The sequence below is a fragment of the Longilinea arvoryzae genome (assembly GCF_001050235.1).
Taxonomy (GTDB): domain Bacteria; phylum Chloroflexota; class Anaerolineae; order Anaerolineales; family Anaerolineaceae; genus Longilinea; species Longilinea arvoryzae.
On the sequence record NZ_DF967972.1, the window covers coordinates 2,031,685 to 2,242,748 of the forward strand.

General features: G+C 57.7%; 173 protein-coding genes, 5 tRNA genes, 2 pseudogenes, 1 riboswitch and 1 other annotated feature (1 of these 182 running past the window's edge). Of the genes and pseudogenes, 93 read left to right on the plus strand and 87 right to left on the minus strand.

Annotation, left to right across the window (positions count from 1 at the left end; all coding sequences use genetic code 11):
- From LARV_RS09040 to LARV_RS09075, 8 genes are all read right to left on the minus strand, one after another.
- A protein-coding gene (locus LARV_RS09040; RefSeq protein ID WP_075073331.1) for a DUF711 family protein crosses the window boundary here: on the minus strand, nucleotides 1-92 show its beginning. 1,141 nt of this gene lie to the left of the window's left edge; only the first 92 of its 1,233 coding nucleotides appear in the window; the start codon lies at nucleotides 90-92; the stop codon falls past the left edge of the window.
- The gene (locus LARV_RS09045) at nucleotides 89-871 is read right to left on the minus strand and encodes a TrmH family RNA methyltransferase (protein WP_075073332.1); all 783 of its coding nucleotides are present in this window, start codon (nucleotides 869-871) and stop codon (nucleotides 89-91) included. Before LARV_RS09045 ends, LARV_RS09040 begins: the two co-directional genes overlap by 4 nt.
- Nucleotides 872-880: 9 nt before the next feature.
- Nucleotides 881-1,453, minus strand: coding sequence for a macro domain-containing protein (locus tag LARV_RS09050; RefSeq protein WP_075073333.1), 573 nt, complete (start codon nucleotides 1,451-1,453; stop codon nucleotides 881-883).
- A 126-nt stretch (nucleotides 1,454-1,579) separates the two neighbouring features.
- Complete coding sequence (gene rplT / locus LARV_RS09055; protein ID WP_075073334.1) at nucleotides 1,580-1,930, minus strand: 50S ribosomal protein L20; 351 nt, start codon at nucleotides 1,928-1,930, stop codon at nucleotides 1,580-1,582.
- Between the two features lie 101 nt (nucleotides 1,931-2,031).
- The gene (locus LARV_RS09060; protein ID WP_075073335.1) at nucleotides 2,032-2,262 is read right to left on the minus strand and encodes a large ribosomal subunit protein bL35; all 231 of its coding nucleotides are present in this window, start codon (nucleotides 2,260-2,262) and stop codon (nucleotides 2,032-2,034) included.
- A 92-nt stretch (nucleotides 2,263-2,354) separates the two neighbouring features.
- Entirely contained in the window at nucleotides 2,355-2,927 is a 573-nt protein-coding gene (gene infC / locus LARV_RS09065; protein ID WP_075073336.1) for a translation initiation factor IF-3, read from the minus strand.
- 156 nt (nucleotides 2,928-3,083) lie between these two features.
- The gene (gene thrS, locus LARV_RS09070; protein ID WP_075073337.1) at nucleotides 3,084-4,880 is read right to left on the minus strand and encodes a threonine--tRNA ligase; all 1,797 of its coding nucleotides are present in this window, start codon (nucleotides 4,878-4,880) and stop codon (nucleotides 3,084-3,086) included.
- A gap of 289 nt (nucleotides 4,881-5,169) precedes the next feature.
- Nucleotides 5,170-5,243 (minus strand) — tRNA-Val (locus LARV_RS09075).
- Between the two features lie 177 nt (nucleotides 5,244-5,420).
- Between LARV_RS09075 and LARV_RS09080 the strand changes: the two genes are divergently transcribed.
- From LARV_RS09080 to LARV_RS09095, 4 genes are all read left to right on the plus strand, one after another.
- A tRNA-Ser gene (locus LARV_RS09080) sits at nucleotides 5,421-5,506 on the plus strand.
- Between the two features lie 806 nt (nucleotides 5,507-6,312).
- Nucleotides 6,313-7,041, plus strand: coding sequence for a hypothetical protein (locus tag LARV_RS09085; RefSeq protein ID WP_075073338.1), 729 nt, complete (start codon nucleotides 6,313-6,315; stop codon nucleotides 7,039-7,041).
- Nucleotides 7,042-7,224: 183 nt separating this feature from the next.
- Nucleotides 7,225-8,487, plus strand: a complete 1,263-nt coding sequence (locus LARV_RS09090) for a 4Fe-4S dicluster domain-containing protein (RefSeq protein WP_075073339.1) — start codon at nucleotides 7,225-7,227, stop codon at nucleotides 8,485-8,487.
- 36 nt (nucleotides 8,488-8,523) lie between these two features.
- On the plus strand, nucleotides 8,524-9,042 hold the full coding sequence (locus LARV_RS09095; protein ID WP_075073340.1) for an SET domain-containing protein: 519 nt from the start codon (nucleotides 8,524-8,526) through the stop codon (nucleotides 9,040-9,042).
- Between the two features lie 161 nt (nucleotides 9,043-9,203).
- Here the strand turns inward: LARV_RS09095 and LARV_RS09100 are convergent, their stop codons facing one another.
- From LARV_RS09100 to LARV_RS09130, 7 genes are read right to left on the minus strand one after another with little or no spacing between them, the layout of a single operon-like run.
- Nucleotides 9,204-9,713, minus strand: coding sequence for a c-type cytochrome (locus LARV_RS09100; protein ID WP_075073341.1), 510 nt, complete (start codon nucleotides 9,711-9,713; stop codon nucleotides 9,204-9,206).
- Nucleotides 9,710-10,240 carry a quinol:electron acceptor oxidoreductase subunit ActD gene (locus LARV_RS09105; protein WP_075073342.1) on the minus strand — a complete coding sequence of 177 codons (531 nt, stop codon included), beginning with the start codon at nucleotides 10,238-10,240 and terminating at the stop codon, nucleotides 9,710-9,712. Before LARV_RS09105 ends, LARV_RS09100 begins: the two co-directional genes overlap by 4 nt.
- A gap of 12 nt (nucleotides 10,241-10,252) precedes the next feature.
- Complete coding sequence (gene nrfD / locus LARV_RS09110) at nucleotides 10,253-11,698, minus strand: NrfD/PsrC family molybdoenzyme membrane anchor subunit (RefSeq protein WP_083522455.1); 1,446 nt, start codon at nucleotides 11,696-11,698, stop codon at nucleotides 10,253-10,255.
- Nucleotides 11,688-12,401 (minus strand): 4Fe-4S dicluster domain-containing protein, encoded by a 714-nt coding sequence (locus LARV_RS09115; protein WP_075073343.1) that lies wholly within the window; start codon nucleotides 12,399-12,401, stop codon nucleotides 11,688-11,690. Before LARV_RS09115 ends, nrfD begins: the two co-directional genes overlap by 11 nt.
- 32 nt (nucleotides 12,402-12,433) lie before the next feature.
- The gene (locus tag LARV_RS09120) at nucleotides 12,434-14,578 is read right to left on the minus strand and encodes a molybdopterin dinucleotide binding domain-containing protein (protein WP_075073344.1); all 2,145 of its coding nucleotides are present in this window, start codon (nucleotides 14,576-14,578) and stop codon (nucleotides 12,434-12,436) included.
- Between the two features lie 18 nt (nucleotides 14,579-14,596).
- Complete coding sequence (locus LARV_RS09125; RefSeq protein ID WP_075073345.1) at nucleotides 14,597-15,133, minus strand: cytochrome c3 family protein; 537 nt, start codon at nucleotides 15,131-15,133, stop codon at nucleotides 14,597-14,599.
- Between the two features lie 36 nt (nucleotides 15,134-15,169).
- Entirely contained in the window at nucleotides 15,170-16,141 is a 972-nt protein-coding gene (locus tag LARV_RS09130; protein WP_075073346.1) for a c-type cytochrome, read from the minus strand.
- Between the two features lie 202 nt (nucleotides 16,142-16,343).
- On the opposite strand from LARV_RS09130, the gene LARV_RS09135 reads away from it, so the two are divergent.
- The 3 genes from LARV_RS09135 (at nucleotide 16,344) to LARV_RS09145 (ending at nucleotide 19,249) form a co-directional block, all read left to right on the plus strand.
- The gene (locus tag LARV_RS09135; RefSeq protein WP_075073347.1) at nucleotides 16,344-17,570 is read left to right on the plus strand and encodes a class I SAM-dependent RNA methyltransferase; all 1,227 of its coding nucleotides are present in this window, start codon (nucleotides 16,344-16,346) and stop codon (nucleotides 17,568-17,570) included.
- A gap of 79 nt (nucleotides 17,571-17,649) precedes the next feature.
- Complete coding sequence (locus LARV_RS09140; protein WP_075075177.1) at nucleotides 17,650-18,552, plus strand: radical SAM protein; 903 nt, start codon at nucleotides 17,650-17,652, stop codon at nucleotides 18,550-18,552.
- A gap of 91 nt (nucleotides 18,553-18,643) precedes the next feature.
- The gene (locus LARV_RS09145; protein WP_075073348.1) at nucleotides 18,644-19,249 is read left to right on the plus strand and encodes a GNAT family N-acetyltransferase; all 606 of its coding nucleotides are present in this window, start codon (nucleotides 18,644-18,646) and stop codon (nucleotides 19,247-19,249) included.
- Here LARV_RS09145 and LARV_RS09150 read toward each other — a convergent pair.
- Nucleotides 19,198-19,866: an NUDIX hydrolase gene (locus tag LARV_RS09150; RefSeq protein ID WP_075073349.1), complete on the minus strand. Its 669-nt coding sequence runs from the start codon at nucleotides 19,864-19,866 to the stop codon at nucleotides 19,198-19,200. The genes LARV_RS09145 and LARV_RS09150 overlap by 52 nt on opposite strands.
- A gap of 87 nt (nucleotides 19,867-19,953) precedes the next feature.
- Here LARV_RS09150 and LARV_RS09155 point away from each other — a divergent pair, with 87 nt between their 5' ends.
- Nucleotides 19,954-20,892, plus strand: a complete 939-nt coding sequence (locus LARV_RS09155) for a sugar-binding protein (RefSeq protein WP_075073350.1) — start codon at nucleotides 19,954-19,956, stop codon at nucleotides 20,890-20,892.
- A gap of 68 nt (nucleotides 20,893-20,960) precedes the next feature.
- Here LARV_RS09155 and LARV_RS09160 read toward each other — a convergent pair whose 3' ends face one another.
- The 5 genes from LARV_RS09160 to LARV_RS09185 all read right to left on the minus strand — a co-directional run bounded on the left by LARV_RS09160 (nucleotide 20,961) and on the right by LARV_RS09185 (nucleotide 25,376).
- Entirely contained in the window at nucleotides 20,961-21,797 is an 837-nt protein-coding gene (locus LARV_RS09160; RefSeq protein ID WP_075073351.1) for a tetratricopeptide repeat protein, read from the minus strand.
- 88 nt (nucleotides 21,798-21,885) lie between these two features.
- A complete protein-coding gene (locus LARV_RS09165) occupies nucleotides 21,886-22,305 on the minus strand; it encodes a hypothetical protein (protein ID WP_075073352.1) in 420 nt (139 codons plus the stop codon).
- Between the two features lie 73 nt (nucleotides 22,306-22,378).
- A complete protein-coding gene (locus LARV_RS09170; RefSeq protein WP_075073353.1) occupies nucleotides 22,379-23,431 on the minus strand; it encodes a L,D-transpeptidase family protein in 1,053 nt (350 codons plus the stop codon).
- 11 nt (nucleotides 23,432-23,442) lie between these two features.
- Entirely contained in the window at nucleotides 23,443-24,570 is a 1,128-nt protein-coding gene (locus LARV_RS20585) for a L,D-transpeptidase (protein ID WP_201785906.1), read from the minus strand.
- The gene (locus LARV_RS09185) at nucleotides 24,567-25,376 is read right to left on the minus strand and encodes an N-acetylmuramoyl-L-alanine amidase family protein (protein ID WP_075073356.1); all 810 of its coding nucleotides are present in this window, start codon (nucleotides 25,374-25,376) and stop codon (nucleotides 24,567-24,569) included. Before LARV_RS09185 ends, LARV_RS20585 begins: the two co-directional genes overlap by 4 nt.
- A 125-nt stretch (nucleotides 25,377-25,501) precedes the next feature.
- Here LARV_RS09185 and LARV_RS09190 point away from each other — a divergent pair, with 125 nt between their 5' ends.
- Both LARV_RS09190 and amrA read left to right on the plus strand, forming a co-directional pair.
- Entirely contained in the window at nucleotides 25,502-25,999 is a 498-nt protein-coding gene (locus tag LARV_RS09190) for a flavin reductase family protein (protein WP_083522458.1), read from the plus strand.
- Nucleotides 25,996-26,568, plus strand: a complete 573-nt coding sequence (gene amrA / locus LARV_RS09195; protein WP_075073357.1) for an AmmeMemoRadiSam system protein A — start codon at nucleotides 25,996-25,998, stop codon at nucleotides 26,566-26,568. Before LARV_RS09190 ends, amrA begins: the two co-directional genes overlap by 4 nt.
- A gap of 55 nt (nucleotides 26,569-26,623) precedes the next feature.
- On the opposite strand, the gene LARV_RS09200 is transcribed toward amrA, so the two are convergent.
- From LARV_RS09200 to LARV_RS09215, 4 genes are read right to left on the minus strand one after another with little or no spacing between them, the layout of a single operon-like run.
- Nucleotides 26,624-27,013 carry a hypothetical protein gene (locus LARV_RS09200; RefSeq protein WP_075073358.1) on the minus strand — a complete coding sequence of 130 codons (390 nt, stop codon included), beginning with the start codon at nucleotides 27,011-27,013 and terminating at the stop codon, nucleotides 26,624-26,626.
- A gap of 22 nt (nucleotides 27,014-27,035) precedes the next feature.
- Nucleotides 27,036-27,302: a cyclic-di-AMP receptor gene (locus tag LARV_RS09205; RefSeq protein WP_075073359.1), complete on the minus strand. Its 267-nt coding sequence runs from the start codon at nucleotides 27,300-27,302 to the stop codon at nucleotides 27,036-27,038.
- A gap of 2 nt (nucleotides 27,303-27,304) precedes the next feature.
- Nucleotides 27,305-27,649 (minus strand): cyclic-di-AMP receptor, encoded by a 345-nt coding sequence (locus LARV_RS09210; protein WP_083522459.1) that lies wholly within the window; start codon nucleotides 27,647-27,649, stop codon nucleotides 27,305-27,307.
- Nucleotides 27,650-27,687: 38 nt separating this feature from the next.
- Complete coding sequence (locus LARV_RS09215) at nucleotides 27,688-30,063, minus strand: MGH1-like glycoside hydrolase domain-containing protein (protein ID WP_075073360.1); 2,376 nt, start codon at nucleotides 30,061-30,063, stop codon at nucleotides 27,688-27,690.
- 93 nt (nucleotides 30,064-30,156) lie between these two features.
- Here LARV_RS09215 and LARV_RS09220 point away from each other — a divergent pair, with 93 nt between their 5' ends.
- A complete protein-coding gene (locus LARV_RS09220) occupies nucleotides 30,157-33,666 on the plus strand; it encodes a transglycosylase domain-containing protein (protein WP_075073361.1) in 3,510 nt (1,169 codons plus the stop codon).
- Between the two features lie 67 nt (nucleotides 33,667-33,733).
- On the opposite strand, the gene LARV_RS09225 is transcribed toward LARV_RS09220, so the two are convergent.
- Entirely contained in the window at nucleotides 33,734-35,980 is a 2,247-nt protein-coding gene (locus tag LARV_RS09225; RefSeq protein ID WP_152031760.1) for a hypothetical protein, read from the minus strand.
- A gap of 179 nt (nucleotides 35,981-36,159) precedes the next feature.
- Here LARV_RS09225 and LARV_RS09230 point away from each other — a divergent pair, with 179 nt between their 5' ends.
- The 4 genes from LARV_RS09230 to LARV_RS09245 all read left to right on the plus strand — a co-directional run bounded on the left by LARV_RS09230 (nucleotide 36,160) and on the right by LARV_RS09245 (nucleotide 43,778).
- On the plus strand, nucleotides 36,160-37,890 hold the full coding sequence (locus tag LARV_RS09230; RefSeq protein ID WP_075073363.1) for a DUF2207 domain-containing protein: 1,731 nt from the start codon (nucleotides 36,160-36,162) through the stop codon (nucleotides 37,888-37,890).
- Nucleotides 37,891-38,009: 119 nt separating this feature from the next.
- Nucleotides 38,010-38,570: a transcription termination/antitermination protein NusG gene (nusG, locus tag LARV_RS09235; RefSeq protein WP_236709946.1), complete on the plus strand. Its 561-nt coding sequence runs from the start codon at nucleotides 38,010-38,012 to the stop codon at nucleotides 38,568-38,570.
- A 52-nt stretch (nucleotides 38,571-38,622) separates the two neighbouring features.
- On the plus strand, nucleotides 38,623-42,573 hold the full coding sequence (locus tag LARV_RS09240; protein WP_075073365.1) for a GAF domain-containing protein: 3,951 nt from the start codon (nucleotides 38,623-38,625) through the stop codon (nucleotides 42,571-42,573).
- Nucleotides 42,574-42,581: 8 nt separating this feature from the next.
- Nucleotides 42,582-43,778, plus strand: coding sequence for an FIST signal transduction protein (locus LARV_RS09245; protein WP_075073366.1), 1,197 nt, complete (start codon nucleotides 42,582-42,584; stop codon nucleotides 43,776-43,778).
- 78 nt (nucleotides 43,779-43,856) lie between these two features.
- On the opposite strand, the gene LARV_RS20185 is transcribed toward LARV_RS09245, so the two are convergent.
- The 12 genes and pseudogenes from LARV_RS20185 to nusA all read right to left on the minus strand — a co-directional run bounded on the left by LARV_RS20185 (nucleotide 43,857) and on the right by nusA (nucleotide 56,807).
- A complete protein-coding gene (locus LARV_RS20185) occupies nucleotides 43,857-44,039 on the minus strand; it encodes a hypothetical protein (protein WP_152031761.1) in 183 nt (60 codons plus the stop codon).
- A 251-nt stretch (nucleotides 44,040-44,290) separates the two neighbouring features.
- Nucleotides 44,291-45,664, minus strand: coding sequence for a TrpB-like pyridoxal phosphate-dependent enzyme (locus LARV_RS09250; protein ID WP_075073367.1), 1,374 nt, complete (start codon nucleotides 45,662-45,664; stop codon nucleotides 44,291-44,293).
- A gap of 31 nt (nucleotides 45,665-45,695) precedes the next feature.
- A complete protein-coding gene (gene trpS, locus LARV_RS09255) occupies nucleotides 45,696-46,745 on the minus strand; it encodes a tryptophan--tRNA ligase (protein WP_075073368.1) in 1,050 nt (349 codons plus the stop codon).
- Between the two features lie 57 nt (nucleotides 46,746-46,802).
- Nucleotides 46,803-47,106: a binding site (T-box leader), on the minus strand.
- Nucleotides 47,107-47,159: 53 nt separating this feature from the next.
- A complete protein-coding gene (locus LARV_RS09265; protein WP_075073370.1) occupies nucleotides 47,160-47,642 on the minus strand; it encodes a DinB family protein in 483 nt (160 codons plus the stop codon).
- 22 nt (nucleotides 47,643-47,664) lie between these two features.
- A complete protein-coding gene (locus LARV_RS09270; protein WP_075073371.1) occupies nucleotides 47,665-48,747 on the minus strand; it encodes a CPBP family intramembrane glutamic endopeptidase in 1,083 nt (360 codons plus the stop codon).
- 28 nt (nucleotides 48,748-48,775) lie between these two features.
- Nucleotides 48,776-50,200 carry an FAD-dependent thymidylate synthase gene (locus LARV_RS09275; protein WP_075073372.1) on the minus strand — a complete coding sequence of 475 codons (1,425 nt, stop codon included), beginning with the start codon at nucleotides 50,198-50,200 and terminating at the stop codon, nucleotides 48,776-48,778.
- The gene (locus LARV_RS09280) at nucleotides 50,190-51,128 is read right to left on the minus strand and encodes a bifunctional riboflavin kinase/FAD synthetase (RefSeq protein ID WP_075073373.1); all 939 of its coding nucleotides are present in this window, start codon (nucleotides 51,126-51,128) and stop codon (nucleotides 50,190-50,192) included. The genes LARV_RS09275 and LARV_RS09280 overlap by 11 nt, the downstream gene beginning before the upstream one ends.
- Nucleotides 51,129-51,150: 22 nt before the next feature.
- Entirely contained in the window at nucleotides 51,151-52,062 is a 912-nt protein-coding gene (gene truB, locus LARV_RS09285; RefSeq protein ID WP_075073374.1) for a tRNA pseudouridine(55) synthase TruB, read from the minus strand.
- Between the two features lie 55 nt (nucleotides 52,063-52,117).
- Nucleotides 52,118-52,513, minus strand: a complete 396-nt coding sequence (gene rbfA, locus LARV_RS09290) for a 30S ribosome-binding factor RbfA (protein WP_075073375.1) — start codon at nucleotides 52,511-52,513, stop codon at nucleotides 52,118-52,120.
- Between the two features lie 28 nt (nucleotides 52,514-52,541).
- Nucleotides 52,542-54,299, minus strand: a pseudogene (gene infB / locus LARV_RS09295) (translation initiation factor IF-2); the annotation flags it as partial.
- A 200-nt stretch (nucleotides 54,300-54,499) separates the two neighbouring features.
- The gene (locus LARV_RS09300; protein WP_075073377.1) at nucleotides 54,500-54,871 is read right to left on the minus strand and encodes a YlxR family protein; all 372 of its coding nucleotides are present in this window, start codon (nucleotides 54,869-54,871) and stop codon (nucleotides 54,500-54,502) included.
- Between the two features lie 22 nt (nucleotides 54,872-54,893).
- On the minus strand, nucleotides 54,894-56,807 hold the full coding sequence (gene nusA, locus LARV_RS09305; protein WP_075073378.1) for a transcription termination factor NusA: 1,914 nt from the start codon (nucleotides 56,805-56,807) through the stop codon (nucleotides 54,894-54,896).
- 241 nt (nucleotides 56,808-57,048) lie between these two features.
- Here nusA and LARV_RS09310 point away from each other — a divergent pair, with 241 nt between their 5' ends.
- Nucleotides 57,049-58,650, plus strand: coding sequence for a glycoside hydrolase family 13 protein (locus LARV_RS09310; RefSeq protein WP_075073379.1), 1,602 nt, complete (start codon nucleotides 57,049-57,051; stop codon nucleotides 58,648-58,650).
- A 203-nt stretch (nucleotides 58,651-58,853) separates the two neighbouring features.
- Here the strand turns inward: LARV_RS09310 and LARV_RS09315 are convergent, their stop codons facing one another.
- On the minus strand, nucleotides 58,854-59,945 hold the full coding sequence (locus tag LARV_RS09315) for an Ldh family oxidoreductase (RefSeq protein ID WP_075073380.1): 1,092 nt from the start codon (nucleotides 59,943-59,945) through the stop codon (nucleotides 58,854-58,856).
- 80 nt (nucleotides 59,946-60,025) lie between these two features.
- Entirely contained in the window at nucleotides 60,026-60,883 is an 858-nt protein-coding gene (locus LARV_RS09320; RefSeq protein WP_075073381.1) for a hypothetical protein, read from the minus strand.
- Between the two features lie 108 nt (nucleotides 60,884-60,991).
- Here LARV_RS09320 and vanR point away from each other — a divergent pair, with 108 nt between their 5' ends.
- From vanR to LARV_RS09345, 5 genes are all read left to right on the plus strand, one after another.
- Nucleotides 60,992-61,690: a VanR-ABDEGLN family response regulator transcription factor gene (vanR, locus tag LARV_RS09325; RefSeq protein WP_075073382.1), complete on the plus strand. Its 699-nt coding sequence runs from the start codon at nucleotides 60,992-60,994 to the stop codon at nucleotides 61,688-61,690.
- A complete protein-coding gene (locus LARV_RS09330; RefSeq protein WP_407936369.1) occupies nucleotides 61,647-62,819 on the plus strand; it encodes a sensor histidine kinase in 1,173 nt (390 codons plus the stop codon). Before vanR ends, LARV_RS09330 begins: the two co-directional genes overlap by 44 nt.
- Nucleotides 62,820-63,036: 217 nt before the next feature.
- Nucleotides 63,037-64,110 carry a D-alanyl-D-alanine carboxypeptidase family protein gene (locus LARV_RS09335; protein WP_075073384.1) on the plus strand — a complete coding sequence of 358 codons (1,074 nt, stop codon included), beginning with the start codon at nucleotides 63,037-63,039 and terminating at the stop codon, nucleotides 64,108-64,110.
- Nucleotides 64,111-64,180: 70 nt separating this feature from the next.
- Entirely contained in the window at nucleotides 64,181-64,630 is a 450-nt protein-coding gene (locus tag LARV_RS09340) for a hypothetical protein (protein WP_075073385.1), read from the plus strand.
- Between the two features lie 7 nt (nucleotides 64,631-64,637).
- On the plus strand, nucleotides 64,638-65,183 hold the full coding sequence (locus LARV_RS09345; RefSeq protein ID WP_075073386.1) for a hypothetical protein: 546 nt from the start codon (nucleotides 64,638-64,640) through the stop codon (nucleotides 65,181-65,183).
- A gap of 102 nt (nucleotides 65,184-65,285) precedes the next feature.
- Here the strand turns inward: LARV_RS09345 and LARV_RS09350 are convergent, their stop codons facing one another.
- The 4 genes from LARV_RS09350 to LARV_RS09365 form a co-directional block, all read right to left on the minus strand.
- A complete protein-coding gene (locus LARV_RS09350) occupies nucleotides 65,286-66,422 on the minus strand; it encodes a CPBP family intramembrane glutamic endopeptidase (protein WP_075073387.1) in 1,137 nt (378 codons plus the stop codon).
- A gap of 2 nt (nucleotides 66,423-66,424) precedes the next feature.
- Entirely contained in the window at nucleotides 66,425-67,021 is a 597-nt protein-coding gene (locus tag LARV_RS09355) for a helix-turn-helix domain-containing protein (protein WP_075073388.1), read from the minus strand.
- A 231-nt stretch (nucleotides 67,022-67,252) separates the two neighbouring features.
- The gene (gyrB, locus tag LARV_RS09360) at nucleotides 67,253-69,172 is read right to left on the minus strand and encodes a DNA topoisomerase (ATP-hydrolyzing) subunit B (protein ID WP_075073389.1); all 1,920 of its coding nucleotides are present in this window, start codon (nucleotides 69,170-69,172) and stop codon (nucleotides 67,253-67,255) included.
- 52 nt (nucleotides 69,173-69,224) lie between these two features.
- Nucleotides 69,225-70,214: a hypothetical protein gene (locus LARV_RS09365; RefSeq protein WP_075073390.1), complete on the minus strand. Its 990-nt coding sequence runs from the start codon at nucleotides 70,212-70,214 to the stop codon at nucleotides 69,225-69,227.
- A gap of 94 nt (nucleotides 70,215-70,308) precedes the next feature.
- On the opposite strand from LARV_RS09365, the gene LARV_RS09370 reads away from it, so the two are divergent.
- The 3 genes from LARV_RS09370 to LARV_RS09380 are packed head-to-tail and all read left to right on the plus strand — an operon-like array spanning nucleotide 70,309 to nucleotide 72,285.
- Nucleotides 70,309-71,124, plus strand: coding sequence for a DUF5656 family protein (locus LARV_RS09370; RefSeq protein ID WP_075073391.1), 816 nt, complete (start codon nucleotides 70,309-70,311; stop codon nucleotides 71,122-71,124).
- 2 nt (nucleotides 71,125-71,126) lie between these two features.
- Nucleotides 71,127-71,522, plus strand: coding sequence for a Mov34/MPN/PAD-1 family protein (locus tag LARV_RS09375; RefSeq protein WP_075073392.1), 396 nt, complete (start codon nucleotides 71,127-71,129; stop codon nucleotides 71,520-71,522).
- A gap of 55 nt (nucleotides 71,523-71,577) precedes the next feature.
- On the plus strand, nucleotides 71,578-72,285 hold the full coding sequence (locus LARV_RS09380; RefSeq protein ID WP_075073393.1) for a glycerol-3-phosphate acyltransferase: 708 nt from the start codon (nucleotides 71,578-71,580) through the stop codon (nucleotides 72,283-72,285).
- Nucleotides 72,286-72,378: 93 nt separating this feature from the next.
- On the opposite strand, the gene LARV_RS09385 is transcribed toward LARV_RS09380, so the two are convergent.
- The 5 genes from LARV_RS09385 to LARV_RS09405 form a co-directional block, all read right to left on the minus strand.
- Entirely contained in the window at nucleotides 72,379-73,353 is a 975-nt protein-coding gene (locus tag LARV_RS09385; protein ID WP_075073394.1) for an MBL fold metallo-hydrolase, read from the minus strand.
- 183 nt (nucleotides 73,354-73,536) lie between these two features.
- Nucleotides 73,537-76,236, minus strand: coding sequence for a hypothetical protein (locus LARV_RS20360; protein ID WP_075073395.1), 2,700 nt, complete (start codon nucleotides 76,234-76,236; stop codon nucleotides 73,537-73,539).
- Between the two features lie 134 nt (nucleotides 76,237-76,370).
- Nucleotides 76,371-77,099 (minus strand): amino acid ABC transporter ATP-binding protein, encoded by a 729-nt coding sequence (locus LARV_RS09395; RefSeq protein ID WP_075073396.1) that lies wholly within the window; start codon nucleotides 77,097-77,099, stop codon nucleotides 76,371-76,373.
- Between the two features lie 3 nt (nucleotides 77,100-77,102).
- Nucleotides 77,103-77,930 carry an amino acid ABC transporter permease gene (locus LARV_RS09400; protein ID WP_075073397.1) on the minus strand — a complete coding sequence of 276 codons (828 nt, stop codon included), beginning with the start codon at nucleotides 77,928-77,930 and terminating at the stop codon, nucleotides 77,103-77,105.
- Between the two features lie 115 nt (nucleotides 77,931-78,045).
- On the minus strand, nucleotides 78,046-78,792 hold the full coding sequence (locus tag LARV_RS09405; protein ID WP_075073398.1) for a basic amino acid ABC transporter substrate-binding protein: 747 nt from the start codon (nucleotides 78,790-78,792) through the stop codon (nucleotides 78,046-78,048).
- Nucleotides 78,793-78,986: 194 nt separating this feature from the next.
- Here LARV_RS09405 and LARV_RS09410 point away from each other — a divergent pair, with 194 nt between their 5' ends.
- The 4 genes from LARV_RS09410 (at nucleotide 78,987) to LARV_RS09425 (ending at nucleotide 82,918) form a co-directional block, all read left to right on the plus strand.
- The gene (locus tag LARV_RS09410) at nucleotides 78,987-79,997 is read left to right on the plus strand and encodes a lysylphosphatidylglycerol synthase transmembrane domain-containing protein (protein WP_083522462.1); all 1,011 of its coding nucleotides are present in this window, start codon (nucleotides 78,987-78,989) and stop codon (nucleotides 79,995-79,997) included.
- Nucleotides 79,975-80,634 (plus strand): PHP domain-containing protein, encoded by a 660-nt coding sequence (locus LARV_RS09415; protein WP_075073400.1) that lies wholly within the window; start codon nucleotides 79,975-79,977, stop codon nucleotides 80,632-80,634. The genes LARV_RS09410 and LARV_RS09415 overlap by 23 nt, the downstream gene beginning before the upstream one ends.
- A 61-nt stretch (nucleotides 80,635-80,695) precedes the next feature.
- A tRNA-Leu gene (locus LARV_RS09420) sits at nucleotides 80,696-80,779 on the plus strand.
- Between the two features lie 222 nt (nucleotides 80,780-81,001).
- A complete protein-coding gene (locus LARV_RS09425) occupies nucleotides 81,002-82,918 on the plus strand; it encodes a formate--tetrahydrofolate ligase (RefSeq protein WP_075073401.1) in 1,917 nt (638 codons plus the stop codon).
- A gap of 57 nt (nucleotides 82,919-82,975) precedes the next feature.
- On the opposite strand, the gene LARV_RS09430 is transcribed toward LARV_RS09425, so the two are convergent.
- Nucleotides 82,976-84,319, minus strand: a complete 1,344-nt coding sequence (locus LARV_RS09430) for a hypothetical protein (RefSeq protein ID WP_075073402.1) — start codon at nucleotides 84,317-84,319, stop codon at nucleotides 82,976-82,978.
- A 179-nt stretch (nucleotides 84,320-84,498) separates the two neighbouring features.
- Here LARV_RS09430 and LARV_RS09435 point away from each other — a divergent pair, with 179 nt between their 5' ends.
- Together LARV_RS09435 and lysA are read left to right on the plus strand one after the other, a co-directional pair.
- Nucleotides 84,499-85,137: a helix-turn-helix domain-containing protein gene (locus LARV_RS09435; protein WP_075073403.1), complete on the plus strand. Its 639-nt coding sequence runs from the start codon at nucleotides 84,499-84,501 to the stop codon at nucleotides 85,135-85,137.
- Nucleotides 85,138-85,315: 178 nt separating this feature from the next.
- Entirely contained in the window at nucleotides 85,316-86,632 is a 1,317-nt protein-coding gene (lysA, locus tag LARV_RS09440) for a diaminopimelate decarboxylase (RefSeq protein ID WP_075073404.1), read from the plus strand.
- On the opposite strand, the gene LARV_RS09445 is transcribed toward lysA, so the two are convergent.
- The 4 genes from LARV_RS09445 to LARV_RS09460 form a co-directional block, all read right to left on the minus strand.
- Nucleotides 86,633-89,428: a helicase C-terminal domain-containing protein gene (locus LARV_RS09445; RefSeq protein WP_075073405.1), complete on the minus strand. Its 2,796-nt coding sequence runs from the start codon at nucleotides 89,426-89,428 to the stop codon at nucleotides 86,633-86,635. It lies immediately after the preceding gene.
- Nucleotides 89,429-89,573: 145 nt separating this feature from the next.
- Nucleotides 89,574-91,196, minus strand: a complete 1,623-nt coding sequence (locus LARV_RS09450; RefSeq protein WP_075073406.1) for a DUF5666 domain-containing protein — start codon at nucleotides 91,194-91,196, stop codon at nucleotides 89,574-89,576.
- The gene (locus LARV_RS09455) at nucleotides 91,189-91,743 is read right to left on the minus strand and encodes a sigma-70 family RNA polymerase sigma factor (protein WP_075073407.1); all 555 of its coding nucleotides are present in this window, start codon (nucleotides 91,741-91,743) and stop codon (nucleotides 91,189-91,191) included. The genes LARV_RS09450 and LARV_RS09455 overlap by 8 nt, the downstream gene beginning before the upstream one ends.
- Nucleotides 91,744-91,826: 83 nt before the next feature.
- Entirely contained in the window at nucleotides 91,827-92,585 is a 759-nt protein-coding gene (locus LARV_RS09460) for a restriction endonuclease (RefSeq protein WP_083522464.1), read from the minus strand.
- A gap of 163 nt (nucleotides 92,586-92,748) precedes the next feature.
- On the opposite strand from LARV_RS09460, the gene LARV_RS09465 reads away from it, so the two are divergent.
- Together LARV_RS09465 and LARV_RS09470 are read left to right on the plus strand one after the other, a co-directional pair.
- The gene (locus tag LARV_RS09465; protein ID WP_075073409.1) at nucleotides 92,749-93,675 is read left to right on the plus strand and encodes an ABC transporter ATP-binding protein; all 927 of its coding nucleotides are present in this window, start codon (nucleotides 92,749-92,751) and stop codon (nucleotides 93,673-93,675) included.
- A 43-nt stretch (nucleotides 93,676-93,718) separates the two neighbouring features.
- The gene (locus tag LARV_RS09470; protein ID WP_075073410.1) at nucleotides 93,719-94,540 is read left to right on the plus strand and encodes an ABC transporter permease; all 822 of its coding nucleotides are present in this window, start codon (nucleotides 93,719-93,721) and stop codon (nucleotides 94,538-94,540) included.
- Here LARV_RS09470 and LARV_RS09475 read toward each other — a convergent pair.
- The 3 genes from LARV_RS09475 to LARV_RS09485 all read right to left on the minus strand — a co-directional run bounded on the left by LARV_RS09475 (nucleotide 94,528) and on the right by LARV_RS09485 (nucleotide 97,036).
- On the minus strand, nucleotides 94,528-95,049 hold the full coding sequence (locus LARV_RS09475) for a GDP-mannose mannosyl hydrolase (protein WP_075073411.1): 522 nt from the start codon (nucleotides 95,047-95,049) through the stop codon (nucleotides 94,528-94,530). The two genes, LARV_RS09470 and LARV_RS09475, sit on opposite strands and share 13 nt — an antisense overlap.
- Nucleotides 95,050-95,407: 358 nt before the next feature.
- Entirely contained in the window at nucleotides 95,408-96,730 is a 1,323-nt protein-coding gene (locus LARV_RS09480; RefSeq protein WP_075073412.1) for a hypothetical protein, read from the minus strand.
- Between the two features lie 228 nt (nucleotides 96,731-96,958).
- Nucleotides 96,959-97,036 (minus strand) — tRNA-Pro (locus tag LARV_RS09485).
- A gap of 267 nt (nucleotides 97,037-97,303) precedes the next feature.
- On the opposite strand from LARV_RS09485, the gene LARV_RS09490 reads away from it, so the two are divergent.
- From LARV_RS09490 to LARV_RS09525, 7 genes are all read left to right on the plus strand, one after another.
- Nucleotides 97,304-98,386, plus strand: coding sequence for an inositol-3-phosphate synthase (locus tag LARV_RS09490; RefSeq protein ID WP_075073413.1), 1,083 nt, complete (start codon nucleotides 97,304-97,306; stop codon nucleotides 98,384-98,386).
- A 4-nt stretch (nucleotides 98,387-98,390) separates the two neighbouring features.
- Nucleotides 98,391-99,575, plus strand: coding sequence for a polysaccharide deacetylase family protein (locus tag LARV_RS09500; protein WP_083522465.1), 1,185 nt, complete (start codon nucleotides 98,391-98,393; stop codon nucleotides 99,573-99,575).
- Nucleotides 99,576-99,586: 11 nt separating this feature from the next.
- On the plus strand, nucleotides 99,587-99,949 hold the full coding sequence (locus tag LARV_RS09505) for a histidine triad nucleotide-binding protein (protein ID WP_075073416.1): 363 nt from the start codon (nucleotides 99,587-99,589) through the stop codon (nucleotides 99,947-99,949).
- A 70-nt stretch (nucleotides 99,950-100,019) separates the two neighbouring features.
- Entirely contained in the window at nucleotides 100,020-101,549 is a 1,530-nt protein-coding gene (locus LARV_RS09510; protein ID WP_075073417.1) for a LysM peptidoglycan-binding domain-containing protein, read from the plus strand.
- Nucleotides 101,527-103,101 carry a hypothetical protein gene (locus LARV_RS09515; RefSeq protein ID WP_172797829.1) on the plus strand — a complete coding sequence of 525 codons (1,575 nt, stop codon included), beginning with the start codon at nucleotides 101,527-101,529 and terminating at the stop codon, nucleotides 103,099-103,101. Before LARV_RS09510 ends, LARV_RS09515 begins: the two co-directional genes overlap by 23 nt.
- Nucleotides 103,070-104,509, plus strand: coding sequence for a LysM peptidoglycan-binding domain-containing protein (locus LARV_RS09520; protein WP_236709948.1), 1,440 nt, complete (start codon nucleotides 103,070-103,072; stop codon nucleotides 104,507-104,509). Before LARV_RS09515 ends, LARV_RS09520 begins: the two co-directional genes overlap by 32 nt.
- Nucleotides 104,510-104,538: 29 nt before the next feature.
- Nucleotides 104,539-105,888 (plus strand): MFS transporter, encoded by a 1,350-nt coding sequence (locus LARV_RS09525; protein ID WP_075073420.1) that lies wholly within the window; start codon nucleotides 104,539-104,541, stop codon nucleotides 105,886-105,888.
- A 52-nt stretch (nucleotides 105,889-105,940) separates the two neighbouring features.
- Here LARV_RS09525 and LARV_RS09530 read toward each other — a convergent pair whose 3' ends face one another.
- From LARV_RS09530 to LARV_RS09565, 8 genes are all read right to left on the minus strand, one after another.
- Nucleotides 105,941-106,369 (minus strand): OsmC family protein, encoded by a 429-nt coding sequence (locus tag LARV_RS09530; RefSeq protein ID WP_075073421.1) that lies wholly within the window; start codon nucleotides 106,367-106,369, stop codon nucleotides 105,941-105,943.
- A gap of 28 nt (nucleotides 106,370-106,397) precedes the next feature.
- Nucleotides 106,398-107,060 (minus strand): protein disulfide oxidoreductase, encoded by a 663-nt coding sequence (gene pdo, locus LARV_RS09535; protein WP_083522467.1) that lies wholly within the window; start codon nucleotides 107,058-107,060, stop codon nucleotides 106,398-106,400.
- A gap of 145 nt (nucleotides 107,061-107,205) precedes the next feature.
- Nucleotides 107,206-107,469, minus strand: a complete 264-nt coding sequence (locus LARV_RS09540; protein WP_075073422.1) for an anti-sigma factor family protein — start codon at nucleotides 107,467-107,469, stop codon at nucleotides 107,206-107,208.
- Nucleotides 107,466-108,065 (minus strand): RNA polymerase sigma factor, encoded by a 600-nt coding sequence (locus LARV_RS09545; protein ID WP_075073423.1) that lies wholly within the window; start codon nucleotides 108,063-108,065, stop codon nucleotides 107,466-107,468. The genes LARV_RS09540 and LARV_RS09545 overlap by 4 nt, the downstream gene beginning before the upstream one ends.
- A gap of 36 nt (nucleotides 108,066-108,101) precedes the next feature.
- Entirely contained in the window at nucleotides 108,102-109,145 is a 1,044-nt protein-coding gene (gene tsaD, locus LARV_RS09550) for a tRNA (adenosine(37)-N6)-threonylcarbamoyltransferase complex transferase subunit TsaD (RefSeq protein WP_201785907.1), read from the minus strand.
- 12 nt (nucleotides 109,146-109,157) lie between these two features.
- Complete coding sequence (locus LARV_RS09555) at nucleotides 109,158-110,387, minus strand: M24 family metallopeptidase (protein WP_075073424.1); 1,230 nt, start codon at nucleotides 110,385-110,387, stop codon at nucleotides 109,158-109,160.
- Nucleotides 110,388-110,492: 105 nt separating this feature from the next.
- Complete coding sequence (selA, locus tag LARV_RS09560) at nucleotides 110,493-111,845, minus strand: L-seryl-tRNA(Sec) selenium transferase (protein ID WP_075073425.1); 1,353 nt, start codon at nucleotides 111,843-111,845, stop codon at nucleotides 110,493-110,495.
- Complete coding sequence (locus LARV_RS09565; RefSeq protein ID WP_075073426.1) at nucleotides 111,838-112,248, minus strand: hypothetical protein; 411 nt, start codon at nucleotides 112,246-112,248, stop codon at nucleotides 111,838-111,840. The genes selA and LARV_RS09565 overlap by 8 nt, the downstream gene beginning before the upstream one ends.
- Before the next feature lie 215 nt (nucleotides 112,249-112,463).
- Nucleotides 112,464-112,579: riboswitch (SAM riboswitch) on the plus strand.
- A 64-nt stretch (nucleotides 112,580-112,643) separates the two neighbouring features.
- On the opposite strand from LARV_RS09565, the gene metH reads away from it, so the two are divergent.
- The 6 genes from metH to LARV_RS09595 all read left to right on the plus strand — a co-directional run bounded on the left by metH (nucleotide 112,644) and on the right by LARV_RS09595 (nucleotide 121,912).
- A complete protein-coding gene (gene metH, locus LARV_RS09570; RefSeq protein WP_075073427.1) occupies nucleotides 112,644-116,162 on the plus strand; it encodes a methionine synthase in 3,519 nt (1,172 codons plus the stop codon).
- 12 nt (nucleotides 116,163-116,174) lie between these two features.
- Nucleotides 116,175-118,049: a bifunctional homocysteine S-methyltransferase/methylenetetrahydrofolate reductase gene (locus LARV_RS09575; RefSeq protein WP_075073428.1), complete on the plus strand. Its 1,875-nt coding sequence runs from the start codon at nucleotides 116,175-116,177 to the stop codon at nucleotides 118,047-118,049.
- Nucleotides 118,050-118,090: 41 nt separating this feature from the next.
- Nucleotides 118,091-118,855: a type III pantothenate kinase gene (locus tag LARV_RS09580; RefSeq protein WP_075073429.1), complete on the plus strand. Its 765-nt coding sequence runs from the start codon at nucleotides 118,091-118,093 to the stop codon at nucleotides 118,853-118,855.
- Between the two features lies 1 nt (nucleotide 118,856).
- Nucleotides 118,857-120,065 carry a bifunctional phosphopantothenoylcysteine decarboxylase/phosphopantothenate--cysteine ligase CoaBC gene (coaBC, locus tag LARV_RS09585; RefSeq protein WP_075073430.1) on the plus strand — a complete coding sequence of 403 codons (1,209 nt, stop codon included), beginning with the start codon at nucleotides 118,857-118,859 and terminating at the stop codon, nucleotides 120,063-120,065.
- A 90-nt stretch (nucleotides 120,066-120,155) separates the two neighbouring features.
- A complete protein-coding gene (locus LARV_RS09590) occupies nucleotides 120,156-120,887 on the plus strand; it encodes a metallophosphoesterase family protein (protein ID WP_075073431.1) in 732 nt (243 codons plus the stop codon).
- A gap of 92 nt (nucleotides 120,888-120,979) precedes the next feature.
- The gene (locus LARV_RS09595; protein ID WP_075073432.1) at nucleotides 120,980-121,912 is read left to right on the plus strand and encodes a DUF4349 domain-containing protein; all 933 of its coding nucleotides are present in this window, start codon (nucleotides 120,980-120,982) and stop codon (nucleotides 121,910-121,912) included.
- Nucleotides 121,913-122,068: 156 nt separating this feature from the next.
- Here the strand turns inward: LARV_RS09595 and LARV_RS09600 are convergent, their stop codons facing one another.
- From LARV_RS09600 to ftcD, 4 genes are all read right to left on the minus strand, one after another.
- Nucleotides 122,069-124,432, minus strand: a complete 2,364-nt coding sequence (locus LARV_RS09600) for a glycoside hydrolase family 36 protein (protein ID WP_152031765.1) — start codon at nucleotides 124,430-124,432, stop codon at nucleotides 122,069-122,071.
- A gap of 186 nt (nucleotides 124,433-124,618) precedes the next feature.
- Nucleotides 124,619-125,173, minus strand: coding sequence for a dCTP deaminase (gene dcd / locus LARV_RS09605; protein ID WP_075073434.1), 555 nt, complete (start codon nucleotides 125,171-125,173; stop codon nucleotides 124,619-124,621).
- Between the two features lie 3 nt (nucleotides 125,174-125,176).
- Nucleotides 125,177-126,181, minus strand: coding sequence for a M23 family metallopeptidase (locus LARV_RS09610; protein WP_075073435.1), 1,005 nt, complete (start codon nucleotides 126,179-126,181; stop codon nucleotides 125,177-125,179).
- Entirely contained in the window at nucleotides 126,181-127,731 is a 1,551-nt protein-coding gene (gene ftcD, locus LARV_RS09615) for a glutamate formimidoyltransferase (RefSeq protein ID WP_075073436.1), read from the minus strand. Before ftcD ends, LARV_RS09610 begins: the two co-directional genes overlap by 1 nt.
- A 70-nt stretch (nucleotides 127,732-127,801) precedes the next feature.
- On the opposite strand from ftcD, the gene LARV_RS09620 reads away from it, so the two are divergent.
- The 7 genes from LARV_RS09620 (at nucleotide 127,802) to LARV_RS20590 (ending at nucleotide 136,035) form a co-directional block, all read left to right on the plus strand.
- On the plus strand, nucleotides 127,802-128,479 hold the full coding sequence (locus LARV_RS09620) for an SOS response-associated peptidase (RefSeq protein ID WP_075073437.1): 678 nt from the start codon (nucleotides 127,802-127,804) through the stop codon (nucleotides 128,477-128,479).
- Nucleotides 128,480-128,526: 47 nt separating this feature from the next.
- A tRNA-Glu gene (locus tag LARV_RS09625) sits at nucleotides 128,527-128,601 on the plus strand.
- Between the two features lie 590 nt (nucleotides 128,602-129,191).
- Nucleotides 129,192-131,027, plus strand: coding sequence for an ATP-binding cassette domain-containing protein (locus LARV_RS09630; protein WP_075073438.1), 1,836 nt, complete (start codon nucleotides 129,192-129,194; stop codon nucleotides 131,025-131,027).
- A 154-nt stretch (nucleotides 131,028-131,181) separates the two neighbouring features.
- Complete coding sequence (locus tag LARV_RS09635; RefSeq protein ID WP_075073439.1) at nucleotides 131,182-132,048, plus strand: DegV family protein; 867 nt, start codon at nucleotides 131,182-131,184, stop codon at nucleotides 132,046-132,048.
- 186 nt (nucleotides 132,049-132,234) lie between these two features.
- Complete coding sequence (locus LARV_RS09640; protein WP_075073440.1) at nucleotides 132,235-133,383, plus strand: phosphate/phosphite/phosphonate ABC transporter substrate-binding protein; 1,149 nt, start codon at nucleotides 132,235-132,237, stop codon at nucleotides 133,381-133,383.
- Between the two features lie 73 nt (nucleotides 133,384-133,456).
- The gene (gene phnC / locus LARV_RS09645) at nucleotides 133,457-134,212 is read left to right on the plus strand and encodes a phosphonate ABC transporter ATP-binding protein (RefSeq protein ID WP_075073441.1); all 756 of its coding nucleotides are present in this window, start codon (nucleotides 133,457-133,459) and stop codon (nucleotides 134,210-134,212) included.
- A gap of 11 nt (nucleotides 134,213-134,223) precedes the next feature.
- Entirely contained in the window at nucleotides 134,224-136,035 is a 1,812-nt protein-coding gene (locus tag LARV_RS20590; protein ID WP_075073442.1) for a PhnE/PtxC family ABC transporter permease, read from the plus strand.
- A 114-nt stretch (nucleotides 136,036-136,149) separates the two neighbouring features.
- Here LARV_RS20590 and LARV_RS09655 read toward each other — a convergent pair whose 3' ends face one another.
- The 4 genes from LARV_RS09655 to LARV_RS09670 form a co-directional block, all read right to left on the minus strand.
- The gene (locus LARV_RS09655; protein WP_075073443.1) at nucleotides 136,150-136,500 is read right to left on the minus strand and encodes a DsrE family protein; all 351 of its coding nucleotides are present in this window, start codon (nucleotides 136,498-136,500) and stop codon (nucleotides 136,150-136,152) included.
- Between the two features lie 240 nt (nucleotides 136,501-136,740).
- Nucleotides 136,741-137,424 carry a 16S rRNA (cytidine(1402)-2'-O)-methyltransferase gene (gene rsmI, locus LARV_RS09660; RefSeq protein ID WP_075073444.1) on the minus strand — a complete coding sequence of 228 codons (684 nt, stop codon included), beginning with the start codon at nucleotides 137,422-137,424 and terminating at the stop codon, nucleotides 136,741-136,743.
- A gap of 4 nt (nucleotides 137,425-137,428) precedes the next feature.
- The gene (locus tag LARV_RS09665; protein WP_075073445.1) at nucleotides 137,429-138,274 is read right to left on the minus strand and encodes a metal ABC transporter permease; all 846 of its coding nucleotides are present in this window, start codon (nucleotides 138,272-138,274) and stop codon (nucleotides 137,429-137,431) included.
- A complete protein-coding gene (locus LARV_RS09670) occupies nucleotides 138,271-139,098 on the minus strand; it encodes a metal ABC transporter ATP-binding protein (protein WP_075073446.1) in 828 nt (275 codons plus the stop codon). The genes LARV_RS09665 and LARV_RS09670 overlap by 4 nt, the downstream gene beginning before the upstream one ends.
- 202 nt (nucleotides 139,099-139,300) lie before the next feature.
- Between LARV_RS09670 and murJ the strand changes: the two genes are divergently transcribed.
- Genes murJ through LARV_RS09690 form a run of 4 tightly spaced genes read left to right on the plus strand, consistent with a single transcriptional unit; the run spans nucleotide 139,301 to nucleotide 143,709 of the window.
- On the plus strand, nucleotides 139,301-140,845 hold the full coding sequence (gene murJ / locus LARV_RS09675) for a murein biosynthesis integral membrane protein MurJ (protein ID WP_075073447.1): 1,545 nt from the start codon (nucleotides 139,301-139,303) through the stop codon (nucleotides 140,843-140,845).
- An 18-nt stretch (nucleotides 140,846-140,863) separates the two neighbouring features.
- Nucleotides 140,864-141,964 carry a tetratricopeptide repeat protein gene (locus LARV_RS09680; protein ID WP_075073448.1) on the plus strand — a complete coding sequence of 367 codons (1,101 nt, stop codon included), beginning with the start codon at nucleotides 140,864-140,866 and terminating at the stop codon, nucleotides 141,962-141,964.
- Nucleotides 141,961-142,479 (plus strand): CopD family protein, encoded by a 519-nt coding sequence (locus tag LARV_RS09685; RefSeq protein ID WP_075073449.1) that lies wholly within the window; start codon nucleotides 141,961-141,963, stop codon nucleotides 142,477-142,479. Before LARV_RS09680 ends, LARV_RS09685 begins: the two co-directional genes overlap by 4 nt.
- A gap of 57 nt (nucleotides 142,480-142,536) precedes the next feature.
- Nucleotides 142,537-143,709: a hypothetical protein gene (locus LARV_RS09690; RefSeq protein ID WP_152031766.1), complete on the plus strand. Its 1,173-nt coding sequence runs from the start codon at nucleotides 142,537-142,539 to the stop codon at nucleotides 143,707-143,709.
- An 18-nt stretch (nucleotides 143,710-143,727) separates the two neighbouring features.
- On the opposite strand, the gene rimO is transcribed toward LARV_RS09690, so the two are convergent.
- The 6 genes from rimO to LARV_RS09720 all read right to left on the minus strand — a co-directional run bounded on the left by rimO (nucleotide 143,728) and on the right by LARV_RS09720 (nucleotide 150,164).
- Nucleotides 143,728-145,065 (minus strand): 30S ribosomal protein S12 methylthiotransferase RimO, encoded by a 1,338-nt coding sequence (gene rimO, locus LARV_RS09695; RefSeq protein ID WP_075073451.1) that lies wholly within the window; start codon nucleotides 145,063-145,065, stop codon nucleotides 143,728-143,730.
- A 6-nt stretch (nucleotides 145,066-145,071) separates the two neighbouring features.
- Nucleotides 145,072-146,595 carry a helix-turn-helix domain-containing protein gene (locus LARV_RS09700; RefSeq protein WP_075073452.1) on the minus strand — a complete coding sequence of 508 codons (1,524 nt, stop codon included), beginning with the start codon at nucleotides 146,593-146,595 and terminating at the stop codon, nucleotides 145,072-145,074.
- A 99-nt stretch (nucleotides 146,596-146,694) separates the two neighbouring features.
- Nucleotides 146,695-147,219 carry a 50S ribosomal protein L9 gene (gene rplI / locus LARV_RS09705; protein WP_075073453.1) on the minus strand — a complete coding sequence of 175 codons (525 nt, stop codon included), beginning with the start codon at nucleotides 147,217-147,219 and terminating at the stop codon, nucleotides 146,695-146,697.
- 207 nt (nucleotides 147,220-147,426) lie between these two features.
- A complete protein-coding gene (locus LARV_RS09710) occupies nucleotides 147,427-148,572 on the minus strand; it encodes a DUF1786 domain-containing protein (RefSeq protein WP_075073454.1) in 1,146 nt (381 codons plus the stop codon).
- Nucleotides 148,569-148,937 carry a hypothetical protein gene (locus LARV_RS09715; RefSeq protein WP_075073455.1) on the minus strand — a complete coding sequence of 123 codons (369 nt, stop codon included), beginning with the start codon at nucleotides 148,935-148,937 and terminating at the stop codon, nucleotides 148,569-148,571. Before LARV_RS09715 ends, LARV_RS09710 begins: the two co-directional genes overlap by 4 nt.
- A 12-nt stretch (nucleotides 148,938-148,949) precedes the next feature.
- A complete protein-coding gene (locus LARV_RS09720) occupies nucleotides 148,950-150,164 on the minus strand; it encodes a cation:proton antiporter (protein WP_075073456.1) in 1,215 nt (404 codons plus the stop codon).
- 125 nt (nucleotides 150,165-150,289) lie between these two features.
- Between LARV_RS09720 and LARV_RS09725 the strand changes: the two genes are divergently transcribed.
- Together LARV_RS09725 and mce are read left to right on the plus strand one after the other, a co-directional pair.
- Nucleotides 150,290-151,939: an acyl-CoA mutase large subunit family protein gene (locus tag LARV_RS09725; protein WP_152031767.1), complete on the plus strand. Its 1,650-nt coding sequence runs from the start codon at nucleotides 150,290-150,292 to the stop codon at nucleotides 151,937-151,939.
- A 33-nt stretch (nucleotides 151,940-151,972) separates the two neighbouring features.
- The gene (mce, locus tag LARV_RS09730; RefSeq protein ID WP_075073458.1) at nucleotides 151,973-152,380 is read left to right on the plus strand and encodes a methylmalonyl-CoA epimerase; all 408 of its coding nucleotides are present in this window, start codon (nucleotides 151,973-151,975) and stop codon (nucleotides 152,378-152,380) included.
- Nucleotides 152,381-152,459: 79 nt separating this feature from the next.
- On the opposite strand, the gene LARV_RS09735 is transcribed toward mce, so the two are convergent.
- Both LARV_RS09735 and LARV_RS09740 read right to left on the minus strand, forming a co-directional pair.
- On the minus strand, nucleotides 152,460-153,089 hold the full coding sequence (locus tag LARV_RS09735; RefSeq protein WP_075073459.1) for a hypothetical protein: 630 nt from the start codon (nucleotides 153,087-153,089) through the stop codon (nucleotides 152,460-152,462).
- 238 nt (nucleotides 153,090-153,327) lie between these two features.
- Nucleotides 153,328-154,653: an MFS transporter gene (locus LARV_RS09740; RefSeq protein WP_075073460.1), complete on the minus strand. Its 1,326-nt coding sequence runs from the start codon at nucleotides 154,651-154,653 to the stop codon at nucleotides 153,328-153,330.
- 279 nt (nucleotides 154,654-154,932) lie between these two features.
- Between LARV_RS09740 and uvrA the strand changes: the two genes are divergently transcribed.
- A complete protein-coding gene (uvrA, locus tag LARV_RS09745) occupies nucleotides 154,933-157,833 on the plus strand; it encodes an excinuclease ABC subunit UvrA (protein ID WP_075075182.1) in 2,901 nt (966 codons plus the stop codon).
- Nucleotides 157,834-157,841: 8 nt separating this feature from the next.
- On the opposite strand, the gene LARV_RS09750 is transcribed toward uvrA, so the two are convergent.
- From LARV_RS09750 to LARV_RS09760, 3 genes are all read right to left on the minus strand, one after another.
- A complete protein-coding gene (locus tag LARV_RS09750; protein WP_075073461.1) occupies nucleotides 157,842-162,182 on the minus strand; it encodes a tetratricopeptide repeat protein in 4,341 nt (1,446 codons plus the stop codon).
- A 189-nt stretch (nucleotides 162,183-162,371) separates the two neighbouring features.
- Nucleotides 162,372-163,685: a UDP-glucose dehydrogenase family protein gene (locus tag LARV_RS09755; protein ID WP_075073462.1), complete on the minus strand. Its 1,314-nt coding sequence runs from the start codon at nucleotides 163,683-163,685 to the stop codon at nucleotides 162,372-162,374.
- A gap of 200 nt (nucleotides 163,686-163,885) precedes the next feature.
- The gene (locus tag LARV_RS09760; RefSeq protein ID WP_075073463.1) at nucleotides 163,886-168,184 is read right to left on the minus strand and encodes a carboxypeptidase regulatory-like domain-containing protein; all 4,299 of its coding nucleotides are present in this window, start codon (nucleotides 168,182-168,184) and stop codon (nucleotides 163,886-163,888) included.
- Nucleotides 168,185-168,539: 355 nt separating this feature from the next.
- Between LARV_RS09760 and folD the strand changes: the two genes are divergently transcribed.
- The 29 genes and pseudogenes from folD to LARV_RS09905 all read left to right on the plus strand — a co-directional run bounded on the left by folD (nucleotide 168,540) and on the right by LARV_RS09905 (nucleotide 199,574).
- On the plus strand, nucleotides 168,540-169,418 hold the full coding sequence (folD, locus tag LARV_RS09765; RefSeq protein WP_075073464.1) for a bifunctional methylenetetrahydrofolate dehydrogenase/methenyltetrahydrofolate cyclohydrolase FolD: 879 nt from the start codon (nucleotides 168,540-168,542) through the stop codon (nucleotides 169,416-169,418).
- A gap of 112 nt (nucleotides 169,419-169,530) precedes the next feature.
- Nucleotides 169,531-170,913: an 8-oxoguanine deaminase gene (locus LARV_RS09770; protein WP_075073465.1), complete on the plus strand. Its 1,383-nt coding sequence runs from the start codon at nucleotides 169,531-169,533 to the stop codon at nucleotides 170,911-170,913.
- Nucleotides 170,914-171,010: 97 nt separating this feature from the next.
- Nucleotides 171,011-172,804, plus strand: a complete 1,794-nt coding sequence (gene ade / locus LARV_RS09775) for an adenine deaminase (RefSeq protein ID WP_083522472.1) — start codon at nucleotides 171,011-171,013, stop codon at nucleotides 172,802-172,804.
- A 20-nt stretch (nucleotides 172,805-172,824) separates the two neighbouring features.
- The gene (locus tag LARV_RS09780; protein WP_075073466.1) at nucleotides 172,825-173,613 is read left to right on the plus strand and encodes a GntR family transcriptional regulator; all 789 of its coding nucleotides are present in this window, start codon (nucleotides 172,825-172,827) and stop codon (nucleotides 173,611-173,613) included.
- 102 nt (nucleotides 173,614-173,715) lie between these two features.
- Nucleotides 173,716-174,666: an aspartate carbamoyltransferase gene (gene pyrB / locus LARV_RS09785; protein WP_075073467.1), complete on the plus strand. Its 951-nt coding sequence runs from the start codon at nucleotides 173,716-173,718 to the stop codon at nucleotides 174,664-174,666.
- 76 nt (nucleotides 174,667-174,742) lie between these two features.
- Nucleotides 174,743-175,723, plus strand: coding sequence for an ornithine carbamoyltransferase (locus LARV_RS09790; protein ID WP_075073468.1), 981 nt, complete (start codon nucleotides 174,743-174,745; stop codon nucleotides 175,721-175,723).
- A 29-nt stretch (nucleotides 175,724-175,752) separates the two neighbouring features.
- The gene (arcC, locus tag LARV_RS09795; protein ID WP_075073469.1) at nucleotides 175,753-176,700 is read left to right on the plus strand and encodes a carbamate kinase; all 948 of its coding nucleotides are present in this window, start codon (nucleotides 175,753-175,755) and stop codon (nucleotides 176,698-176,700) included.
- Between the two features lie 227 nt (nucleotides 176,701-176,927).
- The gene (locus LARV_RS09800; RefSeq protein ID WP_075073470.1) at nucleotides 176,928-178,193 is read left to right on the plus strand and encodes a BMP family ABC transporter substrate-binding protein; all 1,266 of its coding nucleotides are present in this window, start codon (nucleotides 176,928-176,930) and stop codon (nucleotides 178,191-178,193) included.
- A gap of 145 nt (nucleotides 178,194-178,338) precedes the next feature.
- Nucleotides 178,339-179,901 carry an ABC transporter ATP-binding protein gene (locus tag LARV_RS09805; protein WP_075073471.1) on the plus strand — a complete coding sequence of 521 codons (1,563 nt, stop codon included), beginning with the start codon at nucleotides 178,339-178,341 and terminating at the stop codon, nucleotides 179,899-179,901.
- The gene (locus LARV_RS09810; RefSeq protein WP_075073472.1) at nucleotides 179,894-181,033 is read left to right on the plus strand and encodes an ABC transporter permease; all 1,140 of its coding nucleotides are present in this window, start codon (nucleotides 179,894-179,896) and stop codon (nucleotides 181,031-181,033) included. Before LARV_RS09805 ends, LARV_RS09810 begins: the two co-directional genes overlap by 8 nt.
- Nucleotide 181,034: 1 nt before the next feature.
- Nucleotides 181,035-182,003, plus strand: a complete 969-nt coding sequence (locus LARV_RS09815) for an ABC transporter permease (RefSeq protein ID WP_075073473.1) — start codon at nucleotides 181,035-181,037, stop codon at nucleotides 182,001-182,003.
- Nucleotides 182,004-182,109: 106 nt separating this feature from the next.
- Nucleotides 182,110-183,360, plus strand: coding sequence for a threonine synthase (thrC, locus tag LARV_RS09820; RefSeq protein WP_075073474.1), 1,251 nt, complete (start codon nucleotides 182,110-182,112; stop codon nucleotides 183,358-183,360).
- Between the two features lie 42 nt (nucleotides 183,361-183,402).
- Nucleotides 183,403-184,353: a glycosyltransferase family 2 protein gene (locus LARV_RS09825; RefSeq protein ID WP_083522473.1), complete on the plus strand. Its 951-nt coding sequence runs from the start codon at nucleotides 183,403-183,405 to the stop codon at nucleotides 184,351-184,353.
- A gap of 42 nt (nucleotides 184,354-184,395) precedes the next feature.
- Nucleotides 184,396-185,841, plus strand: a complete 1,446-nt coding sequence (locus tag LARV_RS09830) for a pyridoxal-phosphate dependent enzyme (RefSeq protein ID WP_236709950.1) — start codon at nucleotides 184,396-184,398, stop codon at nucleotides 185,839-185,841.
- A 60-nt stretch (nucleotides 185,842-185,901) separates the two neighbouring features.
- Entirely contained in the window at nucleotides 185,902-186,495 is a 594-nt protein-coding gene (locus LARV_RS09835) for a hypothetical protein (RefSeq protein ID WP_075073477.1), read from the plus strand.
- A 1-nt stretch (nucleotide 186,496) separates the two neighbouring features.
- Nucleotides 186,497-187,951 (plus strand): dihydropyrimidinase, encoded by a 1,455-nt coding sequence (gene hydA, locus LARV_RS09840; RefSeq protein ID WP_172797832.1) that lies wholly within the window; start codon nucleotides 186,497-186,499, stop codon nucleotides 187,949-187,951.
- A 3-nt stretch (nucleotides 187,952-187,954) separates the two neighbouring features.
- Nucleotides 187,955-189,562: a hypothetical protein gene (locus LARV_RS09845; RefSeq protein ID WP_075073478.1), complete on the plus strand. Its 1,608-nt coding sequence runs from the start codon at nucleotides 187,955-187,957 to the stop codon at nucleotides 189,560-189,562.
- Nucleotides 189,562-190,146, plus strand: coding sequence for a hypothetical protein (locus tag LARV_RS09850; protein ID WP_075073479.1), 585 nt, complete (start codon nucleotides 189,562-189,564; stop codon nucleotides 190,144-190,146). Before LARV_RS09845 ends, LARV_RS09850 begins: the two co-directional genes overlap by 1 nt.
- Complete coding sequence (locus LARV_RS09855) at nucleotides 190,143-191,537, plus strand: proton-conducting transporter transmembrane domain-containing protein (protein WP_075073480.1); 1,395 nt, start codon at nucleotides 190,143-190,145, stop codon at nucleotides 191,535-191,537. The genes LARV_RS09850 and LARV_RS09855 overlap by 4 nt, the downstream gene beginning before the upstream one ends.
- 56 nt (nucleotides 191,538-191,593) lie before the next feature.
- Nucleotides 191,594-192,772, plus strand: coding sequence for a coiled-coil domain-containing protein (locus tag LARV_RS09860; protein WP_075073481.1), 1,179 nt, complete (start codon nucleotides 191,594-191,596; stop codon nucleotides 192,770-192,772).
- Nucleotides 192,773-192,780: 8 nt separating this feature from the next.
- A complete protein-coding gene (gene selB, locus LARV_RS09865) occupies nucleotides 192,781-194,688 on the plus strand; it encodes a selenocysteine-specific translation elongation factor (protein WP_075073482.1) in 1,908 nt (635 codons plus the stop codon).
- Nucleotides 194,689-194,835: 147 nt separating this feature from the next.
- On the plus strand, nucleotides 194,836-195,153 hold the full coding sequence (rplU, locus tag LARV_RS09870; protein ID WP_075073483.1) for a 50S ribosomal protein L21: 318 nt from the start codon (nucleotides 194,836-194,838) through the stop codon (nucleotides 195,151-195,153).
- Between the two features lie 5 nt (nucleotides 195,154-195,158).
- Nucleotides 195,159-195,440: a 50S ribosomal protein L27 gene (gene rpmA, locus LARV_RS09875; RefSeq protein WP_075073484.1), complete on the plus strand. Its 282-nt coding sequence runs from the start codon at nucleotides 195,159-195,161 to the stop codon at nucleotides 195,438-195,440.
- A 78-nt stretch (nucleotides 195,441-195,518) separates the two neighbouring features.
- Nucleotides 195,519-195,728 (plus strand): annotated as a pseudogene (gene rpmE / locus LARV_RS20690) (50S ribosomal protein L31); the annotation flags it as partial.
- Between the two features lie 3 nt (nucleotides 195,729-195,731).
- On the plus strand, nucleotides 195,732-195,992 hold the full coding sequence (locus LARV_RS20695) for a DNA-directed RNA polymerase subunit alpha C-terminal domain-containing protein (RefSeq protein ID WP_269084973.1): 261 nt from the start codon (nucleotides 195,732-195,734) through the stop codon (nucleotides 195,990-195,992).
- A gap of 129 nt (nucleotides 195,993-196,121) precedes the next feature.
- Nucleotides 196,122-196,694 carry a thymidine kinase gene (locus tag LARV_RS09890; protein WP_075073485.1) on the plus strand — a complete coding sequence of 191 codons (573 nt, stop codon included), beginning with the start codon at nucleotides 196,122-196,124 and terminating at the stop codon, nucleotides 196,692-196,694.
- Between the two features lie 14 nt (nucleotides 196,695-196,708).
- Nucleotides 196,709-197,272: a hypoxanthine phosphoribosyltransferase gene (hpt, locus tag LARV_RS09895; protein WP_075075185.1), complete on the plus strand. Its 564-nt coding sequence runs from the start codon at nucleotides 196,709-196,711 to the stop codon at nucleotides 197,270-197,272.
- A gap of 17 nt (nucleotides 197,273-197,289) precedes the next feature.
- Nucleotides 197,290-198,804, plus strand: a complete 1,515-nt coding sequence (locus LARV_RS09900; protein WP_236709951.1) for a CCA tRNA nucleotidyltransferase — start codon at nucleotides 197,290-197,292, stop codon at nucleotides 198,802-198,804.
- Nucleotides 198,804-199,574, plus strand: a complete 771-nt coding sequence (locus LARV_RS09905; protein WP_075073487.1) for an alpha/beta fold hydrolase — start codon at nucleotides 198,804-198,806, stop codon at nucleotides 199,572-199,574. Before LARV_RS09900 ends, LARV_RS09905 begins: the two co-directional genes overlap by 1 nt.
- A gap of 74 nt (nucleotides 199,575-199,648) precedes the next feature.
- On the opposite strand, the gene LARV_RS20195 is transcribed toward LARV_RS09905, so the two are convergent.
- A complete protein-coding gene (locus LARV_RS20195) occupies nucleotides 199,649-199,945 on the minus strand; it encodes a double zinc ribbon domain-containing protein (protein WP_075073488.1) in 297 nt (98 codons plus the stop codon).
- A 114-nt stretch (nucleotides 199,946-200,059) separates the two neighbouring features.
- Nucleotides 200,060-200,464, minus strand: coding sequence for a response regulator transcription factor (locus LARV_RS09915; protein WP_075073489.1), 405 nt, complete (start codon nucleotides 200,462-200,464; stop codon nucleotides 200,060-200,062).
- 241 nt (nucleotides 200,465-200,705) lie between these two features.
- Here LARV_RS09915 and ppdK point away from each other — a divergent pair, with 241 nt between their 5' ends.
- The 5 genes from ppdK to LARV_RS09940 all read left to right on the plus strand — a co-directional run bounded on the left by ppdK (nucleotide 200,706) and on the right by LARV_RS09940 (nucleotide 208,730).
- Complete coding sequence (ppdK, locus tag LARV_RS09920) at nucleotides 200,706-203,495, plus strand: pyruvate, phosphate dikinase (RefSeq protein ID WP_083522476.1); 2,790 nt, start codon at nucleotides 200,706-200,708, stop codon at nucleotides 203,493-203,495.
- Between the two features lie 152 nt (nucleotides 203,496-203,647).
- Nucleotides 203,648-205,258, plus strand: coding sequence for an amino acid permease (locus LARV_RS09925; RefSeq protein ID WP_075073490.1), 1,611 nt, complete (start codon nucleotides 203,648-203,650; stop codon nucleotides 205,256-205,258).
- A 249-nt stretch (nucleotides 205,259-205,507) separates the two neighbouring features.
- Nucleotides 205,508-206,482, plus strand: a complete 975-nt coding sequence (pdhA, locus tag LARV_RS09930) for a pyruvate dehydrogenase (acetyl-transferring) E1 component subunit alpha (protein WP_075073491.1) — start codon at nucleotides 205,508-205,510, stop codon at nucleotides 206,480-206,482.
- Nucleotides 206,482-207,453, plus strand: a complete 972-nt coding sequence (locus tag LARV_RS09935; protein ID WP_075073492.1) for an alpha-ketoacid dehydrogenase subunit beta — start codon at nucleotides 206,482-206,484, stop codon at nucleotides 207,451-207,453. Before pdhA ends, LARV_RS09935 begins: the two co-directional genes overlap by 1 nt.
- Entirely contained in the window at nucleotides 207,453-208,730 is a 1,278-nt protein-coding gene (locus tag LARV_RS09940) for a dihydrolipoamide acetyltransferase family protein (protein ID WP_075073493.1), read from the plus strand. The genes LARV_RS09935 and LARV_RS09940 overlap by 1 nt, the downstream gene beginning before the upstream one ends.
- A 102-nt stretch (nucleotides 208,731-208,832) precedes the next feature.
- Here the strand turns inward: LARV_RS09940 and LARV_RS09945 are convergent.
- A partial coding sequence (locus LARV_RS09945) for a transglycosylase SLT domain-containing protein (RefSeq protein WP_075073494.1) occupies nucleotides 208,833-211,064 on the minus strand: 2,232 nt, incomplete at its 5' end.

A 211,064-nucleotide genomic window follows, 5' to 3' on the forward strand; every position in this document is an offset into this window, starting at 1 on the left:
ACGGCTTGAGCCAGGCGCGCCAGCCGGTTCAGGGTGACGTCTGCGTCGCGCTGGCCGGGATGGTAAAAACAGGTAATCGAGCGAACTTTCATGGATGCCTCTGTCGAACCACTTCGAAGATTAAGATGCCGGCTGCAATGGCGGCGTTCAACGATTCGCTGCGGCCTGGCATGGGGATGTGAATGCGATCATCCGCGATCTGGCGGGCGGCGGAACTGACCCCTTCCGCTTCGCTTCCAATGACCAGCGCCAGCGGAGCACGCAGGTCGGTCTGCCAGCAGGGCTGGCCGCCCTCGACATCCGAGAGCAAAATGCGCACCGGCTGCGGACGATTGTGAAATCCGGCCGCGATGGTATCCCAATCGGCCTGCTGAATAGGCAGGCGAAACTGGGCGCCCATGCCCGCACGCAGCACTTTGGGCGCGAAGGGGTCGACGCTGCCCGGGGTGAGGAGCAGGCCGTCCACACCGGCTGCGGCGCAGGTTCGAATGAGCGTTCCCAGGTTGCCGGGGTCGTGGATGGCGTCCGCAATAATAAAAAAATCACCGGCCGGGGGTAAGGACACTTCCTTGCGCCGGATGACCGCCAGTATTCCCTGCGAGGTCTCGGTATCGGTCAGGCCGTCCATCAGGTACGCTGCAATCTCTTCGACCTCGGTATTCGTCCCGGCCAACCGGTCGAGGGCTTGTTGCCCGCGCATCGATAGCTGGCCGCTGAATAACGCCAGTTCGACCGGCCAACCGGAAGAAAAAGCTTCCTCCACCAGGCGGACGCCTTCGACAATAAAGGCGCCGGATGCGTCTCGTTCGCTGCGTTTGGACAGGAGCTCGCGCACGCGGCGCACTTTTGGATTTTGATTGGAAGTAATCATGAAACCAGGTCACTCCGCGGATGGATGGATTTCACGCCACACGTCTAGAAATTCGTTCAGGGTCTCTTCGTCAAGAATGACAAGACGGACGAGTTTGAGAGTGCTGTCCGGGTGCGACCGATAATAGGCAGCCAGGGTGGCGTAAAAAATTCTTGCAGCGCGCGGCTTCGGAAAGCCGAAGATACCCGTTGAAAGGGCCGGAACGGCGAGACTTTCCAGACACAATTCGCCCGCTTTTTCGAAGCTGCCGAGGAATGCCGCTTCCAGCTTGGCGTCCTCGTCGCCGCTGCCCCACATCGGACCGACCGCATGGATCACCAGGCGCGTTGGCAAGTTTGCGCCTGAGGTCACGGCCGGATGGGCGTGCTCCACCAGCCCGTGGTTGGCAATCCACAGGTCGCTTTCGCGCTGAATCTCATAACCACCGCTGCGCAGAATGGCCCCGGCGATGCCTCCGCCGTGCTGCAGGCGGCTGTTGGCGGCGTTGACGATGGCATCGGTCTTCTCGCGGGTCAGGTCGCCTTGCACGATTTGCAAATGTTGTCCGGTTGGGTAGGTGTGGTCAACAATCAGCAGGCACATGTCAACCTCCATTCGGATCAGTACACGCGACGAGGAAGATATATGTATTGTAACTCTGTTCCGGGGTGAATAATAAAAACCGGACGGTGATATCACCGTCCGGTCGAGAAGGTTCGCTGCAATCGCCTAAGCTGCTTTCGCTTTTTCGACGACTGCCGCAAATGCCTGCGGATCGCGCACTGCCAGGTCAGCCAGCATCTTGCGGTTGAGCTGGATATCCGCCTTGCGCATGCCATTGATGAGGCGGCTGTAAGCCATCCCATTGGTGTGAGCGGCGGCGTTGATACGAACGATCCACAACCGGCGCAAGTCACGCTTGCGCGTGCGGCGGTCGCGAGTTGCATACCAAAGGCTCTTCAGCATGGCCTGATTGGCACGGCGGAACTGGAAATGGCGGGTTCCGCGCTGACCTTTGGCGAAATTCAATACTTTCTTGTGGCGTAGATGGCCGAAAGGACCACCTTTTACACGTGCCATGGATTACTCCTTTGCAAACCCCTGGGCGTCAGCGCTTGAGGCACTAGTTGTTTACACCCAACGGCCGCACCTAAAAAAGAATGAGTACGATGCGTTTCTGCCTACTTGTCCATGTTGGGGGCAAGACGGCGGACGCGCTTGATGATCGATTCGCCTTGGACGACGACCATCTCAGAGAACAGCGCTTTGGTGCGCTTGGAAGTGCGGCGGCGAAGATGACTCTTACCGCCCTTCGTGCGCAGCAGAACGCCGGACCCGCTCAGGCGAAACCGTTTGGAGGTTGCCTTGTGGGTCTTCAGTTTGAATTTTCCGTCTTTCTGCTTACGGGGCACAGCGTAACTCCTCTCGAGAAAAATCCGCGGTAATATTACACGCGACCGCGTATTATACCATAAAAATGGATCTCTTCAACTGCGGCCGTGAACTATTCCGCTGTCGGGCTGGTGACTTCGGGTTTGGCTTCACCCTCGGCCTTCTTCTTGGGAGCGCGCGAGGGGGCAAGCACCATACCCATGGTTTTGCCTTCCATCGTTGGCACCTGTTCGACAATGCCGACGTCGGCCAACTCTTCAGCAATTTCTTTCAGGTCTTCCAGCGCCAGTTCAGGATAACTGATCTCGCGGCCGCGGAAGCGAATGGTGACGCGCACCTTGTTGCCTTCCAACAGCCAGCGGCGGGCATCGCGGGTTTTGAAACCGCGGTGGTGCTCGTTGGTCTTGGGGCGCAGGCGAATCTCCTTGACCTCGATCTTGGTCTGAGATTTGCGGGCTTCGCGTTCCTTCTTGGTGCGTTCATACAGGAACTTGCCGAAATCCATCACACGGCAGACTGGCGGTACGGCCGTACCGGCGACTTCCACCAGATCCAACTCGGCATCACGCGCGATTTGCAGCGCTTGTTGGATGGAAACGACGCCTATATTTTCCCCTTTCGGCCCAATCAGGCGAACTTCGGGGACACGGATTTGTTCATTGACGCGAAAGTTTTGAGTACTGATAGTAACTTTTCTCCTCTACTGAATACGGCTTTCAGCCCAGTTTTCTGGGCTTATACGTGGACTGATTTTACCATAATTTAATCTTCTCCGCCCACCTGCCGTAAAAAGAGGGGAGTTTTGCCCCGCGCGGGGTAAAACTCCCCTGGCATGCTTCAACTAGACGCCTTCAACGATTTCTTTATTGGCGCGCGCCAGAAAATCGCCGAGCGGCATGGGACCGGGATTCTCGCCGCTGCGCAGGCGCAGGGCCACTTCACCGCCCTGGGCTTCCTTGTCGCCCACGACCAGCATGTACGGAATCTTCTGGTTTTGAGCGTCGCGGATCTTGGCGTTCATGCGTTCGCCGCGATCATCCACTTCCACGCGCAGGCCGGCCGACTTGAGTTTACCGGCGACTTCGGCAGCGTAGGCAACATGCCGATCCGCGATGGGGATGACCATCGCCTGAACGGGCGCCAGCCAAACCGGGAAAGCGCCGGCGAAATGTTCGATGATGACGCCCAGGAAGCGTTCGGTGGTACCGGTGACCGCGCGGTGCAGCACGACCGGGGTGTGTTCCAGGTTGTCCTCACCGATATAGGTCAGGCCGAGACGGGCAGGTTGGATGAAGTCCACCTGGATGGTCGAAAGCTGCCATTCACGGCCGAGCACATCGTTGGCCATAAAGTCGGCTTTGGGCCCGTAGAAGGCGGCTTCGCCCTCGGCTTCGAAGTAATCCACGTTGTTGGCCTGCAGAGCAGAACGCAGCGCGGCTTCGGCCTGGCCCCAGCGGACATCATCCTTTACGTACTTGCCGCCCTGGCCGCGCAGCGAAAGGCGGACGCGGTAATTGGTGAAGCGGTAGCGTTCCAGGACTTCTTTGATCACCTGCAAGTCGAGTGAGAATTCCTGCTCGATCTGTTCGGGGGTGCAGAAGGTGTGGCAGTCGTCCTGGGTCAGCGAGCGCACGCGGGTCAGGCCGTTCAATTCGCCCGTTTTTTCGTAGCGGTAGAGGGTGGCGAATTCGGCAAAGCGCAGGGGCAGCTCGCGATAGGAGTGCCGGCCCATCTCCTTGTAAAGGGTCATGTGGCTCGGGCAGTTCATCGGCTTGAGGCGGAAGGTGATGTTTTCATCCACCATGGGCGGGAACATGGCGTCCTTATAGTTGTCATAGTGCCCCGAGCGCTTGTAGAGATCCTCTTTGACCAGGTGACCGGTCCAGACGTGCTGGAAGCCATAGCGGGTTTGCACGTCGCGTACGTAGGATTCCATCAGGTGGCGCAGCATCTCGCCTTTGGGGGTAAAGAGCGGCAGGCCGGGGCCGACGTCATCCGAGAAGTAGAACAGGCCCAGGTCCTTGCCCAGTTTGCGGTGATCGCGTTTTTTGGCCTCTTCCAGCTTCCACAGGTACTCTTCCAACTCCTGGGGCGTATTCCAGGCGGTGCCGTAGATGCGGGTGAGCATGGGACGCTTTTCGTCGCCGCGCCAGTAAGCGCCGGCGATGCTCATCAACTTGATGGCGTCCGGATTGATCTGGCCGGTCGTTTCGACGTGCGGTCCGCGGCATAGATCGACGAACGTGTCGCTGGTGTAAGTGGAAATAATCGGCTTTTCGGTGATCGGGTTGCCATCCTCATCAAAACCGCCCTTTTCCAACCCGTCGATCAATTCGAGTTTGAAGGATTGGTTCGCGAAAATCTTGCGAGCCTCATCGGCGGAGACTTCGCGGCGCACGAAGGGATGTTTGCCGCGGATGATTTCGCGCATGCGTTTTTCGATCTCGGGCAGGTCTTCGGCGGTGATTTGGCGGGGCAGGTCGAAGTCGTAGTAAAAGCCATCTTCGATTGCCGGGCCGATGGCGATATTGGCGCCGGGGAAGCGTTCGAGCACGGCTTCGGCCATGATGTGCGCAGTGGAGTGGCGTATGCGGTATAGCAGGGTATCTTGATACCGCTCATGTTTGATCTCAGCCATTCTAACCTCCTGATGTGGTTAACAACAAAAAACTCCCGTCCCAAACTGGGGCGAGAGCTAAATCACGCGGTTCCACCCAGATTGACCGGTTGTAAACAATCCGATCATCTCGTTGGGGCTGATAACGGGGCCAACCGATTGCCATACTGCGCCTTACGGCGGTTCCGGTACTTGCTCGCAGGTGGTTTTCGTTCGTTAATTCCGGAGGGGACTTTCAGCCTGGCGATCCCCTTTCTCTGGCGGAGAGTATCGAACTACTCGTCCTGGTCAACGCGGGTATTGAGTTGTGTGGGCGGTATAGGACTCGAACCTACGGCCTTTGCGATGTCAACGCAACGCTCTAACCAACTGAGCTAACCGCCCGTGTGTGAGCGATATTATAAACGCAACCTTTTGAATTTGCAATACTCAGTTTACTGAAATAACAGAGTTTATTTCCATTCGATGAAAGGTTTATTCTCATGGATGATTTTTCTTGCGCTGAAAAAATTATGGTATAATCCGCTTCGCCTGACGCACCAATGGCCGCGGCGGGTGTCTGGAGAGGTAGCGCAGTTGGCCTAACGCGCCCGCTTGGAGAGCGGGTATACCGCAAGGTATCGTGGGTTCGAATCCCACCCTCTCCGCCTGAGGAAAAGCTATTAGCGATCAGCTATTAGCTTTTTGCTTTAAAACAGCGCTATGGGTTCGAATCCCATTCCCAACGGGAATCTTCGACCCTCTCCGCCTGAAGAAAAGCTATTAGCGATCAGCTATTAGCTTTTTGCTTTAAAACTGCGCTATGGGTTCGAATCCCATTCTCTACGAGAATCTGCGACCCTCTCCGCCTGAAGAAAAGCTATTAGCGATCAGCTCTTAGCTTTTTGCTTTAAAACTGCGATGTGGGTTCGAATCCCATTCTCTACGAGAATCTGCGACCCTCTCCGCCTGAGGAAAAGCTATTTGCGATCAGCTCTTAGCTTTTTTTGCTTTAAAACTGCGATGTGGGTTCAAATCCCATTCCCAACGGGAATCTTCGACCCTCTCCGCCTAAAGAAAAGCTATTAGTGATTCGCTATTAGCTTCTTGCTTTAAACGAATTGACCATGTTTGGATATAGCCCGGCAATTGACCAATTATTAATATATTCTATCAATTTTCGTCGAAATTCGCTTGACTTCCATCCGTAAAATATCTATAAAATATCTAGACAATTTAATATTTTTGAAACAATATGGGAGCGATGACCTGGCGGGGAAATCTGGTCGCTTATCCCAAAGAGGGGGGAAACCTGCCAACGAGCTAAGAGCGAAACCGGCCCATGCGACCGGTTCTGTTTTTAAGAGCCGATCCGGATCTTTTCTTCGAAAGGGGGTGATTGCGGAGACAATTTCTGTGCTCCGAATTACGATTTCACTCGCTCAGAGTCTCAGGTCGGTGAAAGGAATCGAAAATGTTAAAGAAAAGTCTTTTGCCCTCGCTGGTTGTGGTATTGCTTTTATCCATCACGACCCTGGCTCAAGCCGAATACGGTCGCACATGGAACGGCTATACCCTGGATGCGCCCTACGATCAGACGACCTGCGCGCCATCCAATTTGATTTCCACCACCGGAATCGAACCTACCACCTCCATTCATGTCTGGTTCTTTGTCCAAAACCCGGTAACCAACAACATGGATGTATTGCAGCAGTTCTACCAGTACGACGACCTCACCAATGTGGCCTTCCCGTATGGCCTGGCCGGCCCAATTTCCGGCACGCGTCTTTTTGAGGCCCGCGTCGATGTCTTCGTTGGCGGAGTCGAAGTCACTCAACTTCAGGCCTACTGGAGTGTAACCTGCTCGGAGACGCCCACCCCGCCGCCCGGCGGCGAAGGCTGCACGCCCGGATTCTGGCGCAACCATTACGCGGTCTGGCCCGCGCCGTATACCCCGAGTAATTACTTCAATACCGTTTTCAGCGTGGGTTACTTCAGCCCAACCTATACCCTGGGTCAGGCGATCTGGGCAGGCGGCGGCGGTTTGAATATCACCGCCCGCCATGGAACGGCCGCTCTCTTGAGTGCAGCCAGCCCGGGTGTTGACTATCCGTATACCGTTGCCGAAGTGATCGCCATGGTTCAGGCAGGCGACATCTCACACCTGATTGATGCCAACAATCTTGGTTGTCCGCTCAACTAAAACGCGTCCTTTCAGCTTAAACAGGGAAAGTGGGTTTCGATCCTTCGAAACCCACTTTTCTTGTACTTCGATATAATCAAGGCATCTCTGTATTTTCTGGATGGATGATTCGATCTTGACGCGGGTGCGCCACGCGGCCCACAGCGGATAGATACCCCCTTTTGATTTACAGGAACACTGCTTATGAATGAGCCCGCCCCCTATTCTTCACTGGTAGATCGTCTCAACCGTTTTCCTCAAGGTGCGCCGCCCAGCGAGTCGCTGTATGCCATTTTGAAGATTCTCTTCAGCGAACGCGAGGCCGGTTTGGTGGCGCAATTACCAATCCAGCCCTTTTCGGCTCTGGATGCCAGCCGAATTTGGAAAATGGATCTGACTGAAGCGCGCAAGGTGCTGGATGGGTTGGCTGAAAAGGCGATTTTATTGGATGCCGGGCGTCAAGGCGAGACGGTTTACACATTACCGCCGCCCATGGCTGGTTTTTTCGAGTTTTCGATGATGCGAATGCGCGAGGATGTCGACCAGCAGCTCCTGGCCGAGCTGTACACGCAGTACTGCACCACCGAAGAGGATTCCATGCGTTCCCTGTTCACCGGCGGCGATACCCATCCCGGGCGGGTGTTCGTCCATGAGCCGGTGCTTCCGCAGGTGAGCGTGCTGGATTACGAGCGCGCCAGCGAGGTGATCCGGTCCGCATCGGCGCGCGCCGTCGGGGTGTGCTACTGCCGGCACAAGATGGCGCGACTGGGCAAAGCCTGTTCCGCGCCGAAGGAGATCTGCATGACCTTTGGCGGTACGGCCGATTCGTTGGTCCGGCACGGCTACGGGCGGGCTGTGGATGAGATCGAGGGGCTGGATTTGCTGCAACAGGCGTACGAGAACAACCTGGTGCAGTTCGGGGAGAACGCGCGTGAAGGGGTCAGCTTCATTTGCAACTGTTGCGGTTGCTGCTGCGAGGCGCTGATCGCACAGCGGCGTTTCAGCTTGCTGCGACCCATTCACACCAGCAATTTCCAGCCGGAAGTGGATCGTGAACGGTGCAGCGGCTGCGGCAAGTGTGTGGCGGCCTGCCCGGTGGAGGCAATGGGATTGATCTCAGCCAATGACCCACAGCGCCCCAATCGTAAACTGGCGCGTCTGGCTGAGGAACTCTGCCTGGGCTGCGGGGTGTGCGTGCGTACCTGCACAAATGGCGGCTTGAAATTAATCCTGCGCGGCGAACGGGTAATCACGCCGATGAACGGGGTGCATCGCATCGTTTTGATGGCCATCGAGCGCGGCAAACTGCAGGACCTGGTCTTCGATAACCACGTACTTTTCAGCCAACGCGCCCTGGCGCTGCTGCTGGGCGCCATCTTAAAATTGCCGCCACTCAAGCAGGCAATGGCCACGCAGCAATTCAAATCGCGTTACCTGGAATCTTTGATCCGGCGGGTGATGGTATAAATCCGGCTGGATAATTCTGATCCTCGAGGTGCCACATTGTCGCCGGTTTCGATCTATTCTTACATCCATCCAAAGTTGGAAGTGCGTCCTGCGCCGGTCAACGGCGGTTGGGGAGTGTTCGCCCGCGAAGCGATTGGCGAAGGTGAACTGCTGGTGGTGTGGGGGGGCGAGATCCGCACAGCCGACCAGATCGGCGCGCTGCTGGACGGGGACGCCTGCCACGGCCTGCAGGTGGACGAGGGAGTATATCTCTGGTCGATCCGGGAGGGCGACACCGGCGATTACGTCAACCACTCCTGCAATCCGAATGCGTGGATATCCGGCCAGATCAGTTTGCTGGCGCGGCGGGATATCGAGCCGGGCGAGGAGATCACCTTCGATTACGCCACCACGGACGCCAGCGATTACGACACGTTCGCGTGCCACTGCGGCGATCCATTGTGCCGCGGTGTGGTCACCGGGCAGGACTGGCGGCGCGCGGACCTGCAGGGAAGGTACAAAGGGCATTTCTCCGCCTATATCCAACGCCGGATCGATAGCCAACCATTCGCATAGATTAATAGTGAATCATGGCCGCAGCAGGGCTGCCGGCGGCAGGCCTGCACCGGTTCACTCCACGAGGCGGGCACTCGGGTTTCAGAGATAGAATTTTAAAGGATGACGATAAACGGCGGAGGTTTTTCCTCCCCCGTTTCGTGTAGTTGAAGGAGCACGGGTCACTGGCCGGCGGCCTGCAGCGAACGCACATAGTTGACCACGTCCCAGCGCGCACCGGCGGTGGGTAGATTTTCGATGAGCGCGGGCATTTTTCCTTCCACGCCGTTGGTGATGGTCAGGAAGATGGCGCCGTCGCTTTCGGTCCGGGGCGGGCCTTCCAGCAGGTTGGCGGGTTTATTCTGCAGAAAGGTTGCGAAGGGTCCCTTACCTTTCCCATCCACACCATGGCACAGCGCGCAGGCTACATTGTAAGAATCTTTGCCGCGCGCCAATGAAGCCTCATCGGCGGGCACCGGGTTGGTGGGGGCGCCCAGTTCGGCGATATACGCGGCGCCCTGGACAGGCACCGAGCGCGCCGGCAGCGGCAGGGGATCCTCCTGGGCGCGGAAGGACGGCTGGATTTCCATGAAGCTGATCCAGTCGATCTTGATGATATCGTAGGTGAACAGCAGGCCCCCCAGGAGGGGGAGCGCCAGGATACCCAGCACGAGGATCATGCGTTTGATCATAGGTTCTTCACCTCCGAGCGATGGATCAACTCCGCTCCCAGCGGCGTCAGGGCGGCGTGCATTTTTTCATCCAGATCCGGCGGGCAGGTGAACAAGATGGCGATATTGCCGTCGCTGATTTTGGGGTGATAGCCTTTCGGGCCGTAGGTGGGCGTGATGGTTTCCACGAAGACACCCAGAAAGGTGCTGATGAGCAGGCCCAACATGGTCAGCTCGAAGATGACCACGATGGATGTCGGAATGGCCCAAAAGGGCTGATTCCCCACCCGGATGGGATAGAGCGACTGCGTGCCGAAGGAAAGCGCCAGGGCGATCAGGAAGCCAACCACCGCGCCGCCCAGCCCGATCAGGCCCACCCGGGTCCAGCTTACCGGCCGGCCGAGGATGTGCTCGGAGTATGGAATGCCGGAGAGGATCGACATCTCCTGGTCGGCGATGCCCAGCGCCCGTAATCGATCGATCGCTTCCACAGCATCGTCGATCCGATCTTCTTTGAAAATGGCCAGATGAACAGGTTCTTTCGGCATGATCAGGCCTCCTTACTCCAGCTCGCTGACGCTGGGCACTTTGCTCTTACCCATTTTCCGCAGGGTATGAGCCACCTGGCCTTCCTGCACCTCCCACACCGGCACCAGCGGGATGAACCGCGATGCCAGCATGTACAGCAGGATGAACAGGAACAGGGTGCCCAGCGGTATGAGCAATTCCGTCAGGCGCGGGTTATAGATACCCCAGTCGAAGGGCATACGCTGGTGGCCCAGGGTCAGCGGGATGATGGTGTATCGCTCGGCGTACATGCCGACGTTGATCAGAATGGTGATGATGGCCATCACCCAGGGAGTTCTGCGGATGCGTCTGTTCCACAGCGTCAGCCAGGGAATTGCGACGTTGCAAATCAACATCAGGTACCAGACCCAGGCGGAAGGTCCGGTGGCGTGGGCAGTGAGGATGTCTTTGATCACCTTATCTCCGCCGTACCAGTTGAGCAGGTATTCGTTGAAGAAGAAATAGGCCCAGGTCATCGAAAAAACCAGAATCAGCTTGCCCAGGGCGTCGAAATGCTCGGGGCGGATGAAGTAATCCATGTTCTTCAGCGTCTTTTGCAGGACGAAGAGGATGGTGACCACAGCGGAAATGCCCGAGAGAATGGCGCCGACGATGAAATAGGGACCAAAGATGGTGGAATGCCAGCCGCCCGTCATGGCCACTGCAAAATCCCAGGACACGATGGTGTGCACGGAGAACATGACCGGGATGATGGCGAACGCGAAAATGGTGATGGCCTTGCGCAGGCGGTTCCATTCCATTTCGGTGCCGCGCCAATTCAACGCCAACACCTTATAAATGGTATGCCGCCAACCGGTGGTGCGGTCGCGCGCCATGGCCAGGTCAGGAACCAGCGGCAGGTAAATATAAATGGTGCTGGATAACAGGTAGGTGGTGATGGCCAGAAAGTCCCACACCAGCGGTGAGCGGAAGTTGGGCCAGAGCTGGCGCGCGTTGGGGTAGGGCACCATCCAGTAGAAGACCCACACCCGCCCCAGATGAATGAGCGGGTAAAGCGCTCCGGCGGCCAGGCCAAAGGTGGTCATCAGTTCGGCTGCGCGGGTGAAGGGGCGGCGGTACTCGGCTTTGAACACGCGCAGGATCGCCGAAACGAAGGTCCCGGCATGGCTGATGCCGATCCAGAACACAAAGGTGACGATCAACACGCCCCAGAAGATCGGCCGGCGAATCCCCAGCACACCAACGCCGGTGACGATCATATTCGCCCAGGCGCCTAACAGGCATACCGCCACCAGCAGGGCCAGCGTTCCAACGACGATCCAGTAGCGTTTGGAGGTGTGCGTCATGGCGTCGATGACCATGTGGTTCATCTCCTCACGCGGTTTGGGATCGAGCATCAGGTGCTCGCGGCGCTCCTCCTCCTGGCGTTCTTCGGCCGTTTGGGAAGGATTGCCGAGAATTTTGACATCAACCGCCATAATAGCCGCCTCCCTTCAGGTAAGTGACCCTTGGCAGAGTCCCCAGTTCTTCGAGCAAGTGGTAACCCCGTTCACTGCGCGCCAATTGGCTGGCCCGGCTGTTTGGATCGCTCAGGTCGCCGAAGACAATGGCGTCGGTGGGGCAGGCTTGCTGACAGGCGGTCATGACCTCGCCGTCTTCGAGAGCCCGACCTTGCGCGGCGGCAACGTCTTCACCGTGTTTGATGCGCTGCACACAGAAAGTGCATTTTTCCATCACACCCCGCCGGCGAACGGTGACGTCGGGATTGAGGTAATAATTCATCGGCGCCGGGATCTCGTAGTCGAACCAGTTGAAGTTGCGTGCGATATACGGGCAGTTGTTGGCGCAGTAGCGCGTGCCGATGCAGCGGTTGTAGACCTGTAAATTGATCTGTTCCTCTTCGCTGTGGACCGACGCAAAAACCGGGCAAACCGGTTCGCAGGGCGCGTTGCCGCACTGCTGGCACATCGCCGGGGTGCGGTCAGGTTTCACATCCGGATATGCGCCGGTCCAGTAGCGCTGGACGCGAATCCAGTGCATGCCGCGCCCGTAGGCGACTTCGTCCTCGCCGGTGAAGGGAATGTTATTTTCCATGGAACAGGCGGTGACGCAGGCCTGACAGCCCGAGCAACGATCCAGGTCGATCACCAGTCCCCATTTCTTTGCTTCTTGTTCTGCCATCGTTCCGCTCCTTGTGTGCACTCTAACGATAATCAACCGGCATGATCGCCATAGACGCCTTCACGGCTTTCGTAGCGCGCCAATGGGCGGCGTTTGCCGGTGGGAGTGATGCTGACCTGCAGGTCGCCATAGGCCAGGTCGCCAACTTCATTCATTTGAACTTCGAACAACGCCGCCGGGTTGGCGCCGCGCGCTTCGGCAAAACGCCCCAGGGCGGTATGTCCCTGGCCGAACGGAATGGCTACCGTATCCGGCCGGATCGCGGGATAGAGGTAGACGGATGCTTCCAATTCGCCGGCGGACGAGCTGACTTTGACGACGTCGTCGTCGCGCAGGCCCAGCTTTGCGGCGGTTTCCGGGTGAATTTCGATCCAGGAGTTCCACATGACCGTGGTCATGGGATCGGGGGTCTCCTGCAGCCAGGGACGGTTCGCGCCGCTGCCGTCGCCCATCTGGGTGGGGTAGGTGTGGAATCGGAATTTATCCCGGCCAATCGAAACGGGCGCCGCCACCGGCAGCGATTCTTCCAGGGCGCGCTTCAGGTCGACCTGGATGGGCTCGGGTTGGGCCTTCCACCAGCCACCGTATTGAAGCCAGGATGACCAGAAGGTCAGGATTTCCGGCGCGGTGTAGAAGCCGCCGGCGCCGATATACGGCCGGATTTTCTGCTGGATGAAATCCACTTCATCCTGATAAGCCGCTGCCGCTGCCAGCGCGCCACCCCGCATGCGGGCCGCTTCGAGCAGCACGTCGGCGGTGGCGCGGGTGTTGTACAACGGAACCACCACCGGCTGCAGCGCCGAAAGCGCCGGGCGGTCGCTGCCGGTCAGGACGCGCTGATACCCGAAGGATTCGAGCCCGGTGTGGTCGGGGAGAGTCCAATCGCTCAGAACTGAGGTCTCATCCGGAAATGCGGCAAAGCTGACGATTGCCTTGACCTTCTTCAGCGCGTCGCTAAAGCCCAGGGCAGCGGGCAGTTCGAAAACCGGGTTGAGGCTGTGGATGAAAAGTGTGTGGATCTCACCCTGGTTCATACGGTTCACCAGCGCCTGGACGTCCTGCAGACTGGCGGCCGAGTCGTCCGCGGCGGCCAGTCTGATCAAGGACGATTCCTTGATCGCATTGAGCGCCAGGATGGCTCTGGCGGTCATTAATCCGGTGGTATGACTCAAGGCTGCCCCGCCGGGCAAGGCCAGGGGCTTTTCGGCCCGGGCGAAAAGATAGGCCAGGTGATGTAATTTTTCTTCACTGACACCCGATTGTTCCACGGCCTGGGCAAGATCGACGGTGGCAAAGGCGGTCGGGATGGCCTGGCCGTTGATTTCGGCAATCAAACGCCCGATGGCCGCGGCAACCACGCCTTCGCTGCCCGGAATGAGCGGTATCCATTCATCGGCGACGCTGGAGGTGACGGATTGACGCGCCTCGAAGGAGACCAGGTAGCCGCGTTTGCCGGGGGTTCCCTGGCGCAAGTTACCGTAGCCGCGGCTATAGGCCAATGGCGAAAGCCAGGTTTCGAGAAAATTCGCCCCAAACGAGAAGACCAGGTCCGCATTTCCCAGATCGAAGAAGGGCAGGCCAGCCTGACCGGTAATCTGGCGCATGGCTTCGATCAATGTGGCGCGGGCTTCGAACATCCCGAGCGCGCCGTAACGAACCGGCGCCGGTGCGCCCATGGCGTCCGTGATTTCCTTGACCAGATCGTACAGGTGATCTGGCTGGTAGCCCATCAGGAAGGCGACGCTTTTTGGATCGCCGCCCAACAGGTTCGAAACGGTGTTCAAGGCTTCATCCCAGGCGATGTCGATGAAATTGCCTGAGCCCCGGCCGGCGGCTTTGCGCGGCTCACGGATGCGGTCGGGATTGTAAAGGCCCTGGACCGAGGTCAGTCCACGCTGGCAGAGCTTGCCGCGGTTGACCGGGTGATTGGGATTGCCTTCGGCTTTGATGGCCCGGCCTTCAAAGGTTCGTAGAATCAGACCGCAGCCGGCCGCGCATTCGCGGCAGGTGGTGGCGTAATAGGTGCTGAAGCCGGTCTGGTTGTACTCGGGCATGCTGGCATAAGGTTTACGGATCACGTAGCGTGAAGCCGGACCGCAGCCGGTCAGCACCGCAGCCGCCGCCGCGCCCAGTCCGGTGAACTTCAGAAATTTGCGCCGTGAAATTTTTTCACTCATGGTACGTCGTCTCCTCTATCAGTAATGGCAGGTGGCGCAATCGGAAAGGCGCGCCCATTTTTCTGGCGCCATGCGCTTGTGGCAGTCCAGGCACCAACCCATGTTTTGACCGGATTGAGGTTCGGCGACCGTCATCTTGCTTACATCGCCATGACAGGTTTCGCAGGCCACTCCGGCCGCAATATGCGGACGGTGATTGAAGTGCACGAAATCCGGTTGGATGGCGACCGGCACCCATGGAATTGAGTTGCCGGCTTTTACAAAGGCGGCCAATTTATCCAACTCGGGGGATTTGACCTGAACCTGTTGATGGCAGCCCCAGCATTTGGAAGGGCTGGGTAATCCTGCGGTTGGGCCCGTGGCGGCGCCCGTGTGGCAGTACTGGCATTTCGCACCGATACCCACGTGAAGGCTGTGGGGAAACTGGATGGGCTGTTCGGGAGGAGTCTGGGTGTAATAGACTCCGCCAACTGCGCCGCCCAGCAGGATCAGCAAGATCAACGCTCCTGCAATGCGAAGGCCGGGTTGCTGCCACCAGGATTTTTTCTTCTCCATATCGTGCTCCTTTATTCCCTCTGGCGTAAATGGAGTTTATTTTTTACCCCGAGCGATCCAGACCAACAGGAAGATCAAACCCACCAGGACTACGCCGAGCAGAAGAGCGAAGCCCAGGCTGGTCGCCATCGCGCCGAACGCCGTCAGTAATCCACCCCAAAAGCCCTGGGCCGGACCGCCCGGCTGGACAACCGGAGTCGCCTCGCGCCCGCCCAAAGAAGGGGTCTCTTTACCAGAAGGCAGCCCGGACGGGAATGTCTGCGCGTAATAGAGCACATCCCGGCCGTCCTGCGCACTCCAACCCAGGGAACGCCCGATAGGCATGTCCGGCGCAGCGGCCGTGCCAAAGCGCGTCCGGTGCAGAAAACGCCACGGATCAGTCACCGCCAGCGTTCCCAGGGTCACGTTTTGGCCTTCCATCCGAAAAACCATCGCCGCGCCATCCTCACCATGGCATTTGACGCAGGTATTTTCGTATTTGGCTTTCCCGTTGGCGAGATCGCCGTTGAGGACCTTGCGTGAAACCAGGTCGATGAACTGGTTGTCGTCGATCGTACCGTTTTTGATGAAGGCCACGAGCGCATCCACATCTTCGCCACTCAGGTAGGGGCTAAAGTCATGTTGAGGATCCAATCTGCCGGTGATGGCGCCCGACAGATCGGACACCTGGGTCTGATATACGCCGGGGAAACCGGTGTAATTGCTTCCCGAGCCAAAGGCGCCGTCTTTGCCCTGGTAATCCCAACCGTGGCAGGTCACGCAGCGCCAGGTTTCAGCGCCGCTGCGCGTGTTGGTGGTTTGAGTTGTCCAAAGCGGCATATCGCCGGCGCGAGGCTGGGTTTCAAGTAAGGCATACCAGTTGTCGTACAGCCGGGCGCCGCGAATGATGGTTTCATCGGTTTGTGGCAGCGGGCCGGCGTTCGCCTGGGCCCGGACGGTGATCACCAGGAAGACGATCAGAACGAGAAGGATGAGTGCTGGAACGATGTAGAATGAAAAACGTTTCATGCTCTCCTCCACGGGGTCTTTATGGCTGGACCTGAAGAATCCTGCAACTAATTTTTGTTGATATTGTACATCGAACTAGTCTATTAAATATACATTAATTCGGGGTGATTCACAATCGCCCAAAGCGTGATTCGGTCCATCATCCGGCCGGGCAGCACGGATGATATAATCGGATCACCTGAAAAATGCGATCTGGAGAAATATGACACAGGAAGTTGAAATCACCGGTATGGTGTATGGTGGGGATGGCTTTGGCCGTTTGGCGGACGGCAGGGCCGCCTTTGTACCCTTTGTGCTGCCGGGTGAACGGGCCGAAATCGAATTCGTGGAAGAAAAACGCGGGCATGTCCGCGGGCGTCTGGTCAAACTGGTCCGGCCGGCGGCGATGCGCATCCAACCCCGCTGCCCCCATTTCGGGGTGTGCGGTGGCTGCCATTACCAGCACATCCCTTATGCCGGGCAATTGACTTTCAAGGAAACCATCGTCCGCGAACAGTTGGCGCGCATAGCCGGAATCCAGGATCCGCCCGTGCGACCGATCATTCCATCCCCGCTGGAGTGGAATTATCGCAATTCCGTCCAGTTCCACCTCGATCCGCAGGGCAAGCTGGGCTATCAGGCGGCCGGTTCGCACCGCGTGGTGGCGATTCGCGAGTGCCATCTGCCGGAGGAAACGCTCAACCAGGCCTGGCCCCTGCTCGATCTGGAACCCTTGCCCGGGTTGGAGCGCATCGACCTGCGTCTTGGGGCGGGGGATGATTTGCTGCTGGCGTTGGAGGGCAATGGCGAGGCCATGCCGGAGTTCAGCGTCGATTTCCCCCTGTCGGCAGTCTATCTCGGCCCGGATCGTTCGATGGTGCTGGCCGGGGACGATGGATTGGTGATCGAGGTGCTGGATAAACCCTTCCGGGTGACGGCGGGTTCGTTTTTTCAGGTCAACACGCAGCAGGCAGGCGCGATGGTGAAGCACCTGTTGGAGCGCCTGCCGCTGACCCAGGATACGACCTTGCTGGATGTCTACTGTGGGGTGGGGCTCTTCTCGGCCTTTATGGCGCCGCTTGTAGGGCGCTGCGTGGGCGTGGAGCTTTCGGAATCGGCCTGCAATGATTACGCGGCCAATCTGGACGACCGCGACAACGTCGAGTTGTACGTCGGGGCGGCGGAGATAGTCCTGCCGGCCCTGGATGTGAAGCCGGATGTGGTGCTGGTCGATCCGCCGCGGGCCGGATTGGAGCGCGCCGCGCTGGATGCCATCATGGCACTGGCGCCGCAGATCCTGGCGTATGTTTCCTGCGATCCGGCCACCCTGGCGCGCGACATCAAGCGCCTGACGGCCGGGGGGTATCAATTGGTCGAAGCGACGCCTTTCGATTTATTTCCCCAGACCTACCATATCGAAACCATTGCTTTGATGAAATGGAATGGATGAATAAGGTATGCATCCCGGAAGGGGCGTTTTCGACCGGCAGCGAGTCGAAAAAGCGGCCAATCGGGATGAGAGGAATTCGATGGAAAATTCTTTATTACAGGATTGCACGTTATGCCCGCGGAATTGCCACATCGACCGCACGAACGGGCGAAAAGGGTATTGCCGGGAATCGGAAGAATTGGTGGTGGCGCGAGCGGCGCTGCATCTATGGGAGGAGCCCTGTATTTCGGGTGAAGCGGGTTCGGGGGCGGTGTTCTTCTCCGGCTGCCCGGTAGGCTGCGTCTACTGCCAGAACAAGAAAATCTCCAGGGGGCTGACCGGGAAGAAGATCACGATCGAACGGTTGGTGGAAATCTTTCTGGAGTTAAAAGGGCAGGGCGCAAACAACATCAACCTGGTGACGCCGAGCCACTACGTCCCCCAGATCGTCACCGCGGTTCTGCTGGCGCGGGAACAAGGCCTGGACCTCCCGATCGTTTATAACTGCGGCGGATACGAAAAAGTCGAAACCCTGAAATTGCTTGACGGAATCGTCGATATCTACCTGCCGGATTTCAAATATGTATCAGCGGAGATCGCCAAAAAGTATTCGAACTGCGCGGATTATTTTGAACATGCATCTGCGGCGGTAAAAGAAATGCTGCGCCAGGTGGGCGAACCGGTTTTCGATGAGCATGGGATGATGAAGAAAGGCGTGGTCGTGCGGCACCTGACCCTGCCGGGCTGCCTTCAGGATTCAAAGGACGTCATCCGGTATCTGCATCAGACCTTTGGAAATTCGATCTACGTCAGCATCATGAACCAATATACGCCGCTCCCCGGTATCGAGAAATATCCCGAACTCAATCGAAAGATCACGCCGGCGGAGTATGATGAACTGGTCGATTTTGCCGTTTCCATCGACGTGACCCATGCTTTCGTGCAGGATGGCGAAACGGCGATAGAGAGTTTCATCCCGGAATTCGATGAAAGCGGAGTCTAGGATTTAAAATTCTATTCCTGGCAACTGCGGCAATGTGGTATAAGTTCTTGAAGTAATGAAATCAAAAAACTAATTGTTTCGAGAAACATACATGCAAAATGAGATAACCAAGAAGAGTAAGCACCATTTGATTTGCGGGCAAAGAATCGAGCTTGTTCCGATCACACCTGAGCACATGGATTTCATGTGTAGAGTAGAAACAGACGTGACCTTATGGTATTACGAAGAATCTGTAATCACAGACGAAAAGCTTGTCCGCAGGAAATTTACCGACAGAATCAACCGGGATGATGTTTATGATTTTATTGTCCGGCGAATTTCGGATGGCGTTCCGGTAGGCGTCGTCTATACATGGCAATATATTGGCGAACGGAAAATCTGGGAGATCGGATATGCCCTGCTCCCAGAATTTCAAGGGAATGGTTTTTGCCTGGAGAGCGTTCGCCTTTTGATCTCCTTTATTTTCGGAGAATTGGGGGCTCATAAAATTGTGGGGATGTGCAATTCCGAGAATTTGCGCTCCGCTTCTGTCATGCAAAAAGCCGGCATGTCAAAGCAGGGTGTCTTCAGAGAGGAATATTATTGGCGCGGTCAATGGGTCGATCAATTCTATTTCAGCTTACTGGAACGGGAATATCGATCTGACTACGGGAACAACCGTCTCGCCTTGACCTCGGCCACGGCGTCCGGCCGGTAGCGGTACAACTGGGCCGGGCGGCCTTCGCCTGTGCGGCGGCGGGGCGTGCTTTCGATGATGCCGGCCTGCAGGATGCGCCGGCGGAAATTGCGTTTATCCAGTTTTTCACCCAGAATAATTTCATAGGTGGATTGCAGCTCGGACAGGCTGAAATAGTCGGGCAGCAGTTCGAATCCGACCGCGCTGTATTCCAACTTATAGCGCAGGCGGCGCAGCGCGTAGGTCAGGATGTCGCCGTGATCGAGAATAAGCGGCGGAAGCGTGTCGACCGGGAACCAATCGGCCGCAGATTCGTCTAAAGGGGTGAGGAGAGAATCGGCCGGCACCAGGGCAAAATACACCACCGAGACGGCATTGCGATCCGGGTCACCATATGTATAAAGCTGCTCCAGGTATGCTTCATGCAACCCAGTATATTTCGCAACGCATTGAGCGGCGGTTTCTTCCAACGACAGATCGGTTGGAAGCGCCAGGCCCGGGATTTGCCAAGCGCCTGCGGACGGTAAATCGTTGAGCAGAACCTGGAGACGATTTTCTCGCAGCGTGAAAACCACAACATAGACATCAATTTGAAAAAGGGCGCTGTGATTAGATGTGATCAGTGGAGATTTATCCATGGAGCGACTCCCCGGAAATAATTATAACTGATTTGATCGCAGCGTTGATATAATGAATTCGTGTCGTGAAGAACAAAGGAGGAATGAATGAGCAAGAAAGGGTTCGTGATTTTGTCTTTGCTCTGTGTGGTCAGTTTGCTGACGGCCTGCAACCTGCCCGGTCAGGCAAAGCCTACCCAGGATCTATTCCCCACACCGAACTTGACGCTGACCGCGTTGTTCGCGCCGGGGGGCATTCCGCCAACGGTCACGCCGCCCGCCCTGGTGACCGCGACCAGCGGATCGGTCGTGGTAGCCACCACGACACCTCCCGCAGCGACTGCCACCCAGGCTGCATCGGCCACGCCCACCAAAGTGCCGCCTTCCGCCACGGCGGTGACCCGCCCGGGGCCGGCCATCAAGGCAGCCTATCTGGCGACGGCACCGAAAATCGACGGCGATTGGGGTGAATGGAAAACGGATGCCTATCCGGCGCGCTTTGTCGTCTTCGGCGCGGGTAACTGGAAGAACAGCGACGATCTGGAAGGCTCTTTCCGGGTCGGCTGGGATAACACCTACCTGTACGTCGCGGTCAAGGTGCTGGATGATACCTACGTGCAGAATGCCACCGGCGCAGAGATCTACAAGGGCGACAGCATCGAATTGCTGTTCGACTCGGACCTGTGGGGCGATTTTGCCGTTCGTAGCCTGAGCAACGACGATTATCAGATCGGCATTTCGGCGGGCAAGGATAAGATCGGCGGCGCCACCTCAGCTTACCTCTGGTATCCTTCGGGCAAGGCGGGCAACCTGAGTGATGTTAAGATCGCGGCGGTCTCCTCGACCGGAGTGTATCGGGTCGAGTTTGCCATCCCCTGGAAGACTCTGGGGGTCACGCCGGCCTCCGGCGGCCAGTTCGGTTTCGGCCTTTCGATTTCCGACGATGATAAAGCCGGCTCGAAAGAGCAGCAAAGCATGGTCTCGAACCTGGAAGACCGCAATTTCCTCGATCCGGGCACCTGGGGCACGCTGACGCTCACCAAGTAAGCCAACCCATTCGATTCACAAAAGCCCGGCAGCGGGAATTCTGGCTGCCGGGCTTTTCTTTCGATCCATTAGAATAAGATCGCGGCCAATTCCGATCGGTAGGTACGCGATTGAGGGTCTGAATCGCCCAGCAGTTCCAGCAGGCCCAAAAACACCTGCCGGGCGGCATCGTGGCGGTAGTGTTTGTCCTGGCGCAGGATATCCAACAGCCCATCCAAGGCCGCCAGCAAATTGCCGCGTCCGGCCAGGCGAACGGAGTTGCCAAAGGCTGCGTCCAGGTCAGTTTCGTCCGGGAGCAGGCCGTTTTCGCTTTTTTCGAGCGCCTCGGCTAACGGCAGCAGCCGTTGGGCCCGGGTGTATTCGCGGCTGGCTGGAAAAGCGTGCAGGATTTCCAGGGCCTCATTGCCGTATCCCTGGCCCAATACCGCAATCGCCATGCCGAGCAGCGCCTCGGGGTGCTGAGGGGCTTGATCCAACACATCGCCAAAAATACTTTCAGCTTCCTGCCAATCATGTTCCTGCAGCATGCTGTTGCCTTTTTCGACGGCCAGCGAGAGGGGACTGGGCGGGGTGATGCGCGCCAGAAACTCCCGCACGCGCTCTTCGGGTTGCAGACCTGTGAACTCGCCCACCACTTCGCCCTGGCTGAAGGCTTTGACGGTGGGGATGCTGCGCACGTTGTAGTGCAAGGCCAGATTCGGATTGGCGTCCACGTCCACGCGCGCCAACCGGAAAGTCCCCTGAGCTTCACGCGCCAGCGTTTCCAGCATGGGGCCGAGGGTTTTGCACGGCTTGCACCAGGTCGCCCAGAACTCCACCACCACCGGGATATTCTCAGAGTATGAGATGACCTCATACTCGAAATCTGTTTCGTTTACATCGACGATATTATCCGATGTCATCATCTTGGGTTTCTCCGCCTAACATACTACTAAAGTATTTTATTTTAGCAATCGGATATAAGAATTACATCGGAGTCCGGTATCGGATGGATTATTCGCCCTCATCGCTCGGAGCCGAAGGCTGATCGACGCGCACGATTTCACCGTGCATGTCGATCACAATTTTAAAGCCCATCATTCCCATATAAGCGCGGGCGTCTTCCGGAATGCCCGTCTGGAGCAGGGATTCGAATTGTTTATCCATCTGCTTGATCTGATTGAGCAACATGGCGCGGGTGAAAATGTCTTCCTGGCCGAGCATTTTAGCGGTTTGCTCGCTGATTTCATCTTCATGGCCTTCGATCTGCTCGCCCATCATCTGCAGAACCTGACGGTCGACCTGCTCGGAAGGTACGTGGCGGAGAAAACCTGAATCGTTGACGATATAGCATGGTTCATCGCCAACATAACCGGTCGTTACAAGATTGCCGTTTTCGTCGACCACCAGTCCTTCAAAGAGTGCTTTTCGCATGCAAACCTCGACGGTTTAGAAAATCCTTTTCTGGATTTATTGTATCAGGTTTTGGTTAATATTTGGATGAGGACTAGATTACGTCCACGATGGTTCCGGGATCGTTCTGGAACAATCGCTCGCCCCAGGGAACGTCCGGGTTCGTCCATTGATAAATCCAACGCGCGCCGGGCGAGGGCATGTTGATGCAGCCGTGACTGCGCGGTTTGCCGAAATCGTTGTGCCAGTAGGTGCCGTGAAATGAGATACCGCTGTCGGTCAAATAGCTCACCCAGGGAACGCCGGGCAGATCATAGCTGGCCGGGGCGGCAAAGTCGCCGTCTGCCATGTGACGGGACGGGCGCTTTCGATTCATGAGGTAACGGCCAGCCGGCGTGCGAAAATCGCCGTCGCTGAAGTGCGCTCCGGTGGCGGCGCGGCACATGAAGACGGGATGATCGTACTCGTACGCAACGACTGCCTGCTCGTCCAGCAGGATCTCGATGCGTTTCCTCTCGGCCGGCACTTCCGGCGAGATGGGCTTCAACTCCTCCGGTTCGATCAGGTGCAGGTGGGACGCCTTGGCATAGAAGGTCAGTTTCCATTTTTCATCATAGTAACTGTACCAGGGAACGCCTTCCGCGTCGGCGATGACGCCGGTGATCCAGTAGGTGGTTCCATAGTACAACCGGTAGACGACGGATTCGGTGCGCAGCGGACTCCAGGTGCTATCGGTATACGGGACAGTGACCTCGGCCAGACGGCCTTCGCCGGGAATCTTACTGACCGGTTCATTCGGCCGGACATCCACCGGATGGACGCCGCCGGAATGAACATAGCCCTCGCCGTTCAATTCATACCAGACCCGGTTATAGGCGGGCTCTTCGTCGCCAATCGTCACATCGGTGATGGAATAAATTTGATCGGCAAAGAATTTCTTGAGTACATTGGCGTTCAAGCTGGGCTTATCGTAAACCCGGGTGTTGTCGGCGATAATCCGACCCAGGCGCGGAGATTCAGTGAACTGGGTTGGCGCCTGGGCGCTCACCGGGTGCGTACCAGGCGGCAGAAAGACTGCTGCCAGAGTAGCGCCGGCCAGTTTCAGAAAATCCCGACGGTTGAGGGAGGGGGTACCGGTCGCGGCCACTGGGTCTGCCCTTAATAATGAACGTAAACCGGTGTGCCTACTTCGACGCGTTCGTAAATGAAACCGGCGTCCTCGGTGCGATAGTTGACGCAGCCATGACTCATGGGGACGCCAAAATTACTGTGCCAGTAAGTGCCGTGCAATCCGTAACCCTTGTAGAAATACATCACGTAGGGCACGTCCGGCAGGTAGTAACCCGGACCGGACATGTCGGCATAGCGGTATTTGACGTAGATATTATACAGGCCGGTCACCGTCGGGTGCTGCCAGGTGCCGGTTGAAACAACGAACCAACCGATGACCGTTTCATCTTCGACAAGATAGGAACGCTGGTTGGTCAGGTCGACATCCACCCATATCTCCCCCGCATCGACCCCGTCCGGGCGCTGCAACTGGCTGATGGCGCCGGGTTGAGTTGGCTGCGGTTCGGGCGTGTCGGTTGGAATCGGCGTCGGCGTCTCGGTTGGAGTGGGGGTTGGGCTGGGGGTAATGGTGGGCGTGAACGTGGCCGTGGGAGTCGGCGTCAAGGTCGGCGTGAGGCTGGGTTTGACCAGCGCGCCCTGCGGACGCTGGGCCGCGCCGCTGTTGGCAACCGCGGTCAATGTGGGCAACGCGAACCAGGCTGCCACGCTCAGGCAAACGATCAGTACAAGGGCCAGAAGGCCCCACACCCAGGTGCTTTTCCGGCGCGCGGGTTTTACAACCACCGGTTGGGCCGGAGCGGGCCGCGTTCTTTCGCGGGCGGGTTGAATCGATGGGGCGACCGGCGTGGACGCCACAGGCATGGAGGCAGGCGCGGATGCGGGAGAAATTGGATGGATGGAAATGGGCCGCGTGGTCGCCTGAACCGTGAAGGGCGCGGTAGGTTGGCTGCTTTCAGCCTTGCGTTTTAGAGCCCATGCCATACCGCGTTGGGCACGTTCACTGGCAGGATTGATCTCCAAAGCGCGCTGCAGGTAGGTCAGGCTGGCTTCCGGGCTGGCCAGGGCGGCCAGTATCAGCCAGGCCTCTTCCAACTGCGGATTATTGCGCGCGGCTTCCATGGCAAAACGGCGCGCCTCGGTGCGTTTTCCGAGGTTTAGGGCCTGGCGGGCTTGTTGTAGGGCGAGGTTGGCGCGCGAAGGATCCGGTTGGCTCATGGCGTTGGCGATGCGGTGGGAACGTTCTCGGAGATCGGCTCATTGCGCAGGTAACACAGGATGCCGTCGGTGATCCCTTGCGCGACCTGATCGGTATGCTGAGTCAGGATCTCACGGTCGAGATTAAGGAATCCGGTTTCGATGATGGCGGCCGTCGTGTCGGAGTGAATTTCGTTGAAAGTGTGGTAACTGGTCATATCCGGGGTGATGGTATTGTAGTGAAAAACCAACCCGGTCGCTTTTTGATAGCGATCGATCAGGCAGTCCTGCAGGCGGGCCGCTTTCTCCGGATAGGCCGAGGACGAAGCCGCTGCCACTTTGAAGCCGGTAGCTTCGTCATTGATGTAATCGCACGAGTCGTTATGGATGGAAACCAGAGCGGCCGCCCGATACTGGCTGAGGCGCGGGTCGAACTCTTCGAGTAAATCAACCTGGTACCCGTCGGCGATGAGCGATTTTTGGACCCGGGTGGCAATTTCCAGGTTGACCTGCATTTCAGTGAGGCCGTCGCTGCAAACCGAGCCCGAATCATTCCCCCAGTGGCCGGCGACGATGCCTATTCGTGTCGAGGGCAGGGCGGTGGTCTCAGGCGTGCCGACTGCAGACTGCCCGGATGGGGAGCTCTGCCAGGACGCAAACATCTGGTTGAGCATCTCGTTGGAGAACAGCACAGCGGGCGTGAACAGGGTGAACAGGGTCGCCAGAATGATACCCACGCCAATCACGGTAGTCAGGGTGTTCCAGACGCTAAACCGATTGGAAGCGGGTGTGAATTTTCGGGGGGTCGGGGAAGTATTTTCGCTCATAAGTAGTATGATAGTACCTTAAACCGCCTGCTATACGCAAGCCCTTTCGGGATGCCAATTTGCCGTTGGCGTTCGATGCTTGAATGGATCACTTGAGCCGTGTTGATTAATCCTACTAAAGGAGTATGATCAAGTTGATGCAAGAACTCTCCGACTCTCTCCGTCAGGCGATGCGTCACTGGACCACGGGAGTTTCAATCGTGACCAGTCAATATGGTGATTCGCAGCATGGAATGACGGTCAATTCACTGACCTCGATTTCGCTCGACCCTCCGATGGTGTCGGTTACCCTAGCAAATGGCACCCGGACCTTCGAACTTGTCAAACGCTCAGGCGTTTTTGGCGTGACGATTCTAGGCGCAGACCAGGCCTCCATCGCCGATCGGTTCGCCGGTCGCGCCGCGCCGGAAGACAATCGTTTCGAAGGACTGGATACGTTTTCAATCCAAAGCGGAGTCCCTTTCATCCGCGGCGGGCTGGCGTTTCTGGATTGCCGGGTCGTTTTCTCATACCCGCTGCCGAACTCCACCCTGTTTATCGGTGAAGTGACCGCGGTGGATACGTTGCAAGAAGCAGACCCTCTGGTGTACCACAATCGGGTGTACAGAAAGTTGAAACCATGAACACAACTCGGTTGAGTGAAGACGAACGAAAGCTGTTGCTGCGCCTGGCGCGAGAGTCCATCGAAGCGGCCGTCAACGAACATCCTCTGCCGGCGCTGAACCTGGAAGACCTGCCAACCGCTCTGCGTGAAAACGGCGCCTCTTTCGTCACCTTGACGGAGGATGGCGAATTACGCGGTTGCATTGGCGCTCTGGAGGCGTACCAACCTCTGGCGGAGGATGTGCGCGAACACGCCGTGGCCGCCGCTCAGGAGGATTTTCGTTTTTACCCGGTCCGTCCCAAAGAGGTGCCCCACATTCAAATCGAGATTTCACGACTGACGCCGCCGCAGCCGCTTGAATACGACACACCCGAAGATCTGATCAGCCGTTTGCGACCGGGCGTGGACGGCGTCATTTTGCGAGATGGCCTGAGGCGGGCTACATTTTTACCCCAGGTATGGGAGAAATTGCCCGGACCGGCGGAATTTCTATCCCATTTGTGCGCCAAAATGGGCGCGGCTGAGAATACCTGGCGAAAGAAACATCTGATCGTTCAGATCTACCAGGTCGAAGAATTTCATGAGTAAGGGCTGAATCAAAAAACGGCGCCGCAAGCGAGCGCCGTTTTTAATTTCTCTCAACTCAGACGATCCGTGAAAAATAGGCTTTCACGGCCTCATCGTTGTAGATCACCAGGGCGATAATGCCCACCGCGACGCCGACGATATTGGCGTAGATCAAGGTCGCAATTTCCAGGTAGGCGATCACCGGACTGGGACGAGGCGGATAAGTCGAGTCGGAAAGCAGGCGCGCTCCGTAGATGATCTCGAAAACGCCCAGGATGGCCGGCAGGACGGTGAACGGGGCGCAGATGAACAGCCCGATCCCGAGCGTGCCGATCACCAGCAGGGCGGTGATGCCAAGCGCGAAGAACAGGTTGATGATTCCGCTGGTTAGCGTCAGGGCGGCCAGTGTGGTCACCAGGCCGGGGCGCTGTGCGGCATTTCCAGGAAGTGAATTCGTTTCATTCATGGCTATCCCCGATCCTGGTGGGTTAGAAGTGAACGTATTGGTTGACGTTGAGCACGAAAATGGAAGCCCGGCGGGTTTCGCTGTCGGTGACCGGCGAACAATTCTTGCGAATGATCTCGATCGCCGATTCCACCTGCTCGTCTTCCAGGCCGATCAAGAGGGTCGAGTTACCGCGCCGCAGGAATCCGCCGGTGGAGGCAACCTGGGTAACCCGCAAACCAGCCGAAGTCAATCCGTGTGAAACCGTGTCGTTATCGATATCCCGAATGATGGCAATGATCAGTTTCATGGCTAAAACTCCTCGAAGCGTTCGACTTCCAGCGCAAAAATGGTCGCTCCCCCGATGGTGATGGGGGTGGGAGCCGGCAGTGGTAATGGGGCGCTTTCCAACGGGACGGCAATATATTCCACGCGTTGGCGGCAATTTTCATCCAGTGCCGCCATGGCCTGAGGCTGCAGGTTAGCGGGCAACCCGATCATCAGAGTGGCATTCCGGCGGCCTAAGAAACCGCCTACGCTGGGTAGTCTGGTGACGTGCAAATTCAATCGCAGTAAGGCAAGTTCAGCGCTTTCGGCATCCTGCGCTTGAACGATGGCGAGCAACATCGTATCGGTTTTCGTTTGTGGATGTTCCATTTGGACGATGCTCCTTTCTTTCCGGGTTGCAAGAAAAATCAAGTCAGAATGATGCGCTGTGGATCCGGGGTATTCAGGGTGGTATTGAAACCATTGGCGCTTTTGACCTCGGTCCGGTCGGCGAAAAATGATAACAGTATTCCTCGATATTGTACCGTAACTGGCCAGGGAAATGGGTTAAGACCTTGCAGGATTATTTCATGATCAGATAGGTTGCGTAGTCCCAGAATTTGCAAAAACAGGCCGAGCGGCGGCAGAGAAGCGAGCGTGTCGATATCGCCGCCGGATTTACCGTTGGCGGCGGAGAAGAATTCGTGGAAATGGCCGTCCAGTTCCAAATTCTGACAGATGCCGTTCATTATTCGGGTGAACAGATCGGCGGCTGTCTCTTGAAAGCCATACGCCAGAAGGCCCTCGAGGATAAACTGGTTCCAGGGTAGAAAGACGCGGTTGAGATGCTGTTGGTCGGGCAGGAGATGGCTGCTGGGGCAAACCGGTAGACCGAAAGCCTGTCGAAATTGCGGGAGGATGGTTTCCTGAATGAGTTGCAGCGCGCGATCCTGAGAGGGAATATTCGCCCACAGCGGCAGGAGCAGGCTGATGTCCTTTCGGGTAAGATCCGCAGTGCGAAGCAAGCCGTGATCGCTTTCCGGCAATCCCCGGATTTCGATTTCCTCGACGCTCGTGAAACGGGATTGCGTGACGGCATGACCGGTGTGGTTCATCCAATGGATCTGGCCCGGCAGGATGGCTTCCTGAACGGGATTGCCATTTACATGCCCGCAGATGGAAAAAGTGGCCTTACGGGTCTGGCTCGAATCACCGTACAGGGAAAGCAGCAGCTTTTGAGGGGTTTCCAGGTTCTGGCGAAGGTCATGCTTGCCCGAACCGTGGAACAACAGCAGGTTTGCGCCCCGCGGGCGCTGACCGGTCAGCATGTCTCGATAGGTATACGTGTTCTCGAGCTGATCCCAGGTCGTTTCGACCTGTTCGGCCAGGTTCCGGGCGCGGCGTTGCAGACCCTCGATCGCATCTTCCCGTCCAACGAAAGCGGCAATGGAAATCAGGCTGTGGGCTTCGCGGTAGAGCATGGCCGCCAGCACCGGCGTTTCGACGTCGGTCGGGTTGACGCCCTGATTGGCGGGTTGCCAGCGGTCGAAAAGCGGGTGGTCATCCAGACCGGTCTGTGCCCGGTGATTCCATTCCGGATAACCATCGCCATCCTGGTCGTGGGCCGGGGAAAACCAGGCTTCGAAGAAACGCAATAGTTCGGGGAAGATCTTCTCCAGCCAGGCCTTATCCGGATGAGAGGCATGGATCTTCCAACTGATGGTCGCCAGCAGAGGCTGGGTCAGCATATGAACGCGTTGGCCGCCCAGGCCGGGTTTCCAATCGATTTCGCCGTTGGCTTCCTGCACGGCCAAAAAATTATCGATCACCCCGGCTGCCAAATCGGGCGCCGTGGGAAGAATCAGGTTGTTCAGATACCAGGCGTCCAGCGCGGTCTGGCCGCTCCAGCGCGGGTTGTAATCTGTGCCGTCACCGCGCATAGAAAAACCGTTGTCGGGATTGCGCTGTTGCACAAATGAGGATGCGGGAAAATCTGCTCCAGCCGGGAAAAACAGTTGGAATGCGGTGCGTTGAGCGCTGGCAAACGCGGCATTCCAGTTGGCATTTCCGGTGATCACTTTCAGAGTCTGGCTGGTATTCAGGAGCTCAAGACGCGCAATCTCGGGATCCCAATCGCGATTGGCTGTGGCCTGGGCCAAGTCCAGAGAGGTTTCCGGGTTTCCCAGGGCTGCCAACGCCCAGACATAGCGGACATTGCTGCCCGGATACAGGTCGATATCATAACCCAGGGTCGGGAAGGAACTCGGGCCGGGTTTCGGGCCGCCGGTGAGAAAACAGACCGGATAGAGATCGCGGGTTTGCCCTTCCAGAACATAAGTCTTCCCCATCGGCAGGGCGGCCATGCCGTGGCCCTGATCCATCGGCGTGAGCAGTGCAGCCCAATCGAAGCGCAACTGCTGGTTCAGAACGCTACGGTTGGTGAGGGTAAGCTTCCCGCTGATGACGTGTGAAGACGGCACCCAGAACTCTGCCATCAATTCGACGCCGGCCAACGGCTGGCAAACCAATCGTAAAAAGTTTGGATAACAGCCCAGGATGCGCAGGTTCAGGCCCGGTTGGGTGTTATGGTTAGGCCCGATTTCTGCGCGGACCAGGCGCGGAAACATACGCATGGATAACGCGCGCAGGCCAAAGGTGGTATTCAGTGAGAAAGGGAAGGCTTCACCCTTGCGGGTGGAAAATTCCCAGGAAATATCATTGACATAATCCGGCTGGGAGAAGCGCACATCCGCAGCCAGCGTATATCGTCCGGTGGGAGGCGTGGAACCATTTTCCACTGACATGCGTCCATTGTAAGATGAGATATGCTTATGGTCAATTCAAAAGGGGTGTGCTAGAATTCGACCTTAGCCTTTCTGGTAAAATAGCGTTTATATATGGAAGAAAAAGAGAAAACCCCAAAAGAACAACCCCAAAAGCCGGAGCAAAATGATATTCCGGCCGAAACCAACGAAAGTACACAACCTGTGAAAATGGGTCCGGCAGCTAATCCCGCCACGCCGGGCGGTGAGCCGTCTGTTGATTCCCCGGTCCATCAAGATGCTACACAGCCGATGGAGGGGGATATCACGCAGCCCGTTTCGCCGGAAGATCGTATCCCTCATTCCACGCCTGGCGAAACGGAAGCGGCTCAGGATAAGCTCCGTGAGCCCCCCCCTCCTTCGCCGTATTCCGCGGAGACGCAGGCTATCCTGCCACCGGACCAACAGGCAACCCGGGCGAGTTTACCCTTCGACCAGCAGGAAACGCGAGCCAATTTGCCGGCCGACCAGCAGGCCACCCAGGCCAGCCTCCCACCCAACCAGCAGGTCACCCGCGCCATGCCGGCCCACCGGCCGACCAACCTGGACCAAACCTTGCCTCCGGTCGGGGTGCCGCCGGGTTCCTCGGATCTGCCGCGTCATATCGAAGAAGTGGATCTGAACGCCACGCGCGTCTCTTCGTCCGCCTATTCCAACCGCCGCAGCCCGACCTCGGCGCCGCCGCCGCTTTACCCACCCCAGCACATCACCGGCCCCAACCGAACGACGCAGGCCACCGGCCAGCGCCCCGCCGGCATGCCGCCAATTCCGCCATCCGTTCCGCCGAAGGCCCAGGCTGCCGGAAAACCGGGCGGCAAACCGGCCGCCAAGAAACGCTCCATGGGCTGCTTCTTGCGCGGTTTGATCGCCATGCTCTTTGCCGGCATCATCGTGATGGTAATCGCGGGCACCTTCCTGATCTACCAGTATTTTTCGATTGCCGCATCCCTGCCCAGCGTCGAAGACTTGCAGGCGCGCGCTTCGCAATTTGAAACCACCCGCATTCTCGACCGCAACGGAAATACCATCTACGAAATTCTGGATCCCAATGCCGGCCGCAGGACGTATGTCGCTCTGGACCGCATGTCGCCTTATATCATCGCGGCCACGCTTGCAACTGAGGATAAGGAATTCTACAACCATCCGGGATTCGACCTGTCGGCCATCGTTCGAGCCATGGTGCAGAACTACACCACCGGTGAAACCACCTCCGGAGCTTCCACCATCACCCAGCAATTAGCCCGCACCCTGCTGCTGCCGGATGAAAAATACGAGCGCACCGTCCAACGAAAGACGCGCGAGATCGTTCTGGCGGCTGAAATGACCCGCCGCTACACCAAGGATCAGATCCTCGAACTGTATTTGAACGAAAACTTTTACGGCAATCGGGCTTACGGCATCGAAGCGGCGGCCGAGACTTATTTCAACACCACGGCTGAAAAGCTCACCCCCGGACAGGCGGCTTTCTTGGCCGGCCTGCCCCAGGCGCCAGCGGTTTACGATATCTTTACCAATCGCGAGCAGACCCTTAACCGTTTCAAGACGGTGCTGGTCTTGATGTACCAGGACAGCCAGGAGAAAGACTGCATATTCGTCAGCACCAACGTTCAAAAAGTGTGCGTCGACCCCACCATGCTCTCGACCGCAGTGGGGGATATCGAAGGCTATGCCTTCCAGCAGGACAACGGATCCATCCGCTTCCCGCACTGGGTCTTTTACGTCACCGACCAGCTCGAGAATATGTTCGACGCCCAGACGATCTATCGCTCTGGTTTTACAGTCTACACGACCATCGATCCCACCCTGCAGGAGCAGGCTGAGAATATCGTCAAGGAACAGGTATCTTCGCTGGCGGATCGCAATGTGACGGACGGCGCGTTGGTCGCCATCCGGCCCAACACGGGTGAAATTCTGGCCATGGTCGGGTCGGCGGATTTCAACAACGAAGCCATCTCCGGGCAGGTCAACATGGCCATCAGCCCGCGTCAGCCGGGTTCCTCCATCAAACCCCTGACTTACGTCGCCGCTTTCGAAAAAGGGTGGACGCCCGCGACGCTGCTCTGGGATGTGCCCAGTGAATTTCCGCCGTCCGGCCTTGAATCTGACCCCAGCCCCAAATACGTGCCGGTCAATTACGATGGACGGTTCCACGGTCCGGTATCGGTTCGGGATGCCCTGGCGAATTCGTACAACATCCCGGCCGTCAAGACGCTTCAGTTCGTCGGCGTTTACGACGATCCCTCCACGGCCCAGAAAGAAGGCCTGATCAGCATGGCCGAACGGCTGGGCATCACAACGCTGACCCGCAACGATTACGGCCTGGCTCTGACGCTCGGCGGCGGCGAGGTCACGGTGCTCGAAATGACCAGCGCGTTCGGCGTCTTTGCCAACAGCGGCCAGAAAGTGCCCCCGGTGGCGATCACCAAGATCGTCGATTACCAGGGTAACGTGGTGTACGAGTACAAGCCGCCAACGGCCGAGCAGGTGGTCCGGCCGGAACATGCCTATTTGATCTCCTCGATCCTGTCCGACAATCAGGCGCGTGCGCCCATGTTTGGGGCCAACTCGGTCCTGGCGCTGCCTTTCCAGGCGGCGGTCAAGACGGGAACGACCAATGATTATCGCGATAACTGGACCATTGGTTACACGCCGGATCTGTCCGTGGGCGTGTGGGTTGGTAACGCCGATTACACCCCCATGGTGAACACCTCCGGGGTGACCGGCGCGGCGCCCATCTGGTCGAGCTTTATGCAATTCGCGGTGCCGCAGTTGACCGGCGGCAACCCGACGCCGTTCCAGCGTCCGGCCGGCATCGTCGAGCGGGTGGTGTGTTCCATTTCCGGCGCCGAACCTTCGGAATACTGCCCTGAACAACACACCGAATTGTTTGCCTACGATCAACTGCCGCCCACCAAAGACGACGACCTTTGGAAAAAGGTAACCGTGGATACTTGGACGGGCCTGCGCGCTTCGGCGGCCTGTTCGGATTACGTCGATGAAAAACTGGCCATGAATGTCACCGATCCTTTCGCCAAGAAATGGCTGCGTGAGACTGATGAGGGGCGCAAGTGGGCCTCCGATCACGGCTTCGACGATCCGATTTTCTTCGTCCCCGAGCGGGATTGCCAGTTGAGCGATGCCCGGCCGACAATCCAGTTTGCGGGGATGAAAGATGGCGATGTCTTGACGGTGAATCCGATCGATATTTATGCCATCATCAACACGCCGGATGATCTGCGCCGATGGCGGCTGGAATACGGCATCGGGGATGAACCGGCTGAATGGAAGACGCTTCTCGACAATCAAACGGCCCAGTATCAAAATCCTGAGAAGATCTATACCTGGGACGTAAGCGAAGTCCCGGCCGGGCGGGTTACGCTGCGAATTTACATGGAAAGCACCGAGGATACCTACGCGGAACGGCTCATCCACATTGATTTGCAGGTTCCGACCCCCACGCCGACCTCGACGCCGACGGTGACGCAAACGCCGACCAGCACCGTCACGCCGCAGCCTTCGCTGACGCCTACGCCAACCGAGACGCCGGCGCCTCCATCGGAAGATATCACGGCCACGCCAACCTAGCCGTCGATCGATAGAAATCAAGCAGCGGGTACTACGACCGCTGCTTTTTTGTCATTTACTTCAAATGCTACAAAATGGAAAGCTGGGTGGCTTCGTCCCAGCCCAACGGATCGGCGTCCAGCAGATCGTTCCAGGAGTTGAGGTTGAGGTCGGTCCATTCGGAGAGGCGGCGCAGGTGCCGGAATTTGAGCACCCGCCAGCCCCGGAAGGCCTGTTCCAGGTTGGGATCCCGTTTGAGCTTGTAACCCAAAAGGCCGGCGCGCCCACCCGGCAGGACCACCACACAGCGTTGGGGCGGGATGGATGAATCGGGATTCAGCACATACCGGCTGACCAGGCTGGATGCCATGGGGTAGAAGGCATACAAAATTTCTCCCTGGCTGTCCCGCCAAAGGGTGGGCGAGTCGCCCTGGGCCGAGAGGCGCAGAGTGGCGGCAACCTTGAGGAGCAGCTCGCGCGCCGCTTCCAAATCCGCGCGCCGCGCCGCCGGATGCTCCTGAGGGCGGAGACTCCAACGATCGGGCTGGTCCGGATCGACTTCAGCGTAGGAATCCAGAACGGCCCGGACCAATTCCTCGGGCGGCGTGAGCAACCCCCTGAACTGCAAACACAATGCATCGTATAGAGCGGCGAAGGACCATCCCGGATTTTTCTGAAGGCAGCGCACCACTTCCATCTCGACCCGGTCGGCCAGCGGGCTTTCGGTATCGGATTTGCGGGCCAACCCCCAGTGACCGCTTTCACCGCTGCGCGAAGCCCCGGGAAAATGGACCAGTTCGGCGCGGTCGGCAAAAACAGCCGCCAGTTGAGCCTGAACGCGGCTAAGCAGGTCGACCTGAACGGCGTCGATCTTATCGGGCAGGCTGTTTTGGGCAGCCTGGGCCGTCAGGCTGGCGGTGTACAGCGGCAGATAAGATACGGGTTCGCCCTGCTGCAATAGCAGGGCGCGGATGGCCTGGCGGTAGATGGCGTCCGGCTTGCGGAGGGTGGGCTGGGTCGTATTGCCGGCTTTCCAACTCAGTTGTACCTCGCCGGCTTCGCTTTCCAAAGCCAGCCCGGTCAATTGAAGTCCGGAGCAATGCGCGGCGGTCAGGGATGAAAGCAGCAGGCCGGGCGTAATTTCCGGGATGGCGGCGAACCAGGGCACATCTGGGCCGAGATGATGGGCCAGCCCTGATAGCGCCCCGTGGAAGGCGCCGGTCTGCCAGTACCAATCGAAGTGCTTGCGATCCAGCACGCTGCGCATGGGTTGGACGGCTTCGCGGCCCCAAATCCAGCCCGCCCACAACGCCGAAAGCGTCCATAAGGCCTGGTTGGGCCGCGGAAAGATGAGCAGGACGGCCTCGGGATGGACATTTGGGGGCAGCGGCAGCAGGGAGCGCATGCGGCCCGGGAAAAGGCAAATTCCACCACCGGCCGCAGGAAGGTCGGGCCAGTGGGTGATGGACAGGCTTTTCGCTGCCTTGCTCCATTCCTCGACGGCAGCCTCCAGCGCCAGCCAGAGGTTGTTCTCACGAAACTGAGGGGGTACGCCCAACTGGCGCGGGCGGCTGCGCCCACCCGCGACCGGCCAGAGGGTGTTGGCCGAATCGCACACCGAAAGCAGGAGCGCCTGGGCGAGGCGCCGTTTTTCAGGCGGCATTGCCAGGGCATCGACCTTGTTGATCATGGTGGTGAGGGCATAAAGCGGCCGGGGCAGGTAAGTTTTCAAAGCTTCAGCGACGGCATCGCGCTGGACCGTATCGGTCGGGCCGATGCGCTCGATCGCCCGCGCGCGGTGCTGCGCATCCCGGCTGGAAAGTTCCAGGCGGCTGAGATCGTTTTCGGTCAGGGCGGCCTCGCCTTCGAAAGCGCAGTGCTGGCATTGGAGCACCCGGGCGTAAGGGATTTGCGCGTCGCGGTCCCATAAAAAGGCCTGGGCTGGGATCATATGGCCGCAGTTGGGGCAGGCGCTCAAATATAGTGATTGGATGTGCGTCTCCAGGCGCTCTTCGCCGCGGCGGGAATCGGCCAGCTCGACCAGCGCGGACTGAAAATCTTCGCGGCCCGGGCCGCGCGCCAGCACGTCCAGCATGAAACTGAAGATTGGATTATTAACGGTAGCCAGCACCCGGTAGCCGGCGCGGGCGGCCTCGAAGGCCAATCCCGGATGCGACCCGAGCGGGTCCAACACCCAGCCGCCGGCTGTAATGTGGTCTTGCAGCCAGGCGCTCCAAATTCCAGCGCGCACGGGCGGCAGGTATCTCTCTACGGGCCAGACTATTTCCGGAGCAACTCCCGCATAGTAGCGGGCATTTAGATCAGAAGAGGACATATGACTTTCCACTTTCCGTCCGCAATGCTGACCGGATCGATTAAGAATGAGTATATCTGAAAATTCCAATCGTATCGGATTAAAGGTCTTGATTACCATCATTTGGGATAATTGTGATTTACAATGAAAATATCCTCATAATTTTGAAACCCATTCCCGCTGATATAAGAAGGTGAGATATGGCGAAACGTTTTCGGTATGTGATCGGCGCGCTGGTATTATTCTGCCTGGTTTTTCCATTCCAGATGGCAGCGGGAAAATCCTACCAGGCGGAGCGCTTCGATTCGGATGTGGTTATCGAGGAGGGGGGTACGCTGCTGGTGACGGAAACGATCGTTTTCCAGTTCAGCGGTGGACCGTATACCTACGCTTTTCGCCAATTGGATCGCAGCGAAACCGACCGCATCGACATCCTCAGCGCTGCAATGGATGGGGTCGAATTGCCGCGGGGCATGCAGGCCGGCCAGGTGGAAATTTCATCCGCCAGCGACCCGATCGATGTACGCTGGCATTTTGCGCCTACCACAGACCAGTCCCGCACGTTCACCCTGAAATATCGCGTCAGCGGAACAACCCGGGTGGCCGGTAATACCGATCAAGTCAAGTGGTATCTCATCCCGGGCGACCACGAATACAAGATCCAATCCAGTACCATGATGATCCATCTGCCGGCTGGCCGGACTCTCGCGGGCGCGGCCGGGTTGACCGGCGCGGCGTGGAATGAAGAAGCCACCCCGGACAGCTTGATATTTACAGCCCAGGATATCCCAGCCAACCGGGCTGCCATTTTGACACTGTCGTTTCCGGGCGGTAGTCTGTTGACCCATCCCCCTGCCTGGCAGGCCGTGCAATTGGAACGCGCCCGCCAGACCCGGGCGGCTTTTCCGTGGGCCGCCGGGGTAGGATTGGCCTGCCTGATCCTCGGCAGTTTAGGGTTGACCCGCTTCTGGCGGAACAATCACCCGGTCCGCTCTGAGACTTTCGAGCAAGGGATTATCACCCGACCGCCCAACGAACTGAGCCCGGCCGAAGCCGGCGCCCTGTTCAGTTTGCCGAATGTCCCCCTGGAATTGGCGGTGGCAACCTTGCTGGATCTGGCCCGGCGGGGCTGGGTTCGGATGGAACAGATTGGGCATAAGGGTTTCCTCACTCGACAGGTATTTCTGATAGTCCGCGAGCCGGTGGTAAACGATATTCCACTGCGGCCGCACGAACAAACCGCATACGACCTGGTTTTCGACCGCCAACCCGGGAGCAGTCAGATCTCGGATTCAGTCGAATTGCCTAAGGCCATCGAACGCTTACAACGCGGCCTGCGCCTCTTCTCGGAAACGGTCATTGAAACCATGCTGAATGGACAATGGATGGACCCCGTCCGCAGACAGAAGCGCCGGCGGATTACCTCATGGAGCGTGATTGGTATGCTCCTATCCATTCTGGTCTTTTTTATCAGCCTGTTTATGATCGGCGCGGTGAGTGAGAACCGAGCCTTCGTTGGAATGCTGCTGATGGGGTTCTCGATTGCCCTGTTTGTCTTGAGCATAGCCTGCCTGAGCATGGCGAGCAACTGGCTTGTACTGACGGATCGGGGATTGAGGGCCCGAAAGCAGTGGTGGGCCTTCGCGGATTATTTAAAAGGGCAGGTTCGATCTCAGGCGTCCATTTTGCAGGAAGAATGGTTGAATGATTACCTGCCGTTTGCCGCAGCGTTTCATATCGGCGACCGCTGGGCCAGGGCATTTCAAGACCGGGGGTTACAACCGCAGTTGGCCTGGCTGCGCGCAGCGGATGACATGCAGGCTGCCAATGTGGTGGCTTTGATGGCGGGCATCTCGGCCAGTTCCGACAGCGCCAGCGGCGCGAGCGGCGGTGGAGGAGGCGGAGGTGGAGGCGCCAGCGGCGCCGGATAACAGTGGATGGTCTCTGCCGGAAATTCTATTCAACCAACATTTCTGTAAGCCGCCCTGCAAATCGAAAAGACAGGGCGGCTGTTATAATACGGAAAATGTTTTTTCTGGCAGAGGGAAGCATGCCGCAGTTTTGGTACGCCATTCAAAGCCACCCTAATAAAGAAGATTTTCTCTGGAAACAGCTTCAGATGCACGAGATCCAGGTGTTCTATCCCCGCGTCCGCGTGCAGACTGTAAACCCACGGGCGCGGAAGATCAAGGCATATTTCCCCGGTTACCTGTTCGTGCACATCGATCTGGACGCCCTGGGACTATCGACTTTGCAGTGGATGCCCCACGCTCGAGGACTGGTTGCATTTGGGGGCGAGCCGGCCATGGTGCCGGATGCCCTGATTCAAGCGATTCGCAAGCGCGTGGGAGAAATCTCGGAGGCCGGCGGTGAACTGTTCGATGGCTTGAAGAGCGGCGATGAAGTATTGATCCAAGACGGACCCTTCGCCGGATACGAAGCTATTTTTGACCTGAGGTTGAGCGGCAGCGAGCGAGTTCGGGTTTTATTGCAATTGCTCAATCATTCCCAGCTTCCGGTGGAACTGGATGCCGGCGCAATTCAGAAGAAGAAGAAACGCGCCGACCAATCGAATCATCAGGAAAATCACAGAGACAAAACGGATGGCTGAAGCTCGATTAACTTCCCCACGTACACTTCGTCAACAATCCTTGCATGTCTGGATGCCGCAACTGCTGGTGCTCCTGTTACTGGTCGCGGCTTTGATTGCCTTCGTCGCTTACCCAATCCTGGCGACCCACTGGCTCTCCCGGCCCTTCATCGGAGTTTTTCTCGAACCCGGCATGCTGGTCAACGATGTGACGCCGGCGCAGTTTTCGAGCGCGTGGGCCGCGCAGGCGTTGGGAGCTGCCAATGGGGACCGGTTGGTGACGGTTGATGGCCAGATCGTCGGATCCGCCCAGGACCTGGCGTATGCTCTCGAAACGTCGCGGCCGGGCGATATGGCGACGTTATCTCTGATGAACGCTGCCGGCGAGGAACGCACGCTGGATGTACGCCTTTCACGCTTTCCCACCGCGGATCGTTTTACTTTCTGCTATTTACCGTATTTGATCGGCCTGATTCTGCTGGTTTCGGGAATCTGGTTCTTCCTGCTGCGGCGCAATTCACCCAGTGGGCGGGCGCTGAGCATCTTCATGGTTTCGCTGGGCGTGAGTACGGCCGGTTTATTCGACTTCTACACCACGCATGCTTTTTCGAGCCTGTGGCTGCTTTCGGTTGCCCTGGCCGGGGCGGCCATGCTAGCCGCGGCATTCCTGTTCCCCACGCCGCGGCCCTGGGTCAATCGGAAACGCTGGCTGCGCTGGATGCCGTTTGCAGCCGCAATTTTGCTGGCCGGTTTTGCGGTTTGCGCCATTGGCAGACCATCCCTCTACCGTTTGGCCGTCACAATCGAATTTGTTTTTACCGTCCTTTGCATTTTGGCCGGCCTGGTCCTGCTCGCGCGCCGCTCCTTCAGCACCGGTTCGCCGGTGGAACGCGAACAACTGCGTTGGATCGTAATGGGCGGGCTGCTTTCGTTCGGCCTTATCCTCGGTTGGTTGATCGGTACGCCGCTCTGGTCGGGAAATTCCTTTACCCCGCTGTTGCTGGTGCCCATGGCCATCTTCCCGCTCGTGACGGGCTACACCATTCAGCGCCATAACATCGTCCAGACCGATTTCGTCATCAGCCGGGGCGTGTTGTACAGCGTTCTGGCGGTCTTGATCACGGTCGGTTATGCCCTGCTGGTCGCGGGGTTGGGGCTGACATTGGATAATGTACTGCGGCCGAACAGCCCGTTGATCGCCGGATTGGCCATCTTCCTGCTGGCATTGTTTTTGCTGCCGCTTCGCCAGCGGCTGGAACGCATGCTGGATCGGATTTTCTTCCGCGGCGAACGGGCTTATCAGGAACGCCTGAAGACTTTTTCGGGGGAGCTGACCGGAGCCGTGGAATTATCCCAGATTTTGGCCGTCCTTCGCCAGTATATCGAACAGTCCATGCAGCCGCAGCGTCTGCACATTTTCGTGCTGGACTCTTTCACCGACCAGTACGTGGCGGCCAAAGATGCGGACGGCCAATCCACCAGCGACCTGCGGTTTTCCCATTCCAGCGCGCTGGTGCAGATGCTCAATGGGCGTAAATCCCCGCTGTATATCAATACCGCCGAATCGCTGCCGCTCGCGCTGCAGCCCGAATCGGTGCGCATCAGCCTGTTGGGCTCGCAGGTGTACGTGCCGCTGCTCGGGCGGGAGCAGTTGACGGGCTGGATTGCCCTCGGGCAGCGTCGTTCGGGTGAAGTCTTTACCAACCGGGATTTGAGCTTCCTGGATTCGCTTTCCGATCAGGCTTCCCTGGCCATCGAACGCGCCCAGGTGATGGATAGCATGGAAAAGCGCATGCAGGAAATGAACGTGCTCACCCGGGTGGCTCAGGGAGTGAATATCACCATTTCGTTGGACGATATTTTCGAATTGATCTACGCCCAAACCACGCAGATCATTCCAACGGACGATTTTTCGCTGATCCTCTACGATTCTGCGCGTTCCGAGTTGATTCCGGTTTTCGTTGTGGAAAAGGACGACCGCGTCCCGCAGAAAGAAAACAAACCGCTTGAAGCCACCCACACGCTCGAATATGAGGTGCTTCACCAGCGGCGTCCGGTGGTCGCGGATGATTACAGCCGTGAAGTTCAACGCCGCGGTTTGTTGGGCGGCTCGAGCGAATGGCACGCCTGGTTGTGCGTGCCGCTCAATACGGGCGCCGAAACCATCGGCCTGCTCAGCCTGGCCGACCGCGAACCCAACGTCTATTACACACAGGAACAATTGGGCCTGCTGCAGGCAATTGCCGACCAGGTCGCCGGCGCGATCGTTAAGGCGCGTTTGCTGGGCGAGGCTGAACGCCGTACCCGCCAGTTGACCACCCTGAATGAAGTGACCCGCCAGTTGACTTCCACGCTGGAACTGAAACCCCTGTTAAGCAACATCCTCAACAAGGCGGTCGAGATTCTGAACTGCGAGGCCGGCAGCCTGTTGATGGTGGATGATCAAACCGATGATCTGGTCATCTCGGTGGCGGTCGGTGAAGTCGCCGACACGTTGGTCGGGCAGCGCGTGCCGGCGGGTTCGGGTGTGGTCGGAAAATCCGTGCGCACCTGCCTGCCGGTGATGGTCAACGACGTACAAAAATCGTCCGACTGGTTCTCCAAGCCTGACAAGCAAACCGGCTTTGTGACACGGGCGCTGCTGGTGATCCCGCTGATGGTGCAGGACAGGGTCATCGGCGTCATCGAAGTGATCAACCGGCGCGACGGACTGGCTTTCACTATCGACGATCAGGATCTGCTCTCGGCCTTCGCTGCCCAGGCCGGCGTTGCCATCCAGAACGCGCGCCTGTATACCAATACCGATCAGGCACTCTCGGCGCGCGTGGAAGAATTGCAGGTCATGCAGCGCATCGACCGCGAATTGAACACCAGCCTGGATATCACCCGGGCCATGCGCATCACCCTGGAATGGGCCATGCGCCAATCCGGCGCCAGCGCCGGCCTGGTCACGATCGTCCAGGATAAGACCCTGCAAATCATGGCGTCTCAAGGGTATTCCAATGAACTGGATATCTTCGCCGAAGGGCGCATGCCTTCCGATCAGTTCCAACTGGAGCAGGTCGTCGAGAGCGGCGCGCCGCGCCAGTTGACCGTGGCGCGCGAAGGCGGGTTGCTGCATGGAGCCCGAAATCAAACGATTATTCCCATCCGGCGCGAAACCGCGACGACCGGATTGATTCTGCTCGAATCGCTTCAGGCCGAATCGTACGGCGATGAGAAAATGAACTTCCTGCTGCGCCTGAGCGACCACGCTTCCATCGCGATCGCCAACGCGCAGCTCTATGCGGCGGTCCAGGCGGCCAACCTAGCCAAGAGCGAATTCGTCTCCTTTGTGGCGCACGAACTGAAAAACCCGATGACCTCCATCAAGGGTTACACAGAGCTGCTGGCAGTCGGGGCGGTGGGCCCGATCAACGAAGCCCAGACCAATTTCCTCTCCACCATTCGCTCCAATATCGACCGCATGAACACGCTGATTTCTGATTTGAACGACGTGACCAAGATCGAGGTTGGCCGTTTGCGCTTGGACTTCAAGGCCATCAAGTTGGCCGAGATCGTGGAAGAAATCAACCGCTCGACCCATAAGCAAATCGAAGAGAAGAACCAAAAATTCGAGATCGTTCTTCCGCAGGATTTGCCGCCGGTGTGGGCCGACCGCGTCCGCCTGACTCAGGTGCTGGTGAACCTGGTGAGCAATGCCAACAAGTACACCGACAAGGACGGTGAAATTCTGCTGAGCGCGGAACGCACGGCCAATCGCTGGGATGAACAGGGCGCTGCCGAGGTGGTGCACATCTGGGTGCGCGATAATGGCATCGGCATTTCCGAAGAGGACCAGACGAAGATCTTCCAGAAATTCTTCCGATCGGAAGATCCGAAGACGCGTGAAGCTCCGGGCACCGGCCTGGGCCTGAACATCACCCGCTCGCTGGTGGAAATGCAGGGCGGTAAGATCTGGTTCGAAAGTGAATACCGGGTAGGAACCACATTCCATATCACCGTGCCGGTGGCCGAGCAGTAGAGGACAGGATGAGCAAATCGACTGGGATCGGTTTTGGCCGCGGCTGGGATGGCCGCGAAGCCGCCCGCCAGGCGGTTCAACAGGCATTGGACGCGCTGGGCGGCAACCGCCCGGCGTTGGCGTTGGTATTTATGGCGCAGGAATTCTCCGGCCCCGAGATTTTGCAAACCCTGATCGGGCAATTGGGGAATATACCCGTATGGGGATTCAGCACGACCTGTCCGCTTTCGGCGGACGGCGAACAGCCCCGTTCGATCGGCGTCGTGCTGCTTTCAGGCAGCGGGTATAAGGCGCACGTCAACTGGCTGGCGAATTTCGCGCAGGACGTAAACGGTGCGGCCACCCAGTTCGCCCGCGCCGTGCGCAACCAGGCCGGCCTGGCACAGGGCATTATTCAGGCCAGCGCACAGGCCCTGCTCCTGGCGGCAGACGGCGTGAACGGCGACGCGAGCCAGTTGTGCGAAACCATCAACCAGATGAATATTCACGTGGCCGGTTGTCTGGCCAGCGGAGATTATCGCCAGGGTCGCACGATTTGCCTGGGTGGTAATCATGCCGAGAGCGGGGCGCTCTCGGCGTTGTTCCTGGGTGGTCAACTGCGGCTTGGCCTGGGCATGGGGCATGGCTGGAAGGACACCGGTTGGTCCTGGAAAGTGACGCGCGTGCGGGATATGTGGGTGCAGGGCCTGGACGACGTGGCGCCTGCCAGGGCGTTCGCCGCAGCGCTGGGTTACCCGGAAAACGAATGGGCGTTTCCGCCCCTTTCCGACTATGTGCGCCTGTACGCGCTGGGAATCGAAACCGGCGGACCGGAAGCATTGCTGCTGCGCAGCCCGCTGCGCATGGAAGTGGACGGCAACCTGCGCATGAATGCGCGCGTGCCGGAAGGACAGACCGCGCATCTGATGGTCGGCGACCCGGATGCCTGCCTGTCTGCCGCGCGATTGGCGGCCGGCGAGGCGCTCCGATCCCTGGGCTCGGCGGCGCCTCTGGTCGGACTGGTGTTGATCGACCAGGCCTGGCAGGCCCTGCTGGAAGGCCGGATGGATGCCTTCTTCAAACAGGTCCGCGAGGCGTTACCGGACATTCCCCTGATTGGCGGGTACACGCTGGGCCAGCTTGCCTGGCCGGCTCCGGGCGCGCCGACCGCGCAGCTCGTCAACCAACATGTCTTGATTGCTTTGATCGGCGAAGTGGAAGACTAGGCTACGTAGGGCGCGCTTGAGCACGCGTCTTCTGGCATCGGGAGCAATGGATGTCAAACCGGGGGCTTTCACGCCAAATTACAGCATGGAAGCGTGGGCTCTACTACGTAGGGCGCGCTTGAGCACGCGTTTTCTGGCATCGGGAGCAATGGATGTCAAACACGTGGCTTCCTCGCTGAATTGCAGCATGGAAGCGTGGGCTCTACTACGTAGGGCGCGCTTGAGCACGCGTCTTCTGGCATCGGGAGCAATGGATGTCAAACCGGGGGCTTTCACGCCAAATACAGCATGGAAGCGTGAGCCTACTCCGTAGGGCGTGCTTGAGCACGCGTCTTCTGGCATCGGGAGCAATGGATGTCAAACAGGGAGCCTTCACGCCAAATTTCAGCATGGAAGCGTGGGCTCAAGCCCACCCTACTGCAAGTCGTGGATAAACATTTTAGGGGCGATTCATAATCGCCCCTAAAATTCGTTGCCCCCGATACGAAATGGGGGAAGATATCCATCCTGGCTCAGGCCGGGAGGCTGACCTGCGGCAGGCGTTCGGGGATGGCCGTGATTTCTGCTTCGGGCAGGGCGTCGTCCTCGAGTTGTCCTGACAGATAGCTGCTGTAAGCGGACAGGTCGAAATGGCCGTGCCCGGAGAGATTGAAAAGGATGACTTTCTTCTCACCGGTTTCTTTCGCCTGCAGGGCTTCATCGATGGCAGTGCGAATGGCATGCGCCGACTCAGGCGCCGGCAGGATGCCTTCGGTGCGCGTGAACTGGACGGCGGCTTCGAACACATCCAACTGGCGAACGGCCGTGGCTTCGATCAGGCCGGCATTGTACAACCCGCTCAAGATCGGCGACATGCCGTGGTAGCGCAGTCCGCCCGCGTGGATGGATGGCGGGATGAAATCGTGACCCAGTGTGTACATCTTGACGATCGGCGCCATTTGAGCGCTGTCGCCGTAATCGAAGGCGTACACGCCGCGCGTCATGGACGGGGTGGCGGCGGGTTCGACGGCCAGAAGGCGGGTGCGCTGCCCGTTGCGCAGATTCTCGCGCAGGAACGGGAATGCGATGCCGGAGAAGTTGGAACCGCCGCCCACGCAGCCGATGACCACGTCCGGGTACTCGCCGGCCAGGTCCATTTGCTTGAGGGCTTCCTCGCCGATCACCGTCTGGTGCAGGAGCACGTGGTTGAGCACCGAGCCCAGTCCGTACTTTTTATGACCCCCAGAGAGGGCGGCGACCTCGGCGGCTTCGGAAATGGCCAGGCCGAGTGAGCCCGGATTGTCAGGGACCTGCGCCAGGGCAGCCCGGCCCACGCTGGTGCGGTTGGTGGGGCTGGCGAAGATCCGCGCGCCGTAAGTTTCGATCAAATTGCGGCGGTATGGCTTCTGATTGTAGGATACCCTGACCATGTAGACTTCCAGGTCCATTTCGAAGAACTGGCAGGCCATAGCCAGCGCCGTGCCCCACTGGCCGGCGCCGGTTTCGGTGGTCATGGCACGCGTGCCGGCGATCTTGTTGTAGTAGGCCTGCGGTACCGCCGAATTGGACTTGTGGCTGCCGGACGGCGAGACGCCTTCATACTTGTAATAGATGTGAGCCGGGGTCCCGAGCGCCTTCTCCAGCCGGCGGGCGCGCATCAAGGGGGTTGGCCGCCAGAGTTTGTAAATCTCGCGCACTTCTTCGGGGATATCGATGTAGCGGTCCGTGGCGACTTCCTGTTCGATAATATTCATCGGAAAGAGCACAGCCAGGTCGTCGGGCGTGACGGGTTCCTTGGTGGCCGGGTTAAGAACCGGAGCGGGCGCAACGGGACTGTCGGCGTTGATGTTGTACCAGGCGCGCGGTAGATCGGTATCATTCAATAGGAAACGGATTTGGTCTGACATGACTACCTCCTTGAAACAGTAAAAAAAAAGGTTAGCAGAAAATGCCGCGAGCTGGGATTTGCGGCGGGAAAAACTGATCTTCCGGTGGCCGCAGCGTCAACCCCATGCGGTCCATGGTTTCTTCCAATGTCGAATGCGCCAGTTCTTTCGAGCGCCGGGTGCCATCGAGCAGGATATCTTCCAGGTCGTCTGGATGTTGGATGAGCTCGTTACGCCGCTCACGCAGTGGGGCCAGCGAACGGTTGAGCACTTCGGCCAGGTGCTGCTTGATTTCAACATCGCCGACGGTTCCAAGCTGATACCGCTCTTTGTAAGCCTGGACTTTTTCGGCGTCGGTATCGAATGCATCCAGGTACACGAACAACGGGTTGCCTTCGACTTTGCCCGGATCGCTGGCGTGAATTCGGGTCGGGTCGGTATACATCGCCATGACCTTGCGCGTGGTTTCTTCAGGCGTGTCGCGCAGGTAAATGGCATTTCCATACGAGGTGTGCATGGCGCGGTTGTCGATGCCCGGCAGGCGCGGAACGGAGGAGAGCAGGGCCTGCGGTTCGGGAAAGAGCGGGCTGTAAAGCTGGTTGAAGCGTCTGGCGATTTCGCGGGCCAGTTCGAGATGCGGGAGTTGATCCTCTCCAACCGGCACCAGGCCGGCCCGGTAGAGCAGGATGTCCGCCGCCTGCAGCACGGGGTAGGTCAGGAAACCCAACGTGGGCTGCATGTGAAGCTCTTTCACCTGTTCCTTATAGGTGGGCACGCGGCGCAGGCGTGATTCGCTGACCAGCATGCTCAGGAGCAGGCTCAGTTGGGCGTGTTCCGGAATCGCCGATTGGAGCACGATTCGCGAACGCTGTGGATCGATGCCCGCGGCCAGCCAATCGGCCAGCATTTCCTGAATGTTGGCGCGAATCTGGCCCGGATGCTGATAATCGGTCGTCAATACGTGCAGATCGGCGACCAGAAAGAAGCATTCGTAGTCGTTCTGCAATTTCACCCAGTTGGTGAGCGTGCCTACCAGATGGCCAATATGACGCGGCCCGGTCGGGCGGTGCCCGGTGAGAATGCGCTGCAGGGTTGAGTTCATTCTTTACCTCCAGAATACAAAAAGACCAGCGTTGATCTCCGAGGGACGGAATATCCCTCTGGGGACGAACGCTGGTCCGTGGTGCCACCCCAGTTAGGCTGACTGCCTTTGGTTACAAAAATCCCCTGGTGTAGGCACCAGGGGATCAAAGCCAGCCTCACTCTTGCGGATACGGCGGCAAGAGTCGCGATATCCTTTGCCTTGATAACGGTGGCAGCTCCGGCGTTGGCTAGTGGGCCGGGTGGCCGTTCGCCTTGCAACTCCGAGGTCCATTCTGCATCCCTGTACGGGCAGGTTTTCACCGGCTCCTGCTCTCTGTACCGTTTGGGCGATGCATACTCGTCCTCTTCAACGTCTTTCGTTCTTAAGTTGATCAAATTATAAGCACGGAATCCTTTTTGTCAAGGGGGAATCTCAGGATTTCAATGCGGCGCGCCAGGTCTTGAGTCCTTCGAGATGCTCTTCTTCGTGTTCCAGGGCAATATCCTTGAGCAGGACGATCAGGGCGTGTTTTTTCATCCACGGGTAGACGCCCGGCGTCGTGAGCTGTTTTTCGGGGAAATCGGTCATGCGCCTGATCAGTTGTTTGCGCGCAGATTGAAAATCATCCATCACGCGCTCCAAAGGCCGATCCTTGCTTTCCTGAAACCAGACGTCGTTGACCTTCAGGTATTCCGGATTGAATACTTCGCTTTCGGGCTCCGCGCCCTGGGCTGCCTGGTAGAGGACTTTGATGAGCTCGGATTCCCAGCGGCTGATGTGCTCCAGCACATCCTTGACCGACCATTCGCCGTAGGCGCCGGGTTTGATCAATTCCTCCTCCGGGACGCCCTCGAGCAGGACATTCAACTGGTCGCGATTTTCAGCCAATCGTTTGAGAAGTTCGGCTTTGTTCATCCTTCCTCCTGATCATGGATCCTTAATCCGCCGAGACAGAGACATCTGCCTGCGTTGAAGTGCCGCCGGCGCCCTCCAGGGCCTGCGGGCCCTCAGGAGCCTGAGGGGCGGCGTAGACGGCCAATTCCTCGCGCAAGGGCGCTTTACCGCGCGTCCGGATTACCCAGAGCCAGACCATACCAAAACCGATAGCCATGGCGGCCAGACCCATCACGCCGGCTTCGGGGCCAAACGCGCCGCCGGTCATCCAATCCGGACCCAACTGCTGAATGCCGATGAGACTGGCCACCGAACTGGTGCCGCTGACCGGGAATCCAAACACAACCCCCTGAAAAAAGTTCCAGGTGATGTGCAGGCCGATAGAAATGCCCAATTCGCCGGTGAGGGCGTAACCCAGGCCGAGGAACAGTCCGGCCAGGACCAGATTGAGGGTGCTGATCAGGCTGGCGTTGGGATTGCCGAGGTGCAGAAGGCCAAAAACCGATGACGAGATCAAGTAGGCAATCAACACGGCGGTTTTGGGTTGGACCCTGGCAATCCGCAGGCCTTCGGCCAGGTTGCGCAGCAGGTAGCCGCGCGAAACGAGTTCTTCGTAAATCCCCACACACAGGTAGAAAAACCCATTGGAGAAGATCCAGGCGGTAAAAGACCATTCGGGATACTGGTTGGTGGGCGAGGCGGTGATCTGGACCCAACCGGCCGCGTATTCGACGCCGAAAATGAGAGCCATCAGGACCGCGCCCAAAGCCAGACCAAAGCCAAGGTCGCTCCACCACTGCCGCCCGAAATGAAAACCGAAATCGGTGAAACTTCGCCGGTCCAGCAGTCTGCCGGCCAGCGCCGATGCGCCGAGTATGACGGCCAGGGTCAGCAGGCCGTTGATGGAACGGATCAGGGGCAGAATCCCGCCAAAGGCCACATTTTGGGCCGGGTTGCTGAGAACAGCGGTATTCCACTGGTGACCCGCGAGCAGGACGACCGTGTTAATCAACTGCACCAATAGTGTGAAACCGAACATGAGACCGGCCAGCAATATCAAGAAAATAACCAGGCGCCAGAAGGTGCGCAGTCTCTTTTCTCCGGCATTCCAGAATAGATTTTTCAAAGCAACCTCAATGAATCCGAAATGATAGTTATTTTACTGCAGTGAAGTAGGCGTTTTCGATCTCCTGCCAGGTCTCGTCGGGGTTGGGACGCAGATAGGCGCCCAGCAGGGGGGTGGCAGTCCGGGTCTCCGACGCCATGCGCTGGGCAATGCGGCGCAGCGAAAAATGCGCATTGGGAGCGGTGCGTAAAGCGACAAAGTGATCCAGGCTGCGCCAGTTGCATTCGAGCAATACGCGACGGTTGAAGGCGTTGGGCACGATATATGACGCGGCGTGGGGGAAGAGCGCGTGGATTTCTTCGAAACATTCCTGCGCGGCCTGCATGGCCTGCCGGAAGAGAGCTTCATGGCCGGCCTGCGCCATCTGGCGCGGCAGGGCGTACCCCAGGCGGGTGGTGAGCGGCTGAGGGGTCTGGGTCATCATGCGGTGGCGTTTGAGTTCGAAGTAAGCGCCCTGGTCGAGGATCAGGTCGAAGGTGTAGGAAGCGTATTCGAGTTCGCGCAGGGGGATGTCGAACCGGTCCCGGTCGTTCAGCAGCAGTTGGGCCAGCCGTTCACGTTCGGTTGCGGCGAGTGATTCTAGATACGCGAGACATTGCGCATAGCTATAACCGCTGAACCGGTACAAGGCGGCCGCCAGGACCCGGTTTTCGGCGTCGGATTCGTGTGAGATCAACTGGCACCAATCGGAAGAGCCGGATGGAAGGCTGATTTCGGCCGCGGCCTGGGTCAGGTTCGAGGCTGCTGACTGCCAGTAGGGCACAGAATTGGCGTACTTGACCAGGGTGGGCACGGTCTCGAGAGCGGCCCGTTTGATTTCCACTCCGGTCTGCTGCACTTCGGCCAGCGGATGTGAAAGCATCTTGCGGATGGCGTGTTCCAGGGCGCGCGCGTTGATGGTCATGCCCACGTTGGCCAGCGAGGCGGCCGGCAGCAAGAAACGGCACACATCCACGTATTTCGAGCGCAGGCGGCGCTCCCAGGCGGATTTGCTTTCATCCGCATTGCGCGGGTTGACCTCTTCCACCACGGTCTGCACGGCCGGCAGGGCTTGCTGATAAGCGTCGAACAGGAATTGGCAGGTCTGGACGAATTTTGACCGCAGCGGATGTCCCTCGAGTTCGGGAGGGATAAAGAAGGCATCCGGATCCCACTTTTGGTAGCGGGTGGATTTTTCGGTATAGGACGCCAGGCGGTTCGATTCGAGCGCCTCGACGGCCAGACGGGAGATGTTTTCCACTGCGATATGCAGCACGGCATGTTCGGCGACCGAGGCATGCCCGTAGCCGACGACCCATTTTTCATGAAATTCGGCCGATTTCTCGGCGCTTAATTCGGCGGCGATTTCACGAAAGGTCTGGGGCGAGCGCGAAGTTTTAGCAAAGGTGACAGCGATGGTTTCGGGAGGAATTTTTTGCGGGTCAAGCAGGTAGACCTGGCGCTTAACGGTCATGATCGAAAACCTCACGCGAGCGCTGGATGTCCTTGTTGATCTGGTCGATCAAGGATTGAATATGCGGGAAGCGCAGCTCCGGACGGAGAAACTCAACGAATTCCAGGCGAACCGGTTGTCCGTACAGATCCGGATCATCCGGCAAATCGAGAATGTGAGCTTCGATGCGGGGCAGGACGGGCTGATTTTCGAAGGTCGGGCGCAGGCCGATGTTGGTTACGGCCGGGAAACGCTCGTTTCGCAGCCAGATCCAGGTGGCGTAGACACCGCGGCCGGGCGCCAGGCGCTGTTCAGGTATGGAAATGTTGGCGGTCGGGAAGCCCAGGCCGTGCCCGCGGCCATCGCCATGGCTGACGATGCCATCGATGGTGTAGTGCCTGCCCAACAGGTCGCCGGCGGTATGGACCTCGCCCTGGCTGAGCAGGTCGCGAATATGGCTGGAGGAGATGACTTCGTTTTTCAGGCCAGAAACGGGTTGGATAACCTCGATGGTAAATCCCATCTGGTTCCCAAGCTGACGCAGCACCGACAGATTGCCTTCGCGGCCGCGCCCCAGCGCGAAATCATACCCGGCGCAAAGGTGCACCACACCCAGGTGCTCTTTCATCATCCCCATGAATTCTGCTGCCGTCCGGGAGGCCAGGTGACGGTCGAATTCAAGGGTGACGACTTCGTCCACACCGGCTTCTGTCAGCAATTCGGCGCGTTCGTCCGGCATGCTCAGATAGACGGGATCTTGCAGGTCGTGCAGCACGACGACCGGGTGAGGGAAGAATGTGACGACCACAGCCGGTAGTCCTTCGGCGTGCGCGCCTTCCACCAGGCGTCTGAGCAAGGATTGATGCCCGAGATGCACGCCGTCGAAGACACCGATGGATAGCCAGGAACGGTCCAGTTTTATTTCATCCAGAGTTCGATGATGCGGCATGGCGGCTCCAGTTGGACCGGGATTAAGAGAAGAAAACCTTCTTGGGCTGCCATTCGCCGGATTCGGGGACGAATTCCATCAACGCCACCAGCTCACCTTGTTCGTTTATGCCGCGCGCCATCTTCCCTTCGCTGACGTCGGCGGGAATGCGGTGACCGTGGCGAATCAAATCCATTTGTTCGACGGTCAGTTCGACGGCCGGCCATTCCGAAAGCGCTTCCGCGGCGGGGATCAGGTACTGGTACCAACTGCCGTCTTCGAAGGCTTCGCGCAATTTCCGCAGCGGAACGGCATCGCGCAGGGTAAAACGGCCGGATTTCGTGCGTCGTAACCCGACCAGATGAGCGCCCACGCCCATTTTTTCGCCCAGGTCGTGCGCCAACGAACGGACGTAGGTGCCCGAGGAGCAATACACGTCGATAACGGCTTCCGGCGGCGCCCACTCGAGTAATTCGAGGTGGTAGACATGAATTCGCCGCGGCGCCAGTTCGACCTCTTCGCCTTCGCGTGCCATTTCGTACGCTTTGCGGCCTTTTACCTTGACGGCCGAAAAGGGCGGCGGGACCTGTTCAATTTCGCCAACAAAACCCTGCAGCTCTTTCTCGAACATCTCTTCGGTAATGTGATCGACCGGCACGGTGCGGGTGATCCGCCCTTCGGCGTCGTAGGTATCCGTGGAGGCGCCCAGGCGAATCACGGCCTGATAGCGTTTATCCGAGGCGGAGACGTATTCACTGAGGCGTACGGCCGGCCCCACCAGGATGACCAGCACGCCGGATGCGCGTGGATCGAGCGTGCCAGTATGCCCGGCGCGTTTGATATTGGTTCCCTTCCGGACTACTTGAACCACATCATGAGAAGTGAGTCCGACCGGTTTATCCACTACCAGGACACCAGAAATGGCATTCTTGAGATCAAATTCGCCGTTTCCCATTATCTTATCCCCACAGGTGATGGAATAAACACCTCACAGGTGAACGCCTGGAAGATTACTCCTCCTCGTTTTTTTCGGATGGTTTTTCATCGGCGGCTGGTTTTTCCTGCCGCAGCGAATAGAGAATCTGCTCAATACGGTCCGCGCGTTCGGGGGTTGGATCCCAGCGGAAGCGCAGGCGCGGAAAGGTGCGTAGATCGACGCGCTCGGCCAGCATGCGCCGAATAAAGCCGCTGGCGCTTTCCATTCCAGCCAGGATTTCCTTCGAGCGCGCGCTTCCTTCCACGGCCGAGACGAAAATGTCGGCATAGGCCAACTCGCGGTCGACGGTGACATCCGTGATGGAAATGCCGGCAAGGCGCGGATCGTGGATTTCGTTCTTCACGAGCATTTCTGAAAGCTCCTCGCGGATGCGATCATTGATCCGTTGGAGGCGAAGTTTTGATGGCATGCAGCTTACTCCATGAAATCCTTCAAAATTATCCGTTACGCTCGAGGATGTAGCATTCCAACATATCGCCCTGAACGAATTCGTTGAAATTCTTGAGCGCAATACCGCAGTCGAAGCCCTGTCTCACGTTCTGGACGTCGTCTTTCTCGTGTTTCAAGGAGGCAATTTCACCTTCAGCAATTTGCTGTCCGCCACGGATGACACGGATCTTCCCATTCCGGCGAATTTCGCCATCGCGCACCCGGCAACCGGCAATGTTGCCCACTTTGGTGATCTTGAAAACGGCCATGACTTCGGCGTGCCCGAGTTTGACTTCGCGGAATTCCGGTTCGAGCATGCCCTTGAGGGCCTTCTCGATATCCTCGGTCATACGGTAAATAATATCATATAGACGGATGGAAACGCCTTCCGATTCCGCCGTCCGGCGCGCAGAGCCATCCGGTTGGACGTTGAAGCCAATGATGATGGCCTTGGAAGCCGCGGCCAGCATGACATCGTTTTCGGTGATGTTCCCGGTTTCGGAGTGCAGAATGTTGATCTTGATCTCGTCGCTCTTCATGTCGTTGATCTCATTGACGATCGGCTCCAGGGAGCCCTGCACATCCGCCTTGACGATTAAGCGCAATTCATGCTCTTCACCGGATTGAACCCGGCTGAACAATTCCTCCAACGAGGCTTTCGGGCCGGAAATTTGCGTCTCATGGGCCTGGGACTTACGTTCTTCGGCTACCTGACGGGCTTCCTTTTCCGACTGCATGACCTGGAAGAGATCGCCAGCGGTGGGAACGTCGTTGAGTCCCATGATCTGCACGGGGGTGGATGGGCCGGCCTTGTGGATCTTGCGGCCGCGGAAATCGAACATGGCGCGAACGCGACCATAGGAGCTGCCGGCCAGAACGGCGTCGCCTAGTTCCAGCGTGCCATTTTGCACCAGCAGTGTGGCGATCACACCCTTGGCGCGTTCCACCTGGGCTTCGACCACGGTTCCGATCGTGCGCCCCTGGGGGTTGGCTTTGATTTCCATGCTGTCGGCCACCAGCAGAATGGCTTCCAGCAAATCATCGATGCCCTTTTTCTGCTTGGCGGAAACCGGTACGATGATGGTATTGCCTTCCCAATCGTCCGGGACCAATCCCATATCGGCGAGCTGTTTCTTGACGAAATCCGGGTTGGCGTCCGGTTTGTCGATTTTGTTGAGTGCCACGATGATGGGTACGCGGGCCGCGCGTGCGTGGGCGATGGCCTCGCGGGTTTGCGGCATCACGCCGTCATCGGCGGCAACCACCAGCACCACGATATCGGCACCCTGGGCGCCGCGGGCGCGCATGGCAGTAAAGGCCGCATGACCGGGCGTATCCAGGAAGGTAATCGGGTGGTTCTTGAGTTCCACCTGATAGGCGCCGATATGCTGGGTAATTCCGCCCGCTTCGCCGCCGGCCACATTGGCGTGGCGGATGGCATCGAGCAGGGTGGTCTTGCCGTGATCGACGTGCCCCAGAATGGTGACCACCGGGGCGCGCGCAATCAATTGCGTCGATTCCTCATTGGCAATCAACTGCCGCCAGAGGGGAATTTCACCCGTTTCTTTTTCTTCTACAACATCGGGTTGTTCCATACTGGCTTCGAAGCCCAGTTCGGATGAAACAACCGCGGCGGTATCGAAATCTATGGTCTGGTTGATGCTGGCCATCACGCCGTTGGACATCAAAATCTTGATGACCTGTATCGGGCTGGCCTGGATCAATTGCGCCAGATCGCGAACTGTGATGCTGGCGGGTAATTCTATGGTTTTGTGCCCAATCTCGCTCATAATGCACCTCCGATTTTTATTGCACCCATCCCCATGTTTGCCCTGAAACGAATTTAAATCCGATAATCTCTACTAATAAGCGGCTGGGTGCGCTATTTGCGCAGTGAAGAGCAGCGAGATGGGAAAGGATCAATCGAGCATGCAGACACCCTCGACGGGATTGTTGGGGATGAGGATCATGCCGGATCCTTTAGCCCTGTTGGGGGCTTTAGCCCCTTTTGGGGCTTTTGATCCTGCGTGGGTTGGAGACCCTGGGCGGGTTCGTCCGCGGGCAGGGAAACCATAATCCCATGCAGGTACTCTCGATCCTGCTCGGTCAGTTCCATTTTCAACGCATTGGCCAGGGCGCCCTTTAAAGCTCTTTCCCAGCAAGAGCTTTGATTGTGCAGGTAAGCTCCTCGTCCGGCGGCCTTACCGCCGGGATCGAGTCGAATGCCTTCCGGGGTGCGCACAAGGCGCATCAGGGTTCGCTTGGGAAGTACCAGGCGACAACCTACACAAGTGCGTTGTGGAATATGCTTGACACGTTTCGTAGGTTTTTTGACCACCTTTCACTCTCTGGAACCGATACTATTCCCAATCCCAGCCGTCGGTGCCGCGCTTGTGCTTCTTTCGGGCAAGCGTCAAATCGCGCTCGGGATCGTAGACCACTTCGACGCTCTTACGCTTCTTCTTGCTCTTCTTCTTGCCAGTCTTGTTGCCAGCGCTGTCCACTTCTTCCTCTTCCTCTTCGGCAACTTCAGGATTGGAAAGGATTTCGGGACGCATCGTGAAGAGATCTTCGAGTGAAGGCTCTTCTTCCAGAACGGGCGTAACCAGTTCGGGCTCGGGAATGGCGCGAATGGGGGGCTCTTCGACGGTTGTTTCCTTGGTTTCGGCTTCGGCCGGTTTTTCGGCAGTTGCTTCGCCTTCCGTCGATTCGACCGCCTGCATGGCTTCGGCCTCGGGGGCCTTTGTTTCTTCGACCGGCGCAGTCTCGGCCTTCGCGGCAGCCACCCGCGCATCCAGATCGTCCATCATCTTGATGATTTCTGCCATGGCCTTGGGACCGATGCCATTGATGCGCAGAACATCATCCGGAGATTGCTTCATCTGGCGGGCGACTTCACCCACTGTGGCATAGCCGGCTTCCTGCAGCAGATTGGCCACGTGTTCGGGCAGCGGCCCGTCCAGAATGGCGGTTTCGAAAGCGTCGGCCGGAATGAGTTCATCCACTTCGGATGCCACGACTTCGACTTTCTTTTCCGGCTTGTGCGCCGTGCGCTTTTCGACCCGGTCGACGAAATGCGCCATGATATCGTATTCTTCCGGAGTCAGCGGGCGGCCGTCGGCTTTGCGGGCCAGGCTTTCCTCGATCCGGGCGATGGTATCAACCTCGCTGTCCGCGATTGACAGCAGAACGGGTTCGTTCTGCAGGCGGTAGAGCGTATCGCTGACCGCCTCGGGCAGGCTCTTGATATCGATGCGCCAACCGGTCAGTTTGGCGGCCAGGCGGGCGTTCTGCCCGTCGCGGCCGATGGCCAGGCTGAGTTGATCTTCAGGAACCACCACGGTGGCGGTTTTGCCACCGGTGGCGCGTTCGTTCAGATATACACCCGTCACGCGGGCCGGGCTGATCGCCTTGGCGATGAAGGCGGCCGGATCGGGGTTCCACTCGATCACGTCGATCTTTTCGTCGTGCAGTTCGCGGACGATGGCCTGAATGCGCACGCCGCGAATACCAACGCACGCGCCCACCGGATCGATGCCGGTCTGGGTCGCTGAGACAGCTACCTTGGCGCGTTCACCGGGTTCGCGGGCGATGGAGCGAATTTCGACCACGCCGTGATAAATCTCGGGGACTTCCGTCTCCAACAGGCGGCGCAGGAAATTGCGGTGCGTGCGGGAGAGGATGATCTGCGGGCCGCGCGGCGAATCTTTGACTTCGGAAATCAGCGCACGCACGCGGTCGTGAATGCGGAAACGTTCACCGGGAATCATCTCTTTGCGCGGCATGGTGCCTTCGGCCTTCATGTCCATCCCGATGGTCAATCCCTGGGCGTTGACGGCCTGAACCAACCCGCTGACGATTTCACCGAGCTGTTTGTTGAAGAAGGCCAGCTGCGCCTGGCGTTCAGCGTCGCGAATGCGCTGTTGGATCACCTGGCGGGCAGTCTGGGCAGCGACGCGTCCGAAGTCATTGGGAGTGCTCTCTACCACAACCATGTCGCCGAGCACGGCTTCTGGGTTATAGCGATGAGCTTCTTCCAGCGCAACCTCTGTACGGACATCTTGAACGTCCTCGACGACCTCTTTTTCGGCGAAGATGGTCACTTTGCCGGTTTCGGTATCGACGGTTGCTTCGATGTGCTGTGCATTGGAAGCATTCACGGCCCGGCGATAGGCTGAAATCATCGCCGATTCGAGCGCCTTGAGGATGATCTCCCGGGGGAGCTGTTTTTCTTCCAAGACTTCATTGAATGCCAGAGTAAACTCGTTCTTCATTCCTTAACTTTCTCCAAACTTGATCCCTTATATGAAGAAAAGTGGGGGAGGCCCACTTTTCATTGCATACCTATACGTTGGCGATAAACCTATTTTATCATAAATCCAATAGGCAGGCAAGGCAAAGCAAAACGAATAACCAAGAGTCACCCGCAGGGAAATCCCTAGCTCTTTGCGTTTGGTCGCTTTTCCAGGTTAAGACTAAAATAAGGCGTAGCCCAAATGCAATGAGGATTTTACCATGAAATCGGATTTTCTCTGGTGGCGCGATGGTGTAATTTATCAAATTTATCCCCGCTCGTTCGCGGATTCGAACGGCGACGGAATTGGCGATTTGCCCGGCATTCTGTCAAAATTGGATTACCTGGTGGAACTGGGAGTGGATGCGCTGTGGCTTTCACCGATCTACCCATCTCCGGACGCCGATTTCGGCTACGACGTTGCCGATTATACGGCCATCGATCCCAAGTATGGGACCCTGGAGGATTTCGACCGCCTGGTGCAGGCCGCGCACCAGCGCGGGCTGCGCATTGTGATGGACCTGGTTTTGAATCACACCTCGAATCAGCACCCCTGGTTCCTGCAATCGCGCAGCAGCCGGGATGATCCGTACCACGACTGGTATATCTGGCGCGATGCAATGCCCGGTCGCCGCCTGCCCAACGATTGGCAATCCGTTTTTGGCGGCTCTGCCTGGGAGTGGGATGAGGCTGCCCACCAGTATTATTACCACATGTTTACCCGCCAGCAGCCGGACCTCAACTGGCGCAACCCGGCGGTGCGTAAGGCCATGCTGGATGTATTCCGCTTCTGGCTCGATCGCGGCGTGGATGGTTTCCGGTTGGATGTGTTCAATGTTTACTTCAAAGACGACCGGTTGCGTAAAAACCCGCGCCGGCTGGGACGGCGTCCGTTCGACTGCCAGGTGCACCTCTACGACTGCGACCGGCCTGAGATGCTGCCCTTGCTGCAGGAAATCCGCGCTCTGCTGGATTCGGTTCCCGAACGTTATGCCGTGGGCGAGACTTTCCTGTCCAATACCCCCAAGGCCGCGGGGTACGCGCGCCCGGGACTGCTGCACGCGGCTTTCGACTTTTCATTCCTGGAATGCGGCTGGAATCCGGCGGCTTTCCTGAAGGTTATTCAGGCCATCGACAGCCAGTACAACGACGGCGGTTGGCCCACTTACGTACTTGGCAATCACGACGTGAATCGAATTGCCACCCGTTACACCCGCGGTGAAGACGACGAACGGTTGAAGGTGCTGGCGACGCTGCTGCTGACCCAGCGCGGAACGCCTTTTATGTATCAAGGCGAAGAGATTGGCATGCGCAATGTGCGCGTGCCGCGCAAAGAGATGAAGGATCCGGTCGGACTGCGCTACTGGCCGATCCCGGTGGGGCGGGACGGCGAGCGCTCGCCGATGCAGTGGACCGGCGACGAGAAAGCCGGCTTCAGCCGTGGAACGCCGTGGATGCGTGTCCATCCGGACGTGACCTTTCGTAACGTCGAGGCGCTGCGCAGACAGCCCGATTCGGTATTCCACGTCTACCGGCGGCTGCTGCGGCTGCGCAAGGAACTTCCGGCCCTGCGCAATGGGATTTTCCTGCCATTGACCTATGAACCGCACTCCCTGCTGGCTTATCTGCGCAAGAACGGCGATCAGACTTTGCTGGTGGCGCTCAATTTCCACCGCAAACGCAACCGGCTGGTGCTGGGCAGCGAACTGGCGATGAGCGGCTGGCGGCTGGCCTATTCCACCCGGCGAACCGAGCTGCCCGTGCTGCACGATTCGGTTCTGGTGCTCGAGCCATACGAAGCCATCATTCTCGAACAACAGTAAGAGAAAATTGACCACGGAGACACGGCGCCCAAGGGCGCAGGCGGGCACGGAGAAGAGAAATAGGGATGAGAAGAAAAATCGAAAAACGAGATTTTCGAGAATCATAATCTCTATAAAAAGGCTTTCGGATGGCGATCCCGAAAGCCTTTTATTTCTCTCTTTTCTCTTTCTTTCTCTGTATGCGCTGTGTCTCTGTGGTTTTTTTATTCTATAACCCCGAGCACTTCCAGATCGAAAGGCAGGCCGACGGTTTGACCGCTGGCTTTGAGCGAATCGACCACCGTCTCCAGCAGCGGAATCCCTTCGGAGCGGCGGCGTTCGGCCATTTCGAATTCCTTCTCGCCATGGATGTAAATGCGCTCCTGACCGACAGCCTTAGGGGATTCCTTCATCATCTGGATCAAATGATCCATGTCCTGCTTGAATTCCTCCACCGGCCGGAAGGCGTCGATGCGAATTGCGGCGAAGAAATGGCCCACGCGCGCGGGCTTGTTGTTGGACGGCTGGGCGACTTCATCGCCAAAGGCCGATCCCGCCAGCACGCCACTGAAGATATCAACCAGCATGGCCAGACCGTAGCCTTTATAACCGCGCATCAGGTCGATGCCGCCCAACGGCATCAACGCGCCGCCATCCAGCACTTCTTTGGGATTCGTGGTGACTTTGCCTTCATGATCGATGCCCCAACCCTCGGGGATCGGTTTGCCGGCTTTGTCGTAGACCGTGATGCGCCCAATGGGCACGATGCTGGTGGCCATATCCAGCACGTAAGGGCGTTCCTTGCCGGATGGGACGGCGACGGCGATCGGGTTGGTGCCCAGCATGGCTTTGCAACCATAGGTGGGCGCCACCAGAGGCTGTGAATTGGTGAAGCTGATGCCGATCATGTCCTGCGCCAACGCCATCATGGCGTAATAACCAGCGATGCCGTAATGGTTGCTGTTGCGCACCGTGGTCATGGCCAGGCCGGACTGGCGGGCTTTTTCGATGCAGCGCGACATGGCGGTATATCCAACGATCTGGCCCAGTCCATGGCCGCCATCCAGCGCCAGGGTTGTGCCGGTCTCGCGTACGACGGAAAGCGGCGCATGCGGGTCGATGAGGCCCTTGCGCAGGCGCGTGCCGTAATAGGTATCCAGGCGAATGATGCCGTGCGAATCGACACCGCGCAGATCGGCCGTCAGCAAAATATCGGCGGCAATTTTCGCGTCCTTGGGTGTGATATCGTGCCGGACGAAGAATTGAACGATGTATTCAGAAAGATCTTCGGTGCGGAAGAGCAAGCTGCGAGCCATAGTCACCTCATCAGGATATATTCATTTGAGTTTATCACGAAGGTGGGCGCCGGGAAAGAACAGATTGGTAAGCGCTCCGGTCAGGCCGGCAGATCGCGGAACAGGGCGCCATCGCTCACCCGGCCCGAACGCTTCCACAGCAGGTAGCCCTGCTGCAGGGGGCGCCGCCGGGTTTCGACCGGCCAGCCCAGGTCGCGCAGGGCCAGCGCGCTGGCGCAGAACCACTGGCGAAGTCCCAGGGTGCGCACGCTGATGGTGGCCAGGGCGGCCTGCTTCCAGGCGTTCATGAAGGCGTCGATGGTTTCGCCGGGCAGCATGCGGTGGATGAAGTTCTTGGGCAGGCGGGGCTGAAAGATGGCCGGCTCGAAGCCCCAGCGGAAGTTGGTGCTGAAAAGCAGCCCTTCCACCCACAGGTCACCGTCCGCGCGCTTGCGCAACAAGTTGGCCACCCAGATGCGCCCAAACGGATCGGCGGTGCCTTCGATGATCAGCCCGCCGGGCATCAGGCCTGCGCCTAATGTGAGCAGCGCGTCCTGCACCTCGAATTCGTCGTACTGGCGCAGCACGTTGAAAGCCCGGATCAGGCGCGCCGATTCACGGGGTTGCAGCGGCAGGTTGAAACCGCCCAGGCGGAAATGGGTGCGATCGTCTTCGAAGGGCAGCGCGCGCTCGACGCGCTGCGGGTCGATTTCCACGCCCAGCACGGGCAGCGCCGGATTTAACCGCCGCAGGCGTTCGGCCGATTCGAGTGTGGTGAAGGGTTCTTCGCCGTATCCCAGATCGACATAGTAGGACACCTCGCCCGGCGCATCGGTCCGGCGGATCAGTCCGGGATCGTACAGGCACAGGAAGTTATCCACGCGGCGCAGGCGGTTGCGGGCGGTTTTGCCGCGGGTGATCTGGCCTTGCGGCCGCGATTGGCGGGGTGGGCGGGGCATGCTGGAATTGTATCAGAGTGTACGGGAGAGGGCTGCCAGGCTGGATCGAGGAAATTTCCCGGCATCGGATTGTTAGTATATAATCTCGATAGGGAGGAGATCACCTTCATGACAGTCAATATCTTGATCGTCGACGATGAGCAAACAATTGCCGATCTCATCCAGGTGTACCTGAAAAATGAGAATTTCAATGTGTACAAGTATTCATCCGGCCAGGATGCCCTGGATTGCATCGAATGCGAAAAGATCGACCTGGCCATTTTGGATGTCATGCTGCCCGACATCAACGGTTTTGCGATTTGCCGGCGCATTCGTGAAAAGTATAATTTTCCCATCATTTTGTTGACCGCCAAGGAAGAGGAAATCGATAAGATCACCGGGCTCACACTGGGCGCGGATGATTACATCACCAAACCCTTCCGCCCATTGGAACTCGTCGCCCGCGTGAAAGCTCAGCTCAGGCGCTACACCACCTATAACGCCGGCGAGCCGGCACCGGACGAGCATGAGATCGCAGTCTCTGGATTGGTAATCGACCGGGAGACGCATGAGTGTACTCTGAACGAACGAGCGCTCTCATTGACGCCCATCGAATTCTCGATCCTCTGGTTCCTGTGTTCGAACCGCGGGCGGGTGGTCAGTTCGGAAGAGTTGTTTCAAGAGGTGTGGGGGGAAAAGTATTACACCAGCAGCAATAACACTGTCATGGTTCACATCCGCCATTTGCGCGAAAAAATGCGCGATTCAAGCGAACACCCGCGCTATATCAAAACCGTTTGGGGAGTGGGTTACAAAATTGAAAAATGATCATTCCGCCCTGAGAAGAAAAATAATCCTCCAGGTGGTCTTGATTGCGATTTTGGCGCCGGCGCTCTGGTTCCTTATTCAATATCTCCTCATCGACGGATTATTCCAGGCCGCCTTCGCAGAGTGGTTCGTACACCTGTGCGAGAATTTGTTCAAGATTTCGTATTACGACGGCGTGAACATGTACCAGCAGTTATTTCGAAACAACCGCGGCGTCTGGCTTTCCGCCGGCCTGATCGTCGTTCTGCTGTTGGTTTTCTATTTCGTTTTGTCCAGAATGACGCGCTATTTCAATGAAGTCAGCGCAGGGATCGATCAACTTGTGGATGAATCCGGCGGGGAGATCGTGCTCTCGCCCGAAATGGATTTCATCGCCGCGAAACTGAATGAGATCAAGACAAAATTGGATAAACGCGAGCGGGATGTGAAGGAAGCCGAACAGCGCAAGAATGACCTGGTCGTCGACCTGGCGCACGACCTGCGGACCCCGCTGACCTCCGTGATCGGTTATCTCAGTCTACTCGACGAAGCGCCGGACATGCCGGTGGAGCAGAAAGCCAGGTACATCGGCATTACCCTCGAAAAGGCCAACCGCCTGGAGCAGTTGATCAATGAATTTTTCGATATCACCCGCTTCAACCTTCAATCTATCGTGCTGGAAAGAGAAAAAATCAACCTCTCGTTCATGTTGCAGCAGATGGCGGACGAATTCTATCCGCTGGCAGCCCCGGCGGGCAAACAAGTGACCGTCAATGCGCCGGAAGATCTCAGTATATGGGGTGATGCGGATAAACTGGCTCGCGTGTTCAACAACCTGCTGAAGAACGCGATTTCGTATAGTTTCGATCATACGACCATCGAGATCGAAGCCATCCAACGGGACGAAATCATCGAAGTCTCGATTACCAACCAGGGCAACCCGATCCCTGCGCAGAAATTGAACCAGGTCTTCGAGAAATTCTTCCGATTGGATGAGGCGCGTTCCAGCCATTCGGGCGGAGCCGGGCTGGGACTGGCGATAGCCAGAGAGATCGTCACGGCGCACGGCGGCGCGATCAGCGCCCAAAGCGACGAGCATGCCACGATATTCAGGGTGTCTCTGCCGGTTCAGACTCCTGCGAATTCATAAAGAAGCAAGTCCTTCGTAAGCACATCTTAAGTTTTCGATAAGTCAGCCTATATAAACTCCGCGTCCAGCTTCGCTAAGATGATTCCGGCGAAATTGGGCGGGGAGTTTTTTTATTTTTTTTGAAATCACCGGCAGGTACAGTGTAAGCGGAGGCCGGTTCGATCGATGGCAATCGTTCACAAAGAATCCTGGATAACGATCGAAAGGAAAAGGAAAAATGGCACCTTTCAAGCGTGCGCGCCTCGAAAAACGGCATGCGTTCCGCTGCTTGTTTCTGGTTGTGTTTTTCTTGAGCGCCTGTAGTCCTGCAAATTTCGGCGCGGGGATCCCTTCGACGGTAAAGCGGACGATGGTCACACCCACCCTGACGGACACCCCGACCAGCGCGCCGAGCGCGACCCCGACGCCCACTCCTGAGCCGGTCCCACCCACCGCGCAGCCGGTGGTCTACCTCGAACAAGATCCGCTGGCTCTGGCGGCTCAAAGCGCAATCCTGATCGACGCCCAGAGCGGGACCGTGCTCTACGAAAAGGCCGCGCACCGGCGCATGTTTCCGGCCAGCACCACCAAAATAATGACTGCGCTGCTGGCGCTGGAGTATTTTGACCGTGACGAGGTGATCTGGGTCGGCGACGAAGTCAACCTGGCCTGGACCAAATTCAGGCTGGATGCGCAGAAGGCCGGGCTGCTCTACAGCCAGGAGATCGGTATGGAGGATTTGATTTATGGGTTGATGCTGGTCTCGGGCAGCGATGCCGCTTTTGTAATCGCCGTCAACGTGGCGCGGCGTGAAAGCGGCGATGCGTTCATGCCCATCGACCAGGCCGTCGAACGCTTTTGCGGGCTGATGAACGAGCGCGCGCGCGAACTCGGCGCGCTGGACACGAATTTCACCAGCCCGGATGGTTATCAGGACTCGAACCATTACAGCACGGCCTACGACCTGGCGCTCATCGCGCGCGCGGCCATGCAGGACGATCGTTTTCGGAAAATCGTGGATGTCGCGTACTACAGGCCGGCCGGCAGCGAAACCGATACAGGGACTTTTTCACAGGCCTGGAGCAATACCAATCGTTTGCTCGACCGGGAAGACGCTGTCTTCTACGCCCCGGCGACCGGCATCAAGACCGGCACCACAGACGAAGCAGGTCACTGCCTGGTTTCTTCGGCCGAGTTCGATGGGGCGGGCGCCATTGCCGTAGTCCTCGACAGCACGGCCGAGGGCGTGTGGAGCGATTCGGTATCGCTGCTGGAATACGCGCGCGAATCTTCTTCAGCAGGACAGAATTAAGGAAAAAGCGCACCGCATCGTTCGACCGTGCTAGAATTCCTTTGCATAATTATTACATTGGAGCAGCACGATGCGCAATTTCACCCGCGGTTTTATCGCCATTTGGTACTTGCTGGGCTGGATTTCTCACGTTTATCTGGCGCTATTTTCACCTCAGACCTATGCCGTTTTCGGCCGCACGGCATTGATCCCAGGCTACGATGCCTTCTGGCAGAATTTCATCATGCCCCACATTTCTTTCTTCGCCCTGCTGCTGGCGGCTTTCGAAATCGGCGTCGGGCTGCTGTTGATCAACCGCGGCAAATGGGTGAAATACGGGCTGGTCTTGAGCATCGCCTTCAATCTTTTTCTCATTCAAATGGGATTGGGTTCGGCGGGACTGGGCGGAATGCAGGATTTCCTGGCGAACCGGCTTGCCAACCTGATCTTTGTGGCAATTCAAATCCCGCTTTTCCGGGGTTCGGATGCGATGACTCTGGTTCAATCCATCCGGAAGCACTTCAAACCAAAAACGATCTGAGAAACCCATGGAAAGTGACGCCGTGAACGGCCCTTTTCGACGGATTCTCCTCGACCATGCGCTGCGTTATCCGGCCTGGCAGATCCAGGACCTCTACAAATTGATCCACCAGGCTTCCAGGGGCAGCGGACATGCCGTCGAGGATTACGGGCAGGCGCTTCGCTGGCTGGAGACCGAGCTGGCGCACCTCCCGGTTGGGCCTGGTGAACCGTTGATCGACCCCATCTCGGCGGATGGCGCCATCGTGAGGGTGCATCTGCCCGCGCTCCTGGCGCGCGGTTTTTCTCCAAGGCTGTTGCTGGACGCATTTGTGCAGACTTCCAGCGCTTTTCATGGCTCCATTCAACTGCTGGAAGAGCAATGGCAGGAAGCGGCCGCGCTTTCGACACAGGGACGGCTGGCCTTCGATCCGGCCGAATTGAACTCTTTTATCCTGGATATTCGCGCCCTGGGATACCCGGCGGTGCATCACTCTGTTCGATATTCGCATCTGTACCAGCCTGCCTACCGGGTCGTCGCCAGATTCGCTCTTCCCCCCGAATGGAATTCGTAGAATTTGTTTGATACCCAATGGATCGGTAATGGCCAAACGAAATACTGACCTGTGGGACAGGTCAGTATTTCGTATCGCGAGATCCGGATCGATGATTGTTCTTCAGGCGACCTGTGAAGCCGCGGGTTCGGCCAGCTGCGTTTGGGCAGGCGTGTCTTTCCACACCGGGTCGCGCAAGAGGAGGAGGACGATTACGGCCAGCGTTGCCAGACCGTACAGGCCCAGACCAAAACTGAAGATTGGATCGTTGGAGGTGTAAACCAGGCTGTTGAAGAAGCTGTTGGTCTGGTTATTGATGGCGTGTAAGAATGCTGCCAGCCAGACGCTACCCGTCTTGAGAACCACATAACCGAGGACGAATGCCAGAAGAACGCAGTAGAGAGTCATTGCAATCGTACCGGCAATCGGTTGGCCGGGGTAATTATGGCCCATCCAGATGGCCGGATAGTGCCAGGCGCCCCAGATCAGTCCAAGCAGCAGGACGCCGCGCTTCTTACCCAGGCGGGTGAGCTGCCCCTGCAGGAAACCGCGCCAGCCATATTCTTCGCCGAAAGCCACGACGAGCCCGAGCAGCGAGCCCTCCAGGATCGTCTGGATGGCAAGCATGATCAACAGCGCGGGACCGGACATCGAGGTTCCGATCTGGGCCGCGAGCAGGCTCAGGTCGACCGGTTGGCCCAGGTTGAAGAGCATGTTCAGGCCGGTTTGAAGGGCGTAGAACGCGACGAACGCCAGGGTGAAAAGAACCCAGTCCATGAAATGACCTCCGCGCATATTGGCGCGCGCGAATGCCTCGCGGCCTTTGAAGACGCGGAAGACGATCAGCCCGAGCAACCCCAGGATCATCGGGAGGGTCCGCAGTTGGGCTACCAACTGCGCCAGGGACGGAGCCAGCGCCGAAATGGCTGCCAGGATGACGTAGAACACCGTCAGCGCCAGGTAAAGGTAGAAGAACCCGCGCGCCCGGTCCGGGCGTCCATCCGGCATGGGTTTGTGGAAGTAGAATGGGCTGTCGGTGAAGATGAACATGCCCAGGAAAATGGCGAAGAACGCCGGCAGCATCATCTGCAGTTGCAGGAAGGTGGTCGTGCTCGAGCTGCCATATCCGCCAACCAACTGCAAAAGCAGATCGAGGACGTAGGTAAATCCAAATGTCAGGCCGATGAACAGGCCGACCTGGCGCCAGTTGACCCTGGGTTGGATAACCCGGTTTTGAGTCGATTCAGTCGTAGGTGTCATTCTTATTCCTCTTTCAAATTGCCATCTTTTTGATCGATTTCCTGCGCCGGTTCATCCGGCGAGGGTTTGTTTTCTTCAGCAGGCGTGACGATCGTCGCGAAGATGCGACGTTTACGTCCGGGCGCCGGTTGATTGTTCAGGTATGGGACGATCGCAGCATTGATTCCTTTGACCATCTCGGCGAATTCTTCATCGCTCAACTCAAGAGGGAATTTTTGATAACCCACCCCGTCGTTAAGGGGGTCGAGCGGTTCCGCTCTCTTGATATAGCGCGAGAAATCATCCAACAGCGAGGCAACGAAGGTGGTGAAGTAGCGAAGGTGATCTTCACGGCTCAGCGCCGCGAATTCCTGGGCGTTCATAAATCCGCCCTGACGGCCGAGAGTGTAAACCTTCTCGAGGGTACCGCGGACACGCCGTTCGGCGGCTAAATCCAGAATGCCTGCCGCGGTCAGACGGTTGAGGTGCCGATAGAGTGTGGCCGGGGGTACATCGCCCAATTTTTCCGCCAGTTGTTGGGCGGTCATTTTCCGGCCGGCCAGGGCAATGATGATGCGCAAACGGGTGGGGTGTAACACTAAATCGATTGGCTTTTCCATCTCGTCTCCGATCAAATATCAGTAATGCGATTATTATCAATAATGATTATATTACAAATAATGATATTGTCAAGAGATACTGTTCACATTGCCCATTAAAAAAACCCATCTGCGGGAATGACATGGAACGATGACTACGAGAGATCTCCTATGGAATTAAAAAAATACTGGCCTAACTTATAGGCCAGTATCCATGTTCTTGATTTGCCTGAGACGTTTGCGATCAGATTTCTAGATATCCAGATTCCGGACCGTCTTGGCGTGGGTGGTGATAAACCGGGTGCGCGGCGGGACGGCCTCGCCCATCAGCATGTCGAACGTGCGATCCGCAATTGCGGCGTCGTCCACGGTTACCACCAGCAGGATGCGGTTTTCGGGGTTCATGGTGGTTTCCCACAACTGCTGCGGGTTCATTTCGCCCAGACCTTTGTAACGCTGCAGGCCGACTTTTTCCACGCCGACGCCCAGTTCCTTGATCAGGCTGTCCTTTTCCGCATCGTTATAAGCGTATTTGATCTGATTCTTGTAGGCGATGCGGTAGAGGGGCGGCTGGGCAATGAAGACGTGACCCTGCTCGACGAGCGGCAGCATGTAGCGGAAGAAGAAGGTCAGCAGCAGGGTGCGAATGTGAGCGCCGTCGACATCCGCATCCGTCATGATGATGACGCGGCCGTAGCGCAGGTTGGTCAGGTCGAAGTTGTCGCCGATGCCCGTGCCCAGCGCAGAAATCATGGATTTGATTTCAAGGTTGGAAAGCATTTTATCAAGGCGGGCGCGTTCGGTGTTGAGAATCTTACCGCGCAGGGGCAGGATGGCCTGGAAGTGCCGGTCGCGGCCCTGTTTGGCCGAGCCGCCTGCCGAGTTCCCTTCGACGATGTACATTTCGGTCTTCGAGGAGTCTTTTTCGGAGCAGTCCGCCAGCTTGCCGGGCAGCGTCAGGCTTTCCAGGGCCGATTTACGGATGACCAGGTCGCGGGCTTTACGGGCCGCGTCGCGGGCGTGCGACGAGGTGAGGCACTTCTGGACGATGGCCTTGGCTGCCTGGGGATTTTCCTCCAGGAAGGTGCCAAAGGCATCCCCAACCACCTGCTGGACGTAAGTCTGCACCTCGGGGTTCATCAGCTTGACCTTGGTCTGGCTTTCGAACTGCGGGTCGGGGTGTTTGACCGAGACAATGGCGGTCATGCCTTCGCGGGTATCGTCGCCGGTGAAATTGGGGTCGGTATCCTTGAGCAGATTGGCCTTGCGCGCGTAATCGTTGATCACGCGCGTGACCGCCGTGCGCAGGCCGGTCAGGTGAGAGCCGCCATCGATGGTGTTGATGGTATTGGCAAAAGAATAGACTGATTCGGAATACGCATCGGTATATTGAATGGCAGCTTCGATGCCGATGTTTTCGACATCCTTTTCGACGTAGAAGACGGGGTGGAGCACGACGCGGTTGCGATTGAGGAACCGCACGAAGGAGCCGATGCCGCCTTCGAAGAAAAAGGTCATTTCATGCAGGGTCCGTTCATCCATCAGGCGGATTTCCACCTTGCGGGTGATGAAGGCCATCTCACGAAAACGCTGCAGCAGGGTGTCGAATTTGAAATCGAGGTCGTCTTTGAAAATTTCGCGGTCAAAGCGGAAGGTGGTTCGGGTGCCGGTCTTTTCAGGATCGCACTTGCCGATTTCCTTGACCGCTTCCTGCGGAATTCCGCGCTCGTAGCGTTGGAAATATTCGCGCCCATCCCGATAGACGCGCACCTCGCACCATTCGGAGAGCGCATTGACCGCCGAGACGCCCACGCCGTGCAGACCGCCGGAGACCTTGTAGCTGGAATGGCTGAACTTGCCGCCGGCGTGGAGAATGGTCATAACCACTTCCAGGGCGGATTTTTTCTTTTCAGGGTGGATGTCAACCGGAATACCGCGTCCGTTGTCTTCGACGGTGACGCTGCTGTCGGCGTGGATGGTGATGATGATTTTGTCGCAGGCGCCGGCCAGGGCCTCATCGATCGAGTTGTCGACAACCTCATAGACGAGATGGTGGAGGGCTTTCAGGTCGGTGCCGCCGACATACATGCCCGGACGACGGCGGACGGCCTCCAGGCCTTCGAGCACCTGGATATCTTTTGCACCATACGAAGAAGGGGAATTGGTTACCACAAAATCCTCCACGATTAATTAGCGTAAGCCCCCAGCGGAGCAGATCCAAATTTCAAATGCGCACTTGCGCCATATGAGAAAGGTTTTCTTCCAACCAGGCAGTGGCGCTGCGATAAAAGACAAAACTAGCGGAAAGCATGCTCGTGGCGATGAAGGCGTGCCCGGCGATTCCCACCAGGGTCAGCCAGGAATTGGCCGGCGGAACCGACCACAACTGATTGAGGCCCTGAATGAGTAGGATGGCCACCAGAATGAACAGGCTGACACTTGGCATCAAATAGCGCACCAGCCGCACGCTGGTGAGCATGGAGGTGACTGCATTTTGCTGGCGGGTAAAAATGCCGTGCGGCGAGAAGACCAGCGGAATGAGGAACCAGAATGCCAACAGGCCAACCAGGAACAGGGCAATCGTTGCCAGCGTCGGTGAGATCAGGGTCACCAACGAGATGACAAACATGCCGGGTAAGGCCAGGGTTAATATCAATGCGATGCTGAGCAGCGTGAGGAGTACGGTCTGGGCAGCCTGCCAGGCCGAGCAGCGCAAGAAAATGAAGCCTTTTTCGCCGTTGCTGGAGCGCGATACGGCCGAAAAATAAAAACACCCCAGGAGCAGGCCAAATATCACCATGACCAGCCCGATGAGCATCATGCCGGCGGTCGAATTCACCTCCAACCGGGTAAAACCACCCAGCGGCGTAGCAGGATCAACGCTGCCCGCCATCAGACTCGGAATTCCAACCGGCAGCGTCCGCAGCAGACTGAAGAAGTTGAACTGTTCGGCAAACTGTTTCCAGAGATTGAAGGATGTACTCATCAGTTGGGTCATATCCGCGCTGCCCAATTGCTGAAGCGTGGTGTTCATATCGTCGATAACCGGCGATAGAATCCGCTCCAGGCTAATGCGCGGTCCCAACCAGAGGAACACGTCCAGGATAATGGGGGGCAGGATGAGGTAGACGTGATTCGCCACGGCGTTGAAACCGCCGATCAGTGCGGTGGTCAGGCGCGGAGGCGGATTGAGCAGTTTAGGCTGGTTTTCCATACAGTCTATAATTTTACCACATCTGTCCCTTCAACCTTGCGGATGTCTTAAGCCCTATCGATGTGCATGAAAACGCGATAGAATTTTATTGATTATGGATGAACACAACCATTTGCCTGATCTGAACCGCCTGAGCGTCCTGGTGGCGGTGATTCTGCTGGCCTATGCGTTGATTCCTTTTGTCAACCTGCCAGAGCGTGGTCTATCCTTACAGTTACCCGGTTTTTTTATCGTTTTCCGTTTGACATTTTCCGCATTGGTCTCTGCCATCGCGGCGGTCCTGGCGGCCACGGGCAGCGCCTGGCTGTTTCATGACCATCCCCATTTCCGCGACCGGCGAACGCGGATTTTCTGGCTTCTGCCGGCATTGATCGCCTGGGCAGTGGGAACCACGTTGGGCACTCTGGCGGCTGGTCCGGAGTGGTGGGCGGTGTTTGCCCTGGGCGCGATTCTGTTGGTTCTGGTGCTGCTGGCGGAATACATTGTGCTGGATGATTACGACATCCGCCACGCCCAGGCCAGCATCGGGTTGACTGCGGTTTCTTTTGGCCTGTACCTCATCCTGGCCATCGCGGCCCGGGCTGCCGGCCTGCGGCTGTATGAGATTCTGGCGATGCTCGTTCCCTGCATGGCCCTGCTCAGCCTGCGAACGTTGTTTTTGCGCCTCAACGGCCATTGGTGCGTGGCCTGGGCGGTTGGCATTTCCCTGTTCGTCGGTCAATTGGTGATCGGATTGCACTATTTCCCCACGCCGCCGCTGCGCTTTGCGTTGCTGCTGGTCGGGCCTGCCTATGCCGCCACAAGCCTGGCCGGCGGCATCGAGGAGGGCCAGCCGCTGCGCAGGGTCTGGTTGGAGCCGGCCATCATGTTGGCTGCACTGACGGGTCTGGCATTCATCATCCACGGTTGATCATGCATATTCCCATCGCGCTTCGCCAGGAGATTTTGACCCACCTGGACGCCTGCCTGCCGCAAGAAGGCTGCGGACTGCTGGGGGGTAAGGAAGACCGTTGCGAGCGATTTTTGGCGATCCCCAATGAACTGCACAGCCCAAATGGCTTTCGGATGGACGCGCAGGCTCAATTGCAGGCTTTTCTCCAGATGGAAGACCTGGGGCTCGACCTTTTGGCTTTTTTTCATTCCCACCCCCGCGGACCGCAAGTGCCATCAGCAACGGACGTCGCAGAATTTGCCTATCCGGGCGTGGTATCGTTAATCTGTGTTCCTGATAACAAGAATTGGATTGTGCGCGGCTTTGATATTCGCAGCGATCAGGTGATGGAAATCAGTCTGATATGGGAGAAATAGCGCACAACGTTTCGTTCGAAATCGGGTTAACCTTTTACTGGAGGAGAAACAGATCATGACGATTTGGAATATTGGCCTGGCGCTGCTGCTTTCCTATCTGATCGGCGCATTCCCATCTGGCTGGTTCGTGGTAAAGATTGCCAGTGGGAAAGACGTGCGCAGGGTGGAAAGCGGTCGTACCGGGGGAACGAATGCCATGCGGGCTGCCGGTTTTCTGGCCGGGCTCTTCACCGCCGCGCTGGATGTTTTTAAAGGTTTTTCGACGGGCTGGATCGTCCACTGGCTGACGCCTGGAAATACCTGGGTGCTGGTAGCTGCGCCCCTGGTGGCAATTCTTGGGCATAATTATTCGGTGTTCTTGATCGAACGTGGTTCGCACGGGAAATTGCAGCTCCGCGGCGGGGCAGGCGGCGCGCCCTGTCTGGGCGGGGCGATTGCGGTTGGCGGACCGGCAATGCTTTTGATTCTGCCACTGGCAGCGCTGGTTTTTGTCCTGATCGGGTACGCGTCCGTGACCACGATCAGCATCGCGGTTCTGGCGATGTTGATCTCGATCGTCCAGGCAGTCTTCTTTGGGGGTTCGTGGTTGCACGTGCTTTATGGACTGATCGCGATCGGCCTGGTGATGTGGTCCCTGCGGCCAAATCTGAAGCGCCTGCGGGATGGCAACGAACGCGTAGTAGGGCTGCGAGCTTATTTTCGCAAACGCGCTGCTGAAAAACGGGCCGCAAACTCACAGGATTCACACCCGGGTGAACGATAAAGACTTGATTTTGTAGGATATTCTTGAAAATTGAACGGCGGCCTCCGCATTGGATGACCGCCGTTTTGATTCCTGTTTTTCAAGGTTTTTAAATTATTCTTCGTCTTCCGGATCTTCGAAATCATCGGGTTCTTCGGGTTCTTCAAACTCGTCGGCGTCGTCGATATTTTCCAGAATTTCTACCGGCTCTTCCTCGGGTTCCTCTTCAAAAGTTTCTTCTTTCGAAGGTTCGATGGGTTCCTCGGCTTGAATCTGGTGATAAAGCCAGCGAACGTTGCGGCGATGTAATTCTTCGGCCAGACCGCCCAGATAAACCCGACTCTTGCCGCAACTCTCGACATCGATCGCCAGAAGCGCGTCCTGCGGGTTGCGCCGTCGCGCCGCACCTTTTACGGCTTTCTTCAGCGCCGACAGATAGTTGAGATTTTCCTTGACGGATTCATCGATTTCGCCGCGTAAGATGATATCCCCATGCCCCTGGATGATATTCTCCAACCCGAGCTTACTGATCTTCTTGATGGTGTTGACCATGGCGTCGTAATTGCCGTCGATGATATAGGGGATCGGCAAAAAGGCGTCCCCGGCAAAGATCACCCGGTCTTCCTCGACCAGGATCGAAATACCGTCGCTGCTGTGGCCGGGCGTGGGGAAGAGAACCAGATTCTTCTTGCCCACGCGCAGGGAAAGCGATCCATCCATAAAGGTGATCTGCGGCGCGATGATCTTGATTTGTTTGAAGATCGGGTTGATCTTTCGGGCTGCTTCCAGCGCAATCTGGCCCTTGGTCAGCATCAAATCACGGCACAATTCGTTGCCGATGATCGTGGCGCCCGGGAAGAAGCAATTGCCACCGGTATGATCGGCATGATAATGCGTGTTAATGACGTAGCGAACCGGAACACCGAGTTGTTCCTCGATAAAAGAGCGCATGGCCAGCGTTTCTTCTGGCAGTGCGAGTGTATCGATGACGACCGCCCACTGCGGTCCTGTGATCGCGCCGGCCGTTACTTGCGCGTAAATTTCAGACTGAAACCAGTAGACATTTTCAGAAATGCGTTCGCGTTGCATGCACGCCTTCCAGGCTTTCTAAGCTTATCAAGATAGGGGATTGGGCCCAAGTCGCTAGAATAGCATAAAAAGGGTGAAAAGTCAAAAAATCTTAATAATCCATTGTTAATTCAAGAACACTCCCGATGAAAAAGGCTTCAGGGAGTGTTCATTGGAGCGTTTGATATTCGAAGAAAAAAGGAATTATTCCGGCCCGCCGGGAGGCGTATCATCCTGACCGCCGCCTTCGGGAGGATTCTCACCCTTCGGATAAGGAGGAAGGAACGGCAATTTCAAGATATCCTGCTTCCACAGGTACCAAAGAACGCCCGTCAAAGCGGACAAGCCGGACAGAATGATCAAAACGGCCAGCCAGGGGCCATTGGATGGCCTTTGCTCTGGATTGGCGGTTTGGAGCGTTGGGGTGGGGGTGGGCGTCAGGGTGAGGAACGAATGGAAGGTCGGGGTGACGGTCAATTCGTTCTGTTCGGTGCCTAGCGGGTACACGGTGGTGGTGAGCGAATTTTCGCCCTGATTCGGATAGGTGCTGGTTTCTTGCGTTGCACCGGGCTCCGGGTAACCACTCGAAGGAGTGGTGTTTTCGACGCCGCCGAAAGCCAGTTGGGTGCGGGCGGCGGATGTGCGCGTCAGTGAATTGGCAGTGGGCGCCGGGGTTGATGTGCGAAACGACGAAGGGCGCGGCGTGCGCGTTTTTGTGGCAAAAACCTGGTAGAGCGTGCGGGTTTTGGTGGGGGTGCGCGTTATTGTGGGGGTCCTGGTCTGCGTGGGGGTGGATGTTGCCGTCGCCGTGGCAGTGCTGGTATTGGTGGCGGTGGGGGTCGCGGTAGGAACGCCGGCTGTTGCCTCCAGAATACCGGAATAAATAGACTGCTGATTGACGGTGACCATTTCCAACCGGTAGCGATAGATTACGCCGTCGGTCAAGCCGGTATCCAGGTACTGGTAGGCGCCGCCGGTCAGCGGGCTGCCCTTACCGGGGATGGCGGCGGAAATGCGTTGAAAACCCGTTCCGGCGCCCATATCCCGCTGAACGTAAATCGATTGCACGTTATATTCGCTTGAAGTCGTCCAATTGAGCAGGATCTGGGCCGCGCTGGATTGGGACGTAAAACTGGTGATCATGACGGATGAGTTTTGAACCGGAATGCCGACCACGAATGGCAGGAATTTCAGGTCATCAGCCAGGTTGGGACGGCCGGTGGCGTCGATGTTGACGCGGATCTCATCCGAATCGGGCAGGCATACCGTTTCCTGGCCGGGGTTGCCGCCCAGCGATTTTCCGGTTGTGGACCAGCCGTTGGTCAGGTTGGCAATCGGGTCATACCAGTACAGCGGGAGCAAGGCCTGATCAGTTTGGCCGCAATAGGAAGTCGATTCGATGGTGGCGGTGCACCCGGAGTTCAAATTGTATTTAAAGATGAGCCCCAGGGAGGCGCTCGGCGATACGCCATCCGGCAGAAACACATCCCAGTAATTGGAGCAGGCTGTCAAAACGGAGGAGGCGCCGGTGAAGGGCACATTATCAGAACTGCCGTAACCGTGATTCAGAATGTACAGGCTGAAATCGTTGCCCTCGGCGGTCCGCTGGAAGGAAATCTGGCCGTCGAAGGCATTGCCCAGGCTGGTGGTGACGACAAATTCTCCTGCCTGAACGCCAGGAGCGGAGGGACGCAATAGCACGGCTGCGCCCAGGCGTTTGCCGCTGGCGTAGGTACAATTCGAAGGCGCAATGAACTCGCTGCCCCAATAATTATGGTCAACCCGGCCTTTTTGATTGCACTCCACCTGGGCGCCGCTGCGGTTGCCGTACAGGTTGTTTGCCAGTGCCTCCAGCCGGCCCGTGCCGCTGCCGGCTGCCATTTGCACCGCGTAACCCGTGTTGGCGTGGATTTGATTGAACCGCAGCAGCAGGCTGCCGGAGTTGTCGGCCACGGTGATGGCGTTCGAACCGTTGAACAGATCGTTTGATTCGATGGCGATATTTGCGGGACTATCGATGGCGATCAGATCGCGGCCCGGATTGGCGCAAATGCCGTCGTTGATGTTCAGACCGCGCAGCGTGGCGCCGGCGGTGATGCGCAGCATGGGCTGGTTGCAAATTTGCCCCGTGTACGTCAGGCTGGCATCGTTCAATCCGGAAAGCGTGACAGGCTGGTCGACCAGCACGCTCTGGCTCTTGACAGTGTAATTGCCCAGAATCACGATGGTCCCTTGCGGATTCCCTGCCCGGGCGTCGATGGCATCCTTGAGCCCCGTGCCCAGTCCGTCCGACAGATCCTCACCGCTGTTGACGTAGCAGGGCGAATTGATCGAACAGGTGGCCGCGTCGTTGGCGACATAGACTGTGGCGGCGGTGGGGACGACCGGCACCGCCAGGAAGGTCTGTTCGGTGCGCGTCCAGGCGCCTCCGGCCTGTTCCATGACACGGACCAGGATGGAGCCCGAAGCGATGGCCGTATCGCCGAGACGGAAGGCAAAACCGAGCGAGTCGCCAAATCCGGTACTGGTTAAGCTGGCATAAGCCCCGCCGAGTAAATTGTAGTTGGCCGGCGCACTCTCGGTACAGTAGCTGATGGAGGTCGTATAGGCCGCGTTGGTGACGCCGCCGCGCGCATCGATTCGGAATTGCGAAGCCGACCAGGCGACCGGCGTATATACGCAGAATTGAACGTTCGGGGTGGTACCCGGGTCATACGTCCCCAGGTCGAAATTAGTTTGAAGGTTCAAACGCTGCCCTGCCGCGCATCCACTGCTTGGACAGCCTGACGGACTGGATAGTACCAGCGTACTGCCAGGATTGGCCTGTGAGGCGCCAGGATTGGCAATGAGTATGGCAGCGATCAGGACCAGCACAAGCGCAAATCCGGGAACGAACCGTTTCATATAGACCTCCCAAACGGTTTTGCAGGACGCATTTCTTCAATAGAAAGATTATACCCCAAGGAGAATAATAATCTTCCGGAGCGGCGAGGCATTGTTAATCAAACAGACGGCTTTTACGCCGTCTGTGGATATTTCTAGAGAATTTTCGAAAGGAAAGCTTTCGTTCGTTCCTGTGTGGGGTGGGTAAACAAGATATCCGGCGGCGCTTCTTCGATGATTTGGCCGCTATCCATCAGAATGGCCCGGTCGGCTGCGGCGCGGGCAAACCCCATCTCATGCGAGACGACGACCATGGTCATCCCTTCGCGTGCCAGATCCGTCATCACGTCCAGCACTTCCTGGATCATTTCGGGATCCAGAGCGCTGGTGGGTTCATCGAACAACATGATTTTGGGATCCATGGCCAGGGCGCGAGCGATGGCCACGCGCTGCTGCTGCCCGCCGGAAAGCTGGAGCGGGTAATAATCCGCCTTGTCCGGGATGCCGACCTTCTGCAGGAGCATGCGCGCCTTGTTTTCACTTTCGACTTTATCACGCTTGCGGACCACTCTTTGCGCCAGAAGAACGTTATCCAGCACTTTCAGGTGCGGAAATAAGTTGAAGGATTGGAATACCATCCCGACTTCCGTTCGCACGGCATTGATGTTCTGAGCCGTGTCAAGCGGGATGCCATCCACAACGATCTTGCCTTCGTCGAATTCTTCCAGGCGGTTGATACAGCGCAGCAGGGTGGATTTACCCGAACCAGAAGGACCGATGACGACCACGACCTGTCCCTTGAGAATGTCCAGGTTGATGCCCTGCAGGGCATGGACCGATCCGAACCATTTATGAACGTTTTCGATATGAATGATCGGTTCCATGGTTTACCTTTCGAATTTGGAGCGCTTTTCGACCCAACTGACCAGTCGGGTGGCTAACAGGGTCATAATCAGGTAGATCAACGCCACCATCACCCAGGTTTCGATGATGATGAAGGTCGATGACATGAATTCACGACCCCGCCGGGTCAGGTCGGGGACGGCCACCGCGCTGACCAGAGCGGTATCCTTGAGCAGGGTGATGAATTCATTTCCCACCGGCGGCAAAATTACACGCACGGCCTGCGGCAGGATGACGTATCGCATGGCCTGGAAATAAGTCATGCCCAGGCTACGGGCGGCTTCCATCTGGCCGCGTGAAATACTCTGGATGCCGGCGCGGTAGACTTCACTCATGTAGGCCGCGTAACCGAAGGTCAGGCCAAAGATGGCCATGGTGGTGCCATCCGGCCGGAAATTGCTCAGCGCTGGATTATTCAGGGAAGCGCCCAATTCCTGGATGATGGCAGGAGAAGCGAAATACCAGAAAATGATCTGCACCATCATGGGAATGCCGCGAATCACTTCGACGTATACGGTGGCAATCCCGCGCAGGATCGTATTCTTGGAAAGGCGCGCCAGGCCGACCAGCAGGCCCAACACCAGAACCAAAACAAATGAAACCAGGGTAATCTTTACGGTGACCCAAATGCCGTCTTTTAGAAAAACCAAAATGCGGTTGTACGGATCCGGTTCTGCAAAATTCAGCACCAGGATCAAGGCTACAACAACCGCGACCAATCCCCACCAGCGGTCAATGGATGGCTTTTTCTTCGTTCTATCCGTCATGGTGAGGGTTGCGGAAGAGGAATCGGGGATGGGAGATGAGCTCATGAGCCTTCCTTGGAAAGACTTATGGATTTTCTTGGGGGAAGTCTTTTGAAAAGTACCTGAAAAAATGGAGTCTGCGGGGCCTGATCAGGCCTCGCAGACGGATTGACAAAGGGTTTTACTGGGCAGCCAGGTACTTGTCTTCCAACTCTTTGATCTTGCCATCATCCTTGAGGGCTTTGAGGGCCGCGTTGATTTTGTCGACGAGTTCGGGTTTGCTCTTGCACACGGCGATACCGTAGGATTCATCGGTGAAAACGTCACCGGTGGTCATCAATTTATCGGGGTTCTTGGCGATGAAACCCAAAGCGGTCGGGTAATCGACGATGACGGCATCGATCTGGGCATTTTGCAGGTCAAGGAAGGCCAGATCGTAGGAATCGTACGGTTTGAAGGTGACGTTCGGGATTTTCTCGGCTTCGACGGCGCCGGTGGTACCCAGTTGAGCGGCAACGGTCTTCCCATTCAGGTCAGCATAGGACTTGATGGCTGTTTCGTCCTTGCGAACCACGACGATTTGCCCCGCATTGATGTACGGGTCAGAGAAGAGCATGTTCTGCTTGCGCTCATCGGTGATGGTAATGGCAGCGATGGCGATATCGAACTGGCACTGGCTGATGCCGGCGGTGACTGAATCGAAGGGCGTATTTTCGATCGAGATTTCAAGACCGGCCTTATCGGCAACCAGACGGATCAGTTCGACATCGAACCCGGTGATCTGCTGGGTCTTTTCATCGACGTATTCGAACGGCGGAAAAGTGGCGTCGGTTGCGACGGTGACCTTGGTCTTTGGCGTGCCGCAAGCGGAAAGCAGCGTGGCCAGGATAACAAGAACAGAAAGGACGAATAGAGTTGTGCGTTTCACTTCTTTCCTCCAATGTGGAACAGAAATATTGAGTTGGAACAGGACGGAAATCGAAAAGGTGAAGCAGAGATAAGCGTGTATCCTGCAAAGAGCGAACAAAATGATTATAGCATGACCTTGAGATTGACTGTAAATTAAGGCCAGCTTTCAAGGCTGTAATTCATTATTTTTCACGATATCGGTATAATGATCCTATGCGCGTTGATGGAAATTCGTCAGCCCTGAGCATGCAGTCTGTTCGAAAAAAATTATTCCCAGGCCTGATTTTGGGCGTACTGGTATTGGTTGGATTGGCGCTGTTGGGCGATCTGCGCCAGGTGCAGAAAAGCATTCTGACCTTCGACTGGCGGCTGTATCCGCTGGCTTTGCTGTTTACGCTTGGAAATTACACGCTGCGCTTCATCAAGTGGCATTTTTATCTGGGGCAAATTGGAATCCGGAAATTCTCTCCGGCAGAGAGCCTGCGATTGTTCGTGGCGGGCTTCCCGCTGGCCGTGACGCCCGGCAAGGTGGGTGAGGTTCTCAAAGGCGTCTGGCTGAACCAGAAGACGGGCGTGCCCGTCGGGCGTGCGATTTCAGTGGTGGTGGCCGAACGCATCAGCGATGGAATGGCGGTATTGATGCTCTCGGTGGCCGGCATCCTGGCTTACCCACGCTACTGGCCGGCCTTTGCGCTCATCCTGGCCCTGCTGCTGAGCGTGATCGTGATCTCCCAGATCCGCCCCGCGGCGCTGGCCGTTCTGGGCTGGATTGAACGACTTCCGCTGGCCAACCGCGCCGCGCACGGCCTGCGTGAATTTTACGAGGGCAGCTACACGCTCTTTCGCCCAGGGCCGACCCTGCTGGCGGTCGGACTGGGAACCATCTCCTGGTTGGGTGAGGGCATTGGTTTCTATTTGATTTTGCTGGGGCTGGGCCTGCCGCAAAGCCTGCAATTGGCGGCCACGGCCGTTTTCATCCTGGCGTTTGCAACCGTCATCGGCGCCGTTTCGGCGCTTCCGGGTGGCTTGGGCGCTTCGGAGGCTTCCATCGCCGGCATGCTGACCCTGTTGCTGGGCCTGGAACCGGCGACGGCGACCACGGCCACTTTGCTGATCCGTCTGGCGACGCTGTGGTTTGGGGTTGGGCTGGGCATTTTGACCTGGATTTTCTCACCGGATCTGTTGGGTTTACGAGAGATGCATGGAACCCTTGTGGAGAGTTGATTTCCACTGCCACACGGATGCTTCCAGAGACAGCCTGGTGAATCCGGAGGCGCTGATTGCGCGGGCCAGGCAGCGCGGGATCGATCGATTGGTGATCACCGATCACAACCGCATCGATAACGCCCTGCGCGTGCAGGTATTGGCGCCAGACCGGGTGGTGGTGGGTGAGGAGATCAAGACCACGCGCGGCGAACTGCTGGCGGTTTTCGTCCGCGAATGGGTACCGCCCAACCTGCCGCCGGATGAGGCGCTTGCGCGCCTGCGCGAGCAGGGTGCATTCATCAGCGTCTCGCATCCCTTCGATTTGCAGCGCTATGGCTGGCAACTGCCGGATTTGCTGGCGATTGCGCCGCTGGTGGACGCCATCGAGGTGTTCAACGCGCGCTGCTTGGACGCGCGGATGAACCTCGACGCAGCTGAATTCGCCCGCCAGCATAACCTGGCCGGCACGGTTGGGTCGGATGCACACACGCTGGGCGAGATCGGCCAGGCGGCGCTGCTGGTGGAGCCGTTTTCAAGCCCGGAGGAACTGCGCCAGGTGATCGGACGCGGGCAGGTGCAGGGCAGGCTCTCATCGCCGTTGGTGCATCTGGCCTCGACGTATGCCAGGTGGCGGAAACAATTTCGCAAGGGTTGAGAGCTGATCGAGTTGCAAACACTTCACAGCCAAATCGGAACGGAGTAAAATAAAACTCGTCGGGGCGATGGCGGAATCGGCAGACGCAACGGACTTAAAATCCGTCGATGGAGACATCGTGAGGGTTCGACCCCCTCTCGCCCCACAAGAAAATAGGTATCCCTAGATTGGGGGCAGGCCCCCTCTCGCCTCACTGGAAGGCACCTTGTTATTCAGGGTGCTTTTTTGTTATTTTCTCTACAAATACGAAAGATTTGACATTCTTAATCATTTTGGCTTTTATTTTCGACTTGCCAAGATCAGTTGTCTGACAGATAATAGTAAGGTCGGTCATTTTTCGACTACAACCTAGAAAAGGAGAAGAAAGATGTGTGCTTTGAAACGGCGCCCATTTACGGCAACCCCGCTAAAGTTGCGCAAGCCGGTTCCATCCGATATCGATATAGCCCAGGAATCAGACCTGAAACCGATTTCACAGATCGCCGAGGAATTGGGCCTTCTCCCGGAAGAAGTCGAATTTTATGGGCCCTATAAGGCCAAAGTCAAATTAGAGGTTTTGAACCGTTTACAGGATGCCCCCAGCGGTAAATATATCGACGTCACGGCCATCACTCCCACACCCCTGGGTGAAGGCAAGACGACTACCACCGTGGGCCTCAGCCAGGCGCTGGGCGCGTTGTTGAATTACCGCGTCATGACCTGCATCCGCCAGCCCAGCCAGGGCCCGACCTTTGGCATCAAGGGCGGTGCAGCCGGCGGCGGCTACAGCCAGGTGATCCCAATGGAAGAATTCAACCTGCACCTGACCGGCGACATCCACGCCATCACCGCGGCCAACAACCTGGCGGCGGCAGCGATCGATGCGCGCATCCTGCACGAATCCGATGCCACCGACGAGCAGCTCTTCAACCGCCTGATCCCGGCCGGCAAGGACGGCAAACGCCATTTCTCGCGCCTGATGCTGGAACGGGTGCGCAAGCTGGGTTACGCCACCGACAATCCGGATGACCTGACCCCCGAGCAGCGCCGCAAGCTGTGCCGCCTGGATATCGATCCCGACACAATCACCTGGCGGCGCGTAATCGACACCAGCGACCGCTTCCTGCGCGGCATTACCGTCGGCCAGGGTGAAGAAGAAAAAGGCCTCGAACGCAAGACCGGCTTCGACATCACCGTGGCGAGTGAAATCATGGCCGTTCTGGCCCTGACCACCAGCCTGAAAGATATGCGCGACCGCTTCGGACGCATTGTGGTTGCCCTGAGCAAGGGCGGCGAAGCCATCACGTGCAGCGACCTGGGCGTCTCTGGCGCGATGACCGTTTTAATGCGCGACGCGATCAAGCCAAACCTGATGCAGACCCTGGAAGGCACGCCGGTATTCGTTCACGCCGGCCCGTTTGCCAACATCGCCCACGGAAACAGCTCCATTCTGGCCGATCAGATCGCGCTCAAGCTGGCCGATTACGTTGTGACGGAATCTGGCTTCGGCGCCGATATGGGCATGGAGAAGTTCTTCGACATCAAGTGCCGCGCCTCCGGGTTGATCCCCAATGTGGTGGTGCTGGTGGCGACCGTGCGCGCATTGAAGATGCACGGCGGCGGCCCCAAGGTGGTCGCCGGCAAGCCGTTGGACAAGGCTTACACCGAGGAAAATCTGGACCTGCTGCGCGCGGGTATCCCGAATATGCTGCACCATATCAAGCTGGCGCGCAAGTACGGCATCCCGGTCGTGGTGGCGGTCAACCGCTTCGCAACCGATACGCCGGCCGAGCTGGAACTGGTGCGCAAGGCTGCCGTTGAAGAAGGCGGCGCGTTTGCAGCCGCCGTTTGCGAGCACTGGGAGAAGGGCGGCGAAGGCGCCCTGGAACTGGCCAAGGCCGTGGTCGATGCCGCCAACCAGCCCAGCAAATTCCAATTCCTGTATCCATTGGATAAATCCATCAAGGAAAAGATCGAAACCATCGCGCGCGAAGTCTACGGCGCGGACGGCGTGGATTATTCCCCTGAGGCCGAAGAACGCATCGCCGAATACACCCGCCTGGGTTTCGACAAGTTGCCGGTGTGCATGGCCAAGACGCACCTGAGTCTGAGCCACGACCCGAACCTGAAGGGCGTCCCCAAGGGCTTCCGCATCCCCGTACGCGATATCCGCGCTTCGGTGGGCGCCGGATTCGTCTACCCGATTCTGGGCAAGATGAGCACCATGCCGGGCCTGCCAACCCGCCCGGCGTTCTACGACGTGGATATCGACCTGGAAACGGGCCGCGTGGTCGGTCTGTTCTAGTTTTCGAATCGCTGGTCAAAAAGGGCTGCCCGGAATTTTCGAGCAGCCTTTTTTCGTTTACAGCTTCCAGTTCGAAAGATATCCTCTTGAACGGAAGGAGGAATAGAAGCTTTTTAACCTGCTCAGGAGATCGATCGAAACCGGCGCAATCAGATAGAACCATATCACCCCAAACAGGATCAGGCTTAGCCGGTCGTTCAGGCTGAGAGTGGCGTGGGTGATCCAGGGACGGATGAGCGGGCTGAATTCCGGCACGTACCAGCACAAAGACTCGAGCGCATAGTTATTGGCGGTGCAGGTTTCGAGCATTTTTTGTTGAAAAACCACCCCGTCGACGCCCACCCAGAGCGACCCGCTGATCAGGATCAGCAGAACCAAAATCATGGGGAGGGATTTGTTTTCGGAATGAAACAGCTTCGCCAACATCCAGGAGGCCGGCACGCTGGCGAACAGGAAAAAGCGCGGACCCCAAAACCAGCCTCCATACCAGGCCCACCACGGAGCGTACGCCAGAATCAATCCCAGGACGATCAACAGCCACAGGGTCAGCAACCTGCGTTCGCTCGGATTGGAGATGGATTTCAGCGCCCAGACTACCAGCAATAACCCCGGGCAGAAGAGGAAGATGCCCTTGCCGAAGGAAAACAGGATCGACAGGATGCCCAATCCGAACGGATAACTGTAGCCGGTCCTCCCCGAGTAGGGCAGGACCGTTTGATAGCCGTGGTCCTGGGCCAGGTAGGTTTGAAAACCGGCCAGGAGGCTGCCCGTTCGCAAAAATGATTCCCCGACCATCAGAACCAGGCAAATCGGGATCAGGGAAAGATAACGCAATTGCCTGGATTCCCAGGTGAGATAGCCGACGACGAGCGCGAAGGGGATCATCAGCGCCGGCGTATTCAACACCGCCAGGATCAGGAAGATCCAGCCCGGTCTGGATCGGCCGGTCACGATCCCGGCCGTGCCCAGGGTCATGAAAACGGCGCTGAATACCTCGCCGTAGTAGGACGTGAGGTGATTGGGGATCATGGAGCCAAAGGACAGGAGCAGGCCGAATGTCAGCAGGAATTTACGGTCGTAACGGTCCTTCAACCAGCGGTACAGAATCACCAGACCGGCGGCAAATAATAGAAAATTGTAGCGTTCGATCACCGCGACCGGATTCGAAAAGAGAGCCGAAATCCACCATAGGGGAATGGAGAACAGTGGCCCAATCATGGAATAACGCATGGGATCGATGCGCAGGTCATGGACCAGGGAATCCATGAATTGAAAACGGATCGATCCGTCGCCCCAGATCGAATAGGGCAGGAGAAAAAAGGCAGCCAGCCCGCCCGCGAGCAGTAAAAACAAGCCCAGATAGGGATATAGGTTTGCGATGTTTTTTCGGGTCTGTTTCATGGGAACTAATTGTAGATGACATCCCCGGAAATAACAAACCCGGCCGTGATCCGAGTCTGGACCGGCTTGCTATATATTGAGTAAATCCAGTAAAAATCTCAAATTTAATTGACAAAATAGCTCTAAAATATCGTATAATATTTCTTGATTATTGTTGGTAGCGATCGATAGGAGTAGCGATGGACATTCTTGGTAGGGAAGCCTTATCGGTGGATGTGGGACAGCGACTGCGTAGCCTGCGTGAGGAGCGCGGCGTTTCGATGCGCTCGCTGGCGCGGCGAAGCGGGCTCTCGGCAAATGCGCTCAGCATGATCGAACGCAACCTTACATCGCCATCGGTCAGCACGTTGAACAAACTGGCCGGCGCGTTGGAAGTGCCCATCACGGCCTTTTTCCGGCTCGAACGGGACCGGAAGAACGTGGTTTTCTGTAAGGCCAGCGAACGCACGCGCGTGCCCTTCATGCGCGGATTGTGGGAAGGGCTGGGCGGCGAATATTTTACCGGAAGAGTGGAGGCTTTTTTATTGACGCTCGAAAACGGTGGAAGCAGCGGCCCGCACGGAATGCTGCATACCGGGCACGAGTTCGTCTTCTGTCTGCGCGGATCGCTGGAGTACGAGATCGAGAACGAACGTTATTTATTGGAAACCGGCGACAGCTTGATTTTTGCCGCCCAATTGCTGCATCGCTGGCGCAACCCGGGCCAGATGGTAACGAATGCGGTCATTCTGATTTCCGGATTCGAGGAGGATGAGCACCCGGGTGAATTCCATATGGCGTCATCGCCCGCCGAAGAAGCGCGCGATCCCAGCGTCTAGGAATCCGGTTGCCCCATCCGGGACTTTCGGGTGCGGTCGCGCCGGATCGAATTCCGCCTCCGGTCTTCTTAATGGCTTCGGCCGTTGATCGGGGGCTGTAAGTTGCGCCAGCCCTTCTGAACCGCGTTACAATTGCGGGATGTGAAATGCCCATTCCCAATTGTGCGAGGCGACGAAAATGCATCCAATCGATCGGCTGTTTCCAGTTTCGGTGGGGCGTGGTCCGCGGGGTGAATTGACCCTGGCCGGTCAGGACGTGGCAGCTCTGGCCCAAAACTGGGGCACTCCGTTATACCTTTACGATGGCGCGACCCTCCGGCAAGAGGTGCAGACCCTGCAAACCTTATTGAAGACGCAGTACCCCGGCGTATGGGAGATCACCTACGCGGCCAAAGCCTATTTCGCGTTGAATTTTGCCCGCAAGCTGCACGAGATTGGATTGGGAGTGGATGTGGTCAGCCTGGGGGAGCTTTATAACGCTCGCCAGGCGGGTTTTCAAGGGGAGCGCGTGCACCTGCACGGCAACAATAAATCGGAAGATGAGTTGATGGCCGCCCTGAAATTCGGCGCGCATGCCATCGTGGTGGACAGCCTGGAAGAACTGGCATTCCTCGAGAGTATTACCGCGAGGGAGCAAATCCAGGCCGCCATCTGGCTGCGCATCACCCCGGGCGTCAACGTGGCGACGCACCCGTCCATTCAGACCGGGCATGCCGCCAGCAAGTTCGGCTTTTTGATGGAAGATGGACAGGCAGCCGAAGGCATTCACCGGGCGCGGGCCAGCCGCTGGTTGAAGCTGATCGGTCTGCACGCGCATTTGGGCTCGCAGCTCTTCGACGCTGAACCATATCGGGAGGCCGCTTCGCGCCTGACCGAACTTGCCGAAGGGGTGGATTACATCCCGGCGGAGATCAGCCTGGGCGGCGGGTGGGGGGTGCCCTACACGCTGGACGACGCGGAGAATCCGTTGGAGCCCTGGGTGAGCGCCGCCGCCGGCGCCGTCCGAACCGAATTCGAGCGCCGCAACTGGCCGCTGCCGAAACTGGTCCTCGAACCGGGGCGCAGAATCGCCGCCCGGGCGGGTGTGGCAGTGTACACCGTGGGCACATCCAAGACCGCCAGCGACGGCTCGACCATCGTCGCGCTGGACGGCGGCATGGCAGACAACCCCCGGCCGGCATTATATCAATCCAGGTATACGGCCGTGCGCGTCGATCGACCGGATGCGGAACCGGTGCGCGAAACGACGCTGGTCGGAAAGTATTGCGAATCGGGCGACCAATTGATCCGCAAGATCGACATGCCCGAACTCAAACGCGGCGATCGGGTGGCGATCCCGGTTTCTGGTGCTTACCAGATCAGCATGTCTTCGAACTACAACCTTGCTCAGCGGCCGGCGGTGCTGTGGCTGGATGAGGGCCGCGTGGAAGTCCTACAGGCGCGCGAAAAGCCCGGAGAAATGCGCTATTGGTCGGAGGCCAGCCCCGCCGAATGACTACAGGTTGAGCCAGCGAGCGGCTGACTTGGGCAGGTCGTGCAGCGATCCGATCTGCACCTTGCACTGGGGCAGCGATTCGATGAAGAGCTTGCCGTAGCGTTTGGTCAGGATGCGCCGGTCGAGGATGGCGACCACGCCGCGGTCAGACTGGGTGCGGATGAGGCGGCCAAAGCCCTGGCGAAAGCGCAGGATGGCTTCCGGCAGGCTGTATTCGCTGAAGGGATCCTCAAAGGTCTCCGAACGGGCGGCGATGATCGGATCAGACGGCACGTCGAAGGGCAGTTTGACGATAACCAGCACCGATAACGCTTCGCCGGGGATATCGACGCCTTCCCAGAAGGCGCGCGTGCCCAGCAGGACGGCTCGTTCGGATTCGCGGAAGGTTTCAAGCAGGGTGTTGGTGGATGCGCCCTCGCCTTGTTCGTATAGCTGAATATCTTTTTCTGCCAGCGCCGGGCCGATGGCCTGGGAGGTGCGTTTGAGCTGCGCGTAGGAGGTAAATAGCGCCAGCAGCCTTCCGCCGGTGGAGGTAGCCAGGTGCACCAACGATTGCTCGACCGCCCGTTGATAGGCGCTTGCGTCAGACGGTTCGGGGATATCGTTGGCCAGGTAGAGCAGAGCGGCGCCTTCATAATCGAAGGGCGAACCCAGCACCAGTTCGTCGGCTTCATCGGCATTCAGACGATTGCGCAGGTATTCGAACTCGCTGTTGGTGGTCAGGGTGGCCGAGGTCAGGATGACGCAGGTCTTTTCATGCCACAGGTACTTTTCCATCAGCGGGCCTACGTGCAGCGGCGCGACCTGCAGGACGATGCGGTGATTGGTGGGCGGAACTTCGATCCAGTAGATCGATCCGGCGTCCGGGTCGGAGATCATGCCGCCCAGGTAGGCATTGGCTTCACCCAACCGGCGGGCCAGGGTGCCCAGCACGCCGATATTGTCTTCCAGTTCCTGGCTTTGCACATCCAGTTCGGAGAAGGATTGAAGGATCTGATTGAGCAGGTTCAGCAGAAGCTTGTAAGTCTCGCCGGTGGAATCCCAGGCCATTTCCACTTCGCTCCAGGCGGGCAGGGTGCGTGTGGCTCCCTGGATGCGCACCTGCTGGCCGTAATTGCTGACCGGCTGGCCCTCGCGCATGGATTCGAGAAACAGGTCGATGGCCTGGAAGAGCTGGTTCAGGTTGTTTTCCAGCCGGAAGGCCAGGTCGGTGAGACGCTGCACAGCCTGGTTGAGCGCGGCGAAATCGGAGGGGCGCAGCATATTGCGGGTGATGGTGAGCAGACGCCCCAACGAACCCGACGCGCTGCCGCCCATCTCGCGCAGCAAACGTTGCAGGTCGCCCTGGCTGACACGAAAGCTAAGCGCGCTGGTGGTGGCCGATTCGATGTGATGGCCTTCGTCGACGATCAGGTAGTTGTAATCCGGGAGCACGCGGCTGCCGGTGATCACGTCCGAGAGCAGCAAAGCATGATTGACCACCAGCAGGTGGGCGCTCTGGGCCGCCTGGCGCGCCATGTAGAAGGGACAGGCGCCGCCGGTGCGGCTCATGCAGACTTCCGCCTTGCAACCTTCGTCTTCAGCGGAGATGCGCGACCAGATATCCCGTTCCACTGGGCCGTTGAGGTTGATCTCGTTGCGGTCGCCCTGGCCACCTTCGTTCAGCCAGACCAGTATTTTGGCCAGCACACGCATTTCTTCTGCGCTTTCCGGGCCGCGCTGGCGCAGCACCTCCAACCGGCGCGGGCACAAATAATTGGAGCGGCCCTTCAAGACGGTCGCGCGCAGGTCGATATCCAACGCAGCACACAGATCCGGGATGTCTTTTTGGATCAACTGGTCCTGCAGTGTGATGGTGTTGGTTGAAATGACCACCCGGGTATTGTTCTGGTAGGCAAACAACGCCGCTGGGACGAGATACGCAAAGGATTTACCGGTGCCGGTTCCGGCCTCGACCATCAGGTGATAGCCTTCGGAAAGGGCCTGCGAGACAGCGCGGGTCATTTCCACCTGCTGTGGGCGGTATTCGAAGCTCTTGAAATAATGGGAGAATACCCCGCCGTGTTCCAGGATGGCGGCGGCTTCGTCCGGGTTAAGCGGGGTGGGTGTGGCCGCCGGGGTCAGCGGCGGGCCGAGGAGTTCGTCTTTTTCGTGGAAAAGCGCGCTGTAATCCGTCGAGCCGGCACGGCGCGGCGGAAGCGGCTCGCGGATGCGCGCGCGCAGGACCTGCTGGAACAACCAGCCCGCGCCCCAGTCCAGGGGCTCGGACAGGCGCACGAATTCGGCCAGCAATTCGAGCGGCAGCGCCAGGGTTTTATCGTACAGGCGGGTGAAAACGGCGTGCGCCAGGCGGGCGTCATCCAGGGCGCGGTGCGAATTGGGGATCAGGATGCCCAACTGCTGGCCGAGTGTGCCCAGGTTGTAACGGCTGGACGTTGGTAAAAGCACCGCGGCCAGTTCATAGGTATCCACGACTTCGTTGAGTTTGAGGATGTTGTAGCGCTGCAGAAAGGACAGGTCGAAGCCCACATTGTGGCCGACCACCGGAGCGTCACCCACGAAATCGGCCAGTTCAGTCAAAATGGCGCGCATGGGCGGTGCGTTACGCACCATCTCGTTGGTGATGCCGGTCAACTGGGTAATCATGGGCGGGATGGGCCGCCCTGGATTGATGAGGGATGACCATTCAGCTTCGACCCGACGGCCATTGAACCGAACGGCTGCAACTTCAATGATGGCGTCGGATTGGAAGTCCAACCCGGTGGTTTCGATATCGATGGCGACGAGTGAAGGCATGCGAAGGATTATACCATCCCGAATCGTTGCGGGTAAAAAAAGACCGCCTCCGATTGGAGGCGGTCCGGTGAGCGAAGTAGCAGGTTCTCCCCTGGTGGGGTCTGGAGGCATTGGGTGCCAGGCCCCTAAGAACCCGCTGCTTCCGTTATGGTTTATGAGTAGGTTTTGGGCGGTGAGTCGGTTTGACTCTCGCGGTGGGTGTGGGTTCCAACTGTTGCTTGATGATGCCCCAGCCCATGCCCGCTTCGCGCATGGCGAAGACTTCTTCTACGGTCTTGCCGGAAGCCTGCGACAGCGTGTAGGCCATATCGATTTCGCCGAAGCCATAGTGCTTGCAGAACCAGCCCATGATTTCTTCATAAGACACACCGTAGCGCTCGGCGAGCTTCTGGCCGGTAGGCTGCTGTTCGGTTCCAACACAGGCGGTTTCGGTTTCCTCGGTCGGGGTTTCGGAAACTTCGGGGGTTACCGTCTCGGTGCCCGGGGTGGTGGTATCGGTGACTTCCACCGTCGGAGTGGTATCCTCGTCGTTTTCTTCGAGGCGGCTGATTTCATCTGCCACCCAGTCGCCGTTATCGGCGATATGGAAATGGATTTCCACGACATCGCCAACCGCCAGACCGGATTCGATCATGGCGTCGGTGACGATGACGTGTTGTCCACTGATGATCCATTCGGTATCGGATATGGATTCGATCGTGCCGCTGAAGGTCAGGCTTTGATCCTGGTCCTCACTCGCGAGCGCAATGCTGTCGGCGACACGGACGCCATCCACATTGCGGCCTTTGACAACCACGTTGCTGCCCATCACGACGCCGGGGTCGATCACAGTTTGCGGGGTGACGGTGAAAGTGACGCCGGCCACTGCCCATTCGGTTTCGCCCATGGCGGTCACGGCTCCGACCAGCTTGAAGTCAAATGCCGGATCGGTAATGGTCATGTCCGTCGAAGCGGTGGAAGCCTGCCCGGCGGTTACCAGGACCGCGTTCTGATCGTTGTAGACCAGGACCATGCCCTTATCCACCTGAAAGCGCGAGTGGCTGTTGATGATGCTGACTTCGAAGGAAGTGCCGCGCACACTGGCGTCACCGGTGTCGGTATGGACCAGGAACGTGCTGTCCTTCCCCTGCAGGGGAACCACACTGTGCTGGGTGGTCCCGGCGGTCTGATCCATCACCACCTGCAGTGCGCGACCCGCGCCGCCGTTCACGACGGAAAGGGTGAGATCGGCGTTCGGGCTGATGACGGTGCGGCTGCCTTCATAGAAGACCAGCGTGGCAGACGAATCGGCGCCGGTGCGAATGTGATCGCCGGAATAAACCAGGTCGCCTTCGGAAAGCGGCACCCATGATGAATCGATGAAGATCTCCACCTGGCCCTTGATATCCATGGCTGTGGCAGCCTGGACGTTCGTGGGAGAACTGGTCAGAATAAAGGCCATGAAGGCAACCAACACGATGGCAACGCCAGCGAATGCCCAGCGCGCGGCCGGTTTGGCAAAAATGCGCTGGTACCAGGGCGTGGCAACCGGTTTCCTGGGCTGCGCCACCGGAACGGTGGTCTGTTGGGCGGCCTTAAGAATGCGTTCTTTTTGAACGGGGGCATTCACCATTTGCGGATGGGGCAGGGAGCGAACGGCAGACGCCAGGCGGATCAACTCCGCCATTTCCGCTGAATCCTCTGGCAGTTCGTGAAGGATATCTTCGAGCGGCTTGCCGCTCTCGACGGCGTCCAAGTATTGCTGCAAGAGTTCGTCAGGGTCATGCATAGGAAACCTCCCAAGAAATAAGCAGATCGCGCAGCGCGAGCAGCCCGCGGCGTTGAAGGGCCTTGACAGCGTCCTGGCTGCGGTTGATGGTTCGAGCTGCTTCAGCGATCGGCATACCGAGTACAAAACGCAGGATAATGACGTCCCGTTGGTCTGCACTCAAATGATCCAGCGCGAGGCGAAGTTTTTCACCGGTCAGTGAGTTTTCCACCTTTTTGTGAAGGACTTCTGATTCCACGAGCTGGTTCTCCTCTACTTCAATCGATACATTGTGGTGGTCCGAGCGGTAATGATCGATGGCGAGGTTGCGGGCGATTTGGAATAGCCAGGCTTCAACCGGCTTCCCCTGAGGTTGATAGTTCGGCAATCCACGTAACATGCGCAAGAATACTTCAGCCGTAAGGTCTTCCGCGGTCTGGGAATTTCCCACCCGGTAGAAGAGGTACCAGTAGATATCCTGGTGACATTGCTCATAGATTTCCCCTGCGGCTGCAGTGTCTCCGTTCTTTGCGCGGAGGGTGATGTCCGTCAGGTCGATTTCAGGCATGTTTATTTGGAATTGCGGCCCTTTCCACCGCTGTTAATACATATAACGGATGAATTGGCAAAAGGAGTCGCGCAAATGCAAAATTATTTCAGATGGCGTTGGCGGCGGCTGGCGCGTAATAATTTGACCAGCGCCGGACCGTCGTAAAGTGTAATGGGTTTACCGCGCACCCACTCGACCGCCTGTGGGGTGAATGTACCGGTGGTCATGACGAAACCCTGACTGGCTGCTTCGTGAAGCATCGTGCCGTAAAAATCACGCACCACGGGTTCGCCCACGCTGGAGCGATAACGCTTGCACTGCACGATCCATTTCCCCTGGCGCTTAGTATACACGACCAGATCGACCCCGTGGTCACCGGTTTGGCCGACACGGCGGGCGCGATAATTAAAACTGCGAAAGAAGACGGCGATCAATTCTTCGAATTCTTCGGGAGTAAGTTCCTGCAATTCCTGCACGCTGCGCGCGGTTCGCAGGGCGCGCCAGGCATCCCGATTTTGCCACCATCCCTGCAGCAGCAGCCCGCCGCCGGCCAGCAGTCCGGCAATGACGAAGGTGGTCGTATTCCAGGGCTCGGGCAGCAGTCCCAGCGGGCTCAGGCCGTTGAACAGCAGAAGCAGCCCAATGGAGGCCCACGCTCCCCAGAAGATCAGGAAGGTGACGAGGCCGCGGCGCAGCGCATGGGGAAATTGTTCTTTGCGGCCACGCTGCCAACCCCGCAGGGTGAACACCAGGGCGAGCGGCCAGAAGGCAAAGAGGATTTGCAGTAGGGGTAGCAGGTCTTGCATGGTGTCGATGGGTTCCGCGGGCAAGACAGGATGAAAATATGTTCTATTATACATGACTTCCGGCCGAATTCGAGAAATTGCTGGATACTCGAATAGAGGAAAACTGACCAAAAAGCCGGTGCGGTTCGCGTAAAAAGGCGTGTTAATTGAAGGGACAGGAGTTCATCTGGCAATCCTTTTTCAGAGAAGACAGCTTTCGTTTTGAGGAGAAAACGGCATGAAATCCGAAATCGTGTTATCGGTTCAGCATTTTCGCAAAACCTACGGCAGCCTGACGGCGGTCGATGACATCAGTTTTGAGGTCCAGCACGGTGAAATTTTCGGACTGCTGGGACCCAATGGCGCCGGCAAGACCAGTACGCTGGAAAGCCTGGAAGGGTTGCGCAAACCGGATGGCGGCAAGCTGGACATTCTGGGCGTTGACCCGGCCAAACAACCGCTGCGGCTGCGCAACCTGATCGGCGTGCAATTACAATCCTCGGGGCTGCCGCCGATGATGACGGTGGAGGAAGCCATGCAGTTCTTCTGCGCTTATCACGGCGTGGCTCCGCGCATGGATCTGATCGAACGACTGGGATTGATGGAAAAGCGCCGCGACCAGTTCAACCTGCTCTCGGCCGGGCAGCAGCGCCGCCTGGCGCTGGCGCTGGCCATGGCGCATCGCCCGCAAGTGCTCTTCCTGGATGAACCCACTGCCGGGCTTGACGTGCCTTCGCGCATCGATTTACACGGACTGATGGCTGAAATCCGACAAAACGGCACGACCATCCTCCTCGCGACGCATGATATGGCTGAGGCCGAGAAGATGGCCGACCGGGTGGCAATTCTGCTGCGCGGGCGCATCGCCGCCGAGGGCACCCCGGCGCAGCTTACCGCGGCCGGCAACGGCCTGACGAAGATTTCCGTCTCGAGCGAATCCAACCGGCTGCACCAGAACGAAATGGCTTTTCCGGCGGTCAGCCAACGCCTCGTCAAAGAAGAATATGCGGTGTATTACAGCACCAATCCAGGCCAGACGGTGACGGCCATTCTGGCGTACCTGGAAACCAGCGGCGACCGGCTGGTGGACCTGCGCGTCGAGCGCCCCTCACTGGAAGAACGCTTCCTCGAAATTACCCAAGTGCAGAGCCAGGTGCAGGGTTGATCCTTGATTGTTTTGCGTTCGGGTTGATTTTTTGGAGGATTTCATGACCGCTTTCTTGTACCACCTGAATTACGACTTTCGAACCGGGCTGCGCGACAAGACCCAGATGCTGATGTACTACCTTTTCCCGTTGTTCTTTTACGCCATGATGGGTATGTTGATGGGTCAGGTCAACCCCGGCTTTCTTACGACGATGATCCCGGCCATGATCGTGTTCGCCGGGATGAGTTCGACACTGCTGGCGTTGCCCGGACCGGTGGTCTCGGCGCGCGAAAATGGCGTCTACCGCAGCTATCGCATCAACGGTGTCCCGGCAATCAATATCGTACTGATCCCGATTTTGGGGACCATGCTGCATATGACCGTATGCGCCGCCATTATTGCGCTGACTGCGAAACCGTTATTCGGCGCAGGGCTGCCGCTGGCAGGTCACGAACTGGCCGGAGTGGGCATTTTCTTCGCAATGGCTTTCTGCCTGGCTGCTCTGGGTATGCTGATCGGCGTAATCTCGTCCAGCTCACGCGCCACGGTGCTGCTGGGACAGGCGCTGTATCTGCCCTCGATCATGCTGAGCGGGATGATGATCCCGCTGGGAATGCTGCCCAAAGGGTTGGCACCGGTAGCGCTGCTTTTCCCGGCCACACACATGATGGAAGCCTTCCGCGGCGCGGTGATGGGACTGCCAACGACGACCGATCCTTGGCTGGCGACGGTTGCGCTGCTGGCCAGCGGCGCGATCGCGCTGGGGTTGTCGGTACACCTGTTCGATTGGGATAGTAAACCAACCGGCAAACCGCGCGCCCGGTTCCTGGCGCTGCTGGCGCTGCTGCCGTTTGCGGTTGCGGCATTGATCTACGCGCTGTAGAACGGCGGGTAGAGAGCCCGGGTTTTCTGTTCGCGGTTGAAATAAGCCCGGGTGTTCGGATGCACTTCCGGGCTGATTAACAGGTCTTCGACCGACCACCATCTCCAATCGCTGTGCTGGGCGAGGGGTTTCTCGAGCAGAGCCTGCGCCAGGCGCAATTCGACGCCGAGCACGACGTAATGGGTGGAAATGCCGGCCCGGCCGGAGAAGTTATCCGCGTAGAAGTGCTGGTAGACTCCCATGAATTTGCCCTCGGTCAGCGGGATGGACTGCCCCAACTCGGCCGCGGTGATGCGCAGGAAGGCGTCTTCCAGACGCTCGTCCTTCAGCACCCGGCCGCCGGGCACGAACCAGTAACCCTGGGCGGGGCGGTTGCTGCGCAGCCCGAGCAGAACCCGCTCCTGCGGGTCGCGCAGGAGCAGATCGAAGGCCAGCAGCGGGGTGTTGGCGAGGACGGTCAGGAAGTCGGATGCGGGGAGGGGTTCGGGGAAGGATGTGGAATTGGACATTTGCCTTTCCTTGCGCATAGTCAAGCATTGGATTAAGCGAGGACTTGTTGTTTTGAAACGAATCAGGAACGAATAGACGTTTGATCGTACTTCGGATTAACGAAATCCTACCCGTTTCTCATTGAAATGATATAGCACAAAAGAGAGGAAATGCGCAATCTGTCAAAAGAGGAAATGGGAGAAATGGATCGTTAACCGACAATTCGTAGAGGCGTTGGGTGGGGATAAGGATTGATCAACGGCAGGCGGGAGACCTGCAGTCACAGGGCGCGCGCGGTGAAGACACCGGCGCGAGCAAAAGATTAAAGGCTACCGGAAATTATTCAGTGACCTTACTTATCGGGACGGACAGATTTAGTTATGCCGGATTCCGCTGGATGCGCGCCCGAACTCGATTCCACAATGGAGGCAGAAGCGAAATCAGGCTGCGGAGTCCCAGTATGGAGAACGGAACCAATACCGTGATGTAGCGGTTGGCGTCGGAGCGGATCAGGGATACCAGATCCGCCAGCGTGTTGGGACAGGTGATGGGCAGTCCGCCGATCAGCTTTGTGCCTTCGCCGATGCAGGTATCCATGATCGGGACGCGGACCAGGATCAGCAGGATCAGGCCCAACGAAGCGCAGCCCAGTATTTTGCTGTAGGGCTGCCTGTTCAGAAAAAGCCCGAGGATTCCGATTACGCCGAGCATCGACCAGAAGAGCATCCCGGATTGCGGATTCAGCGTATTCAGGTAGATGTAGCGCAGATCCAGCAGAATCAGGTTGATGTTGCCCTTCAGGATGCCCATGTGAAACGGATTGCCGAATTGGGTCGCGTTATACACGAGCAGCATCGCCGCCGGCAGCAAGGCGCCGAGAATCACATTCCGCAGGAAGCGATATTCCTTGCAAAGGACCAGGCCGATCAATACGATGCCTGCCAGGAGGATGGTTTCCAACCGGGTAAGCACCAGGAGCCCAAGGAACAGGCCGGATAGATAAGCGGCGGACCGCGTTTTCCGAACAAAGCCTTTTACGAAAAAATAGCCAAACACGCAGCTCAACCCAAAGGCGGTGAGGGTGGCGTAGGTGGGCGTGTTGATCAGGTTATGCATGAAGATTGGCATTGTGATCACGGTCAGCGGCGCCAGGGCGGCGCCCCAGACCGGTCGATCGAGCAGGCGCAGGGTCTTGACCACGAAGAACAGCCCGATGAAGAAAAAGCCATAACTGGTCAAAAGCAGGGAAGATAGCAGTTTCCAGGTCAACGCGCTGCCCTGGGGGCCGATGGAAAAATCCTTAAAGAAAACATCCTTGAAGAGGAGCGGCTGCGGGGGAAAGGACATGGCCTCCGAAGGCGCCTGAGCCGGGTTCGTTGCGGAAGGTTCTGGCGAAATCGAAACCGTCTGGGTTTGCACGAACGGTTCGATCAGGGCCGTGGTGAGGTAGTAAGGAATCATCGCAAGGATGGGATAGCCCGGCGAGCGCTGCTCGACAAAGGGCAGGTTGTCGACAATGGGCCGGCTGCGATCCGCCGTCAGTCTTTGCAGGATGGTGTAATAATCGAGCGAATCGGTCTGGAGGTTGGCTTTTCCGGAGGTCAGGACGGTGACAACCAAAAACAGGATCAAGATCGTAAAAATAGACAGGTCAAGAACGCGACCCAGATGGGCTTTCCTGTTATTTTGTTGGGTTTTCATAATCTTTCTCATTGCAGGCTTCGAAGATTTACACACAATAGGTCTATTGTACATTTATTATCGATTGGATGCGATACGCAGATCGCCCCTAACGGGGAAGTGCAGACCTGCGTGTCGGTCTGATTTTCAAACGGGGCCCGGGTCGGGGCGGGCGCCTGTGCCTGTACCTCGATGGTAGACCGCCGACAAATTAAAATGCGAGCCGCCAGATTTATCTGGCGGCTTTTATGGTCGGGGCGGGCGGATTTGGACCGCCGACCTCACGGTCCCGAACCGTGCGCTCTAGCCGGACTGAGCCACGCCCCGAACGCAGGAAATTATACCGTATTTACGGTTTTTGGCAAGGCTTTGCATACGGCTTTACCGCGGCTTTAACCGGGCAAAAATTCTTCCCAAAATGTCCTTAAAGTGCCGAAATTCACTCCGAGTTAGGCGAATCGGCGAGTATAATCAAGGATACAGCGGTCATGACCAGACTTCTCGCATAGGGTGGTCCGGATGGTGAATAGGCTTGGAGCATGCCCTGATCATGAACCCCGCCGTCCCTAATTTAAACCTGGAGGAGCTAGAAGTATGAGTGACAACAAGAAAGTGCGCGTCGCCATCATTGGCGTGGGTAACTGCGCATCGTCCCTGGTCCAGGGCGTCCATTTTTACCGCAATGCTGCCGACACGGATCGCGTTCCCGGTCTGATGCACGTCAACCTGGGCGGCTATCACATCAGTGATATCGAATTCAGCGCCGCGATCGACATTGTGGATACCAAAGTGGGCCTCGATCTGTCCGAGGCGATCTACGCTTATCCGAACAATACTTATAAATTCTTCGATGTGCCCAAACTGAACGTGCCCGTCATGCGCGGCATGACCCACGACGGCCTGGGAAAATATCTTTCCCAGATCCTCAAAAAGGCGCCCGGCCCCACCGCCGACATCGTCAAACTTTTGAAGGATACCGGCACGGATGTGGTCATCAACTACCTGCCGGTCGGCTCTGAAATGGCGACCAAGTGGTACGTCGAGCAGATCCTCGAGGCCGGCTGCGGCATGGTCAACGCCATCCCGGTGTTCATCGCCAGCTCGCAGTACTGGGGCGACCGCTTCAAGGCTGCCAACCTGCCCATCATCGGCGACGACATCAAGAGCCAGCTCGGCGCCACCATTCTGCACCGCGTGCTGACCAGCCTGTTCGTGGACCGCGGCGTGCGCCTCGATCACACCTACCAGCTCAACTTCGGCGGCAACACCGATTTCATGAACATGCTCGAACGCGAACGCCTGGAATCCAAGAAGATCTCCAAGACCGGCGCGGTCACCAGCATGCTGCCCTACACCCTTTCGCCGGATGATATTCACGTCGGTCCGAGCGACTACGTGCCCTGGCTGAAGGACCGCAAGTTCTGCTACATCAAGATGGAAGGCACCACCTTCGGCGAGGTTCCGCTGAACCTGGAAGCCAAGATCGAAGTCTGGGATTCGCCCAACTCGGCCGGCGTGGTCATCGACGCGGTGCGCTGCGTCAAACTGGCCCTGGATCGCGGCGTCGGCGGCCCATTGATCGCCCCGGCTTCTTATTTCATGAAGACCCCGCCCAAGCAGTTCAAGGATGATCAGTGCCGCGAAATGACCGAAGCCTATATTCGCGGGGAGAACTAATCGATTGAAATTTAGCCTCGTTGTCACCGGAAACGGCAAGGAAAATAACCATCGAGGCGTGTACGCCGATCACAGGCGGTTGGGATGGCTGGCCCTTTTGGGGCTGGCGATCATCCTGACCGCCTGTTCTGGTTCCGCGTCCTGGCTGAGCTCCCTGCAGCCCAGCCCCACGCCGCTGCCCTCCGCCACGCCCACACCCACGCCGACGCTGACCCCATCCCCGACCGCCACGCCTGCGCCGACGGCCACGCCCAGCCTAACGCCCACTCCGGCGCCGCTGCCGGCCTTCCGCCCGGATTTGATGCTGAAGGGCATCACGCCGGTGACTTACCTGGCGGATGCCTGCCAGGCGATGCAGTACCGCTGGGATCCTGAACGGTCGGAACCGGGTACGATGGTGGTGCCGGTCATGTTTCACTCGGTGGTCAAGGACGGACACCCGCTGAACGACAACATCAGCATCCATGAATCGGACCTGAAGAAATTCATGGAAGAGGCCAAACGCCTGGGATTCGAGACCATCACCAGCGCCCAATTGCTGGATTTCCTGCAGAACAACACCAAAATACCCGCGCGCTCGCTGCTCCTGATCCTGGACGACCGCCGCCAGGGGGTGGTGTGGAACAATTTCATGCCCTTCCTGCAGAGTTACAACTGGAAAATCACCCTGGCCTACATCACCGGGCCGGTGGTATCGGATTGGGAATGGAAGGAACTCAAGCGCCTGGATGACACCGGCTTCGTGGATGTGCAGGCGCACGGTTACCTGCACAACGGCGAGTCTTACATCACCGAGTTCACCAAGCCGGATATCGTGACCCAGGAACTGGTCAAACCCATCGCCCAGATTCAGAAGTACCTGGACGAAACGCCGATTGCCTTCATCTGGCCGGGCGGCAATTACACGCCTCAGGCGGTTCACGAGGCGCGCACGACCGGTTATCAGCTTGGCTTTACTGTGCGGGCGCGCGGTCCGATTCTGTTCAACTGGATCCCCCAGGGCGATGAAGAATTGCCGGCCGGCGACCCGCTGCTGACTTTGCCGCGTTACTGGAGCACCAACGCCTACAACGCGATGTACGATGCGATCAAGATCTCAGACGAAGTGCGCAAGAACGCTGAGGAACAAAAATCGGCCGAGCTCGAGTGGTACGCCGGCCATTGCGCCGGGTATCCGGCGATTCATTGATAAAGGCGAGCATGGACGGTTGTATCTTTTGCCAGATCGCCGGGGGGAAAACCACCGCGACGATCCTCTATCGGGATGAATGGGTGACCGCCTTCGAAGATCAACGTCCGGTCATGCCGGTGCATTTTCTGGTGATCCCCAACCGGCACATTTCTTCCGCCAATGAGATCGAAGCCGGCGATGAAGTCGTCCTGGGACACATGATCCGGGTGGCGAAGACCCTGGCCAACCAGAAGGGCATCCGGGACAGCGGTTACCGCCTGGTGATCAACACCGGGCCGGATGCCGGCCAATCGGTATTTCACCTGCATTTGCATGTCATCGGTGGGCGAAAAATGCCGTTTCATTTCGATGTCGAACCGCAAACCCGCTGATCGGGCAAGGATCTTGCACGCCAATGGAGATTGACCTCAGGTCGACATCGATATCTCCACGAGAGCCCCTATGAAACGATCTTTCCGGCTGGCATTGGTTTTGATCACGCTGGGTCTGTTGGCAGGCTGCGTTCGTCCAGGCCCCACCAGCGAGCCCTGGATGCTGTCGCCGCTCCAATCCGGCACATCCGCCGTTCAACCCACCCCCTTCCAGCCGGCGCTGACCTACCTGCCGCCGACCCGCCAGCCCGGCAGCCCCGTGCAGAGCCCCACACCGGACACGCCGCATGCCCTGCCGACGCTGCGTCCGAACGAGGAGTCCTACATCGTGCAGCCCTCCGACACGCTGGGTACGATCGCCCAGAAGTACGGCGTGGATGCCGACACATTGGCCGCGGTCAACAAGATCGAGAATCCGAATCTTCTCAGCGTTGGGCAAAGCCTGACCATTCCGGCGCCCGAGCCGCAGTCCACCGGCGCGGACTTCAAGATTTTGCCCGATTCGGAGCTGATCTACGGCCCGGCCAGCGCGCTGTTCGATATCGCCGCCTTCGTCCAGGCGGAGGGCGGTTACCTGGCGCAATACCAGGAAGAGGTCGACGACCAACCCACCAGCGGCACGGCCATCGTGGCGCGCATCTCTTATGAATATTCCGTCAATCCGCGCCTGCTGCTGGCCCTCCTGGAATATCAGAGCGGCTGGGTGACCCGAAAGGACATCGATCCGAACCAGGATGATTATCCGATGGCTTACCCGGACAGCAACCGGCCCGGCCTGTATCGCCAACTGGCCTGGGCGGCCAACAATCTGAACCGCGGCTTCTATCTGTGGCAGGTCAACGCGCTGCCCAGCGTAGTACTGCCGGACGGCAGCGTGGTACCGCTGGCCGCGACCATCAATGCCGGGACGGCCGGCGTGCAATATCTGATGAGCCTGCTCTACAACCGCAGCGGTTGGGACAGCGCCGTGAGCGAGAGCGGCGTGTACGCCGTCTATAATAACTTTTTCGGCTATCCATTCGACCTTGCCGTGGAACCCCTCCTGCCGGAAGGCCTGAGCCAACCTGCCATGCAACTGCCTTTGGAAGCCGGACCGTCCTGGTCTTTCACCGGTGGGCCGCACGCCGGCTGGGGAGATGGTTCGGCCTGGGCGGCGCTGGATTTTGCCCCACCAGGAGAAGGACAGGGCTGCGTACAGAGCGACGCCTGGGTGACCGCGGTGGCCGACGGCCTGGTGATACGTTCCGGGAACGGCGTGGTGGTCCTCGACCTGGACGGAGATGGGCTGGAGCAAACCGGTTGGACGGTGCTTTATTTGCACATCGAGACGCGCGACCGGGTGGCGCTTGGGACGCAGGTCAAAGCCGGCGACCGCATCGGCCATCCTTCCTGTGAAGGCGGGTTGTCGAACGGCACGCATTTTCACATGGCCAGACGGTATAATGGAATGTGGATTTCAGCGGATGGAACGCTGCCATTCAACCTGGACGGTTGGATTTCTGCGGGCACGAGCATCGAATATAATGGGACATTAACGCGCAATGGACAGGTCGTTGAAGCCTGGGATCGAAGGGTGGATGAAAACCAGATCTCACGTTAGGCGCTTGGCAATCGCTGCCGGACTGACGGTCTGGGCTTTTTCGATCCTGGCCTGTTCGCGGCAGTATGCCAGCACCCTGGACCTGACCGCCACGGTGCAGGCGGTCCGCGGCGGGATCGGGGGTTACTCCGAACCGACGATCCTTATGCCGACGGATGGAATCGTGGAAAAAACCGAGCTGCCCACCACGCAGGCGTTCATTCCCACCCAACCCACGCCCACGCCGACCGTTTCGGCAACCGCCGCTCCCCCCATCCTGTATACCAGCCAATCGGCGGATACGCTGCCGGCCCTGGCGGCGCGGTTTGGCGTGATGGCGTCCGAAATCACTTCTGATCATGAACTGCCGGCCTGGGAAATGATCAACCCCGGCCAACTGCTGGTGATTCCCAACCGGGTGGGCGTCACGGGACCATCCGAAAACATCATTCCCGACAGCGAGGTGGTTTATTCGCCTTCGGCGTTGGATTTCGACATCGACACGTTCGTCGATGACGCCAACGGTTATTTGACGACTTACCGCCAGTACCTGGATGACGGCTGGTATACCGGCGCGCAGGTCATTCAACGCGTGGCGACCGAGACCTCGATCAATCCTCGCCTGCTGCTGGCGCTGGTCGAGTATCAATCCGGCTGGGTCTACGGCCAACCCCGCAGCCTGGCCCTGACCGATTATCCCCTGGGTTACGTGAGCCTGGACCGCCAGGGACTGTACAAGCAGCTCACCTGGGCCGTTCACAATCTCTCGTCCGGTTATTACGCCTGGCGCGAGGGCCGGCTGCAAACCCTGCTATTCGCGGACGGCGAGAGCGTGCGCATGGCCCCGACCCTGAATGCCGGAACGGCCGCGGTTCAAACGTTGTTGGCCCAACTCTACGATGTGCAGCGTTGGATGGGCGCATTGAACGGCGCAAGCGGGTTTTCGGAGCTGTACGAGCGCATGTACGGGAATCCCTGGCTGCGCGCGCAAACCGTCGAACCGCTGTTTCCGCCGGATTTGACCCAGCCAGAGCTGGCGCTGCCCTTCGCGGCGAACAAGGTATGGAGCTTCACCGGCGGGCCGCATTCGGCCTGGGGACCCAACAGTTCGTGGGCCGCGTTGGACTTCGCGCCGGCCACCACGGAATCGGGATGCGTCAAATCCGATGCCTGGGTCACCGCTTCAGCGGCCGGGGTGGTGGTGCGTTCGAAGAACGGTGTGGTCGTGGAGGATCTGGATGGCGACGGGCGCGAGCAGACCGGTTGGGTGCTGCTTTACCTGCATGTGGCCACCCAGGACCGGGTCGCGGTTGGAACGGTTCTGGAAGCCGGCGATGCCATTGGACACCCTTCCTGCGAGGGCGGCGATGCAACGGGTACACACGTTCACGTCGTACGCAAGTATAATGGGGAATGGATTCCTGCCGACGGCCCACTTCCATTTATTCTGAGCGGCTGGCGGGCGCACTTCGGCAGTAAAGAATACGAAGGTACTTTGACGAAAGATAATGAGATTGTTACCGCATCTGTCTATGGGTCTTTTGAGACGCGCATCAGCCATCCGGTTGAATAGCGCGGATTTAGCGTTAGAAAAGAATAAAAAGTATCGAAAATCGGGCTGGCGCTTCATCGTAGCGCTGGCGTTTCTGCTCAGCGCGTGTGCGCCGGCTTCCGGTTCGGTCGACCAATCCGCCGGTCCTGTGACCACCCTCCCCGCGTTGGCGGCGCGCTTCAACACCACCGAAAAAGAAATCCGCGCCGCAAATTCAGTTCTGCCGGAGCACGTCACCACCCTTCCGGCCGGCCTGCCGTTGAAAATTCCGATCTATTATGAACCGTTCTGGGGCAGCTCTTTCGAGATCCTGCCGGATTCACTGTTCGTCAACGGCCCGGCGCAGGTTGGATTCGACGTGGTCGAATATGTCAAAGAGCAGCCCGGTTGGTTGAAGAACGCCAGCCAGTTCCTGGGCGACGAACAGCGCAGGGGCGGCGAAATCATCGATTATATCGCCACCACCTACAGTGTCAGCCCGCGCCTGCTGCTGGCGTTGATCGAATTTCAGGCCGGCGGTTTGACGCAGGCCGAGGTTCCGGACGGCGCGTCGACTTATCCGCTCGGGTACATCGACGGTCTGCATATCGGGCTGGCGCGCCAGTTGAACTGGGCCGCCAATGAACTGAACAATGGTTACTATGCCTGGCGCACCGGCAAGCTGGACAGCTTCGAATTGCAGGATGGCCGTTTGCAGCGCGTCGATCCATGGCAAAACGCGGCCAGCGCGGCCTTACAGTACTATTTCAGCCAGGTGATGACGGCCGACAAGTATGAACTGGCTATTTCAGGCGAGGGACTGCTGAAGACCTACACCCAGCTATTCGGCGACCCGTGGAGCAACGTCCAGGAGCTGATCCCCGGCAGCCTGGAACAGCCTTACTTCCGGTTCCCGTTCCAGACCGGAACAACCTGGGCTTTCACCGGCGGCCCGCATACCGGTTGGGGTGAAGGTGATCCGTTGGCAGCCATCGATTTCGCCCCCGGTAATATCGCCAGCGGCTGCACGCCGACGGATGTGCCTGCCGCGGCTGTGGCGGATGGGGTGGTGGTGCGCACCGGTGATGCTCTGGTTGTCCTCGACCTGGACGGCGACGGCGACGAACGCACGGGCTGGACAATCTTCTATTTGCACATATCCAACGCCAGCCTGCCGCCGGTGGGCCGCAAATTGAAAGCCGGCGACCCGGTCGGGCTGCCCTCCTGCGAGGGCGGTGAGGCGACCGGTACGCACGTGCATATTGCGCGGCGTTACAACGGCGAATGGATACCGGCCGGTGGAGCGCTGGCCTTCAATCTGGAGGGCTGGGTGGTGCAGGCTGGCAGCGTGGCTTACCAGGGCACGCTCATTCGGGATGGCAAAGTGATCACCGCGTGTACCTGTTCTGACGAGACCAGCCATATTTTTTCGAACCCACAGGGTCCATAGAATAATATTGACTTCATTGGAGAGACGGCATGTCCGCTAAGCGACCTGAAGGAATGCGTGCCTTCACCACCATCTGGGGAGGGCAGATATTTTCGCTGATTGGATCGGCCATGAGCGGTTTTGCTCTGACGATCTGGGCCTGGGAGAATCAAGGAACTGCCACGGCGTTGGCGCTGGTGGGCTTTTTTAATTTTGCGCCCATGATCCTGTTCAGTCCCATTGCCGGCGCGTTGGTGGACCGCTGGAATCGCAAGCTGGTCATGGCGTTGAGTGACCTGGCCACCGGTTTTACCAGCATGGTCGTTCTGGCACTCTTCTTGACAGGCCACCTTCAATTATGGCACCTGTTCGTGACGGGCGCGTTTGCCGGTTTGTTTCAATCCTTCCAGTGGCCGGCTTATTCGGCCGCCATCTCGCTCATGATCCCCAAGGAGCATTACGGCCGGGCGAGTGGGATGATGTCGCTGGCCCAGTGGGGATCGGGGATCTTCGCGCCGGTGCTGGCGGGCATGCTGATCGGGAAGATCGGGCTGGGTGGAATTCTGGCCATCGATCTGGCTACCCTGGCCATCGCCCTGATCACCCTGGCGGTGGTAAAGGTTCCGCAGCCGGAGCGCGATCCGCAGGAGAAGCGGGAAAACCTGATCAAGGATGCCGGTTTTGGCTTCCGGTATATCTGGCGGCGCCCGAGCCTGCTGTGGCTGCAAATGGTGTTCTTCGCGGGCAATTTAATGGCCACCATTGCCGGAACGCTGGTGAACCCGATGGTGTTGGCCTGGACGAACAACAACGCCACCACCCTGGGCACGGTTCAATCCGCCGCCGCAATCGGGGGAGTGGCGGGCGGCCTGGTGATCACCGCCTGGGGCGGCCCCAAGCGACGCATCCACGGCGTGCTGATCGGTTGGCTGTTGGCCGGATTATTGGGATACACGGTATTTGGCCTGGCGGGCGGCCTGACGATCTGGCTGGTGGCATCCTTCTTCGATAGTTTCTTCGGCCCGGTGATCAACGCTTCCAATCAGGCCATCTGGCAGTCGAAGGTGCCGCCTGGTCTGCAGGGACGCGTCTTTTCGGTGCGCGTGATGATCGCGCAAATCACCGGCCCAATTTCAATGCTGGTGGCCGGTCCGCTGGCCGACCAGGTTTTCGAACCGGCCATGCAAAACGGCGGTGTTCTGGCCTCGACCTTCGGCGGAATTTTTGGCGCGCATCCCGGCTCGGGCATGGCGTTGATGATCACGATTAGCGGCCTCTTGATGCTGGTGGTCGGCGCCGGCGGTTACCTGATGCGCCCGGTGCGCCAGGTGGAAGACCTGATCCCCGACCACGACGCGCCTGTACCGGCAGCCGAAACCGATCGCACGCCTGCGGATTAAAACGCAAAGGACGGATCAACGATCCGTCCTTATTTTTACTATAATGCCGGTGTTAGTTGGTTTCCAGCGTTTCCTGCAGTGTGATTTTATGCTCGATGCTGGCGGTCTTGTCGAGCATGGCTTCCACGGAACAATACTTGGTTTCGGATAGTTGAATGGCGCGTTCCACGGCGGCCGGGTCGATCTTCCGGCCGGTGACGATGTACTCGACCGTGATATGCGTATAGACACGAGGTTCGCTGTCAGCCCGCTCGCCGTGCACGGCGACTTCCAATCCAGTCACATCCTGTTGTTTCTTCTTGAGGATGGAAATGACATCCATCCCGGTGCATCCCGCCAGGCCGACGAGCAACAGTTCCATTGGGCTGAAACCGGTTCCGCCGCCGCTGGCCAGGCTGGTATCCAGCGGCAAGCTGAAACCGCTGTCCGCCTTCCCTTCGAAACTCAAACCGCTTTTCCAAATGACTCTAGCGCCACCCATGCAATCCTCCGTAAATCGATTGGTGCCTTTATTTTAACACGAGCTCGATCTCAGCGACGAGCGCTTCTTCCGGGTTCGCGCCAATCAATTCACCGGCGCCGTCATTGATGACGGTATGGGGCACGCCGCTGACGCCGTAGTGTTCGGATAACTCCGGAAATTCGGTCGCTTCCACCATGTCGGCTGTGACCATCGGACTCTCCAGCGCCATGCGATGCGCCAGGACGACGGCGCTCGGGCAGTAGGGGCAGGTGGGCGTTACAAAGACCTGTAAATGGACCGGCTTTTTGAGACCGGATAAGAATTGGCGTGTCTTCTCGTTCAAACCGGATTCGCCTCCTGAAACAAGCAGCAGATCGTGAACCAGGGAGGTGAACTCGTGGCCGGCAGGAACGCCGTAATAGCGGATGCCGTAATCGGTCAGTTGATCGCCCGCGCCGGCCAGCAAGGTCAGGGCCGGGGTCTTGTCGATGCGATATTGTTTTGTCAGCCCGGCATCTGCCTGGATATCCAGCACGCGTAGATCGATCTTCTCATCCAGCGCGGATACTTCCTCGAGCAATTGACGGGTTTGCCCGCACAGGTCGCATTCTTCCTGGCTGGTGAAGAGCAGGACGGTCACCGGCTGTTTCAGATCGGCAAAGATTTCACGTAATTGTTTTTCGATTTCAGTATTGAGCAATTTTTCCATTTTTTCCCTCGATTAAATTAACAACTCCAGTGATCAGTTCTGGAGTTGGACGCCTGGATTCATTTCGAGTTGTTTTTCCAAAGCCACGCTCCAGTGATTGGACTTCAATCCTTTGGATGCGCCGGAGCAGAAAAAGTTTCAGTCTTCAGGGTTTATTCAGATAATCGTCGAGTTTCAGGCTGTGAAAGAGCCGCGTGCGCACTTCACCCGGCAGGCAGTCTTCATCCGTGCAAGTTTGCACCAGATTGATCGTCTTGCGCAGGGTATCGACGACAATGGTGCAGTTTTCACACTCGCACAGGTGTTTTTCGAGGTCCGCGCAGAGCTGCGGATCGAGCGAGCCGTCGACATATTCGGAAATTTCAGAGATGAATTTCCGGCATTGTTGTGGATCGGAATGGACGTTCATTTTTCTTTCATCCGTTCACGGTAATAACTTGACAGGGCATCCCGCAACTGCAGGCGGGCCCGCAGGAGCCGGGTCTTGACGGCGGCCTGTGAAATTCCCAGCGTTGCGGCAGCATCCTCGATCGAAAGACCTTCGACATCGCGCAGCAGGAAGACCACTTTGAGCTTCTGGGGCAGGTTTTCGACCGCCTGATCGATGTGGCGCCTGGATTCGCCGGAAAGCAGCTCGGATTCGGGCAGGTGGCCCCAATCCACGATCTGCAATTCCTCGCCGTTTTCTTCATCATCGTCATCTTCAGCCGGCGTGGAGAGCGAGACTTCCGGTTTGCGTTTGCGCACCATCATCAGCGCTTCGTTGACCGCGATGCGGTACAACCAGGTGGACAGGCTGGAACGGCCTTCGAAGGCTGGCAGGGCGCGCATGGCTTTGATGAAAGTCTCCTGCAGCACGTCTTCCGCATCCTGCGGGTCGGCGAGCATGCGCAGCGCCAATCGATAGATGTGCGTGGAATACGCGTCCACCAGACGGGCGAACTCAGCGCGGTCGCCGCGTTTGAGAGCCTCGATGGAGATGGGCTGGTGTTCAGGTTCTGACATTTAGATGCTCAGCCCGTGAAAAAGGTTCATTTCTGCTCAAGAGAGCGGCCAGGTTGGCAGCACATCCAGGTCCAGCGGATCGCGCTGGCCACGCTGGTAGCGGTGATAACCGGCCGCGCCGATCATGGCCGCGTTGTCCGTACACAGAAACAGGGGCGGAATGTTAACCGGAAATTCCTTCTGCGCCAGGAATGCCTCGCGCAGGGCCCGGTTGGCGGAGACGCCGCCTGCGACCAGGATCTCTTTGGCTTTGTAGGCGCGGGCCGCGTGCAGGGTCTTGCTGACCAGCACGTCCACCACGGCCGCCTGGAAGCTGGCCGCCAGATTGGCCACGGGCAGCGGCTCATGGTGCTCTTCGAACTGGCGCACCACGCGCAGCACGGCGGTTTTGAGACCGCTGAAGGAGAAATTCCACGTGCCTTCCAGACGGGCCCGCGGGAAGGTGAAGGCTTTGGGATCGCCGTCCGCGGCAGCTTTTTGAATGGACGGCCCGCCTGGATAGCTCAAGCCAAGCAGGCGGGCGACTTTATCGAAGGCTTCACCGGCGGCGTCATCGAGGGTGCTGCCCAGGCGCTGGTAGGTGATGTGATCGGTCATCAGGTTCAATTCGGTGTGGCCGCCCGAAACCAGCAGCGCCATGAGCGGAAATTTGGGCTCGGGTGTGGCGGGTTCGTCGGCGCGGTAAACCCAGGCGGAATAAATGTGACCTTCCAGGTGGTTGACGCCCACAATGGGGATATTGTGCCCCAAGACCAGGCCCTTGGCGGCGTTCATGCCCACCACCAGCGATCCGGCCAGGCCCGGCCCGCGCGTGACGGCGACCGCATCCAGGTCCGACAGGCCCAGATGGGCCTGCTGCAAGGCCTGATCGATGACGGCGTAAATCGTCTTGATGTGCTCGCGGGAGGCCACTTCGGGGAAGACGCCGCCGTATTTCTTGTGCAGTTCGATCTGGGTGGCCACGACATTGGAAAGCAGGGCGCGCCCATTTTCGACGACTGCGGCGGCGGTCTCATCGCACGAGCTTTCAATGGCGAGGATGCGCACCGGGGTTGAATCTGTACCGATAACTTGAGTCATACACAACCTGCCTTACTGCCGAACGGGGAGTACCAGTTCCTTGGGGAAATCGGCCAGGATTTCGAACGTTCCGTCCGGTCGAGCATAATACGTATCTTCGATGCGCACACCCATTCCGCGGCTGGGATAGTACAGGCCAGGCTCGGAGGTGAAGATCGAACCCGGGACCAGCAGATCATTCATGCCGATGCCGCTGAAGGGCTTTTCGTGAATGTGCAAACCCACACCGTGGCTGAGCGAATGGACATAACCTTCTTCGGTGGTGGGTTGAGTCATGACGGTGGGGTGGCCCATGGCTTCGAATAACTCGCAGGTGCGCTTCTGGTAGTCGGCCAGCACGCGCCCCATCGTGAATTCATCCTTTAGCGTGTTGTATACGCTGTGCACCTGCTCATAGAGCTTCTGGGCTTCATCCGGGGCATAACCCAGGCACCAGGTGCGCGTGAAATCGTAGAAGTAACCGCCGCCGGCCTCGCAGGGATAGATGTCGAAAACAATGGTCTGGCCCAGGCGCATCAGGTCGGTCAGGGTGCCGGCCGAATGGGGCACACCGGCGTCGCGGCCGATGGCAAAGATGCAGCCTTCGGGATTTTCGGCGCCTTTTTCAGCCAGCCACAGATCGATGCGCGATTTGACGTCGCCGATGGTTACCGGCTGGCCTTCGCTGTTGACCAGCACGCCGTCCTTGGCGTGCTGCGAGGTCAGGTAATCGGCTACGCGCCCGACCACTTCGGTGGTAACCGCTCCCATGCGGCGGATGCGGGCCACTTCGGCCTCGTCCTTGGTCTGCATGGCCTGCATCAAAATAGGGTCCTGGGCATAACCCACAAAGGTCAGCCCGGGCGCGAGCTGCTGCAGGGCGTTGATGATCATGAAGGGCGCGCCAACTTCGGTGCTGCCGTACAGCGCCATGCGGCCGGAGGTGATTCCCAGGCTGGCGAGCATGCGCTGGTAGCGCAGCGCAGCGGCGAGAATTCGGTCGCCGTTGGCCTCTTTCAACAAATCCATGAAGGGGAACTCATTATACGAACGCGTAATCAGGCCGGTTCTGGCCGCTTCTTCGCGTTCCATCGGGTTGCAGAACAGGACGGGCGGCTCGCCGCGCTTCTTGATCAGGTCGGCGGCCGAAACATGCACCACGCCGGTGAAATAAACCATGGCGGGATTGTGAGCGGCAGCGCCGAGGATGAGAAGGACATCGATATCATTGGCCTGCATCAAGGCATCCAGTTCGTTTTTCATGGAGATGACCCTTTCAAAAAGAGATTCTATCGCAGTGATGTTTCGTGTTAGTGTAATCCAGAAACACAGCAAACCGCAAGGGCAATTCATCCTGCCAGGCCGACGTCATCCGGCCAGGGCGGCGCGCAGAGCCTCCAGCAGGGCGGTTTCCTGCTCGGGTAGAACGGTGCGCGGATCGAGCAGCACGCGGTCGTTTTCGATATAAGCGATCACAGGCGGGTCGGCGCGGCGCAGGCGGGCCAGCACGGCATTCGGCTGGCGGGCCGGCAGCGCCAGCAGGCGGGTGGGCAGGGTCTCTTCCGGCAGGCTGCCGCCGCCCACGGTGGAACGGCCTTCGATCACCTCGCCCTGTCCCAATTCGGCGGCCCAGCGCGCAGCGCGCTCGCCGAGCTGCTGCGGCGTCTGCGCGATGAAGCGCCAGATCGGGATTTCACGCTCGGCCTCATCCTTGAGATAGTGAACCAGGGTGGCCGAAAGCGCCGCCAGGCAGAGCTTATCGGCGCGCACGGCGCGCGCCAGGGGATGTTTTTTGATCCGGGCGATCAGATCGGCCTGGCCGACCAGAATCCCGGCCTGCGGGCCGCCGAGCAATTTATCGCCGGAGAAACATACCAGGTCTGAACCGGCCGCCAGCGATTCCTGAACGGTCGGTTCGTGGGCCAGGCCGTAGCGCGCCGTATCCCGCAATGCCCCGGAGCCCAGATCGTCGACGAATAAAATCCCGGCCTGGTGCGCCAAAGCCGCGATTTCATTCAGGGCGGGCTCGGAGGTGAATCCGATGATGCGAAAATTGGAGGAATGCGCGTGCAGGATGAGCGCAGCCGGTTCGGCGAGCGCATTCTGGTAATCGCTCAAATGGACGCGGTTGGTGGCGCCCACTTCGACCAGGCGCGCGCCGGACTGGGCCATGACTTCCGGCACGCGAAAGCCGCCGCCGATTTCCACCAGTTGCGTGCGCGAAACGATGACCCGTTTGCGGCGGGCCAGCGCGGTGAGCGCCAGAAGGACGGCCGCGGCGTTGTTGTTGACGACCAGGGCGGCCTGCGCGCCGGTCAGCCGGATGAGCAGGGCTTCGGCGTGGGCGCTGCGCGACCCGCGCGATCCGCGCACCAGTTCGTATTCCAGGGTGCAGTAGCCAGCGGCCGCCTGCTGCACAGCGTCCAAGGCGGCCCGGCTGAGCGGAGCGCGCCCCAGGTTGGTATGCAGCACCACGCCGCTGGCGTTGATGACCGGGCGCAGGGTGGGGGTCAGCCAGGCCTCCAGGCGTTGGTGGGCATTCTCGAGCAGCGATACGCGAGGGGCCAGTGGGCGGCCGCTTTGAACCGCGGAGCGGGCAGACGCCAGCGCTTCACGCAGCGCGTCCACCACCAGCGGACGGCCGAATTGCTCGATCCAATGCGAAATGGGCTCGGCCTGGAGAAGTTGATCTACCGACGGCAGGGAGCGAAGATCACTCATCTCCATCGGATTGGGGCTTGAAGTGGCTGCGTTCGTTGAACCGCAGCAAGACTTCGATCAGAATGAGGCCGGCCGCGATGAAGAAGGCCAGAATGGGGGTGAGCAGGCGGCCGAGTTGGAACCAGGCCATCAGGTCGCCCAGGACGCCCAGCCAGAGCGCCTGGCGGACGATGACATTCGGCCCGGCGGGCGGTTTGCTGGGAAAGCGTAAGTTCAGGAAGTATGCGACTGGCAGGGCAGTTCCGGCCAGCGCCAGTGTGAGCAGCACAAAGAACAGCCAGCGGAAGCCCAGGAAGGGCAGGCTCAGGCTGACCAACAGGAACAATCCTCCCCATCCGGCCGCGGCCATGCCGGCGCCGGTGAAGAGGTAAGGTGCGAAGGGTGAAGGTTTGTTTGAGTCCACGATGATATCCCGCTGAAATTATAACGTATCCACGCAAAACAGGCGTCTCGAATGGAGTTGCAATCTTTCTGCCAGAATGCCATCCTCGCCATTTTTCACTACTTCGCTCAAAAGGGGAACGATCCTTCCCCTTGACAATCCCGGCATGACTTGAATTCATCGACAAATGTGGTAGAATTTTGACCAATCAAATGAAACAGGCAGGGTTTCCCTGCCGCTCATCGAGAGAGGTGGAGGGACCGGCCCTGTGAAACCTCGGCAACCGCGGATGAAAACGAAGGTGCCAATTCCGGCAGAACCCGCTCACAACGGGCGTTCTGGAAGATGAGGATCGGGCTGATTCATTGCATGCCTCTCCATTCCAGAGAGGCATTTTCTTAATACGGAGTAGAGCCATGCCGCGTACTTATACCAATCACCGTTACCTGGACGCTTTACAAGACAAAGTCTTGATTTTCGACGGCGCTATGGGCACCAGCCTGCAACGCCAAAACCTGACCGCCGTCGAGTTTGGCGGTGAACGCACCGTCGGCTGCAACGATTATCTGGTCATCAGCCATCCCCAGGCGGTCGAAAAAGTGCACCGCTCGTTTCTGGATGTCGGCGTGGATGTAATCGAAACCTGCACCTTTCGCTCCAACCGGCTGACCCTGGCCGAATACGGCCTGGCGGACCTCACCCTGGAGATCAACCGCCGCGCCGCTAAACTGGCCCGCCGTCTGGCAGACGAATACACTCAAAAGACCGGGCAGCCGCGCTTCGTGGCGGGTTCGATGGGCCCATCCGGCAAGCTGCCTTCGATGGACGACCCCGAACTCTCCAACGTCAGCTTCGACGAACTGGCGGATATCTTCCGCGAGCAGGCCGTCGGATTGCTCGAGGGCGGCGTGGACCTGCTGCTGATCGAAACCTCGCAGGATATCCTGGAGGTCAAGGCTGCCATCCTGGGAATCCAGCAGGCCTACCAGCAAACCGGAATCTCCGTGCCGGTCCAGGCCCAGGTGACGCTGGACACGAGCGGGCGCATGCTGCTGGGCACCGACATCAGTGCGGTGCTGACCATCCTGGAGGGCATGCCCATCGAGATCATCGGCCTGAACTGTTCCACCGGCCCGGATCATATGCGCGATCCGATCCGCTTCCTGGGCGAGCGCTCGCTGCTGCCGGTTTCGTGCATTCCCAATGCCGGTCTGCCGCTCAACGTGGACGGTCAGGCCGTCTATCCCCTTGAGCCTGAACCCTTCGCTAAGACGCTGGCCGAATTCGTCCGCAAGAACCATGTCAACGTGGTCGGGGGCTGTTGCGGTACCACCCCGGCGCACCTGCAGCGTCTGGTGCAGGAACTGCGCAACGAACCCCGGCCGGTGCGGCCGAAGATCGAGGCTCCGCAACTGGCATCCGCGGTGCAGGCCGTGCCCATGCAGCAGGAGCCGCGTCCTTTCATCATTGGCGAACGCCTGAATACGCAGGGCAGCGCCAAATTCAAGAAGATCGTGCTGGCCGAAGAGTGGGATGGGGCTGTGACCGTCGCCCGCCAGCAGGTGGATAACGGCGCCCACGGCCTGGATCTGTGCGTGGCGTTGACCGAACGGCCGGACGAAATCGATTTGATGCGCAAGCTGGTCAAGAAGCTTTCACCGCTGGTCAAGCTGCCCCTGGTGATCGATACGACCGAGCCGGACGTGTTGGAGGCCGCATTGCAGACCGCCCCCGGCCGCTGCCTGGTCAATTCCACAAATTTGGAGGGCGGCCGCGTCAAGGCCGACCGGGTGTTGAGCCTGGCGCGCAAGTACAACGCGGCCGTGATCGCCCTGACCATCGACGAACAGGGCATGGCCAAGACGGCCGACCGCAAGCTGGAAATTGCCCGGCGCATCCGGGATATTGCCGTGAACGAATTCGGCTTCAAACCCGGCGACCTGGTGTTCGATGCGCTTACCTTTACGTTGGCCACCGGCGACCCCGAATTCAGCCAGTCGGCGGTCGAAACGTTGGAAGGCATTCGGCGGATCAAGCGCGAATTGCCGGGCGTGCTCACCTCGTTGGGCGTCAGCAATGTTTCGTTCGGGTTGTCGGCCAACGCCCGGGCCGTGATCAACAGCGTCATGCTGTATCACGCCGTGCAGGCCGGCCTGGATATGGCCATCGTCAACCCGGCTCAGATCACCCCCTACGCCGAAATTGGCGAGCAGGAACGCGCCCTGGCCGAAGATTTGATCTTCAACCGGCGGCCGGATGCGCTGCAAAGTTTGATCGATTATTTCTCGAAAACCGGAACCGGCCCGGCTCAGAAGGTGGACGCGACCCAGGAAACACTGCGCGCCATGACGCCCGAACAGCGCCTGCATTGGCGAATCCTACACCGCCACAAGGAAGATATCGAAGCGGATATCGACGCGATCGTCCTGCGCGACGGGCAAAACCGGCATGAGATGGCGGTCAGGGTGTTGAACAACGTGCTGCTGCCGGCAATGAAGGAAGTCGGCGATAAATTCGGTTCGGGCGAGCTGATTTTGCCGTTCGTCCTGCAGTCCGCCGAGGTGATGAAGAAGGCCGTGGCCCATCTGGAGACCTACCTGGAACGCAAGGAAGGCGTCACGAAGGGCACGATTGTGCTGGCGACCGTCTACGGCGACGTCCACGATATCGGCAAGAACCTGGTCAAGACCATTCTTTCGAACAACGGCTACACCGTGGTCGACCTGGGCAAACAGGTGCCCGCCGAGCGGATCATCTCCAGGGCTTTGGAATTGAACGCGGACGCGATCGGATTGAGCGCGCTGCTGGTATCGACCAGCAAACAGATGCCGCTGATCGTCAACGAACTGCAGCGCCGCGGCCTGCGTTTTCCGGTCATGATCGGCGGCGCGGCCATCAACCGGCGCTTCGGGCGCCGCATTCTGCTGACCGAGAGCGGCGAGTTCTACGAACCGGGCGTCTTCTACTGCAAGGATGCCTTCGAGGGCCTGGCGACGATGGACGCGCTGACCGACAGCGGGAAACGCCGCGAATTGTTGGCCCAACTGCGCAGCGAATCGGAGGCCGAATTGGGGCGCGGCGCTCAGGCGGACCGCGGCACCTCCCTGGCGCGAATCCGTTCGGATGTCAAACCGGCCGTGAATATTCCGCGCCCGCCGGCCTGGGGGCCGCGAGTGGTGCACTCCATGCCGTTGGAAACCGTCTTCGAGCACCTGTCGCTGAACGAGCTGTTTCGCCTCTCGTGGGGCGCCAAGAACTCGCACGGCGATGAATGGCTGAAACTGAAGGCCGATTTCGAGGATCGCCTGGATAGTATGAAGCGCGAAGCGCTGGCCGAAGGCTGGCTCAAACCCCAGGCGGTCTACGGTTACTGGCCGGCGCAGGCAGACGGCAACGATCTGGTGATCTACGAGCCCGGCTCGGTGCGCTCCGGATCGCCGGCGGAACAGACCCGTTTCTCCTTCCCGCGCCAGAACGGCGGCGAAAACCTGTGCCTGGCCGATTATTTTGCGCCGGTCGAATCGGGCGTGATGGATGTGGTTGCCCTGCAGGTCGTCACCGTGGGCCAGGAAGCCACGGATCGCTTCGATCAACTCCAGGAGAAGGGCGATTACAGCGCGGCCTATTATCTGCACGGCCTGGCAGTCCAGACCGCCGAAGCCAGCGCCGATTATCTGCACGCCCACATCCGCCGCGAACTCGGCCTGGAACCCGGGCAGGGCAAACGCTATTCGTGGGGCTATCCGGCCATCCCTGATCTGGCGGATCACGCCCGGGTGTTCGAATTATTGCCTGCCGAGAGCGAACTGGGCATGTCGCTGACGGCAGCCTACCAGCTTGTGCCGGAGGAATCGACCGCGGCCATCATCGTGCATCATCCGGATGCCAGGTATTTCAACATCGGCGAGACGCGGGTCGAACAATTGATGAAGTAGGAGCAATTATTAATGGGTTTGGAAAATCCTTTCTTGAAACTGCTGGAAAGCGGCAAGCCAATTCTTTCAGACGGCGCCATGGGAACCATGCTGCACAAGCGCGGCATTGGATTCGATGTGTGTTTCGATGAGCTCAATCTGATCAATCCGGCCGTGGTCGGGGATATTCACCGCGAATACATCGAAGCCGGCGCGAACATCATTCAAACGAATACCTTCGGCGCGAACCGCTACAAACTCGAGCAGCACGGGCTGGAAGACAAACTGGTCGAAATCAACGCCGCCGGTGTGGAATTGGCCCGGCGGGTGGTATGGGCGTCCTTCAAGAATGTGATGATCGCCGGGGACGTGGGCCCGCTGGGCGTGCGTCTCGCGCCGTTCGGACGCGTGCTGCCCGAACAGGCCAGGCAGGCGTTTGCCGAACAGATTGCCGCCATGGCGAATGCGGGCGTGGATCTGGTGATCATCGAGACCATGACCGACCTGTATGAAGTGCGCGAGGCGATCGCTGCTTCGCGTCAGGTGGCGCCGTACCTGCCGGTGATCGCCTCGATGACCTTCACCCGGGACGACCGCACACTGCTGGGAGACGATCCGGTTAAGGTGGCCCGCGCCATGCACGGCTACGGCGCGGATGTCATTGGCGTCAACTGTTCGGGCGGCCCCAACCAGCTTCTGCGCATCCTCAAGATCATGCGCGAAGCCGTGCCGGAAGCGAAGTTCTCGGTCATGCCGAATGCCGGGTGGCCGCAGCAGGTGGGCGGGCGCATCATGTATCCGGCCGATCCGGAGTATTTTGGCGATTACGCGCTGTCCCTGTGGAACGCCGGGGCCACCGTGCTGGGCGGCTGCTGCGGCACCACCCCGCAACACATCGCTGCCATGGCGCACGCGCTCGAAAACGCCGCCGAACGGGTGGAAATCGAGCGCGAAGCGGCCGCCGTGGCCGATCACGATGAACCCCAGCCCACCAACGCCCCGCCGACCCAACTGGCGAAAAAGCTGGCCGAAAACAGCTTTGTGGTGACGGTGGAGATGGACCCGCCGCGCGGCCTTTCGACGCACAAGCTGCTGGCGGGCGCCAGTTTACTGGCCGAAGCCGGGGCGGACGTGATCGATGTGGCCGACAGTCCCATGGCGCGCATGCGTATGAGCCCGTGGGCGGTGTGCAGCCTGCTGCAGCGCCGCATCGGCGTCGAAACCGTTCTGCACTTCCCGACGCGCGGCCGCAACCTGCTGCGCGTACAGGGCGATCTGCTGGCGGCGCACGCGCTGGATGTACGCAATGTTTTTGTGGTCATGGGTGATCCGACCGCGATCGGCGATTACCCGGACGCGGCGGATAATTTCGATCTGGTGCCATCCGGGTTGATCAAGTTGATCAAGCAGGGCTTCAATGCTGGCGTGGATCACGCCGGCGTGGATATCGGTCAGCCGACTTCGTTTTTCGTCGGCTGCGCTTTGAACCTGCACCCGGACGATCCGGAGCATGAGATCAAGAACCTGCGCCGGAAGCTGCGCGCCGGGGCCGATTTCATCCTCACCCAACCGACGTACAACCCGGCCAAAGCGCATGAATTCCTGGAACGGGTGCGCAACGAAGTGGGTGAGAGCATGCGCCCACTGCTGGCCGGAATTCTTCCGCTGGCCAGCGGGCGGCATGCCGCCTTTTTGCACGCCGAAGTGCCGGGTGTGTTGATCCCCGAGGAAATGCGCAGCCGAATGAACCAGGCTGGTGACGCTGGAGCGCGCGAAGGAATCAAAATTGCGATAGAATTAGCACACGCACTGCGTGCTGATTTCAACGGAATTTACCTGATGCCGGCCTTCAACCGTTTCGATTACGCCGCGGAAATCATTGAAACGGTCAAACGCGAAATTGAGTGAAGGTCGCCAGCACGGCTGCGAAACCCCAAGTGGATTCCCCCATGCTACTGACGATCGATATTGGCAACACCACACTGACCCTGGGCCTGTTCGAAGGCCAGAAATTGGGCGCACGCTGGCGCCTGGCAACCGATCAACAACGCCTGCCGGATGAATACGGCCTGCAGATCCTGGGATTGCTGCAAAATGGCGGCTGCTCCATAGCGCAACTGGATGGGGTCTGCCTGTCGTCGGTGGTGCCGCCCATCACCAACCGCATCATCACGGCCTGCAAGCAGTATCTGAATCAGGATCCCTTCGTCGTGGATTACTCCATCAAAACCGGCGTTAAGATTCTGTATGAGAATCCAAGCGCGGTTGGCTCGGACCGCATTTGCGATGCGGCGGCGGTCTTGCAGCTTTACGGCGGGCCGGCCTGCGTGGTCGATTTTGGCACGGCAACAACTTTCAATGCCATCACCCAGGCCGGAGAATATCTGGGCGGCGCGATATCACCCGGCATCAACATTTCAGCCGAGGCGCTCTACACCCATACCGCCAAGCTTCAGCGCGTCGAAATGGTGGCGCCGGCCGAGGTGATCGGCCGCAACACCGTCAACGCCATCCAATCCGGACTGGTCTACGGCTATGTTTCACTGGTCGAAGGAATGGTGGCGCGCTTCCGCAAGGTCCTGGGCGAGGACATGAAAGTGATCGCCACAGGCGGGTATGCGGAAATCGTGGGGCGCGAAACGGCGGTCTTCAACATCATCGCACCCTGGCTGACCCTTTACGGCATGCGAATTCTCTGGGATATGAATCACTGATATGACACATCCACTTGCCAACAAACACATTTTGCTGGGCGTCACCGGATCGATTGCGGCGTATAAAGCCGCCGACCTGGCTTCCAAATTAACCCAAACCGGCGCGCTGGTCGACGTGGTATTGACCGAAAGCGCCGTGAAATTCATTTCGCTGCTGACGTTTCAATCCGTTACCGGCCGCAAAGCCTATGTCGACGCGGATCTATGGGGCGGCGAAGGGCATGTCACCCACATCGGGCTGGGGCACGCGGCTGAGTTGGTGCTCATCGCGCCGATTTCAGCCAACACGCTGGCCAAACTGGCGCACGGCATCGGCGACAACCTGCTGACCGTGACCGTGCTGGCATCGCACTGCCCGCTGGTGCTGGCTCCGGCGATGGACGTGGGCATGTTTGGCAACCCGGCCACGCAGGCCAACGTCGAGATCCTGCAGCAGCGCGGCGCCATTTTCATCGGCCCGGATGAAGGTCACCTGGCTTCGGGATTGGTGGGGCGCGGGCGTTTTGTCGAACCGCCCCAAATCCTGGAACAGGTCCGCTATTTGATGTCGCGCGGCGGACCGCTGGCCGGACGGAAGGTGGTGGTCACCGCCGGCGGTACCCAGGAACCCATCGACCCGGTGCGCCTGATCACCAACCGTTCCTCCGGAAAACAGGGAACGGCCGTCGCGCAGGCGGCGTTGGACGCCGGCGCCGAGGTGACGCTGGTGAGCACGCCCACCGGATTGGCCGTCCCGGCCGGCGCAAAGCTCGTGTGTGTCAAAACCGCTCAGGAGATGCTGGATGCGGTGCTGGCCGAGGCTGCCGACGCGGATGTATTGATCATGGCGGCTGCCGTGGCGGATTTTCGTCCCATCCCGGCGGCGCAGAAGCTCAAGAAGGCGGCCGGAATCCCGCAAATCCAATTCGAGGCGACCGCCGATATTCTGGCGGCGGTGGCCGAACGCAGGGCCGCCACGGGCTTCCCCCGGCGCAGCATCGGATTTGCCGCCGAGAGCCAGGATTTGCTCCAAAATGCGCAGTCCAAACTGGAACGCAAACACCTGGATCTGATGGTCGCCAACGACATCAGCGCGGCGGACGCCGGTTTCGAGGTCGACACCAATCGGGTGGTGCTGCTGTTCCCGGATGGACGCCAACAACCGCTCCCGATGCAGGAGAAAGCCGGAGTCGCCGAGGCAATCGTCCAACAGGTGATTGCCTGGGGATGATCCCGGCCTGATTTTTCCCAGAGCTGCATGTGAAAAACGCGTGCAGCGCTCAATTTCATATCCCCCCTTCCGAAACGGGTCCAATAACCTATGACACGCATCCTGGTTTGCTCCGATATCCATGCCAACCTGACCGCGCTCGACGCGGTTCTCAACGACGCCGGAAATGTCGATACCGTGTGGTGTCTGGGAGACGTGGTGGGTTATGGTCCGGACCCAAACGAGTGCATCCAGCGGATTCGCTCGCTGCCCAACCTGATCTGCCTGATCGGCAATCACGATGCGGCCGCCCTGGGGTTGCTGGATATCAAGACCTTCAATCTAGAGGCGCGACAGTCGATTCGCTGGTTGACGTCGGTATTGACTGCTGAAAGCCTGGGCTTCCTTTCGACCTTGCCCGAGACCGCCGTGGAAGGGGATATGACACTCGCTCACGGCAGCCCGCGCGTGCCCATCTGGGAATATCTGCTGGATGTATTCAGCGCGGCCAATGCCTTCGATTATTTCATGACGGCGTATTGCCTGGTCGGACATACGCATATTCCCACCGTGTTTACCTTCGATCCGGAGACCAAGGGCGTTCAATGGCGCATGCCAACCACCGGGGAGCGAATCGAATTGGAAAAGCGCATGATCCTCAATCCGGGGTCGGTCGGCCAGCCGCGCGATCACAACCCGGATGCCTCTTACGCCATTTACCAGCCCGAATTCGGATCCTGGGAGCTTCACCGGGTGGCGTATGATGTGGAGAGCGTGCAGCAGCGCATTCTCAAGGCCGGACTTCCTCAGCGCCACGCTCTTCGATTGGCGGATGGTTGGTAATCCGCTTCTTTACCAGTTGGAACTATCCTTCCTTCGGACGCGTCTTAACAAAAGAAGAGAATCCCTGACCGAAACCTTGAGGAGATGAGAAGATGAAACGTGCAGTTATCGGATTGGTTTTATTCGCCTTACTGCTAAGCGGTTGCGCGACCCAGAAGGCCACGGAATCCCTGGTGGGCGGCCGGAATACCGCCGATTATGCGGCTGCGCCGGCCGAAGCGCCGCAGCCGGCCGGAGTTGGCAATGGATCCGCCACGGGTTCCAGTGAAGCCGCTCCCCGTCGCCTGGTCATTCAGACCGTGGATATGTCCATCGTGGTTGTCAAACCGCTGGATGCAATGAACCAGATCGCCGCGCTGGCGACCGAATTCGATGGCTTTGTGGTGAATTCTTATTCGCACACCGTGACCACCCAGCAGGGCAAGGATGTCATCGAGGCTACGATCACCATCCGGGTCGACGCCGCTCGTCTGGATACGGCTCTGGAACGAATTCGAGCCCTGACCCCGAACGCCGAACAGGATGTGCTTTCTGAAAATATTTCCGGGCAGGATGTGACCAAGGATTATGTCGACCTCGAGTCGCAGCTCAAGAATCTGGAACAAACCGAAGCTCAATTGCAGAAGATCATGGATCAGGCCACCAAGACGGAAGACGTGTTGAGCGTCTACCGGGAACTATCCTCGATCCGCGGCCAGATCGAAACGACTAAAGGCCAGATGAAATACTATGAAGATGCCGCGGCGCTGTCCGCGATCACCGTGACCATCCAGGCTGAAGAAGCCGTCCAGCCCCTGCAGTTGGGCGGATGGAAGCCGGTCGGCACGGCCCGCAACGCCGTCCAGGCGCTGGTTGATACGCTGCAGTTCCTGGGTTCGGCCGCCATTTGGATCGTGATCTACATCCTGCCGGTCGGGCTGGTGATCGGCCTGCCGATCTGGTTGATCGTGCGCGGCATTCGCCGGGCCAAGCGCAGAGCAAAGGCCGCCAGACTCATGGAAGTTGAAGCCGAAACCAAGAAGTAAGTTCTGGAAAGAGAAATAAAACCACAGAGAATCAGAGAACACTGAGAATCAATAGAAAAAGAGAAGAAAGCCAATCCCTGGACACTCTAGGGTAAAGCCTTCTTCTCTTTTCTTAATATTCTTCTCTGTGGTCTCTGTGACCTGTGTGGTTTTTTCTTAATATCCGATTTCGACGTGTGACTTGCGGTCCACGTTCAGCCGCAGGCGGTAGCAGTTGTCGCTGCGGCCTTCCCAGGAAAGCGTTTGCTGATTGAGCGAGATGCGGTGCGGAATGCGCGGCAGGGCAATTTCGATTTCGCCATAAGCGCGGCGGGGTAAGCTAAGATCAAAGTTTACGCCGTTGCCCGAGACATTCCACGAACTGATTTCCAAACCCTGAGAAATGTGGAAATTTCCACCCACGAAAACGGGAACATCCTTTTCGGCTGCCCGCAAGGCGATGAGCACGACGCCGTGGGCCGGGACCTGTTTGAAGCGGAAAGGCGCACCTTCGAGGACATAAAAGGAACGGTTGTCCCAAAAATTGCGTCCCCAGTAGTCTCCAACCGGCAGGCGAAAATTCTGAAGGCGCAGGGTGACGTCCTGGGGCTTCTCGGACCAGTTGAACCAGGCCAGCAGGTGCCAGCGGCCGATGGGCCCGTGCAGGTCGAGGCGCAGACGCTGTGGGATGGCGCTGTCGAACCAATCCAGCACATCCGCCCGCTCGCCAATGACGGGCAGGAGCACCTCGGCCATGGCCAGGCGCTCGCGCGGCAAGTTGGGCAGGTCATCCGAAAGCAGCAGCGATCCGCCGGTGAGGGCAATGCTGGTGGCCAGCGTTTGGACCTCGGCCTGGGTGAGTTCGGTTTCCGGACGGATGAGCAGACAGTCCGGATCGTTGATCCACCAGCGGTTGTGCATTGGGGCGCGGGTGAGGATGTTCTGAATGGAGTTGCGCGCGCTGGGCATGTCGGGTTCATTCTTGAAGAAGGTGTGGATGCCGTTGAAGTTGGGCGTCCAACTCCCGCTGACATCCGCGCCGATGCGCATGCTGTCCACCAGGCCGATGACCGAGCCCAGCGGAGCCCCGCAGCCGACCAGGAACGTATCTGAGTTCGCCGTTTTGCGCACGGCTTCCATCGCGCCGCGCAAAATTTGGGCCCGCGTGAGGGTTGGATCGTGGCGCCGGCCGGCCAGCGCCCCGGCGTAGAGAAAATCCAATTTCAGGTAGGGGAAACCCCAATCCCGGCGCGCAGTCTCGATGACTTTACAGGCGTACTCCAAAGCGCCCGGATGAGTCAGGTCGAGCGCGGTGGTCAGGGCATTCCAGCCGAAACCGGCGTTGACAGGCCGGCCCAGACGGTTGCGCAGGATGAATTCGGGGTGCTGTTTCACCAATTTTGCGGCCGGGTGAACGATGAAGGGCGCCAGCCACAGGCCAGGCGTATACCCTGCCCCTTGAATCTCAGCCGCCAGCGGCGCCACTCCGTCCGGAAATCCCGGTCGAAATTCGAACCAGTCACCGACCTGGGCTTCGAAGCCATCATCGATCTGGACGAGTTGGAGGGGGAGATGCGGCGCAAGTTGCTGTAGCGATTCCAGGTTCTGGCGGATTTGGCCGGCGTCGATCTTTGTGTAGAACTGATACCAGGAACACCATCCGGAAGGGATCTTCTCTGGCAGACTGACCCGGTTTTCACGGGATGCCGCGATGAAATAAGGTCCCAGCGGATCGGTTTGCTCGAGACTGAAGGGATAATAGACGGCCCAATCGGTCTGGACCGCGACGCCGGGATCGATGCGTACCTGGTCCCCGTTGGCCCACAGGACCACCTGGGCTGTTTCTTTCAGGCGGGCTTCCAAAATTCCAAACTGGCTGCGTTGGGAGAGAAAACCGAACAGCGCCGCCACACGTTTGGCGCGGTCGCCGACGACGCCAAAGAAATCGGATGAGAAATCGCCGGGGTTCGTAAATTGGGGCGTTCCCGGATTGACCACCATTGGATTTTGGAGCCACCCCAGGCGCGAGCGCATGGCCTTCTGGTTGGCCGCATAGGCGCCGGTCCAGCCCCAGGACTGCCAGTTGTTCGAGAAGAAGGCCGGGCTGGAGGTTTTCGCCCACTCGGGCGGCAGCCTGAAAACGCCGCTTTGGCGGGTGCCGCCGCAGCGGAGCATTTCGATCCTGTCCAGCGTAATGGGTTCAGGACCCTGGTTTTCCAGACTGATTTTCCAAAGCAGCATCGGGAACAGGTCGCTGAGCGCGAAGGTAACCCGGCAGAGGATGCCACTGGCGTCCGGCGCGAGTTGGATATCGACCTGATTCAATAATCCGAGCAGGGAGGGATTGCGCGGAAGCTGGGTCACTTCAGACACGGTCCAGAGTCCGTTGAGGAATTCTGCCGAACGGCCATTCGACCTGTAATTCAGCGCGAGGTGCGCCTCCAGCAACGCGGGCAAGGCTTCATCCGCCGGTTGAAGCGTAAAAGTCCCCGATTCAGGGTGGCATGTGAAGTTGAGAGTCCGGTTGTGAAGTTCGATCACGCCTCTACCTCAATTGTGCAAGCTGTCGAGCGCCTTTGGAGACTCGGCTTGTGATCGGCCAGGCAAACGCGATATCAAAAGATCAACAGGAAAATGGTTCCCCGTCCTTCATTTCCTGTTGATCTATTCTATCATTAATGCTTTTGATCAAGTCCGGGATGCACCCGGCAGTCAATCGGATGGAAATTAAATCTTCGGCAGGGCAATGTTCTCCTGCTTCTGGTATTTGCCTTTCTTATCTGCGTAGGAGATCTCGCACATTTCATCGCCTTCGAAGAAAACCACCTGGGCGATGCCTTCATTGGAGTAAATCTTTGCCGGAAGGGGAGTCGTGTTCGAGATTTCGAGCGTGACAAAACCCTCCCATTCGGGTTCGAACGGTGTGACATTGACGATGATGCCGCACCGGGCGTAGGTGCTTTTGCCAACACACAGGGTCAGGATGGAGCGCGGAATCCGGAAGTATTCGACGGTGCGCGCCAGCGCGAAGGAATTAGGCGGGATGACACACACGTCGCCTTTGAAATCCACCATCGAACGCGGATCGAACTGCTTGGGGTCCACAACGGCGGAATAGACATTGGTAAAGATCTTGAATTCATCGGCGACGCGAATATCGTAGCCGTAGGAGGATACGCCGTAGGAAATGACGCCATTGCGGATCTGGCGGTCGACGAAAGGTTCGATCATGCCGTGTTCCAGAGCCATTTTGCGGATCCAGTGGTCAGGTTTGACACCCATGTTTTAGTTCTCCACTTGCAAGGATAAATAGGTTAATTGTCCGGCGGAAAGCGTGACGAAGCGTTCGATGAGCCGTCCATCATACACGAAGGAAATTCGATAGCGGCCGGGTTCCAGGTCGCCCAGTACAAAATTTTCCTGCCAGGCCGGGTCGGAAGAAACCCCGGCCGTGTAGGTCTCGAGGTAATAGCGTTGTGGGGCCGAATTTTCAGGTAGGTCCGCCCGTTCGGCGACGAGTTGAGCGGTCGGAAGGAGTTGGCCGTTTTGATCGATGATCTGCCCGGCCAATACGGCCAGCCGGGCGCCGTCCGTACCGGCGAGCGGGGTGAGGAACAGGAATGGATTGCGTGTAGCCGTATAATCCGTCGGGGTGGTGCGGACCTCGAAATGTAAATGACTTCCGATCGCGCTGCCGGACATGCCGACTTTGGCGATGACCTGACCCGCCTGCACGGACGTCCCCGATTGCACATCGATTTCCGAGAGGTGGGCGTAAAGGGTATAGAAGGGTTCTCCGCGTGGAGTGGCGTGTTCCAGAACGACCAGGTTTCCGTAGAAGTTCGTCCAGGGGGCAAAAGCGGTGCTCGCATCGTTGCCGGCATAGACCACCCGGCCGTCCGCGGCCGCCAGGACCGGCGTGCCCGTGGCATTGTAGAATTCGACGCCGCTGTGTGGAATCCGCTTGCCGTTTTGCGAAGATCCGTACAGATAGCTGTTATCCGCATGCTGCTCGGCCGGTGGATCGACCGGGCGCTGGAGCCAGAAATCGCCGTCCAGCGTACACGAATCCACCCTGCAATCCGATGGGTTCAAAGGCATGGGTTGCAGGGTGGGTTCGATCGTGGCTGTGACCGTCGCAGTTGCTGTGACGGTCGGTTGAGGAATCGGGGTGTTCGTCGAGATGGGGGATGGAGATGCAGCGGCCCGGGTCGCAATATCGACCGGAGAACAGGCTGCCAGAACCATCAACAACCCCAGGGTTACCCATCCCGCTGAATGGCGCATCATCAGCCGAGAGAAATTCCGCCGCGCTCGACCAGGACTTTGTGCATCAATCCTTCTTGTTCGGTGGAACTGGTTTCCAAAATGCGGAGCTGGTTTTTCAAATCGACAACAGCCTTTTCATCCTCCAGGCTGAGCAGATTGGTGCGAACGTTGTATGCAGCGCAGGTCAGCGCGGCATGTGCCAGCGCGGAAGCTGAGCCGGCGTCGGTAATGGCATTGAGATTGCCGTCGGCGGCAGCCTGAAGCGCCAGTTTTTGAACGTCCAGGGCTTTCCCGGCAACCTTCAACGGAACCTGCGCGGCCAGCAATGTGGCGGCCTGCACGGCCTGAGCCCGGGCGGTTTGCTGTTCGGGGGTGTCTTTGGGCAGCTTGAAGGCGGCCATGACGGCGTCGAAGGCCGCGCAATCCTCGTCGACTGCCTGAGCTAATTCAGTGCGCAGCGATTCAGCCTGTTCCACCAGCGCCCACATCTGGTCTTTCACCGCTTCGTATTTCTTCTTGGTCAATGTGCCCCGACCGACCATGGCAACCAGGGCCGCTGCAGCCGCGCCGGTGTGAGCCGCGGCCGCGCCGCCGCCGGGGGTCGGGGTGGAAGAAGCGAGCTGATCGATAAAATCAGGCTGTTGCGCGGCTGCAGCCGCCTGAGTTGGGGAGCGCAGCAATTCATACAACCGTGATTCGAGAATTTGATCGGGTTGGAAATCATCCAATTGCAAATACCAGATGGCCGCGTTGGTCAGCGCATCCTGCGGCAGCAGGCCGACCAGTTCGGAGTGGTGGATCCCCACGCCGTACCGCGCGGCTTCGCGGCGGACGAATTCCACCACCCGCGCCACCGGCGTCTGATGATAATTGGTCAGGTTCATCGAAACCTGGGCCCGGCCCTCCACCATGACGCCCATGGCTTTGACATACCGCAGACCGCCGTTGGAGTGGCGCACGGCCTTGGCAATTTTCTGGGCAATGCTGACCTCGTTGGTGGTCAGGTAAACGTTGAACGCAATCAAGGGCGCGCGAGCACCGATGACGGTCGCGCCGGCGGGACCGACCTTGTGCGGGCCGAAATCAGGATCCCGGGCCGGATTCACGCCCATTTCTTCTTTCAGGGCTTCATACTGTCCGTGGCGAATATTCTCCAGGTTCTGGTGTTCGGGTTTGGTCGCGGCGTCTTCGTATAAATAGACGGGAATGCTCAACTCGTCGCCAACGCGTTTGCCCAGGCGGCGCGCCATTTCGACGCATTCCTGCATCGTGAAATCGGTGATGGGCACGAAGGGAACGACGTCCGTGGCGCCGATGCGCGGGTGCGCGCCGGTGTGCTGGTTGAGGTCGATCAACTGGGCCGCGCGGGCAATGCCCTGATAGGCGGCTTCTTCCACCGCCGCCGGCGACCCAACGAAGGTCAGAACGGTCCGGTTATGGTCCAGGTCAGAATGGCGGTCGAGAACGTGAACACCCTGCACATCGGTGATGGCGGCCAGGATGGATTCGACCACTTCCGGCCGGCGGGCTTCAGAAAAATTGGGGATACATTCAACCAGGGGGGAAGGCATGCAAACCTCTCAATCTTGGAATAAGCCCATTATAATCTTAATAAGAGGATCGTATGAAAAAGGAGGAGCGATGTGCGGACGTTTCACCCTGTTTTTGGCAGCCGATGACCTGCGTGAAGAACTGGAATTGAATGCGGTTCCGGTCGATTGGGCGCCGCGTTACAATGTGGCTCCGACCCAGCCCGTGCTGGCGGTTACGGACCCGACTGAGCGGGATGCGACCTGGATGCGCTGGGGGCTGGTGCCTTCCTGGGCCAAGGATCTTTCGATTGGCAACCGCATGATCAACGCGCGCGCCGAGACCCTGGCGGAAAAACCTTCCTTCCGGACGGCGTTTGCCCAGCGGCGCTGCCTGATACCGGCCAATGGATTTTACGAATGGCAAAAGAGCGGCACCGAAAAAGGGCCATCCCAGCCGTATTTCATCTCGCTGCGCGAGGGACGGGCGTTTGCCTTTGCCGGATTGTGGGAAGTGTGGCATTCACCCGAAGGCGAGGAGGTGAAGAGCTGCACCATTATCACCACCACGCCCAACGCGCGCATGGAGCAGATTCACGACCGTATGCCGGTGATCCTGACCGGCGAAAGAATGTGGAACTGGTTGGGTTGGAACGACCCCAGGCAGCTCGCCGGATTACTGGCGCCCTACCCGGCCGAAGAAATGCAGGCCGTACGCGTCAGCCGCAAGGTGAACGATCCAAACCTGGATGTTCCGGACCTGGTGCAGCCCGGGAGTCATGAGTTTTGACCAAAATCCTTGACGCTGGCGTCGCATCTGGTAAAATACTTCTCGCCGCCCCCATGGTCTAGCGGTTAGGACACAGCCCTTTCAAGGCTATAACTCGAGTTCGAGTCTCGATGGGGGCACCAATCTAGAACTGCGCAAGCAGTTCTATTGCGTTAAGAAGCCCTTTCATACCATCGAGGTACGTATGCTATAACTCGAGTTCGACCTGCGCCCGCAGTTGCGAGTTCGCTTTTAAAAAATTCAGATTTCCTGAAGATCAAACCCTCACCCCCAACCCCTCTCCCTCCGAGGGAGAGGGGCACCAGGTCGATGCGAGAATGATTACAAATTCGGGTGAGGGTGCACTCTGTGAATGAAACGTTTCTCATTTTCTGACCCCAACCCCTCTCCCTTCGAGGGAGAGGGGCTCCAGGCCGATGTGAGGATGATTACAAATTCGGGTGAGGGTGCACTCTGTGAATGAAACGTTTCGCATTTCCTGACCCCAACCCTTCTCCCTCCGAGGGAGAGGGGCTCCAGACCGATGCGAGAATGATTACAAATTCGGGTGAGGGTGCACTCTGTGAATGAAACGTTTCTCATTTCCTGGCGATTTGGCGGCTAATTGGCAGGGGCGCCGCGATCTTTTTTATTGGAGGCTTCGCGCGGATTATCCCTATTCCACGATTGCTGAAAGCATAGTATATTACCTCGCGCGAAGGAAAATGCAAACATGGCTTTGATCAGTCTGCAAGAGGTGAGCCTGGGATTTGGCGGGCCGCTTCTATTGGAAAACATCAATTTACAGGTAGAACAGGGCGAGAGAATCGGGCTGTTGGGACTCAACGGCGTGGGCAAATCGACCCTGTTGAAAATGATTCACGGGGATCTGGAACCGGACAGCGGCAGCCTGGTGCGGCAGCAGAAACTGCGATCCGCCTATTTACCTCAAGAAGTGCCCCAGGATCTATCGGGCATGGTCTATGAGATCGTTGCTTCGGGGTTGAATGATCTGGCCGAACAGAATGAGGATGCCTGGCAGCAGCAGCTCCAGGTCGATCAGGTCATTTCACGCATGCAATTGGACCCGCAGGCGCGGTTTGAAATCCTATCCGCGGGGATGAAACGGCGGGTGCTGCTGGGGCGTGGGCTGGCGCGCAACCCCGATTTGCTTCTATTGGATGAACCGACCAATCACCTGGATATCGATTCGATCAACTGGTTGGAGGATTTCCTGGCGCACTGGGTGGGAACGCTGCTCTTCGTCACGCACGACCGGACTTTTCTGCAAAAAATGGCCTCGCGGATTGTCGAGCTGGACCGCGGACGGCTGTTCGATTGGAATTGTAACTATGCCACCTTCCTGCAGCGTAAAGAGGTCATGCTCAACGCCGAGACGGAGCAGAATCTCCTCTTCGACAAGAAACTGGCCCAGGAAGAACAGTGGATTCGGAGGGGAATCGAGGCCAGACGGACGCGCAACGAAGGCCGGGTGCGGGCTTTGAAGCGCCTGCGCGAAATTCGCCGGGAGCGACGTGAACAACCCGGAAAGGTGCGCATGCAGATCCAGGAAGAACGCCGGTCTGGAAACCTGGTGATCGAAGCGGAGCACATCCGTTATGCCTATGAAGGGCGCGACATCCTGCGCGATTTTTCCACCACCATTCGGCGCGGCGATAAAGTCGGGATCATCGGACCGAATGGGTCGGGGAAAACCACCCTGCTGCGGTTGCTGATGGGCGAGCTTGCCCCGCTGGCGGGCGAGGTCAACCTGGGAACCAACCTGGAGATCGCCTATTTCGACCAGCTGCGCGGGCAGTTGGATGAAAACCGTTCCGTGCTGGACAACGTTGGAGAGGGACGGGATACCATCGTCGTCAACGGTAAATCGCGCAATATCGTCGGATATCTGGAAGATTTCCTCTTTTCCCCGGATCGGGTTCATGCGCCGATCAGTGCATTGTCCGGCGGCGAGCGCAACCGACTGCTGCTGGCGCGCCTGTTTGCCCATCCGGCCAACCTGCTGGTCCTGGATGAACCGACCAACGATCTGGACATCGAAACGTTGGAAATTTTGGAAGACCTGCTCCTGGCCTACAGCGGAACGCTCCTGCTGGTCAGTCACGATCGGGCCTTTCTGAATAACCTGGTGACCAGTACGATTTCTCTGGATGGCGCCGGCAACGCGAAAGAAACCGTCGGCGGTTACGATGACTGGCTGCGCCAGAGCCAGGAAGAAACCGTCCGACAAGCAGAGGAAAAGGTCAGAAAGACCCCCGCAGCCGCGAAAGCCGCCCCCCAATCGAACGCTGCCCGCCCGCAACGCCTGTCCTATAAGGAGCAGCGCGCTCTCGACAGTCTGAAACAGGAGCTGGCCGACCTTCCGGGGCGCATCGAGGCATTGGAAGCGGAACAACACCGTCTGAGCGCCGCGATGGCCAATCCGGCTTTCTACCAACGCGACAACGCCGAAATCACCCGGGATGTCGGCCGACTTCATGAATTGGAAGTGGAGTTGGCTCAAGTCTACCAACGCTGGGAGGATCTCGAGTCTGAGTTGGGGGAATAGGTGCTGCCAGAAGCTTGATCGATTCAGGCAGCGCGATCGTGATTTCACTTTATGACCGAATTATGACCCCGGGTGTGACCGAAGATACCCATGCGCAACTGCCTGGCTTGATAGAATTCGTACTGGAAATTGATCTTTACATTTGAGGGTAATAATGGTTCAGAACAAAGTGGCCTTGATTTCGGACAGCACCTGCGATATTCCATGGGAGTGGCGCAACAAGTACGATATTGCGGTCGTTCCATTGAACATTATTTTCGGTGAGCAGCAGTACAAGGATGGCATCGAACTCACCGCCGACCAGTTTTACCAGATGCTGCCGGGCACGAAGTACTTTCCCAGCACGTCCCAACCCTCTCCCAACGATTTTCTGATGGCCTATCAGGCCGCGGCCAGGAAGGGTTACGAAGAGGCGCTGGTCATCACCATCAGTTCGGCCATGAGCGGCACCATCAACTCGGCCCGTGAAGCGGCAGCCGTGTCGCCGATTCCGGTGCGGGTCATGGATGGGAAGAACAATTCCATGGGATTGGGCTGGCAGGTGATCGCGGCAGCCCGCGCCCGCGAAGCCGGCGGCGATGGACCTGCCATGCTCAAAGTCGCCGAAAGAGTCCGAGATAACATGGTTTATTTCATATCCCTCGACACGCTCGAATTCATTGCCAAGGGCGGGCGGATCGGCAGCGCCACCAAATTTCTGGAATCCATCATCAAGATCAAACCCTTGATTTCCGTCAATTCAAAGACCGGTTCGGTCGTCCCTTCCATTCCAGCGCATTCGCGCCACAATGCCATCGAGGGGCTGTATAAAGAATTCTTCAACCACATCGATACTCACCTGCCGATGCACATCACCGTTTTACATAATTCAGCTCTCGAGGAAGCCCAGGCGCTGGCCGAGCGGGTGAAAGCGGAATATTCACCGGTGGAATTGTTCATCTCCACCACGTCACCGATTCTGGGAACGCATACCGGGCCGCGCGCCTTGGCTTTATGCGGGTATGCGTTGGCCGATCAATAGATCCACCGTCGCCGGGAGACGTAACGCTAAAAAGGTAATAATTGGCGGCATAATCCCGAATAAAATCATCATTAATGTGAGTATATATACTTGTTAGTTAGTTATTTAACTATATAATCTTCCTGTATGTAGACCGGACAGGAGATTGCCTGTCCGACATCCATCTACCCTTTACAGGAGGAAGCAATGTCCAAGCGCTCGTTGTTCATCGTACTGGCGGTGATCCTCGTCGGATCGCTGCTGCTGACCGCCTGCGGAACTCCCGCTACTCAGGCGCCGGCAGCTACCGAAGCGCCAGCAGCCACGGAAGCCCCCCAACCCACTGAGGCTCCGACCGCCACGGAAGCCCCTCTACCTGCGGTAGGAACTCCGGATCATCCGATCAAGGTCCTGTTCGTTCCGTCAGTCGATGCCAATGTTATTACCACCGGCGGTAAAGTGATGGCCGACGCCCTCAACCAGGCCACAGGCCTGACCTTCGAAGTGAGCGTTCCCACATCCTACGCCGCCACCATCGAAGAAATGTGCGCTTCACCGACCGACACGATGGCTTTCATCCCCGGCCTTGGCTATGCTCTGGCCAGCCAGTTATGCGGCGTCGATGTTGCCTTCAAAGCTGTCCGCTATGACTTCCCTGTTTACTGGGCTGAGTTCATCGTCCCTCGCGATAGCGATATCAAGACCCTCGATGATTTGAACGGCAAGAAGTGGGGTTACGGGGATGTCGGTTCCACCTCCGGCTATATGGTCCCGCTGGTCATGTTCAAGGATAAGGGCATCACCCCCGGTGAAGAAGTTCAGACCGGCGGTCATAATCAGACCGTGACGGCCGTCTACAACGGCGAAGTCGACTTCGGTACGGTTTTCTACAGCGTTCCTTTGAATCCCGATGGCAAAGTAGCCTTCACCTATCAGGATTACGTGGATGGCAAGGTTACCGACGCCATGTACGAAGTGCCCGCGGAAACCATTCCCAACTGCGCCCCGGATGCCGAAGGTAAAAAACTGATGTGCGATGGCTGGCGCGTTCTGGATGCCCGCGCCAATATCCGCGCCGAAGCCCCGGATGTAGTCCAGAAGGTTCGCATTCTGGCCATTTCCCCGGCCATCCCCAATGACACGATGGCTTTTGGCCCCGAATTCCCGGCTGATGTACGCGCAAAGATCGAGACCGCGCTGCTGGACTTCTCCAAGACGGAAGCCTGGTCGACCTCCATCGGCAGCTCCGATTTCTACGGTTGGACCGGCATTGAAACCGCAACCGACGCCGAATACGATTTCGTTCGCCAGATGGTCGAAGCGACCGGCCTGACGCTCGAAGGGTTGGGCGAATAATTAATCCGCTTTTACAGGATCTGGGCAGGCCTTTCCCTGCCCAGATTTATTATCCATTGGACACGTCCCAATCATGCTAAAAATTCAAAACCTCACGAAAATTTACACCCCTGCCAATGTCCGGGCTCTGGATGAAGTCTCATTTGAGGTTCCAAGGGGACAATTCCTGGCCGTGATCGGCCTGAGCGGTTCGGGAAAATCCACGCTTTTACGCTGCATCAACCGATTGGTCGAACCAACCTCCGGCCAAATCCTGCTGGATGATCAGGATGTTACCGCTGCAAACAATGAAGAGTTGCGGCGCATCCGGCGCAAGATTGGTATGGTGTTTCAGCATTTCAATCTTGTCCATCGTTCTTCCGTGATCACCAACGTTCTGGCCGGCCGTCTGGGCTATCTGAATCCAGCCTGGAGTCTCATCAACCGTTTTCCGCGGGCGGATATCGAAAATGCCAAAAGACAACTGGAACGCGTCGGCATCGGCGATAAGGCCTACCAACGGGCAGACAACCTGAGCGGCGGACAACAGCAGCGGGTGGGAATCGCGCGGGCTTTGATGCAGGATCCTGAACTCATTCTGGCGGACGAACCGGTTGCCAGTCTCGATCCGGTTCTGGCGCACAGTGCAATGCAGATTTTGCAAAAAATCAACCAGGAGGACGGTGTAACCGTACTTTGCAGCCTGCATTTCCTGGATCTTGTGCACCGATACGCAGATCGCGTCATCGCGTTGAATGCCGGTCGGATGGTTTTCGATGGTTTGCCTGGAGAAATCGACGACGCACGATTTAAAGAAATCTATGGCAAGGACGCGGAACGCGTTGGTTAAGGAGTTCAGGGATGCCCAAAAAGCGTAGCTTCTTTAAATCGTTATTATTAGGCGTTTGTATCATCGTCGCCCTGGTCATTTATGCTTACGGCTTTCAGGTCACGAAGGTCAACCTGGATGAAACACGCGACCCGAAACGTCAAACCCAGTTGACGCGCATCATTCGCGCCTTGGCAAGGCCGGATGTCCTCGAATACGATAAAAAGGAATTTACCGTATCATTGCCGGTCTATGTCCCATGCCCTGAGAGTGCCGCCGCCACCAACAGCCAACCCGAAGGTGCCTATCTGGTGATGACACCCGCTTGCGCCGACGCCGGTTCAGAGGTGATGATCGAGGGATTTAATTTTGCAGCCAATTCGACGGGCCCCTTGAATTTCGTGCCGCCCAGTGGCGTTTCGCTGCAAATGACCACGATTCAAACGGACGCAAATGGCCACTTCAGCGTCACGGCCAAATTGCCCAAACGCCCGGACACCCAGGTCCAGGAAATTCGAGTCATCACCCGTCAGAATATCGGAACGCCGCATTTTAGTCAGAATGCAATCGATACCTGGGACAAGATCATCGAGACGGTTTTCATGGCGTTGTTGGCGACGACCCTGGGTATTCTCATCGCGATTCCAGCCAGTTTTTTGGCCGCGCGCAATATCATGACGCCGATTACCAGCCCGTTCACAAGCGTGGCGCTGGCGATCCTTGTGCTGCCGGTCGGTTTGTACGGCGGCTGGCAGATTTCAACCTGGATGATGGACCTCAATCAGAGTTTGACGTCCAATATCTGGATCGATATTGCGTTCTTACTTCTGCTACCCTTGCTGATCTGGTACGGCATCCGCTGGGCGATTCCACCTGAAGAAGTCAGCAAACCGAAATTGGGCATGCGCATCGCCAGAATTGTCGCGATGGCCATACTGGCGATGGTTGGAATTCTCGTCCTGTATTTGCTCTCCAGCCTAGCCATTCGGATTGGGGATGCGCTGGTCAAGCCGTTGCAGGCGATGGGCTTTCTGGGAAAATTCGTGGCCAGCCTGGGAGATATCCTGAGCTTCAGCATCAGTGTCATCACGGCCCTGATCTGCGCCGGAATCCTGGGCAGCCTGGCCGGCAGGCTGGGCCAAGCGATCGTCGAACACACCTCCACCAAAGTCAATCGGGCGTTGAACCTTGCCCTGGGAGCTACCGCTGGAGCAACTTTCCTGGCTTTACTTGGCGCGGGTATCGATTGGCTGTACCAAATCGAGAATCCCACGTTCACCCTGCTGATTCCGGCAGTGGTGGGTGGAATTGGCGGATTGATCACGGCCATGGTTCTTTCGCGTAACGCGACCCTGCCGATCGGTTTCGTGATCTATTCGCTGACTCGAACGTTATTCAACGGGTTGCGTTCGATCGAATCGCTGGTGATGGTCATCGTATTTGCCGTTTGGGTGGGGATTGGTCCGTTCGCGGGCGTGCTCGCGCTGGCCTTGCATACCATCGCATCCAATGCCAAGCTGTATTCGGAACAGGTCGAAGCCATCATGGCCGGCCCATTGGAAGCGGTCACGGCCACCGGCGCCAATCGCATCCAGACCATCATCTACGCAGTGATCCCCCAGATCATCCCGCCGTACATTTCATACACCATGTACCGTTGGGATATCAATGTGCGTATGTCCACCATCATCGGTTTTGCGGGCGGCGGTGGTATTGGTTTCTTGCTGCAGCAGAATATCAATTTGCTCAACTACCGTGCGGCCAGCGCACAGATGCTCGCCATCGCCATTGTGGTCGCCAGCATGGATTATTTGAGTTCGAAGTTACGCGAAAAGGCGATTTAGATCCTCAAAGCACCACGCCGATCCGCTGCGACCTGCGCGTTGAGATTTGCCGGGATTTCCAGTAAAGTGCCTGGATAATCGAAGCAATACTCAACCTGCAGGTCGTTTGGGTGTTTAGAGCGAAATGACTTTGCCGGCCCGGCGCTGGGCCTCGAGGATGTCGGTCATGCCGCCGACCAAGCCGACTTTGACCTGATCGATGAGATTGTAGTAGTTCAGGCAGGTGCTGCACGCCACCAGACGCACGCCTTTATTTTCCAGAGATTTCAGGGTGTCGATCACGGGCGAGCCATCGGTCACCAGTCGAACGCCGTTTCCGTAGAAACAAATGACAGCCGGGAGAACGTTGTTTTCATCCAATAATTTGAAATAAGTGGTTACCAATTTTTGCTGCAAGGCGGGTTCGGCGTCTCCCATGCCGTAACGGGTAAGGAGCAGGACGGTTTCGGAATCGGGTAAGGACATTGCGGCCTCGGTTTTCAAAAATTTAATGGGAATAAGCTACTCAGACTTTGAGTATTTTACCATCGAACCCAAAAATCCAACCAAATGTATATTTGCATGGTTTGATTCCATACATTCCGATCGATCGAGTGCTCGCATTCCGTTGGCGGTGAAAATGGGGATTTACCGACAGCAACCGGAAAGTGTGCAATTTTCAGGTCTATGAGCAGACCGGCATGTGCAAGGGGAAAAAAGACCCGGCTAGGCGCCGGGTGAATGAACCACGAGGATGAATTCGGCTTTGCGCGGTCCAACCCGTTTGCGAATTTCGTCCAGACGGCCGCGCAGGATGGTTTCTGAGGAAAGGGTGATATCCATGGCCAGTGTGATGCGCTGTCCGCTGCCGAACACTTTGGTGACATCATCCAGGACGGCCCCCAGTCGGTAGGGGGTGTCCATGATGACCAGCGCCATTTTCAGGTAGCGCAGCGATTCGAGATATTTACGGCGTTGGTTGGGGTCGCGCGGCAGAAAACCCGCAAAGATGAAGCGTTCCAGCTTGAAATCCAGTACCGAGAGCGCCGCCATGAGCGAGGATGGACCCGGAATGGGCACCACCGGCAGCTCCATTATGCTGATCTGCTGGACGAGGAATGAACCCGGGTCGGCGAAGACCGGCGTTCCGCAGTCCGATATCAACGCGAACGATTCGCCCTTGGCAATGCGAACCACCAGATCGGCGGCTTTTTCATGCTCGTTGTGCTCGTTGAGGAGGATCAATTCCTTGGCAGGAATTTCCAGCCTTTTCAGTAAAGTGGTGCCAATGCGCGCCTCTTCGCAAATGATGCCGTCAACCTTACGCAGCGTTTCGATTGCGCGCAGCGTGATGTCGCCCATGTCGCCGATCGGGGTGGCTACAATATACAGGCAGCCGGTTTGAGCCATAGGATTACCTCCGCAGTGCATGCAGCCGCTGCCAGGCCCAGCCTTTTTGCGGCGCAAAGAAGAAAGCCAGTAAGAAGAAGACCGTGGCTACCAACACGATGGCAGATCCGGAAACGATATTGAGATAGTAGCTCAGGTACAGGCCCACAATACTGGAAACGACCCCGATGCCGGCCGCGATCGCCATCATCGGCGCCAGGCGGCGGGTGAGCAGATAGGCGGTGGCGCCGGGCGTGACCAGCATGGCAGCCACCAGCCCGATACCGACGGTTTGCATCGAGACCACGATCGTCAAGGCCAGCAGCACGAGCAGCAAATTGCTCAGCAGGCCGACCGGCAGGCGCAGGGTTCTGGCCATCACGGGGTCGAAGGAGATGACGAAGAACGGGCGGAACAACAGCACCACCGCCAGCAGCACAATCAGGGTGAGGGCAGCGATGAGCAATAGGTCATTTGGGCCAACCCCCAGCACATTACCAAAAATGATATGGCTGAGGTCGACGGCGTAGGATCGGATACTCGAGATCAAGGCCACACCCAGCGCCAGGGCCGCCGAAAAGAGAATGCCGATCGCAGTATCTTCGCGCACCGTCCCACCGTGGGTAAAGAAGCCGATCGCCAGTGCAACCAGAATGGCGGCAATCAATGCGCCGACCAGCAGGTTGCCGTTGACCAGATAAGCGATTGCCACACCGGGCAGAATGGCATGCGCCAGCGCGTCCCCCAGAAAGGCCATGGAGCGCAGCACAACATAACAGCCGATGACCGCACAGAGCAGCCCGACCAGCACGGCAGCAATCATGCCGCGTTGCATGAAGGCATATTGAAGCGGCATCAACAATCCGTTCATGCTGTCTCCTCGGGATGGATATGTTCGTGTTCGTCACCCGGGCAGCAATGATCGACGACAACGAGGTTGTCCAGGATCAGGGCCTGCTTGCCAAAAGCAGCGGTGATGTTTTCAGGTGTAAATACCTGTTCGCGCGTACCGTATGCGATCAGGCGGCGTTTGAGCAGCAGGATGCGTTCGAAGCGCTCGGCGGCCATGTTCAAATCATGCGTCGAAACCAGCACGGTTACGCCGCGCGCATGGAGATCTTCCAGCAGGTTAAGGGTGACCTCCTGGGTGGAAATATCCACACCTGTAAAGGGCTCGTCCATCAACAGAATATGGGGCTCCTGCGCCAGGGCGCGCGCCAGAAACACGCGCTGCTGCTGGCCCCCGGAAAGTTCGCTGATCGAACGTTTGGCCAGTTTGGAGATGCCCATCTGGGTCATGCTGCGGCTGACGGCTTCGTGATCCGCCTCGCCGGGCTTGCCAAGCCAACCGTAATCGTTGAAGCGCCCCATCATGACCACTTCTTCAACGATGACCGGAAAGTGCCAGTCCACTTCTTCGCGTTGCGGAATGTAAGCCACGCAGTCCTTGTGCTGCCCAAGAGGTAACCCATGAATGCGAATTTGTCCCTTGCGCAGCGGCAGCAGCCCGACCAGCGCCTTGAACAGGGTCGATTTGCCTGCGCCATTGGGTCCAACCACCGCCACCTGCGCGCCGTGAGGTACTTCGAAACTCAAATCTTCGAGGATTGGGTGACCGTTATAGGCAACAACGATATTCTCCAGCTCCAGGCGAGCCGGTTCTTTTTGAATAGGATCGTGACTTTGCTTTTTCATCTATACCTTTCCAAGCGATCCATATTTTACCTCATCCAGAGCGTCAAAATGCTTAATTCTTGTGAATACCTTTTTTTGTGCTATATTTACGCCATCTGACACGAAACACTGAGGAGTGCATGATGAGCGTTTCACCCACTGAAATTCATCCTGTGCTGCAGGCAGCCGTGAGTCCATTGATGATATTGGATGTGGCTCAAGGATGAAGAAATTAAAGTTTTCACACCTCACTCGCGTTACCCTGTTGTTGGCTGTTTTTTTTGGCATCGATAAAATCGTTGCTTTCGCACGTCTCATTATTGTAGCGCGCCAGTTTGGACTGTCGCATGAATTGGACGCGTTCAACGTCGCCAACAACCTGCCGGATATGCTCTTTGCGTTGATCTCCGGTGGGGCGCTGGCCATGGCGTTCATTCCCGTGCTGACGGAGATGCTCACAAAACAGGGCCGGTCGCAGGCCTGGGATCTATTCAGCCGGATTGCGAACCTGGCTTTCCTGGTGACGGCGGGCTTTTCGATCCTCATCGCCATTTTCGCCGAACCGCTGGTGAGCTGGCGACTGGGCATTGCGCCGGGTTTCAACGACCAGCAGCAAAGACTGGTGGCCGAGTTGATGCGCTTGAACCTGATTGCCACGCTGATTTTTTCATTGAGCGGGCTGGTGATTGCCGGCTTGCAGGCCAACCAGCATTTCCTCCTGCCGGCCATCGCGCCCGTCTTATACAACCTCGGGCAAATCTTCGGCGCCCTGGTGCTGGCGCCGGAAAAAGGTTTGACCCTCGGTCCGGTAACGCTGCCGGCTTTCGGACTGGGCGTACATGGCCTGGTGTATGGCGTTATTTTGGGGGCAGCGCTGCATCTTGCCATCCAGATTCCCGGCCTGATTCGGTACGGCTTCCGGTGGACGCCGAAGATCGGCTTGAAAACGGAGGCTGTACGTAAGGTGCTGCTTCTGTTGGGACCGCGCCTTGTGACCATGTTTTTCATCCAGTTGACCTTCATCGTCCGTGATAATCTGGCTTCGCGCCTGGAAGCAGGTTCGCCTTCGGTATTGACTTATGGCTGGATGATCATGCAGGTGCCTGAAACGTTGATTGGCACCGCCATCGCCACCGCCATGCTGCCCTCGCTGGCCGAAATGGTTGCCAGACAGGATTGGGTGACTTTCCGCGCCACCATCGAGCGCGCGGTGCAGGTGCTGATGGCTCTGACCTTGCCGGTTGCGGCCGTACTCGCGGCGGGTTTGAGGCCGTTGTTAAGCCTGGCCTTCGGTTTCGATGTCGCCGGGACGGACCTTCTGTTGTGGGTGACACGCGCGTATTTATTGGGATTGTTTGGTCAATGTCTCAAAGAGGTGGCGGTGCGCACCTTCTACGCCCAACAGGACGCGATTACCCCGCTCTGGACGGCCGGCGTGAACCTGGCGTTGTATGCCCTGGTGGGCAGCCAGTTCTATCGGATCGTGGGCGCGGCCGGCATCAGTTTGGGAGATGCGGTTGCATTCACATTTGAAGCTTTACTGCTGATGTGGCTGTTCACCCGCAGACAACAGGTCAGATTTACACTTGCTCCGGCGTTGGTCCGCGCACTGGCGGCTGCGGTGCTGGGAGGCGGAGTGGCGTATCTACTGGTCAACCTGAACCTTCCTGGACCTCAGGCACTGGGCGCCCTGCTGGCCATGGCCGCCGGTGTTTTGGTGGCACTGCCGGTGGTTTGGAAAGAGCTCAGGCTTCTCGTTCAGTTATAGTACGGTATAATGGGCGCTATGACGATGCAAAATAATGACGATACACTGCCGGCGGAATCACCGGAAAATCAATCTGAAGGCAAAAAAACATCCCGTCCGCGTCGCGGAAAATGGATATGGCTGGGAATCTTGATCCTGATCCTGGGAGCAGCCGCTGGCGGGTGGCTGGGTTATTCTTCGGGCATTCGCGCCAGAAAAGCCATGGAAATCAATCAACTTACAGCCGTAACGACAACCCAATTCGAACTGGGCCTGGCGGACATAACAGATGGCCATCTGGCGATGGCTCAGCAGCGTTTCGAGTATGTATTGAGCCTCGATCCGACGTTCCCGGGAGCGTCGGATAAACTGGCTGAGGTCATGATCAAACAGGCTCAGGTTTCGACCGTTACGCCAATGCCTTCGCCCACGGTTTCGCCGACCCCTGACTTGCGGGGCGTCGAGGAAATCTACAATCAGGCGGTCGAGCAGGTCAAGAACAAGCAATGGGCGCAAGCTTTCGATTCATTGCAGGCGCTGCGCAACGAAGATGCGACATACAAAGCAGTCGATGTGGATGGATTGTATTATGTCGTTCTGCGTTATCGCGGCGTCGAAATGATCCTGAATGAGGGCAACCTGGAAGGCGGCATTTACGACTTGACCCTGGCCGAGAAATTTGCTCCGATCGATGCGGATGCGAACAGTTATCGTACCTGGGCGCGCTACTATTTGAATGGCGCGAGTTACTGGGGCATCGATTGGGGTCAGGTGGTGAGCATTTTCTCGGAAATCTATCCGGCATTTCCGAATTTGCGGGACGGCTCGGGGATGACCGCCACAGAACGCTATCGCTTGGCGGCTGTGAAGTACGGCGATCAATTGATGCTGCAGGAAGATTACTGCAAGGCGCAAGAAATGTATCAACTGGCGCTCGACCTTTCACCCGATCCGGTGGTTCAGCCAACCGCCGATGAAGCCGGCCGGAGATGTTCAGAGGGCAATGCGCCGACTGCGCAGCCTCAACCGGGCGTGACGGTAACACCATCGCCCACCACTGAAGTATCCCCGACCGAAACGCCGACGGTGGAAACCCCCTCTGTAGAAACGACGACCGAAGTGCCATTGCCGACTCCATGACAGTGGTAATTCCCACCTGGGCGCTGACCTTGGCTTACGGGTTGCATATGCTGGCAACCGTAGTCTGGGTTGGCGGCCTGGCAGGGATGGCTGTATTGGTGCTTCCGGCCGCTCGAAAGACCCTGTCGCCTGAAACGTATCTTTCGTTCCTGGGATCACTGCAGGAGCGTTTGCAGCGTGTGGGTTGGATGTGCCTGATCGTGTTGATCGCGACGGGGATGTTTCAAATGAGCGCTTCCCCGAATTACCAGGGTTTTTTGGCGATTACCAATTCATGGGCGTTGGCGATTCTCATCAAACACATCGCAGTCGGCGGCATGGTGCTGGTGAGCGCTTATCTCACCTGGGGTTTGGCGCCGGAATTGCAGCGGCTGGCCCTGCGCCGGATGAAGAATGGCCTTGTGAATGAAGAAGAAGCGGAAAAATTGCGCCGCAGGGAACAAATCCTTTACTGGCTCAACCTCGGGTTGGCTATTGGGGTGCTTGCGCTGACTGCCTGGGCGCGGTCTATTTAATAGAGAAAGTCTGCAAAAGTGGGTTGGAAAGATCAGCGAGCCAGGATCTGGCTTTTGGTGTTCTCGGTCATTACGGTGAGTGCGATCGCGTTTATCCTCCGGCATCACGCGGTCGATAATCTGCCGAATGACTACGATGAGTGGGTGTATCTGACAGCGGGCCGAAATTACGCGAGCGCAATTCAAAACGGCGATTGGCAGGCGATTCTCAATTCCCCTCAAAATTACGAACACCCTATTTTTAATAAGCTGGTGTATGCCTTTGGCATACTGGATCTGGACCTGACTCCGGTCGATAACGGCAATTACCTGGTCAACCAGACCTGTTACGGGGCCGCGGCATGCAGGTTGCAGGACCGTGCCCGGTGGATATCGACCGGTTTCGGTGTTCTGGCGGCGGGTTTACTGGCTCTGGTGAGCCCGCTGGCCGGCCTGTTATTGGCGGTGCATACGTTCGCGGTGAAATATACCAGCGTCGTCTACCTGGAAGCCCTGCCCGCCTGTACATCGTTGGTCGCTGTGCTGGCTTATGCGCACTGGTTGAATTCCTTCATAGGGAAAGATGAAAACCGCAGATGGGGAAAGATCGGCTGGCTGGCGTTATCCGCGCTGATGCTGGGCGTTTCGGCTGCTTCCAAGTATCTTTATGCCGTGGTGGGTATTGTCATCGTTCTGCATTTTCTCCTGTATTCCCTGTTGCGGCGTCAATTCCGTATTCGAAAATTGCTCCCACTGGCAGCCTGGGGAATCGGCGCGCTGGTGATATTCTTCCTGTGCGATCCTTACCTCTGGCCGGATCCGATTCACCGCTTACGAGAATCGCTTTCTTTCAACGTGGCATTTTCCCAGGGGGATTATGTCAACTCGTATCCGTATCCCTTCTGGCAGCCCTTGCGCTGGTTGTCAAGATCAGTGACGACCTTCAAAGCCCGGTATATCCCGCAACTACCGGGGAATTTTCCGGTTGCGCTGGATGGTTGGATTTTGTGGCTGGCCATACTGGGCTTCCCACGTCTGGTTTATAAACGCCCGCTCTATGCCCTCTGGTTTGGGGTGGGGATGGCCTTTCTGTTGGTGTGGACGACGAAGTGGCCGCAGTACGTGCTGATCGTGCTTGCGCCGTGGTGCTTCTCGGCCGGGGAAGGCCTGGTGACCCTTTTCTGGTTGGGGCGGTTCGCCCTGGGTGGAAATAAAGAAAAACCGGCGAATCAATCGCCGGTCCTTGAATAACGAGTTTTTGGCGGCACTTCACGCCGGTTGGGGGATTACACTGCCGGTCAGGTCGTGAACCAGCGCGCCGGTCACCATGACCGGAACGATTTTTCCGATTTGGGCGTCACCCTCGGCGAACACCATGCCGTCGATCTCAGGCGCATCCCGGTAGGAGCGGCCGACTGCCACGCCATTCTGGATGCCCTCGACCAGCACCGGCAGAGTCTTGCCGACCAGGGTCTGGTTACGGGACAGGGAAATGGTCTCCTGCAGGTGCATCAAACGCGCAATGCGTTCCTCTTTGACTTCCGTGGGAATGGGATCTCCCAACAGCTCGCTGGTGGTGCCCGGTTCGAAGGAGAATGGGAAGACGCCCACGCGGTCGAATTTGATCTCCTGGATGAAATCCAACAGGGTCTGGAATTCCTCTTCGGTTTCGCCCGGATAACCGATGATGAAGGTGGTTCGCAGGGCCAGATCCGGCATGGCGGCGCGCATATTCTCCACCGTCTTGAAGACCCAATCCACGTTCGCCGGGCGGCGCATGCGTTTGAGTGTTTCGGGGTGGGCATGCTGGAGCGGCATATCCAGGTAATGCAGCACCTGGGGCGTGTTGGCCATGAGTTCGATCAGGCGATCCGTGACATAACCCGGATAGGCGTACAAAATGCGCAGCCAGGGGAGTGCTGGTGCGGCGTGGGTAATTTGCTCGATCAACGTGGCCAGCCCGTCCTGCAGTCCCAGATCGTGACCGTAATCCGTCGTATCCTGGGCAATGAGGATCAACTCCTGCAAACCAGAATCCTGCAACAATCTGGCTTCGCGGGCGATGATTTCAGGCGGGCGGCTGACAGCCGTGCCCTTGATGAGCGGAATGGAACAATAGGCGCACGGACGCCGGCAGCCGTCGGCGATCTTGAGGTAGGCGCTCGGGCCCTGGCGTGAGACGCGCAGAACACCATGCTCATCCGTGCCCACGGTGGGCGCATCCGGCAGGTGATAAAGCGTCCTGGGTGGCTGGGTGCGCAGTTGCTGGACGACATCCAGAATGTCCATCCAACGCCGGGTCCCGATAATGCCGTCGACGCCCGGAACCTGCGCCACCACCTCTTCGCGGTAGCGTTCGGTCAGGCAGCCGGCCGCGATGAGAAACTGCCCGCGGCGTTTCTTGTGGGCCAGTTTGCGCAGCTCGGAAATGGATTCGTCCCGGGCCGGTTTGATGAAACCGCAGGTGTTGACGATCAGGATACCGGCCTGGGAGGGTTTCTCGACGGGCTGATAACCGGCTTGCATCAGCAGCGAGGCCATGGATTCGGAATCCACGGTATTTTTCGCGCATCCAAGGGATACCAGGTAAAAGGATTTATCGTTCATCTAAACTCATGGAACAAAAGGTGTAATCGTCGGGGTCGGCAGCGTGGCCGTGGGTTGCAGGGTCAGCGTGGCTTCCTGAGTCGGCGTGGGTGTCGCGGTGAAGGCAGGCGTGGGGGTGATCATGCTATCGGCCAGGAAAATTAAATCGACGACCTGTCCGACGCTGCCCAGGATACCCAGATCGTCCTGGTTATAGACGACCTGTAGCCCGGCGGCGTTGCCGGTGAGCAATTCGATCTTCTCACTGCCCGAGTAGGGATAGGCATTTCCTGGAATGACGCGACCACTGAAGGCGACCTTCCCATCAATGGTAATTTTCATCCAGGCGCGCTGGATGGCAACCACATTCACCTGAATGGGGGAATTGCTGTTCGGCAATTGGGTCCCTTCTTCAACCGCCGTCCCCATGATGGCAGTCGGGTTGGTCAGGCCCAATGGGATGGGGGTGGTTTGGGTTGGCGCCAGAGTGGCCGTGATGCTGGGTTCGCTGGTTTCGAGCAAAACTTCGGAAAGCGGCCGGGTGGTGGGTTCGACATCGCTGGCGCTGAGCGAGGTAATGCGAGAGGCCGCCCAGATGACGAATACCACCAGGACGATGATCAGGCTGCCAATCACCATCAAATCCGGGGTGATAAAGCGCGCAAGTGATTCCAGGCGGGTGGCCGGAGCCTTGGCGCGCGACGCCGGGGTATGAGAATCAGGAGAGATGGGCTGCTTGCCCAGGGTGGGCAACGGGCGGCTGGCAATGGGCCGGCTGGCGCGGGGTTGCGTGGCCGGTTGCAATTCGATCCGCCGCGCTTGAAGCGCGTCAGCAAATCGACTGAGCAAAACGTCGACGTCCAGATTCAGGAATTCAGCGTAATTGCTGAGCATGCCGCGTCCCTGAACCGCGGAAGGCAGGTCATCGATGCGGCCGGCTTCCAGCGCACGCAGGTAATGCTGGCGCAATTTGGTGTAGTGCTCGACATCGCTGATCGACAGACTGATCGATTCCCGCCGCTGGCGCAGCGTATTGCCGATCTCGGACAGGATGGCATCGGAGTTCTGGGTGGGAGGGGCATCCGGCCTTTCGACATGCGGGCTGACCTGAATGATCTCCCCGGCGTCCGGCGCAGGTTCACTTTCGGCGGGTTCCTCTTCGACCTGTCCTTCAACCTCTTCTTCAGCGCCGGTTGTTTGCGCGGCCGGCTCGACCGGCTCTTCTTCGACTTCATCTGTCGTGGGTTCGAGAGGGTGAATATCCGCTGCCGGTATCTCTTCGACCGGGAGCGGAACTGCCTCCGGGATCGTCTCAACAGGCGTACGTCCTTCCCATTGGTCAAGCAGCGTCTGCACCGGCAGGCCAAGGTAATCGGCATAGAGGCGTAAGAAACCGCGTCCCTGAACCGCCGATGGAAGCTGGTCGCGTTGGTCGCCCTCCAGCGCCTTCAGGTAATGGATGCGGACGCGAGTAACCTGGGCCGCCTGTTCGAGGCTCAGTCCGCGGTCTTCACGCGCTTGTTTGAGTTGTTCACCTATGGTTTGTGGCATATCTTTCGCCAATTGTAGCATGCAATAATAAAACCGGCCGGGCAGCGGAAATGCTGCCTCGGCCGGTTATGGATCGATATTTCGGCAGCCGAAAACGAATTACTCCTGCGCTTCAGCTTCGGGGGCAGCGGGGGTTTCTTCAACGACTGCGGGGGTCTCTTCCGCCAGTTCAACGGTCTCGCCTTCACGGTGCACGATGACCTTGATATCGGGGTTGAGGTCAACCGTCAGGCGGATGTGGGCTTTGTGCTCGCCCAGGGTGCGGATGGGTTGAATTTCGACCATGTGGCGATCGATGCTGAGGCTGTATTTCTTATTGATGGCATCGACGACCATCTGCGGGGTGATCGAACCATACAGCTTGCCGGTTTCACCAGCCTTGCTGGCGAAGGTGACGACTGCATTGGCGAGCTTTTCAGCCACACCGCTCATTTCACTGTTGAGGGCGGCGCGTTTGGTGGAGGCAACGCTGCGAATGCGGTCTACCTGCTTGAGGGCGCCGGGGGTAGCCAGAACAGCCAATCCCTGGGGCAGCAGGAAGTTGCGGCCATAGCCGTCGGCAACACGTTTGACATCGCCGGCGCGGCCGAGCTTATACACGTCTTTGGTCAGTAAAACCTTCATTGGGTCAAGCCCTTTCCTTCTTGAAATTTGTTTGCGGGATGAAGGGTACAACATCCCAAGCGGACGGATTTTACCACACAGTGGTGATTTTTACCACACAGTGGTGTTTTTTACCACACAGTGGTGTTTTTTACCACACAGTGGTGTTTTTTACCACACAGTGGCGCCTTTTACCAGACAGGGTGTTCTACACCACCGTGTTTCATTTTATTCCACTTCCCAGGGCGGCGTTCCAGCCCCACCCGCGCCGGCGAGCGAGGCGCGCAATGTCTCAGCCAGCTCCGGGATGACATCCGCGATTGCCGCCAGTAGCCCAAAGCAGCCCGCGATCATCATATCGCCAAAGGGAACGGCAAAATAGGGCTTGAGCGCTGAGCCTTTCAGCATGGCCCGGCGCGGGCCTGTTACCACCAGGCTGAAGTCCTCCCGATCCAGTGCAAGGGGCGACCCGGCATAGACCAATGCTCCATGGCCGTTGTCATTGTAAACGGCAGCGTTGGTCAGTGTGCCTGCCGCCAGGCCGCGCAGCAGTTCTTCCAGCCTGGGCGGATTGAGGAAGCCGGTGTGGTGTTCGAAGACGCCCTCGATGCCATCTTCTCCCAGTCGGAATGCCAGGGTGTGGAAGTTGCCCACATTGACGATCAGGTTGCGTTTGTGCTGGGCAATCATCGGGTCCAACGTGGCGCCCAGAACGGCAGCGGCGGCCGTATCCATGACCACCAGGGAGGATGGAATTTCAGACGCTGATTTTGCCACGGCCTGCAGGCGGGTCATGGAGGGGGGAATCCGGTCGGCGGGGTAAGCAAAGGCGCTCAACCGGTTTTCGGCGCGGATGCGTTCATCCAGGTAATCGAAACGGAAGCGCCGGTCGGAGACGCCGGCCGGGGCGGCGCCGTGATCGAAAACCGCGATCCCAATCGCGTCCAGCCCGTGCAGGGTCAGGCCAAACGGCGCCAGGGCATATCGCAGCGCGATGGGATCGAAATCCGCCATTCTCAGACGAATCACCGCTTCCGGCAGCCGGCGAGCTTCGTCCTGGCTCACCAGTTTCACACCCAGCGCAGTGACGGCTTCGAGATCATCGTTGAGTGTCCTGGCGGCGTCGGATGTGGCATACACCGGCAGACCGGCTTTCAGATGGGCTTCGACTGCCCAGGCGGCCGGGCCTCCGCCCATGGTCACCCCGCTCAACAGGACGGGATCTTTTCGCTTTGTGGCTTCGCGCAACCGGCGGTTGACGATCATGGTCGGCGAGGGCATGATCAATTTGAAACCATTTTCCAGATCCAACCGGGAATCGTAGAAGAAGATATCCTGTGTTCCCGTGCCCACATCGACGGCTAAAATTTTCATTCTTCCTCGGGGTGTTTACGATGCAATCCGCGTACGCGTGCAACCGGCAGCGCGACCAGAATGCCCGTTTCCGGGAGGTCCAGGTCGCCGGTGACCGATTCGGTGGCTGCGATGACTTTGTCGACCATTTCCTCACCGGAGACGATCGTGAAGAAAGTGCGGTTGGAGTTTTGCGAGCGTTCCAACAGGTCTTCCAGACTGGGAATCAAAGGAAGGTCATCGCGCAGTCCGGCGCCTTTCCGATAACGCGCCAGTCCCGTGCTGGGCAGAATGGTAATACCGCTGACGCCGGCCTGATCCCAGGCGTTGAGTAAGTCATCTTTCTTTTCCAGATCGTGAAGAACGAAGAGAACCATGAAATCCATACGACCTCCGGTTTACCCCTCGGGTTCTGTAACGGCGGGCGGGGGCTTGGGGACGCGAAACGCGGCCCGCAACATGGGCGGCGTCACCAGGGTGGTGACCAGGACCATGCCAACGATCGCCGAAAAAAGGGCCGGCGAAAGCAGTCCCTGATCCAGGCCAACTTTGGCGACGATCAGGCCAACTTCACCGCGAGAGACCATGCCAATCCCCAGTTGCAGCGATTCGAGCATGGAAAAGCGCCCAAGATAGGCGCCCAGACCGGCGCCCAGGGTTTTACCAAGAATGGCAATGAGGATGATCATCAGCGTGATCCACAGCGCCGATGGATCCAGTTCTTTGACATTTACAGAAAGGCCGATGCCGATGAAGAATACCGGCACGAAGAAGCTGTATGCCAGGGCATGCAAACCGCCCTTGATCTCATCGGATTCCGGCGTGCGGCTGAACATCAGGCCAGCCAGGAAAGTACCCGTGATGGCGGCCATGCCCCCAATGATTTCCGCGGCCAGACCATAGAAAAGGAGGATCACGATGGCCAGGCTGATGACTCCCTGGCTGATGTTCAGGCGGGCGGTCTGGCGCATCAGGCGCGGTAACAACCAGACGCCAAACGCAATGGACAGCGCGAAAAAGAGGATCATCTTGCCGATGACCAGGAGAATGGCGAGAAAACCACTCCCGTCGCCCTGCAGGGCCAGGTAAAAAGAAAGCAGCAGAATCACCAAGATATCGTCGAAAACGGCTGCTCCCAGCAAGCCCAGCCCCACCCGGCTGCGCAGGACTTTCATTTCCATCAAGGTTTGGGCTGAAATGCTGACGCTGGTCGCTCCCAGGGTGAGCCCCAGAAACACGGCATGATGAAAATTCATGCCGGTCAGTTCGCCGGCCAACAGACCCAGGCCGACCGGGAGGATCACCCCCAAAGTTCCCGAGAAGGCGGAGACTTTGGAGCTGCCCATCAGGTCCCGCAGGTCGAGTTCGAGGCCGGCCAGGAACATCAGAAGCAGCACGCCCAATTCTCCCAACTGGGAAATCGTCTCACCCAGATGAATATCGGTGATGAAACTCAGGTGGGTCAGATCGATCAACGATGGGCCCAGTAGCAATCCCACCAACAGCTCGCCAAACACAGAGGGTTGGCCGATGCGCGTGCTGAGATAGCCGCCCAGTTTGGCGGCCAAGATGATAATTGCAAGGACAAAGGCCAGTTGGAGGAATGAACTCATCGATTAATGATCTGATTAATTAACTCAGGAAGGTTATCCAAAGTTTACCATAAAAAAATCCACTGCCGTTTCGACTTCGTTTCATGTATACTGTGGATTATCTCACAATGATTCGAGGCGGATCCATGGAATTAGATGCTGAACGCAACCGTTGGGAAGAGACGACCCTCCAGAAGGTGCTGAACAAATCACCGGAGCGAAAAGAGCATTTCGAGACCACATCGGGCATCGAAATGCCGCGCGTAGCGCTGCCCCAGGACATCAACTACATGGAACAATCGGGCTTTCCGGGGGAATATCCCTTCACCCGCGGTGTCCAGCCCACCATGTACCGCGGACGCTTCTGGACCATGCGCCAGTACGCCGGTTACGCCTCAGCGGCAGAATCCAATGAACGCTATCGCTATCTGTTGCAACAAGGCCAGACGGGCCTGTCCGTGGCCTTCGACCTGCCAACCCAGATCGGCTACGATGCCGACGATCCCATGGCACTGGGTGAAGTCGGTAAAGTGGGCGTTTCCATCTCCTCGTTGAAGGACATGGAAATGCTGTTCAAAGACATCCCGCTGGATAAAGTTTCCACCAGTATGACCATCAACGCGCCCGCGGCCATTCTGCTGGCGATGTATATCGCGGTGGCCAAGCGACAGGGCGTTTCAGAAAACGCGTTGCGCGGAACCATTCAGAATGATGTTTTGAAAGAGTACGTCGCTCGCGGCACCTATATTTTCCCGCCGACGCCCTCCATGCGCCTGATCACGGATATTTTCAAATACTGCGAAACGAATATCCCGCGTTGGAATACGATCAGCATCTCCGGATACCACATCCGCGAGGCGGGTTCGACCGCGGTGCAGGAAGTGGCCTTCACCCTGGCGGATGCGATTGCCTACGTTCAGGCTTCGATCGATGCCGGGCTGGATGTGGATGGGATCGCCTCGCAGTTGTCGTTCTTCTTCGCCGCTCACAATAACTTCCTCGAAGAAGTCGCCAAATTCCGCGCGGCGCGCCGCCTGTGGGCTCAGATCATGAAGGAACGCTTCCACGCCCAGAAACCGCAATCCTGGATGCTGCGTTTTCACACCCAGACCGGCGGCTCGATGCTGACTGCGCAGCAGCCCGAGAACAACATCGTGCGCGTCACCCTCCAGGCGCTGGCGGCGGTGATGGGCGGCACGCAGTCGCTGCACACCAACAGCATGGACGAAGCCCTGTGGCTGCCGACCCAAAAGTCGGTCCGCATCGCGCTGCGCACGCAGCAGATCATTGCGTACGAATCTGGCGTGGCCGATACCATCGATCCGCTGGCCGGTTCGTACGTCATCGAACAAATGACGGATGAGATCGCCGCCAGGGCGATGGAATACATCCGCAAGATCGACGAGATGGGCGGCGCGCTGGCCTCGATCGAAAAGGGTTACATGCAGGGTGAGATTCAAGAAAGCGCGTACCGCTATCAGATGAGCATCGAGCATAATGAACAGACCATCGTGGGCGTCAATGCCTTCCAGGTGGATGAAAAATTGGAAATGGAAGCCCTGAAGGTTGACCCGGCCATCGAGTCCGATCAACGCGCCCGGCTGGCCGATCTGCGTGCTCATCGCGACAATGCCCGCGTGAACGAATTGCTGGCCCACCTCGAGTCAGCCGCCACCCGGAATGAAAACTTGATGCCGCTGTTCATCACCTGCGTCGAAAATGACATCACGCTGGGTGAAATCTGCAACGTGCTGCGCAAGGTGTGGGGCGAATATCAGGCCCCGGCGCTGGCGTAATCCATTCGAGTAAACCATCAGGATAGGAAAACCATGCCAAAAATCATCAAAATCAACCATATCGGCATTGCGGTGCCGGATATCGACGCCTCGCTCACCTTCTGGCGCGACGCGCTCGGCTTGGAAGTCGATCACGTCGAGGAAGTCGCCAGCTCGAAGTCGATGGTGGCTTTCATCCCGTGCGGTGAGAGCGACGTCGAACTGGTCAAACCGACCGCTGACGACACCGGTGTGGCAAAATTCATCGCCGAACGCGGCGCCGGCATGCACCATTTGTGCTTCGAAGTCGACGACATCGATGCGATGCTGACCGAATTGAAAGCCAAAGGCGTGCGCCTGATCAATGAAACCGCGCAGGTTCTGCCCGGCCGCAAGATGGCTTTCGTTCACCCCAAGAGCACCGGCGGCGTGCTGGTCGAACTTTACCAGTTGACCCACTAATTTTCAAAAGCGATCCAGCATAAGGGCTGTCGATTTTTTCGACAGCCCTTTTCTTAGTCTCCGAACTCGACGAATTCTCTCAGATCCAACCCATTGGAATGAAGACGAGCAACGAGCCCAGCACCAGGCCCCAGACGACGCTCACAGCAATCAGTTTATTCTTGATTTTCTTCATATCGTACACCCAGAAGGACGCCAGGAAAAAGGGCACATAACCGATGAGGAAGATCAGCCAGGGCGCCGACCGACTCCACCAGGGGTAATCCCAGGTGAGCATCCCGGCGGCGTTGAGGATGCACTCGATGATAACGCAGAAGATCGAACCGGCGATGATGAAGAACCAACGGTTCGGCAGCCCGAGGATCTTTGTCTTCCGGTCTGCCGGCAGCATCTTGCACCAGATGATGCCGCTGATGGCGAACATGAATGTGATCTCGATGTTCAACCCCGCCAGGATCAAGAAGGCCGTCTTTCCCGGCGCGCCCCAGACCGGCGCGAAGCCGTTGAAATGGAGCACCAGGGCGTTCCAGATTTCATTGATCCAATCCATCCCCCAGAAGGTCAGGCCGGCCAGCACTAGACTCCAGTCCCGCTTCTGGACTTCGATGGTGTAGATATAGAATAACAATGCCAGCAGGGGAATCACATACCACTGCAGTGTGGCCGGGTCCCGCAGAATGCGCATGGCTTGAAGGGTCGCTTCGGACATGGTTTTCTCCTCCCATATTTATTTTCACTTTGTAATTTAATTATTGGCAGTTAATAACAATTTTAGACTCATTTTCTCCATCAGGTTTGTCAATCCCTTTCTCTTTCCTTTCTTCCCGTTCGTGTGTTTCGTGGATTTCGGAGTTGTATTTCTTAATCCTGTTCCAGCCCCTCCAAACAAGTCAGGGCTGTCACCGCGCGGCGACAGCCCTGATGTATTTGCGGGTCGAACAGGTTGGCTACGCTACTCCGGGGTTTGCCTGCCGGTCCACCATCTCCTGCTCTTCTTCCTGGGCGGCTTTCATGCCGCGTTCGACGTCGACCCGGGTCAGCAGAAGCATGCCGACCAGGAAGAAAACGAACAATGACAGGATGCTCAGGCGGCTGTGCCCGACGATGGTCGAAACCACGCCGAAGAGGAAGGGCCCCAGGATCGAGGCAAATTTCTCGAAGACGCTGAAGAAGCCGTAGAACTCGGCCGATTTGCTCTTGGGCATCAGGCGGCCGATCAATGACCGCGAGAGTGCCTGGCTGCCGCCCTGAACGGTGGCGACAGCCGCCCCCAACGCCCAGAACTGCCACTCGTGATACAGGAAGAAGCCGGCGATGGCGATCAGGGTGTAGATCGCCAGGCTGATATAGATAGACTTCTTGGTGCCAATTTTTCGCGAGAGCCTGCCGAAGAGAATGGCAAACGGCGCGGCCAGGAACTGCACCATCAGCAGCGTGCCAATCAGGGTCGTCTTGCCAAAACCCAGTTCATTGCCATAGGCCGTGGCCATGACGATGATGGTGCCGATGCCGTTGGCGTAAACCCAGAAGGCCAGCATGGCCATGGCCAGATCGCGGTATTTACCCAGTTCGCGGAAGGTCTGGCCCAGGCGGTGGAAACTGGCCTGAATGGGCTGGTAGTTCTCTTCTCCGGGGTGAATCCGGCGTTGGGGTTCTTTGACGTGCAGCAGCAATGGCAGGGTAAAGACCGCCCACCAGACCGCAACGGTGACGAAGGACAGGCGCGTCATCAGGCCGGTATCCAGGCCGGGGATCAGACCCGGCAGGACCATGATCATGACCAGGTTGATGGCCAACAACAGCCCGCCGCCGATGTATCCCATGGCGTAACCGCGCGAGGAGACCTGGTCGATCTCCTCCGGACCGGCGACGTGCGGCAGGAGCGCATCGTAGTAAACCAGGCTGCCGGCGAAGCCGATATTACCAAAGGTGAAGAAAAGCGAGGCCAGCAGCCAGTCGCCGGATTGGATGAAATAGAGCAGGGCCGTGCCGGTCACGCCCAGTGCCATGAAAGCCGTCAGAAATTTTTTCTTCGAACCGCTGAAATCCGCAACCGCGCCCAGAATGGGGCTGATGATGGCAGCCAGCAATGCCGAAAAGGAGGACGTATATCCCCAGTAGGCTGTGGCGATGTTGGGCGCCAGACCCGCGGTGGCCACCGAGGTGTAATAGACCGGCAAGACAGCCGCCATGATGGTGGTGGCAAAGGCTGAGTTGGCCCAATCGTACATGGTCCATGCGCTGATGGCGCGTTTGTGTGCTTTTTGATCCATGGATTCGTCCTTTACAGGTGGGGGATGCTAGAAGTATAGCATCGCCCGAAATTCAAAGGGTTCGGATCGGCCGGCATTATTTAAAACCATACCGGCTGTCATTATTTAACTCTTGTTCTATGAACATAATTTCGATATAATGTGGATATTCGGGAGGAGCGACACATGGAATTCGGACCCAGAGTGAAAATCGACGATGGACTTGCGCTGGATGGTATAATTCAAGGTCACGAATTGAACGGGGAAGACGATTCCTCGTGGAAGGTTGAGAATGGAATGATGAGTCAAAACGTGATCCGCGTCGTAGGCGCGCGGGCCCATAATCTGAAGAATATTACCGTCGAGATCCCTCGCGACAAGCTGGTGGTAATTACCGGCCTTTCGGGTTCCGGAAAGAGCTCGCTGGCGTTCGACACCATTTTTGCTGAAGGCCAGCGCCGGTATGTCGAATCCCTGTCGGCGTACGCCCGCCAGTTCCTAGGCCAGATGGAGAAACCGGATGTCGATTACATCGACGGTCTTTCGCCCGCGGTGTCCATCGACCAGAAATCCACCTCGCACAATCCGCGTTCGACGGTCGGCACGGTTACCGAAATATATGATTACCTGCGTCTGCTGTTCGCGCGGGCCGGCATCCCGCATTGCCCGGTCTGCGGACGCGAGGTCAGCAAGCAGTCCGCTCAGGAAATTGTGGAAGCGCTCGAAAAGCTGCCCGAAGGATCGCGCCTGTTGATTCTGGCGCCGGTGGTGCGCGGCCGCAAAGGCACCTATCAGGCCGTGCTGGATGAGGTCCGCAAGGCCGGGTTCGTGCGCGTGCGCGCCGATGGCACGGTTTACAGCCTGGATGAAGAGATCAGCCTCGATCGCTACAAAATCCACACCATCGAAGCCGTCGTCGATCGGTTGGTGGTCAACCGTCCGGAGAGCGAGGAGGACCGCAAGCAAATGCGCTCGCGTCTGACCGATTCGGTTGAGACGGCCTTGAAGATGGGCGAAGGCTATCTGACGGTCCAGAACCTGGCCGTTGAACCGCCGGTGGACCTGTATTTTTCGGAGCACCTGGCCTGCCCGGTTCACGGCGTCAGTCTGCCGGAGATCGAGCCGCGTACTTTTTCGTTCAACACCCCCCACGGCGCCTGCCCGGATTGTCAGGGTCTGGGCAGTAAATTGGAAATCGATCCTGAACTGTTGATCCCGGACCCCGACCGTTCATTCAAAGAGGGCGCCATAGCCGCGATGGAATGGAATGGCCCGCGCGAGCAGGGCGGTTATTACTGGCAAATGGTGGAATCCGTGGCCAAACGCTTCCATATCGACCTGGATGTGCCGGTTCGCACCATTGCCCCGGAAAAAATACAAAAAATCCTGTATGGCACCGGCGCGGACGAAATGACCATGCAGTTCAGTGGTCAAAACGGCCGCGAGACATCGTATACGACCACTTTCGAAGGGGTCATCCCCAACCTGGAGCGGCGTTACCGCGAGACAAATTCGGAATATATTCGCAACAAGATTTCCGAATTCATGAGCGACCGGCCATGCCCCACCTGCAAGGGGACCCGACTGCGCGCGGAGGCGCTGGCCGTGACGGTGGACGATCAAAATATCGTTGAGGTGACCGAATGGCCCGTGTCGCGTACCCTGGCCTGGATCGACCGGTTGGGCGGCTCTGAATCGTCGCTCAGTCCACGCCAGCAGGCGATCGTGGATCGGGTGGTGAAGGAAATTCACGCCCGCCTGGGTTTCCTGGTGGATGTCGGCTTGAATTATCTGACCCTGCGCCGGCCGTCCGGATCGCTTTCCGGCGGCGAGGCGCAGCGCATTCGTCTGGCTACCCAGATCGGCTCGCGATTGATGGGGGTCCTGTACGTATTGGATGAACCGTCCATCGGCCTGCACCCGCGCGACAACAGCCGTTTGCTGGAAACGTTGAAGCGCCTGCGTGACCTGGGCAATACCGTGCTGGTGGTGGAACATGATGACGAAACCATCCGCTCGGCGGATTGGGTGATCGACCTGGGGCCGGGCGCCGGCGAGCACGGTGGACACGTGATTGCCGAAGGCACGCCAGCGCAAATTCTGGAGGACCCCAATTCGATCACCGGCGCGTATCTCTCGGGCCGCAGGCAGGTGCCGCTGCCGCCCAACCGTCGTCTGGGCAACGGAAAGCATCTGCGCATTATCGGCGCGCGCGCCAACAACCTGCACAACGTCGACGTCGACGTCCCGTTGGGAAAACTGGTGTGCATCACGGGCGTTTCCGGCTCGGGCAAATCGACCTTGATGGTGGATGTGCTTTACAAAGCGCTGGCGCGGGATGTCAACCGCGCGCATACGCAACCCGGCGATTACGACAAAATCGAGGGTATCGAACTGATCGACAAGGTCATCGATATCGACCAGTCTCCCATCGGGCGCACGCCGCGTTCCAACCCGGCCACGTATACCGGCATGTTCGACGAGATTCGTTCCCTTTTCGCCGAAATGCCGGAGAGTAAAATGCGCGGCTACAAATCGGGGCGTTTTTCATTCAACGTGCACGGGGGCCGCTGCGAAGCCTGCCAGGGACAGGGACAACTGCGTATCGAAATGCAGTTCCTACCGGACGTTTACGTGCCCTGCGACGTCTGTCACGGCAGCCGTTTCAACCGCGAGACCCTCCAGGTGCATTTCAAGGGTAAATCCATCGCCGATGTGCTCGACACGACCGTCGAGGAAGGGCTGGAATTGTTTGCCAGTTTTCCATCCATCGAGAATAAGCTGCGCACCCTGCAGGACGTGGGTTTGGGGTATGTGCGCATCGGCCAACCGGCCACCACGCTTTCGGGTGGAGAAGCGCAGCGCGTCAAACTGGCGCGCGAACTATCCCGCCGGGCCACCGGACGCACACTCTACGTGCTGGATGAACCCTCCGTGGGCCTGCACGCCGCCGACGTTCACCGCCTGATCGAGGTGCTGCAGCGCTTGGTGGAAGCGGGCAACACGGTCCTGATCATCGAGCACAACCTCGATATCATCAAAGTGGCCGATTACCTCATCGACCTGGGCCCTGAAGGCGGCGACCGCGGCGGGTTGATCGTGGCCACGGGCACGCCGGAAGAGGTGTGCGCGAGCGAAGATTCCTATACCGGCCAGTACCTCAAGGCGTACCTGAAAGAGCATCACCAGTTCATGGTGTGATAGGTTGGTTATTTCTCTCTGGCGGCCTCGGCCAGCCTGCGCGAGATTTCCAGGAGCTGCTGCTGGATGTCGATGACCTGTTCCCATAAACCGCGCCTGCGATAGGTTTCGCTTAGCGCAGCGAGGGTTTCACTCATACCGGGCAAGTCCTTCAAGGGCTGGCGAATGGATAATGCCAACCGGAAATATTTCTCTGCGTTCTCCCATTCGCTGCGTTTGGAATAAAACTTACCCAGGTCGTGGTAGGTATAGGCCTTGCCGACTTCATCCCCGAGTGACTCTTTGATGCGCAGGCTCTGGCTGAAGAAATCGAAAGCCGGCTGCCATTCGCCGCGTTCGGTATGGAACTGGCCCAAATTGTTCAAAACCATCGCTTCACTCCAGCGGTCACCGATTTCGCGGATCAGAGTCAGGGCCGTGCTGAAGCAATCTTTGGCTTCATCCCAACGCCCTTGTTGCCGGCTGATATACCCCAGGTTGCTCATTGCGAAGGCCACGCCGCGTTTATCCCCAATTTTCTTCCGCAATGCCAGATTCTCGAGGTAGTATTTGCGGGCATCTTCCAATTGCCCCAGGGTCTCATAAATATTTCCGATGTTGTTCATCGTCATCCCCTCACTTTTGGGTGATCCCAACTCGCGGGCAAGAGAAAGGCTGGTCTGATAAAAAGATCGGGCCTTTTCGCGTTTCCCCTGCCCCATACAAATATTGCCGAGGTTGTTCAGGGTATTCATCTGGCCTGGCCGGTCTCCCAATTCATTTTGGATCCCCAGGCCGGCTAAGTATTGATCCTCTGCTTCCTTCCATCTACACTGGTGCGAAAATATATTCGCCATGTTCGTCAGCGCATTGGCCTGTCCCTGCCGATTCCCAAATTCTCTGGCAATCATCAGGGCCGCGTTGAAGCATTCGAGGGCTTCGTCCCAATTTCCTTGTTCCTGGTGGAGATTGCCCAGATTGTTGAGAATCGAGCCTTCCCCTTTTCGATCGCCAAATTCGCGTTTGATGGACAGGCAGGATTGAAGGAGCGGAAGCGCTTCGGTTAATTTCCCCTGGTTGCAATAGATAATGGCCATATCCTGCTGGGAACCGGCAATTCCTCTTCGATCGCCCAACTCTTGTCTGATCTTCAAACCGAGATTGTATTGAGCCAGCGCATCTTCCCACCGGCCCTGGTGCTCCAGGACATTGCCCAGACAATTCAATGCCCGGGCCATCCCCTGGCGATTCCCGGATTGCTGTTCGAGGGTGAGGGCGGTTTGAAAAAAACGGGCTGCATCCGCCCATTTTCCCTGATCTTCTTCGATCGAGCCAAGATTGATCAAGGCAGTCACTTCGAGTTCGCGATAACCTGACGATCGAGAAATTTCCAGGCTGGAAAGATAATGGGTTTTGGCTTCATCCCATTTGCCTTTCGCATCCTGGATGAGCCCCAAGCCAATCCGGGCCAACGCTTCTCCGTGAAGATCACCCAGCCTGCAGGCCAGCTCCAGGCTGGATTGATAACTTGCCAGGCTTTCATCCCATTGACCTCTCGACCAACAGACAGAACCAATATTATTCAAATTAGTGCTTTCGAGATGTGGGTCGCCCAGTTCCTTCGATAGTTTCAGGCTCGAATTGAACCTCTCAAGCGCTTGATCCCACCGGCTTTGCCTCATGTAGACCGTCCCTAAATTGTTCAGGACGATGCTTTCTCCACGCCGATCCCCCAATTGCCGATAAACACTCAGACTTTCTTCATGCATGGATAACGCTTCGATCCATTCCCCTCGCATCGATAGAATGTTCGCAATGTTGGACTGCACCACTGCGCTCGATTGAAACCGATTAAACTGCTGAAAAATGGCCCGGGCGGCCGTGTATTTTTCCAGAGCCTTGTCCAGGAGACCTTGCGTTTGGTAGATCAAACCCATATCGTTATACGACGAGGCGATTTCGAGACTGTTCCCGAGGGCGGACCTGAGTTCCAGACTTTTCTCATGCCACGCCAGGGCTTCGGTCAAATTTCCCTGATTGTAAAATATCGTCCCGATCTCTGACTGAGTTACCGCCGTTAAAGATTGAGCCCCCAATTGCTCGAAGACGGCCAGGGCCTTTTTCTGCCCTTCCAGAGCCTCGGCAAATTTTCCGCGCAGCCTTTGGATATCCGCCAATAGACTCTGGCAGATCACCTGTTGTAAAAAATCCTCCGTTTTGATCCAATTTTGCATCGCAGTGGAGATGTATTCACTAGCCCGATCCAGCTCACCCCGGTTTTTGTAGATCATGCCAATCAATATGTTGGCCTGGCTTTCACTACGAATGTCCTTGATCTTCTGAAAGATTGCGAGCCCCGCCCGGTAGTTCTCCAGGGCCTCCGCCCAATTTCCCTGCGCGAAAGAGATCCGGCCGGATTGGATCAGGAGATCTCCTTCGACAGGATCTTCCAGGCCTTGAAGGATCTGCGTACATTTTTCAAGATACGTCCGGGCTTCTTCCAATTTGCCCTGACGTAGATATAGATGGCTGATTTCCTTCAGGATTGCTATCTTTTCGCGTTGAATTCCAAGCTGCTCTACAATTGCCAGACTTTCCTCGAAAAATTGGAATGCATGCGTCCAATCAGCCTGACGGGCGTAGATTTTGGCCAGAGCATTGCCAACCCTGACCACCAGACGGGGGTCGCCGATTTCCCGGGTGATTTCCTGCGCTTTGCGATATCGGTCTTCGGCATTTTGCCAGTCATTTTGAATTTCGGCGATATGGGCGCAACTGGCGAGCGCATCGTACTGGCCGGGCAGATCCCCGGATTCGATGGCGAGGTCGAGATTGGATTGAAATAGGGCGAGCGCTTCTGCCCACTTTCCCGTCGAAGCATCGAGCCAGCCGATTCTCGTTTTGACGTCCAATTCTTCCGAACGGATGTCGAGATCGTGATAAATTTCCAGGGCTTCCTCAAAGTTCGATAAGGCTCGCTTCGGTTCGCCGGAATCCATGTTCGCAGTCCCAAGCAGGACCAGGAGATCGGCGATATCCGGTTGAAATCCCAATTCCTTCTGGATCGCCAGCGCCTGTTCCAGCAGGGTTATTGCGCCTTCAGGATCGTTTTGAATGTAAAGAAGATGTCCCCGGTTTTGCAAGGCACGCGATTCCGCGACTTTGTCGTTCAATTCGCGGGCAATCGCCAGGCTTTCCTGAAAACAGGAATTGGCCTCTTCCCAACGATTTTGAGCCTCGAAAAACCGTCCGATGTTCGAAAGAGCATTGAACTCTCGAATTCGATCGCCGGTTTCTCGCGCTTTTTCCAGCGCGGCCTGGAATTGTTCCCTGGCCTCATCCCACCGGTACTGGAGCATATGGCACAAGCCGGTTTGAATCCGAACCGTAACCTCCGGACCGGAAAGGCCCTCAGCGGCAGTAATTTCCAGCGCCTTGTCCAGGTTGGCTGAGGCTTCGCGCCAGTGACGGTCGAGCATGTGGATGAAACTGATCTCGATCAGTTCATTGACGATATCTTCATGGTTTTTCAGTTTATAAAGGATTGAAAGACCGGCGTTGAAGGCTTGCAAGGCCTCGGGGTAGTTCCCCTGAAACCGATAAAGTGTGCCCAGGCCGTGCAATACCTTGCTAAATCCGACAGAATCACCGATTTTTTGAAAAATGGACAGACTCTCCAGGTACTCTTGCCTGGCGGCAGGCCATTTACCCATCCGAGCGTGGATGTCGGCGATATTGAACAGGCTTTTGGCTTCATCCTGTTTCGCCCCTAATTTGCGCATGATCTCCAAACTTTTACGGTGGCAGGCCAGGGCATCTTCCCATTTCGTCAAGTCCATGTAAACGACGCCCAGGTTATTGAGCACCTGAGCCTCCATATAATGATTTCTCTGACTGCGGGCAATTCTCAGCGCGATCTGGTATTGTTCGAGGGCCTCGAGGAACCGGCCCAATCTCAAATGGACAGTCGCTGTGTCCATGGTCAGACAGGCCTGAAGTTCCGGCTCCAAATCCTTGGCCTGCAAATCCTGCAAGATGGATAAGGCTTCCGTCCATTGCCGGGCATCCATCGCCGCCCGGCCCTTGAAATAAACCCACCATTGTTTCTGCCCGGGCGACAAGGTATCCAATTGGGTTTGAGAAAGATTCAAAAGATAACCATATTTGGAAAAATCCTGATCGTTTTCAAGCAGGCCCATCACCGTTGTAAACCAGCGCGTGGGGGACTGATCTCCATGCCGGGGTTCATCCGATTTGCCAAACAGCGCGTCCAGGTCCAAATTTTGATCCGGCGCTGAGCGTCCGCGAATATTCGTGGTTACGAAATCGGCAAGGCGATTAAGAAGAGAAGGGCGTTGATTCTTATCCATTTTGATTTATTTGTGGAGAAGGCTGATTTGTTGGGGGCAAGAAGATATTATTATCAATCGATTATGAATATCAATATTATGCAACGATTCCAGAAAACGCACGGAATAATTACAGGGCATTTATCGATTTTGTAAAAAAAACACCCGGAGCAGTTCATTACTCCGGGTGTCGATGAGGAAAAGTGGAAATTAATCCGGTAAATGGTTACCACGGCCGATGCCGTAGTAATTAAAGCCCTGTGCGCGTAGTCGTTCGCCATCCCACAGGTTGCGGCCATCGATGATGACGGGCTGGCGCATCAGGCCGCGAATGCGGTCGAAATCGAGCTGCTTGAACTCGTTCCATTCGGTGGTCAGGACCAGCGCATCCACGCCATCGGCCACTTCATAGGGGTTGCTGCACAACGTCAGGCGCGGGAACATTTGACCGGCGTTTTCCATGGCCTGCGGATCGTAGGCCTTGACGTGCGCGCCTTCGTTTTGCAGCAGGTGAATCACTTCCACAGCCGGGGCTTCGCGCATGTCATCCGTGTTGGGCTTGAACGCCAGCCCGAGGATGCCGATTTCGCGGTCATTCAGGCCGCCCAACGCCTTGCGCAGTTTGACGATCACGCGGCGGCGCTGGTTGCGGTTGATTTCCATCACGGCCTGCAACAATTGGGGTTGGGTGCCATGCAGGACGGCCATGTGCGCCAGTGCCTTGACATCCTTGGGGAAGCACGAACCACCCCAGCCCAGGCCGGCATCCAGGAACGACGGTCCGATGCGTTTGTCGAGCCCCATTCCGCGGGCCACTTCGCAAACATCCGCGCCGAGCTCTTCGCAAATGTTGCCGATTTCGTTGATGAAGGAAATTCGGGTGGCCAGGAAGGCATTGGAGGCGTACTTGATCATCTCGGCGGTGCGCAAATCGGTGATCACGATCGGGCAGCGCAGGGTGAGGTAGAGCTGGGCCACCTTGTTGGCAGCTTCGCGTTCGGTCGAACCCAGCACAACCCGGTCCGGGTTCATGAAATCGTTGATCGCCGATCCTTCGCGCAGGAACTCGGGGTTGGACACCACGTGAAATTCGAGGGCCTTGCCGCCCCGGCGTTTCCGGACCACGTCGGCGACCCAGTCGCCAGTGCCGACCGGCACGGTGGATTTGTTGACAATAATAATGGGGTCGTCGACCAGATCGGCGATCGATTCGGCGGCTGAACGGACGTATTGCAGGTCGGCTTCTCCGTCCGATCCGGAGGGAGTGCCCACAGCGATGAACGCGATTTCGGTCTCTTTGAGCGCCTCGGAATATTCCGTTGTAAAACTCAAACGGCCGGCGCGAACGTTCTGGGAAACCAGTTGTTCCAGCCCGGGCTCGTAGATCGGCATGACGCCGTTCTTTAATTTACTGATGCGTGTATCATCCACATCCAGACAGGCGACCGTGTTACCCAGATCAGCAAAACAGGAGCCTGTAACCAGACCGACATAACCGGTTCCAATCACACAAATTTTGGTCATGAGAGCATTTCCTCCTATTCTCTGGTTCGATTATAGCCTAAAGTATATCTGTCAGTGAAAAACAAGGGTAAATTTCCGGGACAGCCCGGCCCTTCTCCTTCACACTTGCACCGTTACCCTTGCGGACCTGGTCCGGAGGATAGAACAATCCTCCCCCAGTATATTGAAATGGGGGAGGATTGTTTTGAATGACTCGTGAACTATCGGGTTATGAAGGGCAGGAAAACCTGCGAAGAGTTATCCGAGCCCAGGACCAGCCACTCACCCTCATGGCGCGTGGTGGTCGTGATGGTGTTGGTGGAAGTGTCGATGTGACTGTTCGGATCTTTCACCCATCGGGAACTTGCAGCGTCCCAATAATAAAGGCTTAGGCTGCTTTCGGTCAAATTCAAGGCGTCGATCTCCGTCTGAGCGTAGTGCACGCTGAGCGTGTAATCGGCGGCAGGCATCACCGGTTGGTGGGTTGCGTCCTCAGCCTTGAAAGTGAAGTAGAGCGAAGTCTTTTGCATTCCTTCAGGCAGGTGGGTAAGGTCATAGGTCAAAAGACCGGTATGGATAAGAGTCGTTCCATCGGTGAAGCCGCCCGCCGGGATTGAATAAGACACACGCCCTTCCTCGCCGTTGGGAGAGAATTCAGTGCTTGCCGGAGCGCCTAACGCCGCACTGGTTGGGACGCCGACAGTGGTTGTGTCGGTACGTTCCAACGTCCAATCGGCGATGTAATCCACCCCACCCACGCCAAAGCTGCGCACGAAACCGCGTGAGAGGTTGGGACTTACGCTGTAATACAACGGCATTAAAACTGCATCGGTCTTCAGAAGGATTTCTTCAGCCTGCTGGTAGTATTGCCTGCGTTCGGTCTCGGTGGTGCTGCTGGCGGCGCTGCTCAAGAGTGCATCGTATGCGTCATTTTGCCAGCCACCAAATATGGCATCCATGGAATACATCGAGCTCAGGAAATTATACCCATCGTTGTAATCCGAGCACCATCCCCTGCGGGCGACCAGCATCTGGCCGGCCAAGATTTTATCGGTATATTGTTGCTGGGAAATTCCTTCTACCGTGAAATGTGCATTCAAGGTCTGGTTCCAGGCTGTGGCCAGAAATTCCATCTGATCCTGTTGGGCACCGGCATTGGGGGCATCGTCGGCGTAATACAACGGAATGGCCGGCAACCCGGTGTAATTGCCACTGAAGGCAGCCTGGATATCCTCGAGGGCCTGGGTGGGATCATAAGCAGGATAGATTCCGGAAGTCTCATCCGAATGACCTAACACACCGGGAGCGATATACGTCCATGCCGGCATTGTTCCGGAGACCGTCTGAGTGGTAAAGGCATCCCGATCTACGGCCTCGATCAAGGCTCGACGGAACAGGGCTGCATTGGCACCCGTCAAACCCAGGGTGGACTCGATCTCACTTGAACTGAAACCGGCGAAGAACGTGCACTGCTGTGCGACCAGATTGAGCTGGTCCTGGATGGCGGGGTCATTTTTCGCATCCGCGATGTGCGATGGCGGAATCACGGCGGTATCCAGTTCGCCGCTCAGGTACTGGTTCCAGGCCTGATCCGTCGATGAACCGCTCTTCATCACCACCTGCTGGATTTGAACTTTATCTGCGTCGATGAAATTCGGATTTTTCTGTAACAGGACATGCGCCCCATCCCACTCCATCAGGCGGTAAGGTCCACTGGTGACCAGTTTATCCAGCGATGTCCAGGAATCCGGGAATGCCTGAATCAATAGCTGCGGTAGCGGGCGGGCAGCCATGGTCGACAGTAAAGTCGGGAAGAAGGCAACCTTTTGCGTCAACGTAAAATGGATGATGTGCCCGGGATCGGCGGTATCCAGGGTGATGCCGACCTGGTCAGCGTCAGCGGTGCCATTGCGATAAGCCTCAGCTCCCTGGATGATCAACATGTCGTCGACAACGCCATCCATCTTCAGGTTGCGCAGCAGAGCAAAACGAATGTCAGCCGCCGTCAGCGGCGAACCATCACTCCAGGTCAAACCGTTGCGCAGGCTGAAGGTCCAATGGGTGTTATCGCCGGATTGCCAGGACGCGGAGTCGGACAGATTCGACAGCGTCGATCCATCCGCAGGATTGATGCGGGTCATCCCGGAGAAAATTTGGTCGACCAGATAAGCGTTTTGAACATATTCGACCCAGCCGGGATCGATCATATCGGCGATGGTGGCCGACTGGCGCATCGTCAGCAAATTTGGATCTTCACCGCCTTGCACAGGAAGTCCAAAATTGATATTTCCATTCGTCGCACCGATGGTGATCGTCACCGGGTGGTCTGTATTCCAATTGGGATTCCCACCATAATAAAGCGCCTGGCTGCCTTCATGCGAGGCGCGCAGGATGTAATTTCCAGCGGGTAAACCACGCAAAGTGTAAATACCATCCGGACCGGTGGCCTGGCTGCCGTAACTGCGCCGTGAACCATCGGCCGCCACGGCCATCACAGTGGCATTTTCCAATGGCGTACCCTGGTCGTCGCTGATCGTCCCGCTCAGGGCGCCGCCCTGTTCGAGCGCGAAATCGTGACCGGATGTGGTCTGACCCGCGGTGGCCTGGATGATCGGAGCTTCCTCGAGGTTGACCACGTGATCGTAGATTTGGTCGACGTAATTCATCCCGTCCAGATCGGAATTCCAGCCGACCATGGTACGAAGTCGATAATAACCCGGCGTGACAAAGATGGAATAATTCCCATCCTGGTCCGTCCAGGCGTTAAATCCAGCATAGGTCTGCGAATTTTCAGCATACACCGGAATATTGCTCAGGGAAGTCGTTCCATCCGCTGCGGTGACGTGGCCAGAGATGATCCCGGCCGGATCGAGCGTGAAATTGATGCCCGAGGTCGTTCCGGCTCCGCTCAACACCAGGGGCGTGGCGGCTCCATAATCCGGGGTATTGTTGTAATACCGGCTGACGTAAGGTTGGGATACGCAATCCGGGCAGGCCTGGATGCGGTACGTGCCATCCGCGAGCCCGGTCATTGTGTAGTTTCCGTTTTCATCGGTCAGCACGTTCTTCAGCCATTCATCGGTGTCCCATTTGAGGGCCGCGACCATTATGCCCGACAGCGGCCGGGGTGTTTCCGAAGTATCGCTGACCGAACCCTGAATGGTATTGCCCGGTCGGAGAGAAAAATCGATGCCGGAGGTCGTCGTTCGCGCCGTGAGGGAAAGCGGGCTTGCCTGATCCAGGCTGGCGACATGATCGAAATACTCGTCCACCAGGTTAATCTGGTTATAATCGCTGTTCCAATTCAACTGGGTATGGACGATGTAATTGCCCGGTCTGGCGTTGAGAGCGTAATTTCCTTCTCCGTCGGTCCAGGTATTGAAATTCGAGCCATCCACCGTGTTTTCTGCCGATACGGGGACATTGGGGAGCGCAGAACCATTGCGATCGGTGACATGCCCGGTGATTATCGCGGCCGGTTCGAGCGTGAAATTGACGCCGGTTTGAGCGCTTCCACCGGAGAGTGAAAAATTCGTGGAAGAATCGATATTTGTCTGGCTGTCGTAATATTCACCCAAATAATATTTACCGGAACATTCCGGGCAGGCCTGAACGCGGTAGTCGCCATCCGGTAACCCGGCGAGGTTATAACTTCCATCTGAAGCGGTATCGACGGACTTGAACCACGTCCATTGGCTGGTTGCACCATCCCATTGAACAGCGCCCATCGTTATTCCAACCAGGGCTGTGCCAGGTGTGGCGTTATCGGTAACCGTGCCCTGGATGGAATTCCCCAACGGCACTTGAAAATCAATATTGGATGGATTGAGACCCTCGCCGACGGTAAGCACCCCGGCTGCTTCAAATTGAATAACGCCAGGATAATAAATGCTGACATACAGGGTGGGATTGTCGCATTCCCCGCAGGCCAGTACCCTGAAATTACCATAAGGTACACCAAAGAAGGTGTAGGAGCCGTCATCTCCTGTCTGCATCCCATCGACCCATCGGTTATTATCATTAATAACAGCCATCGTCATTCCCGAAATCGGATGGCCGTTCGAATCGGTGATGACACCGGAAATCGATCCTCCGGGATCGAGTGAAAAATCCAACGGATAGTGTTGATCGATGCCCACCTGGATGGGTTCATCATCTCCCCAAACCGGCGTTCCACCGGCATAGGTGTTGGCATAGGATGTTGGTCCATTGCATCCGGGGCAGGCGCGAACCCGGTAGGTTCCAGGATTTACAACAAGTGTGTAACTTCCATCCGCCGCGGTGGTGGTATCTCCGACATTTTGATCGCTCTCGTACTCGTTGGCATAAACGGTTACCCCGGCAATGGGTTGGTTGTTCACCGAACTGGTCACCCTTCCGGTGATGGTTTCACCGGCTGCCTGAACCGGGGGAATGGAAATTCCCAGAAGACCGATGGTGATGATGATGGTTAACAAAATACGACCCAAGTACGCCGGGAAACAGCGAACCTGGGCTTCAAGATGTGTCTGCGACGCCATAGCTGCCTTCTTTTCCTATTCAATTACGGGGATCAAATGTCAAAGAGGTTGGTTTTGAAAAATGTCAACTTTTAAATCCCTACCCTTGAGTTGACAAAACTCGGTAAATTGTATTTCCGAGTTCTTTATTTGTCAATCGAGGACAGCCAAAACAGGAACGCAAATCCGAACGGATCTCAGCTTCACGCTTATTTTCAAATCTGACATTTTCACAAAGGTCGTGACGGATTTCCGTCCTTTATTTTTAACCAAAGGCTATAATATACAGGTAACAAAATCGGGAATCATTTTTCTGCGTCCTTGAGTTTTAGCATGATCGATCAAGCCAGATGATCTCAATATTGGAGAAAAAACCATGACTGCAACAATTTTGGATGGCAAGGCGCTTGCTGCGGAAATCCGCGCGGATGTGAAGGCTAGAGTTGCGGCGCGCATTGCGGCCGGAAAACCCGCCCCCGGTCTGGCGACCGTGCTGGTGGGGGATAACCCGGCGTCTCAATCCTACGTGCGCTCCAAGCGTAAAGCCAGTGCCGAGGTGGGAATCGAATCCTTTGGTTATGAGCTGCCCGCGACTGCCAGCCAGGCAGAAGTTGAAAAGCTGGTCAGCGAACTAAACGCCGATCCAAAGGTCAACGGGATTCTGGTTCAGCTTCCGCTTCCGGGTCACCTGGACGAAGAGCGAGTGCTCAATCTGATCAGTATCGAGAAGGATGTGGATGGTTTTCATCCGGTCAATATCGGCCGCCTGGCGCAGAAAGGCCGCGAGCCCAGTTTTGTACCCTGCACGCCGGAAGGCTGCATGTACATGATCCAGAAATCCGTTCCCAAGATCGAGGGTATCAACGCCGTGGTTTTAGGGCGCTCCAACATCGTGGGCATGCCGGTGGCGCTGCTGCTGGTGCGCGCCAACGCAACCGTGACCATCTGTCATTCGCGCACCAGGAACCTGCCGGATGTGGTGCGGCAGGCGGATGTGCTGGTGGCGGCTGTGGGTAAGCCCGAGATGGTGCGCGGCGATTGGGTCAAACCGGGCGCGGTGGTGATCGATGTCGGCATCAATCGCGTCGATGATCCCAGCAGCCCGAAGGGCTACCGCATGGTGGGCGACGTAAACTTCGACGAGGTCAAAGAAGTCGCCGGCGTCATCAGCCCCGTTCCGGGCGGCGTGGGCCCAATGACAATTGCCATGCTTTTGCGTAATACATTGCATGGTGCTGAATTGTCGGACAAGTGACAAAAATCACGTTGTCAGACAATTGACTTTTCAGGAGTTTGTAGGTACACTGATTTTACTGTCGCACCCAATAAGACAGATCCCCAGTGTCAGACTACAGACTCCTGAAACGATGACCACTCTTCTTGTAAAGAACGCCAGTGTCTTGGTAACGATGGATGGCCAGCGCCGGGAAATTTCCGGCGGTGGCCTTTTCATTCGGGATGGCTTCATCGAAAAGGTGGGGGCAAGCCAGGATCTACCTCAAACGGCGGATGAAGTGTTGGATCTTAAGGGGCATATCGTTTTGCCCGGGTTGATCAACACCCACCACCATTTCTATCAAACCTTGACTCGCGCCGTTCCAGCAGCGCAGGACGCCAATCTTTTCGGCTGGTTAAAGACGCTCTACCCGATTTGGGCGCGCATGACGCCGGAGGATATCTTCACTTCGACGCAGACGGCGCTGGCCGAACTGGCGCTTTCCGGCTGCACCACGGCCTCAGACCACCTGTATTTGTTCCCGAACGGGTCGAAGCTGGATGACGAAATCGCTGGCGCGCGGGAAGTGGGCCTGCGCCTGCATGCCTCACGCGGCTCGATGAGCCTGGGGGAGAGCCAGGGCGGATTGCCGCCGGACAGCGTGGTCGACAGCGAGGCGCACATTCTGGAAGACAGCGCGCGCCTGATCGAGACGTATCACGACCCCAAAGCGGGTTCGATGCTGCAAATCGTACTGGCGCCGTGCTCACCCTTCAGCGTGACCACCGAACTCATGAAGAAAAGCGCCGAGCTGGCGCGCCATTACGGCGTTCACCTGCACACCCACCTGGCCGAGACCCAGGATGAAGAACAATTCTGCCTGCAGATGTTCGGCTACCGCCCGGTGCCTTATATGCAATCGGTGAACTGGATCGGCCCGGATGTCTGGTTCGCGCATTCGGTGCACGTCTCCGAAGAAGAAATTCAACTTTACGCGCACACCGGCTGCGGCGTGGCGCACTGTCCGTCCTCCAATATGCGCCTGGCTTCCGGGATTGCGCCGGTGCTGCGCTACCGCGCCGCGGGCGTCAACGTTGGTCTCGGCGTCGACGGATCGGCCAGTAATGACGGCTCGCACCTGCTGGGTGAGGCTCGCCAGGCTATGCTGCTCTCGCGTATTGGGGCGGGCGTGGCCGGCGCTTCGCTTTCCGGCGCGGGCGCTCCACCGCTGATGACTGCGCGGCAGGCGCTGGAACTGGCCACGCGCGGCGGCGCGACCGTATTGGGCCGCAATGACCTGGGTTCTCTCGAACCTGGAAAATGCGCCGATTTCTTTGCGATCGATCTCAACCGGTTGGATTACGCCGGCGCCCTTCACGATCCGGTTGCTGCCGTGGTTTTCTGCGCGCCGCAGCGGGTGGATGTGAGCGTGGTGGGTGGAAAAGTGATCATTCGAGGCGGAGAACTGTTGACAGTGGATGTGCCCGCGCTGGTTCAGCGGCACAACCAGGCCGCCAGGCGGCTGGTCGGATAAAGTCCCGGCATTTCCGCGATCCAAGAACATCGCAGTCCGGTTATTTTTATTTATTTTCACAGAACGGTAATCGTTGGTCGAGGAAAAGGCGAATCCCATGAGCATGAATACTTTTTGGCAGAGAGATACGCGAGCGCTGGTCGATTGCGCGATGGGGCGCACTCCTGCCGATCTGGTCATCCGGAACGGTCAATGGGTGTCGGTTCAATCGGGCGAGATCATACCCGGCAGCGATATCGCCGTGATCGACGGTCGGATTGCATACGTCGGTCCGGATGCCAGCCATACAATCGGTCCCAAGACACAGATTATCGATGCTGCCGGGCGCTTCCTGGTGCCGGGCCTGCTGGATGGACACATGCACGTCGAATCGGGCATGCTGACCGTGACCGAGTTCGTGCGTGCGGTTGTGCCGCATGGGACCACAGGAATGTTCGTGGATCCGCATGAAATCGCCAACGTGTTCGGCCTGCGCGGCGTGCGGTTGATGGTCGATGAAGCTGCATTGCAACCGATCACGGTCTTCGTGCAAATGCCCTCCTGCGTACCTTCCTCGCCGGGCATGGAAACCCCGGGCGCGACGATTGGTCCGGAAGAAGTGTCCGAAGCCATGACCTGGCCGGGCATTATCGGCCTGGGTGAAATGATGAACTTCCCGGGCGTTTATTCGGGCGACGCCAAGGTGCACGCTGAAATGGACGCCACACGCATGTCGAACAAGGTGATCGGCGGCCATTATGCATCCCCGGACCTGGGCTTACCTTTCCATGGGTACGCAGCCGGCGGACCGCAGGACGACCATGAAGGCACGCGCCTTGAGGATGCCGTCGAACGGGCGCGTCAGGGCATGAAGGTGATGTTGCGCTACGGCTCGGCCTGGCACGATGTGGCCACCCAGGTGCGCGCCGTGACTGAGATGGGGCTTGATCCCCGGAATTTCATCCTGTGCACCGACGATTCGCATTCGGCCACCCTCCTTCAAGAGGGGCACATGGACCGTGTGCTGCGGCATGCCATTTCTCAAGGATTGAAGCCCATCACGGCGATCCAGATGATGACCATCAACACGGCCGAACATTTCGGCGTGAGCCGCGAAATGGGCATGATCGCTCCGGGCCGCTATGCGGATGTGCTGCTGGTGCAGAACCTGGTCGATTTCCACCCCGATACGGTGATTGCGCGCGGCAAGGTTCTGGCGGAAAACGGCCGCATGCTGGTCGATTTGCCGGCAGTCAGCCATCCCGAGTGGGCCATGAATTCGGTGCATCTCCGTCGCAAATTGACGGCCGCAGACTTCAAATTAGCATTGCCGCCGGCAAACGGGCCGGTGAAAGCGCATGTGATCGGCGTGATCGAAAACCAGGCCCCGACGCGCCATCTGGTGTTCGAATTCTCGCGCGCGGATGGCGAAATTCGAGCCGACCGCGAACGCGATATCGCCAAGCTCGCTTTGGTCGAACGCCATTGCCGGACTGGCCGGATCCAGGTGGGGTTGGTGCACGGGTTCGGCTTCAGCGAGCCCTGCGCCATTGCCACAACGGTGGCCCATGATTGCCACCATATGATCGTTGCAGGCACGGATGACGAGAACATGGCGCTGGCTGCCAATACACTCGCGGTATGTGGCGGCGGGCAGATCGTGGTGTTGCGCGGCGAAGTGATCGGCAAAGTCGAACTGCCGATTGCGGGTTTGATGTCGAATGAACGGGCCGAGGTCGTGGCGCAAAAAGCCGCCACGGTTTTGGAAGGATTTAAGAAATGCGGATGCAGTCTGAATAACCCCAACATGCAGCTCAGCCTGCTTGGGCTGGTGGTGATTCCATCGCTGCGGATATCCGATTTGGGATTGGTGGACGTCGATCGTTTCACCATGATTCCGGTTCTCGAATAAGCGAGCAAGGGACCATACCAATGAAGAAAGTACAACCTCAATCTGAAGGTGAACCTCAGCGGTTATTCCAGCGGCTGCAAAATGAGCTGGCGCAATTGATCGCTGAAACCCCGGCCGGTGAAAGACTGCCATCGGAGCCGGAACTTGCCCGCAAACTAGGCGTTTCACGCGCGACGCTGCGCGAAGCCATGCGAGCGTTCGAAGGTCAGGGGCTCATTCGCCGCCGGCAAGGGGTGGGGACGTTCGTCGTCGGCCAGACCAATGTCATCGAGACGGGCCTGGAGTTGCTGGAAAGCATCGAAACGATGGCCGAACGGATCCAGTTGAAAGTTTCCATGGGCGATTTGCAAATCGGCCATCTCAAAGCCGACGAAAGCCGGTCCACGATTCTTCAGGTTCCATCCGACTCGCCCCTGGTTCAGATTTCACGTGTCATCCATGCCGAAAACCGCCCGGTCGCCTACCTGGTGGATTTGCTGCCCGAGGAATTTCTTTCGTCGAAAGATCTGGAAGTGGGTTTCACAGGATCCGTATTGGACCAATTGCTGCGCCGGCAGGATATCCAATTATCCGAATCCGTTACCAATATCCGCGCAGTGGCTGCCAGTCCGGAGATTGCCCATGCGCTGCAGATTCAACGCGGCGATGTACTCCTGCTTTTCATCGCCGAGCTGTATTCGAAAGAAGGGCGCATGGTGGATTATTCGCATAGTTATTTCCTGCCAGGATATTTTCGCTTCCATGTTGTCCGCAGTATTGGATTATCCAAAGTTGCGTCCTGGATGCCGATCGAGCCGGAAAGGAGGTAGGTGCGCTTTCGAAATTTGATTGAGCACTAAAGACTGTGAATACACTGGTTATGTCACATACCAGGTTATCCAAAACTTTATTAACATTTGAGGAGATATCCAATGCGTAGTTTTGCAGGCCGTGATATTTTGTCTTTGAAAGATTTCGAACGCGAAGAGTTCTTCCGGATTTTCCAGGTTGCCAAAGAACTGGAACCGATTGCTCGCGATCGCCGCAATTCGACCATGCTGGCTGAAAAGACTCTGGTAACGGCTTTCTACCAGCCCTCCACCCGCACCCGCCTGGCTCACGAAGCCGCCATGCACCGCCTGGGCGGCCATGTGACCGGTTTCTCGGATGCCAAGATGACCCGCGCCGGCGACTGGTATCAGGAAAGCATTAAAGATACCGTCAAGATGCTGGAATTTTACGGCGACGTGATTGTGATGCGTCACTTCCAGCAGGGCGCCCCGATGGAAGCCGCCAAATGGGCTTCCGTGCCGATCATCAACGGCGGCGATGGTTGGGGCGAGCACCCGACTCAGATTTTGACCGACCTGTACACCGTCCTCACTGAAAAGGGTCACCTCGACGGTTTGAAGTGGGTTGCGGTGGGCGATATGCGCATGCGCACCATGCACTCGCTGGCCTATGCCCTGACACAGTTCGATTGCCCCATCACCTTCGTGGCCCCGCCTGACAAGGACCTGACCCCCGAATTCAAGGCTGAACTGAAGGAATATTGCCTGAACTTCAAGGAAGCTGAACACGTCGATCAGTGCATTGCCGACGCGGATGTCATCCTGGTCGAGCCCGTTGTCCAGCCGGATTACACCAAGTCCCGCCAGGAAGCCGGCGAACACGGTTTGACCCCGTCGAACTACAAGATCACCCGCGAACTGCTCTCCACCAAGGCAAAATCGGATGCCATTCTGCTGCATTCGCTGCCCCGCATGGACGAAATCCCCTCGGATGTGGATATCACCCGCTGGTCCCGCTACTGGCAGGAAGCCTTCAATGGCGTTGTGATGCGCATGGCTTTGCTGGCGCTGGTCCTGGGCAAGATGGAGTAATTTATTCGATCATTGGCGCCGGGGAGGATCGACTGATCCAACCCGGCGCGATTGAGAAAACCAAAGAGAGGATCTCATGCAAACATTTCTTCACGGTCGTGACTTGATCGGTGACCTTGACTTCTCGAAAGAAGAAGTCGAGACCGTATTGGAAGTGGCCTTTGATCTCAAGCGCAAGCGCGCTCTAAACGAATTGACCCCCTATCTGCGCGATAAGGTGCTGGCCATGTTGTTCTTTTTCAGCAGCACCCGCACCCGCGGTTCTTTCGAAGCCGGCATGGCTCACCTGGGTGGGCATGCTGCCTTCATTGAATCACGCACCACGCAGATCGCCCACGGCGATACGCCGAAAGAGATCGGCGAAATCTTTGGCCGCTATTTCGACGGCATCGCCATTCGCCACTGCGATTGGGGAATTGGCAATCAATACCTGAACGAGGTCGCGAAAGCATCCCGTACGCCCATCCTCAACATGCAGTGCGACATCTACCATCCCTTCCAGTGCCTGGCCGATTTGATGACCATCATCGAGAAGAAAGGTCGCGATCTGCGGCGGAAGAAGATGGTCGTTTCGTGGGCTTACGCTGCGTCCTACCAAAAACCCATGTCCGTCCCTCAATCCCTGGTTCTCCAGATGCCCCGCTTTGGCCTGGATGTAACCCTGTGCCGCCCGCCCGAATTCAAACTGATGCCCGAGATCATGAAAATGGCTGAAGAACAGGCCCGGAAATTCGGCACCAAGTTCGAAGTCGTGGAAGATATGGACGAAGGCTTCAAGGATGCGGATATCGTTTACGCCAAGTCCTGGGGCGCGATGGTTCACACGCCGGACGCCGAAGAAGGCGCCAAGATCATCAAGAAGTACGAAAGCTGGATCACCGATGAACGCAGGATCGGGCTGGCGAAATCTGACGCCATCTACATGCACCCCCTGCCTGCGGATCGCAACATCGAAGTGACCGACGCCGTGATCGATGGCCCGCACTCGGTGGTTTACGATGAAGCGGAAAACCGTATGCACGTACAAGAAGCCGTTATGGCTTTGACGATGAGTTAATCCCATAACCAAGGATTGGAGGTTTTTGAATGGCAAAGAAAGGCATTGCAGTTGTTGCAGTAGGTGGTAATTCTTTAATCAAGGATGCCAAGCACCAGACCGTTCCGGATCAGTACGAAGCCGGCGCTGAATCGATGCATCACATCGTCGACATGATCGCCGAGGGTTGGGATGTGGTGGTTACGCATGGGAATGGCCCCCAGGTTGGTTTTATTCTGCGCCGCTCTGAACTCTCGATGGGCGAACTTCATTCCGTACCGTTGGATTACTGCGGCGCGGACAGCCAGGGCTCCATTGGCTACATGTTCCAACAGGCGCTGTACAATGAATTCCGCACCCGCGGCATCCAGAAACACGCCGCGGCAATTGTGACCCAGACGATTGTGGATCGCAATGATCCCGCGTTCAAGAATCCCACCAAACCCATCGGTTCCTTCATGACCGAAACGGTGGCCAAAGAACGAGCAGCCAAGGAAGGTTGGACCGTTGTGGAAGATGCCGGTCGCGGTTGGCGTCGGGTCGTTGCCTCTCCAATTCCTCAGCGCATCGTTGAGGCGGACGCGATCCGCACGCTCGTCAACGCCGGCTTTACCGTCGTGGGCGTTGGCGGCGGCGGCATTCCGGTGCTTGAAAAGGAAAATGGCGACCTGATCGGCGTGGAAGCCGTCATCGACAAGGATTTCGGCTCTTCGTTGCTGGCCAACATGATCCAGGCGGATCTGTTCGTCATCAGCACGGCCGTTGAAAAAGTTGCCATCAACTTCAACAAACCCGACCAGAAGTGGCTCGATCGCATCACTGTTGCGGAAGCCAAGCAGTACATGGCGGATGGTCACTTTGCAAAGGGCAGTATGCTGCCGAAGATTCAAGCCATTCTGCGCTTCCTGGAAGCGGGTGGCAAGCAGGCCTTGATCACCGATCCCAAGAATATCAGCCGCGCCTTGAAGGGCGAGACTGGCACCTGGATTGTTCCTTAACTTGGATGCGAAAGTCCGGATCGGGATTACCGATCCGGACTTTGCGAAGAATTCCTCGAGGATGGGGTAAAATAGTTCTATTCCCTTGCGGACCCCAGTCCTGATTGCGGCTGGATTTTCAATGTGGATCCAGGAAGTAAGGTGTTCGATAAAAATCGCTCACCGGCTTCCTTGCGATATCCAAAATCACCCAATTCCATACCGTTCAATTTTATAGGAGGAGGAAGATGTCTTCGAAACGCTTGTGGCTGATCGTCAGCCTGTTCGTTGTGTTTGCGATGGCGCTGTCTGCCTGTCAGACGGCCACGCCGACACCAACCGTTGCGCCAGCAGCAACGGAAGCTTCTCAAGCGACCGAAGCCCCCACGACTCAGGAAGGTACCTACCAAATTCCTGATATCGAACAGGGGAAATTCAACGTCGCCTTCGTGCTCATCGGTCCGCATGACGATGGCGGTTGGTCTCAGGCCCATTTCGATGGCCTGACCTACGTCCAGGATAATGTTCCCGGTGTCCACACGGCTTACATCGAGAATGTCGCCGAAGGTACCGATGCTGAACAGGTCTTCCGCAGCCTTTCCCGCAAAGGCTTCAACATGATCTTCGGAACGTCCTTTGGTTACATGGACGCGATGGAGACTGTCGCCGCGGAATATCCGGATATCACCTACATTCATGTCAGCGGTTACAAGTCCAACGGCACCAATTTCGGTAACGTGATGGGCGCCATGGAAGACATGAAGTACCTGGCCGGTATGGTTGCGGGTTCCCGCGCCAAGTTGGACGGCAATCCCAAACTGGGTTACATCGCCACCTTCCCGATCCCGGAAGAATTGCGCCTGGGGAATGCATTTGCCCTGGGTATGCGCAAGACCTGCCCGGATTGCACGCTGGACGTCCGCTGGATCAACACCTGGCATGACCCGGTTGTTGAAAAGCAGGCGGCTGCCTCTTTGTTCGATGCCGGCGCTGACGTTGTCTTCACCGGCGCCGACACACCCGCTCCCGCGGATGTGGCCACTGAAAAGGGCAAATGGGGCATCACCTATGACTGGTCCGGTTCCTGCAAAGCCGAGCGCTGCCTCACGACCATCTACTGGAACTGGGGTAAAGTTTACGCCGGTATCGTCAAGGGTGTGATGGACAAGACCTACAAAGTAGGTTGGGACTACTTCGATGCTGACAGCGGCGGCCTGGGCCTGTATGGTTTCATGGATGGCGAAACCATGACCAAGGGCGCTTCCGAACTGCCGGCTGAGGATATCAAACTTGTGAAGGACACCCTTGCCAAGTTCCTCTCTGGCGAAATGAACCGGTTCGATGTCTTCTCCGGTCCCATCTACGATAACCAGGGTAATCTGGTCATCGCCGAGGGCCAAAAGTTTGAACAATCGGACCTGGATCAGTTCCCGCCGGGTGCCGAAGGCCTCGCCTGCAAGTACTGCATGCACTGGTGGGCTGCGGGCGTCACCGCCGAGCTTCCGGCGCAGTAACAGCACTTCATAGCAACAAGGGGTCAGGTCAAAAGCTGACCTGACCCCTTCTTATCAAAACAGCGTTAAGTCGGCGTTACACGTGTTTTGTTGAGATCCAGTCGGTAGTATCGGGCAAACATCGTTCGATCGTAGTAGAGGTACCATGGACTCAGGAAGCGGCAAGCAAGAAATCGTCAATGTGGTTACCATGAGGGGAATCGTCAAGCGGTTTCCCGGCGTGCTGGCGAATGATCATGTTGATTTCACGTTGAAAAAAGGGGAAATCCATGCGTTATTAGGTGAAAATGGCGCCGGAAAATCCACCTTGATGAATATTCTCGCCGGGTTATATCGACCTGATGCTGGAATCGTCAATATTAATAATAAACCGGTGACATTTTCGAACCCCAGGCAGGCCATCAGCGCCGGGATCGGCATGGTCCATCAGCATTTCATGTTGGTGCCGTCCCAGACGGTCACCGAAAATATTCTTCTGGGACTCGAAAAGCCAAGTTTCCTGTTACATTTGAAAGAATACGACCGCGTCATCTCGGATTTCGGCAAACAATTCGGCCTCGAAGTGGATCCGACTGCCAAAATCTGGCAATTGTCGGTTGGCGAACAGCAGCGCGTCGAATTGCTGAAGATGCTTTATCGGGGTGCGGAAGTGCTGATCATGGATGAGCCGACGGCAGTTCTGGCTCCTACAGAAATCGACGGTCTGTTTGCCATCATGCGCAAGATGATCGATCAGGGTAAATCCATCATCTTTATCAGTCATAAACTGAATGAGGTGATGGCGATTTCGGATGAAGTGACCGTCCTCCGGCACGGCCGGGTGACTGCGGCGGGCGTTGCGACCAAAACGACGACCATCCCCGAACTGGCGCGTTTGATGGTCGGCCGGGAGGTCATTTTCGACCTGCAGCGCAAACCTCAGAAGCCGGGCAAAGTCGTGGTGGATGTCAAGGACGTTTGCGCGTTGAACGATAAAGGATTGCCCGCGCTCCAGGGCGCTTCCCTGCATGTGTGCGCTGGTGAAATTGTCGGTCTGGCCGGCGTGGCTGGCAACGGCCAACGCGAACTGGCGGATGTGCTGACCGGACTGCGCAAGTGTTCGAAGGGAAGCATCTGCATTCAGGATGAAGATGTGACCAACAAGGACGCGGGTGCAGGCATCCGGCATAACGTGTCCCATATTCCTGAAGACCGAACGCATGTCGGAACCGCGCCCGATTTGAGCGTGACCGACAACATGATTATGAAAAAATACCACCAGAAGCCCATCGGCAATGGTTGGTTCTTAAGTATGCAGGCGGCAGAAAAATATACCCGCGAGTTGAAGGACGCTTACGATATTATTGCTCCTTCCATTAATACGCCGGTGCGCATGCTTTCCGGTGGAAATTTGCAACGTGTGATTCTGGCGCGCGAAATTTCTGCGCTGCCGACGTTTATGGTGGCTGTGCAGCCCACCCGCGGCCTGGATGTCGGCGCAATCGAAGGCGTCCAACGGCTGCTGTTAACACAACGCGAAGCCGGTTCGGCCGTTTTGTTGATCTCGGAGGAACTGGATGAGTTGTTGGCGTTGAGCGACCGGATTTATGTCATCTATGAAGGCAAGATCATGGGCGAAGTGCTGGATGGCGATATCGAAAAGATTGGCCTGATGATGACGGGCACCCCGTGTGAAACTGCCGAGAAGGAGCAACTTCCCAATGTCTGAATCGACCTCTCTTCCCTCGGTTGCTCCGCGCCGTAAATTCCCCTTCCGCGTGAAGGTGGAACCGCGTCTTGAAGAAACGCCCAAATGGCTGCCGGTAGTGGTTTCGTTGATTGCGGTGGTGATTGCACTGCTCATCGGCGCGCTTTGTCTGGCGTTGGTTGGAAGCGATCCATGGAAATCATATGCCAGCATCGGCAAATCCGCCTTCGGCAGTTGGGGCGTCTTTTCGGATACGCTGGTCAAGGCTATTCCATTGATGCTGACTGGCCTGGCCTGCACCATCGCGTTCCGCATGCGCATTTGGAATATCGGTGCCGAAGGCCAGTTCTTCATCGGTGCTTTCACCGCAAGCTCGATCGTGTTGATCCCGGTTTTGCCGAGCGATGCTCCGCGCTGGCTGTTCATCCTGGTGATGGCTGTGGCGGGTATGATCGGCGGCGCTCTGTGGGGGTTCGTACCAGGCTGGCTGAAGACCAAATTCAACGTCAATGAAGTCATCTCCACCCTGATGATGAATTACATCGCCGTCGCCTGGAACAATTTCTTCATCTTCGCCGTATGGACCGAAGGCGGCTTTCAGATGTCGAAGATGTTCCCCAAGAATGCCTGGCTGCCGCGTCTCGCGGACATGGCCAAGGAGATTCCTTTCTTCCGCGGCATGACCACCCATCTGGGATTGGCATTCGCGGTGGTCGCAGCGGTGATCGTCTGGCTCATCCTCTACCGCAGCAAATGGGGCTATGAGATTCGCCTGATCGGCGATAATCCTCGCGCCGCTGGATACGCCGGTATCCCGATGAAACGCAATATCATCCTGGTGATGATGCTTTCAGGGGCATTGGCTGGCCTGGCCGGCATGTCGGAAATCACCGGCGTCGTCCACCGGCTGCAGGGCTCCATCTCACCCGGTTACGGCTTTACCGCCATCATCATCGCCTGGCTGGCGAAACTCAACCCGTTCGTGGTGTTGATTGTCTCCATTCTGTTCGGTGGGTTGATTTTGGCGGGCCGTGAGATTCAGCCTTCCGGCATTCCAAAACTCATGCAGGGAATTATTCTTGTGTGCTTGATCGCAAGTGATTTCCTACTGCGCTACCGTATTCGCATCATCCGGCGGAGCGAGGAGGAATAACGTGGACCTTATCATCATATTACAGGCAGGCGTCGCTTCAGGTACGGTACTCCTCTTTGCCACCCTGGGTGGTATTTTCAACGAACGTTCCGGCGTTCAGAACCTGGGCATGGAAGGCATGATGCTGATGGGGGCCGTGGCTGCCATGAGCATGACCGTCAAGACGGGAAATCCCTGGCTGGGCGTGTTGTTTGGCATGCTGGCCGGAGGGCTGCTCTCGATGGTGCATGCATTCATCTGCATCACGTTGCAGGCTGACCAGGTGGTCAGCGGTCTTGCGCTCGGTTTCCTGGGCACCGGCTTGAGTCTGGTGTTGGGCGAAGGCCTGAGCAAGGCGGGCGTGATCGCGCTGATGCCCGTCCTCACCATCCCGTTGCTCACGAAAATCCCGATCATCGGGTCGGTCTTTTTCACCAACCAGTCCATCCTGGTTTACTTCGGTTATTTGCTCACCCCACTGGCTTCGTATTACATCTATAAGACCCGGCCGGGCATGCACCTTCGCGCAGTCGGCGAATATCCGGCCGCAGCGGATGCTTTAGGCATCAATGTATACGGTTTACGCTATTTCTACACCTTCGTGGGCGGTTTGCTGGCCGGGCTCGCGGGCGCGACAATCAGCCTGGCGATTTCACCGGGTTGGTTCAGCGAGCTCACCACCGCCGGTCAGGGCTGGATCGCCATCGGTTTGATCATCTTCGCCCAGTGGGATCCAATGCGCGGTGCTCTGGGAGCCTACATTTTCGGCGCGTTGCGCCGCCTGATCCTGGACATTCAGGGACCGACGACCCTGTTGGGATTGGCAAACCCGTTCTACTATAATCCCTACCTGGGTTTCTTCCTGCAAATGATACCCTATGCCTTTACCATCATCGTGCTGGTCATCGGATCTCAGGAAGCCAACCGCAAGCGCCTCGGCGCCCCGGCAGCCCTGAACATCCCGTTTGTGCGCGGCGAGCGCGGCGCGTAAGGTTCGCGCCAGCCAGGATGGATCACCCTTCTTTCGGATAAACGTAGCCAATCGAACGCCTCAGAGATCATTGAGCGCATCCATCGAAAAGGAGTCATTGTATAACATGGGAGATTTTATTGGATATCGTTGTTCCATTTGCCAGGCCGAATATCCGCCCACCCAGGTCATGTACACCTGCCCGAAAGACGGCGGTAATCTGGACGTTGTGCTGGATATCAAACACCTGAAGCAGAAATATCACACTTCTGACATCACCAGCCGGACAGAAGCATCCTTGTGGCGCTATTTACCGCTGCTGCCGGTGCCCTTCCCGCATGCCGAGGGCACAACTCTGGGAGCCGCCGGTTATACGCCCATTTACAAGCCGCAGAAACTGGCGGAACGGTTGGGCATGACCCGGCTATGGGTGAAAGATGAAAGCCGCAATCCGACCGCCTCATTTAAAGACCGGGCCAGTGCCATCGTCGTCGCGCGCGCCATTCAGATTGGCGCTCCGGTGGTGGTAACGGCATCGACCGGCAATGCCGGGGCCGCATTGGCCGGTATGGCGGCAGCCGTCGGTCAAAAAGCGGTCATTCTGGCGCCGCGCAGCGCTCCGCCGGCCAAGGTGGCGCAATTGCTGGTCTACGGCGCGCAGGTGATTCTGGTGGACGGCAACTACGACGAGGCTTTCGACCTGGCGATTCAGGCCGCCCAGGAATTCGGCTGGTACTGCCGGAACACGGGCTACAACCCCTTTACCCTCGAGGGAAAGAAAACCGCCGCATTCGAAATCTGGGACCAGCTCCAACTGGCCAATACCACCGCGGTCGGCCGCCCCTTGACCGTATTCGTCTCGGTGGGGGATGGCAATATCATCTCCGGCATTCACAAAGGTTTCAAAGACCTGGAAGAACTGGGCTGGCTGGGTCAGATGCCGCGTTTGATTGGCGTCCAGGCGCAGGGTTCTGCGGCTGTGGCGCATGCCTTCCACGCCGGCAGCGAAATCATCGAACCCGTGCAGGCGCAGACGATCGCCGACAGCATCTCGGTTGATCTGCCGCGCGACGGTGTGCGCGCGGTGCGCGCCGCCCGCCAGACCGGCGGAACCTACATCACCGTCAGCGACGCTGAAATTCTGACCGCCATTGCCGACCTGGGGCAGGTGGGAATTTTCGCCGAACCCGCCGGCGCAACGGCCATGGCCGGCCTGAAGAAGGCCCTCGTGGATGGCGTGGTGAAACCGGATGATCCCGTCCTGGTGATGAACACCGGAAGCGGTTTGAAGGATGTCCGCGCTGCGATGCAGGCCGTGCACGCAGCGCCGGTGATCGAACCCAGCATGGAAGCGTTGAAAAAACATCTCGCCGGCTAAGAATGATAGACGGCTACATCCAAGCTTTCTGGAGGTGTGAATTTGAGTAGTGAACAACCCGTTTTCTCAGTGGTTGCCCCTGTCTTCAACGAAGAAGGAAGCCTGATGGAATTCTACCGGCGGATGCAGGCGGTCCTGGAATCAACCGGCGAGAACTGGGAACTGATCCTGGTGGATGATGGTTCATCGGACGGCTCGACGGGGATCATTCGCCAGCTGGCTGCCGAGGATGAGCATGTGCGGCCGGTGATTTTTGCCCGCAACTTCGGCCATCAAATCGCCGTCACCGCGGGTCTGGATTACTCCCACGGACAGGCCGTGACGGTCATCGATTCGGATCTGCAGGATCCACCGGAAGTGGTTTTGGACCTGATCGCCAAATGGCGCGAAGGTTACGAAGTGGTTTTTGCCGTGCGCACCGAACGGGAAGGCGAAACGGCCTTCAAGCTCTGGACTGCCTCGCTGTTCTATCACCTCATCTACAAGATCACCGAGGTCAAGATTCCGATGGACACAGGCGATTTTCGCCTGATGGACCGGCGGGTGGTGAACGTGATGAACCGCATGCGCGAGCACAACCGTTTTCTGCGCGGCATGTCGGCCTGGGTCGGCTTCAAACAGGTTGGCGTGCCGTACAAGCGCATGGCCCGCTTTGCGGGGAGCACGAAGTATCCCTTCAAGAAGATGCTCAAGCTGGCCATGACGGCCATCACGGGCTTTTCGTTCATGCCCCTGCAATTCGCAACCGTGATGGGCTTTATCTCCGCCGGGTTGAGCCTGATCGCGGCAATCGTAGTCATCATTTTGCGCGCCACGACCGGCGCGGTTTTCCTGGGACAGGCTTCGACATTGATTGCGGTGTTATTCCTGGGGGGCATCCAATTGATCTCGCTCGGAATTTTGGGTGAGTACATCGGTCGGATTTATGATGAAGCAAAAGGTCGTCCATTGTATATCGTGCGTGAATCGCCAGACGACTTTTCAAAAAAATAATGTATTGAAAGGAAAAGAATGGCCAAAATCGATCTAACTGTCATGCCTGAACGTCGTGCGAAGGCAATTCGCCGGGCTCGTGAACGGAATATCGTTATCCCCACCTTTGCCCAGATGCGCGACCCATCGAAGATTCCGGCTGCTTTCAAAGCCGAGCTCAAGCAAATCGGCTTGTGGGATGTGCATCCTCGTAACCTCTTCCGCATATCCTGGAAGAACGAAGCCAAGGAATTTGGCGGCGGCTACGACGGCGTCAATTACCTCGAATTCCCGTCCAGCCTGACCGGCACCCCGGCCCGTATTATCGTAATGGTCGGCAAGTGGTTCCCCACCGGCGCTCACAAAGTTGGAGCTGCCTTTGGCTGTCTGGTGCCGCGTCTGGTGACCGGTCAGTTCGACCCGACCACCGAGAAGGCCGTGTGGCCTTCCACCGGCAACTACTGCCGCGGCGGCGCCTATGATTCGGCGCTGTTGGGCTGCGAATCGATCGCCATTTTGCCGGAAGGCATGAGCCGCGAGCGCTTCGAGTGGTTGAAGAAGATCGCCAGCGAAGTCATTGCCACTCCGGGCAGTGAATCGAACGTCAAGGAAATCTTCGATAAGTGTTGGGAACTGCGCCGCTCCGGCCAGGACCTGATGATCTTCAACCAGTTCGAAGAATTCGGCAACTACCTGTGGCATTATTCGGTCACCGGCAAAGCCTTCGAGGAAATGCTGGAACATGTCATGCGGCCGAATGATACCTTCCGGGGTTCGGTATTCACCACCGGTTCAGCCGGCACCATCGCCAGCGGCGATTACCTCAAGCAGGTCTTCCCAACCAGTAAGATCGGCGCGAGCGAAGCCCTACAGTGCCCGACCCTGCTGGCCAACGGTTTTGGCTCGCACCGCATCGAAGGCATTGGCGACAAGCATGTGCCCTGGATCCACAACGTCAAGAACACCGATGTGATTACGGCCATCGATGATAACGCGGTCGTTCATCTGCTGCGCCTGTTCAACGAACCCGTCGGCCGGGCCTACCTGGTCAAGATGGGCGTTCCCGAAGCGTTCGTCAACCAGCTTGGTCTGATGGGCTTCTCCGGCATCGCCAACGTCCTCTCGGCCATCAAGATGGCGAAATACTACGAGATGGGCGAGAACGATGTGGTCGTGACCGTACTGACCGATTCGATGCAGCTCTACGGCAGCCGGATCGATGAGATGCGGAAAGAAGAGGGCGAGTACACCGAAGCCATGGCGGCGGCTGACTTCGCTCGCTATTTGCTGGGCACCTCCACCGACAACATGCTCGAACTGAGCTATGCGGATCGCAAGCGCGTTCACAACCTGAAGTACTACACCTGGGTCGAACAGCAGGGCAAGACTTATCCTGAAATTCAGGACCAGTGGTACGACCCGAACTACTGGACGGATATCCAGAAGCAAATGGGCGAAATCGATGCCTTGATCACCGATTTCAACCACGAAGTGGGTCTGGTCAAATAATTTCGAAGAGACCATCCGGTGCGGCAATTCCGCACCGGATGGGTTTTTCAGGGGGGCGTGATGAGCATTTATCCTCCCGGTACAGCTTTGATTTTGGTGGCGGTGGTGACCGAGCCGCGCGACCTGGAAATTGCCCGCCTGTTGGGCTGGTACCGCATCCCGCTGCGCCACGCGCCCAAGGTCGTATCCGTGGATTACCTGGCCTTCTACCAGACGGGCGGTTTCGGCGAGGAGCACCACTGGCGGGTCGAAACCATTGCACCCGTGCGCGGGCACGAAATGGCAACCCGGGCTGAACTGCTGCGCAGCGAGCCGGACCACCCACGCGCGCATGAAGAATATTACAAGATGCAGCTTGGTCCACTGCAAACGCTGCCGCAACCGATCCTGGCTGGAAATTGGCGGCGCTTTACCTTCCTGTACACCACGGGAGAATTGTTGAAAAATGCGCATAGCTTAATCGACCTGGTGGTGCGCTCGGAAGAACGCAACCTCCTGTGGCGCTCGCTGCGTGAACGTGCATTGAAGGAAGGAACTTATCAGGCGGATGAATTGCCGGATGAAGCAGTAGAGCCGGCCCTGCTGGCGCTGTTGGGGGATGTGAAGGGCCTGCAGGAGGAAAAAGGGGGGTATGAGGTCGAGGAAAACTGGTAAAATGGCAGAACCATTCGCCAAGGAGACTTCGATGAGCAATTTATTGATAAAGAATGGAACGTTGATTACCGCTGCTGAAACATTTCAGGCGGATATCCTGGTTGAAGGTGAAAAAATCGCCCAGATTGGGCCGGAGCTGACGGCGCCAGCCAATGCCGAGGTGGTGGATGCCGGCGGCAAGCTGGTCATGCCGGGCGGCGTGGATGTGCATACCCATTTCAGCCTGCCCATGGCCGGCACGATCAGCTCGGACGACCACTATACCGGTCATAAAGGCGCCGCGTTTGGCGGCACGACCACGGCCATCGATTTCGTTTCCCAGGATACCAGCCCGCTGCTGGCCAATATCGAGGCTGCGCATGTCAATGCCGATCCTAAGGCAGCCATCGATTTTGGCTTTCATATGAATATTACCCATTTCGACGATCAGGTGGCGGCCGAGATCGGGCAGTTGCCCGCCGCCGGTGTCACCAGCGTCAAAGTGTTTACGGCTTACAACGGCCGGCTGCGCCTCTCGGATGGTGAGATTTTTAAAGTGCTGCGGTTAGCCCGCCAACACGGCCTGCTGACCATGGTCCACGCCGAGAACGGCGATGTCATCGAAACGCTGGTGGCTGAGGCATTGACTGCCGGGCACACCGCTCCGGAATGGCATTCGCTGACCCGCCCGTCCTGGGGCGCAGTCGAAGCCACCCTGCGCACAGCCGCTCTGGCGGCTCAGGCGGAGGCGCCGGTTTACATTGTCCACATGAACGTGGGCGGCGAGGTGGATCAGGTAGCCTACGCCCGGGCGCACGGTATTCAGGTGATGGCCGAAACCTGCCCTCAATATTTATTCTTTACCATCGACAACCTGCGTGGGCCAGACGGCGCCAAGTGGGTTTGTTCGCCGCCCATGCGCAGCGCGGCCGACAATGCCCGCTTATGGACGGGTATCGCTGACGGCACCCTGCAGGTGATGGCAACCGACCACTGTCCCTTCTTTTTCGACGGCCGCAAGCCGATTCTCTACGAAGGCAAAGAGGTTGCCATTCCGGGCAAGGAACTTGGCAACGGAAATTTCACGCTCGTCCCGAACGGTTTGCCGGGGGTCGGTGACCGGATGCCCATCCTGTGGACGTATGGGGTGCGCAGTGGCAGAATCACACCCAATCAGTTTGTGGCGTTGACCTCGACCAACCCCGCGCGGATTTTCGGCATGTATCCGCGTAAAGGCACCCTGATGCCGGGCGCGGATGCGGATATTGTCATCTGGGATCCGGAACGCAGGCTGAAATATGGGGTGGCGCATGCCCAACACCGCACCGATTACAACCTTTACGAGGGTTGGGAGTTGGTGGGCTACCCCGAACGGGTTTATCTGCGCGGAAATTTGATCGTCGAAAACGAAACCTGGTACGGGAAACCCGGAATGGGGCGGTTCATCCACCGCAAGGCATTTGGGGATATACTGTAAAGAATGCCTTCCTGGGTTATTCTGATCCCGCTGCTGCTTCCGATCGCTGCGGCGCTGGCGATTTTTGTTCTGGAGCGCTTCCGGCCGAATTTCGGGCTGGCATGGTTGATGGCCATACTGGCTTCGACGATCGACTGGGGGCTGCTGCTCGTTCTGCGCCTCCGCACGCCGGCCCCGTTGCAGGTGGCGGATTGGCTGCCGTTTACAGTTCAGATGGATGACCGGCTGCTGTTGCAGGTGGATGGGATTTCCTGGCCTCTGGCCTTCAGCCTGGCAACCCTGCTGATGGCTGTTATTCTCACGGCTCCGGTCCGTCTGGGCCAGAAGAGTTACCCCATCGCCTGGGCCAGCAACCTGTTCATCACGGCCATGGGAATGGTGGGCGTCCTCTCCGGAAATTTGATCACCCTGCTGCTGGTCTGGTCCCTGATCGATTTCGTCGAACTGGTGGTGATGCTGCGAACCGTGAACGAACCGCGCCTGAACACGCAGGTCGTCGTCGCTTTCATCGTGCGCGTGTCCGGAACCATCGTCGCGCTGTCGGCTTTCATCGTTGGTAAGAATCTCGACCTCACGTCTGAGGTCAGCCCATTTCCACAGGCCAGCATTCTATTACTGGTAGCGGCCGGATTGCGGTTGGGGATTTTGCCCTTGAATTTGCCTTACCGGCAGGAAATTCAAATGCGCCGCGGCGTCGGGACGCTGCTGCGAATGGCTTCCTCCGCCACCAGCCTGGTGCTGCTGGCGCGCCTGAATCCAACCCAGCTTCCGACGGGCTGGATGAATTTTCTTCTCTTCGGCACCGCCATTGGAACCCTGTACGCGGCCAGCATGTGGGCCGGAGCAACCAATGAGCTCAACGGGCGGCCGTATTGGGTTGTCGCGACGGCCGGTTTGGCAATTGCCTGTGTCATCAACGGCAGCCCGATTTCCAGCCTGGTCTGGTCGACCGCGATGATCCTGTACGGCAGCGTTCTGTTCCTTTATTCGGCCCGGGCCAGATTCTCGCTGGCTTTGCCCATCCTGGCAGCCCTGGCGATGAGCGGTTTGCCTTTTACCCCCACCGCGTACGGCTGGCCGGGGTTGCTGGGAGATACCTTCAATCTGTTCGATATGGCGATGATCCTGGCGGTGGCGCTTCTCATCGTAGGCCTGGTGCGGCACGCCATGGCCCCCGGAGAAGCCTTGAAGAATATGCAAGGCTGGATCCAGGTGGCCTATCCGCTGGGCCTGGTCCTGCTGGTCGGAAGCGGCTGGTTGATCGCTGTTATCGGTCCGGATGGCTTTTTCACCGCCGGACGCTGGCCGGCCAGTCTGGCTGCGGTTCTGCTGGCGATTGGATGGATTGCGGCCATCCTTTACCAACGACTCCTGGTCCATATGAAAGAACGCCTGGCCTGGCTGGACTCGCTTTTGCGGGCCATCGCAAGGTGGATGGTTTCCTTCTTCAGCTTTCGCTGGCTGTATTCGGTCTTACAGGATTTTATGGAATTATTGCGTAGATTGGTTAACAGCCTTTCACTCATTTTGGAGGGGGAAGGCGGTGTTTTGTGGGCGCTGGTGCTGCTGGCGCTGCTGCTCACGGTGTTGATTCCAGGGACGGGACATTGATGGAACCTTCATATAGCTGGCTTCCATTGATCCTCATCATGGCTTCGACGCTGACATTGCTGATCAGTGAGAATTGGCGTTGGAGCATCATCGCGCTGGCCGTCCAATACCTGGGGATGTTCTGGATGATCTCCTGGGAGTGGCCGCTCGGACTTGCCGCTGTAAAGCTGGTCACGGGCTGGATGGCCGGAGCCGTGCTTGGGGTATCCCAGCCGGGTTCCGCCCTGGCCGAAACCGGGATTACACGGCTGCCGGGCCGGGGTTTCAAAATTGTGACCGCATCTCTGGTCTGGGTCCTGGCATTTGCCATTGGCCCGTCTTTGAAGACGCTTTTACCGGCCGGGACCAATTATCTCCTGGGCGCGGTAATCCTGATTGGCATGGGACTTTTGCAGTTGGGCATGTCGCTGCGTCCGCTGCGGGTGATCCTCGGCCTGTTTACCGTGCTCTCAGGGTTTGAACTGTTGTATGCGTCTGTGGAAACCTCCGTCTTGGTGACCGGGCTGATTTCCGGAGTCAATCTGGGATTGGCGCTGGTGGGCGCCTATTTATTGGTGAATCAGGAACCGGAGGACGTCCAATGAACACGGTGATTCTATGGATATTCGTGCCACTGGGTGCTTCCATCGTTCTGTTGATATTCAACTGGCATACGAATATTACGCGCTGGACCGCGGCCATTCTGGCGCTGGCACTGGCGGCCGCGGCGGCGCTGACCACGTTTGGCGGTTTGGTGCAAATCGGCGGGCGGGCTTATGAACTGACCTCTTCTTTGTCCATCCTCGGCCGGCAATTGATGCTGGATAACTCGGACCGCATATTGCTGGTATTGATCTATAGTCTGGGCGCTTTCTGGTTCCTGGGCACGCCGGCAGCCGGCACACACCGTCTTTTCACACCGCTCGGGCTGGCGATCATTGCTTTGCTGGTCGCGTCGCTCGCCGTGCAACCGTTCCTTTACGCCGCATTGTTGGTCGAAATCAGTGTTTTGATGAGCATTCCGATGCTGGCTCCACCGGGTAAGCCTGCCGGCCAGGGTGTGATGCGATATTTGATCTTTCAGACGCTGGGCATGCCGTGCATTCTGCTCGGCGGGTGGGCATTGGGCGCCATCGAAACCAACCCGGCGAACGAAAATCTGCTGATCGCCGCAAGCCTCCTGCTGGCGTTGGGTGTGGCTTTCTGGCTGGCGGTTTTTCCTTTTTACACCTGGGTGCCCCTGTTGGCCGGGGAAAGCCATCCTTATGTGGCCGGTTTCCTGTTCACGTTGCTGCCAACCGTGGTCTTTTCATTGCTGCTCAGTTTTTTGGATGGCTATGCCTTTATTCGGAATTCGACCTTTCTGTTTCAGGGTCTGCAATTGGCCGGTACGATCATGGTGGCCACGGCCGGGATATGGAGCGCTTTTCAGCGCGATTTGACCCGTCTGTTCGGATATACGGCCATTTTGGAAACCGGCTTCGCGCTGCTGGCATTAAGTCTGCGCTCGGAAACCGGACTTGAATATTACGCGGGCGCTTTTTTCCCGCGCCTGATCGGATTGGGATTGTGGGCGCTGGCTCTTTCCGTTCTGGGAAGCCACGGCTTATCCTTAAAGTTCGAAGAGGAAAAACAGGCCTTTCAACGTCTGCCCATCGCCTCGACAGCCTGCGCCGTGGCCATCTTCTCCAGCGGCGGCCTGCCGTTGTTGGCCGGCTTTCCCATTCGCCAGCCCCTGTTGGCAGAGCTGGGATCCAAATCGATTCCCATGGCCATCTGGGCGCTGGTGGGCTGCGCCGGGTTGATGTTCGGCGGATTCCGGTATTTGAATGCCCTGTTCCGCCACGAACCCAAAACTGTGCACATCGAGGAAAATCGTTATCAAATCGTTTTACTCGTGACCGGCGTGGCATTGCTGGTGGTGGCGGGAGTGTTCCCGAGGCCATTCATCAGTTGGATGGTGAATATCCTGCAGGGATATGCCAACTTGTTCTGATCGACAGGCCGGATGGTATAATCCTCAAAAGTAAGTAAATCCCAGCGAGGTGTTGGATGGACCTGGAACAAGTCATCAAGCGTCTGGATTGGCTTGACGATGAACGTCGTAAAGATAAACTGATCATTGCAACGCTGGAAGAAAAAGTCAGCACGCTGGCTGGAAGTATTCCTCCGTTGTTACAACAAATCAAAGAGCAGAGTCTGGAGCTGGCGCGGTTCTCGGCCATGATGCCGCGTTTCGATCAGCTTGAAGCTCAAATTGGCCAGGCGCGGGTCGAAAACACGCGTACGTTGGAATCTGCCGAAAAGCAGCGCGTTGAACACGATCGGGATATCGATAAACAGCGCCGCACGGATATCGAAGCCTTGAATATTTCGATCGGCGAAATTCGTAAAGGTTTGGAACCGATCGAAGGATTGAAACGCGGTTTGCAGACTCGCACTGAAGAAGATTTCCGGCTCGGCCGGTTGATCGAAGAATTGGAACAAAAAGTCACCGAATCCAACCGCGGAGATGAGGATTACCGCCGCTCGCATAAATTACTGGAAGATGCCCAGCGCCAGGATACGAAACGCCTGACGGATTTGCAGGGCGAGGTGGCCGCATTGCGCAAACGGTTGGAAGAACAGCGCGGCAAATCGGATCTCAATGCCGACAGCCTGCGAAAAATCGAAATGCGGCTTTCGGAATACCAGGCGGCCGAAGGAGAACGTCGTCAGGCGCAAACCGCGTTCATCGAAAAGCAGAATTTGCTTCTGGTCGAACGCGATCGGGTTTGGAAGGACTGGAAAACGCGTTTTGAGGTCATCGAGAAATCAGCGCAAAATCTGGATGCTCAGCTTCAAACCTTGGATGCGACTCACCGTTCCATCAAGAAAGCACAGGAAGGTTTCGAAGAGATCTCCCAGCGCTTCGAACGGCGCATCAACGAAATCACCGAAATGCAGCGCCTGACGGAAGATCGTTTTCGCCAGGAATGGGTATCCTTCAAAGCGGATGACCAGAAACGCTGGACGAACTACACTCTTTCGCAGGAAGAGACCCAGCGCGAGGTTACTCGCCAGTTCGAAAAGCTGAATGAACGCCTGGTGGCGCTGGAAGATTTGTCGCAGGAATTGAATGATTTGCAGCGCCAGATCACCGAGGATACCCAGAAACGGTTGCAATCTCTGCTGTCCACAGCGCGCGATTGGGCCGAAGAATACGATAAGACCTTTGGACAAAACCGCTAGGAGGAGCAGTGCACGTCATCGGCACTGCCGGGCACGTCGATCACGGTAAGTCGGCGCTGGTAGCAGCGCTCACCGGCACACATCCTGACCGCCTGAAAGAGGAGCAGGAGCGTGAAATGACGATCGACCTGGGTTTCGCCTGGCTGACCCTGCCAGACGGCGCGCCGGTGGGAATCGTCGATGTTCCCGGGCACCGTGATTTCATCGAGAATATGCTGGCCGGAGTGGGCGGAATCGATGCGGCCTTGTTCGTCGTCGCAGCCGATGAGGGCGTCATGCCGCAAACCCGCGAACACCTGGCAATCCTCGATTTGCTGCAGGTGCAAAGCGGCGTGGTGGCGCTGACCAAAACCGACCTGGTTCAGGACGCGGATTGGCTGGACCTGGTGGAAGAGGATGTTCGCCAGGCGCTGCGCGGTTCGGTGCTGGAAAATGCCCCATTGGTGCGCGTCTCGGCGCGCAAACGCACCGGTTTGGAGGAATTGCTTAAAGCACTGTCGGATTGCCTGGCCAATACGCAGCCGCGACCCGATTTGGGACGGCCGCGTTTACCGGTCGACCGCGTTTTTTCGATTTCCGGATTCGGCACGGTGGTGACCGGCACATTGATCGACGGCTGCTTCCGGACCGGCGACGAAGTCGAAGTGCTGCCAACGGGGAAACGCGGGCGAATCCGCGGCCTGCAGACGCACAAACAGAAGGAAGAGATCGCCTTTCCGGGCAGCCGGACAGCAGTCAATATTTCCGGCGTGGACCTTCCTGAAGTACAGCGTGGGTATGTCCTGGCGATCCCTGGAAAATATCGCCCGACCCAGCGAATTGACGTGCATTTCAGGCTGCTCAAAGATGCCGCCGGCCCCCTGAAGCACAGCGCCGAGGTAAAGTTGTTCCTGGGAGCTTCCGAAGTTCTGGCGCGGGCCCGATTGCTCGGCGTGGAGCAGATCCTGCCCGGCGAACAGGGCTGGCTGCAGTTCGAACTGCGCCAACCGGTGGTCGCCGTGCGCGGAGACCGCTATATTCTACGCAGGCCGTCGCCCGGAGAAACGCTGGGTGGAGGGATTGTGGTCGACCCGCAGCCCGCCGGGAGGCATAAACGTTTCGACGCCGAGGTACTGAGAGGGTTGGACGCATTGCGGCAGGGTTCGCCCGCGGACGTACTGCTTCAGGCCAGCCTGGCGCTGGGCGCGGCCCCGCTGGCGCAGGTGGTGGCGCGTTCGCGCCTGGCCAGCAGGCAGGCGGAAGCCGCCATCGCCGAATTGATCCAGAATGGGCAACTGCAGCTTCTGGAAGAAGGCCGGCTGGAAGCGGACAGCGATTTGCTGGTCATGCCCACCGGCCTGTGGGAACAGGAAGCCAAACGCGCGTTGCAGGAGCTGGACGCCTTTCACAAGGCCTATCCCCTGCGATCCGGAATGCCGCGCGAAGCCTTGAAAAGCCGTTCGAAGATGAGCACGCGCGTGTTCAATGCCGCGCTGCATCACCTGGCCCAACTCGGTTCTGTGGTCGAACGTGGATCTGTGACGGTCCGGGCGGGATTTCAGGTGACCTTTTCGGCTCAGCAGGCAGAAAGGGTGGCGCGACTGCTGCGGCGCTTCGAGCTGGAACCCAATGCTCCGCCATCGTATAAAGATAGTATGGCCGAGGTCGGGGAGGATGTGCTGGATGTGCTGCTCGAGCGCGGCGACCTGGTGCTGGTCTCAGAGGATGTCCTGTTTCGCAAGGCGGATTATGAACGATTGGTGCAGGCGGTGATCGCCTATTTACAGGAACACGGCACATTGACGGTGGCTGAATTCCGCGATCTTTCCAACACCAGCCGAAAATACGCCCTGGCGCTGCTGGAACATCTGGATGCCGAGAAGATCACCGTGCGGGAAGGAGATTTCCGCAGGTTGCAAAACATTCCGAACCGTTGACAAAGCTCATCATAGGTTCTATAATTGGCTTCGCTCTGCCCCGGCAATCGATCGCTGGGGCGAAAAACTGCATCCCCAACTTCCCCGTTGACCAGCGTATTGATGGGCGCGGGTTGAATGGCGAAGTGAAGATTGGAGAAAAATAGTATGAAGTACGCCATCGTTGAGAGCGGCGGCAAACAGTATCGCGCCGTCGAAGGATCCACCATCGAAGTGGATCTTCTCCCGGTAGAAACCGGCAAAGAATTATCGCTCGACAAGGTCCTCTTGCTGGTGGACGGTGAGAAAGTGTCTGTTGGAACGCCCGCGGTAAAAGGCGCGCTGGTAAAGGCGTCGGTCGTGGATCATTTCAAGGGTCCCAAACTGGTCATTTTCAAGTACCAGGCCAAGAAACGTGTCCGGGTTAAGACCGGCCATCGCCAGCCATATACCCGGCTGATGATTAATAAGATCGAAGTGGAGTAGGTAAAATGGCGCATAAAAAAGGTGGTGGTTCCGTACGGAATGGCCGCGACAGCAATGCACAGCGCCTGGGCGTGAAACGCTATGCTGGCGAAGCTGTGATTTCTGGCAATATTCTAGTTCGCCAACGTGGCACCCGCATCAAACCCGGCCTGAATGTCGGCCGTGGCAGCGATGATACCCTGTTCGCGACCATCGATGGTATCGTTGTGTTCGAGACTTTACCGACCGGGCAAAAACGTGTCAACGTTCAGCCGCCCGAAGTGACCGAAACCGCGCAAGCGGCTTAGGGCTATTGGCTCTACACCGTCTTCGGTCGCCGTCGACGGAGGTGAGGGCATCCCTGAGTGGAAGGAAGGATCGTTCCGATGAAGAAGGGTATTCACCCGACTTATTATCCGGATGCCAAGGTGACCTGCGCCTGTGGCAATACATGGACCACTGGCTCGACCAAGAAAGAAATCCACACCGAAGTGTGCTCGAAATGCCACCCGTTCTTTACGGGCCAGCAGGCGCGCATTATCGATATCGAAGGACAGGTCGATCGCTTCTATAAGAAGCTGCAAGCCCGCCAGGAATTCCTGGATCAGAAGAAAGCCCGCGACACCGAGCGTGTTTCGCCGCAGCGTCCCGTGGCTGAACTCAATCTGGGCGCTCGCCCGACGGATGCCTTGATCAAGGCCGGTTTGACGACCATCGGCCAGGTGATCGAGCGCCTGGCTGGCGGCGACGATAAATTGCTGGAGGTTGAAGGTTTCGGCCGAAAGTCGTTGATCGACGCCAAGAAGCGCATGCGCCAGCTCGGTTATGAGCTGTCGACTTCCGAAGAAGTCAGCGCCTAACCGATCCGATTACAGTCCAAATCAGGCAGAAGCAATTTGCTTCTGCCTGTTGTTTTAATCCGACCCGAGCCCCACTTTTAAACAAGTTGGGGTAAAATCTGTGCATCTCATACCGAAGAGGCGAATCATATGATGCATTACACCGGATCCGTCGAGGTTGTGGCAGGATCAATGTTTAGTGGAAAGACTGAAGAACTCATCCGGCGAATCCGCAGGGCGACCATCGCGCGCCAAAAGGTCCAGGTGTTCAAGCCAATCATCGATAATCGCTACCAGGTCGAGAAAGTCACCTCGCATTCCGGCACGGATTTCGACGCCGTTCCGATCGAGAAGATTCACGATCTGCTCGGCCTGCTGGAGAGCGACACCACCGTGGTGGGCATCGACGAAGCCCAATTCTTCGATGAGGAGATCGTACAAATTACTGCAATGCTGGCCAATCGCGGCGTGCGTGTGATCGTGGCGGGATTGGATACCGATTTCCGCGGCGAACCGTTCGGCAGCATGCCCGTTTTAATGGCGCAGGCTGAACGGGTGGACAAACTGCAGGCCATTTGCATGGTGTGCGGCGAATCCGCCTGCCGGACCCAGCGTCTGGTCAATGGAAAACCTGCGCGGTATGATGACCCGATCATTATCGTTGGCGCCTCAGAGATGTATGAAGCGCGCTGCCGTAAACATCACGAAGTCCCCCGGGATTGAAGGGAATTGCCACCATGGTCCAAGACTATCATGAGTTTCTCGCCGAAGTTCTGATCTCTGAAGAACAACTTCAACACCGTATTCATGAACTGGGGGAAGAAATCAGCAATGATTACAAAGATGAAGATCAGCTCCTGCTGGTCTGCATCCTGCGGGGTGGGGTGATGTTCCTGACCGATTTGATGCGCTCCATCCGTCACCCGCATGCCATCGAATTCATGGCGGTTTCGTCTTATGGCGTGGGGCGCCGTGAAACCAGCGGGCAAACTCGCATTACTCTGGATCTGAACACCGATATCCAGGACAAGAACGTCATTCTGGTGGAAGATATCATCGACAGCGGTTTTACCCTGGCGTCGGTGCTTGAAATGCTCTCTTTGCGCAAGCCGCGCAGCTTGAGCGTCTGCACGCTGTTGGACAAAGCCGAACGGCGTGAAGTCTACGTGCCGCTCAAATATGTCGGTTTCACCATTTCAAATAAATTCGTTTTCGGCTACGGGCTGGATATCGATGATTATTACCGCAACCTGCCTTTTGTCGGAGTGGTCGATCTGGCGCGGTACAAACCAGCCTCCTGATGCCTGAAGGACAATTCATGACCCCGTCCGCTGCGATCGACCCCCTGGAATTGCTCGACCAAATCCGGCCACACCTGCAGGCGGGACAGCAGGTCTACCTGGTGGGCGGCGCCGTGCGCGACCTGCTGCGCCAGAAAAAAGTGCACGATTTGGATTTCGCTGTCAGCGGAGATGTGCGCCGTCTGGCGCGCCGGGTCGCCAATGCGTTGGGCGGCGCTTTTTATGTGATGGATGCCGCGCATGAAAGCATGCGCGTAATTCTGACGACTCAAAGTAGCGAACGGATTTTTTTAGACTTCACTGCGCTGCGCGGTCAGGATCTTCAGGCAGATTTACGCCTGCGGGATTTTACAATTAACGCCATTGCCATCGATTTGAGCGCTGGCAACCAGATCGTCGACCCGTTGGGCGGGGCAGTCGATCTGCGCGAGCGCAAACTGCGCGTGTGCGCGCTGGATAGCTTCCAGAGTGATCCGGTGCGGGTTCTGCGGGCGGTGCGTCTGTCGCTCGAGATGGATTTGCACATGCTGCCTGAAACGCTTCAATTGGCCCGCAATGCAGCCGTGGAATTGGACCGCGTCTCGGTCGAGCGCCAACGCGATGAGCTCTTTCGCATGCTGGAAGGGACACGCCCCGAAAGCGCTTTGCGCTTGATGCAGGTCTTGGGCGTTCTCGATTACCTGCTGCCCGATTTGAAAGAAATGCAGGGCGTGACGCAAAGCGCGCCGCACACCCTGGATGTATGGGAGCACACCCTGAAAGTCCTGGATTGGTTGGGCCGGTTGATGGGGGTGCTGATCGGGGATTATATCGAGGATTCGGCCTCGGATCTGGCGTTGGGAATGGCTGTGCTGCGGCTGGGCCGTTACCGCCAGCAATTCGTCGAACATTTCAAAGAACGGCTTGTCCCGGACCGAAGTCTGCGCGGATCGGTGATGCTCGCGGCGCTGTATCATGACGCCGGAAAACCCGCCGCGCGCAGTGTCGAGCCGGACGGCCGGATTCGATTCCTGCGGCACGAGAAGATCAGCGCCCGGTTGGCGCAGGCCTGCGGCGAACGCATGGCCTTGAGCAGCGCTGAGATCGATCGGCTTTCCAAAATCATCCTGGGGCACATGCGGATTCATCTGCTTTCGAAGGGCCAGCAGGAAATCAGCCGGCGGGCGACTTACCGATTCTTTCGAGATACCGGACCCGCCGGGGTGGACATCTGTCTGTTGAGCATGGCGGACACACTGGCGACGTACGGCGTCACCCTGGATGCAGACGTCTGGAAGCGCGAATTGGATACCTGCCGTACTTTGCTGGAAGCCTGGTGGGAACGGCCGCAAGAGATCGTCCGCCCGCCCCGACTCGTCAACGGCAATGAAATCATGGTACACTTCCACGTGACAGCCGGCCCGCAGGTGGGTCAATTGCTCGAAGCAATCCGGGAAGCGCAAGCGGAAGGTAAGATCACGGACCGCGAGGCGGCTTTTGCTTTCGCAGAACAGTGGTTGAAGGCGTCCCCGGAACAAGAAGGAGATCGTTAATGGAACTGGAACCTGTTGACCTATATTTCGAAGAAACCGGGAATGGATTTCCGGTTTTCCTCCTTCACGGTTATCCGTTGAACCATACCATCTGGAAGTCAGTTGTGGCGCGTTTGAAGGATCACGCCCGGGTGATCATGCCAGACCTGCGCGGACATGGGCAATCGCCCGTTACAGATGGCGAATATTCGATGCGCCTTCAGGCTGAAGACATTCACCATTTACTGGAACGTCTGGGTATCCAAAAAGCGATTCTGGTCGGGCATTCGATGGGTGGATATGTCTGTCTTTCGTTTGCGCGGGCTTACCCCCAATGCCTGAGCGGATTGGCCCTGGTAGCCAGCCAGGCCGAAGCCGATTCGACTGAAAAACGCCAGGCGCGGTATATTTCGATCGAAGAAGTGGGACGCAAGGGAGTCAAGGCGGTGGCCAAAAAGATGCTGCCGCGCCTGACCCAACGCAAGGACCTTGAGTCCGAACTGATCGAAATGATGCTGAAGACCCCCAAGAAGGGCATTATCGGGGCCCTGAAGGGCATGGCCGAGCGTCCCAACGCGCTCGAATGGTTGGCTGAGATTACCGTACCGGCGGTGGTCATCGCCGGCCAGGAAGACCTGAACATCCCGCTCGAACGCGAACGCACGATGGCGCAGATGCTGACCCGCGGCTGGTTGGTGGAAGTCCCTGGCGTGGCGCATTTGCCAATGATGGAAGAACCTCAGACGGTTTCGGATGCGCTGATTCAACTGGTCAATCTGGCTTCAGCCTGAGCCGCTTCGCTGATGATACAAAAAATCCCTTCCGAAAACGAAGGGTTTTTTGATCTTCGCAAGTCGACAATGGCTTATGGATAAATCTCGCTGAGCATGGGCTCGTAAAAGCAGGTGCATCCGTGCGGGCAGGAGCAACCTTTCACGGGCAGGGTCGGAACGGTTTCCTTGGGATAGGTCCCTTCCACCGCCTGACAGGCCGGACACGCGTTGTCCGGAACAACCAGGCGAATCGTGAGGACGCGGGAACTCTGGCGCATGCGCCTAAGCGACATGGCTGTGGCGGATAATTCCCGAAGATCGGCGCCGCAATTTGGGCAAATGACGGCCGAGTCGGCGGATTGTGCGTTGCAACGAGAACAGGTTTGCACGTCTTTCCCTCCCTGGATAATTTTACTCATTTTACTACAAATTACACGTGTGTGATTTACAAAAACATCCGCCGAGGCGGCGGATGCAGTGTGGATCGGAGGTTTACTTTCCGATCAGGATGAGGTCGAGGCGAGCAGGTGGTTGATGGATATCTGTTCGGAGTGCTTCCGACGGATCAATTTATTGATATGCGCGATCAGCACGCCACTGGGAATCGGCTTGATTAAATAGTCATCTGCGCCGGCATCCAATGCGGCCGCGACCATCCCCGGATTATCCAGGGCGGACAGGATCAAAATGGGTACTGGGCTAAAGGTGCGAATCTCTTTACAGACCTGCCAACCGTCCATTTCCGGCATCATGAGGTCCAATAAAACCACGTCCGGTGGATTGCGTTTGGCCAGGGCAATTCCATCCATGCCGGTGTGGGCAGCTTCAACCGACGAATTCGTAGGTTGAAGCAGTAATTTCAGCAGGTCAGTCATTGCAGGATCGTCATCAATGACGAGGATATTCATTCATATCTCCGGATACACGTGGATCAAGATAAACAAATTATCTTACAAGATTTGGAGAGTTCACCTTGCAGGTGGTTTACAGTCAAATGGATGGATTTATGGACGATTTCCCCAGGAACGGGATGACTCTTCAGGGGTTTCCTTCATGAAACATTCATCTGATGGTATAATTTCGAACTTAATGGCCTTAATCACAAATTACCCCTGAAAAGGGATAAGCACCGTTTATTAGGAGGATCGTATGGTTTCTAAAAAGTGGGTGTATTTATTCCACGAGCTCGAACAGGCGGAAAAGTACGTTGGCGGTGATTGGGAAAACGTACGCGGTCTGTTGGGCGGTAAAGGCGCCAACCTGGCTGAAATGGCCCGCATCGGCTGCCCGGTCCCGCCCGGCTTCACGGTCACAACCGAAGCCTGCAATGCTTTCCAGGCCAAAGGCGAATTCCCCGAAGGACAATGGGACCAGATGATGGTCGCATTGAAGGAAGTCGAAAAAGCAACCGGCAAGAAGTTCGGCGGCGCGGAGAACCCTCTCCTGGTTTCCTGCCGTTCTGGCGCCAAGTTCTCGATGCCAGGCATGATGGATACCGTTTTGAACATCGGCCTGAACGACGATACGGCCAAGGGGATGATCAAATTAACCCAGAACGAGCGCTTCGTTTATGACTCTTACCGACGTTTGATCCAGATGTTCGGCTCGGTGGTGTTGGGCATGCCCGATGAGGCTTTCGAGGACGTTCTGGATGAGTATAAATCGCTCAAAGGTTACAAACTCGATATCGATTTGACCGCGGATGACCTGAAAGAACTGGTCATCGAGTTCAAGAAGGTCGTACGCAAGCACAAGGGCTTTGACTTCCCGCAGGATCCGCTGCAGCAAATGCGCCTGGCCACCGAAGCGGTCTTCAAGTCCTGGCAGGGCAAGCGCGCCGTGGATTATCGCCGCGCGACCAACATCCCCGATGATCTGGGCACCGCCGTCAACATCGTGACGATGGTGTTCGGCAACATGGGCATGGATTCCGGTACGGGCGTTGCCTTCACCCGCAATCCTTCCACCGGCGAGAAGAAGATGTTTGGTGAATATTTGCTGAATGCCCAGGGCGAGGATGTGGTCGCCGGTATTCGCAACACCGAACAGATTGTAAACATGGCCAAGGATCTGCCCGAAGCTTACAAACAGTTCATGGAGATCACCGCCAAACTCGAACTGCACTACAAAGACATGCAGGATGTCGAGTTCACTATCGAACGCGGCCGCCTGTGGATGCTGCAAACCCGCAACGGCAAGCGCACCGCCCGTTCCGCCGTCAAGATCGCGGTGGATATGGTCAACGAGAAGTTGATCGACAAGACGGAAGCCGTCAACCGTATCAGCCCTGAGCAGGTCGACACTCTTCTGCATCCACAGTTCGACATGGATACCAAGAAGGTCGCCAAGAAGGAAGGTCGCTTCTTTGCAACCGGTGTGAACGCATCGCCGGGTGCTGCAGTCGGCCGCATCTACTTCGACGCGGACACCGCCGAGCGGATGTCCAAGGAAGAAAAGCAGGATGTCATCATGGTTCGCCCGTTCACCAAGCCGGACGACGTGCATGGTATGCTGGCTGCCAAGGGCATTCTCACCAGTGAAGGCGGCGCGACCTCGCACGCAGCCGTTGTGGCTCGCCAGTTTGGTGTTCCGTGCGTGGTGGGCGCCTCCGCGGTCAAAATCGACCAGGAAAAACGCCTGATGACCTGCAACGAAACGGTCGTCAAGGAAGGCGAATGGATTTCAGTGGACGGCACCAGCGGTGAGGTTTACATTGGCAAGTTGAATCTGACCGTGCCTTCTCTGGATGAACAAACCGAACTGCTCACCCTGCTCACCTGGGCGGATGAGATTTGCGCGCAGCCCGGCATTCGCAAGGCTGGCAACGGCCCCACCACCGGTCTGCAGGTCTGGGCAAACGCCGACTATCCCAAGGATGCCCGCCGCGCTCGTTCCTACGGCGCCAAGGGTATTGGCCTGTGCCGCACCGAGCACATGTTCTTCGAGACCAACCGCCTCCCGATCGTGCAGCGCATGATCCTGGCGAAGACCAGCGAAGACCGCACCGCGGCGTTGAATGAGCTTCTGCCCACTCAGCGTTCCGATTTCGACGGCCTGTTCGAGGCGATGGACGGCCTGCCCGTGATCATCCGCCTGATTGATCCGCCGCTGCACGAGTTCCTGCCCTCGGCGGATGAACTGAAGGAAAAAATCATCACCACCCGCGTGCAAAACACCGCCGCCTACCTGCTGGGCAAGGGTGATTCGAAGGAAGTTGTTGCGCTCGAGAAGATGCTGGCAGCGGTTGAATCCCTGCATGAGAGCAACCCGATGATGGGCCTGCGCGGTGTGCGCTTGAGCATCGCTATGCCCGAAATCGTCGAGATGCAGGTGCGCGCCATCTTCGAAGCTGCGTGCGACTGCACGCTGCGCGGCATCAAAGTTCGCCCTGAGGTCATGATCCCGCTCACCGGCCATATCAACGAACTCAAGTGGATCCAGCCGCGCCTGGTGGAAATCGCCAAGAAGGTGATGGACGAGAAGAAGGTGAGCTTCACCTATAAGTTCGGCACCATGATCGAGATCCCGCGCGCGGCCGTGACCGCCGAAGAGATCGCCTCGGTGGCTGAATTCTTCTCCTTCGGCACCAACGACCTGACTCAGATGACCTTCGGCTACAGCCGTGACGATGCCGAGCGCAGCTTCCTCGTCCAGTACGTCGAGAGCGGCATTCTGCCCAAGAATCCGTTCCAGACCCTGGATCAGGACGGCGTTGGCCGTCTGATGATGATGGCTGTGGAAAGCGGCCGCAAGACCCGCCCCGAATTGGAAGTGGGTATCTGCGGTGAGCACGGCGGTGATCCGGCTTCGATCGAATTCTGCCATACCATTGGCCAGAATTACGTGAGCTGCTCGCCGTTCCGCGTTCCGGTAGCCCGTCTGGCGGCTGCCAAGGCAGCTTTGAAGTACTCCTCCGGCAAGGTCAACACGGACCTATAAACCAGAGGCCTTGTGATATCCCTCATCCCTCCCCGGTTCGGGGAGGGATGATTTTTTAAGCTTACGTATTTGTAATTTGCAGGTGGCAATTCCCGGCAAGGGAACAGGATAAAATAGACTATCCGTTTTCATATCCCTGGGGAGGATGGTTCATGACCCAAAACGTAGACACTCCGGCCGTGGATGAACTGGTTCAAAGTCAACTGTTCGTGCGGCTGCAACGCTACCTCAAGATCAAAAACACCTCGGCGCTGGCCCTGGTAGGTTGTTTGGGTTTGGTGGAACTGTTACCCCTTGGAATCGGGAATGGATTCTGGCCATCCGTGGATATGGGGCGAACCCTGGCATTGGCCACGGGTTTCAATCTGGTGGTGGTGCTATTGTATGCTTTGATCAGCGCCGTAGCCCCGTATTCGGGTTCGGATTATGTGTTCACCAGCCGCGTACTGCATGCTCCCCTGGCCTTTGCCGCCAAATTCAGCTCTCAATTATTTCTGGCGGCAGCGGCGGGCGCGTTCGCAGTGCTGGTCGCTCAGGCTGTGTTGACGCCTTTCCTTTATTATTCCTCCTGGGTTTTTCAAGATCCCGATCTGGCGACGATCGCCACTTCTCTTTCTCAGCCCCAGGGCGCCACGATTGCAGGCGCGATTGTGGTGGCGCTGGTTTTCTTCTTCAGCACATTGACCCCAAAGGCCAACTCCCGATTTATCTTGATTTGCGTCCTCCTGGCCTTATTGGGCTGGGCTGCGATTTTCTTCCAATTGTTCAATGCCAATTCCGCCAATTTTGCGACGAATTGGGACCTGGTCATCGGTGAGGGAAGTTACGCCGGGCAGATGCCCGCAGCGCGGGCGCTCTCATTGTGGTTCGGCGTGCCTCCCCAGTGGTTGGTATTGGCCGGGATCCCACTGGGTTTTTTGCTTTTTTGGGGCGTGCGTTTGCCCAACGAAGTATCCGGCGAGGTGAAGAGTTCAGCCTCGAAAAGCCAGTTGTTGGGCGGATGGTTCGCCGTGCTGGTGTGCGGCGGCCTGGCGATGGGCTCGACAGTCATGGTGAGCCGCGTCATTTCCGCCGACTGGCTGGCCGCAGAGAGCCAACTGCTTCTGTACAGCAATCAGCTCAAAACGCCGGCCATGCCCTGGCTGCCGTTCTACGCGGCCCTGCTTCGACCGAACTTCTTCCTATTCACATTATCGACGCTGGGCGCACTGGCCGGCTTGATGGCCGCCTTGCAGGCTTTCATCCGTTCATTCGGTCGAGTCTGGTTGGCATGGACGGATGATCATATGCTGCCAAAACTGGTCGGGTACATCCATCCTGGCAGCCAGACGCCATTGTTCACCACGCTCTTCGTCGCGATTCTTGCTCAGATGGGCGTTACACTGGCGGCTAATTTCGGCGTGATGAAGGTGCTCGGCTCCGTGATGTTCGGCTTGATCTGCCTGCAGACATTTCCGGCATTGGCGGCGGTGCTTTATCCGTGGGCGAAGCGGAAATGGGTGAAGGCCGGCTCAGCAAATGTGCGCAAAGCAAATGCGCCATTGCTCGTGATCAGCGGGCTTCTGGTCCTGGCTTACCTGATTTTGATGATCGTGACCATCTACACGTACCCATCCGAGGGCTATATTATCGGCGGAGCGGATGTGATCATCCTGCTCGTCACATTCGCGATGGGGTTGGGATGGTTCGCCTGGCGTTCCCGGGCGGCGCGCCGCGAGGGAATCGACATGGCCAGACAGTACGTCGATTTCCCGGAAGAGTAGATCATCCGTCCTTTCGTGAAAACAGAGACATGCCGGACCGGCATGTCTCTGTTGTTTTACCGGCTGTCATCTCTGTTAACGTTTTATATGAGTTTTGTACTAAATATTGCAAACCCATGAAATCGAATCGCGATTCTGGTATAATGCCATCAGTAATTATTACGATAATTAAACTCGTATTCATAAACGACTGAACGTCGGGCGTGAAGCGAGGATGACAGAACGACATCGCAGCAGGAGGATGTTCTCATGGAGAAACAGGAATACCTCAACCTTTACCACCAGATGGTGGCTATCCGGAGATTGGAAGAAAGCGCCGCTGAGCTGTATCAGCAGGGGAAGATTGGTGGATTTCTACACCTCTATATCGGGCAGGAGGCGGTCTCGACCGGGTTGATCTCCGCCCGCCGTCCGGAGGATCGGGTGATCACCGCTTATCGCGACCACGGCGTCGCCTATAACAGCGGTCTTTCGGCGCGTGTAATCATCGCCGAACTGTTGGGCAAGGCGACCGGCTGCTCCAAGGGCAAGGGCGGCTCGATGCACATGGCGGATGTGAAGAAGAATTACTGGGGTGGGCACGCCATCGTCGGCGCGCACCTGCCGCTGGCAGCCGGGCTGGCGCTGGGAGATCTGTACAGTAAGGCTCCCGGCGTAACCATCTGCATGTTTGGCGACGGCGCCACCAATATCGGCTATTTCCACGAAGCCCTCAACCTGTCCAAAGTCTGGAATTTGCCCGTGCTGTGGGTGTGCGAAAACAACCAGTACGGTATGGGCACCTCTGTCAAGCGGGCTTCAGCGGTTTCGGATATTCGCCAGAAGGCAGAAGGCTATGGGATTCGGAACGAACGGGTGGACGGGATGGATGTCCTGGCCGTTCACGAGGCCGGCCAGAAGATGCTCGATGAAATCCGCGCCGGCGGCGGCCCGCGCTTTTTGGAGATCGAAACCTACCGTTTTCGCGGACATTCGATGGGCGATCCGGAACGCTATCGCAAGCCGGAAGAAGTGCGCCGCTATGAAGAACACGATCCCATCGCCGGGTTCCGGAAAGTCCTGATCGATCAGGGGATTGCAAGCGAAAAAGAGCTGGTTGGGTTGGAAAAAGACGTCGAAGCGGAAATCCAGGACGCGATCGAGTTCGCCGAAGCCAGTCCCGAACCAGCGCCTGAAGAACTCTACAAAAACGTGTACGTCGAAACCTATCAGGAGGTGGGATAATGGCGCGATTAACCATGCGAGAAGCCATTTCCCAGGCATTGTGGGAAGAAATGGAACGCGATCCCAAGGTCTTCATCCTGGGAGAGGAAGTAGGGGTGTGGGGCGGCACTTACGCCGTCACGAAAGGGTTCTATGATCACTTCGGCGCGGATCGGGTGCGCGACACGCCCATCTCGGAGGCCGCGATCGTGGGTTCGGCCGTCGGCGCCGCCTTAACCGGCCTGCGCCCGGTGGCTGAATTAATGACCATCAACTTCGCGCTCTCGGCGATGGAACACATCGTCAATGAAGCCGCCAAAATGCATTACATGTTTGGGGGCCAGATGGTACTGCCGCTGGTCATTCGCACGGTGGGCGGTGGCGGGCGCCAGTTGGGGGCGACACACTCGCAAACCCTGGATTCCGTCTTTGCGCATTTTCCAGGTCTGGTGGTGGTTGCCCCGGGATCGCCCGCGGACGCCAAGGGGCTTCTGAAATCGGCCATCCGCAGCAACGATCCGGTGATGTTCATCGAACACGCCACGCTTTACCAGATTCGAGGTGAAGTTCCGGAAGGGGATTACACCGTACCCATCGGTAAATCGACGATTGCGCGTCCGGGTAAGGATGTCACCATCGTGACCTACAGCAAGATGCTGGAGATTTCTCAGAAGGCCGCCGAGCAGCTCTCGAAAGAGGGCATCGAAGCCGAGATCGTCGATCTGCGCACACTCCGACCACTGGATATGGGTCCGGTCATCGAATCGTTCAAAAAGACGAACCGTGCGGTCATCGTGGAAGAAGGCTGGAAATCCTTCGGCGTCGGTTCCGAAATTTCGGCCCGGATTTACGAACAGGCCTTCGATTACGTCGATGCGCCCATTCAGCGCGTGGCGCAGAAAGAAGTGCCGCTGCCCTACAACCGGACGCTCGAGCAGTCGGCCATCCCGAAGGCGGAAGATGTCATTGCGGCGGTCAAGGAGGTGTTGTAATGGCGAATATCGTAATCATGCCCAAACTGGGTTTCGATATGGCCGAAGGCACCCTGGTGCGCTGGGTAAAGGCCGAGGGAGAAAAAGTCGAAAAGAGTGATGTGCTGGCGGAAATCGAGACCGACAAGGCCACAGTGGAGGTCGAATCGAGTTTCACGGGTGTTTTGCTTCGGCAACTGGTCGAACAGGGTGCGGTCGTGCCGGTAAGCACGCCCATTGCGATGATCGGCCAGCCCGGCGAAGCGGTGCCGGACCTGCCCGGTTCAGCTCCGGAAGCGAAGGCTGAAGAGAACGCCGCGCCGGCTCCTGAAAAGCCCGCCGCCATTCCTGCAGGCGGGAGCGCCGCGGGACCGATCAAGGCTTCACCCCTGGCCAAACGCATCGCTGCAACCAAGGGCCTGGATTTGCAGGCCGTGCAGGGCAGTGGTCCGGGCGGCCGGATCGTCAAACGGGATGTCGAAGCCGCGCTGACCGGTGTAAACCAACCCGCCGGTGGAGCGACTCCAACTCCGGCTGCGCAGGCGACGGCTGCCGCTGCTCCGGCAAATGTCACCCCGGCGGCGCCAGTCTGGCAGCCGGGAGCGCCGGCGCCTTCCGACCAGCACATTCCGGTCGAAAAACTGCGGGCCATTATCGGCCGGCGCATGTCTGAATCGAAGCAGAGTGTGCCGCATTTTTATGTGACTCACGAATTCGATATGGATGCCTTGATGTCCCTGCGAAAACAGATCAATGAACTGCTGCCGGATGAGCAGAAGATCTCGGTCAACGATTTCATCGTCAAGGGGATCGCCCTGGCGCTGCGCCAGTTCCCGGGCATTAATGCGTCGTTGGCCGGAAACGAAATCATCCGCCACGGCCAGATCAATGTGGGCGTGGCGGTGGCCATGGATGCCGGCCTGATGACGGTGGTGGTCCGGGATGCCGATCAGAAGCCGCTGCGGGTCATCTCAGCCGAAGTCAGGGAGATGGTGGCGCGCGCCCGGGCCGGAAAAGTGCGCCCGGAGGATATCGAAGGTTCGACATTCTCGATCAGCAACCTGGGCATGTTTGACGTCGAACATTTCATTGCCATCATCAACCCGCCCGAAGCCGCCATTTTGGCGGTCGGCTCGGCCAAACCGGTGCCGGTCGTCAGGGACGGCCAGGTGGTTGTTGGCACGCGGATGAAGGCCACGCTTTCAGCCGATCACCGGGTAACGGACGGCGCCGAGGCGGCCCGGTTCCTGCAGGCGCTGGCGCTCAATCTCGAGCAGCCGATGCGGTTGTTAATTTAATCCTGGAGAATTCGAGAGGGGGCCGGCACACAGACCGACCCCCTACTAAAAATTCAAAAAACAGGCAGACACGCGTCTGCCTGTTTTTTGAATTAGCCCCGATTACGGTGCCCTTTCGTAGAGCAGGCGGTAGATATTCATGAACTCGGCAATTTGGCGGATGTAGTTTTGGGTTTCGCTGTAACGGATGATCTCCAGGAACAGGTCCGGGTCGTTATCCGAGAGCTGCCACCAGATGGCGGCGTTGCCTGGTCCGGCGTTGTAAGCCGCCAGGGCCGCATAGAGTTCGCCGCCGAAATAATCGCGCTGGTTGGCCAGGTAACGCGCTCCCAGGCGCAGGTTGACAGCCGGGAGATCGAGGTCCGAATCGGTGTAATTCGCCGGCCAGTTCATGGTCGTGGCGATTTCGGCGCCGGTGGATGGAATGAGCTGCATCAAGCCGCGCGCGCCGGCCGATGAACGGGCATAGCCTTCGAACATGCTTTCCTGGCGGATGACGCTCAAGAGCAGCAGGGGATGAATATTGTTTTCCTGCGCGGCGGACAGCACCAGGTCCTTGAAATAAACGCCAAAGCGGATGTGGTTGAAGAAGACCGGCGCATCCAGCGTGGAAGCATCATCCATGTTGGCGAGATTCAAGATCTGGCGGCTGGCCAGGATGGCCTCGCGGTAAAAGCCCAGGTCGAGGAGTTCATTGGTCAACCGGTAGGTGGCCGCCGGGTCGGACTGCAGGGCCTGACGCAGGTTGTCGAATTCCGCCAACGACTCATTGAGCAGGCCCAGCTTCCAGAAGTACAATCCGCGCTGGTAACTCGTATTTTGCGCCAGATCGCCGAGGCCGCTCAAATCCAGATCGGCCGCCAGGTTGAAGGTCGTGCGCAGCCACTGTTCGGCGTCCGATCGTTCGAGGTCCAGATCGTAGGCCAGGTCGTAATACTGCGGGGGGCGGAATTCGGGCGTGCCTTCGAGGAGTTCCTTGGCGCGTTCGCTGTAGTACCCCGTTGGATCCATGGCGGCGGCCTGCTGCCAGGTCTGGCGCGCCTTATCGGATTGTCCTTCGCCCAGTTGGGCTTTGCCGACCCATAAAGACGCGGCGGATTGGTCACTGAGGGATGAACCCAATACCAGGGTACGCTGAAAGAGGACTTCGGCCTGGGCGTAATTCTTCAAACGATACTGGGTGACTCCGGCCAGAAAAAGGGCCTGATAGCTGCCGGAATAACTGGGATAATCATTGAAGACGCGTTCCCAGGTGGCGGCGGCATCCGTCAGGCGGCCGTAGCGTTCCTGGATGCGCCCGGCTTCGAAGAGCAATTCAGGGGCGTTGGAATCATCCGGATACAGTTGAACGAAATCGAGCAGGGTCTGCGCGGCGGCGGCGTAGTCGTCCAGATAAGCCCACTGGGTATAGGCTTTTTCCTTCCATGCCTCCAACCAAAAACGATCCCCGGGGTGGTCCTTGATCAGCGCGTCCCATTCAGCGATTTCCTGCTGGTATTGATCGGTAGAACGCAGCGCCAGAGCGCGATAATAATGGGCCGTGCCGTTGTGGTCGGGTGTGGATTCGAGATAAGTCTTGAAGAGATCCACCGCCACGCCGTATTGGCCGGCGAAATAATCCACCAGAGCGCGGTTCAAAGGATCGACCGCCACATTGGCATCCACCAGGGCCACCAGAGCCGAGTAGGAGTCATAGGACCGCGGGTAGTTATTGACCGAATCCAGAAAACGCGCGTTGGCCTGTTCCGGAATTCCCAGGGCCAGGTAAACCTGACCGGCTAGCAGGTTGACTTCGGCCTTGGTAAATTCGTTGCCGGTGGCGTCATAGACACCCAGGTACAGGCGCAGCGCATTCGTATAGTCTTGCATGGCGGCATACGCGCGGCCCTGTTTGATCTTCAGATCCTCGTCGTTGGCGTATTCCGAGTCTTGCAGAGCGCTTTCGTACGCCTTCACGGCGCCGCCCGGGTTTCCGGCGTCCATATACAGGTCGCCGAGTTCGATTTGCAGGTAGGCATCGATGGGCGTGCTCCCCGCCGCCAGGAAAGCTTCCAGATAAGCCGCGGCTTTGGCCGGGTCATCGTTGCCTTTGGCGGCCTGGGCGAGGAAGTAATTGGCCTCACGGGCGGCTTCGGTATCACTGAACTGCGTGCCCACCTGCTGCAGCGTGCTCACGGCCAGGTCCGTTTCACCGCGCTGCATTTGAACGCGGGCGGTGCCCAGTTGGGCGGCCGCCTGGATCTGGGGATCGCTGCTCTGGGCATAGGCAGACTGGTATTCACTTTCAGCCAGGTCGTTTTGTCCCAGGAAGAGGGCGCGATCGGCCTGGTCGAT

Coding starts and splice junctions, on each gene's coding strand:
- LARV_RS09045 (WP_075073332.1), bottom strand. CDS start 871: ATGATTACTTCCAATCAAAATCCAAAAGTGCGCCGCGTGCGCGAGCTC.
- LARV_RS09050 (WP_075073333.1), bottom strand. CDS start 1,453: ATGTGCCTGCTGATTGTTGACCACACCTACCCAACCGGACAACATTTG.
- rplT (WP_075073334.1), bottom strand. CDS start 1,930: ATGGCACGTGTAAAAGGTGGTCCTTTCGGCCATCTACGCCACAAGAAA.
- thrS (WP_075073337.1), bottom strand. CDS start 4,880: ATGGCTGAGATCAAACATGAGCGGTATCAAGATACCCTGCTATACCGC.
- LARV_RS09085 (WP_075073338.1), top strand. CDS start 6,313: ATGTTAAAGAAAAGTCTTTTGCCCTCGCTGGTTGTGGTATTGCTTTTA.
- LARV_RS09090 (WP_075073339.1), top strand. CDS start 7,225: ATGAATGAGCCCGCCCCCTATTCTTCACTGGTAGATCGTCTCAACCGT.
- LARV_RS09100 (WP_075073341.1), bottom strand. CDS start 9,713: ATGATCAAACGCATGATCCTCGTGCTGGGTATCCTGGCGCTCCCCCTC.
- LARV_RS09105 (WP_075073342.1), bottom strand. CDS start 10,240: ATGCCGAAAGAACCTGTTCATCTGGCCATTTTCAAAGAAGATCGGATC.
- nrfD (WP_083522455.1), bottom strand. CDS start 11,698: ATGGCGGTTGATGTCAAAATTCTCGGCAATCCTTCCCAAACGGCCGAA.
- LARV_RS09115 (WP_075073343.1), bottom strand. CDS start 12,401: ATGGCAGAACAAGAAGCAAAGAAATGGGGACTGGTGATCGACCTGGAT.
- LARV_RS09120 (WP_075073344.1), bottom strand. CDS start 14,578: ATGAGTGAAAAAATTTCACGGCGCAAATTTCTGAAGTTCACCGGACTG.
- LARV_RS09125 (WP_075073345.1), bottom strand. CDS start 15,133: ATGGAGAAGAAAAAATCCTGGTGGCAGCAACCCGGCCTTCGCATTGCA.
- LARV_RS09130 (WP_075073346.1), bottom strand. CDS start 16,141: ATGAAACGTTTTTCATTCTACATCGTTCCAGCACTCATCCTTCTCGTT.
- LARV_RS09135 (WP_075073347.1), top strand. CDS start 16,344: ATGACACAGGAAGTTGAAATCACCGGTATGGTGTATGGTGGGGATGGC.
- LARV_RS09140 (WP_075075177.1), top strand. CDS start 17,650: ATGGAAAATTCTTTATTACAGGATTGCACGTTATGCCCGCGGAATTGC.
- LARV_RS09145 (WP_075073348.1), top strand. CDS start 18,644: ATGCAAAATGAGATAACCAAGAAGAGTAAGCACCATTTGATTTGCGGG.
- LARV_RS09150 (WP_075073349.1), bottom strand. CDS start 19,866: ATGGATAAATCTCCACTGATCACATCTAATCACAGCGCCCTTTTTCAA.
- LARV_RS09155 (WP_075073350.1), top strand. CDS start 19,954: ATGAGCAAGAAAGGGTTCGTGATTTTGTCTTTGCTCTGTGTGGTCAGT.
- LARV_RS09160 (WP_075073351.1), bottom strand. CDS start 21,797: ATGATGACATCGGATAATATCGTCGATGTAAACGAAACAGATTTCGAG.
- LARV_RS09165 (WP_075073352.1), bottom strand. CDS start 22,305: ATGCGAAAAGCACTCTTTGAAGGACTGGTGGTCGACGAAAACGGCAAT.
- LARV_RS20585 (WP_201785906.1), bottom strand. CDS start 24,570: ATGAGCCAACCGGATCCTTCGCGCGCCAACCTCGCCCTACAACAAGCC.
- LARV_RS09185 (WP_075073356.1), bottom strand. CDS start 25,376: ATGAGCGAAAATACTTCCCCGACCCCCCGAAAATTCACACCCGCTTCC.
- LARV_RS09190 (WP_083522458.1), top strand. CDS start 25,502: ATGATCAAGTTGATGCAAGAACTCTCCGACTCTCTCCGTCAGGCGATG.
- amrA (WP_075073357.1), top strand. CDS start 25,996: ATGAACACAACTCGGTTGAGTGAAGACGAACGAAAGCTGTTGCTGCGC.
- LARV_RS09200 (WP_075073358.1), bottom strand. CDS start 27,013: ATGAATGAAACGAATTCACTTCCTGGAAATGCCGCACAGCGCCCCGGC.
- LARV_RS09205 (WP_075073359.1), bottom strand. CDS start 27,302: ATGAAACTGATCATTGCCATCATTCGGGATATCGATAACGACACGGTT.
- LARV_RS09210 (WP_083522459.1), bottom strand. CDS start 27,649: ATGGAACATCCACAAACGAAAACCGATACGATGTTGCTCGCCATCGTT.
- LARV_RS09215 (WP_075073360.1), bottom strand. CDS start 30,063: ATGTCAGTGGAAAATGGTTCCACGCCTCCCACCGGACGATATACGCTG.
- LARV_RS09220 (WP_075073361.1), top strand. CDS start 30,157: ATGGAAGAAAAAGAGAAAACCCCAAAAGAACAACCCCAAAAGCCGGAG.
- LARV_RS09225 (WP_152031760.1), bottom strand. CDS start 35,980: ATGTCCTCTTCTGATCTAAATGCCCGCTACTATGCGGGAGTTGCTCCG.
- LARV_RS09230 (WP_075073363.1), top strand. CDS start 36,160: ATGGCGAAACGTTTTCGGTATGTGATCGGCGCGCTGGTATTATTCTGC.
- nusG (WP_236709946.1), top strand. CDS start 38,010: ATGCCGCAGTTTTGGTACGCCATTCAAAGCCACCCTAATAAAGAAGAT.
- LARV_RS09240 (WP_075073365.1), top strand. CDS start 38,623: ATGCCGCAACTGCTGGTGCTCCTGTTACTGGTCGCGGCTTTGATTGCC.
- LARV_RS09245 (WP_075073366.1), top strand. CDS start 42,582: ATGAGCAAATCGACTGGGATCGGTTTTGGCCGCGGCTGGGATGGCCGC.
- LARV_RS09250 (WP_075073367.1), bottom strand. CDS start 45,664: ATGTCAGACCAAATCCGTTTCCTATTGAATGATACCGATCTACCGCGC.
- trpS (WP_075073368.1), bottom strand. CDS start 46,745: ATGAACTCAACCCTGCAGCGCATTCTCACCGGGCACCGCCCGACCGGG.
- LARV_RS09265 (WP_075073370.1), bottom strand. CDS start 47,642: ATGAACAAAGCCGAACTTCTCAAACGATTGGCTGAAAATCGCGACCAG.
- LARV_RS09275 (WP_075073372.1), bottom strand. CDS start 50,200: ATGACCGTTAAGCGCCAGGTCTACCTGCTTGACCCGCAAAAAATTCCT.
- LARV_RS09280 (WP_075073373.1), bottom strand. CDS start 51,128: ATGCCGCATCATCGAACTCTGGATGAAATAAAACTGGACCGTTCCTGG.
- truB (WP_075073374.1), bottom strand. CDS start 52,062: ATGGGAAACGGCGAATTTGATCTCAAGAATGCCATTTCTGGTGTCCTG.
- rbfA (WP_075073375.1), bottom strand. CDS start 52,513: ATGCCATCAAAACTTCGCCTCCAACGGATCAATGATCGCATCCGCGAG.
- nusA (WP_075073378.1), bottom strand. CDS start 56,807: ATGAAGAACGAGTTTACTCTGGCATTCAATGAAGTCTTGGAAGAAAAA.
- LARV_RS09310 (WP_075073379.1), top strand. CDS start 57,049: ATGAAATCGGATTTTCTCTGGTGGCGCGATGGTGTAATTTATCAAATT.
- LARV_RS09315 (WP_075073380.1), bottom strand. CDS start 59,945: ATGGCTCGCAGCTTGCTCTTCCGCACCGAAGATCTTTCTGAATACATC.
- LARV_RS09320 (WP_075073381.1), bottom strand. CDS start 60,883: ATGCCCCGCCCACCCCGCCAATCGCGGCCGCAAGGCCAGATCACCCGC.
- vanR (WP_075073382.1), top strand. CDS start 60,992: ATGACAGTCAATATCTTGATCGTCGACGATGAGCAAACAATTGCCGAT.
- LARV_RS09335 (WP_075073384.1), top strand. CDS start 63,037: ATGGCACCTTTCAAGCGTGCGCGCCTCGAAAAACGGCATGCGTTCCGC.
- LARV_RS09340 (WP_075073385.1), top strand. CDS start 64,181: ATGCGCAATTTCACCCGCGGTTTTATCGCCATTTGGTACTTGCTGGGC.
- LARV_RS09345 (WP_075073386.1), top strand. CDS start 64,638: ATGGAAAGTGACGCCGTGAACGGCCCTTTTCGACGGATTCTCCTCGAC.
- LARV_RS09350 (WP_075073387.1), bottom strand. CDS start 66,422: ATGACACCTACGACTGAATCGACTCAAAACCGGGTTATCCAACCCAGG.
- LARV_RS09355 (WP_075073388.1), bottom strand. CDS start 67,021: ATGGAAAAGCCAATCGATTTAGTGTTACACCCCACCCGTTTGCGCATC.
- LARV_RS09365 (WP_075073390.1), bottom strand. CDS start 70,214: ATGGAAAACCAGCCTAAACTGCTCAATCCGCCTCCGCGCCTGACCACC.
- LARV_RS09370 (WP_075073391.1), top strand. CDS start 70,309: ATGGATGAACACAACCATTTGCCTGATCTGAACCGCCTGAGCGTCCTG.
- LARV_RS09375 (WP_075073392.1), top strand. CDS start 71,127: ATGCATATTCCCATCGCGCTTCGCCAGGAGATTTTGACCCACCTGGAC.
- LARV_RS09380 (WP_075073393.1), top strand. CDS start 71,578: ATGACGATTTGGAATATTGGCCTGGCGCTGCTGCTTTCCTATCTGATC.
- LARV_RS09385 (WP_075073394.1), bottom strand. CDS start 73,353: ATGCAACGCGAACGCATTTCTGAAAATGTCTACTGGTTTCAGTCTGAA.
- LARV_RS20360 (WP_075073395.1), bottom strand. CDS start 76,236: ATGAAACGGTTCGTTCCCGGATTTGCGCTTGTGCTGGTCCTGATCGCT.
- LARV_RS09395 (WP_075073396.1), bottom strand. CDS start 77,099: ATGGAACCGATCATTCATATCGAAAACGTTCATAAATGGTTCGGATCG.
- LARV_RS09400 (WP_075073397.1), bottom strand. CDS start 77,930: ATGAGCTCATCTCCCATCCCCGATTCCTCTTCCGCAACCCTCACCATG.
- LARV_RS09410 (WP_083522462.1), top strand. CDS start 78,987: ATGCGCGTTGATGGAAATTCGTCAGCCCTGAGCATGCAGTCTGTTCGA.
- LARV_RS09415 (WP_075073400.1), top strand. CDS start 79,975: ATGGAACCCTTGTGGAGAGTTGATTTCCACTGCCACACGGATGCTTCC.
- LARV_RS09425 (WP_075073401.1), top strand. CDS start 81,002: ATGTGTGCTTTGAAACGGCGCCCATTTACGGCAACCCCGCTAAAGTTG.
- LARV_RS09430 (WP_075073402.1), bottom strand. CDS start 84,319: ATGAAACAGACCCGAAAAAACATCGCAAACCTATATCCCTATCTGGGC.
- LARV_RS09435 (WP_075073403.1), top strand. CDS start 84,499: ATGGACATTCTTGGTAGGGAAGCCTTATCGGTGGATGTGGGACAGCGA.
- lysA (WP_075073404.1), top strand. CDS start 85,316: ATGCATCCAATCGATCGGCTGTTTCCAGTTTCGGTGGGGCGTGGTCCG.
- LARV_RS09445 (WP_075073405.1), bottom strand. CDS start 89,428: ATGCCTTCACTCGTCGCCATCGATATCGAAACCACCGGGTTGGACTTC.
- LARV_RS09450 (WP_075073406.1), bottom strand. CDS start 91,196: ATGCATGACCCTGACGAACTCTTGCAGCAATACTTGGACGCCGTCGAG.
- LARV_RS09455 (WP_075073407.1), bottom strand. CDS start 91,743: ATGCCTGAAATCGACCTGACGGACATCACCCTCCGCGCAAAGAACGGA.
- LARV_RS09460 (WP_083522464.1), bottom strand. CDS start 92,585: ATGTATAATAGAACATATTTTCATCCTGTCTTGCCCGCGGAACCCATC.
- LARV_RS09465 (WP_075073409.1), top strand. CDS start 92,749: ATGAAATCCGAAATCGTGTTATCGGTTCAGCATTTTCGCAAAACCTAC.
- LARV_RS09470 (WP_075073410.1), top strand. CDS start 93,719: ATGACCGCTTTCTTGTACCACCTGAATTACGACTTTCGAACCGGGCTG.
- LARV_RS09475 (WP_075073411.1), bottom strand. CDS start 95,049: ATGTCCAATTCCACATCCTTCCCCGAACCCCTCCCCGCATCCGACTTC.
- LARV_RS09480 (WP_075073412.1), bottom strand. CDS start 96,730: ATGAAAACCCAACAAAATAACAGGAAAGCCCATCTGGGTCGCGTTCTT.
- LARV_RS09490 (WP_075073413.1), top strand. CDS start 97,304: ATGAGTGACAACAAGAAAGTGCGCGTCGCCATCATTGGCGTGGGTAAC.
- LARV_RS09505 (WP_075073416.1), top strand. CDS start 99,587: ATGGACGGTTGTATCTTTTGCCAGATCGCCGGGGGGAAAACCACCGCG.
- LARV_RS09510 (WP_075073417.1), top strand. CDS start 100,020: ATGAAACGATCTTTCCGGCTGGCATTGGTTTTGATCACGCTGGGTCTG.
- LARV_RS09515 (WP_172797829.1), top strand. CDS start 101,527: ATGAAAACCAGATCTCACGTTAGGCGCTTGGCAATCGCTGCCGGACTG.
- LARV_RS09525 (WP_075073420.1), top strand. CDS start 104,539: ATGTCCGCTAAGCGACCTGAAGGAATGCGTGCCTTCACCACCATCTGG.
- LARV_RS09530 (WP_075073421.1), bottom strand. CDS start 106,369: ATGGGTGGCGCTAGAGTCATTTGGAAAAGCGGTTTGAGTTTCGAAGGG.
- pdo (WP_083522467.1), bottom strand. CDS start 107,060: ATGGAAAAATTGCTCAATACTGAAATCGAAAAACAATTACGTGAAATC.
- LARV_RS09540 (WP_075073422.1), bottom strand. CDS start 107,469: ATGAACGTCCATTCCGATCCACAACAATGCCGGAAATTCATCTCTGAA.
- LARV_RS09545 (WP_075073423.1), bottom strand. CDS start 108,065: ATGTCAGAACCTGAACACCAGCCCATCTCCATCGAGGCTCTCAAACGC.
- tsaD (WP_201785907.1), bottom strand. CDS start 109,145: ATGACTCAAGTTATCGGTACAGATTCAACCCCGGTGCGCATCCTCGCC.
- LARV_RS09555 (WP_075073424.1), bottom strand. CDS start 110,387: ATGAAAAACGAACTGGATGCCTTGATGCAGGCCAATGATATCGATGTC.
- selA (WP_075073425.1), bottom strand. CDS start 111,845: ATGAGTGATCTTCGCTCCCTGCCGTCGGTAGATCAACTTCTCCAGGCC.
- metH (WP_075073427.1), top strand. CDS start 112,644: ATGCCGCGTACTTATACCAATCACCGTTACCTGGACGCTTTACAAGAC.
- LARV_RS09575 (WP_075073428.1), top strand. CDS start 116,175: ATGGGTTTGGAAAATCCTTTCTTGAAACTGCTGGAAAGCGGCAAGCCA.
- LARV_RS09580 (WP_075073429.1), top strand. CDS start 118,091: ATGCTACTGACGATCGATATTGGCAACACCACACTGACCCTGGGCCTG.
- coaBC (WP_075073430.1), top strand. CDS start 118,857: ATGACACATCCACTTGCCAACAAACACATTTTGCTGGGCGTCACCGGA.
- LARV_RS09590 (WP_075073431.1), top strand. CDS start 120,156: ATGACACGCATCCTGGTTTGCTCCGATATCCATGCCAACCTGACCGCG.
- LARV_RS09595 (WP_075073432.1), top strand. CDS start 120,980: ATGAAACGTGCAGTTATCGGATTGGTTTTATTCGCCTTACTGCTAAGC.
- dcd (WP_075073434.1), bottom strand. CDS start 125,173: ATGGGTGTCAAACCTGACCACTGGATCCGCAAAATGGCTCTGGAACAC.
- LARV_RS09610 (WP_075073435.1), bottom strand. CDS start 126,181: ATGATGCGCCATTCAGCGGGATGGGTAACCCTGGGGTTGTTGATGGTT.
- ftcD (WP_075073436.1), bottom strand. CDS start 127,731: ATGCCTTCCCCCCTGGTTGAATGTATCCCCAATTTTTCTGAAGCCCGC.
- LARV_RS09620 (WP_075073437.1), top strand. CDS start 127,802: ATGTGCGGACGTTTCACCCTGTTTTTGGCAGCCGATGACCTGCGTGAA.
- LARV_RS09630 (WP_075073438.1), top strand. CDS start 129,192: ATGGCTTTGATCAGTCTGCAAGAGGTGAGCCTGGGATTTGGCGGGCCG.
- LARV_RS09635 (WP_075073439.1), top strand. CDS start 131,182: ATGGTTCAGAACAAAGTGGCCTTGATTTCGGACAGCACCTGCGATATT.
- LARV_RS09640 (WP_075073440.1), top strand. CDS start 132,235: ATGTCCAAGCGCTCGTTGTTCATCGTACTGGCGGTGATCCTCGTCGGA.
- phnC (WP_075073441.1), top strand. CDS start 133,457: ATGCTAAAAATTCAAAACCTCACGAAAATTTACACCCCTGCCAATGTC.
- LARV_RS20590 (WP_075073442.1), top strand. CDS start 134,224: ATGCCCAAAAAGCGTAGCTTCTTTAAATCGTTATTATTAGGCGTTTGT.
- LARV_RS09655 (WP_075073443.1), bottom strand. CDS start 136,500: ATGTCCTTACCCGATTCCGAAACCGTCCTGCTCCTTACCCGTTACGGC.
- rsmI (WP_075073444.1), bottom strand. CDS start 137,424: ATGGCTCAAACCGGCTGCCTGTATATTGTAGCCACCCCGATCGGCGAC.
- LARV_RS09665 (WP_075073445.1), bottom strand. CDS start 138,274: ATGAACGGATTGTTGATGCCGCTTCAATATGCCTTCATGCAACGCGGC.
- LARV_RS09670 (WP_075073446.1), bottom strand. CDS start 139,098: ATGAAAAAGCAAAGTCACGATCCTATTCAAAAAGAACCGGCTCGCCTG.
- murJ (WP_075073447.1), top strand. CDS start 139,301: ATGAAGAAATTAAAGTTTTCACACCTCACTCGCGTTACCCTGTTGTTG.
- LARV_RS09680 (WP_075073448.1), top strand. CDS start 140,864: ATGACGATGCAAAATAATGACGATACACTGCCGGCGGAATCACCGGAA.
- LARV_RS09685 (WP_075073449.1), top strand. CDS start 141,961: ATGACAGTGGTAATTCCCACCTGGGCGCTGACCTTGGCTTACGGGTTG.
- rimO (WP_075073451.1), bottom strand. CDS start 145,065: ATGAACGATAAATCCTTTTACCTGGTATCCCTTGGATGCGCGAAAAAT.
- LARV_RS09700 (WP_075073452.1), bottom strand. CDS start 146,595: ATGCCACAAACCATAGGTGAACAACTCAAACAAGCGCGTGAAGACCGC.
- rplI (WP_075073453.1), bottom strand. CDS start 147,219: ATGAAGGTTTTACTGACCAAAGACGTGTATAAGCTCGGCCGCGCCGGC.
- LARV_RS09710 (WP_075073454.1), bottom strand. CDS start 148,572: ATGAAAATTTTAGCCGTCGATGTGGGCACGGGAACACAGGATATCTTC.
- LARV_RS09715 (WP_075073455.1), bottom strand. CDS start 148,937: ATGGATTTCATGGTTCTCTTCGTTCTTCACGATCTGGAAAAGAAAGAT.
- LARV_RS09720 (WP_075073456.1), bottom strand. CDS start 150,164: ATGAGTTCATTCCTCCAACTGGCCTTTGTCCTTGCAATTATCATCTTG.
- LARV_RS09725 (WP_152031767.1), top strand. CDS start 150,290: ATGGAATTAGATGCTGAACGCAACCGTTGGGAAGAGACGACCCTCCAG.
- mce (WP_075073458.1), top strand. CDS start 151,973: ATGCCAAAAATCATCAAAATCAACCATATCGGCATTGCGGTGCCGGAT.
- LARV_RS09735 (WP_075073459.1), bottom strand. CDS start 153,089: ATGTCCGAAGCGACCCTTCAAGCCATGCGCATTCTGCGGGACCCGGCC.
- LARV_RS09740 (WP_075073460.1), bottom strand. CDS start 154,653: ATGGATCAAAAAGCACACAAACGCGCCATCAGCGCATGGACCATGTAC.
- uvrA (WP_075075182.1), top strand. CDS start 154,933: ATGAGTCAAAACGTGATCCGCGTCGTAGGCGCGCGGGCCCATAATCTG.
- LARV_RS09750 (WP_075073461.1), bottom strand. CDS start 162,182: ATGGATAAGAATCAACGCCCTTCTCTTCTTAATCGCCTTGCCGATTTC.
- LARV_RS09755 (WP_075073462.1), bottom strand. CDS start 163,685: ATGACCAAAATTTGTGTGATTGGAACCGGTTATGTCGGTCTGGTTACA.
- LARV_RS09760 (WP_075073463.1), bottom strand. CDS start 168,184: ATGGCGTCGCAGACACATCTTGAAGCCCAGGTTCGCTGTTTCCCGGCG.
- folD (WP_075073464.1), top strand. CDS start 168,540: ATGACTGCAACAATTTTGGATGGCAAGGCGCTTGCTGCGGAAATCCGC.
- LARV_RS09770 (WP_075073465.1), top strand. CDS start 169,531: ATGACCACTCTTCTTGTAAAGAACGCCAGTGTCTTGGTAACGATGGAT.
- ade (WP_083522472.1), top strand. CDS start 171,011: ATGAGCATGAATACTTTTTGGCAGAGAGATACGCGAGCGCTGGTCGAT.
- LARV_RS09780 (WP_075073466.1), top strand. CDS start 172,825: ATGAAGAAAGTACAACCTCAATCTGAAGGTGAACCTCAGCGGTTATTC.
- pyrB (WP_075073467.1), top strand. CDS start 173,716: ATGCGTAGTTTTGCAGGCCGTGATATTTTGTCTTTGAAAGATTTCGAA.
- LARV_RS09790 (WP_075073468.1), top strand. CDS start 174,743: ATGCAAACATTTCTTCACGGTCGTGACTTGATCGGTGACCTTGACTTC.
- arcC (WP_075073469.1), top strand. CDS start 175,753: ATGGCAAAGAAAGGCATTGCAGTTGTTGCAGTAGGTGGTAATTCTTTA.
- LARV_RS09800 (WP_075073470.1), top strand. CDS start 176,928: ATGTCTTCGAAACGCTTGTGGCTGATCGTCAGCCTGTTCGTTGTGTTT.
- LARV_RS09805 (WP_075073471.1), top strand. CDS start 178,339: ATGGACTCAGGAAGCGGCAAGCAAGAAATCGTCAATGTGGTTACCATG.
- LARV_RS09810 (WP_075073472.1), top strand. CDS start 179,894: ATGTCTGAATCGACCTCTCTTCCCTCGGTTGCTCCGCGCCGTAAATTC.
- thrC (WP_075073474.1), top strand. CDS start 182,110: ATGGGAGATTTTATTGGATATCGTTGTTCCATTTGCCAGGCCGAATAT.
- LARV_RS09830 (WP_236709950.1), top strand. CDS start 184,396: ATGCCTGAACGTCGTGCGAAGGCAATTCGCCGGGCTCGTGAACGGAAT.
- LARV_RS09835 (WP_075073477.1), top strand. CDS start 185,902: ATGAGCATTTATCCTCCCGGTACAGCTTTGATTTTGGTGGCGGTGGTG.
- hydA (WP_172797832.1), top strand. CDS start 186,497: ATGGCAGAACCATTCGCCAAGGAGACTTCGATGAGCAATTTATTGATA.
- LARV_RS09845 (WP_075073478.1), top strand. CDS start 187,955: ATGCCTTCCTGGGTTATTCTGATCCCGCTGCTGCTTCCGATCGCTGCG.
- LARV_RS09850 (WP_075073479.1), top strand. CDS start 189,562: ATGGAACCTTCATATAGCTGGCTTCCATTGATCCTCATCATGGCTTCG.
- LARV_RS09855 (WP_075073480.1), top strand. CDS start 190,143: ATGAACACGGTGATTCTATGGATATTCGTGCCACTGGGTGCTTCCATC.
- LARV_RS09860 (WP_075073481.1), top strand. CDS start 191,594: ATGGACCTGGAACAAGTCATCAAGCGTCTGGATTGGCTTGACGATGAA.
- rplU (WP_075073483.1), top strand. CDS start 194,836: ATGAAGTACGCCATCGTTGAGAGCGGCGGCAAACAGTATCGCGCCGTC.
- rpmA (WP_075073484.1), top strand. CDS start 195,159: ATGGCGCATAAAAAAGGTGGTGGTTCCGTACGGAATGGCCGCGACAGC.
- LARV_RS09890 (WP_075073485.1), top strand. CDS start 196,122: ATGATGCATTACACCGGATCCGTCGAGGTTGTGGCAGGATCAATGTTT.
- hpt (WP_075075185.1), top strand. CDS start 196,709: ATGGTCCAAGACTATCATGAGTTTCTCGCCGAAGTTCTGATCTCTGAA.
- LARV_RS09900 (WP_236709951.1), top strand. CDS start 197,290: ATGACCCCGTCCGCTGCGATCGACCCCCTGGAATTGCTCGACCAAATC.
- LARV_RS09905 (WP_075073487.1), top strand. CDS start 198,804: ATGGAACTGGAACCTGTTGACCTATATTTCGAAGAAACCGGGAATGGA.
- LARV_RS09915 (WP_075073489.1), bottom strand. CDS start 200,464: ATGAATATCCTCGTCATTGATGACGATCCTGCAATGACTGACCTGCTG.
- ppdK (WP_083522476.1), top strand. CDS start 200,706: ATGGTTTCTAAAAAGTGGGTGTATTTATTCCACGAGCTCGAACAGGCG.
- LARV_RS09925 (WP_075073490.1), top strand. CDS start 203,648: ATGACCCAAAACGTAGACACTCCGGCCGTGGATGAACTGGTTCAAAGT.
- pdhA (WP_075073491.1), top strand. CDS start 205,508: ATGGAGAAACAGGAATACCTCAACCTTTACCACCAGATGGTGGCTATC.
- LARV_RS09935 (WP_075073492.1), top strand. CDS start 206,482: ATGGCGCGATTAACCATGCGAGAAGCCATTTCCCAGGCATTGTGGGAA.
- LARV_RS09940 (WP_075073493.1), top strand. CDS start 207,453: ATGGCGAATATCGTAATCATGCCCAAACTGGGTTTCGATATGGCCGAA.